Raw genomic sequence first — 229,098 nt, 5'->3', positions numbered from 1 at the left:
AATATTCTCATCAAAGATTTGTTGAGCTGTGACATCTTCAAGTAAAAGTTGCTGGCTCATTGCAAAGCCTCCCAATCGCAAATCAAGTCCCTTACTTTCTCAGGATCGGTCTCATTTTGCAACTGGTCACGTGATTGAGGATTGGTGAGAAGTTGGGCAATTGCCGCTAGGATTTCAAGATGCGCTTGGGTTGCATTTTCAGGGACTAGGAGAAAAATAAGAAGCGAAACAGGTTTGCCGTCTGGGGATCCAAACTCAATTGGGGTTAGGAGCTTAAAGACAGCCGCACAGGGCTCTTGTAGACCCTTAATTCTCCCGTGGGGGATCGCTACCCCAAATCCTAGACCGGTTGACCCTAGGGCCTCTCGGGCGCTTAGGAAACTTAAGAGGGTATCGGATGGAATTTGTAGTTTGGTCGCAAAATACTGACAAGCAATTTCAAATGCTTGCGTCTTACTAGACGCTTGTGCATTCAAATGAATGCTGTCAGTAGTGAATAGGCGACTAAGTACGTTCATGACCCCTGATTATAGGGGTCAATACACTAAACGTTATTGCAGATGTTTATCGTGATGATGGTCCTGAATTCGTTCTTTGTGCTTGATGACTTGTCGATCCAGTTTGTCGATAACGGCATCCATTGCATGATACAAATCCTCATGGTGGGCCTGAGCAAATAATTCTTTACCCTTCAGATGCAGTGTTAATTCAGCCGTTTGTCTGAGCCCCTTTTCTTTCGCTTTATCAACCATAAGAAATGCTGAGGCATCAATCACATGATCAAAATGCTTTCGAATTCGTTCAAGACGATTTTCTAAGTGATCGCGGATGCCTGGAGTAATTTCGAGATGACGGCTGTTGATGCGTAAATTCATTACAAACCTCCATAGTGAAAAGCTACAAAGATGATTTATTCAAAATAATGAAGATAAAAAAGGTTTTAAGTGAAGGTAGGAGTCCTTTAAAAAAAGAGGATTAAAAAATTGACTGCTTACTCGATGATTTTTAATTAGGTTATCAGTGATTTGATTTAAAACCAATCAATTCAATAAAAACCTTATGTGAGAGTACGATTTATTGCTGCGCAGTATTTTTTGTAAAATTTTTTACCAACAAAAGCAATAGCTTACATGCGGAAGTTTTCACCCAAATAAACCCTTCGAACCGCATCATTTTGGATAATCTCATCGGGCTTACCTGCAGCTAGGACGCTACCTTCGCTAATGATGTAAGCGTGGTCGCAAATACCCAGGGTTTCTCGCACATTGTGATCGGTGATTAGGACCCCGATTTGGCGGTCTCTTAGAAAGCGGACAATCCGTTGAATCTCGCCTACGGCAATTGGGTCGACGCCTGCAAATGGCTCATCGAGCAGAATAAATTTAGGGGAAGAAGCGAGCGCTCTTGCAATTTCAACCCGTCGCCTTTCTCCGCCGGATAGGGAGAGAGCCGGATTGTTGCGTAAGTGACTAATTTGTAATTCACCCAGTAGCTCATCTAAACGATCCTGGATTTGTTTTTTACTTAGCGGCTTGCCATTGGTTTCTTGAAGCTCTAGTACTGCTTGTATATTTTCTGCCACGTTTAGTTTACGAAAAACAGAGGCCTCTTGAGGTAAGTAGGATAGGCCCATTCGGGCACGCTGATGGATGGGGAGATGGCTAATTTTTTTCTGATTTAAGCGTATATCACCACCATCGAGAGGAACTAAGCCAACAATCATATAAAACGAAGTTGTTTTACCAGCACCATTTGGGCCCAATAAACCAACTACCTCACCACTCGATACTTCAATACTCACATCGCGAACAACGGTGCGTGAGCCATAGCGTTTTTGAAGCGATACCGCCTGAAGAACTGAAGGAGATACAGAAGCCATCTTATTTGATAACAACTTTCTTTCTGGGTGACAGGATTGCTCTTGATTCCGGGGGGCGATTTAAATCCAATTTTTGCGGTTTGATCTTATAGCTTTCTTTGACATCCTCATATTCAATTTGCCAACCTTGGAGCTGATCGAGCATTTGCATATTAAGGAGACGCTTGACAGTGGCATTTCCAACGAGCAAGAGCTTTTCCTTTTGATCATCATAAAGAATATCTTTAGCGATGCCTTGCATAAATTCATCTTGTAAGGTTTCGCGACGTTGGCGCATTGATGCTGGCAAATTAGACTTACCATTTAGATCAATCATTTGATAGCCCTCTGGTGTCACTAGGATAAAACCACGCTCACCAGTACCAACCATGCTGCCACGAATTAAAAGAACATCGCCAGTTAGAGTGTATTTTTGTTTTACATCATCAAAATCAACTTGATCGGCATTAATAATGAGCGGTTTGTCCCGATCAGTCTGATTTGCTTGGGTAGATAGTGGCAGCGCACTCAGAGCAAGAATAAAAATGAGAACTCTCAATTGCGCCCCTTTTGCTCACTTGGCTCAATTCGTCCACGTACTTGGCCTTTGAGGCTGGCACTGTGATCAACATTATTAAACGTTCCGCCACCACTTGAATTCATGATTGACATTCCCTGTTGAAGCTCTAATGGCTTATCGGTTCGAACAATATCATCATTGATTAAAACCTGAAAGTAGCTAGAGCGCGCAAGTAATTGGGGAGCAGCCTTACGATCTCCAATCGCCTCTTGAGCCGGTCGAAATATTTCACTATTTTCGTATAGATCCAAAATCGTTAAATCACCGTCAACATGGCCGCGATCGGCACGGACCGTAACTGGCGCACCTTGATCTTGAAAAATGCGAATCCGGGGCCGTTCTAAATCAATTGATGCATCATCTTCGTAGTGAGTCAATTTTTTCCCTAGAACGCGGTATTTTGTCTGTCCTTGTTCATTGAGATTGGATAGGGATGCATTTTTGAGAATGTAATCAGGCACGTGCTGAGGAACGCGCGCAAGCGCGAGTGACTCTGGTGGAGTGCTCCGTTTGACTAGCCAGAAAGTCGCCAAGGTTAGGGTGCCCATCAATAAAAAGGGCAGTATGCGAAGTAAACCCCGAACAACCCACAGATAAATGATGTATCGAGAAAGTCGCATAAAGGATTTACTCAGCCTTTAGCTTTGGTTAATAGTGAATCGTATTGATCTTGGGCTTTAAGGATCAAATCGCATGCTTCACGAACAGCACCAAAGCCACCCTTGGCGCGTGTAACGTAGTGCGCAATTTGACGAACAGCCTCATGTGCCTGAGCCGGAGCAATGCGCAATGCTGCAGACTGCATGATCGCGAGATCAGGCCAGTCATCCCCCATGACCGCTAGGTCGATGGCAGGATTGCACGTAACTTTTTTTTGTAAGTCATCAAGCGCTGATTTTTTATCTTGAACGCCAGTAAAAACATGCGTAATTCCGAGTTCATCACATCGTCCAAGGACCATTTTGGAGTGGCGACCAGTAATGACAGCACATTCAACCCCAATACTTTGGAGCAGTTTGATACCCAACCCATCTTGAATATCAAACCCCTTGACCAATTCTCTACCGTCTGGCCCGAAAAAAACCTGACCGTTGGTTAGAACGCCATCGACATCAAGTACCAAGAAGCGAATTTGAGCCGCCCGTTCTAAAGCCTGGGGGTAGTGCGTTAATGGGTTTGTTGTGTGTGTCTGAAGAGTTGGTGCCATCGATCAAATTACCTTGGCTGCAAATAGGTCGTGTAAGTTGAGGGCCCCTAGTAAGTGTTTTTTGGGATCGGCCACGATTAAGTGATTAATCCGATGTTGCTCCATCATTCCAATCGCTTCTTCAGCGATTAAATCGGGCGGGATTGTTCTTGGATTGGGGGTCATGGCATCCACCAAACTGATGGAGCTGATACTCACCTCTTTTTCCATAAGCCGTCGCAAATCGCCATCGGTCAAAATACCCAACACCTGATTGGCGTCATTCACAATCACGACTAAGCCCATTTTTTGGCGACTCATTTCAGTGAGTGCTTCTGCAAAGGTTGCCTTCTCATTAATTTTGGGGGTGCTTGAGAGATCACGCATGACTTCTGAGACATGGGCAATCAGTTTTCGGCCCAACCTTCCACCGGGGTGGGAGCGCAAAAAGTCTTCGGCTTTAAAGCCGCGTGCATCTAATAGGGAAACAGCCAATGCATCACCCATTGCTAAGGCTGCCGTTGTGCTGGTTGTTGGCGCCATATTGAGCGGGCATGCTTCTTTATCAACGCTAATGTCAAGATGCGCATCCGCTAATTTGGCAAGTGAGGAATTGGGATCACCCGTTAATGCAATTAACTTTGCGCCAGTTCTTTTGATGATCGGAACAATCGTTAGCAATTCTTCGGTTTCACCAGAGTTTGAAATCGCTACGAATACATCCTCACGAGTCACCATACCTAAATCACCATGACTTGCTTCAGCAGGGTGCACAAAAAATGCAGGAGAGCCTGTTGATGCAAAGGTAGCGGCTACCTTACGCGCAATGTGACCTGATTTACCAATTCCAGAGACAACTATCCGACCGCGGCATTGTTCTAGAAGATCAACCGAAAGCAGCAAGGCCGATTGTCCCCCTTGAGCCAAGCGGTCGCGCATTTTGCGAATCGCATCCGCTTCTAATTCAAGGGTGGCGCAAGCTAATTCTAGAGCGCGTTGGTTCTTTGCATTCATGGGGATAAGTATATGCCGACTGCCCCATTGCTGGATTTAAAGACCAAGCTTCTCGAGATCCTTTTTCTTGATTGGGCTTGAATTAACCTGCTTTTTTAAGAGAGGCTTTAAGTATTTGCCTGTGAAGCTAACGGGGCGATTTGCAACTTCTTCGGGGGATCCAGTTGCAATGATTTGACCACCACCAGCGCCTCCATTGGGCCCAAGATCAATTAACCAGTCTGCAGTTTTAATCACATCCAGATTGTGCTCAATGATGACTACAGTATTTCCCTGTTTTTTAAGAGTATGAATCACCTCAAGTAATAGTTTGATGTCATGAAAATGCAAACCCGTTGTTGGCTCATCAAGGATATAAAGGGTTCGTCCCGTATCCCGTTTTGATAGCTCTAGCGAGAGTTTGACGCGTTGTGCTTCTCCGCCTGAGAGAGTGGTGGCGCTTTGACCAAGACAGACATACCCTAAACCAACATCAAGTAAGGTTTTAAGTTTACGTTTCACAACCGGGACCGCTTCGAAGAATTCATGAGCTTGTTCTACCGTCATCGATAAGACCTCATGAATGTTTTTGCCTTTGTAGCGAATATCTAAAGTCTCACGGTTGTAGCGTTTGCCATGACACACGTCGCAGGGTACATACACATCCGGTAAGAAATGCATTTCGACCTTGAGGACGCCATCGCCCTCACAGGTTTCGCAGCGGCCACCTTTGACATTAAAAGAGAATCGACCGGCCTCATAACCGCGTTCACGAGCGGCCGGAACTCCCGCAAAGAGTTCTCGAATGGGAGTGAATAGACCAGTATAGGTAGCAGGATTGGAGCGTGGTGTGCGGCCAATCGGCGATTGATCCACATTGATCACTTTGTCGAAGTGTTCGATACCGTCGATATGATCATGCTCTGCTGGTTCAGCACTTGAGCCATAAAGATGTTGTGCAACTGCATGATGCAAGGTGTCATTAATCAAAGTCGATTTACCAGACCCGGATACGCCAGTAACGCAAGTCAATAAGCCCACAGGAATATGTGCATCAACACTTTGAAGATTATTACCACTCGCACCAATAATGCTTAGAAAGCGTCCATCATGTTCTGTGCGTTTTTGGGGAACCGCAATTTTTTCTTGACCAGACAGGTAGGCACCGGTTAGTGAAGCAGAATTTTGCTCGACTTCACGAGGAGTTCCTGTCGCAACAATCTTTCCGCCATGCACGCCCGCACCAGGGCCTATATCAATCACATAGTCTGAGGCCCGAATCATGTCCTCGTCATGCTCTACGACCAAAACGCTATTACCAAGATCGCGAAGGTGTTTTAGGGTTGCAATTAAACGATCGTTATCACGCTGATGCAAGCCAATCGATGGTTCATCAAGTACATACATCACACCGGTTAGTCCAGAGCCAATTTGCGAAGCAAGCCGTATTCGTTGCGCCTCGCCACCAGAAAGCGTATCGGCACTGCGTTCTAAGGATAGATAATCCAAGCCCACATCATTCAAAAAGCGTAAACGAGATGCGATCTCCTTAATGATTTTGTCAGCAATTTCTCGTTTGGCGCCCTTTAATTGAATGCTGTTGAAATAGTCTTGGGCTTCACGCAGGGGCAAGGCGCTGATCTCATAAATGGCGCGGGCTTGCTGACCATCTCCTACTTTGACAAAGCGGGCCTCCTTGCGTAAACGGGTGCCATTGCATTCAGGGCACGCCCGAATATTTTGATAACGAGCTAATTCTTCACGGACTGCTCCTGAGTCGGTTTCTCGATAGCGCCGCTCAAAATTCGCCAAAATTCCTTCAAACGGATGCTCACGTACTACGGAGCGACCTTTTTCATTGAGGTACTCAAATGGGATGCTTACGTCTCCAGACCCATAAAGGATTAAGTCTTGGGCTTTTTTGGGTAATTTTTCAAAGGGCTTTTCAAGATCAAAGCCGCCAAACTTTGATAAGGTTTGTAAAAGCTTGAAGTAAAACTGGTTACGACGGTCCCACCCTTTGATTGCTCCTGCAGCCAAAGATAGATCGGGATGTGCCACTACCCGTTTGGGATCAAAGAACGAGATGTGACCAAGTCCATCGCAACTGGGGCAGGCTCCCATCGGGTTGTTAAAGGAAAACAGGCGGGGCTCAAGTTCTTGCAATGAGTAGGAGCATATGGGGCATGCAAATTTGCTGGAGAAAATAGTTTCTTCCCCCGAGTCCATATTCACTACCATCGCCTTGCCATCAGCAAGTCGCAGGGCGGTTTCAAACGATTCAGCGAGTCGTTGCTGAATATCCTCCTTGACACGAATTCGATCAACCACCACTTCAATGGAGTGTTTATCATTTTTTTTTAGTTGCGGTAGATGATCGGCTTCGACGATCTCGGCTTTAGCTGCGTTACTCGTGCCACCACCCGAACGAATGCGAAAGCGGACAAATCCTTGTGCTTGGAGATTTTCGAATAAGTCAACAAACTCACCTTTGCGCTCACTGACTACTGGGGCTAAGATCATCAGCTTGGCATCAAGCGGCATTGCCATCACGGTATCAACCATTTGCGAAACACTTTGGGCTTCAAGGGCAAGGTCATGGTCCGGGCAGTAGGGGGTGCCCGCACGCGCAAACAGTAGACGCAAATAATCATGAATCTCTGTGACAGTACCAACCGTTGAGCGCGGGTTATGGCTAGTTGCCTTCTGCTCGATGGAGATCGCAGGCGATAAGCCCTCAATCACATCGACATCGGGCTTTTCCATCAACTGTAGAAATTGGCGAGCGTACGCTGAGAGCGATTCAACATAGCGTCGTTGCCCTTCCGCGTAGAGCGTATCAAAGGCCAAAGAGCTTTTGCCAGAACCGGATAAGCCGGTCAACACCACGAGCTTCTCACGCGGGATATCGAGATTGATATTTTTTAGGTTGTGGGTACGAGCCCCACGGATTTTGATTTCGTTATTCATGATTTTTTAGCGTAACTTGTTAATATAGCCTTTTCCCATGAACTCTTCCGAACTGCGCTCAACCCTTGCTCTTGCCGGTATCTTTGGCTTGCGGATGCTGGGCCTATTCTTGCTTTTACCCGTCTTCTCCTTACATGCCAGGGATTTGCCCGGAGGAGAGAATGCCTTATGGGTAGGTCTGGCTCTGGGTATTTTTAATATTGTTCAGGCCTTTTTTCATATTCCCTTGGGGATTCTCTCTGACCGGGTGGGTCGTAAGCCCGTGGTTTTATGGGGATTGAGCTTGTTTATTGCCGGTTCCTTGATTGCAGCCAGTCAAGACGATTTGCTTTGGATTGCGATCGGGCGAGGACTGATGGGAGCAGGCGCAATCTCTGCCGCAGTATCTGCATGGGTGGCGGATTTAACCCGCGAGCAAGTTAGAACTGCAGCAATGGCAATTGTGGGAGGCAGTATTGGCATCTCCTTTGCCCTCTCGTTAGTAATTGCTACCCCGATTTATCGAGCCATTGGACTCGATGGCATGTTTTTATTACTGGCAGTACTTGGACTGATTGGGTTTTTGGTGGCCTGGTTTATGGTGCCAAGTCCTCCGAAGCAAATTCGGAATGAACATCAGCCGTTAAAGCAAATTTTTCTAAGACCTGAATTATTTCGGCTTAATGTGGGAGTGTTTGTTCTAAACGCTACCCAAGTGGCAATGTTCCTTGTTGTTCCTCGTTTACTCGTGGAAGCAGGCTTGCCATTAGACGATCATTGGAAAGTTTATTTTCCAGTTGTCGTTGTTTCATTCTTTCTGATGTTGCCGGGGATTATTTATGGCGAAAAGAAAAAGAAATTACGGCTTGTATTGCTTACAGCCGTTGTCATCTTATTGATTGCACAAATCATCTTTTTGCAAGCCCATTCCATAACAGTCATTGTCAGTGCACTGTTGATTTACTTTGTCGGATTTAATTTACTCGAGGCTCTGCAGCCCTCAATGGTATCGCGTTGGGCCAAAGATGAAAAAGGAGCCGCATTGGGTATCTACAACACAACTCAGTCTGTCGGATTATTTACCGGGGCGGCGCTTGGTGGACTAATGATGCAACTGTTCGGAAACCTCTCGGTATTCATGGGTGGCGCCGTTTTGATTATTGCCTGGCTTATAATTGCTTGGCCAATGCGTGATATTTCATCGTCGCAAACCGCAAAGTAGCTTTAGCCACACTTTTTATTTAATTTTCTTCGGGAGACAAAATGGCTTCAGTCAATAAAGTCATCATCGTTGGTAATGTTGGGCGCGACCCAGAAACTCGGTATATGCCCAGCGGTGACGCTGTCACCAATATTTCAGTTGCCACTTCAGATCGCTATAAAGACAAACAAACGGGCGAGATGAAAGAGAATACCGAATGGCATCGCATCGCCTTTTTCGGTAAGTTGGCAGAAATCGCAGGCCAATACTTAAAAAAAGGTTCACAGGTTTATGTCGAGGGTCGCTTACGGACTCGAAAGTGGACCGATCAAAGTGGACAAGAAAAGTATTCCACCGAAATTATCGCTGACAGCATGCAAATGCTTGGTGCTCGGATGTCTGGCTCTGGAGAGGAATCTTCAGGCCGATCTAAGCCGGCTGAGAGTCCATCAAGCTCGGGAGCCAGTGCGCTTGATGCAATGGATGACGATATTCCGTTCTAGTGTTATTGCCTGGCGTGACGAATATTGTTGGGCCAGGCAGCATTGAAATCGGCACGAAATGGATTGATATCTAAGCCACCCCGTCGAGTGTAACGGGCATAAACAGACAACTTTTCTGGTTGGCAATGATTCTTAATATCACAAAAGATTTTTTCAACGCAGTGTTCGTGAAATTCCCCAAGATTACGAAAGCCAATGAGGTAGCGCAAAAGACCTTCCTCTTTGATGGGTCGACCTTGGTAATGAATTTGTACGCTAGCCCAATCGGGCTGACCTGTGACCGGGCAATTGGATTTGAGTAGATGTGACACTAAGGTTTGCGTGATTGGGGCTGAGCTTTGATCAGCGCTTAGAAGAGTTGGGTCAGCAATTTGTGCTGGATTGACTTCAATATCAAGTCGATCGAGAAGTTGGCCATCTAGTTCTTGCATGAGCGGATACTTTTTTTGGTCTTGTAATTCCGAAGGCTGAAGAAGCTTGATTTGCAAGGGACTGCCAAGTACCGCACTTAAATCATGGCGCAGACATGCGCGGACTGCTTCAAGAGTTTCGAAAGGATGTTGATTCAAGCTATTGAGATAGAGTTTGAACGATTTTGACTCGATCATGAATGGCGACTCTGCTGGAATCGAAAATTCAGCCAGAGCGATCTGCGGTTTGCCTTTGGGATTTAGCCAACTCAGCTCAAATGCATTCCAGAGATCAATTCCCAAAAAAGGTAAACGCGATCCTTCTTCAATACCCAGTTTCTTGCGATTCTGAGCGCGGGGGATGGGAAAGAGTAGACCCGGGTCATACTGATTGGGATAAGCACTTTGCTGACCGAGAACAAATTCCGACATAGAAAAATTTAGGTTTTGGACCGGTTGGTATTACTAACCCCAGAGATTACGTGCCCTGTTGGAGCGACGCTGGAAGCAGCATTGCAATGACCAGTTTGGTCATCAAAGAAAAAGTCGGGCTCAAACTCTTTAAGAAACTCGCGCTTGGATAAGCCCCCAAGAAACATTGCCTCATCCACATCAATCCCCCAGTTCATTAATGTCCGAATAGCGCGCTCATGGGCTGGTGCAGAACGGGCTGTGACTAGGGCTGTTCGAATCCGCATTTCATTTTTAGGCTCAGATTCGGCTTGTAATTGATGAAGGGCAGCAAGCAGTGGCTTAAAGGGCCCTGGTGGCAACGGAATGGCAGCACGCTGGCTTTCATGATCGACAAACGCCTTTAGGCCTTGATCCTGAAAAACCTGTTCTGCTTCATCTGAAAATAAAACCGCATCACCATCAAAGGCGATCCGGATTTCATTGGGATTATTCTCAGCCATTTTGGTTGATTCTGGGTAGACGCGCGCTGCCGGAAAGCCGGCGTCTAGGGTAGCGCGTACGTCTTCCTCGTTGGCTGATAAAAAAAGGTTGGCCTGTAATGATTTTAAGTAGTGATATGGCGGTCTGCCCCGAGTAAAGACTCCGCGTTCAATGCTAAGCCCATGGTGTTTAGCAGAACGAAAAACGCGCAAACCGCTGACTGGGTCATTACGCGACAGGATCACGACTTCGACGCGTGGTTGATCTTGATTAAAGCGCAGTAACTTCTTTACGAGGGGAAAGGCAACGCCCACTTGGGCAGGGATCGCAAGACGCTCTAGCTGTAATTTCATGTAGGCGCTATCGTCACTTTCCTCGAACAGGCGGTTTTCTTCCTCAAAGTCAAAGAGTGCTCTCGATGAAATGGCAACGACTAGTTTTCCAGCGAGGGTATAAGACATCTTATTTTAGAAATAGGCGGTATGCAGGATTCTTGCTTTCATCCCAATGAGGATAGCCCAAAGTTGCCAAAAATTGTTTAAAGGCGGACTGTTCATTCTTAGGGACCTGAATGCCCAATAAGATTTGTCCATAATCCGCGCCATGATTACGGTAATGAAATAAGCTGATATTCCAATTGGGGGCTAGGCTGTCGAGAAAGCGCATGAGCGCCCCCGGGCGTTCTGGAAACTCAAAGCGATAGAGTAACTCGTCTTTCGCTAATGCAGAACTTCCACCAACCATGTGTCGCAGATGAGTCTTTGCTAACTCATCATGGCTTAGATCAATAGTTGCAAATCCTGCTTTACGAAAAGCACTCGCAATCGTTTTGTTATCGCCGGCACGTTGAGTTCCGATGCCAACAAAAAGATGCGCCTGATCCGCATGGGCGATACGATAATTAAATTCAGTGACATTACGTTTACCAAGCATTTTGCAAAAGGCTTTGAATGAGCCTCGCTCTTCGGGAATGGTGACCGCAAAGACGGCCTCACGAAATTCACCCACATCGGCCCGTTCAGCCACAAAACGTAAACGACTAAAGTTCATATTGGCGCCGCATGCAATGGCGACCAAGGTTTTCTTTTTGAGGCGATGCTTCTCCACATATTTTTTTAGACCGGCAACGGCGAGCGCACCGGCAGGCTCCAAAATACTGCGGGTGTCAGTAAAGACATCGTTGATTGCCGCGCAGAGTTCATCGGTATCCACCAAGACGATGTCGTCTATCACCCGTTGGCAGATCTTAAAGGTCTCCTTACCTACCTGCTTTACAGCAGTGCCATCAGAAAACAAGCCAACTTCCTTAAGTTCAATCCGTTTCCCCAGTTTCAAGGACTGTTTCATTGCATCCGAGTCAACCGTTTGCACACCAATCACTTTGATCTTGGGTCTAATCGCTTTAATGTAAGAGCCGATTCCAGAAATTAGTCCACCGCCACCAATTGCTACAAAAATCGCATCAATCGGCTCGGGGTGTTCATCGAGAATTTCTTTGGCGATCGTACCTTGGCCAGCAATAACATCTGGATCATCAAAAGGATGAATAAACGTGTACCCCTTCTTTTTTTGGAGTAGTTGAGCTTCTTGATAAGCATCGCTGTACGAGTCACCCGTTAAGACGAGTTCAACCCACTTGCTACCGTGCGCCTTAACCGCATCAATTTTGACTTGAGGGGTGGTAATCGGCATCACGATCACCGCCTTGCACTTAAGTTTGGCGGCGGCCAGAGCAACACCTTGAGCATGATTACCAGCAGAAGCTGCAATTACCCCCTTTTTTAGGGCCGCTGGGCTCAATCCAGCCATTTTGTTATACGCACCTCGCAACTTAAACGAGAACACAGGCTGGTTATCTTCGCGCTTTAAAAGAATCGTGTTTTGGAAGCGGGCGCTCAGATCCCGGGCTTTTTCTAGTTCGGTTTTTCGCGCAACGTCATAGACCTTGGCGTTCTCAATTCGGTGTAAATAATCATTTTTCATCACGAAAGCGTACCATGCTTGGCATATAAGTCCTTAAATTAATTCAGTATTGTGCCAAATTGATTGGCAACGGAAATGATCAAGCTCATCTAAAATAGAGCTTTAATCGACTGGTCACCATGAACGCACCTATCTCCTTAGATAGTTTGTCTGAGATTGATACGCAATCCCATCGTCTTCGTGAGATTCCGTATAACTACACCTCGTTTTCCGATCGAGAGATCGTTATTCGTCTCTTGGGTGTCAAGGCATGGGAAATTTTGGAGCAGTTACGCAGTGTACGACGCACTGGCCGCTCTGCCAGGATGCTGTTTGAAGTGTTGGGCGATATCTGGGTTGTTGAGCGCAACCCGTACTTGCAAGATGATTTATTGGATAACCCCACACGACGTGAGGCTCTGATTCAGGCTTTGTGGCATCGTTTGGGTGAAGTTGAAAAAAGGATCTCAGGGGATTTTGCTGAGCAGGTTAGCGATTTACTAGCAGCTGCTCGCATTGCAGTGGAATCCTTTGCAAATAATTTTCAAACGGTTTCGCAATTACGAAAACATGCCAAAAAAGTTTTTTCCAAGTTCACGCATGCAGACAATATTGCATTTGATGGCATGTCGCGCGTTGCTCATGTTACCGATGCAACCGATTGGCGAATTGAATATCCATTTGTTGTTTTAAAGCCAGACACGGAAGCAGAGATTCCCAATTTAGTTAGAGCATGTATCGAGTTGGGGTTGACGATTGTTCCGCGAGGTGGGGGTACGGGTTATACCGGCGGCGCCATTCCAATGGTGGCAATGTCGGCCGTGATCAATACGGAAAAGTTAATTGATCTTGGAGATGTCACACAAAGAGCATTACCTGGCTTAAGTAATCCCGTACCACTGATTTTTTCTGGTGCTGGGGTCGTGACGCGTCGTGTAGCGGATGCAGCAGAAAAGCATGGACTGGTTTTTGCTGTTGATCCAACCTCTGCAGATGCCAGTTGTATTGGTGGAAATATCGCAATGAACGCAGGTGGTAAGAAAGCCGTTTTATGGGGAACGGCACTCGATAATTTGGCAACCTGGCGAATGGTTGATCCCGATGGAAATTGGTTGGATGTTGAGCGGCTCGACCATAACCTTGGCAAGATACATGATCAAGCCCTTGCCAGGTTTCGTTTGACTTGGTCTGATGGTAAGGCTGCGCCTCAGGTAAAGGTTTTGCGTTCCGAGGTTTTGGAGATCGAGGGTGCCAAGTTCAGAAAGGCGGGCTTAGGGAAAGACGTTACAGATAAATTTTTATCTGGATTGCCTGGAATTCAAAAAGAAGGTTGCGATGGCCTGATCACGAGCGCGACCTGGATTTTGCATCGTATGCCAAAGCATATGCGTACTGTTTGTTTGGAGTTTTTCGGTCAAGCACGTGACGCTATTCCAAGCATTGTTGAGATTAAGGCTTACTTGGATGATCTCAGTAAGAAGGGCGGACCACTTTTAGCAGGACTAGAACACCTCGATGATCGCTATTTAAAAGCAGTTGGATATTCCACCAAATCCAAACGCAATGGCTTACCCAAGATGGTCCTAATTGGTGATATTGCTGGTGAGAATGAAGAAGCCGTAGCCGCAGCAACGAGTGAAGTGGTGCGCATGGCTAATCGTCGGGTGGGTGAAGGGTTTGTGGCAGTAAGCGGTGAAGCACGTAAGAAATTTTGGTTGGATCGAGCCCGAACTGCAGCGATCGCAAAGCATACCAATGCCTTCAAGATCAACGAGGATGTGGTGATTCCGCTTGAGCGAATGGGCGAATATACCGACGGAATTGATCAAATCAATATCGAGTTATCGCTAAAAAATAAAATTCAATTGCTTGATGCCCTTGAGCATTATTTGAGCCAAGCGACACTTCCGATTCGCGCCAATGATGAGATTGAAGACATCTCCAAAGCGGAAATGGTGGGTGATCGTGTCATTCAGGCCCAGACACTGCTGCGTGAGGTAAGGATGCTCTGGACCGAGTGGTTGCAGAAAATTGATCAGTTTTTCCCACAACTGCAAGATGGAACTCTACGTGCTTCTTGGAAAAAAGAGTTACTAGCGCCCCTTCAAATTATTTTTGGCGGCTCCACTTTTGATCTGGTACTAAAAGAAATTAAATCGATTCATCAGAAAATATTGCGTAAACGCGTGTTTGTGGCTTTGCATATGCATGCCGGAGACGGTAATGTACACACGAATATCCCGGTCAATTCGGACGATTATGAGATGTTGCAAGATGCCCACCGTGCGGTTGATCGGATTATGGTACTGGCACGCTCTTTAGACGGTGTCATTTCGGGAGAGCATGGCATTGGTATTACGAAATTAGAGTATCTGACGGACGAGGAACTAAAGGAATTTCGTTCCTATAAAAATCGAGTAGATCCAAATGGCCACTTTAATAAAGGCAAGTTGATGCCAAATGCCAGTTTGCAAATGGCATATACCCCAAGTTTTGGCCTCATGGGTCACGAATCGATCATCATGCAACAAAGCGATATTGGCGCAATTGCCGATAGCGTGAAAGATTGCTTACGCTGTGGTAAGTGCAAGCCAGTTTGTGCAACGCATGTTCCTCGAGCTAATTTGTTATATAGCCCACGTGACAAAATTCTTGCCACCTCATTGCTAATCGAAGCCTTTTTGTATGAAGAGCAAACCCGACGGGGGGTATCGATTCGGCATTGGGAAATGTTTGATGACGTTGCTGCGCATTGCACGGTTTGCCATAAATGCCATACACCGTGCCCAGTCAAGATCGATTTTGGCGATGTCACCATGAATATGCGCAATTTGTTACGCAAGATGGGACAGCGTCGCTTTAACCCAGGCACTAGTGCGTCCATGTTGTTCCTCAATGCAACCAATCCAGAAACCATTCGGATGAGTCGCAAGGTCATGATTGAGTGGGGCTATGGTTTACAGCGTTTTGCCCATCAATTATTCAAAAAATGGGCCGTTCAGCAAACGCAATCCCCTCCAGCGACGGTTGGAAAGCCTGCTTTGAAAGAGCAGGTCATTTATTTTGTGAACAAGAAGATGCCTGGTAATTTACCCAAAAAGACCGCTCGCGCGCTTTTGGATATCGAGAATGCAGACTACGTACCGATCATTCGGAATCCTCTGGAGACGAGCGTCGATACAGAGGCTGTTTTTTATTTCCCGGGATGTGGTTCAGAACGACTATTTTCACAAGTGGGTTTAGCCACTCAAGCAATGCTTTGGCATGTAGGCGTACAAACGGTACTGCCACCCGGATATTTATGTTGTGGCTATCCGCAAAAGGGAAATGGTGATTTTGATAAAGCCGAGAAAATGATTACAGATAACCGAGTTCTATTTCATCGGGTTGCCAATACATTGAACTATCTCGATATCAAAACGGTCGTGGTTTCCTGTGGCACCTGCTACGACCAACTGGCGGGTTACCAATTTGATCAAATCTTCCCTGGTTGTCGAATTATTGATATTCATGAGTACCTTCTTGAGAAAGGTTTAAGGCTTGAGGGTGTTGGGGGCGTTCGATACATGTATCACGACCCTTGCCATACCCCCATGAAACTTCAAGATCCTTTAAAAACGGTCAATGAGCTCATTAGGCTTGAGGACGGTACAGCCATTCCAAAAAATGAGCGTTGCTGTGGCGAGTCTGGTACGTTGGCAATCACCCGCCCCGATATTTCAACTCAAGTTCGCTATCGTAAGCAAATTGAAATGGAAAAAGGCGCTAACGATTTAAGGAAAGACTTTGCTGGTGACGTTAAAGTATTAACCAGTTGCCCATCGTGTTTACAAGGCCTATCCCGTTTTGATGGTGATAGCGATACTAAGGCGGATTACATCGTCGTTGAAATGGCAAAGCATTTATTGGGCGAAAATTGGCTTGAAAGTTACGTGACTAAAGCCAATCAAGGCGGAATTGAAAGGGTACTGGTGTAATGATTCCAACAAATTTAATTGTGCATGAGAACTCAAAGGTTCTCGAGCTTCAATATGAACATGGCAAAAGCTACCGTTTGCCCTTCGAGTTTTTACGAGTCTATTCACCCTCAGCCGAAGTGCGCGGGCATGGGCCGGGGCAAGAGGTTTTGCAAACGGGCAAGCGAGACGTTGGCATTGTAAATATTGAACCGGTTGGCCATTACGCAATTAAGCCAATCTTCTCGGATGGTCATGATTCAGGTTTGTATTCATGGGACTATTTGTATGGCTTATGTGAAAACCATGAGTCTTTATGGAATGAGTATCTAGAGCGCTGCAAAGTTGCTGGCGTAGATCGTGATGCTTCGATGGCAAATAAATCCCACGGGTGTGGCCACTAGTTATGTCAAAAACCCATTTTGGATACCAAAGTGTTGATGAGTCAATCAAGGCTGAAAAAGTTGCCGAGGTTTTCCATTCGGTAGCCGCGAAATACGACATCATGAATGATTTGATGTCAGCTGGCCTGCACCGCCTTTGGAAAAAATTTACCATCGCTCAGGCCAATGTCAAACCCGGTGATCGGGTCTTAGATATTGCTGGCGGAACGGGTGATCTTGCTTATGCGTTTGCCCAGTCCGCGCAATGGGGAACGCATCCTGAGGCAGAAGTATGGTTGAGCGATATCAATGCATCGATGTTATCGGTGGGCCGAGATCGACTTTTGGATCGCGGCCTTGCAATCCCGTGTATTCAGCTCGACGCTGAAAATATCCCTTTTCCGAGTCACCATTTCGATGTAATTAGTGTTGCATTTGGTCTTCGGAATATGACGCATAAAGAGCGTGCCTTATCGGAGATGGCGCGTGTGATTCGGCCTGGGGGCAAAGTCTTAATTTTGGAGTTTTCGAAGCCAGACCCATTGATAGCCCCACTGTATGACCTCTATTCTTTTAAGGTACTTCCATGGCTTGGGGATAAGGTGGCCAAAGATGCCGCTAGCTACCAATACTTAGCAGAATCGATTCGCATGCACCCCGATGCACAAACCCTTAAAACGATGATGGAGGACGCTGGGTTTGACGAAGTCCATACCCATAGGATGACTGGGGGTATCGTTGCTTTGCATATTGGTATTAAATATTGAATATTCACTGTAAAGTACAACTTACAGATCGTAGACAGGAGACTGATTGAATGAAAAGTATCTTTTTGAAATCCAGTGTATTTGCACTTTCCTTTGCATTCTTATCCGTTGGACACATCGCTGTCGTTGATGCCAAGCGTTTAGGTGGTGGATCCAATGTGGGTCGTTCAGCGAATGCGCCAGTGCAGAAGCCAGCTCAGCCAACAGCCCAACAAAAGCCAGCTCAGCAAGCACAGCAACCTGCAGCAACCACGCCGCCACAAGCTGCTGCTCCCGCAGCTGCTAAACGTTCGGGCTTGGGCGGTATGTTGGGTGGCCTTGCCGCTGGTCTTGGAATTGCTTACTTGCTATCGCATTTTGGTTTAGGTGAGGCTGCTGCATCATTTATGACAGGTCTTTTATTGGCTGTTCTGGTTGGCTTTGCATTGCTATTCGTATTGCGTCGCTTCATGCCAGCTGGTGCTAAAAATACGCCAAGTCCTGTGCCCGCTTCAAATGGGATGCAGAAAACGGCTGTACAAGAACCTGTCTTCGCTCCTAGCCATCCGGTTAATGCCGGATTTGGATCGCCAAGCCCAGTGATTGAGGAAGCGCCGGCTTATCAATTGCCGGAAGGCTTTGATCAAATCGCATTTTTGGCCAATGCAAAACACTATTTCACTCGTTTGCAAAAAGCTTGGGATGCGGGTGATCTTGAGGCTTTGCGTGAATTTACAACCCCCGAAATGTTTGCAAGTCTGCAACGTGACTTACAAGGCCGCGCTGAAGGCGTAAATCATACCGATGTAGTCACCTTAAACGCCGAACTCTTGGGTGTTGAGACCGATGCAAATACCTATCTGTGCAGTGTTGAGTTCTCGGGGCTGATTCGGGAGCAAGCAGAAGGCCCAGCCGAACCATTTAGAGAAGTTTGGAATCTATCCAAGCCTGTAAACTGCCCAGGAGGTTGGGTTTTAGCTGGCATCCAGCAATTGGTTTAAGCTTTAACCTTTTCCCCACCGGAAAACCCGCCTTGTGCGGGTTTTTTACACTATGAACCTTCGTTTTGATTTTCCAAAAACGGCTTTAGTGCGCGCGATTAATCATGTCTTAAAACATGAAGAGTGGGCTTTGCGTGATCTCAAGAGTCATCAAGGTAAAGTAATTGAGCTGATACTGCCAATTGGAAGTATGCAGTGGCAAATTCAAGATGATTGCTTAATGTCTCTTTTGTCGGATGTGCACCCACATCCAGATTTGGTTTTAGAGCTTGATGCCGATGGTTTTTCTGCGCTCAGCACCCCTCAGGGCTCGATCAAAGATCGGGCAATGCGAGCTGTCAAAATTACTGGTGATGCTCAACTAGCCCAACTTATTGCCAAGCTTTCAAACCAATTACGTTGGGAGTATGAGGAGGATTTAGCCAAAATTATTGGTGATGCACCCGCACACTTCATTTGTTCACAAGCTAAGCGCTTTGCACAGGCGACTGAGAAGGCTGTGCTTGATTTACAGGGAAATATGGTCGAGTACTTGAGTGAAGAAAAAAAAGTACTGTTGCATCAACGCGATTTTGTTTCTCATAAAATGCAAATTCAAGCAGTGCGTGATGCAGTAGATCGCCTTGAGAAGCGAATTTCCTTTTTACAAAAAAGTCGGGATTGATTGTGAGTCGTATTATTCGCCTAAGCATTATTTTTTATACAGCTTGGCGCTTTAATTTATTTGGGCTGATTCGTGATAATTTAAAGCCTGGTGTGCGACGGTTCATCCTTGGACTAATTGCATCAACATCCCCAAGTCAGTTGCCGCGTGGCGATCGAATTCGCTTGGCGCTTGAAGCGCTTGGCCCTATTTTCGTTAAATTTGGACAAGTTTTATCGACACGTAGGGACTTATTGCCCGATGATGTTTCGAATGAATTGGCCAAGCTTCAAGATCGCGTTCCACCTTTTTCCAATGAGCAATCGAAAGCAATTATTGAAAAAGCCCTGGGCCATTCCATTGAAGTAATTTTTTCATCCTTTGATGCAACCCCCGTGGCGAGCGCATCGGTCGCACAGGTTCATTTCGGGGTTTTACGTGGGAATGAGACCCATCCTGAATGGGTCGACAAAGAAATTGCGATCAAAGTACTGCGTCCTGGCATTTTGCCTGTAATTGAAAGTGATTTGGCATTAATGCATGACCTCGCACGAATTATTGAGAAAGTCTCTGAGGATGGCCGTCGCCTTAAGCCGCGTGAAGTGGTCGCTGAATTTGATACTTATTTACACGACGAGCTTGATTTGATGCGTGAGGCAGCCAATGCTAGCCAATTACGACGCAATTTTGCAAACTCCGATAAGCTCATGATTCCTGAAATGATTTGGGATCTATGCCACACCAACGTGATCGTGATGGAGCGGATGTATGGTATTTCAATTGGGAAAACCCAAGAGCTTCTCGCCGCTGGTGTTGATTTTAAGAAGTTAGCAATCGATGGCGTTGAGATCTTTTTTACTCAAGTATTTGAGTACGGGTTCTTTCATGCAGATATGCATCCAGGAAATATCTTAGTTAGTTTGGATCCCAATACATTTGGCCGATATATTTCTTTAGACTTTGGGATTGTTGGAAATTTGAGCGAGTTTGACAAAAATTATTTGGCACAAAATTTCTTAGCTTTCTTTAATCGAGACTACCGACGCGTTGCTGAGTTACATATCGAATCGGGTTGGGTTCCAGCCAATACCCGATTAGAAGAATTGGAAGGCGCCGTTCGTACTGTTTGTGAACCCTATTTTGATCGCCCACTTAAAGATATTTCCTTGGGTATCGTGTTGATGAGACTCTTTCAAACATCTCGTCGTTTTAAAGTGGAGATTCAGCCGCAACTTACCTTGTTGCAAAAGACCTTGCTAAATGTAGAGGGTCTCGGTCGTCAATTGGATCCAGACCTAGATCTTTGGAAAACCGCTAAACCCATTCTGGAACGTTGGGTAAGTCAACAGCTTGGTTTACGGGGTTTTATTGAGGGGCTAAAAAAAGAGGCGCCAAATTGGGCAAAAATTTTGCCCACACTGCCACGTCTCATTGCTGAAAATCTGGAACAGGTTCATCGGAAAGAGCAGCGCCCAGAATTTGATTTACTCAAACAATTGCTAGTTGATGAGCGACGCAAACAACGACAATGGCTGGGGATCACACTGTTCCTGAGTGGCTTCCTCATCGGCGCACTCTTAGTTTTGGTCCGAATCCACTCGATTTAGGCCAATTTAGCCTGAATTGGTCTTAACTCGCTAAAATAGCGGGTTAGGCGAAATTCTCATGAAAAAATACTTTATTGCTGGCATTTTGGTTTGGATACCGATGGCGGTCACTGTTTGGGTGATCACATGGGGTCTGGGTGTTATTGATCAAATCTTTGGTTGGGTAATGTCGGCCATTATTACGGTTTCACCCGGTCAGTTTTCAGGCGAGCTTCGGCATTTCCGAGAGATTCCAGGCCTTGGAATTTTGATCGTATTAGCGGTGATTGGATTCACAGGTGTCCTCGCCATCAATTTTGCAGGCCAATGGTGGCTTAAGCTCTGGGACCGGACCGTGACCCGCATCCCAATTGTGCGATCAATTTACTCCAGCGTAAAACAGGTTTCGTCGACTTTATTTTCTGGAAACAACCAAGCGTTTCGTAAAGCATTGCTGATTCGTTATCCGCATCTTGAGTCATGGGTGATTGCATTTCAAACGGGAACAGCAGCTCCTGAAGTAAACACCAAATTAGGTGGTGAATATGTCAATGTATTTTTACCTACGACACCAAACCCTACCTCCGGCTTTTTTATGATTGTGCCGCGCGCCAATGTGATCGAGCTGGATATGAGCGTTCAAGAAGCGCTTAAGCATATTGTGTCGATGGGTTCGGTGGCACCTCGAATCGCTCAACCTAAGACCCCCAATCAACCTCATTAGGAATACATATGTCGATGCGCAGTCATACCTGTGGTCAGGTTACTGATTCTTTAATTGGTCAAGAAATTACCCTCGCTGGCTGGGTCAATCGTCGCCGTGATCATGGCGGTGTCATTTTTATTGATCTTCGTGATCGAGAGGGTTTTGTGCAAGTGGTTTGCGATCCAGACCGCCCCGAAATGTTTAAACAGGCTGAAGAGGTCCGTAACGAATACTGCATTCAAATTAAAGGCTTGGTTCGCGCAAGACCAGCTGGAACCGAGAACCCAGATTTAATCAGCGGTAAGGTTGAGGTTCTGTGCCATGACTTACATGTATTAAATGCATCGGTAACCCCACCATTTCAGCTTGATGATGACAATCTCTCAGAAACAACGCGTTTGACCCATCGGGTTTTAGATTTGCGTCGTCCACAAATGCAAAAGAACCTGCGTCTGCGCTATCAAGTTGCCATGGAAACCAGACGTTACTTAGATGCCGCTGGTTTTATTGATATTGAAACACCAATGCTAACTAAGAGCACTCCAGAGGGTGCGCGCGATTATCTGGTGCCGTCACGCGTACACGACGGTCAATTTTTTGCTTTACCTCAATCACCCCAATTGTTTAAGCAGTTATTGATGGTGGCTGGATTTGATCGCTATTACCAAATTACGAAATGCTTTCGTGATGAAGATTTGCGCGCTGATCGCCAACCTGAATTTACGCAAATTGATTGTGAAACCGCATTTTTAGATGAGCTTGAAATTCGTTCTCTCTTTGAAAATATGATGCGGCATATTTTTAAAACTGTGATGAAGGTAGAACTGCCAAATCCATTCCCAATCATGCCATATTCAGAGGGGATGGCGCGGTATGGCTCCGATAAACCCGATTTGCGGGTTGCGATGGAATTTACCGAGTTAACCGACCTAATGCGGGACGTTGATTTCAAAGTATTTTCTGGCCCGGCTAATCAAGAAGGCGGTCGAGTTGTGGCCTTATGCGTTCCCGGTGGAGCAGAAATCAGTCGAAGCGAGATCGATGATTACACGCAATTTGTATCCATCTATGGCGCTAAGGGTTTGGCATGGATTAAGGTGAATTCAGTTGCAGAGGGGCGCAATGGATTGCAATCACCGATTGTAAAAAATCTACACGATGCTGCGATTGCCGGAATTTTAGAGAGAACGAAAGCAAACGATGGTGACCTGATTTTCTTTGGCGCCGATAAAACTAAAGTTGTTAATGATGCAATTGGAAATCTTCGTCTACGGATTGGCCATTCGGAATGGGGTAAGAAGCACGGTCTCTTTGCAGAAGGCTGGAAGCCATTGTGGGTGGTTGATTTCCCAATGTTTGATTACGATGAAGATGAAGCCCGTTGGGTGGCTTGTCATCATCCATTCACGAGTCCCAAAGATGAGCATCTGAAATTATTAGAAACCGATCCTGGTAAATGTTTGGCAAAAGCCTATGACTTGGTATTGAATGGCAGTGAAATCGGTGGCGGATCGGTTCGTATTCATCAAGAGGCTGTCCAAAGTCAGGTATTCCGTGCCCTGAAGATCGGACCGGAGGAAGCAAAAGCAAAATTTGGTTTCTTATTGGATGCGCTTCAGTATGGTGCTCCTCCCCACGGAGGAATTGCATTTGGATTAGATCGTATTGTCACGATGATGACAGGAGCAGAGTCGATTCGCGATGTGATTGCCTTCCCCAAGACTCAGCGCGCTCAGTGTTTATTGACGCAAGCTCCAAGTCCAGTGGATGAGCGTCAATTGCGTGAACTGCATATTCGTTTACGCAATACCAATCCGGTTAGCTAACTTGAAAATCCCGATTTCAGTTTTAGTCCTTATTCATAACAGAAATCAGGAAGTTCTCTTACTCGAACGAGCAGATCGGCCAGGATTTTGGCAATCGGTCACTGGTAGCCTTGATGAGATTGATGAGCCCCTAGAGAGGGCCGCCATTCGCGAAGTGGCAGAGGAGACTGGTATTGATATTCAAGCTTTACCTTTGGGCGCCTTACAAAATCTTCATCATGCTGTGGAGTATGATATTTACCCTAGCTGGCGCTATCGCTATCCGCCAGGGGTGGAGCGCAATACGGAACATTGGTTTGCGCTAGAAGTTCCCCCAAGTGCTGCGATTCGGGTGGCTCCACGCGAGCATCTGCAGTATGTTTGGCTACCCTATAAAGAGGCTGCCCAGAAATGTTTTTCTCATACAAACCGGGATGCCATTTTGCGGTTTTATGACAATCTATCTGCATTGAAATAATGAGAGGAACTCAGAACCGTCCATCAGGGGGTATGCTGCCAATTAAGCGAGCTGCTAATCGTTTTGACTGGCAAGTCATTAACGATCTTTTGCCATATCTATTTGAGCATCGCTTTCGGGTTCTCTTTGCCATGTTGTGCTTAGTGGCTGCTAAATTCGCTAACTTAGGAGTTCCCATTGTCTTAAAAGACCTGATTGATGCAATGAACATCAAGCCTGGCTCTTTGCAAAGTTATCTGATTGTTCCAGCAGGTTTGATTGTGGGATACGGCGCATTGCGCTTACTTGCTTCGTTGTTCTCCGAATTGCGCGAGTTACTTTTTGCCAAAGTGACCCAAAGTGCAGTTCGTAAGATTGCACTCCAAGTCTTTGAGCATTTGCATGCACTCAGTTTGCAGTTTCATTTGGGTCGTCAAACCGGGGGAGTCAGTCGCGATATTGAGCGTGGCACGCGCGGTATTCAAACCCTTGTCTCTTTTTCACTTTACAGTATTTTGCCAACCATCATTGAATTCGTTTTAGTGTTGGCATACTTCGCCTACAACTACGATATTTGGTTTGCAATCATTACCTTTGTTGCACTAGTGGTCTATATTTTTTATACGATCAAGGTAACCGAATGGCGCACCCATTACCGGCGAACCATGAATGAAATGGACTCAAAAGCCAATCAACGCGCGATTGATTCCTTGATTAACTTTGAGACCGTGAAGTATTTTGGAAATGAGCATTTTGAATCGCGTCGCTATGACGCAAATCTAAGGCATTACCAGTCCGCAGCGATTCTTTCTCAACAATCTTTAGCCATCTTAAATTTAGGTCAGCAGGCCATTATTGCAGTTGGCTTGGTTCTGATTTTATGGCGAGCCACTCAGGGGGTAGTCGATGGATCGATGACCTTAGGCGACTTAGTGCTTGTGAATACGCTGATGATTCAGCTATATATCCCCTTAAATTTTTTGGGGGTGATTTATCGTGAAATGAAGCAGTCGATCACTGATATGGATCATATGTTCACCCTTTTAAATGAAGATCAAGAAATCAAAGACTCTAAAGACGCTAAGCCTTTGCATATTCGGGATTTTGCCAAGGGTCCCGAAATTCGGTTTGATCATGTCTATTTTTCTTATAACGACAAGCGTGAGATTTTGAAAGACCTGAGCTTTACGATCCCGGCTGGAACAATTACGGCAGTGGTTGGTCAAAGTGGTGCTGGTAAAAGTACCTTAGCAAGGCTTCTCTTTCGTTTTTATGATGTCCAATCAGGGGCGATCTTGTTGGATGGTCAAAACATTCAAGAGGTCGAGCAAGCTAGTTTGCGAAAAGTGATTGGAATTGTTCCCCAAGATACTGTTTTGTTTAATGACAGTATTGCGTACAACATTGCCTATGGAAATCCACAGGCAAGTCATGAGGCGATCGTTGAGGCGGCGCGTGCCGCACAAATGAGTCAATTTATTGAGCATCTTCCGCAAGGGTATGAGACCCCCGTGGGTGAACGCGGTCTTAAGCTTTCAGGCGGTGAGAAACAGCGAGTTGCTATTGCACGCACTCTTTTGAAAAAGCCTGCCTTATTAATTTTTGATGAAGCCACTTCGGCACTAGATTCAAAAACAGAACGTGCCTTTCAGGATGAATTATTTAATTTGGCTAAGAATCGAACGACATTGATTATTGCTCATCGACTTTCAACGGTGGTCCATGCCGACCAAATCTTAGTGATGGAGCACGGGCAAATTATTGAACGCGGCACGCATTATGAGCTTTTAGAATCCAATGGTCGCTATGCTTCCATGTGGCAGTTACAAGAAAACGCACCGATTGACCCTGATCAAGCCATTGATAATTAGGCTTAAAATGGGCGAATGCGAACCACACAGCCCTCCTCAAGTCGTCAGCTACATTTAGAGGGCGCGTTTGCGGCGGCACTCGCTGTTGCCGATCCCAAAAAAATCGTCCCAGAGTACCTCGCTAAAATTTTTCCGGCTGGCAATCTACCGCAAGGTCGTTGCCTCGTAGTTGGTGCTGGTAAAGCCAGTGCGGCGATGGCAAGTGCTTTAGAGGCCTATGCCAAAACCCACTGGCCAGAAACTCCAATCGATGGTTTGGTGATTACGCGTTATGGTCATGCATCACCTACTCAGAGAATTACGATTGTCGAGGCGGGTCATCCAGTGCCGGATCAGGCCGGTATGGATGGTGCTGCTGAAGTTTTGCGCCTGGTAAATACCTTGCAATCTGGCGATACTCTAATTGCTCTTGTTTCAGGTGGGGGTTCAAGCTTGTTAACTTTGCCTCAGCGAGGGATCACGATCGACGATATGCGTAAAACCACTGAGGCTTTACTCAACTGTGGTGCGCCGATTGAAGAGATGAATATTGTCCGCAAACATTTATCAGCCATCTTAGGTGGTAATTTAGCGCGTGTCGCACTTTCTCGAGGGGCTCGAGTCGAGGCCTTGCTTATTTCAGATGTGACCGGCGACCATCCAGCGGATATCGCGAGTGGACCATGTGCACCGGATTATTCAAGCTATAGCGATGCTTTACAGATTTTTACTAAATACCATTTGGATGAAAGATATCTTCCAAGTTCGGTATTGAGCCATTTACGAAAAGGGCTAGCGGGGGAGATCCCTGAAACCTTAAAGCAGTCAGAGATTGATCACCATCACTTTTCTCTGCGTAATCATGTGATTGCTACAGCACATCGAAGCCTGCAAGCCGCAGCAAACTATTGCAAAGGGCATGGATACACCCCAATTATTTTGGGGGATACGATTACTGGTGAGGCTAAAGACGTTGGTCTTGTGCATGCGGGCATTGCTCGCGAGTTAGCCCATCATGCCAGTTGGGGAAAGCCACCGGTGGCGCTTATTTCTGGTGGGGAGTGCACAGTTACTCTGCCCTCCGGAACTCAGGGGCGCGGCGGTCGCTGCTCCGAATTCTTACTTTCTTTATATGCTGCAACCTCTGATTTAAAGACCTTATCTGCCATTGCTGCTGATACGGATGGTATTGATGGTAGCGAAAAAAATGCAGGTGCTTGGTTTACCCCCGAGCTGCGTTTACTCGCCATGGAAAAAAATCTACGCGCCAGTCAGTTTCAGCAATCGCATGATTGCTACGGTTTCTTTGCCGAACTGAATGCCTTGGTGCACACTGGCCCAACCTTAACTAATGTGAACGATTTTCGAATGATTTTGATCGACCAAACATGAGCAGAACTATCACCATCACGCGCCCTGACGATTGGCATTTGCATGTTCGAGATGGTGCGGTCCTTAATGATGTTTTGGCGCATACTGCAGCTCAATTTGGGCGTGCGATCATCATGCCTAACCTAAAGCCTCCAGTTACCACCGTTGATTTAGCTAAAGCCTACGAGGCCCGGATTCAGAAGGCATTAAAACAACTGGAAATTAGTCATTTCTCGCCGCTTATGACTTTATATCTCACTGACAATACGTCTGCCGATGAGGTTAAAAAGGCAAGTGAGAACAGCATTATTGGATTTAAGTTGTATCCTGCAGGCGCCACCACAAATAGTGATGGCGGTGTCACGAATATAAAAAAAGCATACTCCGCTCTGGAGGCGATGCAGCGCTTCTCAGTACCCTTATTAATTCATGGTGAAGTCACTGAGCAGGCAATTGATATCTTTGATCGTGAAGCAGTCTTTATTGATCGCATCTTAGACCCCATTCGAAAGGATTTTCCAGAATTACGAATCGTGTTTGAGCACATTACGACTAAGCAAGCTGCGCATTATGTGCGTGATGCGAATACCAATGGCAAAAATACCTTGGCTGCAACGATTACAGCGCATCATTTATTGATGAACCGAAATAGCTTATTTACCGGTGGCATTCGTCCCCATCATTATTGCTTACCGGTTTTAAAGCGCGAGGAGCATCGAATTGCCTTGGTAGAAATGGCAACTAGCGGTAATCCACGTTTTTTCTTGGGAACGGATAGCGCTCCCCATCCAAAAGGCGAAAAGGAGAGCAGTTGTGGTTGCGCAGGGTGTTACACCGCGCACAATGCTTTAGGGCTTTATGCCGAGGCTTTTGATAGGGTTGGGAAGCTCGATCGGCTCGAGGGATTTGCAAGTCATTATGGTGCCGACTATTACAACTTACCTCGACATACAGAGACAATTACTCTGGTCAACCAACCCCAAGCCGTGCCATTTGAGTATCCAATGGGCAAGTCAACCCTAGTGCCTTTGCGTGCAGGGGAAACCATCGGCTGGTCGATTGCTAGTTAACTCTGCAGTGCAAATTTATATCCTCGTTTAGACTGTCATCGCAGAGTTAACCAGGCAATCGCTGCTTTCGTAAGAAAGGAGAGGAAAGTCCGGACTCCATAGGGCAGGGTGTTGGCTAACAGCCATCCACGGTGACGTGCGGAATAGGGCCACAGAGACGAGCGTATTGAGTTACGGTGAAACGCGGCAACCTCCACTCGGAGCAATCCCAAGTAAGCAAATGTTGACATGGCCCGTCGAGTTTGCGGGTAGGGAGCTTGAGCCTGTAGGTAACTGCAGGCCTAGAGGAATGATTGCCCCTTAATGCAAATTAGGGCGACAGAATCCGGCTTATCGGTTAACTCTGCACTACTTCAAAGCTATAGGTAATCTCAGCCGTTTTGCCAAGCATTGCAGTTGCTGAGCAGTATTTATCGTGAGAAAGTGAAATGGCACGCTCAACTTTGCTGGGATCTAAGTTCGAGCCTTTCACCAAAAAATGCAGATTCATTTTGGTGAATACCTTAGGATCGGATTCAGCCCGCTCGGCCTGTAGCAAAACTTCACAAGCGCTCACCGATTGACGGGAGCGCTGTAGGATTAAAACGACATCAAACGCTGTACAGCCTCCGGCACCTGCTAGTAGTAACTCCATTGGACGGGGTGCAAGATTATTCCCTCCAGCCTCAGGGGCGCCGTCCATATTGAGGATATGGCCCGTTCCTGTCTGTGCCATAAATGCCATCCCAGCTTCAGGCAACCAGTTTATTTTGCATTCCATCATATAAAAATCCTCAAAAAATATTATTTCTATTTAAATCAATGTGTTATATTAAAAAATGGCCCTGTAAGTCTTATATAAAAGATAGGGTAAACCCAAATTTTTTCTTGCATTGCACAAGTTTTAATCTTAAAATGATTTCATTGATGTCAATCTTGATTTACAAAAGTTGTTTTTTTACTATCAAGTTTGCATTCTACTGATGTCTCCTCCACCCAAACATTGGTGGATTTCAACCCGGGATTGATTCCCGGGTTTTTTTTGATATACAATTCAATGCTTTACTGAATTACCGATTCGGTCAGCGGTAATTTGTTGTACCAATTGAGGGATTAGATCTGCGAGCCTGCAATCATAAGCGGAGCCAAAGTGCGATTTCTGAATTGGAGTGTGTTGACCAAACAATTTGAAAGTAATCATGAAAACCTTTTCCGCAAAACCGCATGAGGTAAAGCGCGAGTGGTTCGTGATTGACGCTACGGACAAAGTCCTCGGTCGTGTCGCCAGTGAAGTGGCACTCCGTCTACGCGGCAAGCACAAACCCGAATTTACCCCACACGTCGATACCGGCGATTTCATTGTCGTTATTAATTCGTCCAAACTCCGTGTGACTGGAAGTAAGGGACTCAATAAGATTTATTACCGTCATAGTGGCTACCCCGGTGGAATAAGCTCGACCAACTTTGACAAGATGCAAGAGCGCTTTCCAGCGCGTGCTCTTGAGAAGGCCGTAAAAGGGATGTTACCCAAAGGCCCACTTGGCTATGCCATGATCAAGAAGCTCAAAGTCTATGGCGATGCTACGCATCCCCACACGGCTCAACAGCCTAAACCTTTAGAGATTTAAGGAAGCGATATGTACGGAAATTGGAACTACGGAACAGGACGTCGCAAGAGCTCAGTAGCTCGCGTCTTCATTAAATCAGGCAAGGGTGAGATTACCGTGAATGGCAAGCCCATTGACGCTTATTTTGCTCGTGAGACCTCACGCATGATTGCTCGTCAGCCTCTAGCGCTAACTAGCAATCTAACCACGTTTGACATTCAAGTAAACGTTAGCGGCGGTGGTGAGACCGGGCAAGCTGGTGCCGTTCGTCATGGTGTAACGCGTGCGTTAATTGATTATGACGCCGCACTTAAGCCAACTTTGTCAAAAGCCGGATTGGTTACTCGTGATGCCCGTGAGGTTGAGCGTAAGAAAGTTGGCTTACACGGTGCTCGCCGTCGTAAGCAATTTAGTAAGCGTTAAGCGACACCGAAATGTCTGTAAGGGGCCGCTAATGCGGCCCTTTATTTTTATACAATCTATGAATTGATAAGCTGCAATGGAGAAGAGCATGATTAAGGTCGGTATTGTGGGTGGCACGGGGTATACGGGCGTTGAATTGCTGCGCCTTTTATCCCAGCATCCCCAGGTCCAACTGCATTCGATCACTTCTCGTTCCGAAGCGGGGATGGCCGTTGCAGAAATGTTTCCATCCTTACGTAAGCGGGTGGATTTGAAATTTACTACTCCGGAAAATGCCAAGCTTACCGAGTGTGACGCCGTATTTTTTGCGACCCCTCACGGTGTTGCAATGGCGCAGGCCAAAGAATTACTGGCGGCTAATGTGAGGCTATTGGATCTTGCTGCAGACTTTCGTCTTCAAGATACCAAGGTTTTTGAGCAATGGTATGGCATGCCTCATGCATGCCCGGACATCCTTAAAGAGGCGGTTTATGGTTTGCCAGAGATCAATCGGGAGAAAATTAAGAAAGCTCGTGTCGTCGGTTTGGCTGGCTGCTACCCAACCTCCGTGCAGCTAGGGCTTGCTCCCTTGTTGTCGCCAAAGAATGGTTATTCAAAACCGCTAATTGATTCTCAACGAATCATTGCTGACTGTAAATCAGGTACTTCAGGCGCTGGCCGTAAAGCCGAAATTGCTACCTTGCTGTCGGAGGCAAGCGATAACTTCAAAGCGTATGCCGTGAAAGGTCATCGTCATTTGCCGGAGATTACACAGGGACTAAAAGCAATTGCTGGCCATGATCAAGTAGCCTTGACGTTTGTACCCCATTTGACACCCATGATTCGGGGGATCCATTCGACCTTATATGTTCACTTGACGCCAGAGGGTAGCTCGGTCGACTTTCAGGGGCTGTATGAAGGTTTTTATGCCAATGAGCTCTTCGTGGATGTCATGCCGCCGGGAAGCCATCCAGAGACCCGCTCGGTACGGGGTAGTAATGGCATGAAGATCGCAATTCATCGGCCTGGCGGTGGCAATACTCTCGTCATTTTGGTGGTCGAAGATAACTTAGTGAAAGGCGCCTCGGGACAAGGTGTTCAGTGCCTAAACTTAATGTTTGGTTTGCCTGAATCCATGGGCTTAGAACAAATCGCTTTAATGCCTTGATTCACCTTGTGCAAATAGGGGAATTAAAGCCTACAATCAACCGTATAGACGTCTAAAAGGAGTAACCATGACCGCTACCAATACTGCAATAGAACAAGCTCCAGCGATGGCAGAGCCGCCTGTCCCTTTGATTTTTACGGACAGCGCAGCCGCTAAGGTTGCCGATTTAATTGCTGAAGAAGGAAATCCTGAACTAAAACTTCGTGTATTTGTTCAAGGCGGTGGATGTTCCGGATTTCAGTATGGTTTTACTTTTGATGATGCCGTTAATGAGGATGACACCAGTTTTGAAAAAAATGGGGTGACCTTGTTGGTGGATTCAATGAGCTTTCAATATCTTGTGGGCGCAGAGATTGACTATAAAGAAGACATCAACGGTTCACAGTTTGTAATTAAAAACCCCAATGCAACGACTACCTGTGGTTGCGGCTCATCTTTTTCAGCCTAATTCATTTCAGGCAGGATAAAGCGCCCCAAGGATTCGTAAGCCCTTTGCTCCAGTAACGGCCGGCACATTTGCTGGCCGTTTTTGCATGAAGGCCCAGGCTAACCAAGCAAACGCTAAACTTTCAACTAGCTGAGGATCAATTCCGAATTGGGCCGATGATGCAATCTTTAAATTCGGCATTTGATCACGTGCTTGAATTTTAAGAAGCTCAAGCAAAGCAATATTTCGAACGCCCCCTCCACACACAATTAGGGTCTGAGTATTGCTCGCAAAGGATCGTAATGCCTTGAGGATGCTATCAATTGTGAGCTGTAAGAGAGTGGCTTGAACATCTTCAGGGGTAAGCGAGAGTCCAGTCATTAAATCGTCTAGCCAGCGCAAATTAAAGTAATCCCGCCCCGTACTCTTAGGAGGTTGCTTTGTAAAGTAAGGATCTTGGAGCATCCGCGACAAGAGTTCTGAGTCGGGAGTACCCGAACTGGCCCATTGCCCGTCATCATCAAATGCTTTTCCATGATGGCGATAAATCCAGGCATCAAGCAATAAATTACCCGGCCCACAATCAAAACCAAATACCTCACCGGATCTCGGAAGAATCGTCAGATTTGCAATCCCACCAATATTTAGAATGGCACGGTTTTCCAGGGGGTCGTAAAACTGTTCACGATGAAAGGCGGGGACTAAAGGAGCGCCTTGACCACCAGCTGCCATGTCACGAGTTCGAAAATTAGCAATGACATTTATTCCAGTGAGCTCAGCCAATAAAGCCGGATTAAGGCTCTGATGGGTATAGCTTTTGAGATGATCGGATGCTGGTTGATGACGCAGTGTTTGCCCATGGGCGCCAATCGCAGATATCGAACTGGGTTGAATATTTTGAATTCGCAATAGTTCTTGGCATAACTCTGCATACGATTTGGCAAGCGCGTTGGCAACTAAGTGTTCACGGTGCAGCTCGGCATTGGTCGCGAACTGTAATTCTGCTAGTTCAGACTTCAGATTCGTATCAAAGCCGACACTATGGGACTGAATCAGACGTGCTTTACCCGCGGCATCGATCTCGGCTAAGACCGCATCAATACCATCTAGGCTAGTTCCCGACATGAGTCCAATAAATAGGGAACTGGGTATGTTTGCTTGATTAGAATTCAAAGGTGTAGCGAACTTTCTTGAGAATGCGACAATATCACGTTGACGATATTAAACCTTTAATTTAACTGAAAAAATTAGGCATGAGCACAAAATCCTATCCAGTGACCCCACGCGTTCTTGAGGCCATGGAAGTCACTAAGCGTGGCTGCGAGGAGTTGCTGGTCGAGGCAGATTGGCTTCAAAAATTAGCACGTAGCGAGGCAACCCAAAAGCCATTACGAATCAAATTAGGTTTAGATCCAACCGCGCCAGATATTCATTTGGGCCATACCGTTGTTTTGAATAAGCTACGCCAGTTGCAGGATCTGGGTCATACCGTCATTTTCTTGATTGGCGACTTTACCAGCATGATTGGGGATCCCTCGGGGCGCAATAGTACCCGTCCGCCATTAACTCCCGAAGAGATTGCTGTGAATGCAAAAACGTATTACCAGCAAGCGAGCATTATCTTAGATCCTAGCAAAACGGAAGTGCGTTATAACAGCGAGTGGTGCGATGCCTTGGGCGCGCGAGGCATGATTACCTTAGCTGCTAAATATACAGTCGCTCGCATGCTCGAACGCGATGACTTCACAAAACGCTATCGTGGTGGTGTACCAATTTCAGTGCATGAGTTCTTGTATCCATTAATGCAGGGTTATGACTCAGTAGCTTTGCAAAGTGATTTAGAGCTGGGCGGTACTGATCAAAAGTTCAATCTTCTCGTCGGTCGCGAACTACAAAAAGAGTATGGCCAAGAGCCGCAATGCATCTTGACGATGCCTCTCTTGGTCGGCCTCGATGGGGTTGAGAAAATGAGTAAGTCAAAAGGCAATTACATCGGTATCAACGAGCCCGCCAATGAAATGTTTGGAAAGGTGATGAGTATTTCCGATGAGCTCATGTGGAGCTACTTCACATTATTGTCATTTAGGCCCATGGCTGAAATTGATCAAATGAAGCAAGAAGTCGCTGCGGGCCTCAATCCGCGAGATTGCAAAGTGTTATTGGGTCAAGAGATTGTGGAGCGGTTTCATTCGCAGGCCGCTGCAGAGAAGGCGCTGGAAGACTTTAATCATCGTGCCAAAGGTGGAATACCCGACGATATTCCTGAGCTTGAGTTATCCGGGGCTCCGCTAGGTATCGCTGCTCTTTTGAAAGCTGCTAATTTGGTACCATCGACCTCGGAGGCTAATCGCAATATTGAGCAACATGGTGTGCGTATTGACGGAGCAGTAGTAAGCGATAAGGCTTTGAAAGTAGAGCCAGGCACCTACGTAATCCAAGTTGGTAAGCGCCGCTTTGCCAAAGTTACAGTTAAAAAATAACTGAATTTAATCTAGCAAGTCGAGATTTGCAGAGTTACTTGGGGCCTTGAGGCCAAAATGTTCATAACACTGACGAGTGGCAATGCGACCGCGTGAGGTACGTTGCAAATACCCTTGCTGAATCAAAAAGGGTTCCAACACATCTTCGATAGTGTCGCGTTCTTCGCCAATGGCCGCAGCTAAATTATCAATACCGACTGGACCGCCATTAAATTTATGCAAGATTGCTTCAAGGAGTTTGCGGTCCATGACATCAAATCCCATTGGATCAACATCTAGCATGGCTAGGGCAGCGTCAGCCATTGACTTCGTTATTACCCCGCTGCCCTTTACTTCTGCGTAGTCCCGAACCCTGCGAAGCAAACGGTTCGCAATCCGAGGCGTACCGCGGGCTCGGCGCGCGATCTCGCTTGCGCCCTGGGGATCAATTTGGGCGTTGAGTAAAGTAGCCGATCGTTCAATAATCTTTGTGAGTTCTGCCGAAGAATAAAACTCAAGTCTTGCCACAATCCCAAAACGATCGCGCAAGGGATTGGTCAACATACCAGCTCGCGTTGTTGCTCCAATCAAGGTAAAAGGCTTGAGATCTAACTTCACGCTACGGGCTGCAGGACCCTCGCCAATCATGATGTCAAGCGAGTAATCCTCAAGGGCTGGGTAGAGAATTTCTTCAACCACTGGTGAAAGCCGATGAATCTCATCAATAAATAGAACATCGTTTTCTTCAAGGTTGGTAAGAAGTGCGGCAAGATCACCGGGGCGATCCAATACTGGACCACTGGTTTGTCGAAGATTAACCCCCAGTTCTCGGGCAATGATGTGCGCTAAAGTCGTTTTGCCTAAACCGGGCGGACCAAACAATAAAACATGATCTAAGGCTTCTTTGCGCTTGCGCGTTGCGTTGATGAAGATTTCGAGTTGCGAGCGTGCCTTACTTTGACCAACGTATTCATCGAGCTGTTTTGGACGAAGAGCTCTCTCAAAGACAGCTTCGGCCTGTCCAGCCCCAGGGCTGACAATGCGGTCACTATCATCATCGGTATCTAAGTTATCAGTATGAATCGCCACACTTAAGCCTTTGAGAGGGATTTAAGGGCGATCTTAATCCCATCCGAAACACTGGTATCGACAGGGATTTGACGAATCGCAAGATGCGCTTCTTTATCCGAGTAGCCCAAAGAGACTAAGGCTTGAATGACTTCGGAAGTGACATCTGGCTTACCGGAGGCATTCTGAGCAACTCCTAAATCGGGGGCTAATTTACCTTTGAGTTCTAACAAAAGGCGCTCAGCCGTCTTTTTGCCAATGCCGGGAACTCGAACGAGGGCACCTGGATCTTGGGTCGCAATAGCTTGAATTAACTCATTCACACTCATACCCGATAGCACCGCTAGGGCAGTGCGTGCCCCAACCCCACTGATCTTAATCAGAGACCGAAACGCATGACGCTCAGCTTCCGTTGCAAAACCAAATAATTGCTGTTGATCTTCGCGTACATGAAAGTGCGTGAGTAGAGTAATTAACTGACCGATGGCTGGGAGCTGATAGAGGGTGCTCATGGGTACGTCAACTTCATAGCCGACACCATGGCAATCGATCAGCAATTTGGGAGCTGAAATCGTAATAAGTGTGCCATGGATACGTCCAATCATGACTCTATCTTAACGCTTTGCTTTAGTCATTTGAACTTGATGATGGTGAGCGGCACAAATAGCGACCCCGAGCGCATCGGCTGCATCCGGTGATGGACTTTTTTTGAGCTTCAGTAAGCGCTTTACCATTTCTTGCATTTGTGTTTTGTTAGCCCGACCGGTACCAACAATGGCTTGCTTGATGCCACGCGCGCTGTATTCAGAAACCGAAAGACCCGTCGATACGAGAGCGGCAATCACGGCACCGCGTGCTTGACCAAGCATGAGCGTGGAGCGCGGATTAACGTTTAAGAAGATTTCCTCAATCGCAGCGGCATCAGGCTGATAGTGAAGGAGTACCTCTTGGACCCCCTGATACAAGGTACCCAGACGGTGAGGCAAGCCTAAGGCAACCTCACCGCTCTCAATGATTCCTGAACTGATGTAGCGCAATTGTTGACCTTCGAGCTCAATCACTCCAAAGCCAGTGGTTCGTAAGCCAGGATCAATACCTAACCAACGCATGATTAATGCCTAAAGTGCCGAGTGCTCGTAAACACCATCGAAATACCATGCTCATTGGCCGCCTCAATCACTTCAGGATCGCGCATGCTACCCCCAGGTTGAATCACGCTAGTTGCACCGGCAGCGACAACCACGTCGAGTCCATCGCGAAATGGAAAGAAGGCATCGCTCGCAACAGCCGACCCTTTTAAACTTAGGCCAGCATGTTCAGCCTTTATGCTTGCAATTCGAGCGGAGTCAATACGACTCATTTGTCCAGCTCCAATCCCCAAGGTCATGCCATTGGCGCAATACACAATCGCATTAGACTTTACAAATTTGGCGACTCGCCAGGCAAACATCAGATCTGCTAATTCAGCGGGAGTCGGCTGGCGTTTTGTAACCACTTGTAATTCTTGGGGGAGCACATTTTTTGAATCACTCGATTGCACTAAAAGCCCACCACCAACACGTTTAAAGTCAAATTGATTTAACGGATTGGCTCCCTCATTAGGAAGCGGAATTTCAAGCAACCGTACATTTTGCTTGGAAGAAAAAATTGCTTTAGCAGACTCCGTAAATGATGGTGCGATGAGAACTTCAACAAATTGCTTTGCAATTGCTAAGGCACAGGCTTCATCACAAGGTCGATTGAGTGCGATGATTCCTCCAAAAGCAGAAGTTGGATCAGTCTGTAACGCTTTTAAATAAGCCTTTTCTGCGGTATCTGCTAACGCTACACCGCAGGGGTTTGCATGTTTGATAATGACACACGCCGCTTGATCACGGCTAATGGATTTGACGCATTCCCAAGCGGCGTCGGAGTCGGCAATATTGTTAAAGGATAGTTCCTTGCCTTGAAGCTGTTGGTAATGGGCTAGGCTTCCGGTTGGCGCTACAAGGTCTTTGTAAAACGCAGCTGATTGGTGGGGGTTCTCACCGTAGCGCATTTCTTGAACACGCTCAAAAGCGATATGCAGGGTCTGCGGATAGGGGTGGCGCTTGCGATGATCTTGGGTATCGTCTAAAGAACTTAAGTAGTTCGCAATCGCTCCATCGTATTGGGCGGTATGGGCAAAGACTTTTTTCGCAAGCATTAAGTTGGTTGCAAACGAAACCGTATTCTGATTACGACGCATTTCTTCTAAAACAGGCTCGTAATCAGCTGGCGAAATGAGGACGGTGACATCCTGATGATTCTTGGCGGCTGCTCGCAGCATAGCAGGTCCGCCAATATCAATGTTTTCAATTGCTTCATCAAAGCTACAGTGAGCTTGACTAATCGTTTGGGTAAACGGATACAGATTAATTACCAATAAATCAATCGTCTCAATGCCATGCTCGGCAATAGAGTCCATATGTTCTTTAGAATCGCGTCGTGCTAGTAAACCACCATGAACTTTTGGGTGCAAGGTTTTGACTCGCCCATCTAACATTTCAGGAAAGTTGGTAAGACTTGCAACCTCGGTTACTGGTAACCCTTCTTGGGCTAAAAGTTTTGCGGTACCCCCAGTAGAGATCAGTTTTATACCTAGGGTATGGAGTGCTTGGGCAAGCTGAACAATACCGGTTTTATCGGATACGGAGAGAAGGGCTGTACGAATCATAGTTAGATTAAGCGGTGCTCGACTAGTTTTTTACGCAAGGTGTTGCGATTAATTCCTAAATACGAAGCGGCTAGGGATTGGTTTTGTTTGGCATGCGCCATCACCAGCTCTAACATTGGTTTTTCAACCACACTAAGTACCATTTGATAAATGTCATTGGGCGGGGTACCTTTGAGGTCATCAAGATAGCGCTGCAGATTGATTTCAATGCACTCCGTAACGGGATGTTTATTACTTTTCATGGAGGTAATTTAGGCTGCTTCTAAAAATAAAAGATGATCCGAATGGAGCTTCATCTCATCAAAATAATCATTAACAAGTTGTAGTTGCGTTTTGCAATCTTCGGCGCTGTTCATGAGATGCCGAAACGCATGCGAGTTGCGTAAGCCCTTGCAGTACCAGGCAATATGTTTACGGGCGGTTCGTAGACCTGTGTATTCGCCATAAAAGGCGTAATGATCTAGTAAGTGCTCATTGAGGATTGCCTGAATTTCATGAACGCGCGGTGCCGGTAGGATTTCACCACTTGTTAAATAGTGATTAATTTCCCGAAAAATCCAGGGTCTACCTTGCGCTGCTCGTCCAATCATGAGCGCATCTGCCCCAGTGATGCTCAAAACCTGCTTGGCTTTTTCGGGACTGTCGATATCACCATTAGCAACTACTGGAATGCCAATACGGCTCTTCACCGCCGCAATCGTTTCGTATTCAGCATCACCATGGTACAAATCCGCTCTGGTTCGCCCATGAATCGTTAGCATAGAAATTCCAGCCTCCTGCGCAATTTTTGCGATTTCTAGCGCGTTTTTATGCTCACTGTCCCAGCCAGTTCTAATTTTGAGAGTTACTGGGACAGCATCAGGCCCAATTCCAACAGCTTGAACCACAGACTCCACAATTTGCTGTACTAAAGGTTGATCCTTTAGGAGGGCAGAACCCGCGGCGACATTGCATACTTTTTTGGCAGGGCAACCCATATTGATATCGATAATTTGAGCGCCACGATCGACATTTAGGCGAGCGGCTTGCGCCATCATGTTTGGGTCAGCTCCTGCAATTTGTACTGCGATGGGTTTGAACTCGCCAATATGGTTAGCCCGTCTCAAGGTTTTTTCACTATTCCAGAGCATGACATTGGAAGCGATCATTTCGGAGACTGCGTAACCTGCACCTAATTTCTTACATAATTGACGAAAAGGACGATCGGTAACACCGGCCATTGGCGCAACAAAAAGAGCGTTGGCTAGTGAGTAGGGGCCGATTTGCATGCTGAGGGAAATGGATCAGAACTAGAGGCATCACTGTACCACATCCGCTACTCAACTGCTTAATTTTTAGGCAACCTAGCGCCGACCAAACATCATTTGTTTTGCGAGAGCCACTTTTACCGGAGGTAACCAGGCTAGAGCGCCCAGTGCAAGTCCGCGTGAGACCTGAATAGGCAATAAGGGCGAGATGAACACGCGAGCTAAGAAATCGGTAATGCCAATAGTCGCACGTCGATCAACTTGGCGGCTTTTTGCATACTCAAGAAGTTGGGCTTTCACGGCATCAGGCGTAACCGCGTGTGTTTGCTTAAAGAGTTCCGCGAGTTTCTCAGCAAGTAAATAAGCGTCGCGTAAGCCAAGATTCAGGCCTTGGCCCGCTACCGGATGCAAGGTCTGCGCGGCATTGCCAATCCACACCTCATGACCCGTACAAATGTCTTTGCGATAGTTCAATCCCAGATCATAGAGACGCCGATTAGCAATATTAGTAAATCGGCCTAAACGCTGACCAAAACTATGCTCTAGTTCCGCAAGGAACGCATCATCACTCAGAGCCAGTCGGCGTTGACTGGACTCTGGGGAGGCGCACCAGACCAGGTTATGCGTATGAGGGCCTAAATGCGAGGGTAGCAGTGCAAGCGGGCCCTCATTGGTAAAGCGCTCCCACGCTTGATGGGCAATGGGATTTTCAACATCGACGGTTCCCACCAGAGCAGCTTGACGGTAATCGCGGCCAGACTCAACCCAATCTTGTTGCTTAAATAATCCGCCCTCGGCATGTACGATGCAGGCAGCTGGTGGCGTACTGAAGCTTTCATCCGCGTTGTGATGCCATACAAAATTAGGTGAATGGGCCCCCAGAGCTCGCAGCGCGTTTCTAAGGGTTAGATGAATGTCACGATAGCGACTAATATGACCTAGGGCACCCTGCCCCAGTTCTTCGCGCGTCATGAGAGCTCGACCAAATCGACCTGATTGAGAGACGTGAATTCGATGAATCGCTGGACAATTAGAAGGCCATGCGTTAATCGTATCGAGTAGTAATTTACTACCATGCGATAGGGCAATACCACGTTGATCGCCTGATTGAATTTGCTCATCACCCTCTGGGTTGCGATCAATCAACAGAAGGCTAATCTGCGGGTTTTTCTGTAAAAGCCACGCTGCGCAAGCGAGACCCACAGGACCTCCGCCTTGAATCACTACTGCAAAGGATGACTTCATGGGTTCACTCATCAAGACCGGATGATGGACTCAATTTCAAGTGGATCAACCGGGACACCACGGGAGATGAGTTCACAACCATTCGCAGTGACTAGGGCGTCATCCTCAATCCGAATTCCAATATTCCAAAAGGCCTCAGAAATATCCTCCGCAGGACGAATGTAAAGACCAGGTTCAATGGTGAGCACCATATTTTCTTGAAGAGTGCGCCAAGGTCTTTCGGTACCTGGTTGAGTAACAGCATCTAGTTCTCGATACGATCCAACGTCATGGACATCCATTCCTAACCAATGGCTGGTGCGGTGCATGTAAAAGCGCTTATAAGCTCCCGTTTCAATCGCTTGATCGAGCGAGCCTACTTCATCGATTCGGATTAACTTTTCATCGATCAAGCCCTGAGTCAGTACTCGAACCGCTGCTTGGTGTGGATCGATAAATGAATGACCAGGGCGAGTCGCGTCAACCGCTGCTTGTTGGGCTGCGAGCGTGATGTCATAGAGCGCACGTTGAGCACTACTAAATCGTCCATTAACTGGAAAGGTTCTGGTGATATCCGAGGCGTAGCCATGAAGCTCACACCCGGCATCAATTAGACATAAATCACCATCGAAGAGTTCAGCAGATCCTGCGCGGTGATGCAGAACGCAGGCATTCGCACCGGCGGCCACAATGCTGTTGTAAGCGACACTTTCTGCCCCATGGTAACGAAACTCATAGAGCAGCTCAGCTTCCAATTGATATTCACGTTTACCGGGCTTGCAAGAACGCATGGCACGAATATGGGCTTGTGCAGATATCGCCGCCGCATGCCGCATGATCTCAATTTCTTCAGGATCTTTGAATAAACGCATTTCATGGATGACGGATTCAATGTCATGAAACACCTCGGGGGCATTCACACCCGTGCGGGCCCGCTGACGGACCGTATTCATCCAATGGCGTAAAGAAGCATCGTTTTCAGAGGCAGCAGCGAGTTTGACATATACCGAATCTTGATCTGCTAAGAAGTCGGGAAGTTTTTGGTCTAACTCTGAATTTGGGTAGGCAGCATTCATCAGCAAAAGAGCAGGTGCCTCTTGAGGGCCCAAGCGGTATCCATCCCAAATCTCGCGTTCGAGATCTTTGGGCCGACAAAAGAGGTGAGTCTCATAGCTCGACTTTGAAACAAGCATCACTAAGGTAGCCGCAGGCTCCTCAAAACCAGTGAGGTAATAGAAGTCGCTGTCATGCCGATAGGGAAAGTCGCTATCCCGATTGCGAACTTTTTCCGGAGCCGTCCCCAGTATGACAACGCCACCCCCCGTTTTGGCCTGGATCATCGAAGCCAGGCGATCGCGGCGCTTATGGCAGGCGCTAATCAATGAATGTTGCAGGTTGGGACGATTCATTTTTAAGTTCTTAGGATCGATTTAGTTCGACAAGGCGTTCGGGACTACCTACATCCTGCCACGAACCCAAATATTTTTCACCGGAGATTTGATTATTGAGCATTGCCCTGCGTAAGATGGGGGCTAATTTAGCACTTTCCCCCCGAATTAAGCCATCAAACAAGCGGCGATGGTAAATGCCAATCCCTGAAAAAGTAAGTTTTAGACAATGAGCGTTCGGATTCTCTTCTCCGCGCACGATGCTGCCATCGAGATAAAAGTCGCCGGTGGGGTGATGCGGTGGATTGGGTACCAAAATCAGATGAGCTAAAAACTGCTCTTGAGTACGGAGTTGTTCGCCACGTTTAATCAATTCTGAGACTGGAAAATTAGGACAAAAGATATCCCCATTCATTACTAGAAAGAAATCATTCGGATTAAGAATGGGCAGCGCCTGGCAGATTCCCCCGGCTGTCTCCAAGGCGCTTACCTCCGGAGAGTACTGAATGGATAAGCCATAGTCACGACCATTACCAAACGCTGCCTCGATCTGATTACCAAGCCAGGCGTGATTAATTACGACATTTTGAATACCAGCCTGCTGGAGCGATTCCAAATGCCAACCTAGTAATGACTTGCCCTTCACCTTTAATAGTGGTTTCGGTGTATGGTCGCTTAATGGCCGCATGCGTTCCCCACGACCGGCCGCTAATAGAAGACAAGGAAGATGCTGTGCAGTCATCGATAGTGAACAGTTTATGACGATTGCCTTTGTGCTTGATCCAAAATTCGCAATAGTGGCTTAAAGCAGCTGTAACGACTCGCAACCGCACGCGTGTATTTGAGAACTAAGGGAATGTCATTTAAGTAATTTGCTTTGCCGTCTCGGTGGTACAAGCGTGCAAAGATACCTAAGACTTTTAAGTGTCGCTGCAGACCCATCCATTCAAAATCACGATAGAAATCTGCAAAATCAGGAGGAACGTTCAAACCTGCAGCGCGTGCCATTTCCCAATACTCAATTAAAAAATCAAGCACCTCCTCCTCTGTCCATTCAATGTATGCATCGCGTAACAAAGAAACGATGTCATACGTGATTGGGCCATACAAAGCGTCTTGAAAATCTAAAACCCCAGGATTATTTAATGAGCAATGCATAAGATTGCGCGAATGAAAATCACGGTGAACATACACTTGCGTTTGTGAAAGATTATTTCCTTTAATCAACTGAAAGATTGTGTGTAGTTGATTACTTTCTTCATCACTTAGCGTGTATTGAAGATGGCGTTTCAGATACCATGCATCAAATAGATCTAGCTCGCGCTGGAGGGTTGCATCATCATAGGGGGGTAACACTCCCTCACGACTCGCGCTTTGCATTTGAATTAGTGCTTGGCTAGCGTCTCGATAAAGTACTTTTGCATTACTGGGGGATAAGACGCTCAGGTAGGTTTTGTTTCCAAGATCGCTAAGCAGTAGGAACCCTTTTTCTTCGTCTTTCTCAAGAACAAGGGGCACATGAAGTCCAGCTTCTTTTATGAGATTAGCGACCTGAATAAAGGGTAATACTGTCTCCTTATCCGGTGGGGCATCCATCACAATGAGGCTGGGGTATTGTGGGTGGGAGCTGGAAATTCGGAAGTAACGTCGAAAGCTGGCATCTGCAGAAGCGGGAGCCAAACTAGCGGGCTGAAGCCCCCAGCGGCTTTTTAGGCTATCAAGCCATTGATTCATTTGAATTAAGCGATTGTCAGGCATGATCGATTCGTATAATAAGGCTGTCTGGATCCATGAGTCATTATCGCCTTCGCGCCGGCATCAGCGCCTATCTTGCAACCTTAAAGACCCCGTACGTGATCCTGGGCAGGGGTCTATTACTCGGCCTTTTGTTGCTAGCCATGCCATTGAAGGCGCAAAACTTAGGCCCAGTTGTTAATACCATTTCACCATTACTGCCATCACCACAACAAAATCAGACACAGCAGGAATTACAAAAGCAAGCACCCGTTCCGATTGGTGAGCCACCGCGACCACTTCCGGTCGGATCATTACCTCCATCAATCTTAGTTCCTAGTCGTGCCGAAGTAACGGTTCTAAAGTTAGACGACCAATTACGAGTAGGCAAACCAATTCCAGACAGTGAAGCATTGACTTTCTCATTCAGTGATGAAATCGATGGAGTAGTTGATCGTCAAATGAACTTGAAGGGGCGCGCTCAAATTCGGCGTAACGACACTGTTATTAAAGCCGATGAAATTAATTATGACCCCGATACGGATATTGCCAATTTAATTGGTAATGTTGAATTAATTAAGGGAACCACTCAATTCTCAGGACCTCGTGCTCGCTTTAAGGTCGATGCACGCGAAGGCGAGATGGATAAACCGAAGTACGAGCTTCGAGATGTGCGTGGCCGAGGACAAGCTAACCGATTAACCATCGAGACAGCCGACGTCTTTGTATTTGATAAAGCAACCTATACCACTTGCAGCCCAGAAAACTTGGATTGGTATTTCACAGCTAGTCAAATTGAAGTCGATCAAGAACAAAAGCAGATGACGGGTCGCAATGGGGTGATGCGGTTTTTTGATGTACCAATTGCATACGCACCTTACTTTAGTCTACCCACTTCTAATCAACGTCGTTCGGGATTGTTGGCACCCGTGGCTGGCTATAACTCAAATAATGGTTTAGATATTGCGCAGCCGTACTACGTCAATATTGCACCGAATCGTGATTTGACGATTACACCCCGGTTTATGAACCACCGCGGTACATTACTTGGCGGTGATTTTCGTTACATCGATCCAAAGTACTCAGGAACGCTAAGTGGGCAGTTCATGAACTACGACAAAATTTTAGGACGTGATCGTTGGAAGTACGATTGGCAACAGCGTCAAATGTTGGGCCGAGCATGGAATGGTTACGCCAATGTCAGTAAGGTATCGGATAGTCTCTACCCAATCGATTTTTCGTATGGCATTGGTGGGGCTGTTACGAATCAGTTTCGGCAAGAGGTGGGCACAAATTATGGCGGCATCAAAAACTGGAATTTCACAGCACGTGCACTGACCTTTCAGACCTTGCAGCCAGATCCAACCTCACCTGTTACATCCCCATACAATGTCTTGCCTCAAGTCACTGCAAATTATCGCAACCAGCGTAATCTGACTAGCCCCGGTTCATTTGCAGGGGGATTTAATCGAACCCCTGACATTACCTTTGGGGCTGACTTCACTCGCTTTTCATACAACACGAATAATTTATATGCACCCGCATCCGGAATGCCTCAGGGGGGATCATTTAGTCAAGCCGATCGAACCGTGATTCGAGGCAGCATCGCCATGCCACAAATTACCCCCGGATATTATTTAAAGCCAAAACTTAGTTTTCAAGCGAACCAATATTCTGGGATCCTAACAAACAGTCCTTCAACCTCCATCAATCAATCCCTTAATCAGCCAATTCAAGGCTTCGCTTTACCAACCCTTAGCTTGGATTCAGGTTTGGCATTTGAGCGTGATGCAACCGAAATGAAAGGCTTTTTTGGACGCGACATGATTGTGACCATGGAGCCGCGGGCCTTTTATGTGTACACGCCATTTCAAAGTCAGGCACAGACCCCGCTCTTTGATACTGCAGATGCTGGCTTTGGTATTACTCAAATATTTAGTGAGAACACTTTTGTGGGTAATGACCGGGTCGCAGACAATAACAAACTAACGATGGGCTTGACTAGCCGTGTTTTAGAAACGAATACGGGTGCAGAGCGTGCCACAGTGACCCTAGCGCAGCGCCAGGATTTCACTGGTCAACGAGTTGGTCTAAACGGTACGATCCAAAATCCAACCCGATACTCAGACACCTTGGGAGCGAGTACGATTCGACTGTTAGGGAACTTCAACGTCGATTTGTTTGGGCAGTACAACACCCAACTCAATCGCTTTGTGCAAAGCAGTGTGGGCGCTGGATGGCGACCAACCCCGGGACGTAGCCTTAATTTTGCGTATCGTAATGTTTGGAATCCACCAACCGATGGTACAAACTCGGGGGTCACTCAGACCGACCAATACAATGCATTTGGCGAGTGGCCGGTATTCAAAAAATATCGCTTGTTAGGTCGTTGGGGATACGATGCCTTAACAGCAAAGACCTTAAACACATTGGTGGGATTGCAGTATGACGAAGACTGTTGGACCGCACGCTTTGCGTACTCTCAAGCCCGTAACACCTCCCAGATCACCACTACCCAAGTCCTTTTTCAATTAGAATTTAGAGGCTTTGCGAGCGTTGGAAATAACCCAGTTGATGTGATGCGCTTAAACGTACCTGGATACCAGCCAATCGCTAAACCTTTGCCACCTTCGCCCTACGAAAATTATCAATAATGATTTTGTCTTGTGATTCATCCCATAAGTTCAGCATGCCCAGTTATTTAATGGCGTTTGGGTTTTTAGGGCTGTTATTTAGTCAGTCTTTGGGCGCACAAAGCAATCCCTCTGGCAATGAACCGAAGATCATCAATATTGATGGAGTCGTAGCCGTTGTTAATACTGGGGTTGTGACGCGCAAAGAGATTGATGATCGAATTACTTCGATTCAAAAGCAAGCACCAGCTGGCGGAAAAAAACTACCAGAGGGTGACGAGTTACGTAAGCAAGTGCTGGAAAACTTGATCTTAGAGAAAATTCAAATTCAGGAAGCGGAGCAAACTGGTTTAGCTGTAAATGAAAAAGAGCTCAATAAGATTATTGAAGATATTGCAACCCGAAATAAGTTAACTTTCTCTGAGTTTCGCGATACGGTGACGAAGTCGGGGATGAGTTTTCAGCGCTACCGGGAACTGCTTCGTGAAGATGTTCTTAAAGCCCGTTTACGGGAGCGAGAGGTTGACTCACAAATAAAGATCTCGGATGCAGAAATCGATAACTTTATTATTGAGCAGATGCAGCGTCGCGGATCAGAGCCTACTGCAACAGGGTCAGGTCCTGAGGAAATTGCGGTTGCTCAAATCTTTGTTCCTGTCGAAGAGGGTGCAGGTCCGAGCGCTCAGGCTGATGCCAGAAAACGCGCTGAGGCCCTATTAAAAGAGGCGCGTGGCGACGCTGATTTTATGCAATTGGGCGCACAAGCCAATAAAGAAAATTCTCGCATTAAGTTTCAGGATCTTGGCTATCGAACCCAAGATCGTTTACCTCAAATTTTTGTTGAGGCAGTTCGTAATCTTGGCCCTGGGCAAGTGGCGCCATCGGTAGTGCGAAGCCCGGCCGGCTTTCATGTACTGAAGGTAATGGATCGACGCGCTGGTGGTTCAGGCGCACGCGCCGCAACCAGCAATACCAATCCTGCGGATCTCACTCCGCAAAATATGATTGTTACCCAAACACTAGCGCGACATATCTTGATTCGTCAGCGTCAAGGATTGCAGGACGCGGATGTGGAGCGACGCCTTCAAGGTTATCGCGATCAAATTCGGGCTAAGACCGCTGATTTTGAGTCATTGGCAAAGAAGTTCTCGGAAGATGGCTCGGCCCCGAACGGTGGCTTATTGGGTTGGATGGGTCCTGGTGAGTTGGTCCCCCCATTTGAGATTGCCATGAATCGCTTACAAATTGGTGAAGTGAGTGATCCGGTCAAGACTGAATTTGGTTGGCATTTAATTCAAGTGTTGGAGCGACGCGATGCGCAATTAACGGTTGAGAAGCAGCGCGAGTTTGCGCGAGCTGCGATTCGAGAGCGTAAGTTCGAGCAAGCCTATCAAGACTGGTTACGCCAATTGCGCGATACGGCGACTGTCAAGATTTTGAATCTGGATGAGCAAGTTCGTTAAGCTCGCACTTAGTACTGGAGAGCCTGCAGGTATTGGCCCCGAAGTTTCACTAGTGGCTGCCAAAGCCTTTGTCGCAGCGCACTCGGATGTGGAAATTAGCCTATTTGGCGATCAGCAGCTATTTGCACATGAGGCATTGCCGCCCCAAATCCAAATTTCGCATACACCTTTAAAAAATCCACCGCAATTTGGTGTTCTGGATTCAGCCAATGCACAGTACGTACTTTCAGTTATTCGAGCAGCTAGCGAGTCATGTCGAGTTGGCCAGCATCATGCATTAATTACGGCACCGGTCCAAAAAAGTATCTTAGACACACCGCAATCGCCATTTACTGGGCATACCGAGTTCTTAGCTGATTTCGATCAACGGCGCCAAGTTGTCATGATGCTCTGTGGCGAAATCCCCCAGGCCCTCACTGGCAAAGGGCAGGCTATTGCCTTGCGCGTCGCTCTTGCGACCACGCACTTACCCATTACCCAAGTTGCTGATGCCATCCAGTTCGAGTCGTTATTGAGCACCCTTAAAATCATGCAGCACGATTTACAGGTGCGCTTTGGTATTTCAAAGCCACGTATTGCGGTGACCGGCTTAAATCCCCATGCCGGGGAGGATGGTCATCTTGGTCGCGAGGAGCTTGAAGTAATTATTCCTGTGATTGAGGCTGCTAAACGTGAAGGAATTCTGGCTTCTGGACCCTATCCAGCCGATACCTTATTTCATGCTGATCGCTTGCATTCTTTTGATGCAGTCTTAGCGATGTACCATGACCAAGGTCTAGCCCCATTTAAGTTTGCTAGCTTTACAGAGGGGGTGAATGTCACCCTGGGTCTATCTTATATCCGAACATCCGTTGATCATGGCACGGCCTTAGATATCGCCGGACAGGGTAGGGCAGATTGGCGCAGTATGTTTGCCGCTTTAAGACTCGCCAGGGAGTTGGCTCTCACGAAATTGAATCACGATGCATCGAGCTCGTAAGCGCTTTGGTCAGAACTTCCTGATGGATCAGGGAGTGATTACTGCGATTGTGAATGCCTTAAATCCAACGCCCGGCATGCACGTTCTGGAAATTGGTCCAGGATTGGGCGCCTTAACCCGACCTTTACTTGAGCGCCTTGAAAAGCTTGAAGTTCTTGAGATTGATCGCGACATTGTTCATACATGGCAAGAGGCAAAACAGCGAAAGGGACTGGACGGACTCCTTATTCATGAGGGGGATGCCCTTCAATTTGATTTTACGAACTGGGCGAAGCAAGCCAAGTTAACGAAAGAGCGATGTGCCTTGATTGGTAACCTGCCATATAACATCTCATCGCCTTTACTATTTCATCTGATTGCAGCTGCGCTATGGGTCGATGAACAAATCTTTATGTTGCAGGCTGAAGTGGTTGAGCGGATCGCTGCACCAGCGGGTGATTCGGAGTACAGCCGCTTATCGGTCATGTTGCAAGCAAGGTACCACGTGGATTACTTAATGGATGTACCACCGACTGCGTTTGAGCCACAACCCAAAGTAGATTCTGCAGTGATTCGGATGATTCCTAAAGTCGATTTTTCTTTAACATCAGCGCAATGGGATGCGCTCAGTCAGGTTGTGGCCATGGCTTTTTCGCAGCGCCGAAAAATGCTACGCAGTAATTTACAGAGTATTTCTGAACAATTAAATCTGACCGATACGGAACTAAAAGCACGCGCCCAAGATATTTCGGTGGAGCGTTATATTGAGTGGGCCTTGATGCTGTCAGGAAAATGATTATTTGGCTTGATAAGCCACTGGGTCAATTCGCCGCATTTCACCTTCGACCCAGGTTTCTACAGCCTCGTGTAATTGATCCCCAGATTTACCTTGTGAAGGAATCGAGGGACCAATTGAGACTGTAATGAGTCCAGGGTACTTCAAAAAGCTATTTCGTGGCCAGAAGCGCCCGGCATTATGTGCGACCGGTAATACGGTTGCACCCGTGAGTCCAGCTAAGCGGGCCCCACCTTTGCGATAGGGCTTATGGGACCCAACGGGCGTACGGGTACCCTCTGGAAACAAAATCATCCACTTACCAGCCTTTAAGCGTTCTTTACCTTGATTAGCAACCGATATTGCAGAGCCACCTGCATCAGAGCGATTGATATGAATCATGTTCAGTAAACCAATTACCCAACCAAAAAATGGAATCCAAAGTAGTTCGCGTTTAAAAACATAGCAAAGATCTTTAGGAAAGATCTGTAAAAACGCAATGGTTTCCCACGCCGATTGGTGCTTACTGAGAATTACGACAGGCTGATCAATTACTGCTTGAATATTTTCTTTTCCTAGAACTTCAAACCGAAGCCCACAAAAGAATTGCAGGAAAAAAATAATACTTCGACCCCAGAACTGAATGATGCGATAGCGGGTGTGTTCGTTTATAAATGGAAAAATAATTAAGCAAAAAACCGCATAAAACGGCGTGTAAGATATTAGACTAATAAAAAAAAGAAGAGAGCGCAGCCAAATCATGGGTGAGCTAGGATCGATTGTGCAAAACCCATTAAATCCGCATGGATCTGGGTATTAGGAGGTAACTCAGCTTTTTTAACGCCCTGACCTTTTCCTGTTAAGACCAAGTGCGGACTTGCACCAAGAGCTGTCCCAGCCAGTAGGTCACGTAATGAATCACCCACGATTGGAACATGGGTTAATGGCAACGCAGAGTCTACGGGGCTTTTTATATAACGGCTTACAATTTGGTGCATTAATCCGGGTTTAGGCTTACGACAGTCGCATTGATCGGCATCGGTATGAGGACAAAAGAAAATGCTATCAATTCTGCCGCTCAGTGGTTTGAGCAAATCCATCATTTTTTGATGCATCGCATGCAATTCACTTAAGGTGTAATAGCCGCGTGCAATACCCGATTGGTTGGTGGCAATGGTTAGCGTATAGCCTGCCTGAGAAAGTAATGCAATCGCCTCTAGGCTATTCGGTATTGGGATCCACTCCTCGCATGATTTGACATAATCATCACGATCTTGATTAATCACTCCATCGCGATCCAAAATAATGAGCTTATCGACTCTGACTGTCATGCAAGCTTGCCAATATCGGCGACTAAATTCATTTGTTGGTGGAGACGTTGGAGCAGGGCAAGACGATTATTGCGAAGCCCGATGTTCTCATCCATCACCATGACATCCGCAAAGAATTGATCAATTGGTTCACTAAGCGCAACAAGATCTTGCAGTAAATTAAAAAACTGTTGGGCTTGGAGCTGTTGATCAAGGCGCGGCTGCAGTTCTGTAAGAGCGGCATATAAATTCTGTTCTGCTGCAATAGAGAGCAAACTCGGGTTGATATCCGTATTTGGTTTACCTTCCACTTTTTTCAGAATATTGCTAATTCGCTTATTGGCGCTGGCAAGCGAATTTGCTTGGGGCAGCTGATTAAAGGCTCGAATTGCCAACAAGCGTGCAATCAGATCGTTGATTCTATCTGGATGGGTGCTTAGTACCGCATCAATCTCTGCGGAACTAAAGGCAGCTCCCTCAATCACTTGATCTTTTAAGTATGCTTTTAATCGATCCAGAATAAACTGAAAGATAACCTCTTCATCAATCTCAACCTTCAAAGCCAGATTTGAAAATTGCTGCTTCGCAAGCCCAATTAGTTGCATCAGATTGAGCGGTAGATTCTTCTCCAATAGTAGACGGCAAAATCCCAAGGCATGGCGACGCAGTGCATAGGGGTCCTTATCGCCAGTGGGAGCAAGACCGACACCCCAAATCCCAATAATGGTTTCTAACTTATCGGCGATCGCCAATACGGTTCCCACAGAGGTTTGCGGTAGGGAATCCCCAGCAAATCGGGGGAGGTAGTGTTCGTAACACGCGGCAGCAACATCCGGTGCTTCATGATTCGCTAAGGCGTAGTAACGGCCCATGACCCCTTGTAGTTCGGGGAACTCGCCAACCATCTCCGTTAATAGATCAGCTTTAGCGAGTTGTGCGGCACGGTCAACCTCCTGAAGCTTAAGCTGCGATCCAGCTTGATTTAGGCTGCTAGCAATTTCATTGGCCAATGCTCGGACTCGCTCTGAGCGTTGCAGTTGATTTCCTAATTGATTGTGATAAACCACCTTGGCTAAATCAGGAATGCGCGATTCCAAAGTACGTTTCTGATCTTGAAGATAAAAGAAGCGAGCATCCGCCAAACGGGGGCGAATAACGCGCTCATTCCCGGAAATAATTGACTCTGGTTGATCCGTTTGGATGTTTGAGACGATGAGGAAACGATTGCTTAGCTTGCCGTCTTGATTAGTTAAGGCAAAGTATTTCTGATTGGTTTGCATTGTCAAAATTAAGCATTCCTGAGGAACTTCCAAAAACTCAGGATCAAACTCGCAGCTGTAGATTGCCGGATACTCCACCAAGGCGGTGACCTCATCCAAAAGAGCATCTGGCATTAGGACCCGCAAGCCCTTGGCAGCCTTTTGCAACTCAGATTCAATGTAAGCGCGTCGTTTAGTAAATGACGGAATTACTTTTGCAGCCTCCAGTTGGGGTTCGTACTGCTGCGCGTCACGAATAGTCATCATCCCGGAAGATAAAAAACGATGGCCTTCAGTTTGATTGTTTGCATCAATCCCCAAAGCATGGATTGCAAGTGTCTTTGATCCGTGAAGAGCAATAATGCGGTGTACGGGTCTAGCAAATTGAACCTCTTCAATCGCTCCAGACGGTACTGTGATTTGATAATGCATCATTTTTGCGATTGGTAAATGATCAATGGCAGTAATCAAAGCCTGTTGTAAGGCCGATTCAAGGCGTGCACCTGTAGCAATCGTATTTAAGTAGAGCGCCTCATTTTTACCTTCACCGCTACGTTCCAATTGATCGAGCGGGGTATCAGGGTAACCCAAGCTCACTAACTTTTTGGTAAGCGCCTGACTGGGTTTACCTTGTGCATCAAAAGCAATGGAAAGTGGTAAGAGTTTCTCGCGCACCGGATAATCGGGCGCTTGATCTAAAACATCGCTAATCAGCACTGCTAAACGTCTTGGGCTGGCAAATGACTGATAAGTGCTACTGGCGCTTAGTAACTGGGCTTTATTTAAACTTTCATAAATTGATTGCGAAAGGGATTCGCCCAACCGTTTGAGTGATTTTGGTGGGAGTTCTTCGGTAAATAATTCGAGCAGTAAGGGAGGGTGTTTCATATGAAGATCAATGCCTTAATGCGCTTTACTTTGCAACATAGGAAAGCCTAGTTGTTCACGTGACTCGTAATACGCTTGCGCAACTAAGCGCGACAGATTACGAATACGACCAATATAGGCAGCGCGTTCCGTTACGGAGATAGCCCCACGGGCATCGAGAAGATTAAAGGTATGAGCTGCTTTTAAAACCATTTCATACGCAGGTAGTGCAAGCGCTTGCTCCATTAAGCGCTTTGCTTCACTCTCGTAATGATTAAAGTTTGCAAACAGAAAGTCTGTATTGGAGTGTTCGAAGTTATAGCGTGACTGCTCTACTTCATTTTGGTGATACACATCACCATAGCTTACGCCCTCTGTCCAGACCAGATCAAACACATTGGAGCAGTTTTGCAAGTACATCGCTAAGCGTTCTATTCCGTAGGTAATTTCACCCAATACCGGTTTGCAATCCAAGCCACCCACTTGCTGAAAATACGTAAACTGAGTCACTTCCATACCATTGAGCCAAACCTCCCAGCCAAGGCCCCACGCCCCTAAGGTTGGGTTCTCCCAGTCGTCTTCCACGAAACGAATATCGTTTTGCTTTAGATCAAGCCCCAAGGCTTTTAAAGAGCCCAAATACAAATCCAAAATATTGGCAGGCGCTGGTTTTAAAACCACTTGGTATTGATAGTAATGCTGTAAACGATTTGGGTTTTCACCATAACGACCATCTTTGGGACGTCTTGAGGGCTGAACATAGGCTGCTTTCCATGGTTCAGGACCAATCGCTCTTAAAAAAGTGGCTGTATGCGAGGTGCCGGCCCCAACTTCGAGATCGATGGGCTGTAACAGCGCACAACCTTGTTGGTCCCAATAATCTTGAAGTTTGAGAATAATTTGTTGAAACGTTAGCATGCGACACAATGATTTTTTAGATAAGACCTTGATTTTACTCGGCAAACCAAGGACTCGTTAAAAAATCAGTTCGGTTGCGATCTACGCCAATAACCAATCCCCAGAGCAAAAACAACCCAGATCAAAATCGGCCAGTTGCCCCAGATCACATAAGGCGTCTGTCCTTCAAAGGCTTGCACTCGAATATCAAGTTCGCCTTGAACAAATTGCGAAAGGCTTGCTACAACTCGGCCGCGCTGATCAATCAGGGCGGTGATCCCGGTATTGGTAGCACGTAAACTGGGTAGACCGGTTTCGAGAGAGCGTAATTGGGAGAGGCGCAGTTGCTGCATGGGGGCTTGCGATTGGCCAAACCAAGCCAAGTTCGTAACGTTCACTAAAAGATTAACTGGTTCTCGGCTATTACGAATTCGGGTGGCGATTTCGTTGCCAAAAATATCTTCATAGCAAATTGAGATGGCCGCATAAAGCGGACGATCTGGATTGGAGCGGGGGCGAATCAAAAATGGCGCCTGATTAATCGATCCTCTTGCAAAATTACCTAATGGGACTTTAAATGCATCGATAAACCATTGAAAACCGGGGGGGACGAACTCACCAAAAGGGACTAGGTGATGTTTGTCGTAGCGATAAACGGATTTGTGACTCGAAAAACCGCTGACCCGATTGGAATATTGAAAAGACCCGTCATTTTTGGATATTTTTCCAATTAAACCAAGAAGCACATGACTATCGGTTTCATTAGTAAATTCTTGGATCCGCTCAATCGACTGATCAGGTATATCTGGCTCTGGCCATTCAAATGCGGTCTCAGGAGCAATGATTAAATCAGCCGGAGCTTTAATAATTTGATCCCGATAAAAATGGATTTGTTTCAGGATGTCAGCGGGATTAAATTTGAGGCTTTGTTCAAAGTTCCCCTGAATCAATCGCACTGAGATGGGCAAGTCTTTGGGGCTGGTGAACGACCAAATTCCCAAAACCTGGACAATTGCAACCGCTCCCACTACGGCAGCGATATTTCGTAGTCGGGGCTGACTCAATTGTGAGGCGGCCCAGATAAACAAGAAGGTACAAGCTAGGCCACCGAAGTAGGGTGCGATATGTGCAAATGGACCATTCACTTGCGACTCGGCAAAGCCCATCCATGGAAAGCCAGTAAACATCTGACCTCGTAAATATTCAGTGAGTACCCACGCCGCAGGAATCGCCAGGGATCGCCACGCAGAATCATTGACTTGCTTTGCAAGCATATTGGCTAATCCAAAATAGACTGCCATTAGACTGGCTAGGGCAAGAACAGCAAGGCTTGATAACCATACTGCCATTCCACCGACATCGTGCAGGCTAATAAAAATCCACCAAAGAGCAGGCACAAAATAACCCAGACCAAGTAAGAATCCATCGCGAAATACTTGGCCCAATCTTGATTCACTGCTTCGATCTAATAGGTATAGAGCGTAAGCAAATAAAGGAATTTGAAAGTAACCACTAAAGGGAAGCTCACTCGCGACCGCTAAAAGAACCCCTAAAAAAACAAGTAAGGCACTGTAAATAATCGGATTGGCCTGTCGACTACTTTGCAATTACGATTCGGTAGCAGAAGCGTTAGATGGTGCAATGCGACGCATCAAAAGAATATGCACTTGACGGGGGTCGGCACGCTGCACTTCAAATTCAAAACCATCAATACGAACCCGCTCGCCAAATTTTGGAACTCGACCTAAATGCTGAATCACCAGCCCAGCCACGGTTTCTACGTCCTCTGCTGAAAAGTCCGTCTTTAGCTCTTCATTAAGCTGCTCAAGCTCGGTCATGCCTTTGATTCGATAATCACCATTTTTTAAGACGGTGATGTTGTCAGATTCCTCATCGATGTCATGCTCATCCTCGATGTCGCCAACAATTTGCTCAATCACATCTTCAATCGTAATCATTCCAGCCACGCCACTGTACTCGTCAACCACAATGGCCAGATGATTGCGATTATTACGAAAGTCTTTGAGAAGGACGCTTAAGCGTTTTGATTCAGGAATAAAAACAGCCGGCCGTAGCCAGTCACGAATTTGAAAATCTTTTTCTGTGAAATGCCGTAAGAGATCTTTGGCTAACAGAATGCCGATGACTTGATCGCGATGACCCTCATAGACTGGGAAGCGCGAATGACCTGTTTTGACGACATCTGCAATGATTTGTGCCAGAGGTGCATTGATATCAATCCAGTCAATTTGGGCCCGAGGCAACAACACATCGCGAGCGGATAATTCGCCAACCTGAAATACTCCCTCGATCATGGAAAGCGCATCGGCATCCATGAGCCCATCGGCTTGGGCTTCACGAAGCGTTTCAATCAGCTCTTTACGCTGCGCTTTTGGATCAGAAGACTGGTCAGAAAAAAACGCGCTTAGGCGATCAATTAGACTATTTGACATAAATTAATAGACAGCATAAAACATTTTTATGACAGTCAATCACAAGGTTCATTTTTAGTAGGGATTTGGATAACCAAGTGATTGTAAGATTTTGATCTCAAGTGCTTCCATGCGGCTGGCATCCTTTGGCTTTAAATGATCATAGCCTTTCGCATGCAAGCAGCCATGAATCAAAAGATGGGCTAGGTGTGCCACGAGTGACTTTTGTTGCTCTTTAGCTTCTGCGCGCAGAATTGGTAAACACAAAACAATGTCTGCTTCAATCGATTTCCCTTGTGTTGGGTAGGAAAAGGTGAGGACATTGGTGGGCTTATCAAAGCCCCGAAAAAATAAATTAAGGTCATAAGCCTCAGCTTTATTCACAAAACGAATCGTAAGTGTTGCATTATTTTGAAAACAGGCTCCAACCCATTTACGGATTTGCGCCATGCTCACAATAGCTAAAACCTGGTTTTGTAAGGCTTGCGTAGCAAACTGAAGATCAAGGCTAAGGGTTCGGCGCATTAATCAATTTAGACCAAAGAATGAACAATTTCACCGCGTAGGGTGTGCTTTAGAACCTCGGTGACTTTAACCTCGAGCATCTGCCCAATCCATTGATCGACTGCACTTCGATCAGAATCACCCTCAGGAATGATGATATTAACCACGCGATTGTTCTCGGTACGTCCTAGAAGGTGTGCGTTATCCCGCGTTAAGCCCTCAATTAACACCCGCTCCTGATTACCAAGCATGGCCTGACTGACTGTGAGTGCTTGAGAATCAATTTGGGCAATTAAACGTTGCAAACGTTTTAACTTCATTTCATAGGGCGTGTCGTCTTCCAGATTGGCTGCGGGAGTGCCAGGTCTAGGGCTAAAGATGAATGAGTAGCTGTTATCAAACTGAAGTTCAGTCACCATATCGATTAGCTTTTCAAAGTCAGCTTCTGTCTCACCTGGAAAGCCTACAATGAAATCGCTCGAGAGTGAGAGCTTGGGCCGCACAGAGCGCATTTTACGAATAATGCTTTTGAACTCTAAGCTCGTATAGCCCCGCTTCATCGCCGACAAAATTTTATCCGAGGCGTGCTGCACTGGAAGGTGTAGATGACTGACTAACTGGGGGACGCGATCATAAACATCAATGAGGCGCTGAGTAAATTCTTTGGGGTGACTGGTGGTAAATCGAATGCGCTCTAGACCTGGGATCTCAGACATGTACTCAAGGAGCAAGGCAAAATCAGCAATCTCAGATGATTGGCCCATGCGACCACGATAGGCATTGACGTTTTGCCCTAAAAGGGTGATCTCTTTAACGCCCTGCTCGGTCAGACCCACAATTTCGGTGAGGACATCTTCAAAGGGGCGAGATACCTCCTCCCCACGGGTATACGGCACTACACAGTAGCTGCAATATTTGGAACAACCTTCCATGATGGAAACAAAGGCGGAGCCTTTGGTCTGACGTGAGCGGGGCAGGTGATCAAATTTTTCAATTTCTGGAAATGAGATATCCACTTGCGATTGACCGGTAGCGAGTCGCTGGTCAATCAGTTTTGGTAAGCGGTGCAGGGTTTGTGGGCCAAAGACAAAATCCACATGCGGGGCACGATTAATGATCTGCTTGCCTTCTTGGCTGGCGACGCAACCGCCTACGCCAATTAAAAGATCGGGTTTTAGCTGCTTTAACTCCCTTAGACGCCCCAAATCAGAGAACACCTTTTCTTGGGCTTTCTCCCGAATGGAGCAGGTATTGAGCAAGATGACATCGGCATCGTCGATTTCATCGGTTTGATCCATGCCTTGGGTGGAATGAAGGACATCGGCCATTTTTTCCGAGTCATACTCATTCATTTGGCAGCCAAATGTCTTGATATAGAGCTTTTTCATACGCCGATCTCAGGTTTATAACTGGGGGCAAGGCTTCTATTGTAGGCGATTCTCAAGCATCTTAGGCCCTTGAAATCGGTCAAGACGCCCCAACATATAAAAAGTTCAAAAAAAGATCTAAAAAGGACTTATTGATGAGTACAGTAAAAGAAACCCTTGGTTTTCAGGCCGAAGTAAAACAGCTTTTGCAGTTGATGATCCATTCCTTGTATTCGAACAAGGAAATCTTTTTGCGAGAGTTGATTTCAAACGCCTCGGATGCCGCTGATAAGTTACGCTTTGAGGCGATGACCCATTCTGACTGGTATGAGTCAGACCCCGAGTTAAAAATCAAAATCAGCTTCAATAAAGAGGCTAGAACCATCACGATTAGTGATAACGGAATCGGCATGAGCCGTGATGAGGTGATTGCTAATTTGGGAACCATTGCGCGATCGGGCACGAAAGAGTTTTTTACAAAACTCTCGGGTGATCAGCAAAAGGATGCGGCCCTAATTGGTCAGTTTGGCGTTGGTTTCTATTCAGCATTCATCGTAGCTGACAACATCATCGTGGAAACACGACGTGCCGGCTTACCCGCATCCGAGGGTGTGCGTTGGGAATCCCAGGGTGCTGGAGAGTTCACGATTGAAACCATCAATCGTCCTGAGCGTGGCACTTCGATCACTTTACACTTGCGCGAAGGTGAAGATGAGTTACTGTCTTCTTGGAAATTGAAATCCATCATTCGCAAATACTCGGATCATATTTCTTTGCCAATCCAAATGCATAAAGAGGAATGGGACGAAGAAAAAAAAGAGCAGGTCACAAAAGATGAGTTTGAGACCATCAATCAAGCCACTGCCCTGTGGGCCAGACCAAAGTCGGAGATTACTGATGAGCAGTACAAAGAGTTCTATAAACACATCTCCCATGACTTTGAGGACCCATTAACGTATTCGCATAATCGGGTTGAAGGGCGCAGTGAATTCACCCAGCTCTTATTCATTCCAAAGAAAGCCAACTTTGATCTCTGGGATCGCAACAAGCGCAATGGCATCAAGCTTTACGTTAAACGCGTTTTTATCATGGACGATGCCGAGCAGCTCATGCCAATGTACCTTCGTTTTGTCACTGGCGTGATTGACTCTGCTGATTTACCACTCAATGTCTCACGCGAAATCTTACAAGAATCACGTGATGTTAAAAGTATCCGAGAGAGTTCAACCAAGCGGGTTTTAACCATGCTCGAGGAATTGGCTAATAGTGAGGATGTTGCTAAAAAAGAGCAGTACGCTGATTTTTGGAAGGAGTTTGGTCAGGTCCTTAAAGAGGGGATCGGCGAGGATGTGGGCAATCAAGAGCGGATCGCAAAACTTGCACGCTTTGCCAGTACGCACAGCGATTCTTCCGAGCAAACCGTAACTCTTGCCGATTACGTCAGTCGTATGAAAGAGGGGCAAGATAAGATTTATTACGTCACTGGGGAATCCTATATTGCTGCCAAAAACAGCCCCCATTTGGAAATCTTTAAGAAAAAAGGCGTAGAAGTTTTATTGCTATCCGATCGGGTTGATGAATGGCTGTTGTCCTATTTCCATGAGTTTGACGGTAAAGCCTTGGTATCCGTTGCAAAAGGTGGCCTTGATCTCGGTGCCTTGGCCGATGAAGCTGAGAAAAAAGAACAAAAAGAAACCGAAGAGCAATATAAAGATCTCATTGAGCGCATGAAAAAATCACTCGATGGCAAGGTGAAGGATGTGCGTGTCACCTTACGTTTGACGGATTCACCTGCGTGTTTAGTCGCCGATGAGCATGAACTTTCTGCGAACCTATTGCGGATGCTCAAGGCTGCGGGTCAGCAAGCACCGGATAGCAAACCGATCTTAGAAATTAATCCACAACACCCCTTAGTTCTAAAACTAAAATACGAGGATAAGCAATTTGACGATTGGGCAACGATTTTGTTTGATCAGGCATTGCTTGCGGAAGGGGGTCAGTTACAAGATCCCGCTGGATATGTAAAACGGATTAATCAAATGCTACTGGCATAAGGATTGGTTATGAGAGCAGTGGTATCTCGATTTGGTAGCGGTCATTTTCAGCAGGCCCTTGAAGTCGGCTATGATCATTTTGTCTCCGATATTGATGAGGCGAAGGGCGGTAATTCTTCAGGCCCATCGCCCCATGAGTATCTGGGTGCTGCTTTAGCTGCCTGCACAGGCATGACCCTCAAAATGTACGCCCAGAGAAAATCGTGGGATCTGCAAGATGCAATCGTAACCGTGGATATTGAGCGAGTGAACGACATCGAAAAATTTAAACGCTCCATCAAGCTGGTGGGCGTGGTAGACGTGGAACAATCACAACGTCTACTGGAGATTGCCAATAAGTGCCCTGTTCATAAGGCACTTACTGGCACGATTGAAATTAATACTGAATTACTTTGAGCCCGATGAGGAGCTACTGGAGTTGGTAGAGCTTGCTTTACCAGCTTGATAGCCTTTGTTGTATTGGGCTTGCTTGTCTTTCTCATACATGTCATACACATAGCCAGAGGCTGCACCAACTGCTGCGCCACCCACCGCACCCCAAATTGGGTTGCTATGGAAAATCGCAGCACCGACTGCGCCTGCGGTTGCGCCAATTGCGCCACCCGATAAAGTACGCTGCTGAGTAGTGTCCATATTGGAGCAACCACTGATTAGCAATGCTGAACCAAGAATAATGGGAATAAATTTTTTCATGATCACGTTCTCCTAAAGAAATGACTATTTGCCACAGGGGTAGCGGCCAGCAAGATATCGAAGTGCGCTATCTGCTGCAGGGGTATTGGCGAACTGCTGATTTTGCTTAGCCCAATTGACGTAATCAGCGATTACGCTATCGATCGGAGGGGCAGGTTGCTTTAAACAAATGAAAGGTTTTGCATTGGTGGGATGGCGTGTCACTAAATAGGTGTCGTAAATCGCCGTTGAGTAACCAACACAAAATGAGCGGTATTCCGAGCTGGCGGGCAATTGACAGTACTTCACGAGCTCTTGCGTACTTAGGGCTTGATTTTGGGCCATTGTTGGCGAACTCAAAGCAAGGCCAAATCCCAGCAATAAAAACAGTTTTTTCATTATTAGTCCTTTAAAAAAGCAAAATTGCACCACATGGGTGCAAATTGATGAATCAATTGCCCCACTACAAAACATAATACTCAAAACTAATTAATAAAAGTAGGGGTATTACATGGATGCAATGAAATCTGGGGCAGATGTCCTATTCATTTTGCTGGGCGCAATTATGGTGTTGGCGATGCATGCCGGTTTTGCATTTTTAGAGCTTGGTACCGTTCGTAAGAAAAATCAAGTCAATGCCCTAATTAAGATTTTGGTGGATTTTTCAGTATCTACCATCGCCTATTTCTTTATTGGGTACAGCATCGCTTACGGTGTTCATTTTTTCTCCAGCGCTGAACTGCTCGCTCAGAAAAGTGGCTTTGATCTCGTTAAATTTTTCTTCTTACTGACATTTGCTGCTGCAATTCCAGCCATCATTTCCGGTGGAATCGCAGAGCGTGCCAAATTTAATCCTCAATTAATTGCTACTTTTGTGATTGTTGGTTTTGTGTACCCATTTTTTGAAGGCATTACATGGAATCAGCATTATGGAATTCAAGCTTGGATTAAAGAGCTGACCGGTGATGAATTCCATGATTTTGCTGGCTCAATCGTAGTTCATGCGGTTGGTGGTTGGTTGGCTTTGCCAGCGATCTTGTTATTGGGTGCGCGACGTGGGCGATATTCGAAAGAGGGTCAAATTGCAGCACATCCACCCTCAAGCATTCCATTTTTAGCATTAGGCGCTTGGATCCTAACAGTCGGTTGGTTTGGATTTAATGTGATGAGTGCGCAAACCATTGATAAAGTGAGCGGTTTAGTTGCCCTGAACTCTCTAATGGCCATGGTTGGTGGCACTCTTGCAGCATGGTTTGTAGGGCGCAATGATCCAGGATTTTCCTACAATGGACCGTTAGCAGGATTAGTGGCGGTCTGTGCCGGCTCCGATTTAATGCATCCACTGGGTGCGCTCATCGTCGGATTAGTTGCCGGTGCCTTATTTGTTTATATGTTCACTAAAGTACAAAATCGTTGGAAGATCGATGATGTGCTGGGCGTTTGGCCGCTGCACGGCTTATGTGGTTTATGGGGCGGAATCGCAGCAGGAATCTTTGGCAGCACTGCGTTAGGCGGACTTGGTGGAGTCAATGTCCTTGCCCAAACGATCGGGAGTGCATTGGGGGTGACGATTGCACTGCTTGGTGGTTTCCTGGTTTACGGTCTTCTTAAAGTAACGGTTGGAATTCGGATGTCTCAAGAAGATGAATACGACGGCGCTGACCTGAGTATTCATAAAATCTCTGCTACCCCGGATCGTGACTCTAATTGGTAGCCCAGACTCTCTATAATTAGGGCATGGCAATTTATGAGTTAGATGGGATATCTCCAGAATTAGGCGAAGGCGCCTGGGTGGCGGACTCTGCCGAGGTGATTGGGCGTGTTCATCTCGGCAAAAATGCCAATGTCTGGCCACGTGTGGTGATTCGGGGCGATAACGAGCCGATTCGGATTGGGGCTGGCACCAATGTTCAAGATTCTGCAGTTTTGCATTCTGACTATGGGTGGCCGCTCACTTTGGGCGAGAACGTATCGATTGGTCACCAGGCTATGGTGCACGGGTGTACGATTGGTGATGGTAGCCTGATTGGAATTAACGCGATTGTCCTTAACGGTGCCAAGATTGGCAAAAATTGCTTGGTTGGTGCTGGTGCGTTAGTCACAGAAGGAAAAGAATTCCCGGACGGTTCTTTAATTATTGGATCGCCTGCAAAAGCAGTCAAATCATTAAGTCCAGAGCAAATTGCTGAGATGAATCGCATCTCCTCGCATTACGTAGAGAACGCTGCACGTTACCGCAAAACCCTCAAGAAAATTTCCTAGGTTTTCATTGCTTCACGTTCTTAACGTCATTATTCCGATCTTTGCCCTAATCTTGGCAGGATATATTTGTGGCAAAACGGGTAAATTAAGTCCAAACGCATCGACCGAAATCAATCGGTTTGTCGTGTGGCTTGCATTGCCTGCGCAAATGTTTGACTTTACTGCGCACAGTAATTGGCAAGAGCTTTGGCAACCAGGATTCATTATTGCGTTTAGCTCGGGTGCGATCTTAGTCTACTTAGCACTCCTGATTTATTACCGAATTCAGACCAAAGATTGGACCGTTGCTAGCTTTCAAAGCCTGAGTGGCTCGTATGCGAACACTGGGTATATGGGCATTCCGCTACTACTACTCGCTTTTGGTGAGAGCGGCCTTGGACCCGCTGTGATTGCAACCTTGATTGTGGTGTGCGCACTCTTTGCGGTAGCCATTATTTTTATTGAGCTTGGTGTGCACGCCAAAAAGCCGTTTGGTGAAATTATTCAAACGGTTGGAAAATCCTTAGCCACCAATCCTCTATTGGTAGCGCCGTTTTGTGGGGCTCTTTGGGCGACAACTGGTTTAGAGCTCTATGGACCACTGCGCCAGTTTGTCAGTTTTTTAGGAGCCGCAGCTAGTCCTTGTGCATTAGTTTCAATTGGATTATTTTTAGTTCAAAAAACTGCCGCACCCGTAAAGACCACTTGGAGTCTGGTGTTTGTAAAACTGATCTTGCAACCATTCATTGTTTGGGTGGTGGCTGATCCGATCTTAGGATTGCCAACATTTTGGGTCTATGCGGCTGTCTTGGTGAGTGCTTTACCAACAGGCACAGGCCCATTCATGCTAGCTCAATATTACCGAGCTGACGGTTCCCTGATCTCACGTGTCGTATTAATTACTACCCTAGGCTCTTTATTCACGCTATCGATTTTGGTGTGGTGGATGACCCCTAGCTAGGCTCTGGATTTTTTCCTTCTGCATCCACTTGGTACTCCCAAGAGGCATTGATAAACGCGGGGAGCTGCATGCAATTCTGCGTAATGCGGTGCAAGGTCGGATAGCCACTAAAACTAATCTTGGCATCGAAGGCATTAAAGACTTGCGGTACTAAAAAAACGTCAGCAATCGTTGGTTGATCGCCATAGCAAAATTGACCAACGCGAGGATCTTTTGAAAGCCGTTTTTCAAGGCTAGCGAGCCCCTTATCGACCCAATGGTTGTACCAGGTTAAACGCTGTTCATCACTAATTCCGAGTTTTCCAACGAGATACCGTAGAACCCGAAGATTGTTGATCGGATGAATATCCGCAGCGATATCTTGAGCCAAACCACGAACCCACGCTCGATCCTCGATCTTGCTTGGCAATAAGGCTGGTTTAGGATATTTTTCCTCGAGGAATTCAATGATCGCTAATGACTGGTGCAGAGTAATTCCCGCATCAATATAGAGCGGTACTAAACCATTTGGGTTTAGAGCTTGATAGGATTCCTGGAGCTGCTCACCACCGCCCTTGCGAAGGTGAACCGGAATTACCTCATATTCAATCCCTTTGAGATTGAGTGCAATCCGCACCCGAAAGGCAGCGGAGCTACGCCAAAAGCTATATAGAGTTGGTTTCATTAGAACGATGCTACCGCACCATCGCTTCTTGGATCCCAGCCACCTTTGAGGATGCCTGATGGCTCGCGAATAATGCAACCCGCGTGTCCAACCGTTTCATCAAGCTCAGCCAAGATCTCAATGTCATGACCCATGTCGCGAAGCTGTTGAACTAGCGCTGGATCAAAACGGGATTCCAATTTCAGCGTATCACTAGTTTGCCCCCACGTGCGTCCTAATAGCCAACGAGGACGGCTAATCGCATCTTGTGGATCGAGTCCATAAATGGCAGTTCGCGTAAATACTGCGCACTGGGTTTGTGGTTGTCCATCACCACCCATCGTTCCGTAAACCATGGACCGACCATCTTTAAATAATGCAAGAGCAGGATTTAAGGTATGAAATGGTTTGCGGTAAGGCAGAAGGGTATTGAGTGCGTTTGGATCTAATGAAAAGCTACAACCGCGGTTTTGCCAGTTAATGCCTGATTTTGGTAAAACAATTCCGGAGCCGAACTCATGATAAATACTTTGAATGAAGGAGACGCACCGGCCCTCGCCATCGATTACGCCCATCCAAATGGTGTCTGCGGGTCCTCGACCGGCGCCCCAGGGCAGAGCACGTTGACGATCTACTTGATTGGCGAGTGTTTTTAAAAAGCTGGGCGATAAAAATTCTTGGGCATGCTTTTGCATATAGGCAGGATCCGTAATATGTTGATCGCGGATCTTGAACGCCTGTTTGGTAGCCTCCACACAATGATGAACATATTCAGGGCTGTCAACTGCAAATTGCTTGAGTTTGAGTTGATCCAAAATGCCTAGAATCATTAGTGATACTACCCCTTGGGTTGGAGGCGTCATGTTGAATACATCTGCCAAACTGTGCGCTAGGTGTAGGGGGTTAATCAATTTTGCTTGGTGGCGTTGCAGATCATCAAGGCGCAGTGGACTGCCCAACTGTTTAAGCTCTTTTGCGATTAGCTCTGCGAGCTCTCCACGGTAATAATCATTGGTCCCTTTTTTGGCGATTTGACGTAAGGTATTCGCAAGTCGCTTTTGATAAAACACGCTGCCAGTCGCTGGAGACTTACCTTTTACTAAGAAGGTTTCTGAGAATCCAGGTTGGGGACTCAGCTCAACCCGTTTTTTCTCAGTGAGGGCAGATTGACTATGGGTGACTGGAACACCATGCTCAGCATAATGAATCGCATCCTCGAGTAAACGGGACAAGGGTAATCTGCCACCCAAGCTCTTTTTGGAAAGATCAAAGGCTGCTCCCCATCCTGAAATGGTGCCTGCAACCGTATTCGCTGCGACTGGTCCGCGAAATGGAATAGCTCCCGTGATTCCTTGCTCTTGATACCACGAGCGAGTAGCCAAACCAGCGGCACCGCCGCAGGCGTCGATGCCACCCATTGCTTTACCAGGCGCATGAATCACCCAAAAAGAGTCACCACCAATTGAGTTCATATGTGGATAAACAACCGCAATGGTGGCAGCTGCAGAAATCATAGCCTCAAGGGCATTACCTCCTTCGCGCAAGACAGCAAGCGCTGATTGAGAAGCGAGCGAGTGGGGCGCAACGGCCATTCCACGGATACCCCATTTTGGTTGCATAGCAATATCTTCCTTATGAAAAGTTTAAAAACGTTCACCAATATCGATCATATTTGCACTATGTTAGGGAATTTACTTAAATCACCCTTAATTGTTTGTTGTAAATTGATTTGTCAGTAAATTTTCAAACACAATTTCTTTAATTTACTTATAAAGGATGTAACGGTTTGATTTTCTTGACCTAAGTCATATTTATTAAATTGTTTGATCAGTAGTCTTTTCTCACAAAACTCACAAAGGAGAACATGTATGAGTAATTCCAGACGTAAATTCTTAGGCACCAGTTTGGGTGCAGGCGTTGCTGGCGCGGCTCTTGCTGCGCCTGCCATTGTAAAGGCTCAGTCAGCACAAACGTTTAATTGGAAAATGACCAGTGCCTATCCGAAAGGCGCGCCGTTTTATATGGATGGTCCAGGCAGCGCTACTGATTTAGCTAAACGTATTCTGGAAATGTCGGGCGGTCGTTTGAAGATTCAGGTCTTTGGAGCTGGTGAATTGATTCCAGCTTTTGAGGGGTTTGATGCGGTACGCGCAGGTACCGTTGAAATGAATCACGCCAATAGTTATTTCTGGACCGGTAAAACATTTGCTGCTCAGTACTTCACCGCTGTACCTTTTGGTTTGAACTTCCAGGGGATGAACGGCTGGTTCTACGACGGCGGTGGTATTGATTTATGGAATGAGGTTTATAACCCATTCGGTATGGTGGCCATGCCTTGCGGTAATACTGGCGTACAGATGACTGGTTGGTTTAAGAAAAAAATTAATTCAGTTGCCGATCTGAAGGGCTTGAAAATGCGTATTCCTGGCTTGGCAGGCAAGGTTTATGCCAAATTAGGCGTTGACGTTAAGGTTCTTCCAGGTGGAGAGATTTTTCCAGCACTCGAGCGCGGTGTGATCGATGCAGCTGAGTTCGTCGGCCCATTCCAGGACCGTCGCCTTGGTTTACAAAAGGCTGCGAAGTTTTACTACACCACAGGCTGGCACGAACCTGCAACCACATCTGAGTTACTGATTAATAAAGCCGCCTGGATGAAGTTGCCCAAAGATTTGCAAGAGGTTGTGAAGAATGCCTCAGCCGCTTGTAATGTGATTGGTGAGGCCTGGTGTCAGAAAAATAATGCCGATGCGATGGAAGATTTGGTCAAGAATCAAGGCGTTCAAGCTTTGCCTTTACCAGACTCCGTAGTCAAAGCAATGCGTGAAGAGACCACGAAGATATTAAATGAAGAGGCAGCCAAGGATCCGATGACGAAGAAAGTCCACGATTCTTATTTCGCATACAAGAAAAAATACGATGCGTGGGCTGCTTACAGTGAAGCAACTTATCACAGTAAAGTTCGCGGTTAATTTATACGTAAAGGTTTCAAATGCAGAAAGCATCGATTGTTATTGCTGAACGCATTGAAAGCGTAATTGATTTGTTTGGCAAGGTAGCCTCATGGCTTACCTTGTCAATCGTTCTTTTAATCGTTATCAATGTGATTTTGCGCTACAGCATGAGCTTAGGCTCAGTTTGGGCACAAGAACTGGAATGGCATTTATTAGCAGCCATGATTCTCTTTGGAATAAGCTTTTCATTATTACGCGGCGACAATGTCCGCGTTGACTTGTTCTATGCCAACTACACGCCCCAGAAAAAATACATGGTTGATTTGGCCTCGGCGATTTTGACCATCATTATTGCGGTCTTTTTTGTCAAACTCTCCATCAATTATGTTGGTCAATCGTTTTCGATTGGAGAAAAATCTCCTGATCCTGGCGGTATTCCTATGCGATGGCTCGTAAAGTCTTTAATACCCATCGGATTTTCTTTACTGGCTTTGCAAGGGTTAGCAGAGATGTTGCGAGTCATTATGAATCGCCCTGTTTCAGGAGGTCAAAAGCATGTTTGATCCAGAAATCATTGCGTTTTTGATGTTGGGCGGCTTTTTTGCCATGCTCATGATTGGCGTACCTGTTGCCATTTCTTTAGCAACTGTTGGTTTTGTATTTGGCTTTATTGGCTTTGGTGATAACTTATTTAATCTATTGCCCGCCCGAATATTCGGGGTTGCCGCAGGCTATCAGTGGCTGGCTATCCCCTTATTTATCTTTATGGGAATCATGCTCGAGAAATCAGGGCTTGCTGATGATTTGCTCGATGTAATTGGTCATCTAGCCGGGGGCGTAAAGGGCGGCATGGCCGTTGGCATCATTCTCTTTGGCGCCTTGATGGGTGCTACCACCGGAATTGTGGGTGCCACCATCATTACGTTAGGCCTGCTAACTTTGCCGACCTTGTTACGTCGAGGCTATGACAAAGGTATTGCTTGCGGCACGATTATGGCGTCCGGAACCTTGGGTCAAATTATTCCTCCCAGTTTGATCCTCATTTTGCTCTCGGATATTTTGCAGTTATCGGTTGGCACTTTATTTGCAGCTGCAGTCATGCCTGGCTTGTTACTCACATTGGTCTATATCATTTATCTCCTCATTCGGGGATGGATGAAACCCGAACTCATGCCGCCGATTCCGATTGAGGAACGTAGCAAAGTCTCAGGCAAAGAGCTTTGGGTTCGATTCTGGAAAGTGGTTGTGCCGCCCATTATGTTGGTAGTCGCTGTATTGGGGTCAATTGTGGGAGGCGTTGCTGCGCCTACCGAGGCAGCAGCGATGGGATCATTCGGATCAATTTTGGTCACCATATTCTCTGGACGATTTACCTGGGCGCGCTTAAAGGCTGTGATGATCGATACCACCAAGATTAGCGCACTCATGATGTTCATTTTGATTTGTGCCCAAGTCTTTTCTTTGGCCTTTAGGGGTCTCAATGGCGAAGAGCTGATTGCCAAACTATTTAATGTTGTACCAGGTGGACTCAATAGTGATATTTGGTTGATGCTGTTGCTAATTTTTGTCTTGGGATTCTTCTTAGAGTGGATTGAAATTAGCTATATTGCCGTTCCATTATTTATGCCAATTTTGTTATCTCAAGGCGCTGATCCGGTTTGGGTAGCCATGATGATCACGGTGTGTTTGCAATCCTCCTTCTTAACCCCTCCATTTGGTTGGGCTCTCTTTTATCTCAAAGGAGTTGCGCCACCCGAGGTATTAATTAAACATCTTTATAAAGGAGCTATACCGTTCATTGCGATGCAGGGCGTGACACTATACTTAGTGTTCCAGTTCCCTCAAATCTCGCTATGGTTGCCTAAGTTAATTGGATGGTAAAAAAGTAATTAGTATTGAATCACTCTCATACTCGGGCCCTGCGCCCGAGCGGGAGCTTTGTACCGATTGCGGAATTTCACGTTCCTCAGACCCAAAGCGTTGCGGTCGAGCCTGTCAGTTCATCGATCCTCAATACGAATCTCTTGAACAAGCAATTCATGGAAAAGCGCGAGCATTCAGCGGCGATCAACTCTTCTTTGGGGTCTATCGCAAGATGTACCGCGCAAGTATGCGTGAGCCACTAGCCGGAGCGCAGTGGACCGGAATTACCACTTCGATTGCTAATCAACTCCTAAAAAATGATTTAGTTGATGCCATTTTGACCATGGCACCGGATCCGGATGATCGTTGGCGACCAATGCCCGTCCTAATCACAGATCCTCAAGAGCTCGAACAAGCGCGAGGCATGCGAATGGGCTACGCACCACTCCTAGCGCTTCTTGATGTAGCAAGAGAGCGAAACTACCAACGGCTAGGGGTCATTGGAATCCCGTGTCAGGTCTACGCCTTAAGAGCGTTAGAAAAAGAGTTAAGCCTAAAGAAACTCTATGTGATTGGTACACCGTGTTCAGATAACACCAGTACCGAGAACTTTCATGAGTTTTTGCAACTGATTGATGAGAGCCCAGAAGAAATCACGTATTTAGAGTTCAGGGCCGACTACCATGTGGAGTTGCGTTATCGAGATGGACGAAATAAAACAATTCCATTTTTGATGCTGCCACTATCCAAACTTAGACCCGATTTTTTCCCATTGACGTGCAGAACCTGCGTGGATTACACCAATGCTCTTTCGGATATCACGGTTGGATATATGGGTGGTTCTGGGGAGCAATGGTTAATTGTGCGTAATCAACAGGGGGAAGAGTTACTCAATCTGTTGGGCAATCAAATACAACTTACTGAACCAGAGAGTGCTGGTAATCGCGCAAGCCCTGTTAAAGGGTTTATGAAAAACGTTGAGTTAGCTGCTGGTGGTTTACCACTGCGTCAAATGCCCAATTGGTTAAGACCGATCGTCGGGTGGCTCATGCCCAAGATTGGACCTCGAGGGTTGGAGTTCGCAAGAGCTCGCGTTGAGATGAAGGCGATTGAAACGATATTGCACCTACGCAGAGAAATGCCAAAGAAGATGAAAAACATGGTGCCCAATCATGTTTGGCAACTGGTCAAGCCCTATGGCTTAGAAGTAATGTCAAACGAAACAAAGGACGAAACCACAATTAAAACTAAAGAGAAATAACAAACAGAGCAATGATTAAGAGGTTGAGGATGCCAAAAATAATGAAGACAGGTTTGTAAATATATTTGCGCTTAACCGCTTCATCGCGCTCTCGTTGTGTTTTTGGATCCATAACAAACTATTTTTTGGGTTTAGTGGAAAAGGCACCGAACAAAATTAAGATTGCAATCACAATACCAATTAGATCTTTATCCCGAATGTACATATAAAAGCCTAAACCAAGGGCAACAAACCCAAAGATCATCCACCACGTTCTAGAAATCATCGATATACCTTACCAATAAACGATCCAAAAACAAAGCCCCCAGACAAGCTGAGGGCAGAATTTGGTGGCGAATCAGGGATTTGAACCCCGGACCTGCGGATTATGATTCCGTCGCTCTAACCAGCTGAGCTAATTCGCCGAATTGAGGATTATAAAGTAAAAGGCCTTAAGAGCCAGCCAAGCTCAAACTGGGGAATATCTCATTCGTGAGGTTTGGGGATATGTCGTTTTAAACGACACTACAAACCAATGGTGTATATGGCTAAGACTATGGTGCTTGATACTGCCTGGAATGGCTTCAAATTAGCAAATCTCGCAATCCCGCACAGTGGCATATGCTACCCTGATTTAGCTGTCCTTCAGAATACAGGTTACTTTGGATAATTTATTTATATTCTTTGTAATTTGGGATCATGGGCGCCACTCCTCAATTTACAAATCCATATCCACCGATACTCAAGATTGAATATATTGAATTGCAACCAAAATAATTAGGGGAAGTCCTTTAAACATACACCAGCCCCTTTTCAAATTGAGATGCTGTTAGCAAGACTCCTGGAGTCTTGCCAATAAGCGTTTAGTTAAGTGGAACGCCCTGAGTAGGTCGACCCTCCAAGGTCCAAAGATATAAAGATCCATCATAAAGTTTGGTGGACTTATTGCCAACCAATTCCGACATCACAAACCATGGGCCAGACGCTAAATGTCCGCTATTACAGTAACTAATAGCAGGCTCATTTGGTTTGATGCCATTGGCCTTTAGTAAAGCCTCATACGTGTTGGGCTTCAAGAAATATAAAGCTCCATCGCTTGATCGTGTCATCAGCTCGGGGGCAAAGGCTTGTGCTCCAGCAATATGGCCATACGTCTTCACATAATCACGTTTCGTAATCCCTAAAAACTGGGCCGGACTTCTGCCATCTACCAATTGGGTTTTGCCAGTTTTCGAAGCGTTTGCAACATCATCAGAACTAGCAATAAGCTCACTTCGATATGCTTTTGCAGTCCAGTTTCCTGCAGCCGCTTTAGAAGGGGTCACTGTAAATGGTCGGCCTTGAGCTAACCAGCCAGCCATACCCCCATCCAACACAGCAATATTGTCTTCGCCATAAATCTTGAGCTGCCAATACACCCTTAACGCTTCATCAATGTCTGAAACATCTTGACCGGCGGGTACCAAAATGATCGGTTTACCTTGATTGATGCCAGCCTGTTGTAATAACTTCTCAAAATCGGCTTTCTCGGGAACCAAATACTTGAGTTTTCGACCATCAACCATACGCTCTGCGCGTACATTTTTAAAGTTAACTACATTGGCATCTGGAATACGTCCCCCAACTTCTACCACCATCTTTTTTCCAGTCTTCTTGTCAGTTTCAAACTCAGGCTCACGCGTGAATGACTTCACATCACTTCGCACTTCAAGGATTTGAACTTGTGCACTGTGGTTAGCCAGCCAATTTGCATCCACTATTGGGCCTGGAACGGTTAATGCCATTAGCCATTGACTAGTTCCCAATAAGATGGCTGTTAATAAATACTTTATTTTCTTCATGATTACTCCTCCTTATTGAAGATTATTAATTGGACTGGATAAGTCATCCAATAAATGAATCTGGCGTTGCGATAGAACATGAATGGATTGATCATTTAAAACAGATGCCATTGACTTGGTCTGGCTTGCTAGTTGATTGAGTCGCCGATCCCGCTCTTCAATTAATTGCTCAATCTCATCACGGTATAGGGTGATTAACGACTGAATCCAGCTGGCTAACGTATCTATGGAATTTCCTGATTCAATCTTGAAATGAGCAAGTGCATCACGTAAAGATTCAGCTGAGCCCATCGTCTCACCAGTAACCCACTGGTTTGTTGTAAATAAGCGCACCGGCAGTCCTTTTGAGTCTAAGGCAATGGCTATTAAGTGCATAAATTGCTCACTTTGCGTTGGGCTTCGTTTAAAAAGGTGAAAGTGTCCATGCTCCGTGTCCGACATTTCGTCTACCTTGTGGGCATGGTAGTAAGCCTCGTAACCAGTGCCCACATCAACCAAATCATGACTCGGATAATGCTGCCACTCCCTAAATATGCGGTCCTGACCCATTAATACTTGGGGGATCGTTAAGCCCCTCTGAGCAAAATCGGTCAGGATATCTAATGCATTTTTTGCATGCATTTCGACATTCTTCATTGGCCAAGCTTTTTCCAAAGAGACTCGCCTCGGTTGCTGATTCATGGTCACGATCACTGGGGCTTGCGTTTTTTAGGTCCGCAGGGATTCGATGGGCCACATGGATTGCTGCTTTTTTTCTTCGTGGGGCCACATGGATTTTTCTGCTCAGCTGCCGTTTTATTTCCAGCGCCAGCCTCGGCCGACTGAGCCATGGGTGCGCCGGCTAATCCCGATAGCAACACGGCAAGAGCAACGACTGATGATTTTTTTGACATAAGATTTCCTTTCGTTATTTAATTTTTTTGAGCGCAGCCATTCATGGCATCTTGGGAGCTAATCGGACCCGAGGATTTCCTCTCCATCCAACCTCCCATTAAAAAGACACCGATTGCCATCAATATCAAAGCTGCATTCACATAGAGTGGTGAAACATGAATAAGCTCAGGCAAGGTATTAACGCTGTTTAGCTCTCCCAAGCTAGTCAAGAATTCAATCTGCGGAAAGGCCCATGCAAATCCCCAAGTACCAAGAATTAGGCCAATCAGAAATAATGCGGCGTCTAAGCGTCCTGACACAAAACCAACCAATGATGTCCCTGGACAGTAGCCACCAATTGCAAATCCTGCTCCCACCAGAGCTCCGCCGAGAGCCGCTGCCCCTAAAAATGCGGGCGGAATGAACAGTTCATCGCCCTGAACGATTCCAACTCCCTCAAGAAGCATTAAACCTACTGCTGCAAACACGATGGCTGTGAACATCACCTTGAAAACAGACCAATCGGTTAAACGAAACTGCGCAGTTAATTTACATGGGCTACCAAAACCTGCTCGCTCCAATACCCAGCCAAATCCAGCGCCCAATATCAATCCTGAAATGATGGTTCCCATCATGCCTCCTCCTTCATCAACCGACTTGCTATTAAACCGACAGCAAAAAAGGTAATTAAAAATACAAATCCTGCTAAGGAAAGCGTTGCAGCTCCTGAAAGGCCCATACCGCTCGTACAGCCTGCGGCGACTCGGGCCCCAAAGCCTGCCAATATGCCGCCAACTAAGGCAGTGACTGGTCGTTTAGCACCCCCTAAGAATCGCTTGCCATCCAACTGAAGTCGCATCCGCCCTGCGAGCCAGGCTGATACCAATGCACCAATTGCGACCCCAATAACCTGCCAAGTGATCCAGGCACTCAATGGCTTGCCGTCTTCAACCATGCCGCCAAGATACTCATTAGCCTCGGTTGCAATCGGAGCCAAATTCATACCAAACCAGGCAGTTAATCGGGTTGTAAATCCAGTAGCTCCTAGACCATGGCCTGTGATGACGAATGTTGCTAGTAGAACAACCCCGAGGGCAATCCCCGCTACCAGTGGATTCCAGTATGGCAGCGGGACCTGAGCTGGTTTAGCTTGATTCACATTGACTCCTTGCGCTTAGTTAATAAAATATTTAAATACATTATATATAATAATATATTAATAGTCTGCTTGAAGATTTGGATTCGATTTGATATAAATCAAAAAAAGAGGCTCAAAATGCTAATTCAATGTCCAAGCTGTAATCAACGTAACCGTCTAGCCAGTAACAAAGTTGGGAGCAAACCTATTTGCGGTAGCTGCCAGCATGACCTGCTCTCAGCCCCAATCGAGGCGAATGCGGGCGACTTTGGGGATTTAATTCATCAAACTCAGATACCAGTTTTAGTTGATTTCTGGGCACCATGGTGCGGTCCTTGCAAAATGTTTGCGCCCACCTTTGCCCAGCTTGCCAAGAAATACACCAATCAAGTTTTGTTTGTGAAAGTCAATACCGAGGAAGAACAAGGTATTGCCGCTCAGTTTGGGATTCGGTCTATCCCCACCCTCGCTTTTTTTAAAGGTGGTCAAGAAATTAATCGCCTTAGTGGCGCATTAGGACTTGGTGAATTGGATCGTTATATCCAACAACAATTAATAACTGTTGAGAGCTCAAGCTGACAATAAGCAACATTGCCTTTACTGCAAAGAAAATTGTCGTTTTAAACGACATTTTGCTCTACTAGGTTAGAACATGTTCTAAGCGCTATGCCCCTTGATGTATGTTTCAAGGAACGAAGCATTTTGAGTAAGCTGACTCATGGTCTCTTTCACCACATCACCCACAGAAACAATACCGATTACTTGGTTCTGATCCACTACAGGTATGTGACGAATACCCCGCGAGGAGATGATCGCCATACAGTGATCCATGGTATCTGTGGGTTTCACGGTCAATGGCTCTTTGGTCATGATGTCAGCAACTGGAGTGCTGTTGATATCAAGCCCTCGCAAATAGGCGCGAATCGCACAGTCGCCTTGCGAGACAATGCCTACTAAGCGCCCATCGTCCATCACCAAGATGGCGCGCACTCGATTGGATTTCATCAGCTCAAGAGCTTTGAATACAGAATCCGTTGATGAAACAGAAATAATTCGTTTTGGTTTCTGATCCAGACACTCTTGAACGGTTGACATTACTAACCCTTTTATTTTTTAGAAGAACAATTACGCTTTCTTCGCCCAGGCGGAGCACCAACCGGCAGCAGCCACTTGCTTACCAGCAAACAAACTACAACCACCAGCATTGCCACCTTTGGCTTGAAATAGAGCACAGTTACTGCATTTTTGATCATTTGTGTGCTTTGGAAATTTCTTGGCATCTACTTTAGTTGTATCGGCTCTATATCCCAAGGCTTGGGCTTGAGGATCGGTCTCCGCAACCATGGCTTGAGCTTGGACTAAGTTTGAAAGCGATAAAGTGGCTGCACCAGCGGCAGACAATAGGAGAAATTGACGACGGTTAGTTTGCATGGTTTTTCCTTTTCAGTACTGAGGCACTCATCTTAAAACATAAAACTATGCTAGCAAAATGGTTTTTATAAACTACTGAATTCATTAATATTTTTCTTATTCATTGATTTTCTACCGACGAAAAATAAATGCCAAACGCAGTAATGTTCGTTAGAATCAAATAGTGAAAATTCATTCCAAATCCATTGTTGTTCTGTGCTGCTTATTTGTATTTGCCTTTAAGGTCATGGCTGCAAATACTTACATTACGAATGGCATCAAGTTTGCACAGTTTGAACAACAGTTGAGTAAGGTAGCTCTTGAAAAGTGCGTCGATCAAAAAAGTAAATTACTTGGCGAGTTTGTTAAGAGTTTTCACTTGATGGCGCATGTGCTCGGTTATCCCGTGGAGGAGACAGCCTTTCAATTGGATTCCGTTCGTAGCCACGACTTTAATGCCAGACCAAACTATTTCGTGGCGCAACGTTTAGCCCACTTCATCTATAAGCCCCCAAAAACAACAATCTCCTAAACGATTGTTGTTTTAGCAGACGCCATTTTTAGCGCGTCTTGAATTTGGGGAGTTTATGAAAAATCGTATTTGCTATTTTGTCATCTGGTGCTTTACCATGCTGCCGCTTGGGGCTGAGGCTCAAGCCATAAAAAATGGGGCTAAAGAGACTTTGGAGCTGGTTAACAAAGTACAGCAACAAATCCTTCAGTGTACTCACAAGGCTGACTTCATTGATCAGCAAATTGTTGATCGAGAAATTATTTTCTTGCGATTTAATAATGAAAATATGAATCGGTTACTTCAATCGAAGGCTGTTCTCAATGATGGCCAGGTAAAGGTATTGAATACATTTCGATTGGCTATAAATCGTTGCCGAAGTTTGTCAAGCCAATTCCCGTTGCCCAGTATGGTGGAGATATATCAAAAATATTATCAGCAAGTCGATCAAATATATGACGATTTGCTTGAAAAGAAAATAACGATTGGTGAGGCCAATCAGAAAAAAATGAAGTTACTTGAGGAGGCATTCATTAAATGGCATGCAATCGAGGATTCCACGAGGAAAAGTAATGCCACACAATGACTGTTTTCTTTGTAGCAAGTGTGATTACAAGGTAGCCTGTTGTGTTGCCCGCGAGATCACGCCGCGATTTAGTGTGAGTCCAATGATTTGCTCTGCATGTCAAAACCTATCGAACTATATCGATACTAAATTTGATAAGGATGGCTATCCTACAAAGCAGTCATTGGTTTGTAATTATTGCTCTAAAACAGGTTATTTATCGATCTGGAAACGATACTCGTGTCCAAAGTGCAACTCGAAAATGCGGGCGTACGGCAGATCATTTTTTTGGCAAAACGAATCCGAATGCAACGCTCACCACTCAATTGAAAGGAGTTGATATGTCAATCATTAAAAAAACCTTTTTAGTTTTTGTTACTTGTTATTTGGCGGCATGTAGTTCGACAAAGCTTGATGAGAAAACAGATAACGTAGCTCCACTAACCGTTGGTTCCCAGTCGGCAAAATACGACCCCATTAGCGACCCAAAATCACCGTTGTATCAAAAGGGGTCGATTTATTTCGATTTTGATGAATATACGGTAAAGAGCTCATACCAGCCACTCCTTAAGGCCAATGCCGACTACTTGAAATCCAATCAATCCCGAATTGTGATTGAGGGCAATACCGATGACCGAGGCACATCGGAGTACAACCTCGCACTGGGTCAGCGGCGCTCAGAGGCCGTAAAAAGGGCACTTATTGCGCTTGGCGTGAATAGCAATCAAATCGAAGCCGTAAGTTTTGGTGAAGAAAAGCCAAAAAATACGGGTACCGGCGAAAAAGCGTGGCAAGAAAATAGGCGAGCTGATATTGTTTACCGGTAGTCCTTTAGCCCCCTCTTCATTGAGGGGGCTTTTTTATTCTGGAGACAGCCATGACTCGATTAATCATTTTTCTTGTGAGTGTGTTGACAAGCTATTCGTGTATTTCTGCATCAAATTTGAATAATCTCGATCAAAAAAATTTAAGGGAGCAGTTTTTTATTCTCAAAAAAGCTACATCAAGCTGTATCAAACAGCTTAAGTCACATCAAGATGACCTAATTATTCATGAGCAAATTTTTGCCCCCTTAGGAAAGATTAATAAGTATCAATATCTATTTAACTCCGAAGAAACTTAATCAGAGGAACAAGTTGAAATACTTAAAAACTACATTGATGTTCGAAGACAGTGTCGATTTTATTATTATCAAATGCCGCTTAAAGAAATGGTTCAGGCATATGTTAATTTTTATGCAGAAATGGACAAAGTCTATGATGGATTAATTTCGAAAGATTTAACCATTGGTATGGCTAATCAAAAAAGATTTGAATTAAATGAATCATTACAAAAACAATTTAATGTAATTTTTAATGATTTACCGAAGTAATTCTTAAGATATGTATAAACGCTACCTAAATTAGTTTATCTTGTAGATTATTCGGCTGGACGTGAACTGTCGTTTAAAACGACATGAAGTTCTATATATGCGTATATTTGTATATTCGCATATACAAATATAATTAATTGCGTATATGCGTGTTAACAAATATAAGCATTTACGCATATATATTCGTTTATGCGCATATAACGAACTTTATTTCTTGCGATTCAAGTTACCCGATCTCCACTGGTCGAGCTGTCTTTGATTGTGCGCAGTGATTGATTCAATGGAATCTCGTGGTAATTGTTTCAGGCACTCAGCCAATGCTTCTGGGCTCAGTTTTTCAGTAGGTGCGCTTGGCTTAATCTTTTGAGGTGACTTACCGTCCCAAGCAAATGGGTTTGTAAAAAATGGGGGATCGGGTAGACAATCATCACCATAAAAAGGGGTGTCGTCGTTGGCAAACGGAGAAAATGAAATCGTCTTTTCAAAAATGAGTGGCTTACCAGTAGGCGTTGGTGGTGGAGGCGGCATGGAGTAAATGGCTTTGCGAGCCAGAGCTTCAGCTTTATCAGAGGTCTTCCAAAGTGTTTCTACGGAAGTAATGCTGCCATTTGGAGCGATCTCAATTCGAAATCGAACCTGCCCTTGATCTGGGCCCTCAACAGCTATACCCATCATGCTGCGAACTTGTTTGCCCCACGCATGTCTGTAGCCCTTGCTATTTTTAAGAGTGTATTGGGATGCGAAAGCCCATTCTTCTGCTGTTGGCGCTGGAGGTGCATCTTGGGTGGCTACCTGAGGTTGATTCCTTTCAATGGGCGTTGGACGCTCTTGCTTTTGTAACTGAACCAATAAAACATCATCAGTTTTTGGAGGTGTGGGAAATTTGTAGCGAAGCCACAACCCAAAAAGCGTGAGGTGTAAAACAACCGAAAAAAGAAAAGCCACCATGAGGATCAGTGGTGACTTTTTAATCATTTGAATTAATTGGAATACAGTTAGGTGTTAATGAATCCATGCTAGCGATATTAGTGTTTTTATAAATGTCGTTTAAAACGACATAGTTCAAATACTTAGATTTCAAACACAATCGCCGCACATTTTCTGGTGGACTCCGTGAGCCTAACCCGCTAGCCTTTAGCCATAAGGCTTCCGAGCTGTGTGTAGTGAAGTGTGTCGCACAATGTGCGCACACCAACATTTGTGGTTTCGTTACGTCTTTGAAACGATTGAGGATTTTCCAGAAACTTCGAGCTTATGATTCCGTCGCTCTAACCAGCTGAGCTAATTCGCCGAACTGAGGATTATAAGGTAAAAGGCCTTAAGAGCCAGCCAAGCTCAAACTGGGGAATATCTCATCCGTGAGGTTTGGGGATATGTCGTTTAAAACGACAGTCTAGAGTTAGAGTCAAATATCCTTGACTCTAGTCGCTTCAACCCCGGGTTACTAAGAAGTCAAGGATGCAAACCGTTCACATGGTTTGTCATCAATGAATAGGTACTTAATGGCCGATTTGTTTTTTTAGCCATTCAAAATCCATAGTTCCAATTTTCAATATTTGTCTATTTTGTTTATCAATCAAGATCGTCATGGGGGTTTCGCCCCGCCATTTTGAATGGATTTCAAATCGCAAGAATTCGTCAAACGGACCGATAAGGTAGTAATTATTGGCTGAACCTAGATTTGCTTTTATGAGCATCTTGCTAATCTGTTCCGGAGGAACATTGTCAACCTGTACGTAGGCGATGTTTAGCTTCTTGTTTTCTTTAGTAAATTTGCCCCATACAGGCATTTCTTTAACACAGGGTGCGCATGTTACTCCCCAAAAATGAATCACCAGTGGGCGATCGGGATTACTTGCTACTAATTTAGACCATTCTCCTTTCTGATAGGGCCTCAATTCATTGCCCCAAGAGGACGAGCAAAAAGAAATGATGATAAGAAGAGCTATAGATAAATGCCTCATGGTAGGCCTCCAATAGGTATTAATTGATAGCCATCGTCTCGTGTTAGCCATGAGAGAAAGATTTGTTGGTTATTTTTAATCAATAATGGGTGATCAGAATAATTAGAAGTTTTGGAAATGATTCGAGGTAGGGTCCATGTTGCACCGTCATTTATCGATTGCTGCATCCAAATTAAGGTTTGCTTTCCTTCAAATTCTTTCCAAGTAAGCCAGATATTTTTACCATTAGCTAGTAAATATGGCCTCGATACATTTGCGTTTTGCGAGCCTATTTGTGCTGGATCGCTAAATCTTGAATTACCATTCTCAGAGCGGGCATAAAAAAGTCCAGAGCGAATGGAGCCCTGCGTGAACCAGGCTACATGACTGGTATTCAGACTTGATATCGCAATTGCTGGACCATGGTGGGGGCAAGCGTCGGTTTTCCAGCCATCATTAGCAACGCGCTCGATTTTGCCAAATTCACTCTTTTTAAATACTTGACTGGCATGATCACGAACTCCTCCGTCAAAAATGGCTCTATAAATAAGAGTAGGTTCATTGGTTGTATTTAATGCAGCGCCAATTCGACAGCACTCGCACATCGCATCATTTGCAATTTTTTCTGTTGTGAAAGATCCACCAAAATCGGTTGACGTTGCAAAAGCCAATGAGGCACCCAAAGGCTTATTTCCTTTATCTTTGGCTGCTTGAACTAGCCGTTTATCAATCCAACTAATAAATAAAGTCCCATCGGGTTCAATTAATAGGGATGGAAAGCGTTGACTCGATTGATCCTTCACAATCGATTTTGGGGTTGTAAAGGAATTACCACCATCCTTTGAAATTACATAATTTACTTGCGCATTCCAGTTCTTGTCCTTGAAGAATGAATAAGCAATGATTATCTGCCCATCTTTGTTTACAGCAATTTGCGGACGAGCATCACTTCCGGTGTCAAGTGCTTTGCCATGGTTCGCAATTTCAATCGACGTAGACCAAGACTTTCCTAAATCGATTGATTGAGCATAAGAGATACTGCCGTTTGCAGACCAGACTAGATGCAACTTTCCATCTTGAGAAAAAAATGGATTAACAGCATTGGCACAATCTAAGCCACTCGATTCACATGATACTTTTTGTTTAGAGACGCCTCCCATGCTGCCATGGGAGGAATGACTAGTTTGCGTATAGCCTGGCATTGCAAAGCCAATACCAAGGCTAATAAGCAAAAGGCATTGATATCCCATCCAATTGATTAGATGTGTTTTCATGATTTCAGAAGGTAATTTTTGCACCAATATTGAATGATTGTGGCATGCCTTGCGTATAGCTTGTAGCCGATCCTCCGGAGCTAAACGTTATATATTGACGGTTGAATAAGTTCACCACCGACGCAAACATCACCATATTTTTCTCAATCTCATAGTTTGCCCTTAGTCCGACGATGGTGTAACTTGGAACGATTAAGGTATTACTCGTATTCAACCATGATGTACTCACATATCGAATGGTTGTTGTGATACTAGCCTTAGGAACTGGGTAATATGTTAATCCCGCCCCAGCAATATTGCGTGGCACCCCTCCAACTTGCTTGTTGATTGGGTCACTAGTAGTACTCATGGTCAGCTTTGTCTGTGTGTATGCATAGTTAAGGTCAATCGCCCATTTTGGATCAAAATCCCAATGGTATTGGGATTCAATACCTTGGCTCAATAGGTTTTGTTGATTGGTGTAGTAGCTAATCGAGGAGGAGTTGCATACACCGTAACTGGACTGTCCAGTCCACGTGCCAGACCCATTGCATAATTGTTGAGCCAGCGCTTGATCCGTTGCGCTACTCGTACTTAATCGGTAAGTTGCAACGGCATCTTGGATATAGTTATTAAAAAAAGTTAACTGGGCAAATCCTGTTCGCCAACGATAATCAGTACCAAATTCATATCCAGTCATCGTTTCTGGAGTGAGGTTAGGATTGGCAAAAGTCCAGCCAGATGAAGATCCATATGTTCTGAGGGTGTTATTCATACCAGGGGCATGAAATGCTCGATATGCAGCCGAACGTAAATCCCAACTTTGATTGAGCTTATACAAAAGTCCTAAAGTTGGATTAAGCATTGTTTTGCTTTGATTAGGAACATTTTGATACGCCGTGCTTCCAGTGCTGGGATCTCGGTTGTAATAATCGGGGGTTTGACTATTCCAATAATCAAGCCGTGCGGATAGCGTTGTTTCAAGCGGGATCGATTTCCCAATCGATTTTAGTTGGCCAAGCAAGCCATAAAAACTTTGCTGACCTTTAGAGTAGTTAATTAATTGATTGGCACCGGTTGAACCAAAATTATTAGCAAGATTAGAGCCACTTACATTGCGACCATCAACACCAATTATTGCTTGATCAATGAACCCTTTCATATTTTTTGTGTACTGTACAGCTCCGCCAATCGTACTGTACGGATTTTGGTAGTTAGCGCTTATATAGGGTGTGCCACCAGATGTTGTGGATCCATTTTGTTTATTAAAAATAGTGTTTTGATAAAAGAAATTAACATCAACAGTTGAGCTTGCGTCGATTCGTGTTTTTGTTCCCGCAGCAATATCTGTATCTTGCTTGAGATTTTTGGCAAATGCGTAGCCACTCGATAAATCCGCCATGGTGTGATAACCCATTCGAAAATATCCCGTCGTTGATTCGGTTGGTTTGAAATAACTCTGAAGCCGAAAATTGCTGTTATCAGAGCTGGCTGGACCTTGACCATTTTTTATATTATTGGCTGGGGCCGGACTCATATTTGATACATTTTGATAGCCATCAGTACTGAAATAATCCGCTGAAATACGTAATTGCATTTTGTCGGATGCAATAATGTCTTTTGATGCCGCAACATTCCCTGTGCCAAAAGTGCCGTAGCTTACAGATACATCTTGTTGGCTATTTTTAGGATTTTTAGTCTTAATGTTAATTACGCCACCCATACCATAGTTACCCCAAAGACTCGAGACTCCACCACGGATGTATTCAACACTATCGATGGAGGAAAGAGGGACTAAGTTCCATTGGACTGTTCCATAAAATGCATCATTAGCAGGCGCGCCATCAATTAACACTAAGGTTCGTGCATTTCCAAGTCCTCGAGTATTAATACTCTGCCCGGTTGGATCCTTTTGATAATAAGGTTGATCGTTAAGGATTACTCCCGGAACGTTTTTCAAAATCTGATCAATTGTTTGATCTGGGGCTATCTCGATCGCCTCTTTGGTCAAAATGGTTGTATTTAGGGGTACTTCATCGAGGGGCGTGCCTGAGCGGGTCGCATCAACGATAACGTCCTTGAGTTTTTGATCGTAATTGGGCGGTGGTGCAATCTGCGCCCAGACATTGCCAGCAATGAAGCAGGCCACAAGAGCAGCAATGGGTTTTTGTTGTGTCTTTAGGCATTTCATGGCGTGTCTCTTTCTTAGGTGTTATGTATGCATTCACAACGACTGGGTTGTGGATCGCGGTGTTTAAATGGATGTTGGGAGTCAAGCAGGTAGGCGATTGCCCAGCCTAGCCAGACTGTGGCCAGGAGCGTGGCAATGAAGAGCCCCCGCATGAAGCCTCGGCGTGCCACGGGATTCATTTACGAACCTCCTGGCTTTGGGTCACAGCGCTTGTTTTTACTAAATTGCCATGGGGTTCAATAAAAACGGTCTCAATACTGCTATAGACCAAAAAAGCCACAATACCGAGCGCCGCACCAATATTGATGTGCGTAATCCAATACATCACGCGTTGCGTGGTTCTACTCATGGAGTTCTCCAAAATAAATTCGGGCCAAGGCCCAAAGGCCATAGCAGAGCTATGGAACTAGCGAGTTTTAGGAGAACTGCGGAGGGGCTTGCGAGGGGTGCTTCACCCAGGCCGATAGGGGCTTGGGTGCGCAATAGAAGAGGGTGGGGTACAGCGCTAACTGCTCGGGAGCGGCAAACTGCAATTGCTCGCCTAGCGGCGTGCTAATGGGTTGATGGGTGGTGCAATACGGGCAGGACTCAGCGGTATTGGCGGTGGATTCTTCATTGACCTGCTCAATGATCTTGGTCCCCGTGCTCGTACATACCTCAATGGCAAATCCGGAGCCGGTCTGACCGATGGCAACGGCCTGAGCAATCGCCGGCGCAAGGGCACTAAAGGCAATCCCAAAGGCTGCCACGTAGTGAACAATACGGCGTTTGCTGGCTAATAACATCATGCAAACGATTGTAATCTGAATTAACCAACAGAATCAGTTGAACAGTAGCTCTGGCCGAGGATTGATAAATGATCACAACCAGATCGGATGCTTATTGATATATGTAAATCGATTCATATTGATTAATACCAATTTGCACTGGATGATGGGTTTTTAACTATCCATCCCCTTATGTCCATCTCACCAATTCGTCGTATCTTCTTCACTCTCATTTTATGCATTGGATTTTCTGTGAATGCACAACAAACCCCAAAAGTCGAGGTAACTTATGGCACTGGAGTCAATACCTTTACTCTCGCGACGGGTAGCCCAGGAGAGCTAGGTCTTCTTCAGGCATTGGGTGAAGAATTTAGCAAACGTGAAAATGCCAAGATGGTTTGGATCAAAGCCGGCAGTGGTGCTTCTTTGAACTTACTGAAAACCAAGCAAGTGGATATGATCATGGTCCATGCCCCTGCGGCCGTTGCTAGGGCAGTCAGTGAAGGTTGGGCGACCAAACGTACATTGATTGGCTCCAATGAGTTCTATATTGTGGGACCGAAGTCAGACCCCGCTAAGATTGGAGCCGCCAGTAGTGGTGCTGATGCATATGCCCGAATTGCCAAGGCGAAAGCCAACTTTGTCTCGCGTGGTGATAACTCGGGCACCCACGTCAAAGAGATGGATATTTGGAAGCAAGCGGGGGTAATGCCCGAAGGCAGTTGGTACATTGTGACCAAAGACTTTATGACCGCATCGCTAAAGCGCGCCAATGCCGAGAATGCCTACTTCATGAGTGATAGCAGTACTTGGGTCGCTGAAAAGGCGATCGCTCCAAACTTGCAAGTGCTCTATCGTGGCGATAAGTTTTTAGTCAACACCTACGATGCCTTGGTTGCTCCTCCAGGTGCCACCCCCGGACAAGCCACTGCCAGTAAGTTCATTGATTTTGTGGCTTCCGATGCCGGACAGAAAATCATGCGGGACTATGGCAGGGGCCAATATGGCGAAGCTCTTTACAATGATGCGCTTTACGCCAAGCGGTACGTTTATTAAAGGAGAACCCATGAAACTCAACGTCGCCCTCAGCGCTCGCAATCAAATTCCTGGAACCCTCAAAGAGATTAAAAAGGGTCAAACCACGAGCCATCTCAAAATTGATATTGGTGGTGGGCATATGGTCACTGCCTCGATCACTAATGAAGCGGTTGATGAGCTCGCGCTCAAATCGGGTGATACAGTCTGGGCGATCATTAAAGCCTCGGACGTGATGGTAGCGAAGTAAGCGCATATTAGGCTCCGATGAAGCGCTTATGGATTACCGCGTGTGCCGCACTATGGACAGGACTGGCCACAGCGCAATCCTGTCCGGTTGATCCATCTATTGTTTACACCGATCGGGAGGTGTTGGCATTGCGCCTTTTTGCCATTCGACCGGCTCTCTTTGATTTAAATAAACTCAATCAACTCCCGCAAACCCAAATTACGAGTGAGCGGCGCAATCAAGTCAGTGGTGCGACCACCGCAACGGACTCGCAGGGAACCGTATGGAGTGGGGTGCTGTTACGGGACTTCCTTCTTAAAAATGGCTTAGAAACAGTACCCAGTCGTGCGCTTCGCAATACACGCATTGAAGTAGTGGCGACCGACGGTTATCGAGCCAGCTTTAGTTGGGGTGAGGTATTTAATAGTCCTGCGGGATCGCAGATCCTCATCATTACGAAGCAAGATGGCAAAGCCTTAGATCTCCAAGAGGGGCCAGTATCATTTCGTGCTTTGAGTGACATCCGCCCGGGAGCTCGGCATGTGCGCAATGTTTGCGCGATCTCGCTTGTGCATTAAAAAAATTTCATTTAGATAAAAATAATTGTCGTTTTAAAAGACACTTGATAACTCCTGCTGGGCAAACCAGATCCCGAAAAAAAAAGCCACCTTACCGGTGGCGTTTAAACGGAGACATACAACATGCACTTGCTTTAGTCAATCTGCATTTGACTAAACACTTTTAGTATATTTTTATTAGACCGACGCGTATAGAGGGTAAATACTTATTATTAATATTTTCTATTAAAGATCTGAATCCAAAAAAGTCCACAAAGAATGTAATTACTGCGGCTCTTTTGGATTGGAACTCGGTGGTGTAGCCTGTATTTTTTCTTTGGTTTGACTGTGTTTCTTCATCTCAGACAAGACCCGCTGAACCAAAGGAGATGGTTTTTGGGTCGACGGTCCATTTTGCGTCGAAGCAACATTCTTCTTGCGCCTTAGAATCGTTTGCAAGATTGTTTGAATGAACATAAATTAAAAAGTTCTAGATAAAGATCAATTTTTAGTATAGTAGACAATAATAATAAAAACTAATAAAAACGATTGATCATGAACTCTCATGGCGCTCAACTTAATAGCCCCCCACTGGTAGGTTCGGACTATGTATTTATTGCGCTATTGATTATTAATCTCATTACTGTCTGTTATTTAGGACGAGACATTTTCATTCAGGGTGATAAGCTCGAGCAAGCCCGAAAAGATGGTGAGGCAGTCATGGTCTGGGCCAATCAAATTGATGAAAAAATTGCGTCTGGCGAAAGTATCGACCCTAAAGCGTGCACCCCCGCGAGCGAGGCGGATTTAAAAAAACCAAATTTCAATGCTAATACCTGGGGGGATTGTCTTGGCGCATTATTTGGCCCCACTGGCAAATTTTCAGATTTTCGCAATCATTTTATGAAAGATGGTTTGATTTGGACCAAAAAATGCGATCGTGAGCATGTCCAATCCAAAGGAGCGCTAGTATTTTTGCATTTGACTTCAGGTCCAACAGGGGCGCCCGTGCTCTCCGAAATTAAAGAATCGGATGCTCTGGTCAGTGGCACTGAATTTAGAGTCAATATTTGTGACCGCGGTTTTCGATTAATCAAAAGCGGAGACGCGAAGCTATGACCCAAGCCACGGTCCGAAAACTTCTCTATGAGCTTTTTATCAATCGAGAAAACTCAGATGGTTACGCTCGTCTTTTTGAGAGGGCTGTTATCGCAGTCATTATTCTCAATTTGATTGCTTTGTTTTTTGAGACGATCCCAATTATTTATCAAACACGTGAAGTCTATTTCCATCTGTTTGATATTGCTTCAGTTGGATTTTTTACCTTGGAGTATTTACTGCGTCTTTACGTGGCGCCAGAGGATCCGGATTTTAAGGGCAGATTCTCACGACTTCGCTTTATTCGAAGCCCTTTTGCAATTATCGATCTTTTAGCTATTTTGCCTTTTTATTTGGCGGCTTTTTTCAATATCGATCTGCGCGCGCTTCGCGCTTTGCGCTTATTGCGTTTATTCAAATTACTCCGAGCCTTTTATCCTGCTTTACTTGAATTTTTAGCCATTAATCGTCACAAGACGCTGCGGCAAAAAATCTATGCCATTTGCAATGAAACCCCGGATAGCGGCAAGTTGCATGAGATATTTGATTTCTTTATTGTCAGTTGGGTATTGATTTCAGTTGCCTCGGTTATTTTGGAGTCGGTTGATTCGATCAACTATTACCTGCATGTCGAATTCATCATTCTCGATACGATTACGGTTGCCATCTTTTCTACGGAGCTCATCATGCGGCTATACAGCTGCGTTGAGAATCCAACCTATCAGCACTGGCTATCAGGTCGTTTGAAATTTGCTAGACAGCCATCTAGCGTCATCGATATTTTGGCGATCGCTCCCTTTTTCTTAGAAAGCTTACTCGATCATCTTTTTGATCTGCGCTTTTTGCGGGTATTTCGACTGCTACGTCTTATGAAACTCGGGCGTTATTCCGATGCTACAAAATCTTTATTTTTAGTGATTCAGCGCGAGTGGCCAGTCATGAAGGCCGCTATTTTTATCATGCTGATGTTGGTGATGCTCGCTGCTTGCTTAGGCTATCTATTTGAACATGAGGCGCAGCCCGACAAATTTGAGAATATCCCGCAATCCATTTACTGGGCGGTTATTACCTTGGCCAGTGTTGGGTATGGCGATATATCCCCAGTAACCCCGGCTGGCAGGGCGATTACCATTGTTTTGGCACTTCTTGGTATCGGAATCTTTGCCATTCCTGCAGCGATTTTATCCTCGGCCTTCAGTGATCAATTGCGCATTGAGCGTGAGACCATGAAGCAAGAGCTCTACGAAATGCTTGGGGATGGCAAGATATCGCCGGAGGAACGGTCAATAATCGATGCAGAGGCTAAGCGCTTACATCTGTCTAAAGCAGAGGTCGATCGACTATTGGAAAAGGCCAGGGTTGAGCTGGGGCTTACCCCCCATACCGAGCACCATGATTCGCATGGTCCGCATAGTCATCACGATAGCCACCGCCATCATTTGGATCTGAGCTACCTTTCCAAGCATCCAGAGGCTGCTGGCGAGCAATTTAAGATCCTGGTAGCTCAACTCCAGCAATTAGCAATTAGCGTTGATCAGGAGCGTTTGGCGCGCTATCTTTCCGATACAAAGCATGCTACCGATTTTCAGAAAGAAACTTGGGAATACATTGTTCGCCACTCCAAAAAGAACAGTTAATTATTCCGTTTGAAAAAATATCGTAAAGAGTCTATGTCGTAGATGTAGGTTAGGCTTACTCTAGCTGGCTAATTAAAAATAGTCTAATCAAAGCTTTAAAGCTCAGTATTATTTTCATACCCAATCGCAACCATTAACTTACGGACTTCTTAAACCTAACCGACTAACATTGTGCTGTAAGGCTTCCAAGGTGAGTGTGATGAGGTGTGTCTCACAGTATGAAAGTACTTATTTTTGTGGTGCTGTTTGAATGTCTGTTGCAGCAGGGGCTCTGCGAAAAGAGCAGAGCGTTAGCTTAAGACTGATTAATATTATTGGCTAGGCGATTCAAAGCACTTTAAATGCAACTATTGCGATAGCGGTTGGTGGAAGTGCGGCTAATAAAAGTTTTAGGGCTGATATGGCCTTTTGCGGGAAGTAATCCTTTAGGATCGCGAGACCGGCAGGATTGGGAGCGTTTGCAATGACGGTAAGACCACCACCTGCAAGAGCGCCAGCTACCAAAGCATAGCGGAACTCCTCTGTTGTCCCTTCCACCAAAGATCCTAAATAAGTTAAGGCCGCATTATCAGTAATTGCGGTTAGGGCAATAGCTCCGTAAAACACAGCTGTATTGCTCATGTCATTTAGTAACGGTTGGAGCCACCACTGTTGTAAGCCTCCCAATACCACAAGGCCCGCCAAGAAAAATGCCACCATGAGTGCTTCTTTAAGAATCAACGGAGATTGATAGGAACTGTAAGCATGGGTGTAGCCTAAGAAAAAGAGGAAAATCCCCATAAACATCACCGGATGGTGAGCAAAAACAATGACTGCCAAAAGAAAGATTAAATGAGTGAGGACAACCCATAAAGGCATTTGATCCTGGTGATGTGCAGATGAAACTTTTGGTAATTCTTTGTGGATAACTATCGTTACAAGAAGGGCGTTCACCAAGACCGCAATGGTTGCTTTGATTCCAAAGGTCTGAAAGACGTATGCAGTATCCCAATCCCAAGCGGCTGACACCATCAAAATAGGGGGAGCAGCAAAACTAGTCAAAGCTCCGCCAATAGAAATATTCACAAATAAAACCGCTATTGTGAGGTACATTAATTTAGTTGAACTCGTTTTTGAGAAGATAGTATCGCGTAGTAAAAAAGCAGCCAAAGTCATCGCAGCCGGCTCCGTAATAAACGAACCCAAGATGGGAAGGCCGCTAAGGGTAACAAAATAGTTAGCAATTGCCGTTGGCAATTTGAACAATTTTTCAAGAAGTTTTGACAGGGCTAGAACAATGGTTTTAGAGGTATACAAAATAGGCTTACTGGCCGCAATAACCATAATGGCAAAAACAAAAAGTGGCTCCGTATAGTTTCTCGACTCTAAATAGCTAATAGCTGGTCTCGTACTGCCATGAATGAAAGCCATGAAAATAACCAGTACTAAGGCCCAAAAACCAAAAACGGCCTCCACCTCACCCAAAAGATGAAATAACCCAGTGTGATTTTGAGAACGATCAGCAAGTCCCTCAAAATAGAAAGCAAAAAAAGTATGCAGCACTGCAATCCCAAATAAGGTAGTGGCAATAATGTGGATAGTATTTAGATTAGTCATAATTGATTAAGTCCTTTAGAAATAATGGACTAATTTCAATTGCCACTCATGCAGTAGAAAAGTATCCATACAAAATCTAAGGAATTGCAAAGAGGGCTATCTGATAAGGCGCCTCAAGGCGAAAGATTGTGAAAGGATATTGTTAAGTTTTATGAAAATAAGATCGTAAAATTTTGTTGCTCTAACCAGCTGAGCTAACTCGCCGAACTGGGAATTATAAGGTAAAAGGCCTTAAGAGCCAGTCAAGCTCAAACTGGGGAATATCTCATCCGTGCGGTTTGGGGATATGTCGTTTAAAAAGACAGTCTAGAGTAAGAGTCAGGCATCCTCAGCCATGGTCGATTCCGCTCAAGGCTACCAAAAATCACAATCGATCGATTGACAAAGCGTACGTTTTTACGTACCATGTTGGAAAGGAGTTCAATCATGACCACATTAACCGCAAGTGAAGCGCGAGCAGGTTTATATCGCTTAATTGATCAAACCGCAGAAACACATAAGCCAGTGCTTATTTCAGGTAAGCGCAGTAATGCCGTTTTAATTTCTGAAGAAGACTGGAGCGCAATTCAGGAAACACTATACCTATTAGCTATTCCAGGAATGCGTGAGTCTATTAAGGAATCAATGGCTGAGCCTTTGGCTAAGAGTAAAAGGACATTAAAGTGGTAACTTGGAATTTAGTCTATTCCAAGTACGCCCTAAAAGATGCCAAAAAACTCTCAACCGCTGGATTAAGAGATAAAGCCCAGTCATTATTAGATCTATTAGAAGAAGATCCACTTCAAAATCCACCGCCATACGAAAAGTTGGTGGGGGATTTAAAAGGTGCTTGTTCTCGCAGAATTAATATTCAACATCGTTTAGTTTACGAGGTTTTTCGTAAAGAGAAGACTGTGCGCATTTTGAGGATGTGGACACACTACGATTAATTTGTCGATTTAAATGACACGTCAAAATCAGATGGTCATGGATTTCGCATACACAATCAGCGCACATTTTTTCGCAGCCTTCATGAGGCTAACTTGTTAGCAACGCTCTAGTCTTTTAAGGTGCGTGCAGGGAAGTGGTCAGCATAATGTTAATTTTCAAAGACGATCACCAGTGGTTTTCACGTCGTTAAGCACTAAATCTAGGTAGTATTACTATTAGACTAGAAGCGAATAGACAACTAAGTTGTTGAAGTAGAAGATTTAATTTTATTAAACACTTTAATGCATCATGGCAACGTTAGTAAGCATTCGCAAAGCAAAAGAAATAGGAGGCACTGTCCATAAAGCGAGGATTACTTGTGGACTAAGCATTCAGTCGCTTTCATCATTAACCGGATTTTCTGTCAACCAGCTCAATCATCTTGAAAATGGCAACATTTACGCTTTTCATGAAAATATTGACGATTTAATTGAAGTAGCCAAAAAATGCGGTGACAAATTAAATATAAATTTATTTAATCAAAGCAGCTCTGAAGCCATTTTTTCTAATGATGAAAAAATCTTTTCTATCGCAGAAGCAATTCCGGTATTTGTACAGAAGCGCGCTTAATATTTAAATCCATCGCGGCTTATCCTGGCTTTATTGATCAAGTCCACCACGTTTCAATTTGAAATTGAATATCCATAAGAGCGCAATATCTCTTTTGCTTTAGGTGTGCGCATAAACTCATAAAGACGAACTGCATCAGGCGTCGGATTTTTAATGAGCACCATACGTTGTTTAATTGGCTGATAACCATCATTTAGCTCAGCGGAAGAGACCTGCTTAGTAACTGAAGGAGATTTGGCGATGGAGAGTGCTGTAAAGCCAATATCAGCAGAGCCAGTCGTTACAAACATTGCTGCCATCGCAATATTATCGGCATACACAATCTTCGTATTTGCTAGTTCCCATAAATTGATGGCTTTTAGATACTCAACGCTAGCGCGACCATAGGGCGCAAGTTCTGGTTTTGCAAGCGCAATCTTGTTTGCTTTCTTAATTGCATCTGCAATTCTTTCTCTAGAGTCATCAAGAGCGATACCTTTGTTCCTACTCGCAATTAGAGCTAATTTACCAATTGCATAGACAGCACCTTCGTTTACTGTCTTTCCCTTTTTGAATAATTCAAGGGGGTATTGTTCATCGGCTGAGATAAATAAATGGAACGGGGCGCCGTTCATGATCTGCGAAGCAAAGTTTCCGGAGGAGCCATAGATGACCTTTAGATCACTTTTATTCTCTTTCTGAAATTGATTTTGAATCTCAATAAATGCATCTTTCATGTTTGCCGCTACAACGACATACGTCGTTTGCGCATTTGCTATTCCAGTTACTAGGCAGCAAGCGAGAATAAGAAAGAGCTTACGAATGATCATGAAGAAATTTGGCGAGTCTTAAATAGCAAGGTGAGATTAGTTTCAATTGTTAATATCTGTTCAATTAAAGTAGCTCGAGCTTTGAGATCAGCATCGCCGGTTAGTTGATTACGATGGCATTGATACAACTTAAAAAACATGTCCTCGGTTAGCCCAAATTGTTCCCAATCAAACATCATATTGAGTTGCGCCTCGCGCAATGCCTTTTGTGCGCAACCTGAATCAGGATGCTTAGCTTGGCTCAACAGATGGTCTGAGTTTTGGAACAGAGTAAGCTTGAGCTCTTCAAATCGATGCTTGATGGCCTCAAGACGATTTCGTTCAGCATCATTCATATCGGCAAATAGATTACGCGTGAACGCCTCAATCTCACGATACTTTGCCTCTAGGGCATCGATCTTAGTGGACGTTTGTAAATCGTGCTCATCTAAAAACATCGAATCGTTATCCAATTTGCCTTACAAAGCGGCCATCTTCCATTTCAGCTTTGGGCCGAACCCATAAGGTTTGGTTACGCATCGCCTCATAGATATATACATCTTCGAGATTAGCTTCTATCTTACCCAGGCCAATCACGCGATAGAGGCCGCCTGACTTGAGATGAATTAATTGGTCGCCCGCCTGAAATTTTGCTGTTGTGTTCATCAGAAAATTATATGGATAGCCTATAAAATCCACACTTTACATGGAACTTAATAAAGGTTGGCAATGAATTTATTTACCCCCGTCACACTTGGCTTACTCTCTCTTGAAAATCGAATCTTGATGGCACCGCTCACTCGGATGCGAGCGAGTGATGACGGAGTACCGGGACCCTTGGCAGCCGAGTACTATGCTCAGCGTGCCTCAGCAGGACTCATTATTAGCGAAGCGACGCAGATCTCTCCTTTGGGAAAAGGGTATCCAGCAACCCCCGGTATTTATAGTGATGCGCAGGTGGCGGCATGGCGGACGGTTACCGATGCTGTGCATGCTCGGGGTGGCAAGATCGTTTTGCAGTTATGGCATGTTGGACGAATTTCTCACTCCTCACTGCACCCGGATGAGGGATTGCCTGTTGCTCCATCAGCAATTCAACCGGCGGGTAAGGTTTACACCGCATCGTGGTCCTTGGCCGAGTACGAAACCCCAAGAGCATTAACACTCGAAGAGATTGGGCAGTTGAAGGCCGATTATGTGCACGCTGCCGAGCAGGCTAAAGCGGCCGGATTTGATGGCGTTGAACTGCATGCTGCCAATGGCTATTTACTCGACCAATTTTTGCAAGATCGCACCAATCAGCGCACGGATGCGTATGGTGGTTCAATTGCAAATCGTTGTAAGTTGGTATTGGAAATACTCGAGGCAATCATTCCGGTATGGGGTAGTGGTCGGGTGGGAATCCGTTTGTCACCATACGGCACATTTAACGACATTGCCGATTCCGATCCGAAAGGTTTATTTGCTCACCTGATCAATGCACTCAATCCATTTAATCTTTCTTATCTGCATTTGATTGAACCACGCGCAACGACGGCTGGGGGCAATGATCAACTAGTAGCTGACGCGCCGCGTACAGGTCAATTATTTCGTTCTTTGTTCACGGGTAAGGTGGTTTTGGCTGGGGGCTTTGATCAAGCGAGCGCTGAGAAAGCGCTTGCCGATGGCGAGGCTGATGCCATTGCCTTTGGTAGGTTGTTTATTGCCAATCCCGATTTACCAAAACGGTTTGAATTAAACGCTCCATTAAACCCCTATCAACGCGCCACATTCTATGGCGGTAATGAAAAGGGATATACCGACTATCCGGCGCTGTAAGACCATTCATTACAATGGATGGATTGATTCTTATATGCGAACACCCGAATAGTTATGGCCACCTATCAAACAGAGCGCGTGCTCTCTGTCAAACACTGGAACGAAAGTTTATTTAGTTTTACTACCACCCGAAATAGAGGATTACGTTTTCGTAATGGCCATTTCCTAATGATTGGTCTTGAGGTGGATGGTAAGCCTTTAGCTCGTGCCTATAGTGTGGTGAGCCCAAATTATGCTGAGCACCTCGAGTTCTTCAGCATCAAAGTTCCCAATGGCCCATTAACTTCGCGACTGCAGCACATTCAGGTGGGTGACTCAATTCTCGTGAGTGAGAAATCCGTCGGCACATTGGTAATTGATGATCTAAATCCAGGAAAGCATTTGTATTTATTTAGTACTGGAACCGGATTAGCTCCGTTTTTGAGCATTATTCGCGATCCAGAGACCTACGAACGGTTTGAAAAGATTGTTTTAGTTCACGGTGTGCGGGTGGTGAGTGAGCTTGCGTACCAAGAGTACCTTACGAAAGAATTACCCAATGATGAGTTTTTGGGAGAGTTGGTGCGCAATCAACTGATTTATTACCCCACGGTCACACGCGAAGCATATTCCCATACTGGTCGCCTAACTACCGCGATTGAATCTGGAAAACTATTTACCGATATTGGATTGCCACAGCTCAATCCTGCGGTGGATCGTGCCATGATCTGTGGCAGCCCCGCGATGCTCAAAGAAACCAGTGAATTATTGGATCAGCGCGGGTTTAAGGTTTCACCATCCTCCGGAGAGTTGGGCGATTACGTCTTTGAGAGGGCCTTTGTCGAGAAGTAGGCCTAAAAAAGAAGCCCCTTGCGGGGCTTAAATTCAAAGGAAATAAATCAGTGCTTATTTAAGCGTAAGACTGTCAATTTCACTATACAGATTTATCAGTAATTAAAAACCCTAGGTTGAGCCCTGTGATTTTAGTGATAAACCACTAGAATTCAGTGATTATGCGCATTGAAGATACCGATCCAGACCGTCATAACGCCATTGAATACCCTATGGAAGTGGGCGCACCTAAGTTTGCACCCGTTCCAATTCGTGAAGAAAAAGACAAGGCTATCAATGTTGCTAGAGCGCATGCTAATCAAGAATACGAGCGCATCATGGAGCAGGCTGCGGTTTTGATGCGCCAAGCAAAAGCGCTGCAAGCCCGCTTAGATGCAACTGAAATGGTTCATGCGGCTAAGTTTAGTTTTAGTCCAGTTTATGGAAAAAAATATTATCTATACCAAGACCAGAGCCTGGGTTCCTATCGTTTAGTTCAGAACTCTCCGAGCGAGTGGAGTTGTGGTGTACCAGCGGGTTGGTCTTTTTGCCAAGTAGTCCGTAAGTTGGGCGATAGTACCTGGGAAGTGGTTGAAGACTAAATCAATGAGGTGAAACTATGACAAAGTCGGATAACCGTTGTTGTGGATCCGGTGTTTGTATCATCAATGACGCTGGAGAGTGCTGGTGTGGTCAAAAATGGGATGGTGAAAAGATGGTACACATGCCCTTAAATCTTGAAACGCCCCAAGACGAGGAAATGCAAATCAGGCTTGAAAACAAAGATGGTAAGGACTAACTAGTTCCCCTGCCGTTTTTTCTGTAAGTAAGTGATGGTACGAAAATGCGCATAAGCCATCACGATTGCCAAAATGGCTACTGAATATTTGACTGGAATCCGAAGTAGCATTTCTAAGACAAGGGCAAACAAAAATGCCCATGCCATCATGCTTAGATACGAAATGGCAATAAAAAAATCCCGTAATTTTGAGCGATCCAACAGGCGTGAATAAACCATTGCAATTGGGATTAACGCAAGTAATAGATACAAAACCATTCGCATTTGAGCTCTCTCCGTTCATAGAGAGTGTAAACAGTTTTATCTTACGAGGAAGTATTAATCGGCTGGAAAGAACTTGCTTTGTGATTCGTCTCTTGTGGCTTGGGTATCAATGGGCAGTTCGTGAGAGACTTGCAGTGATGTGCAGCGGCACACACCGCAGCCGACTGTTTGGGGTCTAGACGAGCACCAGTTTGTTCACAAAATAATAGAAGTCGCATTTTCACCTCGAATTGGCCTCAGTCTAGCAAGAGGTGACTTTGACAATTTGCGCTAGATCAAAAAGTCAGCCGATTTTAGTAAAGTGAAGTCTTTCTAACCGTTGAGAATTGCCAAATGCCCACATTTAGCTCCCTAACTGGCCCCTTTTCATTCATTGGGCTTTTAATTCTGTCGAATGTATTCATGACCTTTGCTTGGTATGCCCACCTAAAAGACCTAAGTGCTAAACCCTGGTGGATCGCTGTCTTTGTGAGCTGGGGAATCGCATTTTTTGAGTACGTCTTACAAGTTCCTGCCAATCGAATCGGCTATGAGTATTTCTCCCTTGGCCAATTAAAAATTGCCCAAGAGGTCATTACATTGAGTGTATTCATACCATTTGCAATCATTTATATGGGCGAGCCATTTAAGACGGATTACCTCTGGGCGGGGTTGTGTTTATTAGGTGCCGTGTATTTCATGTTTAGGGCATAGAGATCGTTCAGCCCTATTCGAATTCCTAAATCACTTTTATACTTAATCATTCATTATTGGAGGAGCCATGTTCGCTAAAACCATACTCAGTTGTCTGGCTGTTGCTATAACCATTATTGGCTTGTTAATGTACTTTGATTCTCAAGACGCAACTCTTTTTACCATCGGGATCATTAGTTACTTCTTGATTGCCTTATCGTCTAGCATCAAGTGCAAATGCTGGAATTCAGTGGGTTCATAACCAACTTTAGAAAAGAACATGAAATAGCCGCGATCTGTGAGGAGATGATTGATGCGTCAATTCCTAATTCAATGCCTAATTGTTTGTGCCGGTTTTCTATCTGGCCCCAGCCTTGCTCAGCTACCACCCAGTAAAGCGCAAGGAAATATCACATTCATTACGGGCGGTATTGGTAGTGATGAGTCGAGTGCCATCTTTGCAGCCGCTAAAAAGTGGCCATTACTCATAGAGATGTCGGAGATTGATAGTAGTGGGCGCGGTGTTTGGATTGCGGGTGTCGATATTCGTGTGCTCAACGACAAACAACAAATTCTTTTAGAGACCGTATGCGATGGCCCCTTGATGCTTCTTCATGCACCTTCAGGTCAATATACGCTTGAGGCAAGCTATCAAGGCAGGTTACTAAAGCGAGGTATCGTCCTTAAAGAGGGAGACCCGCAAAAGCTAACCTTGTTCTGGCGCCCTTAAGTAGATCCCAAAATCGGTGGCAGCAGTTTGGTGAGATTAGCGCGCTGACTCGTTGCTGAGCCTGCTAGGGCAAAGCCAATCAGTTCAGACCGATCGTTATGAAAGAGTCCTTCAATTCCATCCTCTAACTCGTTGATCGACCACGAGCCAGTGCTTCCGATCGGCGGCGGGGACACAATTAAAGGGAGTGCGGGTGTTTTAATCATCACCGGCATCGCTGGATAGGCGAGTGAAGCTTCTTGCCCAGCCAAAACCGTCGCCAAGGTACGCGCTGCTTGCATGATTGGCATCACATATGGGAGCACATGACCCTCTACCTCTGCGCAATCGCCTAGGCTATAAATATTCTGCAGATTAGTTTTTAGCTGGCGATTGACAACAATTCCTCGATTGGTAGTAATGCTTGCTTCTTTCGCCAATTGAATTCTCGGGGCTAGCCCCAAAGCCGATAACACCAAATCAGCTTGGATTACTTCGCCATTCGTTAAGATGACTTGAAGTTGATCGCCATCATGAGATACCGATTGAATACTGACTCCCAAATGCCACAAGACACCAAGACTTGATAAGCGCTGTTCAAGTGCTTGCGCAATCGGTTTAGGTAATAGACGACTGAGGGCTTGATCAGCAAGATCAATGAGCTCTACGTGATAGCCACCACTTGCTAAATCATTTGCAAACTCACAGCCAATTAAACCTGCACCAAGAATGACCACTTTTTTCTTGCCATCAAGTTGCTTACGAAAACGAGCGTAATCCTGAAGATCATTGACCGTTTGAACTTCATGACTAGCATTTCCATTCATCGGAATGCGAATTTGATCAGCGCCCAGAGCTAAAACCAATTGACTGTATTCAATATCAAAGGATTGCCCATTATTTGACATCACAGAAATTTTTTGATGTGCCGGATCAATCTGCTTAACTGTTGTATGGGTATGAATGACAAGATTGAATTGCTCAGCCATTTTGGTTGCCGGGCTCGTGACGAGTTGCTCGGCAGATTTTTGACCAGCAATCGCAGTGGATAACATCGGCTTGGAATAAAAATCACCGGCTTCCTGAGTCACTAGGGTGATGGGGTGCTCTGCATTGATCTTGCGATACTCACGAATGAGGGTGTAGGCTGCTAGGCCGCTACCAATAATGCAAATGGGTTGCGCTGGATTTGACATAGGGTTTTAATGCTTTCGAAAGCGAGCGGTTAGTTCTTTCAAAAAAATCCATAGAGCAGGTAGACCAGGAATAATGATCATTGCTAATGCGACGATCGAAAAATTACTTTTTACCCATGGATGCTCGCCAATCAAATAGCCTAGCCCCGTTAAGCTACAGACCCAAATGATGCCCCCAATGATGTTATAGAAAACAAATACGGGATAGCGCATTTGGGCTACACCGGCCACAAAGGGAGCAAAGGTTCTGACAAACGGTAGAAAGCGACCGATCACGATCGTGATGGGTCCATATTTTTCATAAAAGGCATGCGCTTCGTCAAACGCTTTTTTATTAAACCATCGTGAGTTTTCCCACGAGAAGACTTTATTACCGACAAATCGCCCAACCGAATAATTGACAGCATCGCCCAAAATGGCGGCACTGGTAAGTAAGATCATGAGAACTGGCAAACTCAAATCACCTGCAGCAGTGAGTGCTCCGGCAACAAATAATAAGGAGTCGCCGGGGAGGAATGGCATGACAACTAAGCCAGTTTCAATAAAAATAATTGCAAAAAGGAGAACATAAATCCAGGTACCCCACTCACTGGCAATCAGCGCAAGGTTTTTATCTAGATTGAGAAATAAATCGATGAGGTAGGAAAAGTCCAAGATCAGCCTTTATGTGTTGCTGCGATTGTAATGATATTGGGGAGAGCTTAAAAAGCTCTAGAATGACGGCATGCAATATATTGTCATCGCTATCCAAGTCGCCCTCGTGCTTTGGCTGATTTTTAATCTTTATCAGTTTGGAGTCGCTTATCGTGATTGGCGAAATGACCCCAATCCTGATTCCACATTTTTAGCCTTTTTGCTCGAACGCCTTGGTGCCCTGGGGAAAACCTTTGTTCAGACTTTTGTATACGCCACGCTGGCAATTGGGGTGGGCTACTTAATTTATGAATTTATTGCGGTGTTGATTGACTAGTATCCAGATAATTTAGGATTCCATTGAGATTAGAGCCTGAGTATTTTGGCTTTTTACCAATTTCTTCAAACGGAAATTGATAGCGATTGACCCAATAGGTATCAAAGCCAAACCAATTAGCACCAATGATGTCCCAGGCATTACACGACACAAATAAGATTTGATCTTTTGGGATTGGGTAATGATTCAGAACCAATTGGTAACTACTGGGGGTAATTTTGAATTGATGGGCCTCCTCAATCGATATCACTCGGTCAAGGAATTGATCCAAGCCACTTGACTGGTTTGCCCAAGATAGCATCTGATGATTCCCGTTTGAGAGAACGCACGTTTTAATACCCGTAGCTTTTATCTTTTCGAGAACCGCAGCAGACTCTGGAAAGGAATCAAGTTGAGCGTATTGCTTCAGAAGAGCAGATTCGTTTTCTGGGCTCAGGTCAAGTTTTAATTGGGCACAAGAAAAATGCAAGGCCGCAATTGTCAGATCCCAAAAGGATTGATAATGTTGACTACCCAACGGATTGGGGTCTGCTAATGAAATGAGGCGCGTGTATTCAAGTTGTTTATCGCGCCATAGCAGTGAGAGTGCTTTGCCTTGACCTGGAAATAGCTTTTCAGCAAGTGTGCCGATGGAATACACATCAAATAAGGTTCCATAGGCATCAAATGCAATTAGCTGATATCGCATCTTAAATAAAGCGGAAGGCGATAATCGCGACCAGGGTTGGCGGTAGCGCTGCAATAAATAGGTAGAGAGCACTAATTGCGCCATCTTCAAAACTGGGGCGCAAAATGGAGTACCCAGCTGGATTAGGAGCATTTGCGATCACGGTTAAGCCTCCGCCCGTAACTGCACCAGCTACCAAGGCATACTTAAACTCATCAGACAGACCATCTACCAATGATCCAAGATAGGTCAGGGCCGCATTATCGGTAATAGCCGTGAGAGCGGTTGCACCGTAGTAGACCGTATCAGCATCTAAATTAGCTAGTAGGGGCTGTAACCACCATTTTTGCTGCCCCCCAAGAACCACGAGGCCTGCCAAGAAAAACGCCACCATCAAACTCTCTCTGAAAATAAGTTTGTTTTGATAGCGAGCGTACGCTGTGGTGTAGCCAATAAAGAAGAGAAAAAGACCCATGAAAATAACCGAGTGATGAACGAAGACAACTACACCCAGTAAAAAGAGAAGATGGATGAGAATGACGCTAAAGGGAATCCGATCAACTCCCTTGCCAGAGGGATTTGTCTCAATTTGTTCTAGCTGACGATAAAACAGGAGGCAAACAATCGTTGAATTGACAGCAACGGCTAGAGAAGATCGCCATCCAAATTCGTGAAGCATAAAAACAATATCCCAATTCCATTTGGCAGCAACCATCAAGATTGGAGGAGCGGCATAGGGAGTTAAGGTGCCGCCAATCGAAATATTGACAAATAAAACCCCTAAAGCGGCATACATTAATTTTGGGGATATCTTTTTGGAAAAGTAGTGATCCCTTAGTAATAAAGCGGCAACCGTCATTGCTGCTGGTTCAGTAATAAAAGAGCCCAAGAGAGGAACTAGGGTCAGGGTGACCCAAAAGAAAGAAACCGATTTCTTGATTGGGATTAGTGCCGCAACGCGCGTTACTAGAAACAAGCAAAATTCCAAGACCGGTTTGCTGGCGGCAATCACCATGATCACAAAGACAAACAAAGGCTCCGTAAAGTTCAAACTCTCTAGGTATTGAATCGTTGCCTGATTGCCGGTATGAATGAAAAAGAAAGTAACGAGAACCATGGCCCAAAAACCAAAGACTGCCTCCACTTCGCCCAACAAATGCCAAACCCCCGCATGATTCGGTTGCTTGTGTGCAAGATGCTCAAAAAATTTTGTTGAGAAGGTGTGAATGACTGCCAAAGCAAAAATTGTTGTACTAACAATATTGATTAGGGTTGGCGCCGTCGACATAGTTGTTTCCTAGTAGTTGACTAAAACAATCAGTAATACCCGCAATACCATCATTGTATTGATATCGAAATCCATAGTCATCATAATGAAATAACTCTTTATCGTTGATTTACATCGAGGAATCGAGATGATGGAATCTGGTGATCGTTTAAAAAAGCCTTCGATTTCGTATAGCCTGGTTCAGAATTTGCGTCAGCAGTTGATGCGCATTTTGCCTTTTTCGCAGATGGCCGAAGAAGACGTTGATTTTTTTGTTCGCTACTCGGTGGAATCGTACTTTGCCCCACAGGAGGTCATTCTTTCGCCTGCCGATGGCGTTCCGAAAGCCCTGTACTTAATACGGCAAGGACGGGTATCCGGTCGGCGTTTGATACCTGGCTTTGAGGAAACGGGATTTGAATTAGATCCTGGCGATATATTGGCAGTCAGTGCATGCTATGCCGGGCTTCCAACAACCGTGAAGTATGTAGCGGTCGATGATTGTTTTTGTTTGGCATTGCCATTGGAACGGATGCACGAACTGGCAAGCCAATCGAAGCCATTTGGTGATTTTCTAAACAATCGCATTCTCAAGCTGCTTGAGGAATCCAGAGCAGCACTCAGAAATACATTTGCATCTAAGGCCTTAACCGAGCAGTCCCTCGAGAGTCCATTGCGCGATCTTCCTTTAAAAAAGCCAATCGCTGTTAGTCCAAATACTTCTTTGCAAGATGCGTTGCAGTTGATCCATGACAAAAAGGTAGGCTCTGTTTTAGTAGTAGATGATGGCGGGAACATTGTTGGCATCTTGACCCGTTACGATGTCTTAAGTCGCGTGACACTTGCTCAAGTTCCCTTAACTACACCGATTGAACAGGTCATGTCGCGATCCGTTAAAACTCTGTCGATTGACGATACTGCGGAGACTGCTGGTCTTACGATGTCGCGTTATCACATTCGCCATTTACCAGTGTTACGGGGCAAGGAACTGGTCGGAATCATTTCTGAACGCGATTTATTCTCTTTGCAACGTTTATCGCTGAACAATATTAGCAGTGCGATTCGGTCGGCTGAGGACGTGGACAGTCTAAAAGAGTGTGCAAACAATATTCGTAAATTTGCTCGTAATCTTTTAGGTCAGGGGGTGCAGGCAAGGCAATTAACCGCCCTTATTAGTCATCTCAATGATGTGCTGACCGCACAACTCATCACTCTCTTTGCTAAACAGCATGATTTGAATTTAGAGAGTTTTGCCTGGATCTCGCTTGGTTCGGAGGGGCGCAGTGAGCAAACGATTGCCACTGATCAAGACAATGCGTTGATTTATATGGATAGTGAGACTTCTAAAAAGAATCACTATTTAGCTTTTGCGAACGATGTCAATCAGGCGCTTGATGCATGCGGGTATCCCTTGTGCAAGGGAAATATTATGGCAAGTAACCCAGAGCTTTGCATCAGTCAACAAGAGTGGCTAGAGCGTTTTGCACGCTGGATTGAGCAGGGTAATCCAGAGGATCTTCTCAATGCCAGCATCTTCTTTGACTTTAGAGCGCTTGCAGGGAATGAGTCTTTGCTGGAGCCATTGCGCGAGTATGTTGTAAAGCGCGCTGAGGCTACACCACGATTTATCAAATTACTCGTTGAAAACTCATTGAAATGGAAAGTGCCATTCAATTGGTTTGGTAGTTTAGAAACCAAAGACCTCGATGGTAAGCAAATCATCGATATCAAACTACAGGGTACCGCAATCGTGGTTGACTGTGCCCGTATTTATTCGCTAGCGAATGGTATTAGTGCTGTGAATACGCGTGAGCGATTAGCGGCGATTGGCCGTGCATTAAACCTGGATGGGGCCGAAAGTCTTGCATGGATTGCTGCGTTTGAGTATTTGCAGACCTTACGGCTTGCTGCGCAAATTGATGGCCATGCGATTGGTGGCAATCCCAATGCGGTCGATGTTGATAAATTGAATGCTGTCGATAAGACAATTTTGCGGGAGTCGCTCTCCGAGGTCCGTAATCTGCAGCAACGACTTGAACTCGATTATGTTCGCTAATCTATTAGCCCGTTTTGGAATTAGCCAATCCAGAATTGAACCCAGTCGTTGGGTTGTGTTGGATGTAGAGACAACGGGTTTGGATCCTAGTCGTGATCGCTTGCTTGCGATCGCAGCTATTGCGATTGAGGTTGGACCGGGATTCACAAAACCCACGATTGTGATTGGGGATAGTTTTGAAGCGGTCTTAAAACAAGATTTAGCGTCCGATAAAGACAATATTTTGGTTCACCATATTGGCGTCGGTGCACAAACTGCCGGAAGACCACCGGTTGAAGTGTTGGAGGAGTTTCGACAATGGGTGGGAAGCTCTCCCTTACTCGCATTTCATGCTCCTTTTGATCAGGGCATGATTACCCGCGCTTACAAACGATTTGGCCTATCACCGCTAGCAAATGATTGGATTGATATTGAACCGTTGGCTGCAGTATCAGGCATACATCCTAAAGCACGAGCCTTAGATGACTGGTTGCAGCTCTTTGGTATTGAATGCAGCGTTCGCCATCAGGCTGCAGCGGACACGCTTGCCACATGTGAATTGCTTTTATGTCTTTGGAATTCAATTCGGAAAGAGGCAAAGAGCCTTGCTGAGCTTAAAAACCTATCTAAAGCGGGAGCCTGGATCCCCAGAGCGTAAATTAAACTTTACAAATTAAGGGTAAGCCCTTAATACTTAGCCAAGTATTTTTAAATTACTAGGGAAATCACTGATTTGGGCATTTTTGTGACCCAACCATAATCCCCATTGGCATTTTTTCAATTCCCAAAAGGCTTCTGTGCTTTTATTCCTTAATATCGCTCAATTACTTTTGTATATCGGCGGACTTGCTTTAATGGGCCAGGGATTGCTATTTGTTCTGTCCGGGCAAAAGCGCGATACGAATTTGTTTTATCAATTGTTTCAAATTGTTAACAAGCCCTGGACAAGTGTAGCCCGTTTTATTTCTCCAAAACAAATTGCCGATCATCAAATTCCATTTGTTGCCTTTTGTATTGTTGCGGTCTTGTACATAGCAGTCACCCTTGCCAAGATTGAGCATTGTGTGAGCATCGGAATCGAGTTATGTCAGTAAAGCTAGACCTTCGTTGGCACCTCTTTAAACTTTATGCTTCGGCATTCATTGTTTTGGGTCTTCGGCACAAGGCAATTGCGACCTTCGAAGAGATGTTGCATCAATATCCAAACGATCCGTATGTTCTTTCCAGTCTTGCTTATTTGAAGACCCAAGAGGGTGATAAACAAGGCGCTATCGAGATGTATAAAAAAGTGGTGCAGCGTTCTGATGCTCCAGCTTACTCTTGGTATAACCTCGGTTTTTTGCAAGAAGAGACGGGACAGGTCGAAGATGCCGAATTTAGTTTTCGTAAGGCACTCAAGCTGGATGAAAAGTTAGACTTGGCCTGGTATGGATTAGGGCTAACCCTAATTCAACAGCGTCGTTTTGATGATGCAGTGAAGGCATTAAGAAAAAATACCCAACTTCAACCTATGAGTCCCTATGGTTGGTACCAATTAGCAAGGGTTTACGTGGATCGCCAAGAGCCCGAAGAAGCAGTAAAAATCATCAAGCATTTAAAGGAATTTGAGCCAAAATTTGCCAAACAGTTGGAACGGGAGACCGGTTTAACGGTTTAGCTCATGATGTTGTCGTACGAAGTTCGCAGTAGTTGTTTTTATTAACTTAAGGAGAAACTGTTATGCAATTAACAGAATCGCACAAACAATATTGGTCGAAGAACCTGCGAATAACAGCCATTCTGTTATTCATTTGGTTTTTTGTAACCTTTGTTGTTGGCTTTTACGCGCGAGATCTAAATTTTAATTTCTTTGGCTGGCCATTTAGTTTTTGGGTCGGCGCCCAAGGAGCATTAGTGATTTATGTTCTCATCATCGCTTATTACGCACATTACATGAATAATCTTGACAAAGAATATGACTGTGCTGAAGTGGAGGAGGATTAATCATGGCCGGAATGACACCTGACGCAGGCGGTGGTACTTTTGGCGGAGCTGGCCAAAGTAACGCAGCCTTTAAAAAACAACTCAATAAAGTTTACGGTTGGTATACCGGTGGCTTCGTATTGTTTGTAATAGTTCTCGCGATCCTCGAGCAAATGGGTATGGGCCGTGCCATGATTGGTTACGTATTTTTAGGCGCTACTGTATTGCTCTATGCTGGTATCGGAGTAATGAGTCGTACCAATGATGCTGCCGAATACTATGTGGCAGGACGACGTGTTCCTGCTGTGTATAACGGCATGGCAACAGGCGCCGACTGGATGTCTGCGGCCTCCTTTATCGGAATGGCAGGTACTTTGTACCTTACCGGTTATGGCGGTCTTGCGTTCATCATGGGTGGGACGGGTGGATATTGCTTAGTGGCATTATTTCTTGCTCCGTATCTTCGTAAATTCGGTCAGTTCACGATCCCAGACTTTTTGGGCGCGCGCTATGACGGTAATTTGCCACGTTTACTCGGTATCTTGGCTGCGATTTTGTGCTCGTTCACATACGTCGTTGCACAGATTTACGGTGTTGGTTTGATTACGACTCGTCTAGCCGGCGTACCCTTTGAGATCGGTATCTTCTTAGGACTTGCTGGTATCTTGGTTTGCTCCTTCTTGGGCGGTATGCGTGCGGTAACTTGGACACAGGTTGCGCAATACATCATTTTGATTATTGCTTACATGATTCCTGTGGTTTGGTTATCCGTGAAGCAGACAAACTTCCCTATCCCTCAGTTGGTTTATGGTCAACAGTTGGAAAAGGTAACAGCTAAAGAAGCAGAGCTGATTAAGGATCCAAAAGAGCTTGAAGTTCGTGCGATATTCAAAGCACGTGCGGACGCCCTTTCTGAGAAATTAAAAGATGTTCCTGCTGCACTAGCTGCTGATAAAGCGGCTGCAGAGAAGAAAGTGGCTGATTTGAAGGCTGCGAATGCTCCTGCAGATGAAATTGCTGCTGCTGAAAAAGCCTTGGCTGCCGTTCCAAAAGATGCGGAAGCTGCAAAGAAAGCTTGGACAGCTCAAAGAACTGGTGCAGATAATCGCTCCAAGCCGTTAGCCAATATGCCACGTCATGCTCAGCAGTTTGCAGGTGATCCGAATGGTGATGAAAAGGCACGAGCAGCATTTGATACATCGCGCCGTAACTTCTTAGCATTGATCTTCTGCTTGATGGTTGGTACAGCTGCCTTGCCACATATTCTGATGCGTTATTACACGACCCCGTCGGTAAAACAAGCGCGTGAATCTGTGACCTGGTCATTGTTCTTTATCTTCCTGTTGTACTTCACTGCTCCTGCTTTGGCAGTTTTGGTGAAATACGAGGTCTTTACGGTCTTGGTAGGAACGCCGTTTGATAAGCTACCCGCTTGGATTTCTGCGTGGGCAAAAGTCGATCCAGCGCTTCTGTCGGTAGTGGATATCAATAAGGACGGTATCTTCCAATTGGCTGAGATGACCATTGGCGGTGACATCATTGTGTTGGCAACCCCAGAAATTGGAGGCCTGCCCTACGTGATTTCCGGTATGGTGGCAGCGGGTGGTTTGGCTGCTGCGCTGTCAACTGCTGATGGCTTGCTATTGACCATCGCTAACGCTTTGTCGCATGACTTGTACTACAAGATGATCGATCCTAATGCGCCAGCGGCACGTCGCGTATTAATTTCGAAAATCCTGTTGCTTGTTGTGGCACTTGCAGCGGCATATGTGGCCGCTCAAAAACCTGCTGACATTTTGTTCTTAGTGGGTGCCGCGTTCTCCTTTGCTGCTGCTGCATTCTTCCCTGCCTTGGTACTTGGGATTTTTTGGAAGCGTGCTACAAAAGCAGGCGCTTGCGTTGGTATGATTCTGGGGCTTGGTATTACCATGTACTACATGATCATGACCCAGCCATGGCTGCGCGGTGTGTTTAATGTCACATCTCCGGTAGAGCTCTGGTATGGAATTGCACCAATTTCTGCCGGTGTGTTCGGAGTGCCTCTTGGATTTGCAGCAATTATCTTGGTGAGTTTGGTAACCCCAGCCCCACGCAAAGATATTCAAGAGTTGGTTGATCACGTACGTTACCCAACGCTTCGTGGTGATACGCTCAATACTGAAGCAACCTAATCTAGCGTTTAGGACTAAAAACCCGCTCTTCGGAGCGGGTTTTTTTATTCCTCCTTGTGAAAAATTGGGTTTGTGCAAGGGTCACAAAACTCCTCTATGCTAAGTGGCATGAATTGGACCTCTATTCGAATCGCTTGTTTATTGCTTGCTCTTTTGGGGCCTAGTTGGGTAACTGCGAATGCCTCAGGCGGCAAATCACCGGTTTATCGCTACATTGAGAGCGCTAGCCTGCAAGGTCAGGGAAGACTCACATTTTGGGGTTTTGACGTCTACGACGCTCGCTATTACGTAGCTGATCCAAAAGGTCAAAACGGATTTGCTCTCGAAATTCATTACATTCGATCGTTTAAGGGCGCTGATCTCGCTAAGCGCACGATCGATGAAATGACTCGCTTAGGCGTTTCTGAAAAGCAGCGAATGATTTGGTTGCAAAGTCTTGAGAAAATTTTTCCAGATATTGCTTCGGGGGACACCTTGATTGGTATTCACTTGCCCGATCGGGGTACTTTGTTTTTACACAACGGCAAACCCGTTGGTGATGTTCCTGGCGACGCATTTGCGAAAGCCTTTTTTGGCATCTGGCTTGATGAACGAACCAGTGCGCCAAGGTTACGCTCGGCGCTGATTGCCAGTCGTTGTCCACCCGCTCTGATTGCAGCAAACTGCCCTAATCCTTAATTTTTATTTGGTGCCCACTATGTTTACTAGACTCAAGCGTCTAACAACCATTTTTTTGCTTTCTCTCCTATCGTTAGGGGTAATGTCGTGCTCCAGTCCAAGCGTGCAAATGTATAGCAAGGAGCAGCCAAAGCTCGATTTAGCGACTTACTTTAACGGTGAAATTGATGCGTATGGCATCTTTACCGATCGAAGTGGCGAAGTCGTTAAGCGCTTTAAGGTTCTGATTAAAGCGAAATGGGAAATGAAAGATGGAAAGCGCGTCGGAACGTTAGACGAAGATTTTGTTTACTCCGATGGCACCAAGCAAAAGCGGATTTGGACGCTCACCGAGGTGGCCCCCGGCCGTTACAGTGGCACGGCCAGTGACGTGATTGGTGAAGCGGTGGGTGAATTAGCGGGTAATGCGCTCAACTGGCGCTACACCTTGGCTTTGCCAGTGGATGGGAAAATTTACCATGTGCAATTTAATGATTGGATGTATCTCATGGACGATAAGGTCATGCTCAATAAAGCTGAAATGAGTAAGTTCGGAATTTATTTGGGTGAAGTCACTTTAGCTTTCTATAAACGCTAGATTGATTATTGTGAATCTAGTCATTTCACGAGGTACTTGGCGCAAGATCTGGAATTTCGTTTTATTTCAGATTGGTTGGTTTGCTTGCATCTTAGGTGCTGCTCATCATCAAATTGGGTTGGCTCTCGCCATCTCGCTTATTTGCATCGGAATTTATCTCTGGTTGCATCAGAATGCCCGCGGCGAACATGAACTACTTCTGAAGGTATTTATTTATGGCCTGATTGCGGACACGATTTTGGTTCAGCTGGGGTGGATTCGGTTTGAGTCGGACTTTCCATTTGCTGCCATTTCACCGGTCTGGATGTGGGCACTATGGCTGGTCTTTGCGACCACTCTGAAAGAGTCGATGGCTTGGTTGCAGGGTAAAAATGGTTTAGCTGCCGTTTTGGGGGCTATTGCGGGACCGCTGTGTTACGAAGCGGGGGTGCGCCTTGGTGCCGCCTCCTGGCCAAGCTCAGACGATCAAATTTTTGCATTGATTTACTTGGCGGTGGTTTGGGCCATTGCAATGCCAGTATTTCTATTTTTTGCGAAAGAAAAAAATTAATCGATATAAATCAATTAATTATATGTAAATAAGCACTTACTTATTTAAATATCAAGCAAATCCCACAAATAAATCAAACTACCCCACTTGCAAACAATACTGTTTTTATATACAGTAAGCATACAGTATGAAATAAAGTAATTATTCGAGCAAAACCGAACCAAAATTAAGAAAAGGATGGCCATGGACGACAAGAAAAAATCAGCCTCATCAGAGTTTGCAGGGATGAGCGGTGAGAAGCAAAAAGCACTAACGGCCGCCTTGGCCCAAATTGAGAAGCAGTTTGGTAAGGGCTCGATTATGCGTCTTGGCGACGCAGAGATTAACCAAGATATTCAAGTGGTATCGAGTGGCTCCCTAGGCCTCGATATCGCCTTAGGCGTGGGCGGTCTCGCACGTGGCCGCGTGATCGAAATCTACGGTCCAGAGTCCTCCGGTAAAACCACATTAACCCTCCATGCTGTTGCTGAGATGCAAAAGCTTGGTGGCACCTGCGCATTTATTGATGCCGAACATGCGCTGGATGTGCAGTACGCCGCTAAGTTGGGCGTGGACGTCAATAATCTACTAATCTCTCAACCCGATACCGGTGAGCAGGCATTGGAAATTGCCGATGCGCTGGTGCGTTCAGGTTCAATTGATTTAATCGTGATCGACTCGGTCGCAGCCTTGGTTCCAAAGGCCGAGATTGAAGGTGATATGGGGGACTCATTACCAGGACTGCAGGCACGCCTGATGAGCCAAGCCTTACGTAAGTTAACTGGCACCATCAAGCGCACGAATTCGATGGTGATATTCATTAACCAAATTCGGATGAAGATTGGTGTGATGTTTGGCTCGCCAGAAACCACGACTGGCGGTAATGCACTTAAGTTCTATGCCTCGATGCGTCTTGATATTCGAAGGATTGGCAGCATCAAGAAGGGTGATGATGTGATCGGTAACGAGACCCGTGTGAAGGTCGTGAAGAACAAAGTGTCGCCACCGTTCCGCGAAGCAATCTTTGACATCATGTATGGCTCGGGCATCTCCCGTGAAGGCGAAATTATCGATATGGGCGTTGAGGCCGAGATCGTTGAAAAGTCAGGCGCTTGGTATAGCTATAACGGTGATCGCATCGGCCAAGGTAAAGATAATGTGCGCGAATTCTTAAAGGAGAATCCTGAGATCGCAAAGGAGATCGAGGCCAAGATTCGACAAAAGCTTGGTGTTAAGAGTGGCGGTACCCTCATTAGCGAAACCTTAGACGATGAGGAGATTGAATCAGCGAGCGCTTAATGCCAGATTTCGATCGCGTTCCTAAACAAAGCCCGAGTCTTAAAGCTCGGGCTTTGCGTCTTTTATCCCGACGTGAATACAGTCGTCATGAACTCGCTCAAAAGTTACAGCGCATAGGTAGTCAAACGGATAACAATCCGCCGGTCGATTTTGAGGAGCAAATTACTGCGATTTTGGATGACTTTGAGGCGAAAGGTTGGTTATCCGATGAACGGTATGCTCAGGCCCTTGTGCGACGGCGAAGTCAGCGCTACGGTTTGCGCCGCGTGGCCGATGAGTTACAGAGAGCGGGAATTGATCAAAATATGATTTCCAGTCTAAGTCATGAGTTAAGCTCTTCTGAATTTGAGCGCGCCCAGGCCTTGTGGGCACGTAAATTTGGTGAAATTTCCTCCGACCAAAAGGAGCGTGCCAAACAGTACCGATTCTTGGTTTCAAAAGGATTTAATCCAGAGCTCGTCAATCGACTTATTAGCGGCCGGACCCCCTCAAAATAGCCAATTTGGTGCAGTGAAAATGTTAGACTTATGGGTCTTTTGAGGGCGTATTAAGCCTTTTTTGCCTTGATTTGGGTCAATGACCCAGGGGCCTCATCAAGGAAAATAGCTTTTCACGCTGGCGTTGAAATTTAATCATTCCAGGAGTTGCTATGAAAATTCATGAGTACCAAGGCAAGGAGATTCTGCGCCAATTTAATGTACCGGTACCCAATGGTATTCCAGCGTTTAGTGTTGATGAGGCCATCGAAGCAGCAAAGAAGTTAGGTGGACCAGTTTGGGTTGTAAAGGCGCAAATTCATGCGGGCGGTCGCGGTAAAGGCGGTGGCGTGAAAGTAGCCAAAAGCATGGATGAGGTAAAACAATACGCCAGCGCAATTCTGGGCATGCAATTAAAGACCCATCAGACAGGGCCTGAAGGACAAAAAGTCCGTCGTTTACTCGTTGAGGACGGCGCTGATATTAAAAAAGAGTACTACCTCGGAATTTTGACCGATCGCGCCACTCAGAAAGTGGTGGTCATGGCCTCCAGTGAGGGCGGAATGGATATCGAAGAGGTCGCTGCAAAGACTCCTGAGAAAATCATCAAAGTGTTTGTTGATCCCTTAACTGGTTTAAGCGATGCGCAGTGCGATCAACTGAGTAAAGGTATTGGGGTTCCGGAAGGTTCGCAAGCCCAAGCGCGTGAGGTATTGAAGAATCTTTACAAAACCTACTGGGATACGGACGCATCTCTAGTCGAAATTAATCCACTCATTCTTGAGGGCAATGGCAAGATTAAGGCTCTCGATGCGAAATTTAACTTTGATTCAAATGCGCTTTATCGCCATCCTGAAATCGTGGCCTATCGTGATGTCGACGAAGAAGATGCTGCTGAGATTGAGGCATCTAAATTTGATCTCGCTTACATTTCCTTGGATGGCAATATTGGTTGCCTAGTAAATGGTGCGGGTCTGGCAATGGCCACGATGGATACCATCAAATTATTTGGTGGCCAGCCAGCCAACTTTTTGGATGTGGGCGGTGGCGCAACGGCAGAGAAAGTGACCGAAGCCTTCAAGATCATGCTCAAGAACAAGAGCGTGAAAGCCATTTTGGTCAATATTTTTGGCGGCATCATGCGTTGCGATGTGATTGCCGATGGCGTAGTGACAGCGTGTAAGGCAGTCAATTTATCAGTTCCTTTGGTGGTTCGGATGAAGGGTACCAATGAAGAGTTAGGCAAAAAGATTTTGGCCGACTCTGGGTTACCCATCATCAGCGCCGATTCAATGGCCGAAGCGGCAACGAAAGTTGTGGCAGCTGTTCAAGGCAAGTAAGCGACCAACTAATTTGAGGAATTCACAATGTCAATCTTGATTAATAAAAATACACGCGTCATCACCCAAGGGATTACCGGTAAGACCGGTCAGTTTCATACCGAGAAATGCCAGGAATACGCTAACGGTAAAAATTGTTTTGTGGCTGGTGTGAATCCCAAAAAAGCTGGCGAGTCAATTTTCGGGATTCCGATTTTCGGAACAGTTAAAGATGCAGCCAAGGAAACAGGTGCGACCGTTTCGGTTGTCTATGTACCACCGCCAGGGGCTGCTGCTGCAATTTGGGAAGCCGTTGAAGCAGATCTCGATTTAGTCATTTGCATCACCGAGGGAATTCCGGTTCGCGACATGCTTGAGGTTCGTAACAAGATGTTGCAAAAAGAAGCCAAGGGAGGCAAGAAAACTTTATTGTTGGGACCTAACTGCCCTGGTCTCATCACACCCGACGAAATTAAGATTGGCATCATGCCCGGTCATATTCACCGTAAGGGCCGTATTGGGGTTGTCAGTCGTTCTGGCACCTTAACGTATGAAGCCGTTGGTCAGTTATCGTCAATTGGCCTTGGGCAATCAACCGCAGTGGGTATCGGCGGCGATCCTATTAATGGCTTAAAGCACATCGACATCATGAAGATGTTTAACGAAGACCCCGAGACAGATGCGGTCATTATGATCGGCGAAATTGGTGGCCCCGATGAGGTTGAGGCAGCACGTTGGTGCAAGACCAATATGAAAAAGCCGGTTGTTGGATTTATTGCTGGCGTCACTGCCCCTCCAGGAAAAAGGATGGGTCATGCGGGCGCATTGATTTCCGGTGGTGCCGATACCGCGGATGCCAAATTAGCGGTGATGGAAGAGTGTGGCTTTAAGGTCACCAAAAACCCCTCTGAGATGGCGGCTTTACTAAAAGCAATGATTTAGTTTGTGAATTCAGTTGTAATGGCAGGCGATGTAGGAACAAAGTGTTTGGGTAAGTAGTTATAACGATTAGAGGAAGACATGGAATTTTTCACAATGATTGACTGGTCGGTCGTGATTCAAATCATCATCATCGACCTTTTACTCGGGGGAGATAACGCTGTTGTGATTGCGTTGGCTTGCCGTAATTTACATCCAAACCAGCGTAAGAAAGGCATTATTTGGGGAACTGCTGGCGCCATTATCCTGCGCGTTATTTTGGTTGCATTTGCGGTCGTCATGTTGCAAATCCCGTTCTTAAAACTTGTGGGGGGCGCATTACTTTTGTGGATTGGCTATAAGTTAATGGTGCAAGAGGATGAAAGTGAACATAACTTAGATGCACCAGACAAATTATTTGCTGCGATTAAGACAATCATCATTGCCGACATTGTGATGAGTCTAGATAACGTTCTAGCAATTGCCGGTGCTGCGGGCCAAGTTGATAACTCAGCTCATCAAATTGGTTATGTGATTTTTGGTTTGATCGTATCTGTGCCAATTATTGTTGCAGGAAGCAAGATCGTATTATTTTTGATTGATCGCTTCCCACTGATTGTGACGGCTGGTGCGGGTCTCCTGGGCTGGATTGCTGGCGGAATGATGGTTACGGATCCTGCTCTCATTAAGCAGTTTGGCGAGGGATTGGAGTCCTACGCTACCATTGCTGGCATTGCTGGTGCGGTGGGTGTCATGGCCTTCGGTGAATTGATGAAGCGCCGTGCCAAGAATTCAAAAGCTGCATAGTACTGATATTAAAATCAAGGATTACTGACAACTAATAAGCCCCTCTGCGATGGATTTCTGTCCGAAGATAGAGGTCCATTAAGGAGGGGATTTTTTATGCACACAAATCATCAAGTCACTGACGATCAGCGCGGATTCACATTAATTGAGGTCATGGTCGTCGTGGCTATCATAGGCATCTTAGTTGCCGTCGCTGTTCCACAGTATCAGGATTACATTGCTCGTGGACGAGTGGTGGAAGGCTTAAATCTTGCCTCGAGTGCTAAATTGGCGGTGACTGAGGCATATGCCAGCAAAGGGCCAAGCCCAATGGATCGGGTTACCCAAGAGTCATTTTCATTTACCCCAACGCGAAGTGTGAAAGACATTGAGATCTTGGCAAGTGGGGCGATTGCAATTGATTACCAAACCTCGGTGGCGCCTGATGGTAAAAATAGCTTGATTTTGATTCCAACCAATGAACCAGATGTAGCCTCACCCAGAGCAATTGATCTCTCACAGAGTAATTTGGTGACTTGGTCAGGTGGTTGGTCGTGCCGATCGGAGCAAACAAACTTACCCGCCAAGCTCTTGCCAGCGGAGTGCCGCGTAGGTAAGTAGGTATCGGTTATGGCGAGTGTTTAGCTCGCCTTCCAATCACCCGATTTACCACCGCTCTTTTCAAGTAACTTAATGTCGCTCATGACCATGCCTCGGTCGACGGCTTTGCACATGTCGTAGATAGTGAGTAGGGCAATTTGGGTGGCGGTGAGTGCCTCCATTTCAACGCCGGTGGGCCCAGTGGTCTCGGCTCTGGCTTGACAATAAATCGTGTGACTTGACTGATCAGACTGAAACTCAATACTGACGTGGGTGAGTGCTATGGGGTGACAAAGCGGGATGAGATCAGCAGTTTTCTTGGCCGCCTGTATTCCAGCGATTCGGGCGATGCCAAGAACATCCCCCTTTTTATGACCACCCGACTCAATGAGTTCATAGGTGTTAGGATTCATTTGAATCCGGCCAGTCGCAATCGCTACCCGGTGGGTAGAAGCTTTATCGCCAACATCGACCATATGCGCTTGGCCGCTGGAATCAAAATGCGTCAGTTTGTTCATACAAGAGGTTTTACCATATAGGCATGGGTAAGCAAGCAAAACGAATCATTGCATTGATCTTAAGCGGGATCTTGAGTATCTCCTCCTTGGCCCAACAGCCAGGGGTGTCGGTGACTCAAGATAGCGCCGCCAAGGAGAACCTTGGGCGCGTGATTCAGTCACCGGAAGCGCGCTCAGCCAATTTACCCTCCCGAAATACTTTGCAATCGCAGCCCACCTTGGTGTTGCCAGATATGGGTGATCCTGGCGGTGATGCCCTCAGTCCGCTTGATGAGCGCAAGATCGGCGAGCAGATCATGCGTGAAATTCGTAGAGATCGGGATTTTTCAAATGATTGGCCCATCTACGATTACCTCAATTCGATGGAGCGGCGTCTCATGCAAGCCGCAAAACGCTTGCAACTGGGCGGAGCGAATGCTCAAGGCAGCGCGGCATATGACTATGAGGTGTTTGCGGTGAAGGATCCATCAATTAACGCATTTGCATTACCCGGTGGATTTATTGGTTTTCATACGGGACTTTTGATTACTGCAGAAACCGATTCAGAGGTCGCCTCGGTGATGGGCCATGAGATTGGCCATGTGTTGCAACGCCACTTAGCGCGCTCTTTAGAGCGCCAAGGTACCAATTCCATCATTGCATTGGCGGGCATTGTGCTTGGTGCACTAGCAGCGGCCAGTAATCCTGGTGCTGCTGCCGGCCTGATCACGGGTGGTCAGGCCTTAGCGATTCAGAATCAACTCTCGTATTCGCGGGATGCGGAGCGCGAGGCTGATCGGATTGGTTTTCAGATCTTACAAGCGAGCGGTTACGATGTGAATGGCGCACCCGCATTTTTTCAGCGCTTACAAAAAGCTTACGGAATTATGGATAGTGGTGTGCCGGGGTATTTACGCACTCATCCCTTAACCACCGACCGAATTGCCGATATGCAAGATCGGGCAAGGACGGTCTCACAAAATCGAGTCCCCAGTGCGCTCGAGTTTTATTTAGTTAAAGCCCGAGCTCGCATCGAACAAAGTGGGAGCACTAGCGGTTTATTTGATCTGCGTAATTTATTTGAGAGTTTGAGTAAACAAGCCTCCCCTGAAAAGCAAATGGAGGGTTTCTATGGCTTGGCCTTAGTTGCCCAAAAGCAGGGTCGTTTTGATCAGGCTGAGGGTTTTTTACAAAAGGCTCGGGCCATCGCACAAAATGTCTTGGCACCAGGATCACCTGTACAGCGTCAGAGTTTATCGTTTGATTACACCGCATCCGAACTAGCGCTGGCCAGAGGTAAGCCTGAGGAAGCTTTGCAATATGCCCAAAATGCGGCCAAGGCAGATTCGTTTTCATTCTCCGCAGTTGTAGCAACGGTCAACGCGGAATTGCGTTTGGGTCGAACCAATGATGCAATTAATTTACTACGAGCCAAGACCAAGGCGCAGCCTAATGAGACGATCTGGTGGGATTTGCTAGCACGCGCTTACGATCAAGACAAAAAAATTGGTTTACGGCATTACGCACTTGCTGAGAAATTCGCTACTGAAGGAGCTTGGCCATCAGCGATTGAGCAACTTAAGATCGCGCGCTCGGTAGCGGGCAATGATTTTTATTTGGGATCAGTTATTGATGCTCGACTGCGGGTGTTTCAGAATCAATATCGCGAAGAGCAAAAAGAGCAAAAAAAGAGCTAGTGCAACTCGTGCTGGTCGCTCGGAAATTCAAAGTCATCATCGTGGGAGCGACTTGCGTGTAAATGGGCAATGCGCCAGCCTTTACCGTCTTGCATGAGGACTAGGGTGATATTGATCATAAAGTCGGCTTCAATCTGGTTATTCTTAAAATAAACTGCTTCAGTAGAATCAAACACCGCAGCACTCACAGTAATGTGTTCAATGCAAGCAATCGGTTCTAAATAAAGGGGCCGTGCGAGCATCCGCTCGAGCCCCATCCGGATCTCCGCATGACCGCTTAAGCGGTTCCCTTCTGGTAATACGCAAGTAATTGAGTCGTCATCAAGCCACAATGCTAGCGCGCCTTCGACATCTCCTTGACGCAAGGTCTCACGCCAAGCATCAATGACCTCATCGGGGTTCTGAAAGAGTCGTGCAAAGCGCGGCATAAGCGATCTAATGGGTTATTAATGGTGTAAGCATACTGTAGACGCGTTCTGCTTCAATCTGATTGAGGCAATTGAGATGCCCTAGCGGGCAGGTACGCTGATAGCAGGGGCTGCAGTCCAGTCCCAACCAAATGACCTGGGCTTTTTGGGATAAAGGCGGCGTATGCTTGGGATTACTTGAGCCAAAAATAGCAATTTGGGGAACCGCTAAAGCTGCAGCAATATGCATAAGACCGGAGTCGTTGCTAATGAGGGATGTGCATTGCGCGATCAGCGCCATCGATTGGTCTAAGCGAATCGTGCCACACCAGTTATGAAGCCGCTTAGAAAGATTGGAACCTTGCACAATTTCTTGGCCAAGTGCGTGATCGGTAAGGCTGCCCAAAATAATAATTTTCGTGTCTGGATGGCCTTCTAAAATTTGGGTTGCTAACTTCGCAAAGTGACCGGTTGGCCAACGTTTTGCAGGACCGTATTCAGCACCTGGTGCAAATACATAATAAGACCCGCCCCCGATTTGATCGATCTTGTTTGCCGCCCATTTCACAAGTACGGGATCAATCGTTAAGCGAGGCTGAGGAAGATTTTTTAGATCCGCTGTCGGGTTGAGACCTTCCACTAATTTTGCATAGTGCTCGATCATTGGTGTGCGTGCGTGACGTGATGGATTGGGTAAAGAGAGATTGATTAACCCAAACCGAAACTCGCCTTGGTAACCAATCCGTTTTGGGATTTTGGCAAGCCATGGGATGAGTGCCGACTTAAAACTATTAGGAAGTACAAATGCCATTTCATAATCTTGCCGCTTTAGCTCCTGGGCAATTGATCGCCGCAATCCCCACTGCAAGGCTCCGTGTTGAAAATCATGCTCAATGATTGAGGTCATTTCAGGGCATGCACGGTAGATAGGGCCTACCCAAGGAGTGCATAAGACATCAATACTGGAATTGGGAAACCGATTGTGAATGAGGGTAATAAGCGGCAAGGACATAACCGCATCCCCAATCCAATGCGGGGCGATAACGAGGATGCGTGGCATAGCGAAGCCCCGTTTTGGGACGATCTTAGTGACCGTGAGGTTCGGTACCAGGAATCACGTGATATTCAGTGCCGCAATACGGGCATTTAACTTGACCGGTAGCCAGAATATCCAGAAAAACGCGTGGGTGATAGTTCCAGGCTGGGGTATCTTTGGTTGGGCAATGCAGTGGTAAGTCATTGCCATGAACCATGACCGCATTCATTTCGTTTAAATCACGCATACCAATTTAAAGTTAGACAGTGGTTAACCAAGCACGGTAACGGTCGTTTCGACCATACACCGTATCGAAAAATACATCCTGAATTTGTTTGGTAATCGGACCGCGTTTACCATCACCAATCGCTCGGTCATCGAGTTCACGAATTGGGGTCACTTCAGCTGCGGTACCAGTAAAGAATGCTTCATCAGCCGAGTACACCTCATCTCGGGTGATGCGTTTTTCTCGAACCTCAAATCCTAAATCTTTGGCAATGCGGATGATGGAGTCACGAGTAATACCATCAAGGCAGGAAGCCAAATCAGGGGTGAACACAATGCCATTGCGCACCATGAACATGTTCTCACCCGAACCTTCGGAGACATAGCCTTCGGTATCCAATAAGAGGGCTTCATCATAGCCATTAGCAGCGACTTCTTGATGCGCCAGGATTGAATTAATGTAGTAACCCGAGGCTTTCGCACGAACGAGTGAGGAGTTCACAAAGTGACGCGTAAAGGATGAGGTTTTAACGCGAATCCCTTTGTTAATGCCATCTTCACCAAGGTAGGCACCCCATTGCCAGGCGGCAATTGCCGTATGTACTTTATTGCCAGTTGGCGAAATTCCCAACTTTTCCGAGCCAATAAAAATAATGGGGCGGATATAGCACGAGGCCAATTTGTTATCGCGTACAACTTGAAGAATGGCTTGTGCAATTTGCTCTTCGCTGTAATCGATTTTCATCTGGAAAATCTTAAGGCCATTAAAAAGGCGTTTCACATGTTCAGCTAAGCGAAACACCGCAGTGCCGTTTTCGGTTTTGTAGGCGCGAATGCCCTCAAAGATGCCCATGCCGTAGTGAAGGCTATGCGTTAGCACATGAATATTGGCATCCCGCCAGGGAACCAGTTTGCCATCGAACCAAATAACTCCATCACGGTCAGACATCGACATTATTAGCACCTTTATGTTGTAGTGGGCTTGCAGATTGTTTATGCAATTTAGCCCCAAAGCCTTATTGTAGAGCAGAGGAATCGCTCGGGCTGCCGTCCAATTGGGCGGGCTTTCTATAATCTGTCGATCTATGGATTTCGCTCGCCTGACTGCTAAATTACCTTACTTTGGTTGGAGCCAACAACAGCAATCGGCCTGGCGTGGTGGACTGAAAACGATGTCGCGCTCAGCCCTTGCTATCTTTAGTTGGGCGGTGGTGACTGGACTGGCAATGGGCAAATCATCTTTGTCTACTGAGCAAGCTCTGGCGATGAGCTTATTTGTCTTTGCCGGCTCAGCTCAGCTTGCCGCCCTTCCGCTCATTGGGGCTGGATTTTCGGTCTTAACGATCTTAATTACTGCATTGATTGTGAACTTGCGCTTTGTGATTTTTAGTATTGGCGTACAAGCGCACTTTTCTCATTTACCTGCCTGGCGAAGAGCCATCTTGGGATATTTCACAGCGGATTTTGGGTATTTGATGTACACCAGTCGCTTTGGCGAGGTGCAAACGGAGGCCGAGCGTAAGAACGATTCGTATTACCGTACTTACTTTATGTATGGGCTTGCCACGGGTAACTGGGGTATCTGGCAAGCCGGTTCAATTTTAGGGATTATGGGCGCAAGTCAAATCCCAGATGAATGGGGGCTGGAATTTGCAGGGACCCTAGCTCTAATTGCGGTGATTGTCCCAATGCTAGATCACCGGGCAGCCCGCTGGGCAGCCGTCGTCGCAGCGATGGTTGCCATTCTGACTTATAGCTTGCCTCTTAAGCTTAATTTGACGGCCGCCATTCTGGCCGCGATCGTGGTTGGGATCTTGGCCGACCGCTCATCCAAGGTGATGCGATGAGATCAGACTCCTTGGGCGCTTTTGAGATTGCTTTACTCATTGGGGGGATGGCCTTCATAACCCTATTAACCCGTTCTTTTTTTGTGTTCTTGGGCGCACGCGTTCGAGTGCCTGAGTTGATTCTTCGGGCAATTCGATATGCACCGCTAGCAGCCATTGTGGGTATTGTGGCACCCGAACTGCTTTTACCCCCAGGAGCGGCCGAAATCACTCAAATAGACTGGAAATCCCCTAACCTTTGGGGTGGGTTCGCGGGCTTTATTGCGTATTTCTGGACGCGTCAGATGTTGCCAACCCTGATTTTGGGTATGACCGTGTTTAGTTTGGTGCGCTACTGGCTCTAAAATAGAACTTTCACTCTAAATACTCTAATTTCTCCAAATTTAATAACCTATGTCTTCCACCTTGCTTCACGTAAAGCGCCTGAGTGATCTCGCAGCATCTGGTCAACTCAAAGGCAAGCGAGTATTTATCCGTGCGGATTTGAATGTCCCTCAAGACGAGGCAGGCAACATTACAGAAGATACGCGGATTCGGGCGTCGATCCCGGCGATTCAGATGTGTTTGGATGGCGGGGCAGCGGTGATGGTGACCTCTCATTTGGGTCGGCCTAGCGAAGGAGCGTTTAAGGCAGAAGATAGTTTGGCGCCCATTGCCCATCGTATTGCTGAAATCCTAAATCGCAAAGTTCCATTAATTAGTAATTGGGTTGACGGTGGTTTTGAGCTGACCCCGGGCGATCTGGTTCTTTTAGAAAACTGTCGGGTCAATGTCGGCGAGAAAAAAAATGCCGATGAATTAGCTAAAAAAATGGCTGCCTTATGCGATGTGTACGTTAATGATGCCTTTGGCACGGCGCATCGTGCAGAGGCAACGACGCATGGTATTGCCCGGTTTGCCAACGTCGCGTGTGCTGGTCCCCTCATGGCTGCTGAGCTCGATGCCTTGAGTCGGGCTTTAGCGGAACCCCGAAGGCCTCTCGTTGCCATTGTGGCGGGTTCCAAGGTATCAACTAAATTAACCATTCTGAAATCACTCGCTGAGAAAGTTGATGAGTTGATTGTTGGCGGTGGGATCGCCAACACCTTTTTATTGGCCAAAGGGTTCAATATTGGCAAATCGCTAGCCGAACCAGATTTGATTAATGAGGCTAAAGAAATTATTGCGCTAATGGAAAAGCGCGGGGCTCGTGTTCCGATTCCTGAGGATGTGGTGGTTGCAAATGAGTTATCTCCTCTAGCCAGAGCTAATCGGGTACCCGTCGATGAAGTGGCCCCAGACGACATGATTTTAGATGTTGGCCCAAAAACAGCCGCCAAACTATCGATGATGCTTGCTCATGCCGGTACGATTGTTTGGAATGGTCCTTTAGGCGTATTTGAGATTGATCAATTTGGGGGTGGCACCAAAATGATTGCAGCAGCCATTGCTCACTCACCCGCATTCTCGATTGCTGGTGGTGGAGACACCTTAGCCGCCATTGCGAAGTACGGCATCGAGAATCAAGTGGACTACATTTCAACCGGAGGCGGGGCGTTCTTAGAGTTTCTTGAAGGTAAAACCCTACCTGCATTTGCTGTGCTCGCAGAGCGCGCGAAGGAGTAATCATGCAACGAGCAACTAAAATTATTGCCACGCTAGGGCCAGCGTCCGAGAAGCCCGAGGTCTTGCGCGACATGATTCGTGCGGGGCTTAATGTGGTTCGTCTCAATTTTTCGCACGGAACCGTCGCTGACCATCGGGCGCGTTATGACCTGGTTCGTCAAATATCTAAAGAGCTTGATCGTGAAGTTGGCATCATGGCCGATTTACAGGGTCCGAAGATTCGGGTGGGTAAGTTTGCCAATGGAAAAGTCATTCTTCAAGAGGGCGCTCGCTTCATCTTGGACGTCAATTGTGAGCTTGGCAATGAAGAGCGGGTGGGGTTGGACTATAAAAATTTACCCAATGATGTTCAAGCGGGTGATCGACTTTTACTCAATGACGGTTTGATTGTCTTGGTAGTCGACCAAGTCAAGGGCGGAGAGATTTACACGCGCGTAGAGAGTGGCGGCCCCCTATCGAATAACAAGGGTATTAATCGTGCCGGTGGTGGCTTAACGGCACCCGCCCTCACCGAAAAAGATATTGCTGATTTGGATGCCGCAATTTCAATGGGAGTTGACTTCTTAGCCATTAGCTTTCCAAAGGATGGCGCAGATATGGCCTATGCCCGCCAGCTCGCAGATGCAGCAAGTGCGAAGCACGGCAAAGGCAAAGCGCGTCTCATTGCTAAAGTTGAGCGTGCTGAGGCGATCGTTACCGAAGCCCTGCAGAGCATCATTGATGAGAGCGACGGCATTATGGTTGCTCGCGGTGATCTAGCAATTGAAGTTGGTAATCCAGCAGTACCTGCATTGCAAAAGCGCATGATTCGGATGGCTTTGGATGCGAACAAATTTACCATCACCGCTACACAAATGATGGAGTCGATGATTAGTGCTCCAGTACCAACCCGTGCCGAGGTGAGTGACGTTGCCAATGCAGTATTGGACGGTACTGACGCCGTGATGCTTTCAGCAGAATCAGCCACCGGTCAGTTCCCAGTGAAAACCATTGAGCAGATGGCCGCCATTTGTATCGAAGCAGAAAAATCCGAAGTGGTTCACTTGGATACGGACTTCTTGGACCAGCGCTTTGAACGGATTGATCAAGCGATTGCCCTTGGTGCACTCTTTACGGCGCACCATCTCAATGCCGCCGCGATTGCAGCTCTAACCGACTCTGGTTCAACGCCAATTTGGATGAGTCGACATAACATTCGAGTACCCATATTTGCCCTGACCAGTCGCGTGGAAACCCAGCGCGCCTTAAGTACGTATCGCAACGTTAGACCTTTTAGTATTGGTAAAGGTGCCGATCGAGAATCCGCTCTAATTCAAGTGGAGGAGCGTTTAAAGAAGTTGGGGGTCGTCAAATCGGGAGACACGATTGTTTTAACGATTGGTGAGCCGATGGATCAGCCTGGCGGTACTAACACTTTGAAAATTATTAAAGTTCGTTAATCATGCATGCTTTGCACACCACGTCGATTCGCTCGCTGCCATTAGTGTCACGTGGCAAAGTGCGTGATGTCTATGCGATCGATCAGGACCGTTTATTGATGATTACAAGCGATCGTATCTCTGCATTCGATGTGGTGATGCAAGAGGCTATCCCTGAGAAGGGTGTGGTGCTCAATCAAATGAGTAATTTTTGGTTTTCTCATTTGGCCCATGTCATCCCAAATCACTTAACTGGTATTGATCCTAGTACCGTAGTTGATCCAACCGAGATTGACCAAGTGCGCGGTCGAGCCGTCGTTGCAAAGCGCTTAACACCTATTTTGGTTGAGGCAGTTGTAAGGGGGTACTTGGCTGGCAGTGGTTGGAAAGACTATCAAGAAACTGGTTCAGTTTGTGGAATCGCATTGCCAAGTGGTATGCAAAATGCGCAGGTACTTCCAGAGCCTATTTTTACTCCAGCGGCCAAAGCAGAGATGGGCCACCATGATGAAAATATTTCCTATGCAGAGGTTGAGCGTCGCATTGGGGGTGAGTTAGCGAAAAAGATTAAAAATACTAGTATTCGTTTGTACACCGAGGCAGCAGACTATGCGCGACGTCGTGGAATTATTATTGCGGATACCAAATTTGAGTTTGGTTTAGATGCATCGGGACAATTGGTTTTGATGGATGAGATCCTAACGGCCGACTCTTCACGGTTTTGGCCTGCTGATACCTATCAACTCGGTTCAAATCCCCCTTCGTTTGATAAGCAATTTTTGCGCGATTGGCTCGAGTCGGTGAGGATCGAAGGACGGCCTTGGAATAAGTCTGCGCCCGCCCCTCATTTACCGGATGCGATTATTCAGAAAACCGCAGAAAAATACCGTGAGGCATGGCAACGCCTAACCCAGTAATGGGGGCCTAGAGCCTCATAAAGACTGCGATAATACAAATTTGAGATTCTTGGAGTGTTCATGACGAGTCCGGTCATCGTAGGCGTAGTGATGGGATCCAATTCCGATTGGGATACGATGCAACACGCGGTTCATGTGTTAGAGCATTTTGGGGTTCCCCACGAAAAACAAGTGCTGTCTGCTCATCGCATGCCTGATGAAATGTTTGCCTATGCTGAATCTGCCCAGGCGCGAGGTTTGAGAGCCATCATCGCAGGAGCAGGAGGAGCTGCTCATTTGCCTGGAATGTTGGCATCCAAAACAATTGTTCCGGTATGGGGGGTGCCCGTTCCCAGTAAGTATTTGCGCGGGGAAGACTCCTTATATTCGATTGCACAGATGCCCAAAGGAATTCCAGTAGCAACGTTTGCGATTGGCGAAGCCGGTGCAGCAAACGCAGCCTTACATATCGTTGCTATGCTGGCCCATTCGGACTCTGTGCTCGCAAAAAAATTGCATGAGTTTCGGATAGAGCAAACCCAAGTCGCCAGTGCAATGAAGTTGCCATAAGCGACTTATCTCAATTAGCACTCACCATGAGTTCATCGCAAAGTATGAATTTGAATCATCAACAGGCAATTCTTCCGCCAGCATGGCTTGGTATTTTGGGCGGCGGCCAATTAGGACGAATGTTTGTGCATGAGGCGCAATCCTTGGGCTACAAGGTCTGTGTTTTGGATCCTGATCCTTTAAGTCCAGGGGGTGCGGTTGCTGAAAAGCACCTCTGCGCTAATTACGATGATGTAATCGCATTAAAAGAGATGGCAGCGCTTTGTGCAACCATCAGTACCGAGTTTGAGAACGTTCCAGCGAAGACCTTAGATTATTTTGAAGGGCAGGGAATTTTCGTAGCGCCTCGCGGCGCCTGTGTTTCGATTGCACAAGACCGAATCGTCGAAAAGCAGTTTTTGAAACAATGCCAAGAGCTTTCTGGTATCGGTCCTGCACCTCATGCAGTGATTCGCTCAGAGAGTGATTTTGCGCTTCTGCCCGATGATCTATTTCCAGGGATCTTAAAGACTGCGCGCTTGGGTTATGACGGCAAAGGTCAGGTTACGGTTCATCAACGAAATGAGCTCGGTAAGGCTTGGCGCGATTTGGGCTGCGTAGATTGTGTGCTCGAAAAACGGATGCCGTTAGCCTTTGAAGTATCGGCGTTAGTGGTACGGGGTCATGATGGGCAATCCGTTGCATATCCGATTTCGGAGAATGTTCATCGAAACGGGATTTTGCACACCAGCACGGTTCCATCCCCATCCCTTCAAGCTAGCTTACTACCAAAAATCATTGGTGCTAGTCAGTTGATTGCCAAAGAAATGGGCTATGTCGGCGTTTTGTGTGTCGAATACTTTGTTTTGGATGATCATACGGTAATCGTCAATGAGATTGCGCCAAGGCCCCATAATTCAGGGCACTACACCATGGACGCTTGTGTAACTAGTCAATTTGAGCAACAGGTCCGAGCCATGGCGCGACTCCCTCTAGGAGACGTCCGTCTGCTAACGAATGTTTCTATGCTTAATATTTTGGGTGATGCGTGGTTTACCTCTGGAGTAATGCAAGAGCCCCCCTGGAATCAAGTGCTGGATCATCCCAGTGCGAAGTTGCATTTATATGGCAAGGCAAGTCCAAAGCTTGGACGCAAGATGGGTCATATCAATTGCTTGGGCCATACCATTGAGGAGGCGAAGCAGGCCTGTGCCGAGGTTGCCAATCATTTGGCGATTGCTCCTTAAGCTTGGTAATGGATGAGCTACATTCGCTTTTATTAGACCGCGCGCTCAACACGATTCGTGCTGGTCAGCTTGTCGCCATTCCTACCGAAACGGTATATGGCTTAGGTGCTGATGCAAGTAATCGCGATGCGGTCCAAAAAATCTATCAACTAAAGGGAAGACCTGCTAATCACCCTCTAATTATTCATGTGCAAGCGCCACTAGCGGGTAGCAAAGATACCGAAAAAGACTGGTTGACCGTTTTAGATCCTTGGACTCGGCATATCTCAGAGACTGCTCTTACTTTGATTACGCATTTTTGGCCAGGGCCCCTAACCTTGGTATTTGAGAAAAGTAAACTAGTTTTGGATTGTGTCACCGGAGGACAATCTACCGTTGCGATCCGCTCACCCGCTCATCCACTGACCCAGGAGCTATTGCGTCGTTTTGGGGGCGGAATTGCTGCACCATCTGCCAATCGTTACGGACGTATCTCACCAACCTCCGCCGCGGACGTTGAGACTGAGTTTCCAAATAATCCAAATTTATTGATTTTGGATGGCGGCCCTTGTGAACACGGGATTGAGTCAACGATCTTGGATGTCTCTGGGGAGGGGTTACCTAAATTACTTCGACCAGGATCGATTAGTCCATCCATGATTAAGGCAAGTACTGGAATCGATGTAGTCAGTAGTTCAGGCATAGCGAACCAACCCCGGGTATCCGGTACTCATCTGGCTCACTATGCGCCCCACACCGCTCTGTATCTGTATTCAGAATCTGACATTGCATCTCAACTCAGTGGATTTATGAATCAAGAACCCAAGTTACGATTGGCTGTAATCGTTTGGGAGCATGAGCATTCGCATCATCAAGAGGAACTTAAAGCATATTTACAAAACATAACCTTCATAGCGATTGCGATGGATCCCGGACTACTTGCAAAGCAACTTTATCGTCTTTTAAGGGATCTTGATCAAGGCCAATACCAAGGCATTTTTATCCCAAGCCCCCCAAAGACTGAGGCATGGGATGCAGTACGTGATCGGCTTCAGCGCGCATCTTTTGGATCTGGACCATCTTCTAATAACCATGTGAGCAGTTGATCGTGTACCTCTTGCCCTCGATTGGCTTTGGGGTCATTGATGAATGAGGTCACTGCATAGATCCGACCTGATTTACTAAAGACATAACCCGAGATGGTGCGCACATGATTTAGGGAGCCTGTTTTAATTCGGGCCTCTGGCTTTTTCTTGAGGTGTAAAAATTTTCGTAATTGCGTAATTAAACGGTGACGCATCGTTCCCTCCGATCCTGCAGCCGGCAAGGTATTGGCAAAGGCCTCTGCAATCGGTAAGTTTTGAGCTGAAATTAAGAGGCTATTGAGATGACGTGCCGAGATTGCTTCATTACGAGATAAGCCCGAACCATTTTCAATCACTAGTTCCGGAAAATCCAATCCTCGTTGATTAAGCCAGGCCTGCACCACGCCTTTTGCCGATTCGATATCAGCGGGCTTGCCAACTTTTTCAAGTGCTAATGTCAAAAAAACCTGCCTTGCCATGACATTATTTGATAATTTATTAATGTCTTCGGTAGCATCTAACAAACTCAGGCCCTCAAAACTTAATAGAGGACGCGCATACACAGGAACTGACCCAGCTTGACCGCTAGGTGGGCGAACCCAAAGACCCCCAGCATCTTCCCATGCAGCTGTAAACCCTAGAGTCAGAAACGTATCAGGATCAAACTTAACCGCATTGAATGTAATTTCTCGACATTTTTGAGAGAGTTCTCCCGAAAAAATAGCTTTCCATTGAATTGCTGATTTGTTCTTCAGTTGCGAGCTTGCAATCTCAGTTGGATTCGGAATAATTTCTAACCGAAGATTGCGTCTTGTTCCATCGCAGGGGGTAGGGCGCATCGAAATATCATTTTGAATCGTAAAACGAGCTAACTTTGGGGTGTAGCTGATTTGAGATCCCTGGCCAGTCTTGTTGGGATTGATCTCAAACGATAGTGTCCGAAATGCATACAACAACGGATCAGGGGCGACGTTATAAGCGCGCAAGGTTTCGCCATCAATGGTTACCTCCTCCATCACTTGTTTGGCATATGCACTTCGATCAAAGATTAAATTACCGTCAATGCGTTGTATATCAAGATCGCGTAATTGCTTTGTTAAGCGATCGAGTTCCTCTGGAATCCATTTGGGATCGCCGTGACCTACAAAATAAATATTTCCTTTTAAGGTACCGTTTTTGATCGCACCATCGGTGAAGAGTTCAGTCTTCCATCGATATTTTGGTCCCAAAATATCTAGGGCAACGAGCGTAGTGAGTAATTTGATGGTTGAGGCCGGATTCATTGCCACCTCATCGCGCCAATTCAGGATCTGGCGCGATCCGGGTTTAGGATTGGCTGCCGAAGGGATTTCACTGACGGCAATACTGATTGAGTCTTTTGGGATGCCGCTACGTTTAATCGCCTGCTCAACACCAATTGGCATTGAAGATTGGGCTACAGCGCGATGACCAAGAAAAGGGGTAAAACAAAAAAGTGCTAGTACTAACCCTAGATATTGAGTTAGAAAACTGCGATTTGGCCGATCAAATTTCATTATTTTTCTAATTTGTCAAAAAGTATTTACAGATTTTCCTTATATCTTTGCTAGGATAAACGTGGAGATCTGGTTTGGCCAAATAATGGCGATTCGCTCCTCGACAAATAACACTTCAATAAAGGAAGTAAATCATGACAAAAGCAGACTTAGTGGATGTGATTGCGGATGGAGCGGATTTAAGTAAAACCAAGGCTGAGGAGGTTCTTAATTTAGCCCTCGATGCAATCAAGGCAAGTGTTGCCAAGGGCAATACGATACAGCTGGTCGGGTTTGGAAGCTTTTCCTTGGGTTCGCGCGCTGCACGAATGGGGCGTAACCCAAAAACCGGCGAGGCCATCAAGATTGCAGCATCCAAGACTGTCAAATTTTCGGCTGGCAAATCATTTAAGGATGCAGTTAATAAACGTTAGTTCCGATAAAAGTCGCCTAGATTAAGAAAAGCTATTTACGCTTAACTAGGCGCGTTGATTTGTTTTCTTAGGCGATCATTGCTGGTATCAAGAATTCGTTGGAATGATTTCTGCAGGCTTATTAGCTCAGCATCTGATTTTTCTAAGAGAACGCATTGATCATATAGCCATTGATCTTCACTGAGTAATGCGCCACCTTTGATTTTATGAATCAAGCTCATCAGCGAGTCAAGACTAAGCGTTTCTTTAAGAGCATCCAAGGTTTCAAGTTGAACCTTTAAAACCTCCTCCACAATTAAGTGACTCATGCAAAGTGAGCTAACGGATGGTTTGATAAAGGTGGTCGATGAATGGTGATGTAAGTGCTTTAACAACTCAGACTCAAGGTATTCTAAGCGGATCGGTTTAATCAGAACACCATTCATGCCCGATCCGATCAGTTCAGACTGTGAGGTCTTAGCATAAATGTCTGCTGTAATGCCGATAATGACAATATCACGGTGACCTGAGGCACGAATTTTGCACGCTAACTCGGTACCATGCATTCCAGGCATCGAGTGATCGGTCAGAATAACGTCATACAAATCATCGTGAAGTCGCATAAGCGCCTCATCTCCATTGGCGCACTGGTCAACATGAATACCAAGGGTTTGCAATTGCAAAAATAGGATATGTCGACTCGCTGGATGATCCTCAACAATCAGGGCGCGAATGTTCTTAAATAAGGGATGAGTTGATGCATTGGGAGAGCGTTGGCTATTTTCAATGGAGTGACACGTTCTAGAAAATGCCACAACAAAATGAACACTTGTACCTAGATTGGGCGCACTCTCAATGATCAATTTACTCTGCATTAATCCAATCAGGTGATTGGTAATGCTCAATCCAAGGCCAGTACTTGACCCTGATTCATTATTCGCAGATAAGTGGGAGCGAATTTGCTCAAAGGGCATTTGTACGCGCTCAATATCTTCTTTTGCCATTCCAATGCCTTGGTCAATGATTCGAAACTCTAATAATTGACCAGCATGGTCGTTCGCTAGAATTCGAATCTCAAAAAACACAAAGCCTTGCTCTGTAAATTTAATCGCGTTACTTAAGAGATTGTGAAGAATTTGACGAATACGTAAAGGGTCAAGAAGTAAGACATCGGCAATACTTGAATCAATAAAACTAGCTAAATGCAGACCTTTATTCTTGGCGTACACAAAAAAGGTCTGATTAATTTCGAAAAGAATTTGTTTTAAATCCACCGGCTCATGCTCAACCGTAAATTTCCCTGCTTCAATTTTGGCGATGTCGAGGACTTGATTGAGCATGCCCAGTAAAGAGGCAGCCGATGTATGGGCGCTTTGTAATAATTCCCGTTGATGCTGATTCAATGCGCTATTTTTTAGCAACAGCTCCTGTGCGCCGATTACAGCATGCATTGGCGTACGAATTTCATGACTAACGGTTGCTAGGAACGCAGATTTTGCATCGCTTGCGTCCTGTGCTTCTTGAGCAATATCCATGAGATCAGCCTCTGTGCGCAATTGCTTCTTACGTTGCCAAGCAAAGAAACCAAGCAAGATTGCAATAAGTCCAGAGGAACCAGCAATCCCAAACCAAAGCCAATTTATTACATGCTGCGATCGATCTGATGCTAAGGATGGGATGGCTAAAAGTTCACCCATGAAGAAAGGATCTGCTGCATGTAATGACTTTTGCACAATTGAGTGAAGAATGCGGTCTTGATCTGAAATAAACCATCGATACGCAAAAGGCTGATGACCTAGAGGTCGGATTTGTATCTCTTGAAAATTCAGTTGTTTGCTAAGATGAACGGCTAAGCGCAAAGGCATAACCGCAAAATGTGCATCACCAGCCATCAATTGTTGAGCAATTAATTTTGGTGAATTGATGAGGTGCCCTCCATTAATTGACTCCGAGAAGCCATAACCTCGATCAAAAAAGACGGTTTTTTCCATCTTCGGGCTCAATGGCAGTGTGTTCTTTGAGTGCGCTGCCAGCACCACATCGTGACCCCAAAAGATCGGTTCTGTAAGTCGGCCGGGAACTGCCGATTCCAGTTGCTGATTGGGGTCAATCACAAAACTCACTTCACCATTACGAATTTGATGAATACCAACTTCTTCAGAATTCCGCCACTTTGGTGAAAATTCGAGACCTGAACAATCCTTTAATTTTGAGAACAGTTTGGGATAAATGCCACTATCCCAGTACGGGCGATATTTTTCATGAATGCTAAATTGAACCATTGGATGGGCTTTGATCCACATTTGCTCTGTTTGGGTAAATTGAGGCAAGCCCCCTTGAGCATGACCGCAATGCATGAAGAACGCGATGCCTAGTCCGAATACCCACTTTGATAAAGAAGACATCGCGCTTCGCCCCAATCTCAGCCTTCAATGATGTGGTTATTGCGGCAAAATAGCACCAGATCGGCAATGTTTGAGATCCCTAACTTATCAAATAAGCGATGCTTATAGGTTGCAACCGTTTTACTGCTGATATTGAGGTGATCCGATATTTCTGCATTCGATTTCCCTTTGCCGAGGTATTTCATAACTTGTAATTCTCGGTCAGAAATCGATGCCATCTTTTCGCTATCGGATAAGGCTGCATGGCCATTACGTCCAGTCGAGAAGAAGGTATAGCCTTGAGAAACTGCAACACAAGCCGCCAAGATAATATTTGCGCTAGCCGTTTTGTTCACAAAACCATGAGCACCCAAAGAACGAACTCGACCCCCATACACTTGCTCGTCAAGGCTTGATAGGATGAGGATGCGAATATTTGGGTATGAGATCCCAATTTTTCGAATGACATCAAAGCCATCGGTTTTGGGCATATCCAAATCGAGAATCACAATATCGGGTTGGACATTCTTTAATACACTTAGGCACTCTTCGCCGCTTTGGGCTTGGGCCACCACTTCAAATGGTACTTGGTTTAACAGCATTGATTTCAACGCCATTAACATGGCGGGATGATCATCAATCAACATCACTTTATTACGCATTACAGGTCTCCTTGTGGTTAAAGTTATTTTGATGTTTGAATGGAAAAAAGTGCCTTACCAATACGACTATCTTGGATATGAATAATTTGATGTCGATTAACCGGTGAGAGCATGAGGCTGCCGTAGCAATAATCGATACCCAGTTGATAGGCAAGTTCGTTATCGCGAACAAAGGTGACATTACTGAAATAGGTTTTGCAGGACCACTTCTTCAATAAGTGAATTTGGTCGATGAGTTGGGTTCCGCTTAAGGAGCTTGTTTCACGAAGTTGCGAAACATCCAAATGCACGGCCTCAAATTGAAATTGACTAATCAGTTTGATGGTATTGGGGTTTCCATCAAATTGAAGAGCATGAAATAGCACCCCCAAACGCCTTAGTTTCGTGACCGCAGCGGTTAACTCGTTATCGATGTCTTGATGATGCAAAAAGCCAATATTGATTAAACCAATCGGGAGTCTTGAATTTAGAATCAGATCGCATAGTCCATCAACACACGCTGCAATTTTTAGATCCGTCACTTTGATTGGCAGAATGAGGGGGATGATCCGATTACTGCATTGCCAGTAATGAATTGCATCAATCCCCTCCATGCAGTAACGCAGAACCTCGGATGAGGAAGCGCTTAATAAGGGCCGAAATAAAACACCCTTGAGGCTACTTCCAGAGCGATTAAAGATTGGCTCAAAATCAATTCCTCGATATGCCAATGGATCGACGACGTTTCTTGGGGTAGCCTGAGCAAATTGATCTTCATGCTTTGGGCTTTCCCAATAGGGCTGTTCAATGTCGCGTAGTTGGCGGAAGGGCTTGTTCTTCCATGCCATTACCAAGTTATAAAGCCGTGATTTAGGGCTCATGATCTCTCCAATCGAATATCAACGAGTCTATGCATGCCAAAGGTTTTAAGTAAGGGCATAAAGATGATTTATGTGTAGGAAATCTCCTACAGCTGCCTAACTGTGGCATTCATCATTCGAAACCCGTGTCGTTGGGGTTGAGAAAAGCGGGCTCTTGAAAATAGCTAATGAAGACCTATATAATCAGCACTCACTACACGAGAGTGCTAACAGTGATTATAAATTACTTCATTTCAATGAAAATAATTATATAAATCATATATTTAGCATGATGTGCAGAGATAATGAGGCAGCAAATTTTATTAGTTAATACTTACTAACATAGGAGAGGGAATGAATTTACGTCCTTTACACGATCGCGTGATTATTAAGCGCTTAGATCAAGAAACAAAAACCGCCTCTGGAATCGTCATTCCAGATAACGCAGCAGAAAAGCCTGATCAGGGCGAGGTATTAGCCGTTGGCCCAGGAAAGCGGGATGACAGTGGCAAATTAAATGCCCCCGATGTCAAAGTTGGTGATCGCGTGCTATTTGGAAAGTATGCAGGTCAGACCGTAAAAGTGGATGGCGACGAGCTTCTTGTCATGCGTGAAGAAGACATCATGGCCGTTGTTCAGAAGTAATTAGGCATTTAGAAAGGAATTTAATTATGGCAGCAAAAGATGTAGTGTTTGGCGATAACGCCCGCGTCAAGATGGTTGAGGGTGTCAACATCCTCGCAAATGCAGTCAAAGTAACCCTTGGACCCAAGGGTCGTAATGTGGTGATCGAGCGCTCATTTGGTGGCCCAACCATCACCAAGGATGGCGTCACAGTCGCCAAAGAGATAGAGCTCAAAGATAAACTTCAGAACATGGGTGCCCAGATGGTCAAGGAAGTTGCTTCCAAGACCGCCGATATCGCAGGTGACGGCACAACAACGGCAACGGTATTGGCTCAATCGATTGTTCGTGAAGGGATGAAGTATGTGGTTGCTGGCCACAATCCAATGGATCTCAAGCGCGGTATTGATAAAGCGGTAACGGCTGCGATTGAAGAGCTCAAAAAAATTAGCAAACCTTGCACCACCACCAAAGAAATTGCACAAGTTGGTTCGATTTCAGCGAACAGCGATGAGAGCATTGGTAAGCGTATCGCTGAAGCCATGGAAAAGGTTGGCAAAGAGGGTGTGATTACCGTTGAAGATGGCAAGTCACTTGAAGACGAGTTAGAAGTAGTAGAGGGTATGCAGTTTGACCGTGGCTACTTGTCCCCGTACTTCATTAATCAGCCTGAGAAGCAAACCGCTGTTTTGGAAAGCCCTTACATCCTCTTGTTTGATAAGAAGATCAGCAATATTCGTGATCTCTTGCCAGTTCTTGAGCAAGTCGCTAAATCGGGTCGTCCATTGATGATTGTTGCTGAAGATGTTGAAGGTGAAGCCTTGGCAACCTTGGTCGTGAACAACATTCGTGGCATCTTAAAGACCTGTGCTGTGAAGGCTCCTGGTTTTGGCGATCGTCGCAAAGCAATGTTAGAAGATATTGCGATTTTGACGGGCGGCCAAGTCATTGCTGAAGAAGTTGGGCTAACCCTCGAAAAAACTACTCTTGAGCACCTTGGACAAGCTAAACGTGTTGAGATTGGTAAAGAGAACACCACCATTATTGATGGTGCCGGTGATGGAAAATCGATCGAAGCGCGCGTTAAGAACATTCGGGTGCAGATTGACGAGGCAACTAGTGACTATGACCGTGAGAAATTACAAGAGCGTGTTGCTAAGTTAGCAGGTGGTGTTGCTGTAATCCGTGTTGGTGCCGCAACCGAAGTCGAAATGAAAGAGAAGAAGGCGCGTGTGGATGATGCTTTGCATGCAACTCGTGCAGCCGTTGAAGAGGGCATTGTTCCTGGCGGCGGCGTTGCTCTGATTCGTGCGAAGCAAGGTATCGCCGGACTCAAGGGCGACAATCCTGATCAAAATGCTGGTATTAGCATTGTGTTGCGTGCCATGGAAGAGCCACTGCGTATCATCGTTTCCAATGCAGGTGATGAGGCAAGTGTAGTTGTTAACTCCGTCGCAGCTGGCAAAGGTAATCATGGTTACAACGCTGCCACGGGCGAGTATGGTGACTTAGTTGCTCAAGGTGTGATTGATCCAACCAAGGTTACTAAAACCGCATTGGTCAATGCTGCATCCGTTGCTGCACTATTGCTAACCACTGACTGCGCAATTGCAGAGTCTCCAAAAGAGGAATCTGCAGGTGGCGGTATGCCAGGCGGTATGGGTGGCATGGGTGGTATGGGCGGTATGGACGGAATGATGTAACAAGACTTCAGTCCAAAACAGAGGGCAGCCTAGGCTGCCCTTTTTATTTCCGAAAATTTTGGATACCATGGGCTGACATTACGAAAAATGAATGACTATTTTTAATGAATAAAATCACAGCTATCGGAGTCATACTGTTTCTGTTTGGATGTGCACCACAGGTAAAGCAGCAAGAACCGATCGTTCTTAAAAAGGGTGAGCCAATCCCCTTGGGTGATCAATTTTGGACGCTTGATTTCACCTATTTTTATAAAGGTAAAGAGGTTAAAACTGTTATCAGTCAATATGACCATCGCCGCGATTGTTTTGAGGCGATGTTTAAGATGCAAAAGGAGGCCAGCAAAATGCCTCATGGTAGCGGGGCAGGTTTATGTAAAAAGTTATTTGTAGACGGACAAGAGCGAACCGATAAGGATCGCTTAGGCTTTCGATAAAAAAAGGCAGCCGAGGGCTGCCTTTGATTACTCACAAGAATTGATCAATCCACTGCTTTGACCATATCCTCAACCACCTTCTTGGCATCACCAAAGACCATCATGGTTTTGTCCATGTAGAAGAGCTCGTTGTCGAGGCCAGCAAAAACAAAGACTTAGAGCGGTATAAAAAAGAACAAGAAGAGCTAAATCTGTCTATTAAAAAAATACACCCAAAATTCAAATACTAAGTGGGCCCAAAATGGGCCAGGAAAACAAATTAACATAGCTTTGTTTTTAAGGCAATGAATAGATGGAGCATGCGGATTTGGATCTAGGTAGTGGGGGCACCCCCTCGCTTTTTTTAGAGTTGCGCATTCATACGCCCATCCCCCCAATTTCTAAAATGGGTCCCAACTAGATACCGCCATCATCTTATTTTGCTCAAAAGACTAAATATTTTTCAAGAAATATTGATTTATGGTTGCATCTTAGGAATAGGTGGTAACGTATCTATAAAATATTTACTATGAATTCTCAAACCCAAATTATCCTTCAGCAAGCCATCCAAGCCTTTCAGGTTGGAAATCTTGAAAGTGCCGATTTAATGCTAAAAAGAGTTTTGCAGATTGACTCAAAAAATCTTCCTGCTCTCCATATTCTCGGTTTAATTAAAGCTTCCCAATGTCATTACAAGGAAGCTGTTGATTATTTAGGTAGGGCCCTTCGAATTCATCCTAATGATGCTTCAATACATTACAACCTAGCGAAAGTACTCTCCGAATCTGGGAATGATAAAGATGCTCTTATTAATCATAAGATGACTGTTGCGTTAGCCCCCAGCAATCCAGAAGCTTGGCTAAACTATGGAAAAAGCGTATCTAACTTAGGTTACCATGATGAAGCTTTAAATTGTTTTAATAAGGCACTTAGTTTGAAGCCAAATTTCGCGGAGGCACTGCTAAATAAAGGCGCAATCTTCAAAGAGCTTAAAAAATGCGAAGAAGCCTTGGCTTTTGCTGAACAAGCTTTGTCTATAAACCCTAATTTAGTTCCAGCCTGGGCTATTAAAGGCGTGACTTTGCATGAACTAAAGCGTTATGACGAGGCGATTGCACACTACGATAAGGCGTTAAGCCTTAAACCTGATTATCACGAAGCTTGGGCTAATAAAGGCGTGACTTTGCATGAACTAAAGCGTTATGACGAGGCGATTGCACACTACGATAAGGCGTTAAGCCTTAAACCTGATTATCACGAAGCTTGGGTCAATAAAGGTGCCACACTCAATGAACTAAAGCGTTATGACGAGGCGATTGCACACTACGATAAGGCGTTAAGCCTTAAACCTGATTATCACGAAGCTTGGGCTAATAAAGGCGTGACTTTGCATGAACTAAAGCGTTATGACGAGGCGATTGCACACTACGATAAGGCGTTAAGCCTTAAATCTACTTATGCTGAGAGTTGGGCTATTAAAGGCGTGACTTTGCATGAACTAAAGCGTTATGACGAGGCGATTGCACACTACGATAAGGCGTTAAGCCTTAAACCTGATTATCACGAAGCTTGGGCTAACAAAGGTGCCACACTCAATGAACTAAAGCGTTATGATGAGGCGATTGCACACTATGAAAAAGCACAAAAGCTGAATCCAGATGTTGATTGGATACTTGGAGATTTGCTTCATATAAAAATGAAGGTCTGCGATTGGTCAAGCCTGGATTCTTATATGGAAAATATCGCTAAAAAAATTAAGGTAAATCAGAAAGTTATTCATCCCTTCAATCTTCTTGGCTTGATTGATGATGCTTTTTTGCATAAAAAATGTTCTGAGATTTATGCTCAACATAAATATCCAGCAAATCCTATTTTGGGGCCCATTCCAAAGTTAACTAAAAGAGATAAAATTCGAATTGCATATTTCTCCCCTGACTTTCGAAATCATCCAGTTTCATTTCTAACCTCCGAGCTTTTTGAAATTCACGATAGAAAAAGATTTGAAGTATACGCATTCTCATTACAAAAAGCTTCAACTGGTGATGAAATGAATTTACGTTTACGAAAAGTTTTTGATAGATTTATAGATACTGAGAATATGTTAGAGCGAGATATTGCTAAATTAGCCAGGGAGTTAGAGATAGATATAGCCATTGATTTAGCTGGTTCTACGCAATACTCTAAAACTAAAATTTTTTCACACCGAGCTGCCCCTATTCAGGTCAATTGGTTGGGCTATCCTGGGACAATTGGTACTGATTTTATCGACTACATTGTGGCTGATAAAACTATAATTCCAGATTCGCATCAACATTTTTACTCTGAAAAAGTAGTACATCTCCCTGATACGTATATCGTCGACGACTCTACGAGAGTTGCCTCATCTCGCATATTTACAAGAGAGGAGTGTAAGTTACCCCGAAATGCTTTTGTTTTCTGTTGTTTTAATAATGACTATAAATTTAATTATCAGGTTTTAGATAGTTGGTCAAGGATATTAAAACAAGTAAGAAATAGTGTTTTATGGGTTTCAGAAAATAATGAATACTTTAGGACTAACTTAGTAACCGAATTTGAAAGCCGTGGACTTGAATCGAGCAGAATAATTTTTGCCAAAAGAGAAGAACTGATGGCAGATCATTTAGCAAGATATAAACTTGCAGATTTATTTTTAGATACTAGCCCCTATAATGCACATACTACTGCTGTTGATTCCTTGAAATCAGGAGTTCCTGTTCTCACTTTATTGGGAGAATCTTTTGCTAGTCGAGTGGCTTCAAGCTTGTTAAATACGATTGGTCTACCAGAGCTTATTAAAGATACTCAAGAAACATATGAAGCCATGGCAATTGATTTGGCAAAGTCCCCACAAAAATTGGCTTCGATTAAAGAAAAGTTAGTCCGTAATCGATTAAGCAGTTCTCTATTTGATACTAAGCTCTTTGCTAAAAACCTCGAAACTGCTTATATAAAAATGTATGAAAGATATCAGGCTGATTTACAACCGGACTATATTGTTATTTAGCTAAATCAATCTAACATAACTATTCTATGATTTTTTTAAATAAATTTTTATTTAGTACGATTTATTCGAAAAACATTATTTAATATTGAATGACTCAGTATTTAAATGTGAATAATTAAATGCTATCTAAAATTATTTTTGCTGGGGCGGTGCAGAACGCTGAAAACTATTTGCCTGCAGTATTTAGGAATATAGAGAATCTTACAAAGATTTTTTCTGAAGCTGCTTACATTTTTATTGAAAATGATTCAACAGATAATACAAAAAAGATACTGAAAGACTGGGGCAGCACCAAATCAAATTTTCACTTGATTAGCTTAGATGGTTTAAAAGCAATTCCCATCAGAACTATCAGACTTGAAATGATTCGCAATGCTTATATTGAAACAATTAGGCACTATGCTTGGCTGCGAGATTTTGATTATTTAGTCGTCTTAGATATGGATGATATTGGTATGCATTTAATTGATGTTCAAGACGTATCGAATGCGATTGAGTTCTTAAATGCTTCGCCGACTAGGGCGGCGGTCTTTGCAAACCAAAGAGGAACTTATTACGATATGTGGGCTCTTCGTCTACCGTCACAATGCCCGATTGATATATGGGAGGAGGTTTTAGATTATGTTATTGAGCATAAATGTTCCGATGAGATTGCTTTCGATCAAACATTTGCAAAACGTGTCTTTTCTATTGATGAGTCCTTGGGGCCAATTAAAGTTGATTCGGCATTTGGAGGTTTCGGCATTTACAAAATGGATTATGTGCTAAATAACCCCAATCCTTATCTTGGCTCGAAAACAAAAATAGTACCATTAGATGATGGGACCCCATGCTACGCTAGATGGCAAGTGTGCGAGCATGTACATTTTCATTCTGGGATTAAAAGTCAGGGTGGGGAGATGTTTATTTATCCCAAACTAATCAATGGAGTTAATTCTGGAATGAGTTTTCCTCCATCTGCATTTAGGGGGATGCTTTTTTAACGTATTTGTAAAGACTTAGTTAACATTAAATTATCATTAATAGCGTACTTATAGCCATTAGTTAAAATTTTGTTAAACAGATTTTGTATCGATTGATTCAATTTTGATACAAAATCTACTTTCAAAGTGTTAGTGTTTTTTATGAATAAACTCTCCAAAAGCTCAATCTTGATAAAAATAATATACCCTTGAATGAAGGTTGCAGCCATACAGTGTGCTTTGGCCAAGTATGAAATAGTTTTCTCTGAATAGAAGAAAATATGTTGTCCATGTTCAGGTGCTAAGTAACTCCAGCTAACATCTGGCTCATTAAAAATTCCTGTTTGCACAACCACAATTTTTGGATTGCAGGAAAAAATATTATCAAAGCTAGATTTAGGGTTGGGAAAATGCTCTGCAACTTCGCAAAGATTAATTATTGCGGCCCCCTCTAAATTTTCTTTTTGAAATCCCATCAGTAGTCTAGGTGTTGAGTAAGTGTCGTACCCGTAGGCATTAATTCCAATATCCCTAAGTATTCTAGCGGTTAGACCAGAGCCGCATCCATAATCTATAAGCGTTTCAATAGATAAATTCAACTGAGAAGTGAGTGCATCAAGAAATGCTGCATTATGCAGGCAACGGATAAATTGACCGGTATCTAATTGCTCATTAATGGGTTGATATGCTTCTTCAAGCCAATAAGGATTTTCAGTTTGAAGGGCTGCGCATGTTTGGCAATGAAAGTACTCAACATCATACTTACTTAGAATTCTTTTTTGGAACGAAAATTTAGCTATGTTCCCACATAGTCTGCAATAAATTTCAGCAGTCATACTTTTAAGTGCCTTAGTGTTTTTTATTACATAAGTATGCCACCTTATAAGAGTGGGCCTGAAAACCTAATTCAGGGCTATCAGCTCACTGATCAACAACCAAGCTCTGGTGAGCTAGTTGCTCTTCAGGTCTGCAAATTTACAATCTTTGGACATAAATCAGTTATTTCCAGTAGTGGTGATTTAATTAATAGGTATATTGAGACCTTCATAGAGGGTATGGGATAGTCTAGGATTTTTTAGCTGTTCTTGCGATAGCTTCCAATAGTTGTGCTGGGTCCTCTAAATCAAGGCGCTCGTCCCGATACTCGGCAACCCTCATTGGGGTTAGGGCAGTCATACATAAGTTTGCTATGGGGTGTCTTGCCAACGCTTTGAGTCGATAGGTATCCTCCCGCATACTTCGAGTTTTAAGAGTAACCTCCTCAATATATCTTGCAATTACATCCTTAAAGAGTGACTTTTCGGCTAAGACCTGATTGGTATATGAACCTTTATCGATTTCAGTTTCGACTTGTCTAGCCCAACGCTGAGCATGTTCTTTATTTTTGAAAGACTTACTGACGGGCTGCTGCCCTTTGCGACGAACACGGGCTTGCCACCGCCCGTTCCGATTTCTAAATGTTGCCATTTCTCCCCCGTTAGTGGGACAGATTTGGGCCTTTCATATTCTTTTTTGCTTTCAAGCCTTACTGGGTAAGGCTATCTAGACTTAATCCACCGCTTTGACCATATCCTCCACCACCTTCTTGGCATCACCAAAGACCATCATGGTTTTGTCCATGTAGAAGAGCTCATTGTCGAGACCAGCGTAGCCGGCTGCCATGGAGCGCTTATTCACGATGATGGTTTTAGCTTTGAACGCTTCCAAAATTGGCATACCAAAGATTGGGCTACCGGGAGTGCGTGCCGCTGGATTTACCACGTCATTGGCACCCAGAACCAAGACCACGTCTGCCTGTCCAAAGTCACTGTTAATGTCTTCCATCTCAAATACTTGGTCGTACGGAACTTCCGCCTCTGCTAGGAGAACGTTCATATGTCCTGGCATACGACCAGCAACAGGGTGGATGGCGTACTTAACCGTTACACCATGATGAATTAACTTCTCGGTAAGCTCTTTGAGGGCATGCTGAGCACGTGCTACCGCTAGGCCATATCCTGGAACAATAATCACCGTATCGGCATTAGTCATTAAGAAGGCAGCATCCTCTGCAGAACCTGTTTTGTAATTCTTAGGACCGCCATCGTCACCGCCGGCAGCAGCTTCCGCACCGAAGCCGCCGAGTAGAACAGCGGTAATCGAGCGATTCATGGCCTTACACATGATGTACGACAGAATCGCACCGGAGGATCCAACGCAAGCACCCGCAATAATCAGCACTGGATTGTTGAGGGTAAAACCAATACCAGCGGCTGCCCAACCGGAGTAGCTGTTGAGCATTGAGACTACCACTGGCATATCAGCGCCACCAATTGGAATAATTAAGGTCACACCAAGTACCAACGCAATCGCGCACATGACCAAGAATGCAGCGTGACTATCGGTGAGGAAGTACGCAATGCCCGCAGCGACCATCAAGATCGCCATGATCAGGTTGAGTAAATGCTGCCCTGAAAAGCTCACTGGTTTACCGCTGACCTTACCAGAGAGTTTTCCAAACGCAATGATAGAGGCTGTAAAGGTAATTGCTCCAATGAAAGCGCCAATAAATAACTCAATTTTTTGGGCGCCGCTATGGGCCTGAGCAGGATTGAAGACCGCAGCAATCGCAATTAATACTGCCGACAAACCGACGAAAGAGTGCATTAAGGCGACAAGCTCGGGCATCTTGGTCATTTGCACGCGCTGCGCGGCAATTGAACCGATGATGGCGCCAGCGATAATTGCTCCCCCAATTAACCAATAGACTGGCTTAAATGACGGGACTAGAAAGGTGGTAATGACGGCGAGTGCCATCCCAACCATACCGTAGACATTGCCTTGGCGCGAGGTGGTTGGGGACGAGAGTCCTTTAAGTGCCAAAATAAATAGCACGGATGAGACGAGATAAGAAATGGCTGTGAAGTTTGACATGATGTGCTCTCTTATTAGTGACCAGCCGATTCATTCTTCGGAGCTTTTTTCTTGAACATCTCAAGCATTCGCCGCGTTACCATAAAACCACCAAAGATATTGATAGACGCTAGAAAAATAGCTAGCGCTCCAATCAAGCTCGTTAAGGTAATTTCATCGCCATTGATGACTTCAGTTTGCAGCATGGCACCCACAATAATGATTCCTGAAATTGCATTGGTGACCGACATAAGTGGGGTATGTAAGGCAGGCGTAACATTCCACACCACGTGGTAGCCCACAAAAATGGCTAATACAAAAACCGTGATGTTTTGGACGGTTAATAGGTTTTGAATAGCGGCAGCATCCATTTTGGTTCCTTCAATAATTAATTGGTGCGAATGGCTTGGCCATCTCGGCACATCAAGCAGGCGGCAACAATGTCGTCATCGGCTGCAGCAGGAATGGCGAGTTGTCCTTCCTTATTAATGATGAGCTTCATGAAATCAAGCAAATTTCTGGCATAGAGGGCTGAGGCATCGGCAGCAACCATACTCGGTAAATTGGTGTAACCAACGATCTTTACCCCGTTGTGATTGATTACCTGATCCGCTCGGGTAAGAGGGCAGTTCCCCGAGCCGTTCTCACCTCGACCAGCGGCAATATCAATCACGACCGAGCCAGCTTTCATCTTTCCGACGGTATCGGCATGCAAGAGAACGGGAGGTTTGCGGCCAGGAATTAAGGCGGTAGTGATCACAATGTCAGCCTGTGCTGCGCGCTCCGCCACTAGGGCTGCTTGACGCTTCATCCAGGCTTCTGGCATGGGGCGTGCATAACCACCAACGCCTTGGGCAATCTCGCGTTCCTCATCGGTTTCATAGGGCACATCGACAAACTTAGCGCCAAGAGATTCAATTTGCTCTTTGGCAGCAGGGCGCACGTCAGAGGCCTCAATGACCGAGCCGAGACGTTTAGCAGTCGCAATGGCCTGTAAACCAGCAACCCCAGCGCCCAGGATCAGAATACGGGCCGCTTTGACGGTTCCTGCAGCCGTCATCAGCATTGGCATAAAGCGTTGATATTCATTAGCGGCCAACATAACCGCCTTATAGCCAGCAATATTGGCTTGGGAGGATAGGACATCCATACTTTGGGCGCGGGTGGTCCGCGGTGCGGCCTCAAGGGCAAATGCCGTGATTCCCTGGGCTGCCATGGCAGAAATTCCTGCATTATCAAAGGGATCGAGCATGCCAATCAGGACAGATCCTGATTTGATCTGCTTGAGTTCATCGGTTTGAGGGGCGCGAACCTTGAGAACAATCTCACAGGAAAATGCATCCGTTGCAGAGCCAATACTGGCACCAACGGCCTCATAGGCGGCATCCGGCAAGCTGGCGCCAACTCCCGCACCGGATTGAATAATGACCTGGTGACCTTGGCTAATTAGCTTTTTAACGGTCTCAGCGGTCGCGGCAACCCGGGTCTCTCCGGGCCTTGTTTCCAGCGGCACTCCAATGCGCATGGCGTATCTCCAAATGCAAGAATTTTTAAAAAAGGAACCATTTTAATAAATTAGCCATGCCTTGTGAGCTAGCCAGCTCAGTCTCCTGTATATCCCTTTGGCCAGAGGCTGGCCGAGACTTTTACAATATGTGAGCTTGAAACAATTTCTGTATTTTCGCACTTTTTAATGGTTTCCCCTAATAATTCGATTTTTCATCCATGATGGCCGCTCAATCCCTAGAAAAAACAAGCCCTAGCAAGCCAAAGGTGGTGGTGGGGATGTCTGGGGGCGTTGATTCCTCGGTGGCTGCTTGGTTACTGAAAGAACAGGGCTACGAAGTGGTTGGCCTCTTCATGAAAAACTGGGAAGACGATGATGAAGATGAGTATTGTTCGGCACGGCAAGATTGGATTGATGTTGTATCCGTTGCTGATCTGTTGGGGATCGATGTTGAAGCAGTGAACTTTGCAAAAGAATATCGCGAACGTGTTTTTGCTGATTTCTTGAGAGAGTACGCGGCAGGCCGAACCCCCAATCCTGATGTGTTGTGTAATGCAGAGATTAAGTTCAAGGCATTTTTAGATCATGCAATCAATTTGGGGGCTGATCTTATTGCCACCGGGCACTATGCCAGAGTTGAACGCCATGCCAATCGCGTTCAATTGCTTAAAGCTACTGATCTTAGTAAAGATCAGAGCTATTTCTTACACCGCTTAACGCAAGCCCAATTATCCAAAGTCTTATTTCCACTTGGCGGAATTACGAAAAAAGAGGTTCGAGAAATCGCTGCGGATTTGGGTTTGCCAAATGCCCGCAAAAAAGACTCAACAGGGATTTGTTTTATTGGGGAACGTCCCTTTCGAGAATTTTTAAATCGCTACTTACCGAGAGCCCCAGGCCCGATCTTGAGTGTCGATGGTAAGCACTTAGGTGAGCATATGGGCTTGGCATTTTTTACTTTAGGGCAACGCAAGGGAATTGGCTTGGGCGGAAGTCAAGACGGAACGGGTGACGCTTGGTATGTGGCCCGTAAAGACATCTCCAATAACACCCTCTATGTGGCACAAGGTCACGATCATCCTTGGTTATTGAGCGAACGGTTGGCGGCAATCGATGCCTCGTGGATTGCTGGCCATGAACCACCCCTTGGTCAATACAGTGCAAAAACCCGTTATCGACAAGAGGATGCACTGTGCGCGATTACAGCGGAACAGGATAATTCTTTTGAGTTGCAATTTAAGGCAGCACAATGGGCAGTCACACCAGGTCAGTCAGCCGTTTTGTACCAAGGGGACGTTTGCTTGGGTGGCGGAATTATTGTTCGCTAAGGATTACTGCGCTGGCGGGGTAGTCTGTTTAAACGAAGTACGTTCCGATAATTGTGCAAAATGCGTTGCAAGATTTGGATATTTAGTTTTCCAATCAAGTTCGGGAAACCGCAATTCAAACCAGCCAAGAGCACATCCGAGGGCGATATCTGCAAGGCTAAATTGATTGCCATGGCACCATTTTGAGCTGCCTAAACTCGTTGACATGGTCGCCATACCTTGATGCACTTTGTGCATTTGTCGGTCAAGCCATTTTTCGCTTTGTTCGCCCTCACCCCGAAATGTTTTTTCAAGGCGCACCAAAATGCCAGCATCGATTATTCCGTCAGCCAATGCCTCCCAAGTTTTCACTGCAGCACGCTCTCGTCCAGTGGCAGGGATCAGTTTGCCGACTGGGCTTAAGGTATCGATGTATTCGGCAATTACTCGTGAATCAAACATAGCCCCACCATCGTCCATGAGTAAGCATGGAACCTTGCTAAGTGGGTTGAATTCCGCAATGGAGGTACCCGAATCCCAAACGTTTTCAAGTACGAGCTCGGCATCAATCTTTTTTTCTGCCATAACAATACGGACTTTGCGAACAAAGGGACTGGTTAATGATCCAATAATTTTCATAAGAGCCCAGTATAGCAATCTATGAGACTCGTCATAAACCCATTAAAATCAGGTTTTGAACACTTTGTCACGAGAACCCCTTGTCCACGCTAACTTCATTAACTGCACTATCGCCACTGGATGGCCGATATGCAAAAAAACTGGATGCGCTTCGTCCTTGGTTATCCGAGGCAGCCTTTATGCAACAACGGGTTGTTGTCGAGATTCAGTGGCTTTTAGCCCTTAGTGAGGCCAAGTTAGCCAATATTCCTAAAATTGACTCTGCCGATGAGGCTTTCCTCCTTCAGCTTGCAAGTGATTTTTCAGAGGAAGATGCGCAGCGCATTAAAGATATTGAGGCGATCACCAACCATGATGTCAAAGCGGTGGAGTACTGGTTGAAAGAAAAGGTCGCTAAACGTCCAAAATTATTAAAAGCGAGTGAGTTCATCCACTTTGCCTGCACTTCAGAAGACATTAACAATACCTCGCACGGTCTCATGCTCAGGGGCGCACGTGATCACGTATTAATTCCGCAACTGCGATTGATTTTGAAAGCATTAAATGAGCTGGCGGTTCGGCATGCCACCACTCCAATGCTCTCTCGAACCCATGGTCAGCCAGCATCACCCACGACCTTGGGTAAGGAAATTGCCAATATGGCGAAACGTTTAGAGCGGGCGATTCAAACCATTGGCCACGTCGCACTGCTTGGCAAGATGAATGGTGCGGTTGGTAACTACAACGCCCATTTAGCGGCTTATCCTGAGTTTGACTGGGAAGAATTTGCCAAAGGAGTCGTTGAAAAGCGTCTTGATTTGGAATTTAATCCCTATACGATTCAGATTGAGCCCCACGACGGTATGGCTGAGTTATTCGATGCCATTGCTCGAGCCAATACAATTTTGTTGGATATCGATCGGGATTTCTGGGCTTATATTGCGCTTGGCTACTTTAAGCAAAAAACTAAAGCGGGTGAGATTGGTTCGTCTACCATGCCCCATAAAGTCAATCCGATTGATTTTGAGAACTCTGAGGGTAATCTTGGAATTGCAAATGCACTCCTGCGCCACTTAGCTGAAAAGCTTCCTATTTCACGATGGCAGCGCGACCTTACTGACTCAACCGTCTTGCGTAATTTAGGCCCAGCATTTGGTCACAGTGTGTTGGCATATGACAGTGCCCTGCGCGGACTGTCTAAATTGGAAGTGAATGAGGCCGCAATTGCATCTGATCTTGATAATTGCTGGGAAGTTTTGGCTGAGCCTATTCAGACCGTGATGCGTCGTTACGGAATTGAGAACCCCTATGAGCAGTTGAAAGATTTAACTCGGGGTAAGGCGATTACTCGTGAGGTATTGCATCGTTTCATTAAAACCCTTGCGATTCCTGAGCCAGAGAAGAAACGCTTATTAAAAATGACCCCCGCTTCATATACGGGCAAGGCAGCTGAGTTAGCATCGCGATTGAAGTCAAGTAAGCGTTGAGTCGATCCAAACATCCGATTGCGCATTATCCCTTTGGCCTCTATTTTTTGTATGAGGCAATTTGGCATTTATTAATACCGTTTGTCATTTTGCGCCTCCTGTGGCGTAGTCGCCACCATCGGGGTTATCGTCAACATATCGCTGAACGTTTTGGATTCTATGGAGCAAAAAAATTACAAACTCAGCCGATATGGATTCATGCTGTTTCGGTGGGGGAAACACATGCAACCCAAGCCTTAATTGAGAGACTGCTCCATGAAGGTCACCCCGTTCTTTTAACGCACATGACTCCGACAGGGCGTGAAGCGGGTAGCGCACTTTATTGGAAAGCAATTCAGCAGGGTCGACTCCAGCAGGTTTATTTACCCTACGATATTTGTTGGGCGATCGAGCGCTTCCTGAAGCGTTTTCGACCCCAACTTGGATTGCTGATGGAAACCGAGGCATGGCCAGGTTTTGTGTTCCGGGCTCACCAGCTCGGGATACCCCTTTTTCTAATCAATGCTCGCCTATCTGAACGTAGCTTTAAACGCGTGCAGAGTTTTGGGCAGGCAGGGCAGATACTCTTCCAATCGTTTACAGGAATTTTGGCTCAGTCAGGGCATGACGCAAAGCGCTATCAAGCTCTTGGCGTTAAGAATGTTCAGATCGTTGGTAATATGAAGTTTGATATCGCCAGTCAACCAGAAACACTCGCTCTCGGAATGCATTGGAAAAATGCGATTCAAGTCCAAGGCCGGTTAGCAGTTTGCGCTGCAAGTACGCGAGCCGGTGAAGAGATGATTATCTTAGAAGCTTGGAAGCATATCCTGACAACCAACAACTGGACGAGCCCACCGTTACTGATGATGGTGCCGCGCCATCCAGATCGCTTCTCTGAGGTTGCTGATCTCATTTATCAATCGGGGTTGGCTTTTGAACGCCGCTCAGGCATGAGTGATCCGCGTTCCAGTGAAGAGGTAGACCCATCCTTGCATTGGGCAAAAATCGATGTTCTGCTTGGTGACTCAATGGGGGAGATGGCGGCTTACTACGCTGCTAGTGATTTTGTGGTGATGGGCGGTAGTCTTTTACCAACCGGCGGACAAAATCTCATTGAGGCATGTGCAAATGGTTGCCCAGTGATTTTGGGGCCGCATACTTATAATTTCCAGAAAGCCAGTGAGGATGCCATTGCTTGCGGCGCAGCGATTTTGGTGACCGGCGATTTGAATTCAGAGTTAATAAACGCCTTGGCTAAAGCGATCGAGGAACTACTGGTCAATAATGCAGAGCGTAAAAAACGCACAGATTATGCCCTTAATTTTGCTGCAGAACACCAAGGCGCAACCCAACGAATCTTAGATCAGCTTAAACCTGCGCTCCAAAATTAGGATCATCAGGCCGATTATTTTCATTGGGTTTGCGATCTGCTTTGATGAGGTCCTCGCGCTTAATGCCAAGCCACATTGCAATTGCAGCGGCGACGAATACCGATGAATAAATTCCAAACAAAATACCAATCGTGAGCGCAAGAGCGAAATAGAAGAGGGATGGCCCACCAAAAATAAGCATCGCAACTACCATCATCTCGGTGCTGCCGTGGGTGATTACGGTTCGGCTGATCGTGCTCGTAATTGCGCTATCAATAATTTCACGGGTATTCATCTTGCGCTGTTTACGAAAGTTCTCGCGGATTCGGTCAAAGATCACCACCGACTCGTTCACCGAGTAGCCAAGAACCGCTAATACAGCGGCCAGTACGGAGAGCGAAAACTCCCATTGGAAGAAAGCAAAAAATCCCAAAATGATTACTACGTCATGAAGGTTGGCCAAAATACCAGCGACAGCAAATTTCCATTCAAAACGGAATGCAAGGTAGATCATGATGCCGATCACAACAAAGATAAGAGCTTTAACTCCGTCAACAGCAAGCTCTTTACCAACTTGTGGCCCGACATATTCAACACGCTGCAGTTTTGCCCCAGAATTGTTCGCTTCTAGTACTTGCATCACGGCACTGCTTTGCTGCGCTGAAGGAATGACCTGACCCGTTTGGTCTCGCTGAAGAGGCAAACGAATCATGATGTCGCGTGAGCTTCCAAAGTTCTGAATTTGGGTATCGGTGTATCCAATTTTGGCAATCTGATCACGGATAGAGTCAAGTGGGGCAGTTTGGGGATAAGTAATCTCCATGACGGTCCCGCCAGTAAACTCAATTGAAAGATGCAAGCCCTTTTGCCAAATAAAAAAGACCGCAGCGAGAAATGTAATAAATGAAAATGCATTGAGTAACAATGCATGACGCATGAAGGGGATATCTTTGCGGATTCTGAAAAATTCCATGACCTATTTCCCCTCGGGTCGCCAAACTTGGCCAATTGAAATCGATGGCAATTTCTTCTTTCGCCCATACCAAAGATTGACGATGCCACGCGCAAAGAAGACTGCTGAAAACATTGAAGTCAGAATACCGAGGCAATGGACAACTGCAAAGCCTTTGACTGGACCAGATCCAAAGGCAAGTAATGCAATACCAGCAATCAGCGTAGTGATATTGGAATCCAAAATCGTGGCCCACGCTTTATCAAAACCAATGGCAATGGCCGTCTGCGGAGCTGCGCCATTCCGAAGTTCTTCACGGATCCGCTCATTGATGAGAACGTTCGAGTCAATCGCCATACCAATTGCCAATGCCATTGCTGCAATTCCCGGTAGAGAGAGGGTAGCTTGCAACATCGAGAGCAGGGAGATAAGTAAAACAATATTGACCCCTAGGGCGATGACTGAAAATAATCCAAACAGTAAGTAATACGCAATCATGAATATCGCAATGGCGGCAAACCCATAAATGAGCGATTTGAATCCTTTCTCAATGTTTTCAAGTCCTAGGCTAGGGCCAATAGTGCGTTCTTCAATAATTTCCATAGGTGCGGCTAAGGACCCAGCGCGGAGTAGGAGAGCAAGATCGTTTGCGCTTTCAGTGGTTGGTTGCCCAGTAATTTGAAATTTGGAGCCAAACTCACCTTGAATCGTTGCAATGGTTAGTACTTCGCCCTTACCCTTTTCAAACAAAATCATACCCATGGGTTTACCGATGTTCTCACGCGTTACTTCTTGCATGACTCGACCGCCAGCCGCATCCAGTGAGATATTGACGGAGGGACGCTGGTTTTGATCAAAACCTGCACTGGCGTCGGTAATCCGATCGCCTGTGAAGATCACGGATTTTTTAAAGACCCCCAGGCGGTTTTCGCCAAAACGAAACACATCCGTTCCCGGTGGTGGAGTCTCATTTAAGCCAATGGTTGAGGCGACTGGGTCAGCGAGGCGGGATTCTAAGGTTGCGGTACGCCCAATGATGTCTTTGGCGCGGGCAGTATCTTGAACGCCTGGCAGTTGAACAACAATCCGCTCGGACCCTTGTTGCTGGATGACCGGTTCCTTGACCGCTAATTCATTAACTCGTTTATTGAGGGTGATGATGTTTTGCTTGACGGCATTTTCTTGAACTTCTTTAAGTGCACTGGCTTTAAACCGTCCAACCAGTTTGGCACCATCGGCCACTTTTTCAATGAGCCACTCGAGTTCGGCTTGAGGGCCTGCGAGTGTCGAGCGAGCAGTATCCGCTTCTGAAGTCGATCCAAAGCGAATCGTAATCGCGTCACCCGCACGCTCAATGCCTTGGTGGCGAATCCCTTTATCACGCAGCTGCCCCCGAATATCGGTTGCCAAGGAAGTTAATTTCTTTTGGACTGCGCCTTGCATATCAACTTGCAACAAGAAGTAGACGCCGCCACGTAGATCTAAGCCCAAAGGCATGGGAAGGGCATTGATTGAGCTTAACCAGTTTGGAGTATTAGAGAGAAGATTGAGCGCAACAATATAGTTTGGCTCTTTGGGGTCGGCATTGAGCTTTTGATTAACTAAATCGCGCGCCTTGAGCTGCGTATCGGTATTTTCGAAGCGAATCTTGATGCTGCCAACATTCCCAGTTCGCTCATAAAAAATCCCAGTATTTTTAATACCCGATTCGTTAAGCAGTGTTTCGATCCGCGATTGAGTAGTTAAATCGACCTTAATCGTAGGTTTAGCCGCGGAGATTTGAACGGCAGGCGCCTCGCCAAAGATGTTTGGTAAGGCATACAAAAAGCCAATGGCAAGGGCTACCCCAATGACAAGGTATTTCCAAAGGGGGTAGCGATTCATAGAGCTGGCTTACTGGGCACCAATCATGGTGCCCTGATTCATTAAACGGATTTAATCGTACCTTTTGGAAGAACGCTGGTTACCGCATTCTTTTGCATTTGAACTTCGGTGCCTGGTACTAATTCAAGCGTTACGTACTGATCTTTAACTGCAGTCACTTTACCCAAAATGCCGCCAGCGGTAATGACCTCATCACCAGCTGCAAGGGCCTCGAGCATGGCTTTGGTCTCTTTTTGGCGTTTCATTTGTGGACGAATCATGATGAAATAAAGCACCACGAACATCAGAATTAAAGGAATAAAACTCATTAATCCACCAGCATCGCCGCCGGCAGCTGGCGCACTTTGCGCAAATGCATTGCTAATCAACATCTTGGAGCCTCCAATTAATTACGACACGTAAGCCGCAATTCTAAACCGTCTGGCTATTCATTGGGATTTTGAGGGAAGTGTTTTCCTAAAAAGCCTTAGTCTTGGTGGGGCTCAATCCCGCGTTGACGCTGATGGTGGAATAAGGCTTTAAATTGGGAGAAAACCCCCTCTTTAAGGGCAGATCGAATGCCTTCCATGAGCTCTAAGTAGTAATGAAGATTATGGATCGTATTTAACTGCGCCCCTAGGATTTCATTGGCTTTTTGGAGGTGATGCAAATAGGAGCGGGTAAAGTGGCGGCAGGTATAGCAGGTGCATTGCATGTCAATTGGTCGATCATCGTCGCGATAGCCAGCATTACGAAGTTTGAGATCCCCAAAGCGGGTAAATAGCCATCCATTTCGGGCGTTGCGCGTTGGCATCACGCAATCAAACATATCAATTCCCATACTGACCCCAAGCACCAAATCTTCAGGGGTTCCAACTCCCATCAGGTAATGCGGTAAATGCTTAGGTAGGCGCGGTCCCGTATGACTTAAGATGCGTTCAAATTCAGGCTTGGGTTCGCCAACGGAAAGGCCGCCAATTGCAATTCCATCAAAACCCTGATTTGCTATACCCGCAAGCGACTCATCCCGAAGTTTTTCATACATACCGCCCTGCACGATTCCAAATAGGGCATTACCAGTTTCGAGTTCTCGAAAGCGCTTGATCGAACGTTCACCCCACCTCAAGGAGAGTTGTAAGGATTCGTTTACGGATTTTTGGGGAGTCGGCTGTCCATTGGTTTCATAGGGTGTGCATTCATCAAATTGCATGGCAATATCGCTATTGAGCGTTGCCTGAATCTCCATGGATACCTCTGGGGACATGAATAATTTATCGCCATTAATCGGTGAGGAGAAAGTTACGCCATCTTCCGTAATTTTTCGTAAAGCACCCAAGCTAAATACCTGGAAGCCCCCTGAGTCGGTCAAAATTGGTTTATCCCAGCCCATAAATCGATGCAGGCCACCATGTTTACGAATTACATCTAGGCCGGGTCGTAACCACAAGTGAAAAGTATTGCCCAAGATAATTTGGGCTTGCATTTCCTTGAGATCTCTCGGGGTTACTGCTTTTACTGTGCCATAGGTTCCCACTGGCATAAAAATAGGGGTTTGAACCTCACCATGGGGTAGGCGGATTTTTCCAAGGCGGGCATGGCTATTGGAGTCCTCCTGGATGCTGGTGAATTCAAGTGGGCTCATGCACGTATTGTCTCAGGTTCGGCGCAAAAACATGGCATCGCCATAGCTAAAGAATCGGTAGCGTTCGCGAATCGCATGTGCATAGGCGTTGCGAATGGCGTCCACTCCAGCAAATGCACTAACGAGCATTAGCAGCGTCGACTTTGGTAAATGAAAATTAGTGATTAATGCATCGACAACTTTGAACTCAAAGCCGGGCGTGATAAATAAATTTGTTTCACCTTCGAGAAGGCCGCTGATGGCATAACTTTCAAGCGTTCGGATGCTGGTAGTACCAACAGCGATTACCTTGCCTTGATTTTGTTTGGTACGTTCAATGGCCTCTAGCGTATCTTTGGAGATCGAGTACCACTCATGGTGCATTTGATGCAGCGCCAAGTCTTCGTGCCGAACCGGAGTAAAGGTCCCGGCGCCGACATGCAAGGTGATTGCTGCCATTTGCACGCCATGATCGCATAGGCGCTTTAGTAAGGCTTCGTCAAAATGCAATCCTGCGGTCGGTGCTGCAACGGCTCCAGGCTTTTGCGCCATGACGGTTTGGTATCGGTTTGCATCCTCTTCATCGGGGGTGTGGCTGATGTAAGGGGGTAATGGTAGCTCACCATAACGCTCTAAGACAGCCATTGCATGATCCGGAAAAATGACTTCGTAAAAATCGCTATTGCCACCTAAATTAACTCGACCATTGACCACGAGTTCTGGAGGCGTCTCGGGCGCGACCAAATCCGAATCCGCGAGAAGCCGGATTTTCCCTCCGGGTTTTGGAACCTTAGAGGCGCGAATTTGGGCAATCGCTTGATTAGGCCCTGTAATTCGCTCGATTAATACTTCAACGTGACCGCCTGTTTCTTTTTGCCCAAACAGACGGGCTGGAATGACGCGGGTGTCATTAAAAATGAGGAGGTCGTTTGAGTCAATTAATTGGACAATATCGGTAAATGAACGATCAATGCACTCAGGTCCTCCATCCGCACTTTTGCCCAGTTCCAAAAGACGGCTGGCAGAGCGTTGTGCAAGTGGGTGCTGAGCAATTAGCTCAGGCGGGAGGTCGTAGTTGAAGTCGGATAATTGCATGGCATTACTATCGGTGTTGGGATTCTAACCATGAGAACCAAGTCCAACATAAAAACACCTAAAACACCGAGCCGTGAGGGGTCTACAGACCCTCTCGAAAAAATGGGGCTGACTACACCTGTTGCATTGGCTTTCCATCTGCCCATTCGTTACGAGGATGAAACCAAGCTGTGGTCGATTGACGAGGCCTGTGCATTAGGGTTCCAAGGACCTATTCAAACGCAAGGGCGAGTGATTCGTAGTCAGGTAGTTTATCGACCCCGTCGACAACTGTTGGTTGCGATCGAGGACGATACCGGAGTCTTAAATCTTCGTTGGTTAAATTTTTACCCGAGTCAACAAAAGCAAATGGCAGTTGGGGTGCATGTACGCGTTCGTGGGGATATTCGGGATGGCTATTTCGGTCCAGAAATGGTTCACCCTACGGTACGCGTGGTATCACCGGATGCACCGCTCCCTAAAAGCCTAACCCCAGTGTATTCGGTGGTTGCTGGAGTGAGTCAAGCCAAAATTCGTAAGGCAGTGCTCAATGCTTTGAAGGATTCTCGTCTAGAAGAGTACTTAGCAGAGACAATTCCAAAGAGCGCTTTAAGTCCTGCCGCACAAAGCGTGATGCAGTGGAGTCTACGTGATTCCATTCATTATTTACATCAGCCACCCGTTGATGCCGATACTGAATCGATTGTTGAGCGGACTCATCCTGCTTGGCGTCGGGTGCAATTAGAAGAACTCCTAGCGCAGCAAATTTCTTTAAAGCAAGCCCATGCCAGTCGCAGAGCGCGCCCCGCACCGCCAAAACAATCGCATTCGCTAAAAGAATTCAAAAATCTCCCCTCGCAACTGATGCGCGCTCTGGTATTTGAGCTGACCGATGCACAGCAAAGAGTATGGTCGGAAATTACTCATGATTTAAAAGAGCCATTTCCCATGAATCGTCTTTTGCAGGGCGATGTTGGGAGCGGTAAAACCATCATCGCAGCCTTAGCCAGCGCGCAAATAGTAGAGCGCTCATTTCAAGCGGCGATCATGGCACCAACGGAAATTTTGGCAGAACAGCATTATTGGAAATTTAAAGAGTGGTTTGAGCCACTTGGTGTGCGTGTGGTGTGGCTATCGGGTGGTATGAAAGGCAAAGAAAAAAAACACGCACAGGAATTGATTGCATCGGGTGTGGCTCAAATCATTGTGGGAACCCATGCACTAATCCAAGACGCCGTTCAATTCGCCGCCCTAGGATTAGCAGTAATTGATGAGCAGCATCGCTTTGGAGTGCGTCAACGCATGGAGATTACCCAACGTATTGGCTCAGAAACTTACTATAGCCATCAACTCATGATGTCTGCAACCCCGATTCCACGAACCCTAGCAATGACCTATTACGCCGATCTTGATGTCTCGGTTATCGACGAGTTACCGCCCGGACGACAAGCGATTACTACCAAATTGGTTAAAGATGCAAGACGCCAGGAGGTGATTGAGGGTTTGAAACAGTGGCTGCAAAAGGGTCTTCAGGCCTATTGGGTGTGCCCCTTGATTGAAGAGTCCGAAGCATTGCAATTGCAAACAGCCGTTGCGAGTCACGCGGAGTTATCCGAGTATTTATCGGAATACACACTGGCTTTAATTCATGGGCGCCTGAAGGCTGATGAGAAGGCGACTACTATGGCCGCCTTTAAAGCAGGCCAGATTGATGTGTTGGTTGCGACCACGGTGATTGAGGTGGGAGTGGATGTTCCAAACGCCGCACTCATGGTAATCGAGCATGCCGAACGCTTTGGTTATGCACAGATCCATCAATTACGAGGTCGTGTTGGGAGGGGTTCTAATCAATCGGCATGCATCTTGATGTATTCCGAGCCTCTATCTCTAGCCGCCAAAGAGCGCTTACAGACTCTCCGAGAAGTTTCTGACGGATTTGTGATTGCTGAGCGCGATCTTGCTTTGCGTGGCCCCGGCGAGCTTTTAGGAGCTAGGCAGTCAGGTGAGGCTATGTTACGGTTTGTTGATTTGCAACGCGATGCCTGGTTAATTCAGATTGCGCAAGAGCTCGCCGAGCATTGGTTACGTAACCACCCAGAGCTTGTCGAGGCCCATTTGGGTCGTTGGCTGGGCTCACGCACGGATTTTCTAAAGGCTTGATAATAGAGCCATGACCTTAACCGAACTTCGCTATATCGTTGCAGTTGCTCGTGAGCGCCATTTTGGACGGGCTGCTGAAGCCTGTCATGTATCTCAGCCTACCTTATCAGTCGCGATTAAAAAGCTAGAGGAAGAGTTGCAAACTCAAATATTTGAGCGTACCAGTTCAGATGTGGCCCTCACAACGCTTGGCGCAGTGATTATTCAGCAAGCGCAGCGGGTATTAGAGGAAGCCAATGCCCTTAAGCATCTTGCTAAACATGGACAAGATCCCTTATCCGGACCATTACGACTTGGTGCGATTTATACCGTTGCCCCTTATTTACTTCCTAGTCTTGTACGAGTAGCCCGCGATACTTTGCCAAAAGCCCCCTTATTTTTGGAAGAGAACTTCACAGTGCGCCTCATCGAGATGTTGCGCCAGGGAGAGCTCGACTGCGCCATTTTGGCAGACCCATTTCCCAGTGCTGGCCTCGATTTTGTTGATCTTTATGAAGAGCCTTTTTTGGTAGCGATCCCTAAAGGTCATGAATGGTCGGACCGAAAAACGATTGGCCAAAAAGAACTGAAGGAACAAAATACTTTGCTATTAGGTGCCGGTCATTGCTTTCGGGATCATGTGCTTGGCGTTTGCCCTGAACTGAACCGTTTCGGCAATGGTCTAACCCTTGGAGAGCATCGTAGTTTTGAAGGATCCTCTTTAGAGACCATCCGACAAATGGTTGCCGGTGGCATCGGAATTACGGTCTTGCCGCGCACATCAGTAAGCAATCCAAATGATCGCGACGGATTGATCCTCTATATCCCATTTGAATCACCGGAGCCAACTCGTCGCGTTAGTTTGGTGTGGCGAAAAGGCTATCCACGGGTTGAGGCCATGAAGGCGATTGCTCGGACTATTCGAGCGTGCGACTTACCTGGAGCGAGGTTGCTCTGATTTCTGAGCGTTTGCAGTCTTACATCTACTTGGTGCGCTTAGATAAGCCCATCGGTATTCTTTTGCTCTTATGGCCAACGCTATGGGGTCTATGGATTGCAAGCGATGGTTTTCCAAACCCCATTATTTTATTAATCTTTTGCCTTGGAACAGTATTCATGCGAAGTGCTGGCTGCGCCATCAATGATTATGCTGATCGTCATTTTGATAAACATGTAGAACGGACACAGCACCGCCCACTAACGAGTGGCAAAATTTCAAAGCAGGAGGCGATTGCAATCGCCTTAATTCTGGCGCTGCTGTCATATGGATTAATTCAGCCTTTAAACGCATTGACCAAGCAACTCTCGGTAGTTGCAGTTCTTTTGGCAGCCATTTATCCCTTTACGAAGCGCTTTTTCTCGATTCCACAAGCAATCCTTGGTTTAGCATTTGGTTTTGGTATTCCCATGGCATTTGCAGCAGTACAAAATCAAATACCACTAGAGGCCTGGGTTTTATTCATCGGTAATGTATTTTGGGCGATTGCCTATGATACCGCCTATGCCATGGTCGATCGCGATGATGATCTGCGTTTGGGTTTAAAAACCTCCGCGATTACTTTTGGGCGTTTGGATGTAACGGCAATCTCGATTTGCTACGGACTTTTATTGGCATCTCAAATTTGGGTAGCCGAGATGATTCAGTTTAGCCCTTGGTTCTATCTGGGCTGGTTTATTGCATTAGGTTGTGCAGTATATGAATTACGACTCGTTGCCACCCGTCAACGTGAGGCATGCTTTAAAGCATTCTTACATAACAATTGGTTGGGTGCAGCGCTCTTTTTGGGGATTGTGTTGGGCCTAGCGCTACGCCCGTAGACTAGGATTGACCAAATTCTTTCGCCATAGCTGCTCCACGTTTTTGTGCAGCAAGAAGGGCCTCTTGCAAAATAGTTGCCCACTGCTGCTGATCAAGCACCTCAAGTGCAGCAGCAGTGGTTCCGCCTTTGGAAGTCACTTTTTGCCGAAGGCTCATGGGGGATTCTGAAGATTGGAGCGCAAGGGCAGTTGCTCCCGTTAGAGTTTGATAAGCCAACTCACGAGCAATTTCTGGCGCAAGCCCCATTTTTTCTCCGCCTGCTTGAAGGGCTTCCAAGAAAGCAAATACATACGCTGGGCCGCTACCTGATAAAGCGGTCACGGCATCCATCAAAGATTCATTAGGCACCCAGATCACTTTACCAACGGCAGAGCAAATGGTTTGGGCGCAGTGCCGTTGTTGCTCATTGACGCTAGCAGGAGCAAATAAACCAGTGATTCCTTGATTAATTAGGGCAGGGGTATTGGGCATGGCGCGTATGCATGCTGAATATGCAAGCCAGCGTGACATATCGGTAATTTGGATACCAGCTGCTATGCTCAGAATCACAGGACCATGCGCGACGTGTTGTAAGTGCTTAGCGAGTTCAGTGGCTACAGCCTTAAAGTCTTGAGGCTTGATGGCTAAGACGATGATGTGCGCTGATTTGATGATTTGCTGAGCGTCGCCTATCCCAGCATAGGTTGAAATCGAAAAATCGTGCTCAAGCCGTTTGGCAGTTTGACTTTGCGGTTCAATGACACCGATAGACTTTGGGTCGGCACCTTGCTGCAACAGGCCGCCAATGATGGCCCTTGCCATATTGCCACCACCAATAAATATGGTATTCATCGGCTGGGTATTTGTCATGACTCTATCTTAGCGCTTAGTTTGCGCTCTCCAAATATTGCACTACCAACGCGCACCATCGTTGCACCCTCAGCAATTGCTGCCTCAAGATCATCCGACATTCCCATGGACAGGGTATCAAAGTCTTCAAAACCAGGCACTTTTTGGGTTTGTATCCGGATATCCTCAAATAAGTGCCGTAGGGCCGCAAAGGCCTCGCGTTGTTCCGTCTCATTCGTGCTAGGAGCTGGGATAGCCATTAGTCCACGTAACACTAAACCCGGAAGGGAGGCTACGACCTTGCAAAGTTGTAAGGTCTCATTTGGCATCACACCCGATTTACTTTCTTCTTGACTGATATTGACTTGAACGCATGCTTGAAGAGGGCCCAGACGACTATGGGCTTGCCGTTGATCCGAGAGGCGTTGCGCAATTTTCTCGCGATCAATGGTATGGATCCAATCAAAGTGTTCGGCAATCTCAGACGTTTTATTGCTTTGTACCGGACCAATGAAATGCCACTCAAGCCATGGGCGCAATTGATCAAGTCGCTTAATCTTCTCAACCGCCTCCTGGACATAATTTTCACCAAAGGCTTTTTGACCAGCGTGCATGGCTTCCTCAATCGCAGTAGTCGGGAAGGTTTTGCTAACTGCAATTAACTCAAGCGATTCCGGGTCGCGACCAAAGTGTTCGGCCGCTGCATCGATACGATGCCGAACAGCCATTAAGCGATCAGTAATTCGGCTCATGGATTTTTTGACAATAGTTGATCAATGATTTCAATCCAATGGCGCACGGGAAGATGATCTTGATGCAAATGACTAATGCAACCAATGTTGCTAGAGACAATCGTCGTCGCACCTGATTGAGTGCAAGCCGCCTCAAGATTTTGTAGTTTTTGCGATCGTAATTGCTCAGAAAGATCAGCTTGCAAAATTGAGTAGGTACCAGCTGAGCCACAGCATAGGTGACTATCCGCACACAAATTTACTGAAATTCCTAAGCCTTCGAGAAGGCCTTCAACTTTTCCACGGATTTGTTGACCATGTTGCAACGTACACGGTGGGTGGTAAACCACACCAGGCTTTGGATGCGTGCCAATTTGGTTTATTAATGCGTCTTTAAACTCAGGAAGGAGCTCCGAAACATCTTTGCATAATTGCGAGACACGCTTTGCTTTCTTTGCATAGACTGGATCATCTGCTAACAAATGACCGTAGTCTTTGACCATGACCCCGCAGCCCGATGCATTCATCACAATCGCTTCGGCTGAATCCTTACCATTCTCGATCAATGGCCACCAAGCATCGATATTGCGCTTTGCATCCTCTAAGCCACCAGCTTGGTCATTGAGGTGATACCGGAGTGCACCACAACAGCCCGCTTTGGTAGCACTGATTAATTGAATGCCCAGTGCATCGAATACACGGACTGTGGCATGGTTGATGTTTGGCAACATGCCGGGTTGCACACACCCATCAAGCAACACCATTTTGCGGGAATGTTCTTTAGTCGGTCTTTGACCGGCAGGTAAGCCCTGTGGTACTTTGCGAGCGATGGAGGCTGGCATTAAAGGCCGCATGATGCGACCTATCTGCATCGCCGAATCAAATAAAGGTTTGTTCGTTAACCCCTCCTTTAACAGCCAGCGTATCAATTTTTGTCCAATGGGGCGTGGTGCCGTCTTCTCTTCAGCCCATTTACGGCCGATATCCACTAACTTGCCATATTCCACACCGCTCGGACATGTACTTTCGCAATTTCGACACGTTAAACAACGATCTAAATGGGTTCTGGTCTTTTCAGTAGGAGCCTGACCCTCAGCCATTTGCTTGATTAGATAAATGCGACCACGAGGCCCATCTAGCTCATCGCCTAATAATTGATAGGTTGGGCAGGTTGCTGTACAAAAACCGCAGTGCACGCATTTGCCCAAAATACGTTTTGCTTCAATACCGAGAGGGGTATTGATGAACTCAGGGGCTAATTTTGTTTCCATACTTAAGGTAAGCGTCCAGTGGTAAATACTCCAAAGGGATCAAAGGAGTGCCGCAACCGTTTTTGAACCATTTCTAATCCTGCAGTGAGAGGGTTTGACTCTAAACGCGTAAATCGTTCAATTGCTACTGTGCTCATTAATCGAAAGCATGTCACATGACCGCCATGCTCCAACACTAGATTTTGCAATGCCTTTACTGTCGATTCATTGGCAGGACCTTGTATCCAGCGCTCTTGTCCGTGCCATTCCATAATGATTTTTGGTGAGCAGTCCTTGGGCAACTCCAGTGCTGGGCAGTTGGCTGGCAAGGAGAGTCGCCAAAGGGCATGGTGATTTGGCATTTGATTAAACCAAGAAAGCTGCTGCTCCCGAAGATTGCGCCAAAATAGATCAGCCTCTGAGTCATCGAGTGCGGTAGCGCCTATTCGATCTTGCATCATTTGACTGGCCGATATGACCGCCGCCTTCGCCCCTGCTAACCGAATTGTTAGCTCACCTTCACCACGTGCATCGCCAATCCAAGCGCTGGCATTGAGCGGTAATGGTTGCCCAGCCCATTCATTTAGGATCTTTAATGCATTGGTAGCACTCATCATGCAACGAAGACTCGCAGTTGCAGCAGGCTTTGGAAGCACTTTTACGGAGGCCTCTAAAAGTAGGGCAAGCGTTCCAAGTGAGCCAGGTAGAAGACGTGATACATCGTAACCGGCGACATTTTTCATGACCTTGCCACCAAAAGAGAGATCTTCGCCGCGACCATCCATGAGTCGGGTTCCCAAAACAAAGTCTCGTAAATTACCAACACTGATGCGAGCGGGGCCTGCGAGACCCGCAGCAATGACGCCTCCGAAGGTCGCATGATCACCAAAGTGAGGGGGCTCAAATGGCAGGATCTGATTATTTTTAGCTAACGTTGACTCGATCTCGGCAATGGGTGTGCCAGCGCATGCCGTGATTACTAGCTCTTCAGGTTGGTAGTCCAGAATTCCTTGATATGGCGCTGTACTCATTATTGAAGCTTGGCTTGGGTTGCCGTACCAGGATTTTGTATTGCCGCCTTGTATGGATAGGGTTTGATTCTGTTTACCAGCCTCAATGATTTGCTCACGAAACCGTGAGAGTACCGTTTCATTCATGCTTAGAAGCGCTCCAGCTCGGGATGTGGCAATACGCCACCGCTTACGCGCATCCGTCCGTACTCCGCACAACGATTGAGGGTTGGTATCGCTTTATCAGGATTTAAAAGACGATCTGGATCAAATGCTGCTTTAACACCCCAGAAACGCTCACGCTCTTGCTCCCCAAATTGCACACACATGGAATTAATCTTCTCAATGCCTACCCCATGCTCCCCAGTGATGGTGCCTCCAAGTTCAACACAGGCCTCCAGAATTTCTGTACCAAATTCTTCAGCACGGTGCCACTCATCCGGGTCAGCGCCATTAAATAAAATCAGAGGATGCATATTGCCATCGCCTGCATGAAAGACATTGAGACAAGCAAGACCATACTTAGCCTCCATGCCCTTAATGCGCTTTAGAAGCGTTGCAATATGACGCCTTGGAATGGTTCCATCCATGCAGTAATAGTCTGCTGCAATTCGTCCTGCGGCTGGGAAGGCATTTTTGCGACCACTCCAAAAACGTAAACGCTCGGCTTCGCTCTCGGATACTTGAATACGACTTGCACCTTGCTTTTCTAGCACGGCATTCATGCGTGCGATTTCTTCTTGGACCTCTTCGGGCGTGCCATCCGATTCGCAAAGTAGGATTGCTTCTGCGTTGAGATCGTAACCAGCGTGCACAAATTCTTCAACGGCACGCGTAGTTGGTTTATCCATCATCTCTAAGCCAGCCGGAATAATTCCAGCAGCAATAATAGCGGCTACAGCGTTGCCACCTTTTTCAATATCATCAAAGCTCGCCATAATAACTCGCGCTAATTTTGGCTTGGGAACAAGTTTCACGGTGATCTCAGTGACGATGCCAAGCATTCCCTCGCTACCAATCAATACGGCGAGTAAATCCAATCCTGGTGAATCAGGTGCCATGCTGCCAAATTCCACAACATCACCACTCATGAGGACGGCGCGAACGCGCAATACATTGTGCAGGGTCAAGCCATACTTCAGGCAGTGCACGCCACCTGAGTTCTCATTGACATTTCCGCCAATTGAGCATGCAATTTGTGACGATGGATCAGGTGCATAGTACAAGCCATGCTTTGCCACTGCCTCCGAGATAGCAAGGTTTCGGACTCCGGGTTGGACAACTGCCGTGCGCGTAAAAGGGTCAATATGCAAAATCTTTTTAAACTTTGCTAACGATAAGACCAAGCCTTGCTCGATTGGCATTGCGCCACCCGAGAGACCGGTACCTGAGCCACGCGGTACAACAGGTATTCCCAGATCTTTGCAGGCCTTCAAAATGTTGACCACTTGCCCTTCGTTCTCAGGAAGCGCAACGGCGAGGGGCATTTTGCGATAAGCAGCTAAGCCATCGCACTCATAGGGAATCGTGTCTTCCGGCTGCCAAAGTAAAGCATCGTCCGTTAGAAATGGCCGCAATGCATTGACCAAAATAACCTGTTTAGCCTGTAAAGATTGGATTTCCGCAGAGGAAGAGGGTGCATTCATTCGCCTATTTTAGCCATTTACCTATAATCTGTTCATGGGAAATCGACTATCAAAAATTGCAACCCGAACCGGTGATGCCGGCATGACTGGCCTTGGGGATGGCAGCCGCGTCGAAAAGGATCATTTGCGCATCTGCGCCATGGGCGATGTGGATGAGCTGAACTCACAAATAGGGGTTTTGATGACCGAAGAGCTCCCTCCATCCATTGCTTCTGATCTTCAGGCATTGCTGTTGCGAGTCCAACATGATTTATTTGATTTGGGTGGGGAGCTATGCATTCCAAATTACACCCTATTAAAAATTGAGCAAGTTGAGCAACTGGATACATGGTTAGCGCATTACAACGCTAACCTTCCGCCGTTAAAAGAATTTATCTTGCCAGGAGGGACCCGTGCAGCAGCTCAGGCACATGTCTGTCGAACGATCTGTCGACGCGCTGAGCGCTCGATTGTTAAATTGGGTTGGGTCGATCCAATAGCCGACTCCCCCCGTCAATACGTTAATCGTTTATCTGATCTTCTATTTGTGATTGCTCGGGTTTTAAATCAGGCTGCTGGTGGTCAAGACGTGCTTTGGAAGAATCAAAATAAACCACAAGACAGTTAAATAAAAAACGCGGCCTTGAGCCGCGCTTATTATTAAATACGGTGACTAGGAACGTCGCCGCTGACGAACTGCCTGTGCAAGACGCTCGAGTACTTTCACAGAATCATCCCAATTGATGCATGCATCAGTAATACTCTTACCATATTCCAATTGCTTAGGATCATCCTTGCCGGGTGTGAACTTTTGAGCACCAGCATTTAGATGACTTTCAATCATGACACCGAAAATCTTGCGGGACCCGTGCTCAATTTGTTCAGCCACGTTATTTGCAACATCAATTTGGCGTTGATGCTGTTTGCTTGAATTGGCATGCGATAGATCAACCATCAAAGAGGCAGGTAACTTCGCTACTTCTAGTTCTGCGCACGCTGCTTCAACATACTTTGCTTCGTAATTAGGTTCCTTGCCGCCGCGCAGAATCACGTGGCAGTCTTTATTACCCTTGGTTTCAACGATTGCAACCTGCCCATTTTTATGAACCGATAAAAAATGATGTGGCCGATGAGCCGCTTGGATTGCATCCGTTGCGATTTTGATATTGCCATCGGTACCATTTTTAAATCCGATTGGCGCTGACAATCCAGAACTGAGTTCACGGTGAACTTGACTCTCTGTGGTTCTTGCGCCGATTGCACCCCACGAAATCAGATCGGCAATGTATTGGGGTGAGATTACATCGAGAAATTCACTGCCAGCTGGCATGCCTAGGCGATTAATTTCCATGAGAACCTGGCGCGCAATTCGTAGACCCTCTTCGATCTTAAAACTTTCATCAAGATAAGGGTCATTGATCAGTCCCTTCCAGCCAACCGTAGTGCGGGGTTTCTCAAAATAGACGCGCATGACGATTTCAAGATCATCGGCTAGGCGAGTACGCTCCTTCATAAGGCGTTGACAGTACTCCAGTGCTGCGGAAGGATCATGGATCGAGCAGGGGCCAATGATGACTAAAAGACGATCATCTTTGCCATGAATTAGGTTCCGAATTTTGTCCCGAGTACGCCCAATCAGTTTTTCAGTTGGCGTCCCAGCAATTGGAAAAAAACGAATCAAGTGCTCAGGGGGCGGCAAAACGGTGATATTGCCAACACGTTGATCATCGGTCGCAGAGGTTTTATCGAGACTCGCGTACCAGTTTTCTTGGGGGTTATGGGGTTTTGTACTCATACCCTCCATTCTAAAGCCTGATAGAAGTGAGTGCGAGCCAATGCAAGCAAACGCAAATTAGGCCGTGCCCCCAACGGTCATTTCATCAATGCGCAAGGTTGGCTGGCCTACGCCAACAGGGACGCTTTGCCCTTCTTTCCCGCACACGCCCACCCCACTATCCAGACGAAGGTCATTACCGATCATGCTCACTTGTTTGAGGGATTCGGGGCCGTTACCAATAATCGTTGCCCCTTTGACGGGATATTGAATCTTGCCTTTTTCTACCCAATACGCCACGGAAGCAGAAAATACAAATTTGCCACTTGTGATGTCGACTTGCCCACCACCGAAGTTAACTGCATAAAGACCTCGATCGATGCTTGCCACAATTTCTTGTGGATCATAGTGACCCGATAGCATGTAGGTATTGGTCATGCGGGGCAGGGGAAGAGAGGCAAAGCTCTCACGTCGCCCATTGCCCGTCAGTGGCATTTTCATTAAGCGTGCATTGAGGCTATCTTGAATGTAGCCTTTTAAAACACCATCTTCAATCAGAGTAGTGCACTGCGTGGGTGTGCCCTCATCATCCATATTGAGTGAGCCGCGTCGTCCACTGAGTGTCCCATCATCAACCACAGTGACACCCTTGGCAGCCACACGTTGACCAATGCGTCCAGAAAATGCCGAAGACCCCTTGCGATTAAAGTCTCCCTCAAGACCGTGGCCAATGGCTTCATGAAGGAGCACACCAGGCCAACCCGGTCCCATTACAACGGTCATCGGTCCAGCAGGCGCTGGTCGGGAATCAAGATTAAGAAGTGCTTGATCGACTGCTTCGTCAACCCAAAGATCGATTCGGTGGCGATCAAAGAAACCGTAGTCAGACCGTGCCCCACCGCCTGCAGAGCCTGACTCTCGGCGACCATTTTGCTCAGCAATGACATGGATTGATACTCGCACAAGAGGTCGAATATCGGCGGCCAATAAACCATTGGAGCGAGCCACCATGACCACATCAAATTCACCAGCAAGACTGGCCATGACTTGGATGATGCGTGGGTCACGCGCTTTGGCGCGCCGTTCAATTCCCTCGAGCAGTGCAATCTTTTCTGGAGGCGTTAAAGAGTCCAAGGGGTTGAGGGCACTGTATAGCGATGGGATACCATGCGCAGATGCCAAAAGAGGAGTGCGGACTTTGACTTTGCCACCTTTTGGGCCAATGACGCGTGTGGCATGCGCAGCCTTTAGTAGAGCCTCGGAGCTAATCACATCTGAGTAGGCAAATGCCGTTTTGTCCCCTGAGATTGCACGAATACCAACACCTTGATCAATATTAAAACTACCAGATTTAACAATTCCTTCTTCTAAACTCCACTGCTCACTCCGAGTGTGTTGAAAATACAAATCGGCATCATCTAAGCGATGCGCATGCATGACCCCAAAAAGTTGATCAAGGTCAGAGGTGCTCAAGTCGTTGGGCTTAAGCAAAAAAGAATAGGCAATATCGAGGGCCTCTTGAGGATTTGCTGATGTTGCAATATGTGGGATGGCGAGTGAGTTTATGGCGTTCATCGGATAAGCTTACGATGTTTTAGGGCGGGTAGCTTAGAGCGCACTTCCTCGAGTACGGCCGAGTCTAGTTCGCCAAGCACAAATCCTTCTCCGGTTGGAAGTTCAGAAACAATGTTGCCCCAGGGATCGACCAACATGGATTGACCCCAAGTCCGACGTTGATTTTGGTGAAGACCACCTTGAGCAGATGCTAAAAAGTAGCATTGGTTTTCAATTGCCCGAGCCCGTAGCAAAATCTCCCAATGGTCTTTACCCGTCGTATGGGTAAATGCAGCTGGAATGATCTGACAGTTAACCTCGGCCTGCTGACGATATAGCTCTGGAAATCGGAGATCGTAGCAAATACTTAGACCAAATACCCACTCATTACCCTCATGCAAAATGCGAACTGTTGTAGGTTGACTACCCGCTTCAATCGTTTCAGATTCTTGATAGCGTTCATGCGAAGTCTGAAAACCAAATAAATGAATCTTGTCATAACGTGCGATGCATTGACCTTCTGGATTAAATACCAAGCTTGCATTAAGAACTTTTAGAGGGTCGCTTGCCGCCAGCGGTATGGTTCCAGCAATTAAGAAGACCTGATGCTTCTGAGCAAAGTTTTGCAACGCATCTTGAATGGGGCCATCACCAAATGACTCCCGCACTTTTACTTTATCGGTATCCGCAAGACCCATTAAGCAAAAATATTCAGGAAGAGCAACGACCGCCGCACCTTGGTCAGACGCATTTTTGATCAGTCGTTCAGCCGCACGGAGATTGTCTGCCAAATTAGCAGATGAAATCATCTGAATTGCAGCGACTGTTAATTTTTTTGCCATACCAGCTAATACTAAAGCTTTAGCGACTAATTGGCAGGTGCTGGAGTGCTTGGGACAGGTTTTGTTGGGGTTGGGGGCATCTTTTGCTCGCGCAGCAGATTCCGCGAGCGAATGGTCTCGAGCACTTTGGGATCTAATGGCTGGCCATTTTGATCCAGTGGGATCACGTCTGGCTTATCCCAGCTTCCCTGTACCAGATAATCCGTCTGCAGTGTTCGATTTAACTGATTACTGATTAAATATTGACCAATCAAAGCGCTAGCTCCAATAATTGGGTTGACAGCAAAGAGTGCTAAGGCACCAGCGGTTGCATCAATTGTGGGGAAGATGGTAATTCGTAAATCTTGGGTCTGTTTAGGAATATTCACAAGACCGCTCGTGGCAACGCGTGCTTGATTGAGTTGCATCGTAAAGTTTTGCGTTCTGGCAACACCATTGCGTAGAACAAAATCACCAGACAGCGCATTAAAGCTTGTTCCTGAAGTAACTACATTACCTAAGCTACCTTGCAGGTCGAAGGTTGCAAATTTTAATAAGCTTTGCAAACTAAAGACGCCAATAATTTTGGCAAAACCAGAGTCCACTTGTAGTAAACGACCATTTTCTAAATTGATCTTTACATTACCAGCGAGGGTATCAAAGGAAGGATCATAAGGGGGGCCGCTCCAATCTAATTTGGCACTAATTGTTCCTTTGCCACCCTCAACTGCCTTGGGGTTACCCCAGTAGGTAACTACTGCCCCTAAATCCTTGATCTGTGATGTTGTATCAATGATGACGCGCTCATTATTGCCTTGGGCATCGCTCGTCCATTCGCCAGTAACACTTGATGACGAACTTGGATTGTTGATTTTTAAGCTTTCAATCGTAATTCGGTTTGTGCTGTTACGGGTCTTGATTGCAACCATGCCCGGCTTATACAAATTGAAACTAAAGTCATCAATACTCAGATCAAGTTCAGGAATTGCATTGAGTGAAACCTCCTTGTTATTGGAGGCTTTAAGGTTCGTTGGGTTGGGTCGTTTTTGGGGAATATGCAAACGAACCAACTTACCCTTTAAAAGATCGGCATTTTTTCTCTCTTGATACTGAACATCGCCCTCAAGGTTGGGAGACTTCAAATTGACCTGCCATGCATTGCTACCTAATTTAGCGCTCACACTCAGATTGGGCCATGAGCGATTCATGGCAATCGTTTGATTGATGCGTGCAGTAACGATGCGAAGGCCATCGGCACTATTCTCAGAGTTAGCTATGGGAGGAGTTTTATTAGTGCGATTACTTGCTCCGCTCGGAAACAAAAGACGGTGCCAAGCATCAATATTGAGATCATTGGCTTGCACATTGAGGCCAAGGCCTCGATCAGGAATGATGGCCGTAGCCCCAACTCCAATTCCATGCGCCACAATGCCGTCGGCCCCCTGTTTTCCCTGTAAGGTAATTATTTTTCCAATTTGTGCTGACCATTGCGCAGTCCCCTTCGATGTTCCCTCGCTAGTAGTGGATTGATATCGAAAAACCCCATTTAGTTTGTTACCCCTTTTGATGCTAAGAGGTTCGGGGAGGGTGGTACTTAAACCGCTGAGATCTAGGTTGAGATTGAGATCCGTTGATTTACTGGTAATGGCAAGCCTGCCTTTAAATCCAGCCTTGCCATCTAATGCCTTTAGGAGTTGTTGAGATTGACGGCCTACTTGATTGGCATAGTGACGTTCAAGACGATCTAGATCAATTGTTCCATTGAGGTCATACAGTTCTTGTTTGGTTTGGGATTGCGCTGTGTTGTAGCGCATGTTGACTGTTCCACCAAAAAATTCAGCGCTTACCTGTTCAAAGCGGGGCAAGTCTTCAGTGATGCGAACAGTCCCTCGTACCTGATTAAAAGGAGCAAGATCAGACCACACGACGACGTTATTGTCTAAGTTCAGTAGAGCATTTAATTTGAGATCGTCGGTATTTTGTAAGGGTAAAAGAAGTTCTAAATCGAGTTTTGCGGGCCCGGATAACTTCAGGTTTTTTGCTAGTTCTGGACGAGATAGAAGGACTGGTGTTGTTCTAAGATAGTCCATCATTTCATTAGTCGGGCCCGAAATGTTTCCTTTGAGATTGAGGACGGCCTTTGCGCTCGAAACGTTCGGAATTTCTGCGTTGACACTCTGAATTTGTAGACTTTGATAGCGAGCATCTTTGATGGTCACCATCAGTTTGGCTTGTTGCATGGAAACCAAACCGCTCACTTCAGTCAATTCAGGCCAACTGCCTTTTGTGGAAGGAAAGAGAGGGGCTGGTCGAAAAACTGTTTTTGAGATTGGCAAATTTAATGAGAATTCACCGGTTCCTGAGGCATCATAAGGCGCTAAATTAGGGTCCCCTTTAATTCTGAGGCTGCCATTGTTAATGTCGCCAGTAACAAAGGCTTTTTCAATATAGGTGCGGGCATCCCTAGACATTTCAGCAGGAAGATAGCGGTAGATGGTTCCCGCCTTTCCTCTCGGAAATTGAATGCTTAGATCCAAAGTATCAGGCGTTTTTTCTTTACCGATCAGATAATTGCCATTGGCGATTACTGCGATATCAGGATTACTAACAGAGAGCTGATCAAATCCGATTTGCCATTGCTTATTTTTTAATGACCAGGTAAGTCCTCCGCTTGCGCTATCGAACTGTAGGCGCGGTTCAGCTAAAAAATCAGTAATCACTAATCCCAAGTTTTGTGAATTGAGCTTAAGACTGCCTTGGTTTTGATTGGTGATAATTTTCCCGCTTAAATTACTAATGCTGGGGATGATGTCACGGTAACCCTTAACGCTGATCTGATTTAAAGCGCCCGTGATATTAAATTTAGGGCCTTGGCCACTTAAGAGACCGCCGATTAAGGGAATATTGGATTTTGACTCGGCCCACGTAATATCGACATCGAGAAGTTCACCGCGTGGCTCAGCCTGCTCTAACATCTGACGAATGCGATTGGGAATGGGCAAATTCATCGCAAACAGGCTAAGGTTTTCGAGGCTTATTTTTGCAGATGAGAACGAAAACTTTTCAAGCTCATCATCGCGCTTAGGAGCCTGCCAACCAAATGTCATGGGCGCTAGGGACTCCATTGCGCTTCCTCGCTTTTGATTCTTATTTAACCAGGCAAACCGCTGAACACCCAACGAAATAAACTTCCCAGATGTAAATTGCTTCGCTTCCATTTCGAGGCGACCAAATTCAAGTGCTTGATTACTCTTTGATTGTTGAAAAACAGGTTGCTCGATTGCAAGCTTGAACTGTCCGCCATCTGGGATACCTTTATTTAGAGCAATGGATCCCGAGGAGTCCAAAACACCGCTTAGTTGTTTAAATGGAATCTCAAAATCACGACTAAATTGCCCAAGATCGAGTTGCTGGACTTCCCATTGAAAATCGCCAAGCCAATCACGCCAATAACCTGCTTGTCCACCAAAGCGATGGGAAAATTTTCCGAAGAGGCTTAATTTGCCTTGATGCCATGGGCTGTAGAGTGCTGCATCCAGTTCGTGTTGTCGAATTCCATTTTGCAGCTGCATCGATTCGATCCGCAGATCAGCGGCATCGGCTTTGGACTTTGAAAAATCTTTCCACAGAATGTTGATATCGGTAAGCTTTAAATCACCTTGCTTGAATAACCAATTTTCAAGATGGAACTCATCACCACCATCCCCAGCAAGAATGCCGGCTACGTATAAACGTTTTTGTGAGTCACGTGTGACTTGAATCACAGCATTACTGGCGTGTAATTTAGTGAAATAGGGCTTAAGGTGATAAAACGATGACCAACTAAGTTCTCCGCGGATCTCTGCAATTTTTAAATAGGGTTTATCGGAAATGGCAGACGGATTGCGATTAGCATCGACCACAAATTCTAGGTCGCGGATATCAAAGACTGGACGTATCCCTTCCCAGTACACATTGAGCTCATTCATTTTGACCTCAATCCCAATGCGCTTGGACAATAACTTTTCAACCGCCGGTTTTGAGGTTTCTAGTTGTGGCCAAACAATAAATCGGATGACCAGGTGTCCAAGAACAATTAGAGCGCCTATAACGAGAATTAAGATTGCGAGGCGACGCGACCAACGTACCCACGAAGCGGCATCGGGCCGCATGGTAAGGAGGTCTTTAAAACGCAGCGGATACTTTTTTTCGGTCATTGGGATCCATTATCCGATACCCTTCATTGATTGGGCTAGTAGCGATTAAGATAAGGTATGGTTTCCAATGAAGATGCCCTTTCTTTTCTGGAGAAAAACTCCGTCTATGCAAATCGCTGGCTAAGTGCCCATCCCGATTGGCGAGATTGGCTGGGGGAGCGCATCCATACGCCGGTCGATACGAATCAGATTGATCAGCTGCTCTTGCCAATAAGTCAGGATTTAGATAATGGAGCGCTCGATGAGGCAGCGCTCATGAGTCAGCTCCGGTTGAGTCGTCAACAGTTAATGCTTTGGATTGGTTGCCGAGACCTCAATGGAATCGCCTCTTTATCGGAGGTGACTCAATCCCTAAGTTATTTTGCCGAGCAAGCAGTTAGCCTTACGGTGCGCTATGTTCGAGCTGATTTACAAGCGCGCTTTGGTTTGCCCTGGGCCCGGACGGAAGATTATGAGCTTCCATTTTTAATTGTTGGCATGGGTAAATTAGGTGGTCGAGAACTCAATCTATCCTCTGATATCGATTTGATCTTTTTGTATGAAGAGGAGGGTGAGACCCAACATGGAGCAAACTCAATTTCAAACCACGAGTGGTTTACAAAGCTGGGTCGCCGCCTAATTAAAATCATCTCAGAGCATGATGCTTATGGATTTGTATTTCGAGTAGATATGCGCTTGCGTCCCAATGGCGATTCTGGCCCACTGGTTTGTAGTCTAGAAATGCTCGAAGAGTATCTGTTCGTCCAAGGGCGTGAATGGGAGCGTTACGCTTGGATTAAGGGCCGTATGATTTATCCCTCGATCTCACACCCTGATTATGTTCGATGCGAGAAGGGGCTTGAGCAAATTATTCGACCGTTTATTTATCGGCGCCATTTGGATTACGGTGTGATTGCAGCCATTCGAGAGTTGCATGCACAAATTCAACGAGAAGCGGATAAGCGAAGCAATCAACGCAGTGGACGATCACGCGATATTAAATTGGGCCGCGGTGGAATTCGTGAGATCGAATTTTTAGCTCAGATGTTCCAGTTAATGCGAGGCGGAACTGATCCGCGCTTACGAATTCGCCCAACGCTAGAGGTCTTAGATCGGCTTCAAGAAGGCGGGCTGATGAACGCAGAAGAAATTCAGACCCTTAAATCTGCTTATGTGTTCTTAAGGCGCTTAGAACATCGGATACAGATTTGGGAAGATCAGCAGACACATTATTTACCTGAAAATGATGATGCGAGAATGCAATTAGCGCAAGCCATGGCAGGCCCCAATCAAGAGGGCAATCTTGAGGAGTTCATGGGTGCGCTGACCAATCACCAAAATCAGGTGGCACGCTGTTTTGAAAAAGCCTTTGCTTTAGACGAAAGTACCCGTTTACAAATTGATGCCAGTGATGTGAGCTGGCAACCCAATGCCGCTTTATTTCCAAAAGCCAATGAGCGCTGGGACGCATGGCAAGAGAGCTCACGGGCAAAATCGCTACCAGAAAAAAGTCGGTTGACAATACGGAGCCTCTTAAAAAAGGCTGCAAATGATATTGAGGCAGATCATCCAGCTGATATGGATCAAACCCTCTTGCGATTTTTTGATCTCTTGGAAGCGATTTGTCGCCGCAGCGCCTATCTATCGATTTTGGCCGAGAATTCTAATGCCTTGCAACAGGTATTGATGCTTCTCAATGCCTCGCAGTGGGCTGCCCAATATTTAGCAAGGCATCCACATTTATTGGACGACTTGCTATCAGCTAATGCTCAATCTGAACTCATTCACGATCCCGAGAGTTATTGGAGCAAAGTAAAGGCAAATCTTGATCTTCGTTTAGATGATGCCCTTGCCGATCAGGCGAGCCCAGATCATGCGATGGATATCCTACGGGTAACGCATCACACAGAAACTTTTTTAATTCTCTTGGCCGATTTAGGCATTGGTGCTCCCGAGGGTTTAAGCACCGAGCGGGTCAGTGATCGCTTATCCGCACTTGCGGATTTGATTTTGCAGGCAACCTATGAGCGTGTATGGCCATCGGTCGCCAATAAATTTGGTTTGGATCCTCAACATCAACCCCCGTTTGCAGTAATTGCCTATGGCAAGTTGGGCGGTAAAGAATTGGGCTATGCCTCGGATCTCGATTTAGTGTTTTTATATGACGCGTCACCAACAGACTATGCCGCTCAAGAGATTTATTCCGTGCTTGGTAAACGCATGATTAATTGGTTAACCACCTTGACTGCCGCTGGAACTTTATTTGAGATTGATACTCGGCTGCGCCCTAATGGAGCCGCAGGATTTTTGGTGACCAGCCTTGATTCCTTTCGACGTTATCAATTGCGTGAGGGTGATAACGCTGCCTGGGTGTGGGAACATCAAGCCATTTCTCGAGCACGCTTTGCTGCTGGCGACCCAAGGGTGGGGGCCCAATTTGAAGAGATTCGTAAGGAAGTTCTTGCCCATGAGCGAAATCAATCCGATCTCAAGCATGAAATTATTGAAATGCGCCACAAGGTCCACGCTGGTCATCCGAATGCATCCAATGATTTTGATCTAAAGCACGATCCTGGAGGGATGGTCGATATTGAATTCATTGTTCAGTATTTGGTTTTGGCATATGCACGGCAGTATCTTGATTTATTAGGCAATCTAGGTAATATTGCGCTTTTAGGAATTGCCGCAAAGCATCAGTTGATTTCTGAGATGGATGCGATTGAAATTGGTAATGCCTACCGAATGTTTCGGGCCCAACAACATCGATTGCGTCTCGATGGAGCAGAAAAAATCCGAGTATCTATTCACGAGCACCCTGATTTTGCTCAAGCGAAAGCGTCTGTGACCAAACTTTGGGAGACGGTATTTGGTGCGCCCTCGCAACCGATTTAATTGACTTTAGGTTTGTCCTAGTAATTCTCTCGCGTGTCGACGCGTGGTATCAGTAATCGTTGTGCCACCAAGCATCCGAGCGATTTCTTCAATTCGCTCTTGGCGACCTAAACTTTTCACATCCGAATGCGTTTTACCATCCAACGGTTGTTTGCTAACCTTGAAATGATGATCGCCTTGAGCCGCAACTTGGGCTAGATGGGTAACGCAAAGGATTTGATGGGACCCTCCCAGTTGCTTCAAAAGCTCGCCAACGGTTTGAGCCACCGCGCCTCCAATACCGGAATCCACTTCATCAAAGATGAGGGTTGGGGTGAAACTCGCTTTACTGGTAATCACGCTAATAGCTAAGCTAATACGGGCTAATTCCCCACCAGAGGCAACTTTAGCCAAAGGCTTTGGAGTACTGCCACTGTGGGCAGCAATCAGAAACTCAATTTGATCGATTCCATAGCGGCTCGCTTCAGTTGGGCTAACTAGCACTTGCAGCTGACCGCCCGACATTGCTAGGCGCTGCATTGCGTCGCTGACAGCTTGACCGAGCTCCATCGCTGCCTGCTGACGACGCGTTGATAAATCCTTGGCAAGTTTTAGAAAATCGGACTCTTGAATCTTGAGTTTCTGACGAAGGGATTCGATATCTTGTGCTGCCGTGAATGCTGCTAATTTTTCTTGAGAGCTGATCCAGAGATCTGGTAACTGATCGGGGTTGACTTTGTATTTTCTGGCCGCGGTATGAAGAACCTGCATTCGGGCTTCGAGCTCTGCAAGGCGATCTGGATCCAAATCCATTTTTTGTCGATATCGATTTAATCCATGAATTGCCTCGTCAATCTGGATTTGAGCGTTACTAAGGCTTTCATTGATCTCACTTAAATTTGCGTCATGTTTGACTAAATCATCAATCGTATGCTGTACCCGATTGAGTTGTGACTCAATCGAATTCTCAGCATCACTCAAGTGATCAATCGCAAGCTCAATCCCTTGAATAATTTTGGCGGCATTTGCGAGTCGAGCATGCGACGTTTGGATTTCCCCCCACTCGTGTGCTTGCGGTGCAATTTCATTGAGTTCATCGAGCTGCCACTGAAGACGTTCTTGTTCGCGTTGTAAATCAGCCCCTGCAGCTTCTGCTTGCTGTAATTGCTTTGAAGTAGCATTCATCAGCTGATACGCTTGCGCCACTTTTGCAGCTTGGTCATGCAGATTGGCATGTCGATCGAGCAATTCTCGTTGCGCGCCAGTCTTGAGAAGCAGTTGGTGTGCGTGTTGCCCGTGAATGTCGACGAGACGATCACCCAGCTCGCGTAATTGATTTAAAGACGCAGCACCACCATTAATGTAGGCCTTACTACGACCAGAATGATCCATACTGCGTTTGATCACAATGCGATGGTCATCCTCGAGTGGAAAATCCGCTTCATGTAACCATGCAGCAATTTCCTCTTGTAAATGCTCCTCAACCTGAAAAATTGCTGAAATCTCTGCGCGTTGGCAGCCTTCGCGAATTTGACTAGTATCGGCACGCTCCCCCAAGGCTAAGGCTAGAGCATCAAGCAAAATTGATTTACCGGCACCGGTCTCACCAGTTAAAACACTAAAGCCCGAACCAAAATCAAGCTCGAGGTGATCCACAATCACAAAATCGCGCAATGCTAATGATTGAAGCATGTTGATTGACTCAGATTAAAACGTGGAAGGATACTCGTTCCAGTGCAACTTTTCTCTGAGGGTCTGGTAGTCACTGTGCCCCAGTGGGTGTAAGAGGCAGATGGATTTATCGGAACGCTTCACCTCAACCCGATCGCCGATTTGTAACTTTGTTAATGATTGCATATCAAAGTTCACAATGACCTCTCGCCCGCCGGCAACTTCGATCGTAATCTGGGACTCTTGTGCCAAGACGATGGGTCGATTGGAGAGGGCGTGGGGGGCGATTGGTACAAGCACAATCCCCGGAACTCTTGGGTGCAAGATAGGACCGCCTGCCGAAAGAGCGTATGCGGTTGAGCCAGTTGGGGTAGATACGATTAGGCCATCAGAGCGCTGGTTGTACATGAATGAGCCGTTGACATGAACTTTCAATTCCACCATTCCCGATAGTCCTGAGCGATTAACGACCACATCGTTTAAGGCCAAGCCCCGATGAATCTCCTGATTGTTACGCCACACGCTTGCCTCAAGCAGTGAACGATCATCGATCTCATAGTGACCATCAATCATGGGTGGCAGAACCGTTTTGGCGTCTTCAAAGGGGATATCAGTCATGTAACCCAAACGCCCCATATTGATACCCAGGAGCGGCACCCCCGATCCGGCAATTTGTCGACCGATACCGAGCATGGTGCCATCACCCCCCAAAATAACGGCTAAATCCGTGGATTTCTGGAAATCCTGCAGTTTAAGTACCTGCAAATTGTGACTGGATAAATGGCTGGCAGTCGAAGCTTCAATACTGAGCTCACATCCATGATTTGTGAGGATTTGGGCTAATTCTTGAAGATGATGCCCAATGCCCTCCGCTTGGTGCTTACCCACAAGGGTTACACGCCTAAATTTCTTCTGCAAGGGTTTGCTTGATGGGCTTAACATATGACGATTAAACCATAGGCATAAAATTACTCCAATCATGGATGATCGCTCAAAAGTTCTGCTAAAAACCTTAATCGAAAGATATATCGAGGAAGGCCAGCCAGTGGGATCGCGGACCCTTTCACGCTTTTCAGGGTTGGATCTTTCGGCAGCGACGATTCGGAATGTCATGGCCGATCTTGAGGACCTCGGATTAGTGACTAGCCCTCATACCTCAGCTGGACGAATTCCAACCCCACGGGGTTACCGCCTCTTTGTCGATACGATGTTGACGATTCGGCCTCTCGAAGAGCTAGCTTCCAAGCAAGTTGAGCAATCGCTCTATCCAGACTCCCCTCAAAAGGTGATTAGTTCTGCGGCACAGCTCTTATCCAATTTGACGCATTTTGCGGGTGTGGTCATGACCCCCAAGCGCTCGCAGATCTTCAAGCATATTGAGTTTTTGCGCCTTGGAGAGGGCAAAATTTTGTTAATTTTGGTAACCCCCGAGGGGGATGTGCAAAATCGTATCTTGCCGACCAATCAAGATTACAGCCCAGCACAACTTACTGAGGCGAGTAATTTCATTAATACTCATTTTTCAGGAAAGAGTTTTCCCGAGGTTCGCAATCGCTTGCGGGCAGAGCTTGATCATTTGCGCGGCGACATTGCTGGATTAATGGCGCTCGCCCTCGACAATGGTGTGAGTGACACGGGCTTAAATCACCCGGATATGGTGATTTCTGGAGAGCGCCACTTACTCGATGTGGGTGAGTTGAGTTCCAATTTAAGTAAATTACGGAAAATGTTCGATATGTTGGAGCAAAAATCCTTGCTGATGCAATTGCTCGATGTATCAAGCCATGCTGATGGCATACAGATCTTTATTGGCGGCGAAAGCGAGTTGTTGCCCTATGAGGATCTAGCGGTCATTAGTGCTCCTTACAGTGTGGATGGGCAAGTCGTCGGAACACTGGGTGTGATTGGGCCCACTCGAATGGCGTATGATCGCGTGATTCCAATTGTGGATATTACTTCGAAGCTATTAAGTGGTGCTTTGAGCACACCTTGATCATTTGGATCACTGTTGAAAACGAACCCTCATTTAAGACCCTCTCGTACTGGCGTTTTACTAATTAATCTTGGTACGCCAGAGGCGCCTACGCGCGCGGCGGTGAAAACTTACCTCAAGCAATTTTTGTCGGATCCACGGGTCGTTGAAATTCCACGCGTGGTGTGGTGGTTCATTTTGCACGGCATCATCTTGCCAATTCGTAGTGGCGCATCCGCTAAAAAATACGCCTCGATTTGGTTAAAAGAAGGTTCTCCCCTCTTGGTTCATTCACAAGCGCAGGCTCAAGGTTTGCGGGATCGATTTCAGAGCAAGGACGCGAATGTCATCGTGGATCTAGCGATGCGCTATGGCAAGCCATCCATTCCTGAGGCGCTTAAACGTTTTCAAGATGCCAATGTGGAGCGTCTATTAGTATTACCTTTGTATCCTCAGTACTCAGCCACTACGAGCGCTTCAAGCTTTGATGCAGTGTTCGCAGTTCTGCAAACTTGGCGCAATCAACCGGAACTGCGAATCGTGAAGCACTACCATGATCATGCCTCTTACATTGAGTCTTTACGACAGCAGATTGAAGCGTATTGGTCTCAACATGGTCGACCTGATTTTTCGAAGGGCGCGAAGCTCGTTATGTCGTTTCATGGCTTGCCTAAACGTAATTTAATGCAAGGCGACCCTTACCATTGCGAATGCTTGAAGTCAGGTCGATTATTGGGCGAGGCGCTTGGGTTGGAGCCAGACTATTACCGAGTGACGTTTCAGTCCCGTTTTGGTCGCGCAGAGTGGTTAAAGCCCTACACCGCATTGACGATTGAGGAGCTTGGAAAAGCGGGTTGCCCTCAAATCGATATTGTTTGCCCGGGCTTTCCTGCAGACTGTCTAGAGACTTTGGAGGAAATTGCCATGGAGGGTCAGGAAATTTTTCATGAGCATGGTGGTGCAGAGTATCGGTATATCCCATGCTTAAATGACGATACTAATTTCATATCCGCATTGCATGCGATTGCCTTAGAGCATATGCATGGTTGGTCTAAAGAGCTTGAGTCCCCTGCAGTTCTAGACTTGCGTGATCAGCGTGCTCGGGCTGCGGAGGCCGCGATTACCACTGGGTAAATCCAGCCCCTTGAAATGGGCGGTCATGAACCCCATATAAAATGCAGTAAATAAGATGGAACGACTATGAGTGATCAAAAATCTGAGCAACACGCTCCTGATACTGCATCAACCGAAGTGAATGAACAGCCTCTCCAGAGTATGGAGGAGGAATTAGTGGATCTCAAGACCAAGCTTGCTGAGATGCAAGATAACTTCTTGCGCGCTAAGGCGGAAGCTGAGAACATTCGCCGCCGCGCTGCTGAAGATATTGCAAAAGCTCACAAATTTGCTATTGAAAATTTTGCCGAGCACTTAATCCCTGTAAGCGATAGCTTATATGCTGCTCTAGCCACTGAGGCTGGCGATGCAAAAGCGTTCAAGGAAGGTCTTGAAATTACGCTTAAACAATTAGTCGCCGCTTTTGAAAAAGGCCGTTTGGTCGAGATTAATCCCGCGCCTGGCGCTAAGTTTGATCCGCACCAGCATCAGGCAATCTCCATGGTGCCCTCTGATCAAGAGGCCAATACGGTCGTTTCGGTCTTGCAAAGAGGCTTTTTGATTGCTGATCGAGTACTAAGACCCGCTTTGGTGACTGTTAGCCAAGCAAAATAAGCTAGGGCTAATCATTTCAAGGACTTAGAGCCCTTGAAATTGCCCAAGTTGTCCCCATCTATTCATTATTCGAAACAACCCCTCACCATTATTTGGAGCCATTATGGGAAAGATTATTGGAATTGACTTAGGAACCACAAACTCCTGCGTCGCTGTGATTGAGAACAACGCCCCGAAGGTCATTGAAAACGCAGAGGGCGCTAGAACGACCCCTTCCATCATTGCGTATATGGAAGACGGGGAAGTATTGGTTGGCGCACCTGCTAAGCGGCAATCCGTTACTAATCCTAAAAATACGATCTATGCCGTTAAGCGCTTAATTGGTCGTAAGTTTACTGATGCGGAGGTTCAAAAAGATATTAGTTTGATGCCCTATAGCATTATTGCCGCAGATAACGGTGATGCCTGGGTATCGGTACGCGATAAAAAAATCGCCCCTCAGCAGGTATCGGCTGAAGTCTTGCGCAAAATGAAAAAGACTGCCGAAGATTATCTGGGTGAAGAGGTCACCGAGGCTGTAATCACGGTACCCGCTTACTTTAATGACAGTCAGCGTCAAGCCACGAAAGACGCTGGCCGAATTGCTGGTCTGGAAGTAAAGCGGATTATCAATGAGCCAACTGCCGCCGCACTAGCATTCGGACTGGATAAGCAAGATAAGACCGATCGCAAGATTGCTGTCTATGACCTAGGTGGTGGTACTTTCGACGTTTCGATCATTGAAATCGCGAACGTGGATGGAGAAAAACAGTTTGAAGTGTTATCTACGAATGGCGATACCTTCTTAGGCGGCGAAGACTTTGACCAACGCATCATTGACTGGATCATTGCCGAGTTCAAGAAAGAGCAAGGCGTTGATTTGAGTAAAGATGTCTTAGCTTTACAACGGTTAAAAGATGCTGCTGAGAAAGCTAAGATCGAGTTATCTTCTTCCCAACAAACAGAAATCAACTTGCCTTATGTAACAGCGGATGCAAGTGGTCCCAAGCATTTGAACTTGAAACTAACCCGCTCTAAATTAGAGTCATTGGTTGAAGAGTTGATTACCCGTACCATGGGCCCATGCCAGGTTGCGATGAAAGATGCCGGTGTATCAGCGTCCGATATTGATGATGTCATCTTGGTAGGCGGTCAGACTCGCATGCCAAAAGTACAAGAGCAGGTCAAGGCTATTTTTGGTAAGGAACCACGTAAAGATGTTAATCCCGACGAGGCAGTTGCTGTTGGTGCTGCGATTCAGGGATCTGTATTAGCCGGTGATCGTAAGGATGTCTTATTGCTTGATGTGACCCCCTTATCTCTGGGTATTGAGACCTTGGGCGGCGTGATGACCAAGATGATTCCTAAAAATACAACGATTCCGACGAAACACGCTCAAGTATTTTCAACAGCTGAAGATAATCAGCCAGCGGTCACCATTAAGTGCTTCCAGGGCGAACGGGAAATGGCCAGTGCCAATAAATTGCTAGGTGAGTTTAATTTGGAAGGTATCCCACCATCACCCCGTGGTCTGCCACAAATTGAGGTGACCTTTGATATCGATGCCAATGGCATTTTGCATGTGACTGCCAAAGACAAGGCATCTGGCAAAGAGAACAAGATTACGATCAAGGCAAACTCAGGTCTTTCTGAAGATGAAATTCAGCGGATGGTAAAAGATGCTGAAGCCAATGCTGAGGAAGATCGTAAATTGCTTGAACTGGTCACCGTCCGAAATGCAGCGGATGCCTTAGCGCACTCTACCAAGAAGGCGCTCGATGAGCATGGCGCGAGTCTTGATGCGTCCGAGAAGAGTGCAATTGAATCGGCATTGAAAGAGCTCGAGGAGGCCATTAAAGGAAGTGATAAGGCCGCGATTGAGGCAAAGACTGAGGCATTAGCAAAGGCCAGTCAGAAGCTTGGTGAGAAGGCGTATGCTGCGGAGCAAGCAAAGGCTAATCCTGGTAATGCAAATCCAAGCGCTGAAAAAAAGGCCAATAACGATGCTGAAGTGGTTGATGCTGACTTTAAGGAAGTAAATGATAAGAAGTAATACGTAAAAAAGAATGATGCAAATTGGTGAGTCGGCCTTGTGCCGACTTCGCCTTTTGGGCAAAGAAAAAGGAATGGGTTGTGGCTACTGGTAAACGCGATTTTTATGAAGTACTCGGTGTTGGTAAAAATGCCAGCGATGAAGACCTTAAAAAGGCTTATCGCAAATTGGCCATGAAATACCATCCGGACCGCAACCTGGATAATCCATCAGCAGAAGCAAAGTTCAAGGAGGCTAAAGAAGCCTACGAGACTCTGGCGGACCCACAAAAGCGCAACGCCTACGATCAGTTCGGCCATGCCGGAGTGGACCCTAGCATGGGCGGGTTTGGAGGCGCTGCTGGTGGCTTTGCAGACGCCTTTGGTGACATTTTTGGTGACATCTTTGGTCAGGGAAGAAGTGCTGGACCCCAGGTTTATAAAGGTGCCGACCTGCGCTACAACATGGAAATTACCCTCGAGCAGGCTGCTGAGGGTTACACCACCCAAATTCGAGTGCCCAGCTGGAGTAATTGCAAAACCTGTAGTGGTTCTGGTGCGGAGCCCGGGTCAAAGATTGAGGAATGCCCAACTTGCGATGGCCGCGGCCAAGTTCGGATTGCTCAGGGGTTTTTCTCAATGCAACAAACGTGTCCGAAGTGTCGTGGCACTGGTCAATACATACCGAAGCCTTGCAAGACCTGCCAAGGAAGTGGCAAGCTGAAAGAGCAAAAGACCCTTGAAATTAAGATCCCAGCCGGTATTGATGATGGTATGCGCGTGCGCTCAGTCGGCAATGGCGAGCCCGGTATTAACGGCGGACCTTCGGGCGATCTCTATGTCGAAGTACATGTCAAAGAGCATCCAGTATTTGAGCGCGATGGAAGCGATTTGCATGTTCAAATGCCGATTTCATTTGCGACCGCCACTTTGGGAGGTGATATTGAAGTTCCAACACTCGGGGGTCGGGTTGAGTTAACGATTCCTGAGGGAACTCAAACCGGCAAAACCTTTCGGTTGCGTAGCAAAGGAATCAAGCAATTACGCTCTGCACTAATGGGCGATTTGTACGTTCATGTTTTACTTGAGACCCCAGTAAAGTTATCGGAAGAGCAAAAATCATTACTTTCTCAATTTGATGAGTCGCTTCGAAGTGGTGGTAAAAAACACAGCCCCCAACAAGAGGGTTGGTTTGATCGTGTGAAAAGTTTTTTTAATTAAGAGGCAAAGCAGTGTTCGGGTCCAGGAAACTTTCCGGACTTGACTTCGCGAACATAAGTTTTAATGGCTGCCTCAATGGAGCTGTTGCCGGCCATAAAGTCCTTAACAAATTTTGGGGGTTTACCGGGGCTAATTCCAAGTAAATCCTGCAGAACCAAAACTTGTCCAGAACAATTGGGCCCCGCCCCAATCCCAATCGTCGGAATGTGGAGTGATTGGGTAATTTTTTCTCCAAGGGCTGACGGTATTGCTTCCAATACCAGCATTTGCGCCCCAGCGGCTTGGCAGTCATGCGCTTGATCAAGCATCTGAGTAGCGGCATCTTTTGATTTACCTTGGACTTTGTAGCCGCCCAACAAGTGAACGGATTGAGGCAAAAGTCCCAAGTGAGCACAAACTGGGACGCTACGTTCTACCAAAAACCGAATAATATCGATCTGCCAACTACCGCCTTCAAGCTTTACCATGTCGGCCCCAGCGCGCATGAGCTCAGCAGCCGATTCCAATGCTTGTACTGGATCTCCATAACTCGCAAAGGGTAGGTCGGCCACTAAAAATGCATGGTGATTGGCGCGGGCAACGCATTCCGTGTGATAAGCCATTTCTTCTACGGTGACTGGAGTGGTACTACTATGACCTTGAATCACATTACCCAGTGAGTCACCAATCAAAATGACCTCAACTCCACAGCGATTGAGAAGTGCACTCATGGTTGAGTCGTATGCAGTTAATACTGCAATCTTCTCGCCATCCGCATGCATGGCCAATAACTTCGTGATCGTAATTGGCTTATCGCCTTGTAAATAACTCATAAAGCCAATTTTAAGCCTAATGCAGTTGTTGCTCGCAATCGCAGTGTTTGCAAGTGATTCGGGTAATACGCTGATGCGCGATATTCGGTAAAAGATTCTTTAAGGGGCCGTAATTGGGTAAGAAGAAATCAGGGCAGATTTCAAGTAATGGAAGGATCACAAATGATCGTTCAGCAATGCGCGGATGGGGAATGGTGAGTTCAGAATGATTTTGCTCGATGCCTTCATAGAACAAAATATCGAGATCAAGGGTTCGGGGCGCATTTGCATAAGGACGTTCGCGACCAAACTGATGCTCAATCGATTGGCAGACATACAAAAGTCCATAGGGATTGAGTTCGGTATCAATTTCCACAACCGCATTGATATAGTCACCACCAACCGCGTTTACGGGCGCGCTTTGATAAAAGCAACTCTTATTGACGATCTGAATTTCAATGTGTTGTGCAAGGCAGACGATCGCATCAGTGATGCTCTGTCGAGCATCGCCAATGTTGCCACCAAATCCAATAAAGGCCTGCGCCATGTGTTTCCCGCAATCAATATGGACTTACTTTACTGAAAATCAGTTAATTTTGCTTGGCGCCATTTAGCCCGGAATCGGGTTGAATTTCAGGGCCTGGTTTGGTCTTTTTTGGCCTGCGGCGCCTTTTTCTATTTGGGTTACTTGGGGTTTGGCCAGAGTCTATATCCTCTAGCTTGGCAGTTGCCAGCAGTGCTTCACGTTGGGGTAAATCCGCATGATAAAAGTCAGTCCACCATTGCCCAAGACTGGGTTTGCAGTATCCGGTTTGGCTGCGTAAAAGCATAAAGTCATAGCCTGCTCGAAAGCGAGGGACTTCCACAAGTCGATCGGGATAGCGCCCCACGCGTTTTTCAAAACGGGGTTGCATCGTCCAAATATCTCGCATATCACCTTCATGGCGACGTTGAATGGAAATTCCAGTATGCGAAGGAGCAACTACCGCATCGATTGCAGCGTGGAGTGCTGCTAAAGCTGGCATCCCCGTTTTTCGGAGGCTTTGCCATTGCTTTTCCAGATCAGGCCAAAGTAGGGCGGCAAATAGAAAACCTGGGGAAACCGACTTACCCACCTGAATCCGTTCATCGGTATTGCGCAGCGCCTCTTCTATAAATTGAGCCGCTTGCGGATCTTCAAGGGCACGAGCCATAAATGGTAAAAGGCCGTGATGCAGGTTTGCATGACGCAAGGCTTGAATTCCGGCCCAGGCATGACCAGACATCAGTAACTTCAAGATCTCATCAAATAAGCGCGCGCTTGGAACATCATGGATTAATTGGCCAAGTTCATGAATGGGCGCAAGGGTCTTGGGCTCAATCTGGAAGCCTGTCTTTGCAGCAAAGCGAATGGCTCGTAACATCCGAACCGGGTCTTCGCGGTATCGCTTGGTTGGGTTGCCAATCATGCGAATCGTTTTAGAGCGGATGTCGCCCATACCACCGTGATAATCGAGTACCGTTTCGGAGCTAGGATCGTAATACATTGCATTGATCGTAAAGTCACGACGGGCAGCGTCTTCTGCGTGCGTGCCCCAAACGTTGTCACGCAGAATGCGACCGCTCTCGGCAATATGCTCGCCAACGCTTTCTAAAACAGCTCGAAAGGTGGAGACCTCGATAATTTCAGGGCGGTCCTTACCAAAATAAGTGACGTGCACAATTTGAAAGCGGCGCCCAATCAGACGTGAGCGCCTGAACAATTTTTGGACTTGCTCGGGAGTGGCATTAGTCGCCACATCAAAATCTTTAGGGGCGATCCCTAAAACAAGATCACGAACCGCCCCGCCCACAATATAGGCCTTATAGCCAGCTTGCTGTAGGGTGTGAGTAACCTTGACTGCATTTTTTGAAAGCAGGGCAGGATTAATTTGGTGGGATTTTTTAGAAACCTTATGAGCTACTAGGGTAGCGCCAGATTGATCCGACTTTGGGCGAGGGCCTCGACGCAATAATCGATCGAGGAATTTAGTGATCATGAGAAAGCGTCAGAATCAATTTAATGAAATAGTTCCAAAATTGGCCAGTTGCGTCGTTCTGCTTCAGCGCGTAGTCGCACATCTGGATTGGTAGCAACTGGGTTTGTGACCTTTTCCAATAGAGGTAAATCATTCATCGAATCCGAGTAAAAATAACTGCACTCCATCGACTCTAGGCTAAAGCCTAGTTGATGCAGCCAATCATTAACCCGAGTAATTTTTCCTTCTTTAAAGCTCGGAATTCCTGCAATGCTACCCGTGAAGTTCGCACCCGGCTGATTATTCTCAGTTGCAGGCTCAGTAGCAACGAGATGTTCAATCCCAAAAGCATTCACAATGGGGCGCGTCACAAAACTATTGGTTGCGGTTACGACACAACACAAATCACCGGCATTAAGATGACGTTGTACAAGATTCACAGCTTGTGGATGGAGGCGCCCATCAATTTTCTCTTGCATAAATGCCTGATGCCAGCGATCCAATTGCGTACGTGGATGGTCTGCTAAAGGCTTTAAAGCGAAACGTAAAAATGCATCTATATCAAGCTTACCAATTTTGTAATCAGCGTAAAACTGATCATTGGCTTTGGCATATTGCTCCCCATCGACTACTCCTAGGCGCACTAAAAATTGCCCCCATTCATAATCGCTGTCAAACGGTAATAGGGTGTGATCTAAATCAAATAGGGCTAAGCGAGTCATGGCGTGTGTCCGGAAATTTGCAATAGCTCACGAACCAAAGGTAAGGTAATCGCACGTTTGGTCTCCAAGGAGTAGGCGTCGAGCGCATCTAGGAGCGCCATCAAACTTGGCATATCGCGATAGAAATGATGGATTAACCAAGGCAAAACCTCGTTCGATAAGACCAACCCTCGCTCTTTCGCAGCGCGCGATAAAGCCTCCATCTTCTCAGAATCAGACAGTGGGTGAACTTCAAAAATCAACCCCCAGCCGATACGTGTTCGTAGATCCTCTCGCAAAGCTAATTGCTTAGGTGGCGCGTGCCCGGACAAGTAAACAAACGAGTGTGGACTAGCGTGCACTATATTTAATAAGCGAAAAAGACTGGCTTGTTGGTGTTCATCAAGGCGATCCACATCATCAACGGTCAAAACCAATGATTGAGAGCCCTCGGTAGCGGCGAGTTTGGATTCAGCATCAACCCAGCCGCTTGGTTGACTTGGAAATAGCCTAATCGTCCCAATTTGGTGTTGCTCGGCTCGATTTGAAATGGCGCTTAAGAGATGCGAGCAACCAGAACCATCGCTTCCCCACCAGTAAAACCAGCGACCCTCAATGGAGTGGGAGGGGGTGTTTGGAGGAGAACTCCAGACCGCAATGGAATGATGAAGCGCATCAATTAGCGCTTCATTACCATTGGGTAAAAAATTATGGAATGAGGGCTTGGGGACTTGATTAATATCAAGGGCAAATTGGCGGGGTAGCGCTGATGAGGCCATTACTTTTGATACCAATCACTGTGAGCGTACTGTGTCCAAGCAAACCGAATCAATACCAATACAACTGCACTTGCTGGTAAGGCAAGCAATACGCCAAAAAATCCAAATAATTTAGCGAAGATTAATAAAGCAAATAAGACAGCTACAGGGTGGAGTCCAATTCGCTCACCCACTAACCGGGGTGTTAGAAAAAATCCCTCGAGCACTTGACCGATTCCAAAAACAATCAACACAATCACGAGTTCTGACCCAAATCCAAATTGCAAAATGACCGATAGGACCGCCAAGACCAAGCCAAGTGCAATCCCAATATAGGGAATCACGATGACTAGAGCGGTAAATACCCCAAGGCCAAGCGCTCCATGCATGCCAGTCAAACTCAATCCAGCGCTATAGAAAACCGCCATGATCAAAATTACCAGCATTTGCCCTCGTAGGTATTGCGATAGCAACAGGTCAGTTTCATGTGCGAGTCTTTCTGCGGTGGCATGATACCGAACTGGAATTAACCGCTTGAGCAATTCAAAGAAGTGCTTCCAATCAATCAGTAGATAAAAAAGGACAAAAAGAATAAAGACAATATTGACTAGGCCGCCCAATACGGAGCTGCCGGAAGCTAAGATGGTCTCAAAACTTGAGGCCAATATTTGGTTTGCATTTGCGGAGAAATGAGCGGTCAATTTTTGAGTAATCGCCTCCCGTAAAGCAAGCCAATCGATTTCAATATTGAGGCTCAGTAATTTGGGCCCTAGCCAGGTTTGGAGACTTTGAAACCAAATCGGGAGCTGGGCCTTAATGAGGGGGATTTCATAGCGCAGCAGATTAATCAGCAAAAGCAGAATGATGAGAAAAACGCCAAGCCCGAAAAGTATGCCGATGCCACTGGCAAAGGTTTTGCCCATTCCTAGAATTTGGAGGCGCAGCACTACCGGCCTCAGAATGTAAGCCAAAATAAATGCGAATAGAAAAGGGGTAAAAATTTCAGCCATAGGCCTTCATACTCTAGAATTCAGAGATTCTAACGATGTAAATGACTGATCCGCAGGATTTACCCCTTTTTGAAGACCCATCTATGAATAATCCATCAAAAAGCCCAGGCTTGTCTTACCGCGACGCGGGTGTTGATATTGATGCTGGCGATGCCCTGGTTGACCGCATTAAACCATTGGCAAAAAAGACCATGCGCGATGGTGTTTTGGCTGGAATTGGAGGGTTCGGGGCGTTATTTGAAGTCCCCAAGCGTTATCAAGAGCCTATTTTAGTATCGGGCACGGACGGCGTTGGCACCAAGCTAAAGCTCGCCTTTGAGTGGGATGCCCATGAGACAATTGGCCAAGATTTGGTGGCGATGAGCGTTAATGACATTTTGGTCCAAGGCGCTGAATCCCTTTTTTTTCTCGATTACTTCGCATGCGGGAAACTATCGGTTGAAACGGCCACTACCGTGATTGCAGGAATTGCTAAGGGTTGTGAGTTGGCGGGCTGTGCCTTAATCGGGGGTGAAACTGCTGAGATGCCAGGAATGTACCCACCGGGTGAATACGATTTGGCAGGTTTTGCGGTTGGCGTGGTTGAGAAATCCAAAATTATTGATGGCTCCAGTATTCGTCCTGGTGATGCGATCATTGGAATTGCGTCAAGTGGTGCGCATTCAAATGGCTATTCCTTAATTCGCAAGATCATTGAGCGAGCTGGCGCAAAACCCAGTGAGAACATCGAGGGCAAAACCTTGCAAGAGTGGGTTATGGCACCCACCCAAATCTACGTGAAGCAACTTTTAAATGTCATGGCGCGCCATCCCTTAAAAGGGCTTGCACATATTACCGGCGGCGGCTTGGTTGATAACATCCCACGCGTATTACCGGAGAACACCCAAGCGGTACTACGACGCGATTCATGGACCATGCCACCGCTCTTTCGCTGGTTGCAAATGAAAGGCGGAGTTGCTGATGCGGAAATGGTACGCGTTTTCAATTGCGGCATTGGGATGGTGGTTGTGGTTGATCAGCAAGAGGCAAAAGCCGTAGTCGCTAGCATCGAACAACAGGGTTTAAATGCTTGGTTGTTAGGTGATATTACCCAGCGTCCACACGGAGCGCCGCAAACCATTCTTATTTAAAGGATGCGTTAAGAATACCCATCGCCATTGTTTTTGCGGCTTGAAGTTCTGCTGGGCTAAACGGGTCAAATGCATGCCGCTGCATGGCTCGTAGCCAAGTCACCTGACGTTTACTAAGCTGTCGTGTGGCAGCGTACGCTTTTTGTTTCATCGTCAGGTAGTCCACCTTACCCTCCAAGTATTCCCACACCTGCCGATAGCCCACTGAGCGAATGGCCGGTAGATTGGTATGCAAATCGCCGCGCTCAAATAAAGTTCGCACCTCGTCCATGAAATTATTTTCAAGCATTTGATCAAAACGGTTTTCAAGGCGCGCATGAAGAGATATACGGTTACTCGGTTCCAACGAAATTACTTCAACGGTGTGCTCCGAGAGTTCAGAATCACGACCAGTGGCGCTTGGGGATTCTTCAAACAACTGGGATAGAGGTTGACCAGTTAGAGCATAGACTTCAAGTGCCCTTTGGATTCGTTGACTGTCGTTAGGCTGAAGTCGATATGCAGTGATTGGATCAATCTGAGCTAACTTTGTATGCATCCCGGGCCAACCCAACAAGAGAGCTTCGGCATCGATGCGCTTGCGTGTTTCTAGATCTGCGGGTGGGAGTTTTGAAAATCCATAAACCCACGCGCGCCAATACAGCATGGTTCCACCCACAATCAGCGGAATATTTCCCCGCGCCTGGATCTTTTCAATTAATTGTTTTGCATCGTTAGCAAAATGTGCTGCAGAGTAGCTTTCGCTTGGATCGCGTATATCAATGAGGTGATGAATCACCTCAGCTTGTTCTGCAGTGGTGGGCTTTGCAGTGCCAATATCCATTCCGCGATACACCAGGGCGGAGTCCATACTGATGATTTCAACATTCTGGCCTTGCAGGCGGCATTGTCTGGCTAAATCAAGTGCTAAATGACTTTTACCAACCCCGGTAGGGCCGACAATAGATAAAACCTTAGCCTGCATCCGCTGTACTGAAATTAATGTTGACGTACTTGATGTTCAAGCGTAGCAATATGCTCCCGAATCTCATCAGCATCCGAGGCATCGGGAACTTCTGTGAGGTATTGCTGCATATCGTCAATGGCAGGGCGTAAATATTCCAATTGCGCATAGATTAAGCCGCGATCCCGAATTTCCTCCATGGCATCAGGTAAGAGGATTACGAGCCGTTGTTGAACGCCCAACAAGCGCTCCCAACGCTCATGTTCGGTATAAATGAGTTTGAGGTTACGCAAAAAACGGGAGATGATCTCGCGGCAGCTAGAGACCCGTAAAAATACATTGAGTGGGAGTTGCAGTTCGCCAACATAGCCCCGCGCCTCTAAATACGGATCGAGCATCTCTTGAAGTTCGTGCTTCGACAGGGAGGCACCAGTGAGCGGATCCATAATGATCTCGCCTTGCGGCAACGAAACCCGCAGCATGAAGTGATTGGGAAACGATACCCCACGGATTTTTAATCCAATTTGATTGCCAAGCTCCATCATTAAGATTGCAAGTGAAATCGGAATACCTCGACGACTTTGCAAAACATGATGCAAATAGGAGTTCTCGGGCGCATAAAAGTCATTAGGATTGGGACCAAATCCGAGCTCGGTGTAAAAGAAATGCTTGAGCTGTTGGAGTCGCTGCACCGCAGAAGCATCTGCAGAAATTCGTTTTTTAAGACGATCGCCTAGTTGATCAATCTCATCGAGGATGTGTTGAACATCGAGATCTGGAAATGCATGCTGCGCAACTGCAATGCATGCCTCCGTCAGCGGAAAATGCTCATCCTCAGCAACCAAGGTGGCAAAGTAGTCAAGTTGTTGAGTTGGCATATTTCTTATTTTGCATGACGCAGAAAATTTTGCCAGCGTAAACCAATTAGCCATAGGCTAGCAAAGTAAACCACGGCTGCAGCGGTTAACCACAGACCCAGAAGACCAATGCGGATCAAGGGGCTCGCTTGCAAAGCGAGCCAATCGTGTGCCTGTGCACCATAAAAAAGCACAATACTGAGTGGCAATAAACCAACAAGCAGTTGGCCAAAATATTTAAACCAGCCGACTGCGCTTGGAAGAGCGCCACGTCGACGAAGACCAAGCCACAATAAGGCTGCGTTTAAACACGCACCAAGGCCAACCGATAGGGCGAGGCCAGCATGGGCAAATAGGGGTACAAGCCCAATATTGGCGAGCTGCGTGAACAGTAGAACCAATAAAGCGATTTTGACGGGCGTACGAATATCCTGACGCGAGTAAAAGCCTGGGGCCAAGATCTTAACCATAATGAGGCCGATGAGGCCCACTCCATACGCAGCCAGTGCTTGCCGGGTCATTTCCACATCCATGGCGTTAAATTGCCCATAGTGATACAAGACAGCGGAGATCGGGGTACCAAACGCGAACAGTGCAATTGCACAGGGAGCTGCTAACAAGAAGGTTAAGCGTAATCCCCAAATTAATAGTTCTCCAGCTTGCGTGGTATCTTGGGCAGCATTTGCTTTGCTAAGGCTTGGGAGCAGCACGGTTCCGAGTGCAACCCCGAGTAGAGCAGTTGGAAACTCCATCAGGCGATCTGCATAGGAGAGCCAGGAGACACTTCCCGTTTGTAAATGCGAGGCAATATTGGTATTAATAATTAATGAGATTTGCGCAACGGAAACTGCGAATACCGCGGGCACCATCAGTTTGAGAACGCGGCGCGCATCTGGGTTTTGCCAGGCAGATTTAATCTTTCCAGGTAGCAAGCCAATTCGAGGCAGCAATCCGAGGCGCATCAAGGCTGGAATTTGAATTGCCAGTTGCAAGATGCCTCCAATCATGACCCCAATACTTAAGGCATAAATCGGCTGGTCTAGAGTTGGCGCAATGAAAAGAGCCCCGCCAATTAAGGAAAGATTAAGGAGTACGGGGGTGAAGGCGGGAACCGCAAAACGTCCAAAGGTATTGAGGATGCCAGCGGATAAGGAAACCATCGAAATCAGACCAATGTATGGAAACATCACACGCGTCATAAACACGGTGGTCTCAAACGCGGCGCCATCCTTTAGGCCTGCGGCAATAATAAAAACTAGGATCGGTGCAGCGAGGACCCCAATAATGACCGTGAGACTGAGCGCCCAAAACAGGATAGTCGCAATGGCATCGACTAACGCTCTAGTTTGATCCTTTTCCCCGCGATTTGAGATTTCCCCCAAGATTGGCACAAATGCCTGGGAGAAGGCCCCTTCTGCAAAGAGCCGACGCAAGAGGTTGGGGAGTCTGAAGGCCACATTAAAGGCATCGGTCCACTCCGAGGCGCCAAAACTTCTAGCAATTAAGGTTTCCCGAACCAATCCCGTAATGCGGGAAACCATGGTCAGGGAGCTTACCTTGGCTGCGGCAGAAAGGAGATTCATGGCCTAATTTTCCCTTATTTGGGGGAGGGGTGGGCATTTTGGGGTCTTTAAGGTAGAATGTCAGGTTTTCGAGATCAGTTATTTGGTCTCTTGCAACGTGAATGTACCCAAGCCCACTTTCTTTAAGGGCCTGATTTCATTCTGATTATTTGTTTAGATAGGTTAATTGAATGGCTAATACCGCACAAGCTCGTAAGCGCGCTCGTCAATCTGTGAAGCTAAATGCTCACAATGCTAGTTTGCGTTCCAAACTTCGCACCTCGATCAAGGCAGTTCGTAAGGCAATTGAAGCCGGCGATAAAGATGCTGCTAAGAAAGTATTTGTTGCTGCGCAATCAACAATCGACAAGATTACCGATAAAAAGATTGCTCATAAAAATACCGCTGCGCGCCAGAAGTCACGACTATCTGCTGCGATTAAAGCAATGGCCTAATTTTTTAGGCCTGTTGCGGGCCTAAGGAAGTACCGATTTTCTGACCCGCTCGCATGTTGAGCGGGTTTTTGTTTAGTGGAGCGTTCTTTTGCAAAACAAGCCGCATAACACTTCGATCGCATCAACAAGCACTCAGTTCGCAGAGTTGGGTAATGGCCAATCCCTGGCTAAGCCACAATCTCCTGATCAGCTCAGGCATTACTTGCAATTTTCTGACTTTAGTCGCGATGAGTATGAGTATTTATTTGGACGCGCCGCTTGGTTAAAGGAGCGTTTTAAGCGATACGAGACTTGGCATCCATTGCATGATCGTACTTTGGCAATGATCTTCGAAAAGCACTCAACTCGTACTCGCCTCTCCTTTGAAGCAGGCGTTCATCAGTTGGGTGGGCATGCGGTTTACATGAATACTCGCGATACCCAGTTGGGTCGGGGTGAGCCGATCGAGGATGCTGCACAAGTCATTTCGAGGATGACTGACATCATTATGATTCGGACCTTTGAGCAAGAGACGATTGAGCGGTTTGCTGCCAATTCGCGCGTTCCTGTCATCAATGGCTTAACGAATCAATACCACCCTTGCCAAGTATTGGCGGATATTTTTACGTTCGTTGAGGCACGAGGGCCCATTCAAGGGAAAACCGTCGCCTGGGTTGGTGACGCAAATAATATGGCATACACTTGGATTCAGGCAGCTGAAAAACTGGATTTCGAGGTTCGCTTCTCTGCCCCGGATGGGTATCAGCTTGATCGCTCTCGCTTGCAACCCTCTGCCTTTAATCATCTTGTGGTGTGTGCTGATCCAAAGGATGCGTGTAAGGGTGCTGATTTAGTGAGCACTGATGTTTGGACCAGCATGGGATTTGAGGCTGAGAATGCAACCCGAATGGCAGCATTCAAGCACTGGATGGTCAACGAGCAATTGATGGCCTTAGCCCATCCTGGTGCACTCTTCATGCACTGCTTGCCTGCGCACCGTGGCGAAGAGGTTAGTGCCGGCGTGATTGATGGTCCGCAGAGTGTGGTTTGGGAAGAGGCCGAAAACCGCTTGCATGTTCAAAAAGCTCTGATGGAATTCTTGCTCTGTGGGCGCTTATAAAATTAGATTCCGCTATTGCAGTGATTGCTTAACCTATTGAGATCGTAAACACTATGTCTGAGATTAAAAAAGCAGTACTGGCCTATTCTGGTGGCCTCGATACCAGCGTGATTCTGAAGTGGCTTCAAGATACCTATGGCTGTGAGATCGTCACCTTTACAGCCGACTTGGGTCAAGGCGAGGAGCTTGAGCCCGCGCGAGCCAAAGCGCTGCAGTTTGGAATTAAGCCTGAGCACATCTTTATTGATGATCTGCGTGAGGAGTTTGTGCGTGACTTTGTGTTTCCAATGTTTCGGGCAAACACAATTTACGAGGGTGAATATTTGCTAGGCACATCGATCGCTCGCCCTTTAATCGCAAAACGTCAGATTGAGATTGCACGTCAGGTGGGGGCAGATGCGGTATCTCATGGCGCTACCGGCAAAGGCAACGACCAGGTACGTTTTGAGCTTGGTTACTACGCCCTTGAGCCTGGAATTAAAGTGATTGCTCCATGGCGTGAGTGGGATTTACTGTCTCGAGAAAAATTACTGGCCTACGCTGAAAAACACGGTATCCCTGTGGAAATGAAGCACAAGCAAGGGGGCGCGCCTTATTCGATGGATGCCAATCTGTTGCACATTAGCTTTGAGGGTAGGCATCTTGAGAATCCAAACGCAGAAGCTGAGGAAGCGATGTGGCGCTGGACCGTTTCCCCTGAGAAAGCCCCTGATCAAGCGCAGGTGATTGAAATCGAATTTAAGCAAGGTGATCCAGTGGCGATCAATGGGAAGTCTCTAAAACCACACGAGTTGCTGGCCGAGTTAAATCGTTTGGGTGGTGCGCACGGCATTGGCAGACTGGATCTGGTCGAGAATCGCTTTGTTGGAATGAAGAGTCGGGGTTGTTACGAAACCCCTGGCGGAACCATTTTGCTTAAAGCGCATCGTGCAATTGAAAGCATTACCTTAGATCGTGAAGTCGCTCATCTTAAAGATGACTTGATGCCCCGCTATGCAGCTTTGATTTACAACGGCTATTGGTGGTCGCCCGAGCGCTTGGCCTTACAGACCTTAATTGACCATACTCAAAAAGCGGTGAGCGGGATTGTGCGTCTCAAGTTGTACAAAGGTTCAGTTTCTGTGTTGGCTCGCGATTCAGCCAATACTTTATTTGATCAAAATATTGCAACCTTTGATGATGATGGTGGAGCATATAACCAAGCTGATGCTGGTGGCTTTATTAAACTCAATGCATTGCGGATGCGAATTGCTGAAATTGCAAAACGTAAACGCGCAAAATAATCACTAAATTACGGAAGAATTGATATGCAGTTTGATGGCGTTTCTGTTAGCAAAAAAGCAAATGTATATTTTGATGGCAAGTGTGTATCCCACAACATTACATTACCGGATGGGGTCCGTAAATCAGTCGGGGTGATTTTGCCCAGCACCTTACGTTTTGATCTCAGCACCAAAGAGGTGATGGAAGTCGTTGAGGGCACAGCGCATGTCAGCATCAACGGTCAGGCAGAACGCACCTTTGCTGCAGGGCAATCATGGACTGTTGAGGCTGGTGGATATTTTGTGATTCGAGCGGAGCAACCGGTGCATTACGTTTGCCACTTTGGCTAGTTACTAGCGTTTTGGTAAACCTGTAATCACCGTGCCGGGCCCAAGGGCTCGTTGTGCAAACCATTTCTGATTCATTTCCAGAGCAAATCGGACCGGTCCTCGAGGACAGTGATTATTTTGGGTTTCTGGCTCCATATCAGAGAGATTCACAATCTTGCCATCATCATCGATAAAAGCGATGGTCAGCGGTAATTTTGTGTTGCGCATCCAAAAGCAATGAATGGCTTTTTCTGGAAAGACGAAGAGCATTCCAGTATTTGTCGGCATAAACGTTCGGTACATCAAGCCAGTTTGTCGGGCTGCAGGCGTATCGGCGATTTCGGCCTCGATCCGGTACATTCCAGCCTTGAGTTCAATGATCGGCAGGGAGGGGCCTTGAGCGGCGGCATTTTCTGTGAGGATCAATGAAAAAGAAGCCGCCAGAATAGTCAAGTATTTGTGGATCATTGGGCTTGGGGAATTAAAATAGTGCATTTTCAGGAATAGGCGGTTTTGCCTCATGCGAAAATACCATATTCGTTAAACGGAGAAAAGCATCATGTACAAACATATCAAAGTCCCAGCTGGTGAAAAAATTACGGTCAACCCTGATTTTTCAATCAATGTTCCCAATAACCCCATTATTCCGTTTATCGAGGGGGACGGGACTGGGATGGATATCACCCCGGTGATGATTAAGGTAGTTGATGCTGCAGTTGAGAAGGCTTATGGCGGTAAGCGCAAGATCGCCTGGATGGAGGTCTATGCGGGTGAGAAATCAACCAAGGTTTATGGTCCAGATGTTTGGATGCCCGATGAGACCCTTGATGCGGTTAAAGAGTATGTTGTATCCATTAAAGGCCCATTGACCACCCCGGTTGGTGGCGGTATTAGATCCTTGAACGTTGCCTTACGTCAATCACTCGATTTATACGTTTGCTTGCGTCCAGTGCGGTATTTCAAGGGAGTCCCCTCTCCCGTCCGTGAGCCCGAGAAGACGGATATGGTGATCTTTCGTGAGAACTCCGAAGATATTTATGCAGGTATTGAGTGGGAAGCCGGCACAGATGGTGCCAAAAAGATGGTGGATTTCTTGATTAAAGAAATGGGCGTGAAGAAGATTCGTTTCCCTGAATCCTCAAGTATTGGTATTAAGCCTGTATCACGTGAGGGCACTCAGCGTTTGGTTCGTAAGGCATTTCAATACGCCATCGATAATGACAAACCTTCGGTAACCTTGGTTCACAAGGGCAATATCATGAAATTTACCGAAGGCGGTTTCCGTGACTGGGGCTATGAGCTCGCAATGAAAGAATTTGGAGCGCAACTGGTTGATGGTGGCCCATGGTGTAAGTTTAAGAACCCCAAAACCGGCAAGGACATCATCGTGAAAGATGTCATCGCCGATGCATTTTTGCAGCAGATTTTGTTGCGCCCCAATGAGTACAGTGTGATTGCGACCTTAAATCTCAATGGAGACTATATTTCGGATGCACTCGCTGCTCAGGTTGGCGGAATTGGAATTGCCCCGGGTGCCAACATGTCCGATAGTATTGCCATGTTTGAAGCAACCCATGGTACGGCTCCAAAATACGCCGGCAAGGATTATGTCAACCCCGGCTCCGAGATCTTGTCTGCCGAGATGATGTTGCGTCATTTAGGCTGGATCGAAGCGGCTGATCTGATTATTTCTTCGATGGAAAAAGCGATTCTTTCAAAGAAGGTGACCTATGACTTTGCGCGCCTACTCCCTGGCTCCACCCAGGTATCGTGCTCGGGTTTTGGTCAGGTCATGATTGATCATATGTAATTACGAAGCGCTCCAAAAGAAAAACCCCAGGTTTGACCCTGGGGTTTTTACTTGGGATCAGCTAGTGATCAGGCAGCTTGAATATTCGTTGCCTGTTTACCTTTTGGGCCTTGAGTAATATCAAACGTTACTTTTTGACCTTCTTTGAGGGTTTTAAAGCCGCTCATCGTGATTGCACTGAAGTGTGCAAACAACTCTTCTTCTCCATCATCCGGTTTAATAAAACCGAAACCTTTTGCATCATTAAACCACTTAACAACTCCGGTCGCCATGCGAACTCCATTACAAAAATCTAAAGACAACCGTGAAGAGGGGAAATACCTTTTGATCAGTCTTACTCCGCAACACGCCTAATGCAGGTAAATCTCAAACGAGAAAAACACCACAGGATTGATTGTTTGCCCTTTTTGAGGGGGTGTCAAGGAAATATGACTCGATATCACTAGGAAAAACCCTTTTTTTTCGTAAAAACACCCCAATATGACAAATATGCCTTGATTTTGAACGGTTTTCGTCAGATGAAAACCTGATTTGCGAGGATTTATTGCAGAGTTTTGCGGTGTGGTTAGAATGTTTCTCATGAGTCGTAATTCCAAAACACCCCCCGGAGGAAACCCAGTCACCCCATTTAAGGAAGACACGGTTTTATTGGAACGGCAGGCCGAAAAGGTCAAGGTGCCGGCCATGTATAAAGTGATGTTGTTAAACGACGACTACACGCCGATGGAATTTGTGGTGATGGTGATTCAGGAATACTTTAATAAAGATCAAGAAACAGCAACACGCATCATGTTGCAAGTGCATCTCGCAGGAAAAGGTGTGTGCGGCATCTATACCCGCGATGTGGCCTCGACCAAGGTCCATCAAGTCATAGAACGTTCCCGTGAAGCGGGTCACCCATTGCAGTGCACTATGGAGGAAGCATGATTGCTCAAGAACTGGAAGTAAGTTTGCATATGGCTTTTGTGGACGCTCGCGCGGCGCGCCACGAGTTCATTACGGTTGAGCACTTGCTATCCGCTTTATTGGATAACGCCACCTCGGTCGAGGTTCTGAAGGCCTGTGCGGTCAATATCGCTGAGTTGCGCTCCCAGCTGAAAAATTTTATTAATGACAATACGCCGGTGGTTCCCGGAACCGAAGAGGTCGATACTCAACCAACGCTTGGATTCCAGAGGGTGATCCAGCGCGCCATCATGCATGTGCAGTCCACTTCAAATGGTAAAAAAGAGGTGACTGGCGCCAATGTGTTGGTGGCTATCTTTGGTGAAAAAGATTCGCATGCGGTGTATTTCTTGCAGCAGCAAGGGGTAACCCGCTTAGACGTGGTGAACTTCATTAGTCACGGCGTTCGCAAAGACAATACCGAACCTGCAAAAGCAGCTGAAGCGAGTCCTGATACGGAGGAGGCTGCAAGCAGCGGTAAGGAAAGTCCGCTTGATCAATTTACCCAAAACCTGAATGCTATGGCGCGTCAGGGCAAGATCGACCCATTAATTGGTCGTGAAGGCGAAGTGGAGCGGGTCATTCAAGTGTTATGCCGCAGGCGTAAAAATAATCCCCTCTTGGTTGGTGAGGCTGGCGTCGGCAAGACCGCAATTGCTGAGGGCCTGGCCTGGAGAATCACGAAAGGAGAGGTTCCTGAGATTTTGGCGAATGCAACGGTTTACTCGCTTGATATGGGCGCTTTGCTGGCAGGAACAAAATACCGTGGTGATTTTGAGCAACGACTCAAAAGCGTGCTGAAGTCGCTAAAAGACAATCCACACGGCATCCTTTTTATTGATGAGATTCATACCTTAATTGGTGCCGGAGCTGCTTCCGGGGGCACCTTGGATGCGAGTAATCTTTTAAAGCCAGCACTATCGAGTGGAACGCTTAAATGCATTGGTGCAACCACCTTCACTGAGTATCGTGGCATTTTTGAAAAGGATGCAGCCCTATCGCGGCGTTTCCAAAAAGTCGACGTAGTAGAGCCGACCGTCGATCAAACCGTGCAAATTCTGCGTGGTTTGAAGTCACGCTTTGAAGAGCACCATGGCGTCAAATACGCCGCTGCCGCTCTTGTGGCCGCCGCTGAATTGTCATCTCGCTACATTAATGATCGCCATTTGCCCGATAAGGCGATTGATGTGATTGATGAGGCTGGTGCTGCTCAGCGCATCCTCCCCAAATCAAAGCAGAAGAAAACCATTAATCGCCAAGAGATCGAAGAAATTGTGGCGAAGATTGCGCGCATCCCACCACAATCGGTATCGGTCGATGACCGCAGTAAATTACAAACCTTGGATCGCGATATTAAGAGCGTCGTCTTTGGACAAGATCCTGCGATTGAAGCTCTTGCGAGCGCCATCAAAATGACGCGGGCTGGCTTGGGCAAGGTTGATCGACCCATTGGTTCCTTCCTGTTTTCGGGACCCACTGGAGTCGGTAAGACTGAGGTTGCCAAGCAGTTAGCCTTCATTATGGGCATTGAGCTGCTCCGCTTTGATATGTCAGAGTACATGGAGCGTCATGCGGTAAGCCGTTTGATCGGAGCGCCTCCTGGCTATGTTGGCTTTGATCAAGGTGGGCTTTTGACTGAAGCCGTTTCAAAGAAACCGCATTGCGTTTTATTGCTTGACGAAATTGAGAAGGCGCATCCGGATATTTTCAATATCCTTTTGCAAGTGATGGATCACGGCACCTTAACGGACAACAACGGACGCAAGACGGATTTTCGTAATGTCATCATCATCATGACCACCAATGCGGGTGCGGAAGCAATGCAAAAGTCGACCATGGGCTTTACCAACGCGCGTGAGCAGGGTGATGAAATGGCGGATATCAAGAAGTTCTTCACCCCTGAGTTCAGAAATCGCCTAGATGCGATCGTATCCTTTAAGGCTTTGGATGAGTCCATCATTATGCGGGTGGTGGATAAGTTCCTTATGCAGCTCGAAGAACAATTGCACGAGAAAAAAGTGGACGCAGTCTTTAGCCCCGCCTTACGTTCCTACTTGGCCAAGCATGGTTTTGATCCCTTGATGGGAGCACGACCCATGCAGCGAATTATTCAAGATACAGTGCGCAAAGCCTTGGCTGATGAATTGCTCTTTGGACGTCTAGCCCACGGCGGATCCGTCGTGGTCGATATTGATGACGATGGTAAGGTAAAGCTTGATATTCAATCCTCGAACCAGCCACCGAGTAAATCAAGCAAGGCGAGTATTGAGCCAGTCGAAGAAATCTAAAGAAATCGCTGGGCGCGGATTTATCCGCGTCCAGTGCTTCCAAAGCCACCCGTACCCCGAGTACTACTCTCGAATTCAGAAACTACTTTGAGTTCGACTTGGAGAACCGGTACGATCACGAGCTGCGCTAACCGTTCCATCGGTTCTAACCGAAACGCGGCAGAACCCCGGTTCCAAGCGCTCACCATCAATTGACCTTGGTAATCCGAATCAATTAATCCGACTAAGTTACCCAACACAATCCCATGTTTATGACCAAGTCCTGAGCGCGGCAGGATCATTGCAGCGTAACGGGGATCTTCAATGTAAATGGCAAGACCCGTTGGAATCAATTCGGTTTGACCTGGTGCGAGCTCGATGGTTTTATCAATGCAAGCACGCAAATCCAATCCAGCACTCCCCGGGGTGCCATAGCTTGGCATCTGAGAGCGCATCCGCTCATCGAGAATTTTGACTTGAAGAACTTGCACGATTGATATTCCTATTAAGGTAAGCGAGAGCTAACGATGGTAATGAGTTTTCTGGCGAGCTCAAGTTTGCTAGCACGCCCAAGGTTTTGACTACCCTGATCATCCACTACGAGGATTTCATTTGTATCGAGACCAAAGGTGGCGGGGCCAATATTTCCCACAATCATGGGGATGCCCTTGCGCATACGCTTCTCTTTCGAGTGTTTACCCAACCGATCGGTTTCAGCAGCAAAGCCAACACAGTAAGGCCTTGATGTACGCTTGGCTAATTTAGCCATATCGAGCAAGATATCGGGGTTCGAACGAAACTCTAAATTCAGCCCAGACTGCCCTTGGCGTTTAATCTTCTGTGGAGCGCGATTGGCAATCGTCCAATCGGCAACGGCAGCGACCGCAAAAAATACATCGCAATTTGCAGAGGCAAGCGTGACGCGATGCATCTCTTCGCCCGTGATCACATTCGTTCGTTTAATTCTTCCAGTGCTCTGCAAAGGAGTGGGCAAATCACAAGGGCCGGCGATCAGGTGAACTTCAGCACCCGCTTCAACAGCCGCTTGGGCAATCGCAAATCCCATTTTTCCAGAACTTCGATTCGTAATACCGCGGACTGGGTCGATGGCTTCAAATGTCGGACCGGCCGTAATCAATACCCGTTTTCCACTTAAAACTTGTGGCTGAAAAAACGCAACCAGCTGCTCACACAACTCAGAGGGCTCCAGCATCCGACCCATACCCACTTCACCGCAGGCCTGGTCACCACTTCCGGGGCCAAGGACAATAACGCCATCGTCCTCAAGACGCTTGAGACTTCTCTGGGTTGCGAGATGTCCCCACATTTGCAGGTTCATGGCTGGGGCAATCAAAAGAGGGCAATCGCGCGCTAGGCACATCGTCGTTAGAAGATCATCAGCCAAACCCAGCGACAGTTTTGCCATGAGATCGGCACTCGCTGGAGCAATCAAAATTGCATCGGCTCCTCGCGAGAGTTCAATATGCGCCATATTGTTGGTAATGCGTGCATCCCATTGACTGCTATAGACTGGCTTACCGCTGAGTGCTTGCATCGTGACTGGTGTAATGAATTGCATAGCAGATTCAGACATCACAACCTGAACCTCGGCACCTTCTTGAATCAGGGCGCGGACTAATTCGGCTGATTTATACGCAGCAATGCCGCCAGAGATTCCTAAGACAATTTTTTTATTTGCTAACAAGGTCATGCGCGGGTTCCAAATCGATTTGACTCTAGGGGCGGTCTTTAATGGCCCGTCGTATTTCATTGATAACAATTAATGTAGCACCAATTGAGATCGCACTATCGGCGATGTTGAAGGCTGGCCAGTGCCATCCGTCATAGTGCACATCAATAAAGTCAACTACAGCGCCATATAGCAAGCGATCTAGAACATTCCCAATTGCACCCCCGAGAATCAGAGAAAGGGCAAGACAAAAAGGACGGTCATGCATATTTTTTTGCAAGAGCCAAATGATAACAATGGCGGCAACAATTCCAATCACAGTGAAAAACCACCGTTGCCAACCACCTGCTTGAGATAAGAAAGAGAAGGCAGCACCCGGGTTATAAATTAAGAACCAGTTCAGAAAATCAGTGACCTTAATTGGCTGAGCCATCGGTAGACTCATTTGAGCCCACCACTTAGTCATTTGATCAGCAATTAATACCCCAAGGGCTAGCAGTACATACCATTTGCTTGAGCTTGCTTGGGATGAAGTCTGGTTCATATTTATGCATACTGACGAAGTTCACCGGCACCATCCAGATTGCTATTGCAGCGACCGCATAAGTCAGGATGGTTTGGATCGGATCCAACATCTGCCGTGTGATGCCAGCAACGTGCGCATTTTTGATAGGTACTTGGCTTGACTGTGATCTGAATATTGCCATCGGAGGATTTTGCGATCTCCGCTTTGGAGGTAATCGTCACAAAGCGTAAATCGGGAAGAATCGATTGCAGCATCTCAAAATCAGCAGCGCTTACTTGAATTAGTAGCTCAGCCTGTAAAGAAGAGCCAATGATTCCGGCTTCACGCTGAAGCTCAATCGCTTTTGTAATGTCAGAGCGGATTTCGCGAATCCGTTGCCATTTAGCAAGTAAGGCTTGCGCGTCCATTATTTCAGGGAAGGATCCAAATTCCTCGGTGAAGATGGATACGCTAGCGGTTGACTTGGCAAAATGTGGATAGCACTGCCAGGCCTCTTCAGCGGTGAAACTCAGGAAGGGCGATAGCCACTTGAGTAAGTGTTGGCTAATATGAAATAAGGCATTTTGAGCGGAGCGCCGACCCACTGAATTGGCGGGCATGGTGTAGAGACGATCTTTCAGGATATCTAAATAAAAGCCCCCTAAATCTTCCGAGCAAAATGCCAATATTTTCGAGACCGCTGGATGAAATTCATAATCACGGTAGTGTGCTTCAATCGTGTTTTGTAAGTCAGCAGCCAGCGCAACACTATAGCGATCAATCTCTAGCCAATCGGAGGTCGGTAGATGATTTGTTTGTGGATCAAAATCCGCAAGGTTTGCCAAGAGAAAGCGCAAAGTGTTGCGGATACGTCGATAGCTTTCAACAACTCGTTTCAAAATCTCGTCGGAGATCGACATCTCGCCCGAGTAATCAGTAGAGGCAACCCACAGGCGAATAATTTCAGCACCGAGCTTGTCAGCTACTTCTTGAGGAGCAATCACATTACCAACCGATTTACTCATCTTGCGACCTTGACCATCCACGGTAAACCCATGGGTTAACAGGGCGCGATACGGGGGTTTGCCATCGAGCATGGCGCCCGTTAAGAGTGATGAATGAAACCAACCGCGGTGTTGATCGGATCCCTCTAAATAAAGATCAGCCCAACGACCTTCTGCGCCCTCCGATTCTTGGCGATATAAAGCATTGCGGTGTGAACCTCGCATAACGTGCCAATGAGTTGTACCTGAGTCAAACCAGACATCAAGCGTGTCACGATTTTTTTCATAGTCGCTCGCTTCATCACCAATCAAACTTTCAATCGATAAATTCTGCCAAGCTTCAATCCCATTTTTTTCAACCAATTGAGCGACTTGCTCAAGCAATTCTGGTGTGCGCGGGTGGGGCTCACCCGTTTCTTTGTGAATCAAAAAGGCCATGGGCACACCCCATTGGCGTTGACGTGAAAGTGTCCAATCGGGACGGTTGGCGATCATGCTGTGTAAGCGTTGCTTACCCCAAGCTGGATAGAAATGCGTACTCTCCACGCCTGCCAAGGCGGTTTCACGAAGCGAGGCTTTCTCGCTGGCGGGCTTCTTATCCATGCTGGCAAACCATTGCGAGGTTGCACGGTAGACAATTGGTGTCTTGTGTCGCCAGCAATGCATGTAGGAGTGCGTATAGGATTTATTCTTCAAAAGGCTGCCAGCCTCATCAAGCGCTTTGACAATATTTGGGTTCGCTTTCCAAATATGCTGTCCAGCAAAGAGGGGCAGAGATGAAGCATAGACACCATCGCCCATCACCGGATTAATAATGTCTTGATCGGCTAAGCCATGAGTTTTGCAAGACTTAAAGTCATCCTCACCATACGCTGGAGCGCAATGCACTAAGCCAGTTCCGGTATCAAGTGTGACGTAATCGGCGCAATAAATTGGCGCTAAGCGTTTGTATCTAGAGTCTAAATTCGCCAACGGATGCCAAAAGGAAATACCCTCAAGCGCCTTCCCTTTACAACTTGCTAAAACCTTTCCCTCTAAACCATATTGCTCTAAGCAATCCTTCACACGATCTTTGGCTAGTAATAGCAAGCGTTGGTCAGTTTCAACTAGTGCGTACTCGAGATCGGGATGAACGTTTAAGGCCTGATTCGCTGGTAAGGTCCATGGGGTGGTGGTCCAAATCACAGCCATCCCTGGTTTGATGGGTAGTTGTTTGAGGCCGAATGTATTGGCAAGTTTCGCATTCTGATTGGAATCAAAGGCAAAACCAACATCAACAGCAGGATCCGTTTTGTCTTGATACTCTACTTCCGCTTCGGCTAGGGCGGAGCCGCAATCAAAGCACCAGTTCACCGGTTTCAATCCACGAAAGACATACCCCTTTTTCCAGATCTCACCAAGCGCTCGAATCTCGTCCGCTTCATTCTGAAAATCCATAGTCAGGTAAGGTTGATCCCATTCCCCAAGGACGCCCAAGCGCTGAAAATCTTTCTTTTGTTTGGCAACTTGAGCCTGTGCATATTCGCGGGCTTTGGCTTGCACCTCAGCGGTGGGTAAGTTTTTGCCAAATTGTTTTTCAATCTGAATCTCAATAGGCATGCCATGGCAATCCCAGCCTGGCACATAGACGGCGTTAAAGCCCATTAACCAGCGGGACTTGACGATCATATCTTTGAGAATTTTATTGACTGCATGCCCAATATGAATATCGCCATTCGCATAGGGAGGGCCGTCGTGCAAGATAAAACTTGGTTGGCCTGCATGAGCTTTGCGTATTGCTTCATAGACCTTATTGCGTTGCCACTCTTCCACCCATTTTGGTTCCCGTTTTGGCAAATCGCCGCGCATCGGAAAGCTGGTCTCGAGTAAATTGACCGGGTAGTTTGAGGATTTATCAGACATACAGATTTTTCTTTAGAAAGTATTGACGAGCCTTTTGGGCATCATCTTGAATAGCAGCTTGTAGGGTGATTAGATCAGGGTATTTTCGTTCTTCATGCAGTCGAGCTAGTAATTCTACGCAAACCACTTGCCCATAGACGGATTGGTTGAAATCAAAGACATGAGTCTCTAAAAGAACTTGGCCGCTACTCTCGACGGAGGGCCGCACCCCCAGACTCGAGACAGCAGGTAAGGGTTGGTTACCCAAGCCATGTACCTGACTAACAAAAATTCCGCTGGTTACGGGCTTGCCTTTTGGGTAACGTGTGCAAACGGCTAAATTTAAGGTGGGGAATCCAAGTGTGCGCCCTAATTGTTTGCCATACAAGACGTGACCCGAAATTGAAAAGGGGCGACCGAGCAGTTGCTCTGCGCGCTTCATATCGCCATGCTCAAGGGCTTGTCGAAGAAGCGAAGACGAGATACGTTCTTCAGTTTCGAGAACGCTAGGGATGCGACTGACCTCAAAACCAAACTGTTTGCCAGCGGCAACCAAGCTCTCAAAATTACCTGCGCGTTTGGCGCCATAGCAAAAGTCATCGCCAATCAGTAACCATTTGGTATTTAGTTTTCGAATTAATATCTCTTGCACAAACTCAGTGGGACTGAGTTGGGAGAAGGCTTGATTAAATTCTTCAATCGCAATCGTATCGACTTCGTATTGCTTTAAGGCCATTAATTTGTCACGAATGTTTTGAATTCGGGGTGGTGCATCGTGTGGCGAAAAAAACTCTCGCGGGTGAGGTTCAAAGGTTAGGACGCAAGAATTCAAATGACGAGTGTGTGCACCCTCAACCAACTTGTGGAGTAAGGCTTGGTGGCCGCGATGCACGCCATCGAAGTTTCCAATGGTTAGGGCGCATGGGGCCTGGGTTGCGGTGGGCTTAAGTCTTCGAAATACCTTCACAGTTCGCTTTCAGGCTAGCCTTGAATTATATTGTTGGTCATGCATTCAATCGTTTCTTTAATTTCAGGACGTGGCTCTAATTTCGAGGCAATTTATAAGGCCGCTCAAACTAAATCCTGGGATGTGCGATTTACGGGCTTAATTGCGAATCAGCCCGAGGCCAAGGGACTCGTATTTGCAAAGTCAGTTGGTATTCCTACCGCAGTGATTGATCACCGGGCTTACCCAAGTCGGGAGGCATTTGATCGGGCGCTCATGCAACAAATTGATGCCTTTAGCGCCGATCTCGTTGTTCTGGCTGGTTTCATGAGAATTCTAACCCCAGGCCTGATTGAACATTATGAGGGACGCATGATGAATATTCACCCCTCATTGTTGCCACGCTTTCCTGGCTTGCATACCCATGAAAGAGCCTTGGAAGCTGGGGATCGGGTCCATGGTGCCACCGTTCACTTTGTTAGTGCCGGCGTGGATGAGGGCCCCATTATTTGTCAAAGTGAAGTTCCCGTTCTACCCACTGATACACCAAGCGAATTAGCGGCACGTGTTTTAAAGACGGAGCATCAAATCTATCCATTAGCAGTTGAATGGTTTATTCAGGGACGTTTGCAAATCACCGGTAATCGTGTGAGGGTTGATCCGCCTGAGTTACAGTACATTCCTTTTCCATAAGAACGGCAGCTTCATGACGCGATCCTCCCCAACTGCTTCAAAGCGGATTACTAGAGAAAAGCAGTATGCGAAAAGTAAGGATGCGAAAGCGCCTGTGCTGATTAATCCACAGGGACAAAAGAATTACTCTCATGCAAAGGCACTGCCTCAGCATGTTTTCCATCTTGAACAATTACTGCCTGAGTTATTGCAGTTTGATCAACCAGCCGATCGTGTTGTCAGTCGTTACTTTCGGGCCCATCCGAAATTGGGTAATCGGGATCGCGCCTTAATTGCCGAAGCGGCCTTTTCAGTATTACGTCGTAAACAGGAGTTTTCTCAATTTGCGGCCAGTGGCTCTGGCTCGTTAGCTCGACGCTTGGCCTTGCTGGGCCTTGTTTCAGCCTTATCCGAAGGGGGGCTTGGTTCCGCAAATCGACTAGAAAGTGCACTTGCAGATTTAGCCTTTGTTGTGCAAAAAGAAGAGTACGAATGGCTGAGTCGTTTTGGTCAAGTCGATCGCGATGCATTAGGGCGATTGGTCAAACATAACTTACCGGAATGGCTTTGGGATACCTTGGTACGATCTCTTGGCGAGGAAGAGGGTAGTCGCCTGGCAGAGTCTCTCATGAAACCGGCACCATTGGATTTGCGCGTGAATACATTAAAGACCTCACGCGATCAATTACTAATGCAAATGAATCAAAGTGCAAGTCGCTTTGAGGCGCATCCTACGCCTTACTCTCAAGAGGGAATTCGTATTTTTGGAAAGCCTGCTTTACAAAGTTCGAGCTGGATGAAGGACGGCTTGTTTGAGGTTCAGGATGAGGGTAGCCAAATCCTATGCCACCTATTAGATCCAAAGCGCGGTGAGATGGTGGTTGATTTTTGTGCCGGGGCCGGTGGCAAGACCTTGGCCTTGGGCGCCATGATGCGTAATACCGGACGTCTGTACGCATTTGACACCTCTGAGAGGCGCTTGGCGAACTTAAAACCGCGCCTAGCCCGCAGTGGTTTATCCAATGTGCACCCCATGTGGATCGATAGTGAGAAAGACCCCAGAATTAAGCGCCTTGCCGGAAAAATTGACCGCGTTCTAGTTGATGCCCCCTGCAGTGGTTTGGGGACCTTGCGACGCAATCCTGACCTAAAGTGGCGCCAGACACCCGCTGAGATCGCTAAATTAGCCCCTACCCAACTAGCCATTTTGGAATCAGCGGCGCGCTTACTGAAGCCAGGTGGTCGCCTGGTTTATGCCACCTGCAGTCTTTTAGATCAAGAAAATCAAGAACTTGTAAACCTTTTTCTAGAAAAACACCCCGATATTGTCCTTTTATCCGCCAAGGAGGCCCTAGGCCATCATTTTTTACATGATGGAATTCCGATCGGCACCTGCAACGATAAGCCTTGGTGGCAACTTTTTCCCTCAAAGCATGGAACCGACGGATTTTTTGGGGCAATTATGCAGCGAAAGCCTTAAAATACGGAGATAGATGCATGATCGCAGTTAAAGAGGGAGATTTGTTTGGAGATAAGCACCATTTCTAGTTTGCACGATGGATTGATTCAGTGGTTGGCCCACGGTTATTTGGACTGGGCTTGGTGGCAGATCGTGATCTTTACCTTGGTCATGACCCACATTACGATTGCTAGTGTTACGATTTTTTTACACCGTTGTCAGGCGCATCGAGCGCTCGATCTCCATGCCATTCCCTCCCATTTTTTCCGGTTTTGGCTGTGGTTGACCACTGGGATGGTAACCAAGGAGTGGGCCTCCGTTCACCGCAAGCATCATGCAAAGTGTGAGTCTGTTGAAGATCCGCATAGCCCACAAGTTTTAGGAATTGATACTGTTCTCTTGCGCGGTGCGGAGCTTTATAAGGTGGAAGCCGCAAAGAAAGAAACCTTAGAAAAATTTGGTCACGGAACACCAGATGACTGGATTGAACATAAGCTCTATTCACGTTTTACCTGGCAAGGCGTTGGCCTGATGCTCATCATCGATCTCTTCTTATTTGGTGCTATTGGCGCAACCGTGTGGGCTGTGCAAATGTTGTGGATTCCGATTACTGCCGCGGGTGTGATCAATGGAATTGGTCACTACTGGGGATATCGAAACTACGATTGTGAAGATGCCTCAACCAATATTACGCCTTGGGGTATTTTGATTGGTGGAGAAGAGCTTCATAACAACCACCATACCTATGCAACGAGCGCCAAGTTATCGAACAAATGGTACGAGTTTGATATTGGCTGGGCTTATATTTGCGCTTTGCGCTCACTGGGTTTGGCCAAGGTGAAGAAGGTTCCACCCAAGCCCATCCTCTCCGAAGTGCGTCCCGCCGATGATAAAACCTTAGAGGCAATTATTGCTAATCGTTATGAGATCATGGCGCGCTACAGTAAAACGCTCAAGCGCTGCATTGCCAATGAGTTTCAGCATATGCAAGAATTTGCATCCCATCTTAAAGATGCTCGTGACTGGCTCTATAAAGATGAGTCCAAATTAACGGCACTTGAGAAAGAAAAACTTGAGGGGCTCATGAAAACGAACTCTCAATTACGCAAGATGATTGAGATGCGTCGTGAATTGCATGCAATCTGGGGGCGCTCTAACGCTACTCGTGAGCAATTACTCGGCCAGCTGCGCTCATGGTGCAATCGGGCCGAAGAGACTGGCCCACACTCCCTTAAAGAGTTTTCACTGCGTCTTCGACGGTATTCGAATCCGGCCTAATAAAAAACCCGCTAATAAGCGGGTTTTCAGTTAGATACAAAGACGTTTACTTAATCTTAGTTTCTTTATAAGCCACATGCTTGCGAGCTTTTGGATCAAATTTCATGATTTCCATTTTCTCGGGCTTGGTTCGTTTATTTTTAGTGGTCGTGTAGAAGTGACCAGTACCAGCGGTCGACTCTAACTTGATTTTCTCGCGTGCGCCTTTAGCCATTACTCAGTCCTTAAACTTGTCCGCGGGCACGAAGATCTGCCAAAACAGAGTCAATACCATTCTTATCAATTAAACGAAGTCCAGCATTGGTTAAGCGTAAGCTAACCCAACGATTTTCGGACTCGACCCAGAATCGGCGATTTTGCAAATTAGGCAAAAAACGACGCTTTGTTTTGTTGTTTGCATGGGAAACATTGTTGCCGACCATCGGCTTTTTCCCAGTGACTTGGCAAACTTTTGCCATGACACACTCCTTCATTACGAAAAACAACGATTGTAGCAGGCATCTGCCCTTTGGCGCTAGGGTTTGGGCAAAATAGGGTGGGAAATATCTAAAAAAGTTAGTAATTACTCTCATTGGATGTTATTTCCAGCAGGCCTGCGTCGGCAAATGAGAAAAAACCATGTTTTGCCACTATGCAGTGGTCGAGGAGGGCAATATTGACCCATTGCAGCGCTTGGATCAGTTCTTGGGTTATGGCTTCATCATTTGGGCTGGGAAGCGGGTTGCCACCGGGGTGGTTATGAGCAACCACTAAGGCGCTGGCATTTCGATTAAGGCATTCTTTAATAATTTCTCGGGGGTAAATTGCGGTGTGATCGATTGATCCCCGAAAGAGCTCCTGGCACTCAATTAGACGGTTGCTGTTATCCAAGTAGAGGCAAAGAAAGACCTCGTGTTCCAGTCTGGCAATCCTGGTTTGCAAAAACTCCCTGACTTGGGTTGAGGATGAGAAGATGGCTTGCTGAGAGAGGCTTTCATGAAGACAACGTTTGACCAGTTCATAGGCCGCCTTAATTTGGGCCCATTTGGAGGGTCCCATTCCATAGCACTGGTAAATTTCGGCCACCGGCGCATTCATAAGACCTTGCATCCCCCCAAATTGACTCAGGAGATCTTGGGCTAATGAAACAGCACTTTTCCCTTTCACACCGGAGCGCAGAAAGATTGCAAGGAGTTCGGCGTCCGATAGGGAGGCAGCGCCCTGGCGAGTCAGTTTCTCCCGGGGCTGTTGTGCTTTTGGCCACTGAGAGATCGGGTGATATTGGGCCTCTCTCGCTACAATGGCAGCATGAGTGAGCCCACTGTTTCCTCCGATTCGTTTTTGACCATCAACTATCGACTGACCCTCCCGGGCGGGGAGGATTACATCAATACCTTTGATGATCGGCCGGCGACGATGCAATTGGGATCGGGTCAATTTGCCCCCTGTTTTGAAAAGGTTTTATTAGGGGCGAAGGTTGGCGAAAAGCGCTCGGCCGTTTTAAGTCCAAAAGACGCGTTTGGGGAACACAAACCAGAACTCATCCAGTGGGTTGGTATGGATGTTTTATTGGCCAATACCGATGAGGTCCCCGAGTTTGCTCCGGGCGATATGATTGAATTTAATGCACCTAGCGGTGCACAATATGCAGGTGTGTTGCAATCGATCAATGAAGAGGGCGCCTGGTTTGATTTCAACCACCCTTTAGCGGGAAAGCAGTTAAGTTTTGAAGCGGAAATTATTGCCATTTTGTAATGAAGATCCATGCAAAGTAATCCATTACCGTCGGAAACCGATGAAATCCTGTTGGCGCAGCCCAGGGGATTTTGTGCGGGTGTCGATCGAGCCATCAATATCGTGAATGAGGCTCTTACTCGCTTTGGTGCACCGATTTATGTTCGACACGAAATTGTTCATAACAAATATGTTGTTGATGAGCTCCGCGCCAAGGGCGCTATTTTCGTCGATGATATTGAGGATATTCCACGTGGGGCGATTGTGATCTATAGTGCTCACGGAGTTTCGCAGCAGGTTCGCCAAGATGCTGCAGAGCGAGGCTTGCAAGTGTATGACGCTACTTGTCCTTTGGTGACAAAAGTGCACGTTGAAGTGGTGAAGCTCTGTAAGGATGGATTTACGGTATTCATGATTGGTCATGCTGGCCACCCAGAAGTTGAGGGGACAATGGGGCAGGTTGATAGCGGTATTGTTTTGATTGAAAACCTAACGGATGTAGAAAAGCTTAATTTTTCTGCTGATGAGCGTTTGGCGTTTGTGACCCAAACCACCCTTTCGGTCGATGAAACCAAAGAAATTGTGAATGCGCTCACTAAAAAATTCCCCAAAATTATTCAACCGAAGAAGCAAGACATTTGCTATGCCACTCAAAATCGACAAGATGCCGTGAAATTTATGGCACCTCAAGTTCAATTGGTGATTGTCGTCGGAAGTCAGGCGAGCTCGAACTCTAATCGTCTGCGTGAATTGGCTGAAAAATTAGGCGTACCAGCCTACATGGTGGATGCCCCGGAACAGCTGCGACCCGAATGGTTTGACGGCAAGAAACGAGTTGGCTTAACAGCAGGCGCATCGGCGCCAGAGACTCTTGCTCAAGCAATTGTGGCTCGCATTCAAGAGTTTGGTCCACGGCAGATTCGATCTTTAGACGGTGTTGTGGAAGATGTAACCTTTTCTTTACCAAAAAATCTAACGCATCCTGTTTGATTCTTATTACTATTTAACTTGGAGGATTTGCCAATGAAACCATATCAAAGAATGTTTTCATATAGCGTACTGTCAGTCGCCACATTGGGATTGTTGGTAGCTTGTGGAGGTAAGGCCAACGATGGCGAAGTGAAGATCGGACATGTAGCGCCACTCACTGGGTCGATTGCGCACATGGGTAAGCAAAATGAGAATGGCGCTGTTTTGGCGGTCGAGGAAATTAACAAGGCAGGATTAACCATCAACGGCAAGAAGGTGGTGCTCAAGTTAGTTCCAGAGGATGATGCAGCAGACCCGAAGACTGCCACTCAAGTTGCGCAAAAGTTAGTGGATGCAAAAGTTGTGGCAGTCGTCGGCCACTTAAATTCGGGGACGACGATCCCGGCTTCGAAGATTTACCATGATGCTGGCATCACCCAAGTTTCTCCATCGGCAACCAATCCCGAATACACCAAGCAGGGCTTCAAAACCGCTTTTCGCTTAGTGGCCACCGATGCGCAACAGGGCCCAGCGTTAGCCGATTATGTGGCTAAGAATTTAAAAGCCAAAGTGGTCGCGATTATTGATGACTCGACCCAGTACGGCAAAGGCCTCGCAGATGAGTTTGAGAAAACCGTAAAAGCAGCTGGCATTAAGGTATTGCCACGCGAAGCAACCAATGACAAGGCAACCGACTTTAAAGCCATTCTCACCAAGGTAAAAGCTGGTAAGCCCGATGTAATTATGTACGGTGGAATGGATGCAACGGGTGGCCCCTTGGCCAAGCAAGCAAAGGAGTTGGGCATTAAAGCCAAGATTGTGGGTGGCGATGGAATTTGTACCGACAAATTGGCTGAGCTAGCTGGCGACGCCATTAACAACGTGGTTTGCTCGGAAGCGGCTATGTCTCTCGTAAAAATGGAAGCAGGTCCAGAGTTCCAGAAAAAATACAAAGATCGCTTCAATATCGATGTGGATATCTATGCCCCATTCTCCTATGATGCCGTTTATGTGATTGTGGATGCGATGAAGCGTGCAAATTCAGTTGAGCCCGCAAAGATCTTGGCCGTTATGCCACAAACGCAAATGAAGGGTTTGATTGGTAATATTGCTTTTGATGGCAAGGGTGACCTCAAAGAGAGTGTGATCACGTTGTACGATTACAAAGATAAAACGAAGTCTGTCCTAGAAATTATTAAGATTCAGTAATCTAAAAAGCACCCAGCGCGGTGCTTTTTTATTGACAAATTGTCGATGGATATTCTGCTGCAGCAGATTTTGAACGGCCTAGTGCTGGGCAGCATTTATGCTCTCATTGCATTAGGCTACACCATGGTCTACGGTATTTTAGGAATCATTAATTTTGCCCATGGCGAAGTTCTCATGATCGGAGCCATGGTGTCGCTCACCTTGATTACACTCATTACTCAATTACCACTCGGTTTGCCACCATGGGTGCTATTGGTTCTAGTTTTATTGATGACCATGGGGGTGTGTGCATCGGTGAGCTATTTAATCGAGCGTTTTGCTTATCGTCCTTTGCGTCATGCACCCCGCTTGGCACCATTAATTTCTGCAATTGGTGTTTCTGTTTTATTACAGACCTTGGCAATGATCATTTGGTCGCGCAATCCCATGACCTATCCACAGCTATTACCTTCAACACCGATCGATCTCTTTGGTTCTGGAGCAACGATCACGGGGAAAGAAATCGTGATTATTGCTACATCCTTTTCGGTAATGGCTTTATTACTTCTGATTGTGCAAAAAACCAAACTCGGGCGGGCAATGCGCGCAACTGCCGAGCAGCCAAATGTAGCTGCGTTAATGGGCGTTAATCCCAATCGGGTGATTTCCATCACGTTTATGTTGGGTGGTGCGCTTGCTGCCCTAGCCGGCATCATGATGGCCACTAACTACGGTAATGTCCATTTCTCGATGGGATTTATTCCAGGATTAAAAGCGTTCACTGCGGCAGTATTAGGAGGGATTGGCAATATTCAAGGGGCGATGTTGGGCGGACTGTTGCTTGGTTTGATTGAGGCGATTGGGGCTGGATACATCAGCGATTGGACCGGTGGTCTATTGGGATCCAACTATCAAGATATCTTTGCTTTTATGGTCCTAATCTTGGTCTTGGTGTTTAGACCACGGGGTTTATTGGGCGAGCGGGTCTCTGATCGTGCTTAAGCAACTTTTTCATCAAGCGTCCCAACGCGACCGACAACGATTTTGGATCGTAAGCGCGATCGTATTATTGGCTCTTCCATGGATCGTCGGTTCGATCGGTGGCAACTATTGGGTACGGGTTTTAGACTTCGCGTTGCTTTATATCGTTCTTGCATTAGGCCTTAATGTGGTGATCGGTTTTGCTGGGTTACTGGATTTGGGTTACATCGCTTTTTATGCCGTAGGTGCATATAGTTATGCCTTACTCGCCTCACCCCATCTCACCACCCAATTTCCTGCGATTGCCGCTATTTTTCCTACGGGCCTTCATTTCCCACTGTGGGGCGCGCTCATCATCTCCTTTGTCTTGGCTGCGATATTCGGAGTGCTGCTCGGATTTCCGACTCTTAAGTTACGGGGCGATTATTTAGCAATTGTGACCCTAGGGTTTGGGGAGATTATTCGGATTTTTTTAAATAATTTAGATCGCCCCCTTAACCTCACGAATGGGCCTAAAGGGATTGGCAGCATTCATCCAATCGAGCTCTTTGGTATCAATCTCTCAAAGCCAATTAGTATCTGGGGTCTTCAGATCCCTTCTCTGTACTTACTCTTCTATTTTTTCTTAATCCTCGCCGTTCTGGTTGCGATTGTCTGTTCGCGTTTAGAGCATTCCCGAATTGGCCGTGCATGGGTAGCAATCCGTGAGGATGAGGTGGCCGCTGAGGCGATGGGGATTGAGACCCGTAATATGAAGTTGCTTGCATTTGCAATTGGCGCAAGTTTTGCTGGTGCCGCAGGAGTATTGTTTGCTGCCTTTCAGGGCTTTGTATCGCCAGAGTCGTTTACCTTATGGGAATCCATTGTGGTTCTAGCGATGGTTGTTATGGGTGGGATGGGTCATATCCCTGGCGTGATTCTTGGGGCGATCTTGCTAGCGGTTTTTCCTGAGCTATTACGCAGTATTGCAGCCCCCATTCAGCAGTTTGTCTTTGGATCGGTCCTTGTTGATACTGAAATTATTCGTCAACTACTCTATGGCTTGGCACTAATCCTCATCATGCTGTACCGACCTAATGGCATTTGGCAAAAACCGGATGCTCTGAAAGCAGCACACGGATGAGCGATCTCTTAAAAATTTCCGGAGTATCAAAACGCTTTGGAGGCATCCAAGCGCTTGATGATGTCGGTCTTCGCGTCCGTACCGGGACGATTGCAGGACTCATTGGTCCTAACGGTGCTGGTAAGACCACTTTCTTTAATGTCATTACTGGCTTATACCCAGCTGATCGGGGTCGGTTTGAACTACAGGGCCGTCCGTATTCCCCTGATTCGGTCTCTCAGGTCACCCAAGCTGGTATTGCCAGAACCTTCCAAAACATTCGTTTATTTAAAGAGATGACCGCATTGGAGAATGTTATGGTGGGCTGCGATTGCCGCTCGTCGATTGGTGTATTGGGCGCCATTTTAGGTACGCAATCGAATCGACGCGAAGAACGTGAGATCCGCGAAAAATCGCTTGCTTTTCTTGAGTATGTTGGCTTACAAGACTACACACAGCATAAGGCTAAAAATTTATCCTATGGGTACCAACGACGCCTTGAAATTGCTCGCGCATTGGCCACCGAACCCATTTTGTTAGCTCTTGATGAACCTGCTGCCGGTATGAATGCAAGTGAAAAGTTGGAATTAAAAGAGCTAATTTTAAAAATTCGTGAGGATGGCAAAACCGTATTACTCATTGAGCACGATGTGCATCTTGTGATGAGTATTTGCGATTACTTAACCGTGCTTGATTATGGCAAAGTCATTGCTGATGGGTTGCCCAATGAGGTTCGTAGGCATCCTGAAGTGATTCGGGCTTATTTGGGCGGAGCAGTCGCATGAGTGCTGCACATCTTTTAGAGGTCAGGAATCTGAAATTGTCGTATGGCGGTATTGCTGCCGTGAAGGGGATTGATTTTTATATCAACTCTGGAGAGTTAGTGACCTTGATCGGTGCGAATGGTGCTGGCAAAACAACGACACTGAAAGTCATTGCTGGTCTTTTGAAACCCAGTTCTGGATCCATCCATTTTTTAGGAAGCGCAATTGGAGGTCAGCCAGCGTATGAGTTAGCTGAGCTTGGGGTTGGATTGGTGCCAGAAGGCCGGGGTGTATTTGCCAGGATGACCATTTTAGAAAATCTACAAATGGGAGCATACATCCGCCAAGGTTCTCACTCTGCGAAGAGTATTGATCATGACCTTGAAGTGGTGCTTGAAACTTTTCCACGTCTGCGTGAGCGCTTATCCCAACTGGCTGGCACTCTATCTGGTGGAGAGCAACAAATGGTGGCAATCGCTCGGGCCATGATGGCTAGGCCAAAACTTCTGTTGTTGGATGAGCCCTCCATGGGCTTGGCACCACTCATGGTCGAGACTATTTTTGGAGTGATTCAAAATCTTAATCAACACGGCATGACGATTTTGCTTGTCGAGCAAAATGCCCGTTTGGCCTTATCCATGGCAGATCGTGCGTATGTCTTGGAAAGTGGGGTAATCACCCTATCGGGCACGGCGAACGAATTATTAAACGACGATCGAGTACGCGAAGCGTATTTGGGCGTTGATGTGAAAACGAGTGCGACTTAACTTAGCTTTTTAAGTAAAACTCTTAGGGTAGTGCACATCGTCAGGATTTCCTCTTCGGTGACATTGAGTGCAGGCATAAAGCGCAATAGATCGGGTTTTGGTGAATTGATCAACAAACCTTGAGGTTCGTGCTCTCTTGCTAGCTCAACCAAAGACGCACCAATATCCCGTCCAAGCATCAGTGCCCGAAGTAGACCTTTGCCACGCTCACCTTGTAAACCAAATTCAGAGCACAGTTTAAGCAACTCACTTTGTAAGAGTCTTCCTTTTTCAATCACCGAGTCCAAAAACCCAGGAGCCATGAGTTGCTCAATGACACTAATTCCTACGGCGGTCATTAAAGCATTGCCATTGTAGGTGCCCCCTTGATCGCCGGGTACAAAACACGCTACCGCATCCGTGCATAAAAGAGCTGCAAGAGGAACGCCACCACCAATGCCTTTACCAAGCGTCATGATGTCAGGCTTAATTCCAAAATGTTGGTAGGCAAATAATTTACCGGTTCTACCAAAACCAGCCTGCACTTCATCAACGATGAGCAACAGATTACGTTCTTTAGTTAGTTGGCGTAGCGCTTTCATGAAGGCATCATCGGCAGGAATGACGCCACCTTCACCTTGGACTGGTTCTAACATGACGGCAACCGTTTTATCGGTGATGCAGCGCTTCACCGATTCAATATCGTTTAGATCAGCCTTAGGAAAACCTGGTACCTGGGGGGCAAATAGGGTATCCCAGCCAGGCTTACCCGATGCGCTCATGGTTGCTAAAGTCCGTCCATGAAAACTATGATCAAAAGTGATAATTTCATAGGCACCGCCTTTGTGGATCTGGCCCCATTTTCTGGCGAGCTTGATGGCACCTTCATTAGCCTCTGCTCCACTGTTGGCAAAAAATACCTTATTAAAGCAACTATGGCTGGTCAGTAAATCAGATAGCCGAATCATGGGTTCGTTATAGAACGCAGGACTGGGGTTAATCAATTTTTGGGATTGCACATGAAGCGCTGTAATAATTCCAGGATTGCAGTGTCCTAGGCAATTTACTGCCCATCCTTGGAGAAAATCCAAGTAGCGCTTACCATTTTGATCAACCAACCACGAGCCTTTGCCTTCCATCATGATGATGTCAGGCCGCTTGGTGATATACATCACCGAATGGGCGTCAACAGGACGAGGATCTGAAAGTTGATTCATACCCCAATCATACAAAAGATCGGTGTAAAAAGGGAATTCAGTCCAAAGATCATGGAATTAGGCGTGTGCCAGATCAGCTTCGCTAGTGAATGAGTCCGCATAAAACTCATCCTCGGGCAGTCCACATTGTTTTATAAAGTCAGTTTGGGCCGACGCAATCACAATGGGGGCACCACACGCGTAGACCTGAAATGCACTCAGATCCGGAAAATCTTCCATCACAGCACGATGTACAAAGCCCGTCCGGCCAGCCCAATGATCTTCTGGTAACGCTTCAGAAACAACGGGGATGTAATGAAAACGAGGAATCGTACTCGCAAACTCCTGGCAAAGAGCATCCATGTAGAGATCTTTGTGGCGTCGCCCACCCCAGTAGAAATAGACCTCACGATCAATTTTCTTTTCACGCATATGTAGCAGAATGGATTTGATCGGCGCAAAGCCCGTCCCGGATGCTAAGAAAATAATCGGTTTCTGAGTGTCCTCACGTAAGAAAAAACTTCCTTGAGGGCCTTCAAAACGCAAGATATCCTTTTCTTTCACTGATTTGCCATCTGCGGCTTGACCAAACAAGGGGTCGGTAAAGAGGCCCCCTGGTAGATGGCGAATGTGTAACTCAATCGGACCTTCTTGATGTGGGGCGCTGGCAATCGAATACGCACGACGCTTGTTGTCTTTGAGTAAAAACTCCAAATACTGACCAGCTAAAAACTGAAAACGCTCACTGGCCGGTAGTTGCAGTTCAAGAATCGCAACATCGTCACTTGGGTAAGTCATGGTCTGAATCCGGCATGGCACCTTGCGAACAGGAATATCCCCTCCACCATGAATTTCGCGAACATCAATGAGTAGATTGGATTGAGGGTGGGCACAGCATAAAAGGCTTGCCCCTGCGGTTTCATCAAGGGTGCTTAGGGCACTTTGACTGTGATCGCCATGCTCAACTCGACCTTCGAGAACCTTGCCTTTACATGATCCGCATGCACCATTTTTGCAGCCATAGGGTAGTTGAACGCCCTGGCGGATGGCCGCTTCCAGCACAGTCTCATCCTCTTCCACCACGAATGTTCTGCCACTCTTTTTTAGTTCTACTTGGTACTGCAATTCCACTTCTCCCAATAAATCATTACGATGTTAATACTATGATTTCCAAAACCAGCCTATTTCGTCGTCCCCGCATCCTCATTATTGGATGTGGTGATATCGGTATTCGGGTTGCGCAGCAACTACAAGGAAATACGCTCGCTCAATCGCAAGGTCGACCCAAGATCTTCGCATTAAGCAAAAGTCCTGAGCGTTTTAACGAACTTCGAAAGTGTGGGATCACACCTATCGAAGGTAATCTTGACCATCCAGAGACTCTATGGCGAATTGCCCATCTGGCAACAACGGTTGTTCATCTGGCTCCACCACCGTTAGATGGAGAGCTCGATCAACGTACCCGTAACCTAGTGCAAATTTTATCCCAGCAAGGGCGATCTGTCAGACGCCTGGTCTACATTAGTACAACCGGGGTCTACGGAAATCGTAATGGTGATTTTGTGGATGAGACCAGTCAATTACAACCGACTAGTGCACGGGCAAAGCGACGCGTTGATGCAGAACAGACACTCCGCTATTGGGCGGCCTCGCAAGGTGTTGTGTTGACCATTTTGCGTGTACCTGGAATCTACGGACCCAATCGCTTACCGATTGAGCGCCTACAAAATAATACCCCCGCATTACAAGAATCATTTGATGCTTACTCGAATCATATCCATGCCGATGATCTTGCGCGTCTCACTTGTGCCGCATTATTTATCGGTAAACCACAGCGTGTAATTAATGCATGCGATGGTAGTGAGCAAAAAATGGGTGATTATTTTGATGAGGTCGCAAGTGCACTGCATTTACCCAAGCCACCGCGATTACTGCCTGATGAGGTACGAGCTCAAGTCGGTCCGATGATGTGGTCATTTATGACCGAGTCACGACGAGTTCGTAATCAACGGCTTGGCGAGCTCAAGCGCCCCCTTAAATACCCTCGCGTCAAAGACTATCTAAAAACTTTGTAATTATTTCCAGTTGTCTTTCAAGCCAACGCTGCGATTGAAGACCAGTTTTCCTGGGACGCTGTCTTTACGGTCAACCACAAAGTAGCCATGCCGCTCAAATTGAAAGCGTTCTTCAGGTTGAGCGTTCTGAATGCTGGGTTCCACATAAGCCCGAATTACCTTTTTGGAATTTGGATTCATGAAGCTCAGAAAGTTCTTATCACCGCTATCGGGTTGCGGATCGGTAAATAAATGCTCGTAAAGATGTACCTCAACGGGAACGGCCTCCGCAGCATTGATCCAATGGATATTTCCCTTCACCTTGTAGTTATTGGAGTCTGGTGTACCGCTCTTACTATCAGGGAAATAGCGAGCTCGAACTTCTATGACATTTCCTTGGTCATCCAAGTTCACACCTGTGCACTCGATGACAAAGCCATGACGTAAGCGTACACGCCCACCAGCAACTCCATCCTTGGGTGGGAAAAGACGGAAAAATCCTTTTTCAGGGCTCATCTGAAAATCGTCTGCCTCGATCCAAAGCTCACGTCCAAAATAAAACTCACGCTTACCCCATTCGGGATGATGCGGATGCTTAGGAGCAGAGCAGGGCTCTTTTGCGCCCTCGTCGTAGTTTTCAATCACAAGTTTTAGTGGAGCCAAGACTGCGCTGGCGCGAGGAGCGCGCGCATCTAAATCATCTCTTAGAGCCTGTTCGAGAACGCTCATATCAATCCAGCTATCCGCCTTAGATACGCCAATCCGTTCACAAAATAAGCGAATACTCTCTGGCGTGTAACCGCGACGTCGGATACCGACAATGGTTGGCATCCGGGGGTCATCCCAACCGTCGACGCGTTGCTCCTCAACGAGCTGCAGGAGTTTGCGCTTACTAGTAATTGTGTACGTGAGATTGAGTCTGGCAAATTCATACTGATGAGGTAGCGGGCCTTTGAATACACCGCACTCTTTCAGACTGTTGAGAATCCAATCATAGAGAGGGCGATTGTTTTCAAACTCCAGCGTACAAATTGAGTGCGAGACATTCTCAAGCGCATCTGAAATACAGTGAGTAAAGTCGTACAAAGGGTAAATGCACCACTGATCGCCGGTGCGATGATGATGAGCGTGACGAATACGATAAATGACCGGGTCACGCATCACGATATTGGGGTGAGTCATATCAATCTTCAGACGCACCACATGACTGCCATCGGGGAACTCACCGGCACGCATTTTCTCTAAAAGCGCGATGTTCTCGTCCGCTGAGCGATCTCGGTAAGGACTGTTGACCCCCGGTGTAGAAAAGTTACCGCGATTTTGATGAATTTCCTCTGCGCTTTGACTGTCAACATAGGCTTTGCCATGGCGCATCAAAATTTGAGCAAACTCATAAAGGCGCTCGAAGTAATCACTGGCGTAATACAAGTGCTCATGGCCCTGGTGGTGCCAATCAAATCCTAACCAGCGCACTGCATCTAAGATGCTATCGACATATTCCACATCCTCTTTGGTGGGATTGGTATCGTCAAGTCGCATATGGCAGCGACCACCCGAAGGCAGGGAATCATAGTCCCTCGCTAAGCCGTAGTTGAGGCAAATACTTTTGGCATGACCGATATGCAAGTAGCCATTAGGCTCTGGTGGAAAGCGGGTAACCAGTGCTGGTAAAGGCTTACCATTTGGATCGACACGATTGGTATAGGTTCCCTTGGCCAAATCATGATCAATGATTTGACGTAAGAAGTTGGATGGCTCGACTGGGTTTACAGATTGAGTAGACATCCTACTATTGTAGAGAAGACGGATTGACTGGTTCTGGGGGCAAAAAATATGGCCCGCAAACGCGGGCCAGATAGATAAAACAAAGTAAATTTAGGAAAGTTTTATAACTCTTCAGTGAAGACTTCTTCACGACTCTTTTTAATCGCCGGAAGAGTCACAATAATTAGTAAAAGAGCGGCTGCAATTAGAAGGCTCAAAGACAGTGGTCGAGTGACAAAGGTTGTAAAGTCGCCGCGAGAAAGTAGGAGTGCACGACGGAAATTTTCTTCCATCATAGGACCCAATACAAATCCCAAGAGCAATGGTGCTGGTTCACAACCAAACTTAAAGAACATATAACCAATGACACCAAAGCTTGCAGTAATAAAAATATCAAAGATCGAGTTATTGACCGTATAGACCCCGATACAGCAGAAGACCAGAATTGCTGGATAGAGCATGCGATAGGGAATCTTTAAAAGCTTGACCCAAATGCCAATCAGTGGGAGGTTCAGCAAAATTAACATGATGTTGCCAATCCACATGGACGCAATCAGACCCCAAAACAAGGTTGGATTACTGGTCATCACTTGAGGACCTGGTTGAATGTTATGGATCGTCATGGCGCCAACCATGAGTGCCATCACGGCATTCGGTGGAATGCCAAGCGTTAATAGGGGGATGAATGAAGTTTGTGCTGCAGCATTATTTGCGGCTTCAGGTCCAGCAACACCTTCAATCGCTCCTTTGCCAAATTCATCACTATGCTTTGAGGCTTTTTTCTCAACGGTATATGCCCCAAACGCAGCCAAAGCAGCTCCACCGCCAGGCAGAATACCCAGTAATGAGCCAATGGTCGTACCTCGCAAAATCGATGGAACCATCCGCTTGATATCGGACCAAGCAGGAATCAGACTCGTTACTTTATTCAGAAAGGATTCTCCTGCCCCCTTTTTCTCCAAATTGAGCATGATTTCAGCAAAGCCAAAAACACCCATTGCAACCGATACAAAACCAATGCCATCAGTTAACTGCGGAATATCAAAAGAGTAGCGGGCAACACCAGAGTTCACATCGGTACCGATGAGGCCAAGCAGTAGTCCTAATAGAATCATGCCAACGGCTTTGATTAGGGAGCCTGATGCAAGAACAACAGCACCAATAAGTCCTAACACCATTAAGGAGAAATATTCGGCGGGACCAAATTTAAATGCCACTTCAGCGAGAGGTGCTGCAAAGCCAGCCAAAATCAAAGTTGCCACGCAACCTGCAAAGAATGAACCCATACCCGCAGTAAACAGCGCTACACCACCACGACCGCGCTTAGCCATTTGATAGCCATCAATTGCAGTGACCACCGAGGATGTTTCCCCAGGGATATTGAGCAAGATCGCCGTAGTTGATCCTCCGTATTGCGAGCCGTAATAAATCCCTGCCAACATAATCAGTGCTGCAATTGGAGGGAGGGCATAGGTTGCAGGTAGGAGCATGGCAATCGTTGCAATCGGGCCAAGACCAGGTAGAACACCAATTAGGGTGCCAAGTAAGCATCCAATAAAGCAATATAAGAGGTTCTGCATCGTAAATGCAGTCTCGAAGCCCAATGAAAGATTATTTAATAATTCCATTTGTTATTCCGTTCAGTGGGTTATTCGAGAAAGGTTGGGAGTAAAGGAAATTGAAGATTCAATCCCTGTACAAATGCGAGGTAAGTGAAGGTCACTAAGAAAATCGCATTTAGAACAGTACTTTTCCAAGTAAATTCATGACTTGCGCTAGCAGAGACAAGCACCAAAATAAAAACGGATAACATAAAACCGAGCGTGGGCAATAACAAGCCATAAAGAACGACCGATCCTGCAATCCAAATCACAATTTTCCAATTCCAAGTACCGATATCTTCTTTCGTATTTTTGGATGACATTGACTTCAAGAGAATGAAAAAACCAAGAGCGGTTAATAGCGCCCCAAGCCAAAATGGAAAATAACCTGGACCCATCTTTGCGGCAGTGCCCATTTTGTAGTTCAAGGCATTAAGCGCAAAAAATAGACCAAAGACCATATACATGATCCCGGCGCCAAAATCCTTTTTATTACGAATATTCAAAATGCGTCTCCTTTATAGCGATCGCTCCCTTTTCGTAAAGGGCTATTCTTAGTCGATTTGTGATTGTAAGGGAATGAGCATGGGCATCTTTAAGGGTTTGCCCTAATTCTGTGCCAATGCGATAATTCTAAAGATGAAAGTCTCCGAAATCCGCCAAGCCTTCCTTGATTATTTTGCCTCCAAAGGTCACCAAATTGTGACCTCAAGCCCCGTGGTTCCAGGAGATGATCCTACCCTGCTTTTTACCAATGCCGGGATGAATCAATTTAAAGATGTCTTTTTGGGGTTCGATAAGCGACCCTATCAGCGCGCAACCACTGCCCAAAAATGCATCCGTGCCGGTGGCAAACATAATGACCTTGATAACGTTGGCTACACCGCTCGTCACCATACCTTCTTTGAGATGCTTGGAAATTTCTCATTCGGAGATTACTTCAAAGAAGATGCAATTCAATTCGCCTGGGAGCTGCTGACCCAGGTTTTTAAGTTACCCAAAGATAAATTATGGGTCACTGTGTATGCCGAAGATGATGAAGCCTACGATATTTGGGTAAAAAAAATTGGCGTACCGAAAGAGCGAATTGTGCGTATCGGCGATAACAAGGGCGCGCGTTATGCATCGGATAACTTTTGGATGATGGGTGACACCGGACCATGCGGACCATGCACTGAAATCTTTTATGACCATGGCCCAGAAATTGCGGGTGGGCCTCCGAGCAGCCCGGATGAGGATGGCGATCGTTTCATTGAGATTTGGAACAACGTCTTCATGCAATTTAATCGCGATGAGGCCGGTGAAATGCACCCCTTACCAAAGCCTAGTGTCGATACGGGTATGGGCTTGGAGCGCATTGCTGCCGTTTTGCAACACGTTCATTCCAATTATGAAATCGATTTATTTGTTCATCTTCTGCAAGCAGCAAAAGACGCGGTTGATCGTGCTGGGGCCAACGGTTGTGATTTAGACAGCCCATCGCTGAAAGTGATTGCGGATCACATTCGCGCTTGCAGTTTTATTGTGGTCGATGGAGTCATTCCTGGAAACGCAGGGCGTGGGTATGTGTTGCGGCGCATTGCGCGGCGCGCCATCCGTCATGGGTATAAGTTGGGTGCACGGCAGGCTTTCTTTCACCAGTTAGTGCCCGCTTTGGTCGCTGAAATGGGTGACGCCTATCCCGAGCTGCGTCAAGCACAAGAGCGAGTCATGGATGTCCTCAAGCAAGAGGAAGAACGTTTTTTCCAGACCATTGCCAATGGTATGGAGATCTTAGAATCTGCGCTTCAAAACAACCAAACGGTCTTGGATGGAGAAACCGCGTTTCGTTTGCACGATACATTTGGATTTCCCCTTGATCTTACCGCCGATGTCTGTCGTGAGCGCGGTGTAAGTGTGGATTCAGCTGGCTTTGAGGCGGCTATGCAGCGTCAGCGTGATCAGGCGCGAGCTGCCGGTAAATTTAAGATGGCACAAGGTTTGGATTATCGGGGCGAGCCTACAAAGTTCCTGGGATACGAACAGGTATTGATTGAGGATGCGCGGGTAACTGCCCTGTATCGCGATGGTAGTCCAGTCGATTCGATTCGGGCTGGTGAAAGTGCAGTGGTCGTTCTTGATCGCACCCCGTTTTATGCGGAGTCCGGTGGTCAAGTGGGCGATCGTGGCGAGTTGCGAACTGAGCAATCACAATTCATCGTAGCAGATACCTTTAAGATTCAGGCCGATGTCTTTGGTCACCAAGGCGAATTGCAAGAGGGCGAGCTAAAGATCGGAGATGTGGTTGTGGCACGCGTGGATACACACTTGCGTGCGAAGACAATGCGCAATCACAGCGCAACTCACTTACTCCATAAAGCCTTGCGCGAAGTTCTTGGTGATCATGTCCAACAGAAGGGCTCCTTAGTCGATGCGGATAAAACCCGATTTGACTTCACTCACACCGCTCCCTTAACAAAAGCAGAGATCGCTCGTATTGAGCAGATGGTCAATCACGAGATTTTGACCAATACGGCAACCGCTGCCAATGTGATGGCCTTAGAGGACGCACAAAAGACCGGAGCAATGATGCTCTTTGGTGAAAAATATGGGGAGCGTGTGCGTGTTCTTGAAATTGGTTCATCCAAAGAGTTATGCGGTGGAACCCACGTAAAGAGAACAGGCGACATTGGCAGTTTCAAGATTACCTCTGAAGGCGGAGTGGCCGCCGGAATTCGTCGGGTTGAAGCAGTGACTGGAACGAATGTGATGGATTTTGTTCATGGCCTTGAATCAAAGATGCAAGAAGCCGCACATTTGTTAAAGACAGCCCCTCATGATCTGCCCCAACGTGTCAGTCAGTTACAAGATCAACTGAAGCATCTAGAACGTGAGCTAGAACGAGTAAACGCCAAATTAGCAGCCAGTCAGGGCGATGATTTGGTTAGTCAAGCAAAAGATCTGCAAGGTATCAAGGTCTTGGCCGCTCAATTGGATTCGGCCGATGCTAAGCTATTGCGTGACACGATGGATGCACTCAAGGTTAAATTAAAGTCAGCTGCCATTGTTTTGGCAGGGGTTCAAGACGGCAAGGTGAGCCTGATTGCTGGGGTGACGAGTGATGCAACCAATCGGATCAATGCCGGAGAACTCGTGAATTTTGTGGCTCAGCAAGTGGGTGGCAAAGGTGGTGGTAAGCCTGAAATGGCTATGGCAGGCGGTAGCGATCCAAGTGGTTTAGGTAAAGCGCTTGCCGCCGTTGATGCTTGGGTTGCAGAGCGGGTTTAGTGATTCATCGCTAAAATAGCAATAAATAGGAGAATGAAA

At 46.4% G+C, this 229,098-nt stretch carries 232 protein-coding genes, 1 tRNA gene, 1 other RNA gene and 1 pseudogene (1 of these 235 running past the window's edge); 116 read left to right on the top strand and 119 right to left on the bottom strand.

From position 1 onward, the window contains the following. From hprK to uvrA, 9 genes are all read right to left on the bottom strand, one after another. Window positions 1-60, bottom strand: partial view of an HPr(Ser) kinase/phosphatase gene (gene hprK / locus ICV32_RS09280; RefSeq protein ID WP_215370363.1) — the 5' end (the start) only. 927 nt of this gene lie to the left of the window's left edge; only the first 60 of its 987 coding nucleotides appear in the window; it begins with the start codon at window positions 58-60; the stop codon falls past the left edge of the window. Next, the gene (locus ICV32_RS09275; protein WP_215370360.1) at window positions 57-518 is read right to left on the bottom strand and encodes a PTS sugar transporter subunit IIA; all 462 of its coding nucleotides are present in this window, start codon (window positions 516-518) and stop codon (window positions 57-59) included. Before ICV32_RS09275 ends, hprK begins: the two co-directional genes overlap by 4 nt. Before the next feature lie 33 nt (window positions 519-551). Beyond that, complete coding sequence (hpf, locus tag ICV32_RS09270) at window positions 552-875, bottom strand: ribosome hibernation-promoting factor, HPF/YfiA family (RefSeq protein WP_215370357.1); 324 nt, start codon at window positions 873-875, stop codon at window positions 552-554. A gap of 251 nt (window positions 876-1,126) precedes the next feature. Next, the gene (gene lptB, locus ICV32_RS09265; RefSeq protein WP_215370355.1) at window positions 1,127-1,879 is read right to left on the bottom strand and encodes an LPS export ABC transporter ATP-binding protein; all 753 of its coding nucleotides are present in this window, start codon (window positions 1,877-1,879) and stop codon (window positions 1,127-1,129) included. Between the two features lies 1 nt (window position 1,880). Then, complete coding sequence (locus ICV32_RS09260) at window positions 1,881-2,417, bottom strand: LptA/OstA family protein (protein ID WP_215370352.1); 537 nt, start codon at window positions 2,415-2,417, stop codon at window positions 1,881-1,883. Then, the gene (gene lptC / locus ICV32_RS09255; RefSeq protein WP_215370349.1) at window positions 2,414-3,058 is read right to left on the bottom strand and encodes an LPS export ABC transporter periplasmic protein LptC; all 645 of its coding nucleotides are present in this window, start codon (window positions 3,056-3,058) and stop codon (window positions 2,414-2,416) included. The genes ICV32_RS09260 and lptC overlap by 4 nt, the downstream gene beginning before the upstream one ends. Before the next feature lie 11 nt (window positions 3,059-3,069). Further along, window positions 3,070-3,645, bottom strand: a complete 576-nt coding sequence (locus tag ICV32_RS09250) for an HAD family hydrolase (RefSeq protein ID WP_215370347.1) — start codon at window positions 3,643-3,645, stop codon at window positions 3,070-3,072. Between the two features lie 3 nt (window positions 3,646-3,648). Further along, window positions 3,649-4,638 carry an SIS domain-containing protein gene (locus tag ICV32_RS09245; RefSeq protein WP_215370345.1) on the bottom strand — a complete coding sequence of 330 codons (990 nt, stop codon included), beginning with the start codon at window positions 4,636-4,638 and terminating at the stop codon, window positions 3,649-3,651. 36 nt (window positions 4,639-4,674) lie between these two features. After that, window positions 4,675-7,587: an excinuclease ABC subunit UvrA gene (gene uvrA, locus ICV32_RS09240; RefSeq protein WP_215370343.1), complete on the bottom strand. Its 2,913-nt coding sequence runs from the start codon at window positions 7,585-7,587 to the stop codon at window positions 4,675-4,677. A 37-nt stretch (window positions 7,588-7,624) separates the two neighbouring features. Between uvrA and ICV32_RS09235 the strand changes: the two genes are divergently transcribed. Beyond that, a complete protein-coding gene (locus ICV32_RS09235; RefSeq protein ID WP_215370341.1) occupies window positions 7,625-8,788 on the top strand; it encodes an MFS transporter in 1,164 nt (387 codons plus the stop codon). Between the two features lie 41 nt (window positions 8,789-8,829). Continuing rightward, window positions 8,830-9,270 (top strand): single-stranded DNA-binding protein, encoded by a 441-nt coding sequence (gene ssb, locus ICV32_RS09230; protein ID WP_215370339.1) that lies wholly within the window; start codon window positions 8,830-8,832, stop codon window positions 9,268-9,270. 2 nt (window positions 9,271-9,272) lie between these two features. On the opposite strand, the gene queF is transcribed toward ssb, so the two are convergent. The 3 genes from queF to ilvA are packed head-to-tail and all read right to left on the bottom strand — an operon-like array spanning window position 9,273 to window position 12,557. Continuing rightward, on the bottom strand, window positions 9,273-10,112 hold the full coding sequence (gene queF / locus ICV32_RS09225; RefSeq protein WP_215370337.1) for an NADPH-dependent 7-cyano-7-deazaguanine reductase QueF: 840 nt from the start codon (window positions 10,110-10,112) through the stop codon (window positions 9,273-9,275). An 8-nt stretch (window positions 10,113-10,120) separates the two neighbouring features. Continuing rightward, entirely contained in the window at window positions 10,121-11,035 is a 915-nt protein-coding gene (locus ICV32_RS09220; protein ID WP_215370335.1) for a 5'-nucleotidase, read from the bottom strand. A 1-nt stretch (window position 11,036) separates the two neighbouring features. Next, window positions 11,037-12,557: a threonine ammonia-lyase, biosynthetic gene (ilvA, locus tag ICV32_RS09215; RefSeq protein ID WP_215370333.1), complete on the bottom strand. Its 1,521-nt coding sequence runs from the start codon at window positions 12,555-12,557 to the stop codon at window positions 11,037-11,039. A 119-nt stretch (window positions 12,558-12,676) separates the two neighbouring features. On the opposite strand from ilvA, the gene ICV32_RS09210 reads away from it, so the two are divergent. The 13 genes from ICV32_RS09210 to rnpB all read left to right on the top strand — a co-directional run bounded on the left by ICV32_RS09210 (window position 12,677) and on the right by rnpB (window position 28,459). Then, complete coding sequence (locus ICV32_RS09210; RefSeq protein WP_215370331.1) at window positions 12,677-16,513, top strand: FAD/FMN-binding oxidoreductase; 3,837 nt, start codon at window positions 12,677-12,679, stop codon at window positions 16,511-16,513. After that, window positions 16,513-16,896 (top strand): gamma-butyrobetaine hydroxylase-like domain-containing protein, encoded by a 384-nt coding sequence (locus ICV32_RS09205; protein WP_215370329.1) that lies wholly within the window; start codon window positions 16,513-16,515, stop codon window positions 16,894-16,896. The genes ICV32_RS09210 and ICV32_RS09205 overlap by 1 nt, the downstream gene beginning before the upstream one ends. A 2-nt stretch (window positions 16,897-16,898) precedes the next feature. Further along, on the top strand, window positions 16,899-17,642 hold the full coding sequence (gene ubiE / locus ICV32_RS09200) for a bifunctional demethylmenaquinone methyltransferase/2-methoxy-6-polyprenyl-1,4-benzoquinol methylase UbiE (RefSeq protein ID WP_215370327.1): 744 nt from the start codon (window positions 16,899-16,901) through the stop codon (window positions 17,640-17,642). A 50-nt stretch (window positions 17,643-17,692) separates the two neighbouring features. Beyond that, window positions 17,693-18,622 carry a Tim44 domain-containing protein gene (locus tag ICV32_RS09195; protein WP_215370325.1) on the top strand — a complete coding sequence of 310 codons (930 nt, stop codon included), beginning with the start codon at window positions 17,693-17,695 and terminating at the stop codon, window positions 18,620-18,622. 52 nt (window positions 18,623-18,674) lie between these two features. Further along, complete coding sequence (locus ICV32_RS09190; RefSeq protein ID WP_215370323.1) at window positions 18,675-19,286, top strand: SCP2 domain-containing protein; 612 nt, start codon at window positions 18,675-18,677, stop codon at window positions 19,284-19,286. A gap of 2 nt (window positions 19,287-19,288) precedes the next feature. Next, complete coding sequence (gene ubiB / locus ICV32_RS09185) at window positions 19,289-20,872, top strand: ubiquinone biosynthesis regulatory protein kinase UbiB (protein ID WP_215370321.1); 1,584 nt, start codon at window positions 19,289-19,291, stop codon at window positions 20,870-20,872. Between the two features lie 58 nt (window positions 20,873-20,930). After that, window positions 20,931-21,575 carry a DUF502 domain-containing protein gene (locus ICV32_RS09180; protein WP_215370319.1) on the top strand — a complete coding sequence of 215 codons (645 nt, stop codon included), beginning with the start codon at window positions 20,931-20,933 and terminating at the stop codon, window positions 21,573-21,575. Between the two features lie 8 nt (window positions 21,576-21,583). After that, complete coding sequence (gene aspS, locus ICV32_RS09175) at window positions 21,584-23,383, top strand: aspartate--tRNA ligase (RefSeq protein WP_215370317.1); 1,800 nt, start codon at window positions 21,584-21,586, stop codon at window positions 23,381-23,383. 1 nt (window position 23,384) lies between these two features. Then, window positions 23,385-23,840, top strand: a complete 456-nt coding sequence (gene nudB, locus ICV32_RS09170) for a dihydroneopterin triphosphate diphosphatase (protein ID WP_251371849.1) — start codon at window positions 23,385-23,387, stop codon at window positions 23,838-23,840. A 32-nt stretch (window positions 23,841-23,872) separates the two neighbouring features. Next, window positions 23,873-25,690 (top strand): ABC transporter ATP-binding protein/permease, encoded by a 1,818-nt coding sequence (locus ICV32_RS09165; RefSeq protein WP_251371848.1) that lies wholly within the window; start codon window positions 23,873-23,875, stop codon window positions 25,688-25,690. A gap of 15 nt (window positions 25,691-25,705) precedes the next feature. Continuing rightward, a complete protein-coding gene (locus ICV32_RS09160; protein WP_215370311.1) occupies window positions 25,706-27,061 on the top strand; it encodes a glycerate kinase in 1,356 nt (451 codons plus the stop codon). Then, window positions 27,058-28,110: a dihydroorotase gene (pyrC, locus tag ICV32_RS09155; protein WP_215370309.1), complete on the top strand. Its 1,053-nt coding sequence runs from the start codon at window positions 27,058-27,060 to the stop codon at window positions 28,108-28,110. Before ICV32_RS09160 ends, pyrC begins: the two co-directional genes overlap by 4 nt. Window positions 28,111-28,152: 42 nt before the next feature. Next, an RNA gene (gene rnpB / locus ICV32_RS09150) (RNase P RNA component class A) lies at window positions 28,153-28,459 on the top strand. On the opposite strand, the gene ICV32_RS09145 is transcribed toward rnpB, so the two are convergent. Then, window positions 28,448-28,870, bottom strand: coding sequence for an OsmC family protein (locus tag ICV32_RS09145; RefSeq protein WP_215372698.1), 423 nt, complete (start codon window positions 28,868-28,870; stop codon window positions 28,448-28,450). The two genes, rnpB and ICV32_RS09145, sit on opposite strands and share 12 nt — an antisense overlap. 418 nt (window positions 28,871-29,288) lie before the next feature. Here ICV32_RS09145 and rplM point away from each other — a divergent pair, with 418 nt between their 5' ends. From rplM to erpA, 4 genes are all read left to right on the top strand, one after another. Continuing rightward, complete coding sequence (gene rplM / locus ICV32_RS09140) at window positions 29,289-29,717, top strand: 50S ribosomal protein L13 (RefSeq protein WP_215370306.1); 429 nt, start codon at window positions 29,289-29,291, stop codon at window positions 29,715-29,717. Between the two features lie 9 nt (window positions 29,718-29,726). Then, the gene (rpsI, locus tag ICV32_RS09135; RefSeq protein WP_108509102.1) at window positions 29,727-30,119 is read left to right on the top strand and encodes a 30S ribosomal protein S9; all 393 of its coding nucleotides are present in this window, start codon (window positions 29,727-29,729) and stop codon (window positions 30,117-30,119) included. Window positions 30,120-30,207: 88 nt separating this feature from the next. Next, window positions 30,208-31,266, top strand: coding sequence for an N-acetyl-gamma-glutamyl-phosphate reductase (gene argC, locus ICV32_RS09130; protein WP_215370303.1), 1,059 nt, complete (start codon window positions 30,208-30,210; stop codon window positions 31,264-31,266). Between the two features lie 67 nt (window positions 31,267-31,333). Further along, window positions 31,334-31,714, top strand: a complete 381-nt coding sequence (erpA, locus tag ICV32_RS09125) for an iron-sulfur cluster insertion protein ErpA (protein WP_215370300.1) — start codon at window positions 31,334-31,336, stop codon at window positions 31,712-31,714. A 6-nt stretch (window positions 31,715-31,720) separates the two neighbouring features. Here erpA and ICV32_RS09120 read toward each other — a convergent pair whose 3' ends face one another. After that, window positions 31,721-32,866 carry an anhydro-N-acetylmuramic acid kinase gene (locus tag ICV32_RS09120; protein ID WP_371817056.1) on the bottom strand — a complete coding sequence of 382 codons (1,146 nt, stop codon included), beginning with the start codon at window positions 32,864-32,866 and terminating at the stop codon, window positions 31,721-31,723. An 80-nt stretch (window positions 32,867-32,946) separates the two neighbouring features. On the opposite strand from ICV32_RS09120, the gene tyrS reads away from it, so the two are divergent. Then, window positions 32,947-34,173 carry a tyrosine--tRNA ligase gene (gene tyrS / locus ICV32_RS09115; RefSeq protein WP_215370298.1) on the top strand — a complete coding sequence of 409 codons (1,227 nt, stop codon included), beginning with the start codon at window positions 32,947-32,949 and terminating at the stop codon, window positions 34,171-34,173. A gap of 6 nt (window positions 34,174-34,179) precedes the next feature. Here tyrS and ruvB read toward each other — a convergent pair whose 3' ends face one another. The 10 genes from ruvB to ICV32_RS09065 all read right to left on the bottom strand — a co-directional run bounded on the left by ruvB (window position 34,180) and on the right by ICV32_RS09065 (window position 43,532). Continuing rightward, a complete protein-coding gene (ruvB, locus tag ICV32_RS09110; RefSeq protein WP_215370295.1) occupies window positions 34,180-35,241 on the bottom strand; it encodes a Holliday junction branch migration DNA helicase RuvB in 1,062 nt (353 codons plus the stop codon). Between the two features lie 2 nt (window positions 35,242-35,243). Then, window positions 35,244-35,825 (bottom strand): Holliday junction branch migration protein RuvA, encoded by a 582-nt coding sequence (ruvA, locus tag ICV32_RS09105; RefSeq protein WP_215370292.1) that lies wholly within the window; start codon window positions 35,823-35,825, stop codon window positions 35,244-35,246. A gap of 9 nt (window positions 35,826-35,834) precedes the next feature. Continuing rightward, window positions 35,835-36,329: a crossover junction endodeoxyribonuclease RuvC gene (gene ruvC, locus ICV32_RS09100; protein ID WP_215370289.1), complete on the bottom strand. Its 495-nt coding sequence runs from the start codon at window positions 36,327-36,329 to the stop codon at window positions 35,835-35,837. Between the two features lie 2 nt (window positions 36,330-36,331). Further along, a complete protein-coding gene (gene purH / locus ICV32_RS09095; protein ID WP_215370286.1) occupies window positions 36,332-37,915 on the bottom strand; it encodes a bifunctional phosphoribosylaminoimidazolecarboxamide formyltransferase/IMP cyclohydrolase in 1,584 nt (527 codons plus the stop codon). 2 nt (window positions 37,916-37,917) lie between these two features. After that, entirely contained in the window at window positions 37,918-38,157 is a 240-nt protein-coding gene (locus ICV32_RS09090; RefSeq protein ID WP_215370283.1) for a helix-turn-helix domain-containing protein, read from the bottom strand. Between the two features lie 9 nt (window positions 38,158-38,166). Then, entirely contained in the window at window positions 38,167-39,183 is a 1,017-nt protein-coding gene (gene dusB, locus ICV32_RS09085) for a tRNA dihydrouridine synthase DusB (protein ID WP_215370280.1), read from the bottom strand. A 75-nt stretch (window positions 39,184-39,258) separates the two neighbouring features. After that, entirely contained in the window at window positions 39,259-40,407 is a 1,149-nt protein-coding gene (locus ICV32_RS09080) for an FAD-dependent monooxygenase (protein WP_215370277.1), read from the bottom strand. A gap of 11 nt (window positions 40,408-40,418) precedes the next feature. After that, entirely contained in the window at window positions 40,419-41,795 is a 1,377-nt protein-coding gene (locus ICV32_RS09075; RefSeq protein ID WP_215370274.1) for an aminopeptidase P N-terminal domain-containing protein, read from the bottom strand. A 10-nt stretch (window positions 41,796-41,805) separates the two neighbouring features. Further along, window positions 41,806-42,516 carry an N-acetylmuramate alpha-1-phosphate uridylyltransferase MurU gene (gene murU, locus ICV32_RS09070; RefSeq protein WP_215370271.1) on the bottom strand — a complete coding sequence of 237 codons (711 nt, stop codon included), beginning with the start codon at window positions 42,514-42,516 and terminating at the stop codon, window positions 41,806-41,808. A gap of 14 nt (window positions 42,517-42,530) precedes the next feature. Further along, complete coding sequence (locus tag ICV32_RS09065; protein ID WP_215370268.1) at window positions 42,531-43,532, bottom strand: aminoglycoside phosphotransferase family protein; 1,002 nt, start codon at window positions 43,530-43,532, stop codon at window positions 42,531-42,533. Window positions 43,533-43,564: 32 nt separating this feature from the next. On the opposite strand from ICV32_RS09065, the gene ICV32_RS09060 reads away from it, so the two are divergent. From ICV32_RS09060 to rsmA, 4 genes are read left to right on the top strand one after another with little or no spacing between them, the layout of a single operon-like run. Further along, complete coding sequence (locus ICV32_RS09060) at window positions 43,565-46,162, top strand: LPS-assembly protein LptD (protein WP_215370265.1); 2,598 nt, start codon at window positions 43,565-43,567, stop codon at window positions 46,160-46,162. 35 nt (window positions 46,163-46,197) lie between these two features. Further along, entirely contained in the window at window positions 46,198-47,604 is a 1,407-nt protein-coding gene (locus tag ICV32_RS09055) for a peptidylprolyl isomerase (RefSeq protein WP_215370262.1), read from the top strand. After that, window positions 47,588-48,583 (top strand): 4-hydroxythreonine-4-phosphate dehydrogenase PdxA, encoded by a 996-nt coding sequence (pdxA, locus tag ICV32_RS09050; RefSeq protein ID WP_215370259.1) that lies wholly within the window; start codon window positions 47,588-47,590, stop codon window positions 48,581-48,583. The genes ICV32_RS09055 and pdxA overlap by 17 nt, the downstream gene beginning before the upstream one ends. After that, complete coding sequence (rsmA, locus tag ICV32_RS09045; protein WP_215370256.1) at window positions 48,567-49,358, top strand: 16S rRNA (adenine(1518)-N(6)/adenine(1519)-N(6))-dimethyltransferase RsmA; 792 nt, start codon at window positions 48,567-48,569, stop codon at window positions 49,356-49,358. Before pdxA ends, rsmA begins: the two co-directional genes overlap by 17 nt. On the opposite strand, the gene ICV32_RS09040 is transcribed toward rsmA, so the two are convergent. The 8 genes from ICV32_RS09040 to miaB form a co-directional block, all read right to left on the bottom strand. Beyond that, complete coding sequence (locus ICV32_RS09040; protein WP_215370254.1) at window positions 49,359-50,099, bottom strand: 1-acyl-sn-glycerol-3-phosphate acyltransferase; 741 nt, start codon at window positions 50,097-50,099, stop codon at window positions 49,359-49,361. Next, on the bottom strand, window positions 50,096-50,668 hold the full coding sequence (gene gmhB / locus ICV32_RS09035; protein ID WP_215370251.1) for a D-glycero-beta-D-manno-heptose 1,7-bisphosphate 7-phosphatase: 573 nt from the start codon (window positions 50,666-50,668) through the stop codon (window positions 50,096-50,098). Before gmhB ends, ICV32_RS09040 begins: the two co-directional genes overlap by 4 nt. Further along, entirely contained in the window at window positions 50,665-52,794 is a 2,130-nt protein-coding gene (glyS, locus tag ICV32_RS09030) for a glycine--tRNA ligase subunit beta (protein WP_215370248.1), read from the bottom strand. The genes gmhB and glyS overlap by 4 nt, the downstream gene beginning before the upstream one ends. Before the next feature lie 15 nt (window positions 52,795-52,809). Continuing rightward, window positions 52,810-53,691 carry a glycine--tRNA ligase subunit alpha gene (glyQ, locus tag ICV32_RS09025; protein WP_215370245.1) on the bottom strand — a complete coding sequence of 294 codons (882 nt, stop codon included), beginning with the start codon at window positions 53,689-53,691 and terminating at the stop codon, window positions 52,810-52,812. A 65-nt stretch (window positions 53,692-53,756) separates the two neighbouring features. Next, window positions 53,757-55,277, bottom strand: a complete 1,521-nt coding sequence (gene lnt, locus ICV32_RS09020) for an apolipoprotein N-acyltransferase (RefSeq protein ID WP_215370243.1) — start codon at window positions 55,275-55,277, stop codon at window positions 53,757-53,759. Then, window positions 55,278-56,123: an HlyC/CorC family transporter gene (locus ICV32_RS09015; RefSeq protein WP_215370240.1), complete on the bottom strand. Its 846-nt coding sequence runs from the start codon at window positions 56,121-56,123 to the stop codon at window positions 55,278-55,280. It lies immediately after the preceding gene. A 54-nt stretch (window positions 56,124-56,177) separates the two neighbouring features. Next, window positions 56,178-56,627 carry an rRNA maturation RNase YbeY gene (ybeY, locus tag ICV32_RS09010; RefSeq protein ID WP_215370237.1) on the bottom strand — a complete coding sequence of 150 codons (450 nt, stop codon included), beginning with the start codon at window positions 56,625-56,627 and terminating at the stop codon, window positions 56,178-56,180. An 8-nt stretch (window positions 56,628-56,635) separates the two neighbouring features. After that, the gene (gene miaB / locus ICV32_RS09005; protein WP_215370235.1) at window positions 56,636-57,994 is read right to left on the bottom strand and encodes a tRNA (N6-isopentenyl adenosine(37)-C2)-methylthiotransferase MiaB; all 1,359 of its coding nucleotides are present in this window, start codon (window positions 57,992-57,994) and stop codon (window positions 56,636-56,638) included. Window positions 57,995-58,128: 134 nt separating this feature from the next. On the opposite strand from miaB, the gene htpG reads away from it, so the two are divergent. Further along, window positions 58,129-60,027: a molecular chaperone HtpG gene (htpG, locus tag ICV32_RS09000; protein ID WP_215370232.1), complete on the top strand. Its 1,899-nt coding sequence runs from the start codon at window positions 58,129-58,131 to the stop codon at window positions 60,025-60,027. Window positions 60,028-60,036: 9 nt separating this feature from the next. Beyond that, window positions 60,037-60,423, top strand: a complete 387-nt coding sequence (locus ICV32_RS08995) for an OsmC family protein (protein ID WP_215370230.1) — start codon at window positions 60,037-60,039, stop codon at window positions 60,421-60,423. On the opposite strand, the gene ICV32_RS08990 is transcribed toward ICV32_RS08995, so the two are convergent. Then, complete coding sequence (locus tag ICV32_RS08990) at window positions 60,415-60,720, bottom strand: glycine zipper domain-containing protein (protein WP_251371846.1); 306 nt, start codon at window positions 60,718-60,720, stop codon at window positions 60,415-60,417. The genes ICV32_RS08995 and ICV32_RS08990 overlap by 9 nt on opposite strands. Before the next feature lie 24 nt (window positions 60,721-60,744). Next, on the bottom strand, window positions 60,745-61,098 hold the full coding sequence (locus ICV32_RS08985) for a Rap1a/Tai family immunity protein (protein ID WP_215370227.1): 354 nt from the start codon (window positions 61,096-61,098) through the stop codon (window positions 60,745-60,747). 112 nt (window positions 61,099-61,210) lie between these two features. On the opposite strand from ICV32_RS08985, the gene ICV32_RS08980 reads away from it, so the two are divergent. From ICV32_RS08980 to ICV32_RS08970, 3 genes are read left to right on the top strand one after another with little or no spacing between them, the layout of a single operon-like run. Then, window positions 61,211-62,413, top strand: coding sequence for an ammonium transporter (locus ICV32_RS08980; protein ID WP_215370224.1), 1,203 nt, complete (start codon window positions 61,211-61,213; stop codon window positions 62,411-62,413). 23 nt (window positions 62,414-62,436) lie between these two features. Further along, a complete protein-coding gene (locus ICV32_RS08975; protein WP_215370222.1) occupies window positions 62,437-62,961 on the top strand; it encodes a gamma carbonic anhydrase family protein in 525 nt (174 codons plus the stop codon). A 7-nt stretch (window positions 62,962-62,968) separates the two neighbouring features. Next, window positions 62,969-63,901 (top strand): AEC family transporter, encoded by a 933-nt coding sequence (locus tag ICV32_RS08970; protein WP_215370219.1) that lies wholly within the window; start codon window positions 62,969-62,971, stop codon window positions 63,899-63,901. Here the strand turns inward: ICV32_RS08970 and maiA are convergent. Both maiA and ICV32_RS08960 read right to left on the bottom strand, forming a co-directional pair. Then, entirely contained in the window at window positions 63,894-64,565 is a 672-nt protein-coding gene (gene maiA, locus ICV32_RS08965; RefSeq protein ID WP_215370217.1) for a maleylacetoacetate isomerase, read from the bottom strand. The two genes, ICV32_RS08970 and maiA, sit on opposite strands and share 8 nt — an antisense overlap. After that, window positions 64,565-66,163 (bottom strand): gamma-glutamyltransferase family protein, encoded by a 1,599-nt coding sequence (locus tag ICV32_RS08960; RefSeq protein WP_215370214.1) that lies wholly within the window; start codon window positions 66,161-66,163, stop codon window positions 64,565-64,567. Before ICV32_RS08960 ends, maiA begins: the two co-directional genes overlap by 1 nt. A gap of 249 nt (window positions 66,164-66,412) precedes the next feature. Between ICV32_RS08960 and ICV32_RS08955 the strand changes: the two genes are divergently transcribed. From ICV32_RS08955 to ICV32_RS08940, 4 genes are read left to right on the top strand one after another with little or no spacing between them, the layout of a single operon-like run. Next, the gene (locus ICV32_RS08955; RefSeq protein ID WP_215370211.1) at window positions 66,413-67,513 is read left to right on the top strand and encodes a TRAP transporter substrate-binding protein; all 1,101 of its coding nucleotides are present in this window, start codon (window positions 66,413-66,415) and stop codon (window positions 67,511-67,513) included. A gap of 20 nt (window positions 67,514-67,533) precedes the next feature. Next, entirely contained in the window at window positions 67,534-68,058 is a 525-nt protein-coding gene (locus tag ICV32_RS08950; RefSeq protein WP_215370209.1) for a TRAP transporter small permease subunit, read from the top strand. After that, window positions 68,051-69,376: a TRAP transporter large permease subunit gene (locus tag ICV32_RS08945; protein WP_215370206.1), complete on the top strand. Its 1,326-nt coding sequence runs from the start codon at window positions 68,051-68,053 to the stop codon at window positions 69,374-69,376. The genes ICV32_RS08950 and ICV32_RS08945 overlap by 8 nt, the downstream gene beginning before the upstream one ends. Then, entirely contained in the window at window positions 69,366-70,619 is a 1,254-nt protein-coding gene (locus tag ICV32_RS08940; protein ID WP_251371845.1) for a Coenzyme F420 hydrogenase/dehydrogenase, beta subunit C-terminal domain, read from the top strand. Before ICV32_RS08945 ends, ICV32_RS08940 begins: the two co-directional genes overlap by 11 nt. Window positions 70,620-70,737: 118 nt before the next feature. Here ICV32_RS08940 and ICV32_RS08935 read toward each other — a convergent pair whose 3' ends face one another. From ICV32_RS08935 to ICV32_RS08905, 7 genes are all read right to left on the bottom strand, one after another. Further along, on the bottom strand, window positions 70,738-70,884 hold the full coding sequence (locus ICV32_RS08935) for a hypothetical protein (RefSeq protein WP_215370203.1): 147 nt from the start codon (window positions 70,882-70,884) through the stop codon (window positions 70,738-70,740). 62 nt (window positions 70,885-70,946) lie between these two features. After that, a tRNA-Met gene (locus ICV32_RS08930) sits at window positions 70,947-71,023 on the bottom strand. Window positions 71,024-71,461: 438 nt separating this feature from the next. Then, window positions 71,462-72,439 carry a sulfurtransferase gene (locus ICV32_RS08925; protein WP_215370200.1) on the bottom strand — a complete coding sequence of 326 codons (978 nt, stop codon included), beginning with the start codon at window positions 72,437-72,439 and terminating at the stop codon, window positions 71,462-71,464. A gap of 12 nt (window positions 72,440-72,451) precedes the next feature. After that, window positions 72,452-73,120 carry a hypothetical protein gene (locus ICV32_RS08920; protein WP_215370197.1) on the bottom strand — a complete coding sequence of 223 codons (669 nt, stop codon included), beginning with the start codon at window positions 73,118-73,120 and terminating at the stop codon, window positions 72,452-72,454. 8 nt (window positions 73,121-73,128) lie between these two features. Continuing rightward, window positions 73,129-73,332 carry a hypothetical protein gene (locus tag ICV32_RS08915; protein ID WP_215370194.1) on the bottom strand — a complete coding sequence of 68 codons (204 nt, stop codon included), beginning with the start codon at window positions 73,330-73,332 and terminating at the stop codon, window positions 73,129-73,131. 18 nt (window positions 73,333-73,350) lie between these two features. Next, on the bottom strand, window positions 73,351-73,947 hold the full coding sequence (locus ICV32_RS08910; RefSeq protein WP_215370191.1) for a YeeE/YedE thiosulfate transporter family protein: 597 nt from the start codon (window positions 73,945-73,947) through the stop codon (window positions 73,351-73,353). Continuing rightward, complete coding sequence (locus ICV32_RS08905; RefSeq protein ID WP_215370188.1) at window positions 73,944-74,471, bottom strand: YeeE/YedE thiosulfate transporter family protein; 528 nt, start codon at window positions 74,469-74,471, stop codon at window positions 73,944-73,946. Before ICV32_RS08905 ends, ICV32_RS08910 begins: the two co-directional genes overlap by 4 nt. Window positions 74,472-74,588: 117 nt before the next feature. Here ICV32_RS08905 and trxC point away from each other — a divergent pair, with 117 nt between their 5' ends. Beyond that, entirely contained in the window at window positions 74,589-75,029 is a 441-nt protein-coding gene (gene trxC / locus ICV32_RS08900; RefSeq protein WP_215370185.1) for a thioredoxin TrxC, read from the top strand. 78 nt (window positions 75,030-75,107) lie between these two features. Here trxC and ICV32_RS08895 read toward each other — a convergent pair whose 3' ends face one another. Then, window positions 75,108-75,545, bottom strand: a complete 438-nt coding sequence (locus ICV32_RS08895; protein WP_215370182.1) for a CBS domain-containing protein — start codon at window positions 75,543-75,545, stop codon at window positions 75,108-75,110. 30 nt (window positions 75,546-75,575) lie between these two features. Beyond that, complete coding sequence (locus ICV32_RS08890; protein WP_215370179.1) at window positions 75,576-75,881, bottom strand: high-potential iron-sulfur protein; 306 nt, start codon at window positions 75,879-75,881, stop codon at window positions 75,576-75,578. Between the two features lie 163 nt (window positions 75,882-76,044). On the opposite strand from ICV32_RS08890, the gene ICV32_RS08885 reads away from it, so the two are divergent. From ICV32_RS08885 to ICV32_RS08870, 4 genes are all read left to right on the top strand, one after another. Then, entirely contained in the window at window positions 76,045-76,392 is a 348-nt protein-coding gene (locus tag ICV32_RS08885; RefSeq protein ID WP_215370177.1) for a hypothetical protein, read from the top strand. 55 nt (window positions 76,393-76,447) lie between these two features. Then, window positions 76,448-76,957 carry a hypothetical protein gene (locus ICV32_RS08880; RefSeq protein ID WP_215370175.1) on the top strand — a complete coding sequence of 170 codons (510 nt, stop codon included), beginning with the start codon at window positions 76,448-76,450 and terminating at the stop codon, window positions 76,955-76,957. Window positions 76,958-77,277: 320 nt separating this feature from the next. Further along, a complete protein-coding gene (gene pal / locus ICV32_RS08875; RefSeq protein ID WP_215370172.1) occupies window positions 77,278-77,763 on the top strand; it encodes a peptidoglycan-associated lipoprotein Pal in 486 nt (161 codons plus the stop codon). Between the two features lie 368 nt (window positions 77,764-78,131). Then, window positions 78,132-78,308, top strand: coding sequence for a hypothetical protein (locus ICV32_RS08870; protein ID WP_215370170.1), 177 nt, complete (start codon window positions 78,132-78,134; stop codon window positions 78,306-78,308). A gap of 207 nt (window positions 78,309-78,515) precedes the next feature. On the opposite strand, the gene ICV32_RS08865 is transcribed toward ICV32_RS08870, so the two are convergent. The 7 genes from ICV32_RS08865 to ICV32_RS08835 form a co-directional block, all read right to left on the bottom strand. Next, a complete protein-coding gene (locus tag ICV32_RS08865) occupies window positions 78,516-79,283 on the bottom strand; it encodes an energy transducer TonB (RefSeq protein WP_215370167.1) in 768 nt (255 codons plus the stop codon). A 524-nt stretch (window positions 79,284-79,807) separates the two neighbouring features. Next, window positions 79,808-80,272, bottom strand: coding sequence for a TlpA disulfide reductase family protein (locus tag ICV32_RS08860; RefSeq protein ID WP_215370164.1), 465 nt, complete (start codon window positions 80,270-80,272; stop codon window positions 79,808-79,810). After that, window positions 80,269-81,525, bottom strand: a complete 1,257-nt coding sequence (locus ICV32_RS08855; protein WP_215370161.1) for a glycoside hydrolase — start codon at window positions 81,523-81,525, stop codon at window positions 80,269-80,271. The genes ICV32_RS08860 and ICV32_RS08855 overlap by 4 nt, the downstream gene beginning before the upstream one ends. Before the next feature lie 4 nt (window positions 81,526-81,529). Beyond that, window positions 81,530-83,695 carry a TonB-dependent receptor gene (locus ICV32_RS08850; RefSeq protein WP_251371844.1) on the bottom strand — a complete coding sequence of 722 codons (2,166 nt, stop codon included), beginning with the start codon at window positions 83,693-83,695 and terminating at the stop codon, window positions 81,530-81,532. Window positions 83,696-83,709: 14 nt separating this feature from the next. Then, a complete protein-coding gene (locus ICV32_RS08845; RefSeq protein ID WP_215370156.1) occupies window positions 83,710-83,874 on the bottom strand; it encodes a hypothetical protein in 165 nt (54 codons plus the stop codon). Continuing rightward, window positions 83,871-84,044 carry a hypothetical protein gene (locus ICV32_RS08840; protein ID WP_215370154.1) on the bottom strand — a complete coding sequence of 58 codons (174 nt, stop codon included), beginning with the start codon at window positions 84,042-84,044 and terminating at the stop codon, window positions 83,871-83,873. Before ICV32_RS08840 ends, ICV32_RS08845 begins: the two co-directional genes overlap by 4 nt. 67 nt (window positions 84,045-84,111) lie before the next feature. After that, window positions 84,112-84,483, bottom strand: a complete 372-nt coding sequence (locus ICV32_RS08835) for a DUF2946 family protein (protein WP_215370152.1) — start codon at window positions 84,481-84,483, stop codon at window positions 84,112-84,114. 171 nt (window positions 84,484-84,654) lie between these two features. Here ICV32_RS08835 and ICV32_RS08830 point away from each other — a divergent pair, with 171 nt between their 5' ends. The 3 genes from ICV32_RS08830 to ICV32_RS08820 are packed head-to-tail and all read left to right on the top strand — an operon-like array spanning window position 84,655 to window position 86,304. Beyond that, window positions 84,655-85,518: a substrate-binding domain-containing protein gene (locus ICV32_RS08830; RefSeq protein ID WP_215370149.1), complete on the top strand. Its 864-nt coding sequence runs from the start codon at window positions 84,655-84,657 to the stop codon at window positions 85,516-85,518. 10 nt (window positions 85,519-85,528) lie between these two features. Continuing rightward, window positions 85,529-85,747: a molybdopterin-binding protein gene (locus tag ICV32_RS08825; RefSeq protein WP_215370147.1), complete on the top strand. Its 219-nt coding sequence runs from the start codon at window positions 85,529-85,531 to the stop codon at window positions 85,745-85,747. A gap of 17 nt (window positions 85,748-85,764) precedes the next feature. Then, window positions 85,765-86,304, top strand: coding sequence for a molybdopterin-dependent oxidoreductase (locus ICV32_RS08820; RefSeq protein ID WP_215370144.1), 540 nt, complete (start codon window positions 85,765-85,767; stop codon window positions 86,302-86,304). A 264-nt stretch (window positions 86,305-86,568) separates the two neighbouring features. Here the strand turns inward: ICV32_RS08820 and ICV32_RS08815 are convergent, their stop codons facing one another. Then, entirely contained in the window at window positions 86,569-86,760 is a 192-nt protein-coding gene (locus tag ICV32_RS08815) for a hypothetical protein (RefSeq protein ID WP_215370141.1), read from the bottom strand. A 78-nt stretch (window positions 86,761-86,838) separates the two neighbouring features. On the opposite strand from ICV32_RS08815, the gene ICV32_RS08810 reads away from it, so the two are divergent. Together ICV32_RS08810 and ICV32_RS08805 are read left to right on the top strand one after the other, a co-directional pair. Continuing rightward, entirely contained in the window at window positions 86,839-87,402 is a 564-nt protein-coding gene (locus tag ICV32_RS08810; RefSeq protein ID WP_215370138.1) for a hypothetical protein, read from the top strand. Beyond that, window positions 87,399-89,018 carry an ion transporter gene (locus ICV32_RS08805; RefSeq protein ID WP_215370135.1) on the top strand — a complete coding sequence of 540 codons (1,620 nt, stop codon included), beginning with the start codon at window positions 87,399-87,401 and terminating at the stop codon, window positions 89,016-89,018. The genes ICV32_RS08810 and ICV32_RS08805 overlap by 4 nt, the downstream gene beginning before the upstream one ends. A gap of 327 nt (window positions 89,019-89,345) precedes the next feature. Here ICV32_RS08805 and ICV32_RS08800 read toward each other — a convergent pair whose 3' ends face one another. Further along, window positions 89,346-90,614 carry a putative Na+/H+ antiporter gene (locus tag ICV32_RS08800; RefSeq protein WP_215370132.1) on the bottom strand — a complete coding sequence of 423 codons (1,269 nt, stop codon included), beginning with the start codon at window positions 90,612-90,614 and terminating at the stop codon, window positions 89,346-89,348. Between the two features lie 426 nt (window positions 90,615-91,040). Here ICV32_RS08800 and ICV32_RS08795 point away from each other — a divergent pair, with 426 nt between their 5' ends. From ICV32_RS08795 to ICV32_RS08785, 3 genes are all read left to right on the top strand, one after another. Next, complete coding sequence (locus ICV32_RS08795; protein ID WP_215370129.1) at window positions 91,041-91,283, top strand: type II toxin-antitoxin system Phd/YefM family antitoxin; 243 nt, start codon at window positions 91,041-91,043, stop codon at window positions 91,281-91,283. Then, entirely contained in the window at window positions 91,277-91,543 is a 267-nt protein-coding gene (locus ICV32_RS08790; protein WP_215370126.1) for a Txe/YoeB family addiction module toxin, read from the top strand. The genes ICV32_RS08795 and ICV32_RS08790 overlap by 7 nt, the downstream gene beginning before the upstream one ends. Window positions 91,544-91,832: 289 nt before the next feature. After that, window positions 91,833-92,153 (top strand): RodZ family helix-turn-helix domain-containing protein, encoded by a 321-nt coding sequence (locus ICV32_RS08785; RefSeq protein ID WP_215370123.1) that lies wholly within the window; start codon window positions 91,833-91,835, stop codon window positions 92,151-92,153. Between the two features lie 53 nt (window positions 92,154-92,206). Here ICV32_RS08785 and modA read toward each other — a convergent pair whose 3' ends face one another. From modA to ICV32_RS08770, 3 genes are read right to left on the bottom strand one after another with little or no spacing between them, the layout of a single operon-like run. Beyond that, window positions 92,207-92,962: a molybdate ABC transporter substrate-binding protein gene (modA, locus tag ICV32_RS08780; RefSeq protein ID WP_215370120.1), complete on the bottom strand. Its 756-nt coding sequence runs from the start codon at window positions 92,960-92,962 to the stop codon at window positions 92,207-92,209. After that, on the bottom strand, window positions 92,959-93,399 hold the full coding sequence (locus ICV32_RS08775) for a hypothetical protein (RefSeq protein WP_215370118.1): 441 nt from the start codon (window positions 93,397-93,399) through the stop codon (window positions 92,959-92,961). The genes modA and ICV32_RS08775 overlap by 4 nt, the downstream gene beginning before the upstream one ends. A gap of 7 nt (window positions 93,400-93,406) precedes the next feature. Then, the gene (locus tag ICV32_RS08770; protein ID WP_215370115.1) at window positions 93,407-93,607 is read right to left on the bottom strand and encodes a DUF1653 domain-containing protein; all 201 of its coding nucleotides are present in this window, start codon (window positions 93,605-93,607) and stop codon (window positions 93,407-93,409) included. 63 nt (window positions 93,608-93,670) lie between these two features. Here ICV32_RS08770 and ICV32_RS08765 point away from each other — a divergent pair, with 63 nt between their 5' ends. The 4 genes from ICV32_RS08765 (at window position 93,671) to ICV32_RS08750 (ending at window position 96,368) form a co-directional block, all read left to right on the top strand. Next, window positions 93,671-94,759 carry an alkene reductase gene (locus ICV32_RS08765; RefSeq protein WP_215370112.1) on the top strand — a complete coding sequence of 363 codons (1,089 nt, stop codon included), beginning with the start codon at window positions 93,671-93,673 and terminating at the stop codon, window positions 94,757-94,759. Between the two features lie 54 nt (window positions 94,760-94,813). After that, window positions 94,814-95,590 (top strand): ferredoxin--NADP reductase, encoded by a 777-nt coding sequence (locus tag ICV32_RS08760; protein ID WP_215370109.1) that lies wholly within the window; start codon window positions 94,814-94,816, stop codon window positions 95,588-95,590. Between the two features lie 161 nt (window positions 95,591-95,751). Further along, window positions 95,752-96,171, top strand: coding sequence for a DUF2452 domain-containing protein (locus ICV32_RS08755; protein ID WP_215370106.1), 420 nt, complete (start codon window positions 95,752-95,754; stop codon window positions 96,169-96,171). A gap of 17 nt (window positions 96,172-96,188) precedes the next feature. After that, on the top strand, window positions 96,189-96,368 hold the full coding sequence (locus tag ICV32_RS08750; RefSeq protein ID WP_215370103.1) for a hypothetical protein: 180 nt from the start codon (window positions 96,189-96,191) through the stop codon (window positions 96,366-96,368). On the opposite strand, the gene ICV32_RS08745 is transcribed toward ICV32_RS08750, so the two are convergent. Together ICV32_RS08745 and ICV32_RS08740 are read right to left on the bottom strand one after the other, a co-directional pair. Then, complete coding sequence (locus tag ICV32_RS08745) at window positions 96,369-96,632, bottom strand: hypothetical protein (RefSeq protein WP_215370100.1); 264 nt, start codon at window positions 96,630-96,632, stop codon at window positions 96,369-96,371. Window positions 96,633-96,673: 41 nt separating this feature from the next. Then, a complete protein-coding gene (locus ICV32_RS08740) occupies window positions 96,674-96,850 on the bottom strand; it encodes a hypothetical protein (RefSeq protein ID WP_215370097.1) in 177 nt (58 codons plus the stop codon). Between the two features lie 115 nt (window positions 96,851-96,965). Here ICV32_RS08740 and ICV32_RS08735 point away from each other — a divergent pair, with 115 nt between their 5' ends. Both ICV32_RS08735 and ICV32_RS08730 read left to right on the top strand, forming a co-directional pair. Then, window positions 96,966-97,325 (top strand): DMT family protein, encoded by a 360-nt coding sequence (locus tag ICV32_RS08735; protein WP_215370095.1) that lies wholly within the window; start codon window positions 96,966-96,968, stop codon window positions 97,323-97,325. Window positions 97,326-97,617: 292 nt separating this feature from the next. Continuing rightward, the gene (locus ICV32_RS08730; RefSeq protein ID WP_215370092.1) at window positions 97,618-98,034 is read left to right on the top strand and encodes a carboxypeptidase regulatory-like domain-containing protein; all 417 of its coding nucleotides are present in this window, start codon (window positions 97,618-97,620) and stop codon (window positions 98,032-98,034) included. Here the strand turns inward: ICV32_RS08730 and ICV32_RS08725 are convergent. Together ICV32_RS08725 and ICV32_RS08720 are read right to left on the bottom strand one after the other, a co-directional pair. After that, window positions 98,031-99,209 (bottom strand): FAD-dependent oxidoreductase, encoded by a 1,179-nt coding sequence (locus tag ICV32_RS08725; RefSeq protein ID WP_215370089.1) that lies wholly within the window; start codon window positions 99,207-99,209, stop codon window positions 98,031-98,033. The genes ICV32_RS08730 and ICV32_RS08725 overlap by 4 nt on opposite strands. 6 nt (window positions 99,210-99,215) lie before the next feature. Further along, the gene (locus ICV32_RS08720) at window positions 99,216-99,863 is read right to left on the bottom strand and encodes a VTT domain-containing protein (RefSeq protein ID WP_371817055.1); all 648 of its coding nucleotides are present in this window, start codon (window positions 99,861-99,863) and stop codon (window positions 99,216-99,218) included. 70 nt (window positions 99,864-99,933) lie between these two features. On the opposite strand from ICV32_RS08720, the gene ICV32_RS08715 reads away from it, so the two are divergent. After that, on the top strand, window positions 99,934-100,179 hold the full coding sequence (locus ICV32_RS08715; protein WP_215370086.1) for a hypothetical protein: 246 nt from the start codon (window positions 99,934-99,936) through the stop codon (window positions 100,177-100,179). Here the strand turns inward: ICV32_RS08715 and ICV32_RS08710 are convergent. Continuing rightward, complete coding sequence (locus ICV32_RS08710; RefSeq protein ID WP_215370082.1) at window positions 100,157-100,867, bottom strand: haloacid dehalogenase type II; 711 nt, start codon at window positions 100,865-100,867, stop codon at window positions 100,157-100,159. The genes ICV32_RS08715 and ICV32_RS08710 overlap by 23 nt on opposite strands. A gap of 1 nt (window position 100,868) precedes the next feature. Next, window positions 100,869-102,134: a putative Na+/H+ antiporter gene (locus ICV32_RS08705; protein WP_215370079.1), complete on the bottom strand. Its 1,266-nt coding sequence runs from the start codon at window positions 102,132-102,134 to the stop codon at window positions 100,869-100,871. Between the two features lie 127 nt (window positions 102,135-102,261). Between ICV32_RS08705 and ICV32_RS08700 the strand changes: the two genes are divergently transcribed. The 15 genes from ICV32_RS08700 (at window position 102,262) to ICV32_RS08630 (ending at window position 115,484) form a co-directional block, all read left to right on the top strand. Beyond that, window positions 102,262-104,169: a DUF294 nucleotidyltransferase-like domain-containing protein gene (locus ICV32_RS08700; protein WP_215370077.1), complete on the top strand. Its 1,908-nt coding sequence runs from the start codon at window positions 102,262-102,264 to the stop codon at window positions 104,167-104,169. Then, window positions 104,159-104,806, top strand: a complete 648-nt coding sequence (locus tag ICV32_RS08695; protein ID WP_215370074.1) for a 3'-5' exonuclease — start codon at window positions 104,159-104,161, stop codon at window positions 104,804-104,806. The genes ICV32_RS08700 and ICV32_RS08695 overlap by 11 nt, the downstream gene beginning before the upstream one ends. A gap of 139 nt (window positions 104,807-104,945) precedes the next feature. Beyond that, window positions 104,946-105,242 carry a hypothetical protein gene (locus ICV32_RS08690; RefSeq protein WP_215370071.1) on the top strand — a complete coding sequence of 99 codons (297 nt, stop codon included), beginning with the start codon at window positions 104,946-104,948 and terminating at the stop codon, window positions 105,240-105,242. Next, entirely contained in the window at window positions 105,233-105,805 is a 573-nt protein-coding gene (locus tag ICV32_RS08685) for a tetratricopeptide repeat protein (protein ID WP_215370069.1), read from the top strand. Before ICV32_RS08690 ends, ICV32_RS08685 begins: the two co-directional genes overlap by 10 nt. A 62-nt stretch (window positions 105,806-105,867) precedes the next feature. Continuing rightward, window positions 105,868-106,131, top strand: coding sequence for a DUF4212 domain-containing protein (locus ICV32_RS08680; protein WP_215370066.1), 264 nt, complete (start codon window positions 105,868-105,870; stop codon window positions 106,129-106,131). Window positions 106,132-106,133: 2 nt separating this feature from the next. Next, window positions 106,134-108,281, top strand: a complete 2,148-nt coding sequence (locus tag ICV32_RS08675) for a sodium:solute symporter family protein (RefSeq protein ID WP_215370064.1) — start codon at window positions 106,134-106,136, stop codon at window positions 108,279-108,281. A 108-nt stretch (window positions 108,282-108,389) separates the two neighbouring features. After that, window positions 108,390-108,959 carry a chalcone isomerase family protein gene (locus tag ICV32_RS08670; RefSeq protein WP_215370061.1) on the top strand — a complete coding sequence of 190 codons (570 nt, stop codon included), beginning with the start codon at window positions 108,390-108,392 and terminating at the stop codon, window positions 108,957-108,959. Window positions 108,960-109,041: 82 nt separating this feature from the next. Then, window positions 109,042-109,536 carry a DUF3833 domain-containing protein gene (locus ICV32_RS08665; RefSeq protein ID WP_251371843.1) on the top strand — a complete coding sequence of 165 codons (495 nt, stop codon included), beginning with the start codon at window positions 109,042-109,044 and terminating at the stop codon, window positions 109,534-109,536. Between the two features lie 10 nt (window positions 109,537-109,546). Beyond that, window positions 109,547-110,086 (top strand): DUF2878 domain-containing protein, encoded by a 540-nt coding sequence (locus ICV32_RS08660; RefSeq protein WP_215370057.1) that lies wholly within the window; start codon window positions 109,547-109,549, stop codon window positions 110,084-110,086. A gap of 183 nt (window positions 110,087-110,269) precedes the next feature. Beyond that, window positions 110,270-111,364, top strand: a complete 1,095-nt coding sequence (recA, locus tag ICV32_RS08655) for a recombinase RecA (protein WP_234409737.1) — start codon at window positions 110,270-110,272, stop codon at window positions 111,362-111,364. After that, on the top strand, window positions 111,364-111,861 hold the full coding sequence (recX, locus tag ICV32_RS08650; RefSeq protein WP_215370056.1) for a recombination regulator RecX: 498 nt from the start codon (window positions 111,364-111,366) through the stop codon (window positions 111,859-111,861). The genes recA and recX overlap by 1 nt, the downstream gene beginning before the upstream one ends. 152 nt (window positions 111,862-112,013) lie before the next feature. Continuing rightward, window positions 112,014-113,180: an ADP-forming succinate--CoA ligase subunit beta gene (gene sucC / locus ICV32_RS08645; RefSeq protein WP_215370055.1), complete on the top strand. Its 1,167-nt coding sequence runs from the start codon at window positions 112,014-112,016 to the stop codon at window positions 113,178-113,180. Between the two features lie 27 nt (window positions 113,181-113,207). After that, window positions 113,208-114,101: a succinate--CoA ligase subunit alpha gene (gene sucD, locus ICV32_RS08640; RefSeq protein WP_215370053.1), complete on the top strand. Its 894-nt coding sequence runs from the start codon at window positions 113,208-113,210 to the stop codon at window positions 114,099-114,101. A 78-nt stretch (window positions 114,102-114,179) separates the two neighbouring features. After that, window positions 114,180-114,884 (top strand): TerC family protein, encoded by a 705-nt coding sequence (locus ICV32_RS08635; protein ID WP_215370052.1) that lies wholly within the window; start codon window positions 114,180-114,182, stop codon window positions 114,882-114,884. Between the two features lie 96 nt (window positions 114,885-114,980). Further along, a complete protein-coding gene (locus tag ICV32_RS08630; protein ID WP_215370050.1) occupies window positions 114,981-115,484 on the top strand; it encodes a pilin in 504 nt (167 codons plus the stop codon). A gap of 20 nt (window positions 115,485-115,504) precedes the next feature. On the opposite strand, the gene moaC is transcribed toward ICV32_RS08630, so the two are convergent. After that, window positions 115,505-115,981 carry a cyclic pyranopterin monophosphate synthase MoaC gene (moaC, locus tag ICV32_RS08625; protein ID WP_215370048.1) on the bottom strand — a complete coding sequence of 159 codons (477 nt, stop codon included), beginning with the start codon at window positions 115,979-115,981 and terminating at the stop codon, window positions 115,505-115,507. 23 nt (window positions 115,982-116,004) lie between these two features. Between moaC and ICV32_RS08620 the strand changes: the two genes are divergently transcribed. Next, window positions 116,005-117,657, top strand: a complete 1,653-nt coding sequence (locus tag ICV32_RS08620) for a M48 family metalloprotease (RefSeq protein WP_215370046.1) — start codon at window positions 116,005-116,007, stop codon at window positions 117,655-117,657. Here the strand turns inward: ICV32_RS08620 and ICV32_RS08615 are convergent. Genes ICV32_RS08615 through ICV32_RS08600 form a run of 4 tightly spaced genes read right to left on the bottom strand, consistent with a single transcriptional unit; the run spans window position 117,654 to window position 120,280 of the window. Further along, window positions 117,654-118,085: a nuclear transport factor 2 family protein gene (locus ICV32_RS08615; RefSeq protein ID WP_215370045.1), complete on the bottom strand. Its 432-nt coding sequence runs from the start codon at window positions 118,083-118,085 to the stop codon at window positions 117,654-117,656. The genes ICV32_RS08620 and ICV32_RS08615 overlap by 4 nt on opposite strands. A 7-nt stretch (window positions 118,086-118,092) precedes the next feature. Next, complete coding sequence (gene waaF, locus ICV32_RS08610; RefSeq protein ID WP_215370043.1) at window positions 118,093-119,124, bottom strand: lipopolysaccharide heptosyltransferase II; 1,032 nt, start codon at window positions 119,122-119,124, stop codon at window positions 118,093-118,095. 25 nt (window positions 119,125-119,149) lie between these two features. Further along, window positions 119,150-119,347, bottom strand: a complete 198-nt coding sequence (locus tag ICV32_RS08605; RefSeq protein ID WP_251371842.1) for a zinc-finger domain-containing protein — start codon at window positions 119,345-119,347, stop codon at window positions 119,150-119,152. 12 nt (window positions 119,348-119,359) lie between these two features. After that, window positions 119,360-120,280, bottom strand: coding sequence for a branched-chain amino acid transaminase (locus ICV32_RS08600; protein WP_215370041.1), 921 nt, complete (start codon window positions 120,278-120,280; stop codon window positions 119,360-119,362). Between the two features lie 130 nt (window positions 120,281-120,410). Between ICV32_RS08600 and ICV32_RS08595 the strand changes: the two genes are divergently transcribed. From ICV32_RS08595 to ICV32_RS08560, 8 genes are all read left to right on the top strand, one after another. Beyond that, window positions 120,411-121,172, top strand: coding sequence for an AzlC family ABC transporter permease (locus tag ICV32_RS08595; RefSeq protein ID WP_215370039.1), 762 nt, complete (start codon window positions 120,411-120,413; stop codon window positions 121,170-121,172). Beyond that, on the top strand, window positions 121,169-121,516 hold the full coding sequence (locus tag ICV32_RS08590) for an AzlD domain-containing protein (RefSeq protein ID WP_215370037.1): 348 nt from the start codon (window positions 121,169-121,171) through the stop codon (window positions 121,514-121,516). The genes ICV32_RS08595 and ICV32_RS08590 overlap by 4 nt, the downstream gene beginning before the upstream one ends. A 61-nt stretch (window positions 121,517-121,577) precedes the next feature. After that, a complete protein-coding gene (locus ICV32_RS08585; RefSeq protein WP_286282509.1) occupies window positions 121,578-122,777 on the top strand; it encodes a phosphoglycerate kinase in 1,200 nt (399 codons plus the stop codon). A 2-nt stretch (window positions 122,778-122,779) separates the two neighbouring features. Then, window positions 122,780-124,216: a pyruvate kinase gene (gene pyk / locus ICV32_RS08580; RefSeq protein WP_215370033.1), complete on the top strand. Its 1,437-nt coding sequence runs from the start codon at window positions 122,780-122,782 to the stop codon at window positions 124,214-124,216. A 2-nt stretch (window positions 124,217-124,218) separates the two neighbouring features. Next, window positions 124,219-125,112, top strand: a complete 894-nt coding sequence (locus tag ICV32_RS08575) for a phosphoribosylaminoimidazolesuccinocarboxamide synthase (RefSeq protein WP_371817054.1) — start codon at window positions 124,219-124,221, stop codon at window positions 125,110-125,112. A gap of 60 nt (window positions 125,113-125,172) precedes the next feature. After that, window positions 125,173-125,661, top strand: a complete 489-nt coding sequence (gene purE, locus ICV32_RS08570; RefSeq protein ID WP_215370032.1) for a 5-(carboxyamino)imidazole ribonucleotide mutase — start codon at window positions 125,173-125,175, stop codon at window positions 125,659-125,661. A 26-nt stretch (window positions 125,662-125,687) separates the two neighbouring features. Next, window positions 125,688-126,887: a 5-(carboxyamino)imidazole ribonucleotide synthase gene (locus ICV32_RS08565; protein ID WP_215370030.1), complete on the top strand. Its 1,200-nt coding sequence runs from the start codon at window positions 125,688-125,690 to the stop codon at window positions 126,885-126,887. Window positions 126,888-126,895: 8 nt separating this feature from the next. Continuing rightward, entirely contained in the window at window positions 126,896-127,972 is a 1,077-nt protein-coding gene (locus ICV32_RS08560) for an L-threonylcarbamoyladenylate synthase (protein ID WP_215370028.1), read from the top strand. Here the strand turns inward: ICV32_RS08560 and ICV32_RS08555 are convergent. Continuing rightward, the gene (locus tag ICV32_RS08555; protein WP_215370026.1) at window positions 127,918-129,486 is read right to left on the bottom strand and encodes a D-alanyl-D-alanine carboxypeptidase/D-alanyl-D-alanine-endopeptidase; all 1,569 of its coding nucleotides are present in this window, start codon (window positions 129,484-129,486) and stop codon (window positions 127,918-127,920) included. The genes ICV32_RS08560 and ICV32_RS08555 overlap by 55 nt on opposite strands. A gap of 134 nt (window positions 129,487-129,620) precedes the next feature. On the opposite strand from ICV32_RS08555, the gene ICV32_RS08550 reads away from it, so the two are divergent. Beyond that, window positions 129,621-129,899 (top strand): HU family DNA-binding protein, encoded by a 279-nt coding sequence (locus ICV32_RS08550; RefSeq protein ID WP_215370024.1) that lies wholly within the window; start codon window positions 129,621-129,623, stop codon window positions 129,897-129,899. Window positions 129,900-129,940: 41 nt separating this feature from the next. Here the strand turns inward: ICV32_RS08550 and ICV32_RS08545 are convergent, their stop codons facing one another. From ICV32_RS08545 to ICV32_RS08535, 3 genes are read right to left on the bottom strand one after another with little or no spacing between them, the layout of a single operon-like run. Further along, window positions 129,941-132,283 (bottom strand): ATP-binding protein, encoded by a 2,343-nt coding sequence (locus tag ICV32_RS08545; RefSeq protein WP_215370022.1) that lies wholly within the window; start codon window positions 132,281-132,283, stop codon window positions 129,941-129,943. 17 nt (window positions 132,284-132,300) lie between these two features. Further along, window positions 132,301-132,924 carry a response regulator transcription factor gene (locus tag ICV32_RS08540; protein WP_108509008.1) on the bottom strand — a complete coding sequence of 208 codons (624 nt, stop codon included), beginning with the start codon at window positions 132,922-132,924 and terminating at the stop codon, window positions 132,301-132,303. Between the two features lie 23 nt (window positions 132,925-132,947). Further along, window positions 132,948-133,784 carry a diguanylate phosphodiesterase gene (locus ICV32_RS08535; RefSeq protein WP_215370020.1) on the bottom strand — a complete coding sequence of 279 codons (837 nt, stop codon included), beginning with the start codon at window positions 133,782-133,784 and terminating at the stop codon, window positions 132,948-132,950. A gap of 333 nt (window positions 133,785-134,117) precedes the next feature. Between ICV32_RS08535 and groES the strand changes: the two genes are divergently transcribed. From groES to ICV32_RS08520, 3 genes are all read left to right on the top strand, one after another. Continuing rightward, window positions 134,118-134,408, top strand: coding sequence for a co-chaperone GroES (groES, locus tag ICV32_RS08530; RefSeq protein WP_108509006.1), 291 nt, complete (start codon window positions 134,118-134,120; stop codon window positions 134,406-134,408). Between the two features lie 26 nt (window positions 134,409-134,434). Further along, window positions 134,435-136,090 (top strand): chaperonin GroEL, encoded by a 1,656-nt coding sequence (gene groL / locus ICV32_RS08525; RefSeq protein ID WP_215370018.1) that lies wholly within the window; start codon window positions 134,435-134,437, stop codon window positions 136,088-136,090. A 104-nt stretch (window positions 136,091-136,194) separates the two neighbouring features. Further along, window positions 136,195-136,524: a hypothetical protein gene (locus tag ICV32_RS08520; protein ID WP_215370016.1), complete on the top strand. Its 330-nt coding sequence runs from the start codon at window positions 136,195-136,197 to the stop codon at window positions 136,522-136,524. 44 nt (window positions 136,525-136,568) lie between these two features. On the opposite strand, the pseudogene ICV32_RS08515 reads toward ICV32_RS08520, so the two are convergent. After that, window positions 136,569-136,670: pseudogene (locus ICV32_RS08515) on the bottom strand (NAD(P)(+) transhydrogenase (Re/Si-specific) subunit beta); the annotation flags it as partial. Between the two features lie 362 nt (window positions 136,671-137,032). On the opposite strand from ICV32_RS08515, the gene ICV32_RS08510 reads away from it, so the two are divergent. Together ICV32_RS08510 and ICV32_RS08505 are read left to right on the top strand one after the other, a co-directional pair. Continuing rightward, window positions 137,033-139,528 carry a tetratricopeptide repeat protein gene (locus ICV32_RS08510; protein WP_215370014.1) on the top strand — a complete coding sequence of 832 codons (2,496 nt, stop codon included), beginning with the start codon at window positions 137,033-137,035 and terminating at the stop codon, window positions 139,526-139,528. Window positions 139,529-139,647: 119 nt separating this feature from the next. Further along, window positions 139,648-140,511: a hypothetical protein gene (locus tag ICV32_RS08505; RefSeq protein WP_215370013.1), complete on the top strand. Its 864-nt coding sequence runs from the start codon at window positions 139,648-139,650 to the stop codon at window positions 140,509-140,511. Here ICV32_RS08505 and ICV32_RS08500 read toward each other — a convergent pair. The 5 genes from ICV32_RS08500 to ICV32_RS08480 all read right to left on the bottom strand — a co-directional run bounded on the left by ICV32_RS08500 (window position 140,508) and on the right by ICV32_RS08480 (window position 144,907). After that, the gene (locus tag ICV32_RS08500; RefSeq protein WP_215370011.1) at window positions 140,508-141,326 is read right to left on the bottom strand and encodes a methyltransferase domain-containing protein; all 819 of its coding nucleotides are present in this window, start codon (window positions 141,324-141,326) and stop codon (window positions 140,508-140,510) included. The genes ICV32_RS08505 and ICV32_RS08500 overlap by 4 nt on opposite strands. Before the next feature lie 229 nt (window positions 141,327-141,555). Continuing rightward, the gene (locus ICV32_RS08495; protein WP_215370009.1) at window positions 141,556-141,957 is read right to left on the bottom strand and encodes a hypothetical protein; all 402 of its coding nucleotides are present in this window, start codon (window positions 141,955-141,957) and stop codon (window positions 141,556-141,558) included. A gap of 81 nt (window positions 141,958-142,038) precedes the next feature. Next, window positions 142,039-143,403 carry an NAD(P)(+) transhydrogenase (Re/Si-specific) subunit beta gene (locus ICV32_RS08490; protein WP_215370007.1) on the bottom strand — a complete coding sequence of 455 codons (1,365 nt, stop codon included), beginning with the start codon at window positions 143,401-143,403 and terminating at the stop codon, window positions 142,039-142,041. Between the two features lie 14 nt (window positions 143,404-143,417). After that, the gene (locus ICV32_RS08485) at window positions 143,418-143,753 is read right to left on the bottom strand and encodes a proton-translocating transhydrogenase family protein (RefSeq protein WP_215370005.1); all 336 of its coding nucleotides are present in this window, start codon (window positions 143,751-143,753) and stop codon (window positions 143,418-143,420) included. A gap of 17 nt (window positions 143,754-143,770) precedes the next feature. Next, a complete protein-coding gene (locus ICV32_RS08480) occupies window positions 143,771-144,907 on the bottom strand; it encodes a Re/Si-specific NAD(P)(+) transhydrogenase subunit alpha (RefSeq protein WP_215370003.1) in 1,137 nt (378 codons plus the stop codon). Between the two features lie 203 nt (window positions 144,908-145,110). Between ICV32_RS08480 and mnmA the strand changes: the two genes are divergently transcribed. Further along, complete coding sequence (gene mnmA / locus ICV32_RS08475) at window positions 145,111-146,217, top strand: tRNA 2-thiouridine(34) synthase MnmA (RefSeq protein ID WP_215372685.1); 1,107 nt, start codon at window positions 145,111-145,113, stop codon at window positions 146,215-146,217. Window positions 146,218-146,220: 3 nt separating this feature from the next. On the opposite strand, the gene ICV32_RS08470 is transcribed toward mnmA, so the two are convergent. Continuing rightward, a complete protein-coding gene (locus ICV32_RS08470) occupies window positions 146,221-146,835 on the bottom strand; it encodes a glutathione S-transferase family protein (RefSeq protein ID WP_215370001.1) in 615 nt (204 codons plus the stop codon). Between the two features lie 80 nt (window positions 146,836-146,915). On the opposite strand from ICV32_RS08470, the gene purB reads away from it, so the two are divergent. Together purB and waaA are read left to right on the top strand one after the other, a co-directional pair. Then, complete coding sequence (purB, locus tag ICV32_RS08465) at window positions 146,916-148,301, top strand: adenylosuccinate lyase (protein WP_215370000.1); 1,386 nt, start codon at window positions 146,916-146,918, stop codon at window positions 148,299-148,301. After that, complete coding sequence (waaA, locus tag ICV32_RS08460) at window positions 148,298-149,674, top strand: lipid IV(A) 3-deoxy-D-manno-octulosonic acid transferase (protein WP_251371841.1); 1,377 nt, start codon at window positions 148,298-148,300, stop codon at window positions 149,672-149,674. Before purB ends, waaA begins: the two co-directional genes overlap by 4 nt. On the opposite strand, the gene secF is transcribed toward waaA, so the two are convergent. The 5 genes from secF to queA all read right to left on the bottom strand — a co-directional run bounded on the left by secF (window position 149,652) and on the right by queA (window position 155,184). Then, on the bottom strand, window positions 149,652-150,626 hold the full coding sequence (gene secF / locus ICV32_RS08455) for a protein translocase subunit SecF (protein WP_215369998.1): 975 nt from the start codon (window positions 150,624-150,626) through the stop codon (window positions 149,652-149,654). The genes waaA and secF overlap by 23 nt on opposite strands. 3 nt (window positions 150,627-150,629) lie before the next feature. After that, window positions 150,630-152,489, bottom strand: coding sequence for a protein translocase subunit SecD (gene secD, locus ICV32_RS08450; RefSeq protein ID WP_215369997.1), 1,860 nt, complete (start codon window positions 152,487-152,489; stop codon window positions 150,630-150,632). A gap of 41 nt (window positions 152,490-152,530) precedes the next feature. Next, window positions 152,531-152,860: a preprotein translocase subunit YajC gene (gene yajC / locus ICV32_RS08445; RefSeq protein ID WP_108508995.1), complete on the bottom strand. Its 330-nt coding sequence runs from the start codon at window positions 152,858-152,860 to the stop codon at window positions 152,531-152,533. Between the two features lie 95 nt (window positions 152,861-152,955). Continuing rightward, window positions 152,956-154,110: a tRNA guanosine(34) transglycosylase Tgt gene (gene tgt / locus ICV32_RS08440; RefSeq protein WP_215369995.1), complete on the bottom strand. Its 1,155-nt coding sequence runs from the start codon at window positions 154,108-154,110 to the stop codon at window positions 152,956-152,958. Window positions 154,111-154,122: 12 nt separating this feature from the next. After that, window positions 154,123-155,184, bottom strand: coding sequence for a tRNA preQ1(34) S-adenosylmethionine ribosyltransferase-isomerase QueA (queA, locus tag ICV32_RS08435; RefSeq protein WP_215369993.1), 1,062 nt, complete (start codon window positions 155,182-155,184; stop codon window positions 154,123-154,125). 30 nt (window positions 155,185-155,214) lie between these two features. On the opposite strand from queA, the gene recG reads away from it, so the two are divergent. The 3 genes from recG to ubiA are packed head-to-tail and all read left to right on the top strand — an operon-like array spanning window position 155,215 to window position 159,120. Further along, window positions 155,215-157,323: an ATP-dependent DNA helicase RecG gene (gene recG / locus ICV32_RS08430; protein ID WP_215369991.1), complete on the top strand. Its 2,109-nt coding sequence runs from the start codon at window positions 155,215-155,217 to the stop codon at window positions 157,321-157,323. A gap of 10 nt (window positions 157,324-157,333) precedes the next feature. Further along, entirely contained in the window at window positions 157,334-158,260 is a 927-nt protein-coding gene (locus tag ICV32_RS08425; protein WP_215369990.1) for a LysR substrate-binding domain-containing protein, read from the top strand. Continuing rightward, the gene (gene ubiA, locus ICV32_RS08420; RefSeq protein ID WP_215372682.1) at window positions 158,260-159,120 is read left to right on the top strand and encodes a 4-hydroxybenzoate octaprenyltransferase; all 861 of its coding nucleotides are present in this window, start codon (window positions 158,260-158,262) and stop codon (window positions 159,118-159,120) included. The genes ICV32_RS08425 and ubiA overlap by 1 nt, the downstream gene beginning before the upstream one ends. Before the next feature lies 1 nt (window position 159,121). On the opposite strand, the gene proC is transcribed toward ubiA, so the two are convergent. Genes proC through ICV32_RS08395 form a run of 5 tightly spaced genes read right to left on the bottom strand, consistent with a single transcriptional unit; the run spans window position 159,122 to window position 164,586 of the window. Beyond that, the gene (gene proC, locus ICV32_RS08415) at window positions 159,122-159,970 is read right to left on the bottom strand and encodes a pyrroline-5-carboxylate reductase (RefSeq protein ID WP_251371840.1); all 849 of its coding nucleotides are present in this window, start codon (window positions 159,968-159,970) and stop codon (window positions 159,122-159,124) included. Then, window positions 159,967-160,701, bottom strand: a complete 735-nt coding sequence (locus ICV32_RS08410; RefSeq protein ID WP_215369988.1) for a YggS family pyridoxal phosphate-dependent enzyme — start codon at window positions 160,699-160,701, stop codon at window positions 159,967-159,969. The genes proC and ICV32_RS08410 overlap by 4 nt, the downstream gene beginning before the upstream one ends. Then, window positions 160,698-161,951, bottom strand: a complete 1,254-nt coding sequence (gene glcF / locus ICV32_RS08405; protein WP_215369986.1) for a glycolate oxidase subunit GlcF — start codon at window positions 161,949-161,951, stop codon at window positions 160,698-160,700. The genes ICV32_RS08410 and glcF overlap by 4 nt, the downstream gene beginning before the upstream one ends. Before the next feature lie 2 nt (window positions 161,952-161,953). Continuing rightward, the gene (gene glcE / locus ICV32_RS08400; protein WP_215369984.1) at window positions 161,954-163,087 is read right to left on the bottom strand and encodes a glycolate oxidase subunit GlcE; all 1,134 of its coding nucleotides are present in this window, start codon (window positions 163,085-163,087) and stop codon (window positions 161,954-161,956) included. 2 nt (window positions 163,088-163,089) lie between these two features. Continuing rightward, on the bottom strand, window positions 163,090-164,586 hold the full coding sequence (locus ICV32_RS08395; protein ID WP_215369982.1) for an FAD-linked oxidase C-terminal domain-containing protein: 1,497 nt from the start codon (window positions 164,584-164,586) through the stop codon (window positions 163,090-163,092). Between the two features lie 34 nt (window positions 164,587-164,620). On the opposite strand from ICV32_RS08395, the gene ICV32_RS08390 reads away from it, so the two are divergent. Further along, window positions 164,621-165,193, top strand: coding sequence for a cob(I)yrinic acid a,c-diamide adenosyltransferase (locus tag ICV32_RS08390; RefSeq protein ID WP_215369980.1), 573 nt, complete (start codon window positions 164,621-164,623; stop codon window positions 165,191-165,193). Between the two features lie 45 nt (window positions 165,194-165,238). Here the strand turns inward: ICV32_RS08390 and ICV32_RS08385 are convergent, their stop codons facing one another. The 4 genes from ICV32_RS08385 to ICV32_RS08370 are packed head-to-tail and all read right to left on the bottom strand — an operon-like array spanning window position 165,239 to window position 172,910. Continuing rightward, complete coding sequence (locus ICV32_RS08385) at window positions 165,239-166,360, bottom strand: 3-deoxy-7-phosphoheptulonate synthase (protein ID WP_215369978.1); 1,122 nt, start codon at window positions 166,358-166,360, stop codon at window positions 165,239-165,241. 57 nt (window positions 166,361-166,417) lie between these two features. Then, a complete protein-coding gene (tldD, locus tag ICV32_RS08380; RefSeq protein WP_215369976.1) occupies window positions 166,418-167,914 on the bottom strand; it encodes a metalloprotease TldD in 1,497 nt (498 codons plus the stop codon). Then, window positions 167,911-168,735, bottom strand: a complete 825-nt coding sequence (locus ICV32_RS08375) for a carbon-nitrogen hydrolase family protein (protein ID WP_215369974.1) — start codon at window positions 168,733-168,735, stop codon at window positions 167,911-167,913. Before ICV32_RS08375 ends, tldD begins: the two co-directional genes overlap by 4 nt. Before the next feature lie 26 nt (window positions 168,736-168,761). After that, window positions 168,762-172,910, bottom strand: coding sequence for a YhdP family protein (locus ICV32_RS08370; protein WP_215369972.1), 4,149 nt, complete (start codon window positions 172,908-172,910; stop codon window positions 168,762-168,764). Between the two features lie 57 nt (window positions 172,911-172,967). On the opposite strand from ICV32_RS08370, the gene glnE reads away from it, so the two are divergent. Then, window positions 172,968-175,781, top strand: a complete 2,814-nt coding sequence (glnE, locus tag ICV32_RS08365) for a bifunctional [glutamate--ammonia ligase]-adenylyl-L-tyrosine phosphorylase/[glutamate--ammonia-ligase] adenylyltransferase (protein ID WP_215369970.1) — start codon at window positions 172,968-172,970, stop codon at window positions 175,779-175,781. 6 nt (window positions 175,782-175,787) lie between these two features. On the opposite strand, the gene recN is transcribed toward glnE, so the two are convergent. Further along, entirely contained in the window at window positions 175,788-177,452 is a 1,665-nt protein-coding gene (gene recN, locus ICV32_RS08360) for a DNA repair protein RecN (RefSeq protein ID WP_215369968.1), read from the bottom strand. Window positions 177,453-177,467: 15 nt separating this feature from the next. Beyond that, on the bottom strand, window positions 177,468-178,373 hold the full coding sequence (locus ICV32_RS08355) for an NAD kinase (RefSeq protein WP_215369966.1): 906 nt from the start codon (window positions 178,371-178,373) through the stop codon (window positions 177,468-177,470). A 34-nt stretch (window positions 178,374-178,407) separates the two neighbouring features. Here ICV32_RS08355 and hrcA point away from each other — a divergent pair, with 34 nt between their 5' ends. The 5 genes from hrcA to dnaJ all read left to right on the top strand — a co-directional run bounded on the left by hrcA (window position 178,408) and on the right by dnaJ (window position 184,362). Then, complete coding sequence (gene hrcA, locus ICV32_RS08350) at window positions 178,408-179,424, top strand: heat-inducible transcriptional repressor HrcA (RefSeq protein ID WP_215372678.1); 1,017 nt, start codon at window positions 178,408-178,410, stop codon at window positions 179,422-179,424. A 15-nt stretch (window positions 179,425-179,439) separates the two neighbouring features. Then, complete coding sequence (gene hemH / locus ICV32_RS08345; protein WP_215369965.1) at window positions 179,440-180,537, top strand: ferrochelatase; 1,098 nt, start codon at window positions 179,440-179,442, stop codon at window positions 180,535-180,537. Between the two features lie 66 nt (window positions 180,538-180,603). Further along, window positions 180,604-181,131: a nucleotide exchange factor GrpE gene (gene grpE / locus ICV32_RS08340; protein ID WP_215369963.1), complete on the top strand. Its 528-nt coding sequence runs from the start codon at window positions 180,604-180,606 to the stop codon at window positions 181,129-181,131. 103 nt (window positions 181,132-181,234) lie between these two features. Next, entirely contained in the window at window positions 181,235-183,163 is a 1,929-nt protein-coding gene (gene dnaK, locus ICV32_RS08335) for a molecular chaperone DnaK (protein WP_215369961.1), read from the top strand. Window positions 183,164-183,243: 80 nt separating this feature from the next. Then, complete coding sequence (gene dnaJ / locus ICV32_RS08330) at window positions 183,244-184,362, top strand: molecular chaperone DnaJ (protein WP_215372677.1); 1,119 nt, start codon at window positions 183,244-183,246, stop codon at window positions 184,360-184,362. Here the strand turns inward: dnaJ and panB are convergent. From panB to ICV32_RS08300, 6 genes are read right to left on the bottom strand one after another with little or no spacing between them, the layout of a single operon-like run. Beyond that, the gene (gene panB, locus ICV32_RS08325) at window positions 184,359-185,174 is read right to left on the bottom strand and encodes a 3-methyl-2-oxobutanoate hydroxymethyltransferase (protein ID WP_215369959.1); all 816 of its coding nucleotides are present in this window, start codon (window positions 185,172-185,174) and stop codon (window positions 184,359-184,361) included. The two genes, dnaJ and panB, sit on opposite strands and share 4 nt — an antisense overlap. A 16-nt stretch (window positions 185,175-185,190) precedes the next feature. Then, on the bottom strand, window positions 185,191-185,700 hold the full coding sequence (folK, locus tag ICV32_RS08320; protein ID WP_215369957.1) for a 2-amino-4-hydroxy-6-hydroxymethyldihydropteridine diphosphokinase: 510 nt from the start codon (window positions 185,698-185,700) through the stop codon (window positions 185,191-185,193). Between the two features lie 43 nt (window positions 185,701-185,743). Further along, window positions 185,744-187,171: a polynucleotide adenylyltransferase PcnB gene (gene pcnB, locus ICV32_RS08315; protein WP_215369955.1), complete on the bottom strand. Its 1,428-nt coding sequence runs from the start codon at window positions 187,169-187,171 to the stop codon at window positions 185,744-185,746. Window positions 187,172-187,191: 20 nt separating this feature from the next. Further along, window positions 187,192-187,872: an HAD family phosphatase gene (locus tag ICV32_RS08310; RefSeq protein ID WP_215369954.1), complete on the bottom strand. Its 681-nt coding sequence runs from the start codon at window positions 187,870-187,872 to the stop codon at window positions 187,192-187,194. Next, window positions 187,869-188,630, bottom strand: a complete 762-nt coding sequence (gene hda / locus ICV32_RS08305; protein WP_215369952.1) for a DnaA regulatory inactivator Hda — start codon at window positions 188,628-188,630, stop codon at window positions 187,869-187,871. Before hda ends, ICV32_RS08310 begins: the two co-directional genes overlap by 4 nt. Next, a complete protein-coding gene (locus tag ICV32_RS08300; RefSeq protein ID WP_215369950.1) occupies window positions 188,630-189,619 on the bottom strand; it encodes an AI-2E family transporter in 990 nt (329 codons plus the stop codon). Before ICV32_RS08300 ends, hda begins: the two co-directional genes overlap by 1 nt. 83 nt (window positions 189,620-189,702) lie before the next feature. Here ICV32_RS08300 and purM point away from each other — a divergent pair, with 83 nt between their 5' ends. Beyond that, a complete protein-coding gene (gene purM / locus ICV32_RS08295; RefSeq protein WP_215369948.1) occupies window positions 189,703-190,749 on the top strand; it encodes a phosphoribosylformylglycinamidine cyclo-ligase in 1,047 nt (348 codons plus the stop codon). Here the strand turns inward: purM and miaA are convergent. The 3 genes from miaA to murJ are packed head-to-tail and all read right to left on the bottom strand — an operon-like array spanning window position 190,742 to window position 194,132. Then, entirely contained in the window at window positions 190,742-191,713 is a 972-nt protein-coding gene (gene miaA / locus ICV32_RS08290; protein ID WP_215369946.1) for a tRNA (adenosine(37)-N6)-dimethylallyltransferase MiaA, read from the bottom strand. The two genes, purM and miaA, sit on opposite strands and share 8 nt — an antisense overlap. 14 nt (window positions 191,714-191,727) lie before the next feature. After that, window positions 191,728-192,570, bottom strand: coding sequence for a SirB1 family protein (locus tag ICV32_RS08285; protein WP_215369944.1), 843 nt, complete (start codon window positions 192,568-192,570; stop codon window positions 191,728-191,730). Window positions 192,571-192,575: 5 nt separating this feature from the next. Beyond that, a complete protein-coding gene (gene murJ / locus ICV32_RS08280; RefSeq protein WP_215369942.1) occupies window positions 192,576-194,132 on the bottom strand; it encodes a murein biosynthesis integral membrane protein MurJ in 1,557 nt (518 codons plus the stop codon). A 170-nt stretch (window positions 194,133-194,302) separates the two neighbouring features. Between murJ and rpsT the strand changes: the two genes are divergently transcribed. The 4 genes from rpsT to ICV32_RS08260 all read left to right on the top strand — a co-directional run bounded on the left by rpsT (window position 194,303) and on the right by ICV32_RS08260 (window position 197,278). Continuing rightward, the gene (rpsT, locus tag ICV32_RS08275) at window positions 194,303-194,566 is read left to right on the top strand and encodes a 30S ribosomal protein S20 (protein ID WP_108508965.1); all 264 of its coding nucleotides are present in this window, start codon (window positions 194,303-194,305) and stop codon (window positions 194,564-194,566) included. Window positions 194,567-194,729: 163 nt separating this feature from the next. After that, entirely contained in the window at window positions 194,730-195,665 is a 936-nt protein-coding gene (argF, locus tag ICV32_RS08270; protein WP_215372675.1) for an ornithine carbamoyltransferase, read from the top strand. Window positions 195,666-195,718: 53 nt separating this feature from the next. Then, window positions 195,719-196,948, top strand: coding sequence for an argininosuccinate synthase (locus ICV32_RS08265; RefSeq protein WP_215369941.1), 1,230 nt, complete (start codon window positions 195,719-195,721; stop codon window positions 196,946-196,948). 24 nt (window positions 196,949-196,972) lie between these two features. Next, a complete protein-coding gene (locus ICV32_RS08260) occupies window positions 196,973-197,278 on the top strand; it encodes a pyrimidine/purine nucleoside phosphorylase (RefSeq protein ID WP_215369939.1) in 306 nt (101 codons plus the stop codon). 3 nt (window positions 197,279-197,281) lie between these two features. On the opposite strand, the gene ICV32_RS08255 is transcribed toward ICV32_RS08260, so the two are convergent. Next, a complete protein-coding gene (locus tag ICV32_RS08255) occupies window positions 197,282-197,725 on the bottom strand; it encodes a DUF192 domain-containing protein (protein WP_215369937.1) in 444 nt (147 codons plus the stop codon). A 91-nt stretch (window positions 197,726-197,816) separates the two neighbouring features. On the opposite strand from ICV32_RS08255, the gene icd reads away from it, so the two are divergent. Beyond that, on the top strand, window positions 197,817-199,067 hold the full coding sequence (icd, locus tag ICV32_RS08250; RefSeq protein WP_215369936.1) for an NADP-dependent isocitrate dehydrogenase: 1,251 nt from the start codon (window positions 197,817-197,819) through the stop codon (window positions 199,065-199,067). Window positions 199,068-199,135: 68 nt separating this feature from the next. Here the strand turns inward: icd and ICV32_RS08245 are convergent, their stop codons facing one another. Next, complete coding sequence (locus ICV32_RS08245; protein ID WP_108508961.1) at window positions 199,136-199,339, bottom strand: cold-shock protein; 204 nt, start codon at window positions 199,337-199,339, stop codon at window positions 199,136-199,138. A gap of 307 nt (window positions 199,340-199,646) precedes the next feature. Here ICV32_RS08245 and clpS point away from each other — a divergent pair, with 307 nt between their 5' ends. Beyond that, on the top strand, window positions 199,647-199,994 hold the full coding sequence (clpS, locus tag ICV32_RS08240) for an ATP-dependent Clp protease adapter ClpS (protein ID WP_371817053.1): 348 nt from the start codon (window positions 199,647-199,649) through the stop codon (window positions 199,992-199,994). Then, window positions 199,991-202,300 carry an ATP-dependent Clp protease ATP-binding subunit ClpA gene (clpA, locus tag ICV32_RS08235; protein WP_215369934.1) on the top strand — a complete coding sequence of 770 codons (2,310 nt, stop codon included), beginning with the start codon at window positions 199,991-199,993 and terminating at the stop codon, window positions 202,298-202,300. The genes clpS and clpA overlap by 4 nt, the downstream gene beginning before the upstream one ends. 20 nt (window positions 202,301-202,320) lie before the next feature. Here the strand turns inward: clpA and dut are convergent, their stop codons facing one another. The 5 genes from dut to ICV32_RS08210 are packed head-to-tail and all read right to left on the bottom strand — an operon-like array spanning window position 202,321 to window position 208,326. Beyond that, on the bottom strand, window positions 202,321-202,770 hold the full coding sequence (dut, locus tag ICV32_RS08230) for a dUTP diphosphatase (RefSeq protein ID WP_215369932.1): 450 nt from the start codon (window positions 202,768-202,770) through the stop codon (window positions 202,321-202,323). A 14-nt stretch (window positions 202,771-202,784) separates the two neighbouring features. Next, window positions 202,785-203,990 carry a bifunctional phosphopantothenoylcysteine decarboxylase/phosphopantothenate--cysteine ligase CoaBC gene (coaBC, locus tag ICV32_RS08225; RefSeq protein ID WP_215369930.1) on the bottom strand — a complete coding sequence of 402 codons (1,206 nt, stop codon included), beginning with the start codon at window positions 203,988-203,990 and terminating at the stop codon, window positions 202,785-202,787. A gap of 25 nt (window positions 203,991-204,015) precedes the next feature. Next, on the bottom strand, window positions 204,016-204,513 hold the full coding sequence (gene lspA, locus ICV32_RS08220) for a signal peptidase II (protein ID WP_215369928.1): 498 nt from the start codon (window positions 204,511-204,513) through the stop codon (window positions 204,016-204,018). 2 nt (window positions 204,514-204,515) lie between these two features. Further along, entirely contained in the window at window positions 204,516-207,380 is a 2,865-nt protein-coding gene (gene ileS / locus ICV32_RS08215; RefSeq protein ID WP_215369926.1) for an isoleucine--tRNA ligase, read from the bottom strand. Then, the gene (locus tag ICV32_RS08210) at window positions 207,373-208,326 is read right to left on the bottom strand and encodes a bifunctional riboflavin kinase/FAD synthetase (RefSeq protein WP_215369924.1); all 954 of its coding nucleotides are present in this window, start codon (window positions 208,324-208,326) and stop codon (window positions 207,373-207,375) included. Before ICV32_RS08210 ends, ileS begins: the two co-directional genes overlap by 8 nt. 39 nt (window positions 208,327-208,365) lie before the next feature. Here ICV32_RS08210 and purN point away from each other — a divergent pair, with 39 nt between their 5' ends. From purN to ICV32_RS08195, 3 genes are all read left to right on the top strand, one after another. After that, window positions 208,366-208,998: a phosphoribosylglycinamide formyltransferase gene (purN, locus tag ICV32_RS08205; RefSeq protein WP_215369922.1), complete on the top strand. Its 633-nt coding sequence runs from the start codon at window positions 208,366-208,368 to the stop codon at window positions 208,996-208,998. Window positions 208,999-209,011: 13 nt separating this feature from the next. Continuing rightward, complete coding sequence (locus ICV32_RS08200) at window positions 209,012-210,457, top strand: RsmB/NOP family class I SAM-dependent RNA methyltransferase (RefSeq protein ID WP_215369920.1); 1,446 nt, start codon at window positions 209,012-209,014, stop codon at window positions 210,455-210,457. A gap of 69 nt (window positions 210,458-210,526) precedes the next feature. Beyond that, the gene (locus tag ICV32_RS08195; protein WP_371817078.1) at window positions 210,527-211,714 is read left to right on the top strand and encodes a fatty acid desaturase; all 1,188 of its coding nucleotides are present in this window, start codon (window positions 210,527-210,529) and stop codon (window positions 211,712-211,714) included. 46 nt (window positions 211,715-211,760) lie between these two features. On the opposite strand, the gene rpmG is transcribed toward ICV32_RS08195, so the two are convergent. The 3 genes from rpmG to radC form a co-directional block, all read right to left on the bottom strand. Beyond that, complete coding sequence (rpmG, locus tag ICV32_RS08190) at window positions 211,761-211,928, bottom strand: 50S ribosomal protein L33 (protein ID WP_108508949.1); 168 nt, start codon at window positions 211,926-211,928, stop codon at window positions 211,761-211,763. A gap of 10 nt (window positions 211,929-211,938) precedes the next feature. Beyond that, window positions 211,939-212,172 (bottom strand): 50S ribosomal protein L28, encoded by a 234-nt coding sequence (gene rpmB / locus ICV32_RS08185; RefSeq protein WP_108508948.1) that lies wholly within the window; start codon window positions 212,170-212,172, stop codon window positions 211,939-211,941. Window positions 212,173-212,269: 97 nt separating this feature from the next. Beyond that, the gene (gene radC / locus ICV32_RS08180; protein WP_251371839.1) at window positions 212,270-213,115 is read right to left on the bottom strand and encodes a DNA repair protein RadC; all 846 of its coding nucleotides are present in this window, start codon (window positions 213,113-213,115) and stop codon (window positions 212,270-212,272) included. On the opposite strand from radC, the gene ICV32_RS08175 reads away from it, so the two are divergent. Genes ICV32_RS08175 through ICV32_RS08145 form a run of 7 tightly spaced genes read left to right on the top strand, consistent with a single transcriptional unit; the run spans window position 213,002 to window position 219,198 of the window. Further along, on the top strand, window positions 213,002-213,448 hold the full coding sequence (locus ICV32_RS08175) for a peptidylprolyl isomerase (protein ID WP_215369918.1): 447 nt from the start codon (window positions 213,002-213,004) through the stop codon (window positions 213,446-213,448). The two genes, radC and ICV32_RS08175, sit on opposite strands and share 114 nt — an antisense overlap. A 9-nt stretch (window positions 213,449-213,457) precedes the next feature. Further along, window positions 213,458-214,417: a 4-hydroxy-3-methylbut-2-enyl diphosphate reductase gene (ispH, locus tag ICV32_RS08170; RefSeq protein ID WP_215369916.1), complete on the top strand. Its 960-nt coding sequence runs from the start codon at window positions 213,458-213,460 to the stop codon at window positions 214,415-214,417. A 33-nt stretch (window positions 214,418-214,450) separates the two neighbouring features. Continuing rightward, window positions 214,451-215,605 carry a branched-chain amino acid ABC transporter substrate-binding protein gene (locus ICV32_RS08165; RefSeq protein ID WP_215369914.1) on the top strand — a complete coding sequence of 385 codons (1,155 nt, stop codon included), beginning with the start codon at window positions 214,451-214,453 and terminating at the stop codon, window positions 215,603-215,605. Between the two features lie 45 nt (window positions 215,606-215,650). Beyond that, a complete protein-coding gene (locus ICV32_RS08160; protein WP_215369912.1) occupies window positions 215,651-216,586 on the top strand; it encodes a branched-chain amino acid ABC transporter permease in 936 nt (311 codons plus the stop codon). Next, complete coding sequence (locus tag ICV32_RS08155) at window positions 216,579-217,688, top strand: ABC transporter ATP-binding protein (RefSeq protein ID WP_215369910.1); 1,110 nt, start codon at window positions 216,579-216,581, stop codon at window positions 217,686-217,688. Before ICV32_RS08160 ends, ICV32_RS08155 begins: the two co-directional genes overlap by 8 nt. Then, window positions 217,685-218,452 carry an ABC transporter ATP-binding protein gene (locus ICV32_RS08150; protein ID WP_215369908.1) on the top strand — a complete coding sequence of 256 codons (768 nt, stop codon included), beginning with the start codon at window positions 217,685-217,687 and terminating at the stop codon, window positions 218,450-218,452. The genes ICV32_RS08155 and ICV32_RS08150 overlap by 4 nt, the downstream gene beginning before the upstream one ends. After that, window positions 218,449-219,198 carry an ABC transporter ATP-binding protein gene (locus tag ICV32_RS08145; protein ID WP_215369907.1) on the top strand — a complete coding sequence of 250 codons (750 nt, stop codon included), beginning with the start codon at window positions 218,449-218,451 and terminating at the stop codon, window positions 219,196-219,198. Before ICV32_RS08150 ends, ICV32_RS08145 begins: the two co-directional genes overlap by 4 nt. On the opposite strand, the gene ICV32_RS08140 is transcribed toward ICV32_RS08145, so the two are convergent. Further along, window positions 219,195-220,394, bottom strand: a complete 1,200-nt coding sequence (locus ICV32_RS08140; protein ID WP_215369905.1) for an acetylornithine transaminase — start codon at window positions 220,392-220,394, stop codon at window positions 219,195-219,197. The genes ICV32_RS08145 and ICV32_RS08140 overlap by 4 nt on opposite strands. A 57-nt stretch (window positions 220,395-220,451) precedes the next feature. After that, window positions 220,452-221,498, bottom strand: coding sequence for a CDP-6-deoxy-delta-3,4-glucoseen reductase (locus ICV32_RS08135; RefSeq protein WP_215369903.1), 1,047 nt, complete (start codon window positions 221,496-221,498; stop codon window positions 220,452-220,454). A gap of 38 nt (window positions 221,499-221,536) precedes the next feature. On the opposite strand from ICV32_RS08135, the gene ICV32_RS08130 reads away from it, so the two are divergent. After that, window positions 221,537-222,448 (top strand): SDR family oxidoreductase, encoded by a 912-nt coding sequence (locus tag ICV32_RS08130; RefSeq protein ID WP_215369901.1) that lies wholly within the window; start codon window positions 221,537-221,539, stop codon window positions 222,446-222,448. Here ICV32_RS08130 and ICV32_RS08125 read toward each other — a convergent pair whose 3' ends face one another. From ICV32_RS08125 to ICV32_RS08115, 3 genes are all read right to left on the bottom strand, one after another. Beyond that, window positions 222,449-224,212 carry a glutamine--tRNA ligase/YqeY domain fusion protein gene (locus ICV32_RS08125; RefSeq protein WP_215369900.1) on the bottom strand — a complete coding sequence of 588 codons (1,764 nt, stop codon included), beginning with the start codon at window positions 224,210-224,212 and terminating at the stop codon, window positions 222,449-222,451. A gap of 101 nt (window positions 224,213-224,313) precedes the next feature. After that, complete coding sequence (locus ICV32_RS08120) at window positions 224,314-225,819, bottom strand: tripartite tricarboxylate transporter permease (RefSeq protein WP_215369898.1); 1,506 nt, start codon at window positions 225,817-225,819, stop codon at window positions 224,314-224,316. Window positions 225,820-225,839: 20 nt separating this feature from the next. Next, complete coding sequence (locus tag ICV32_RS08115) at window positions 225,840-226,298, bottom strand: tripartite tricarboxylate transporter TctB family protein (RefSeq protein WP_215369896.1); 459 nt, start codon at window positions 226,296-226,298, stop codon at window positions 225,840-225,842. A 133-nt stretch (window positions 226,299-226,431) separates the two neighbouring features. On the opposite strand from ICV32_RS08115, the gene alaS reads away from it, so the two are divergent. After that, complete coding sequence (gene alaS / locus ICV32_RS08110) at window positions 226,432-229,059, top strand: alanine--tRNA ligase (RefSeq protein WP_215369895.1); 2,628 nt, start codon at window positions 226,432-226,434, stop codon at window positions 229,057-229,059. Window positions 229,060-229,098 lie beyond the last annotated feature (39 nt).

It is taken from the genome of Polynucleobacter sp. MWH-UH24A (assembly GCF_018687475.1).
In the GTDB taxonomy this organism is placed as follows: domain Bacteria; phylum Pseudomonadota; class Gammaproteobacteria; order Burkholderiales; family Burkholderiaceae; genus Polynucleobacter.
The sequence above is the reverse complement of the archived record's forward strand: the minus strand, read 5'-3'. Positions and strand labels throughout refer to the sequence as shown.

Excerpts from the sequence above, each read along its gene's own strand:
- ICV32_RS09275 (WP_215370360.1), bottom strand. The coding sequence starts at position 518 with ATGAACGTACTTAGTCGCCTATTCACTACTGACAGCATTCATTTGAAT.
- hpf (WP_215370357.1), bottom strand. The coding sequence starts at position 875 with ATGAATTTACGCATCAACAGCCGTCATCTCGAAATTACTCCAGGCATC.
- lptB (WP_215370355.1), bottom strand. The coding sequence starts at position 1,879 with ATGGCTTCTGTATCTCCTTCAGTTCTTCAGGCGGTATCGCTTCAAAAA.
- lptC (WP_215370349.1), bottom strand. The coding sequence starts at position 3,058 with ATGCGACTTTCTCGATACATCATTTATCTGTGGGTTGTTCGGGGTTTA.
- ICV32_RS09250 (WP_215370347.1), bottom strand. The coding sequence starts at position 3,645 with ATGGCACCAACTCTTCAGACACACACAACAAACCCATTAACGCACTAC.
- ICV32_RS09245 (WP_215370345.1), bottom strand. The coding sequence starts at position 4,638 with ATGAATGCAAAGAACCAACGCGCTCTAGAATTAGCTTGCGCCACCCTT.
- uvrA (WP_215370343.1), bottom strand. The coding sequence starts at position 7,587 with ATGAATAACGAAATCAAAATCCGTGGGGCTCGTACCCACAACCTAAAA.
- ICV32_RS09235 (WP_215370341.1), top strand. The coding sequence starts at position 7,625 with ATGAACTCTTCCGAACTGCGCTCAACCCTTGCTCTTGCCGGTATCTTT.
- ssb (WP_215370339.1), top strand. The coding sequence starts at position 8,830 with ATGGCTTCAGTCAATAAAGTCATCATCGTTGGTAATGTTGGGCGCGAC.
- queF (WP_215370337.1), bottom strand. The coding sequence starts at position 10,112 with ATGTCGGAATTTGTTCTCGGTCAGCAAAGTGCTTATCCCAATCAGTAT.
- ICV32_RS09220 (WP_215370335.1), bottom strand. The coding sequence starts at position 11,035 with ATGTCTTATACCCTCGCTGGAAAACTAGTCGTTGCCATTTCATCGAGA.
- ilvA (WP_215370333.1), bottom strand. The coding sequence starts at position 12,557 with ATGAAAAATGATTATTTACACCGAATTGAGAACGCCAAGGTCTATGAC.
- ICV32_RS09210 (WP_215370331.1), top strand. The coding sequence starts at position 12,677 with ATGAACGCACCTATCTCCTTAGATAGTTTGTCTGAGATTGATACGCAA.
- ICV32_RS09205 (WP_215370329.1), top strand. The coding sequence starts at position 16,513 with ATGATTCCAACAAATTTAATTGTGCATGAGAACTCAAAGGTTCTCGAG.
- ubiE (WP_215370327.1), top strand. The coding sequence starts at position 16,899 with ATGTCAAAAACCCATTTTGGATACCAAAGTGTTGATGAGTCAATCAAG.
- ICV32_RS09195 (WP_215370325.1), top strand. The coding sequence starts at position 17,693 with ATGAAAAGTATCTTTTTGAAATCCAGTGTATTTGCACTTTCCTTTGCA.
- ICV32_RS09190 (WP_215370323.1), top strand. The coding sequence starts at position 18,675 with ATGAACCTTCGTTTTGATTTTCCAAAAACGGCTTTAGTGCGCGCGATT.
- ICV32_RS09180 (WP_215370319.1), top strand. The coding sequence starts at position 20,931 with ATGAAAAAATACTTTATTGCTGGCATTTTGGTTTGGATACCGATGGCG.
- aspS (WP_215370317.1), top strand. The coding sequence starts at position 21,584 with ATGTCGATGCGCAGTCATACCTGTGGTCAGGTTACTGATTCTTTAATT.
- ICV32_RS09165 (WP_251371848.1), top strand. The coding sequence starts at position 23,873 with ATGCTGCCAATTAAGCGAGCTGCTAATCGTTTTGACTGGCAAGTCATT.
- ICV32_RS09160 (WP_215370311.1), top strand. The coding sequence starts at position 25,706 with ATGCGAACCACACAGCCCTCCTCAAGTCGTCAGCTACATTTAGAGGGC.
- pyrC (WP_215370309.1), top strand. The coding sequence starts at position 27,058 with ATGAGCAGAACTATCACCATCACGCGCCCTGACGATTGGCATTTGCAT.
- ICV32_RS09145 (WP_215372698.1), bottom strand. The coding sequence starts at position 28,870 with ATGGAATGCAAAATAAACTGGTTGCCTGAAGCTGGGATGGCATTTATG.
- rplM (WP_215370306.1), top strand. The coding sequence starts at position 29,289 with ATGAAAACCTTTTCCGCAAAACCGCATGAGGTAAAGCGCGAGTGGTTC.
- rpsI (WP_108509102.1), top strand. The coding sequence starts at position 29,727 with ATGTACGGAAATTGGAACTACGGAACAGGACGTCGCAAGAGCTCAGTA.
- argC (WP_215370303.1), top strand. The coding sequence starts at position 30,208 with ATGATTAAGGTCGGTATTGTGGGTGGCACGGGGTATACGGGCGTTGAA.
- erpA (WP_215370300.1), top strand. The coding sequence starts at position 31,334 with ATGACCGCTACCAATACTGCAATAGAACAAGCTCCAGCGATGGCAGAG.
- tyrS (WP_215370298.1), top strand. The coding sequence starts at position 32,947 with ATGAGCACAAAATCCTATCCAGTGACCCCACGCGTTCTTGAGGCCATG.
- ruvA (WP_215370292.1), bottom strand. The coding sequence starts at position 35,825 with ATGATTGGACGTATCCATGGCACACTTATTACGATTTCAGCTCCCAAA.
- ruvC (WP_215370289.1), bottom strand. The coding sequence starts at position 36,329 with ATGCGTTGGTTAGGTATTGATCCTGGCTTACGAACCACTGGCTTTGGA.
- purH (WP_215370286.1), bottom strand. The coding sequence starts at position 37,915 with ATGATTCGTACAGCCCTTCTCTCCGTATCCGATAAAACCGGTATTGTT.
- ICV32_RS09090 (WP_215370283.1), bottom strand. The coding sequence starts at position 38,157 with ATGAAAAGTAATAAACATCCCGTTACGGAGTGCATTGAAATCAATCTG.
- dusB (WP_215370280.1), bottom strand. The coding sequence starts at position 39,183 with ATGCAAATCGGCCCCTACTCACTAGCCAACGCTCTTTTTGTTGCGCCA.
- ICV32_RS09080 (WP_215370277.1), bottom strand. The coding sequence starts at position 40,407 with ATGAAGTCATCCTTTGCAGTAGTGATTCAAGGCGGAGGTCCTGTGGGT.
- ICV32_RS09075 (WP_215370274.1), bottom strand. The coding sequence starts at position 41,795 with ATGAATCGTCCCAACCTGCAACATTCATTGATTAGCGCCTGCCATAAG.
- murU (WP_215370271.1), bottom strand. The coding sequence starts at position 42,516 with ATGACTGCACAGCATCTTCCTTGTCTTCTATTAGCGGCCGGTCGTGGG.
- ICV32_RS09065 (WP_215370268.1), bottom strand. The coding sequence starts at position 43,532 with ATGCCTGACAATCGCTTAATTCAAATGAATCAATGGCTTGATAGCCTA.
- ICV32_RS09060 (WP_215370265.1), top strand. The coding sequence starts at position 43,565 with ATGAGTCATTATCGCCTTCGCGCCGGCATCAGCGCCTATCTTGCAACC.
- ICV32_RS09055 (WP_215370262.1), top strand. The coding sequence starts at position 46,198 with ATGCCCAGTTATTTAATGGCGTTTGGGTTTTTAGGGCTGTTATTTAGT.
- pdxA (WP_215370259.1), top strand. The coding sequence starts at position 47,588 with ATGAGCAAGTTCGTTAAGCTCGCACTTAGTACTGGAGAGCCTGCAGGT.
- rsmA (WP_215370256.1), top strand. The coding sequence starts at position 48,567 with ATGCATCGAGCTCGTAAGCGCTTTGGTCAGAACTTCCTGATGGATCAG.
- ICV32_RS09040 (WP_215370254.1), bottom strand. The coding sequence starts at position 50,099 with ATGATTTGGCTGCGCTCTCTTCTTTTTTTTATTAGTCTAATATCTTAC.
- gmhB (WP_215370251.1), bottom strand. The coding sequence starts at position 50,668 with ATGACAGTCAGAGTCGATAAGCTCATTATTTTGGATCGCGATGGAGTG.
- glyS (WP_215370248.1), bottom strand. The coding sequence starts at position 52,794 with ATGAAACACCCTCCCTTACTGCTCGAATTATTTACCGAAGAACTCCCA.
- glyQ (WP_215370245.1), bottom strand. The coding sequence starts at position 53,691 with ATGCTAACGTTTCAACAAATTATTCTCAAACTTCAAGATTATTGGGAC.
- ICV32_RS09015 (WP_215370240.1), bottom strand. The coding sequence starts at position 56,123 with ATGTCAAATAGTCTAATTGATCGCCTAAGCGCGTTTTTTTCTGACCAG.
- ybeY (WP_215370237.1), bottom strand. The coding sequence starts at position 56,627 with ATGCGCCGAACCCTTAGCCTTGATCTTCAGTTTGCTACGCAAGCCTTA.
- miaB (WP_215370235.1), bottom strand. The coding sequence starts at position 57,994 with ATGAAAAAGCTCTATATCAAGACATTTGGCTGCCAAATGAATGAGTAT.
- htpG (WP_215370232.1), top strand. The coding sequence starts at position 58,129 with ATGAGTACAGTAAAAGAAACCCTTGGTTTTCAGGCCGAAGTAAAACAG.
- ICV32_RS08995 (WP_215370230.1), top strand. The coding sequence starts at position 60,037 with ATGAGAGCAGTGGTATCTCGATTTGGTAGCGGTCATTTTCAGCAGGCC.
- ICV32_RS08990 (WP_251371846.1), bottom strand. The coding sequence starts at position 60,720 with ATGAAAAAATTTATTCCCATTATTCTTGGTTCAGCATTGCTAATCAGT.
- ICV32_RS08985 (WP_215370227.1), bottom strand. The coding sequence starts at position 61,098 with ATGAAAAAACTGTTTTTATTGCTGGGATTTGGCCTTGCTTTGAGTTCG.
- ICV32_RS08980 (WP_215370224.1), top strand. The coding sequence starts at position 61,211 with ATGGATGCAATGAAATCTGGGGCAGATGTCCTATTCATTTTGCTGGGC.
- ICV32_RS08975 (WP_215370222.1), top strand. The coding sequence starts at position 62,437 with ATGGCAATTTATGAGTTAGATGGGATATCTCCAGAATTAGGCGAAGGC.
- maiA (WP_215370217.1), bottom strand. The coding sequence starts at position 64,565 with ATGAAACCAACTCTATATAGCTTTTGGCGTAGCTCCGCTGCCTTTCGG.
- ICV32_RS08960 (WP_215370214.1), bottom strand. The coding sequence starts at position 66,163 with ATGCAACCAAAATGGGGTATCCGTGGAATGGCCGTTGCGCCCCACTCG.
- ICV32_RS08955 (WP_215370211.1), top strand. The coding sequence starts at position 66,413 with ATGAGTAATTCCAGACGTAAATTCTTAGGCACCAGTTTGGGTGCAGGC.
- ICV32_RS08950 (WP_215370209.1), top strand. The coding sequence starts at position 67,534 with ATGCAGAAAGCATCGATTGTTATTGCTGAACGCATTGAAAGCGTAATT.
- ICV32_RS08945 (WP_215370206.1), top strand. The coding sequence starts at position 68,051 with ATGTTTGATCCAGAAATCATTGCGTTTTTGATGTTGGGCGGCTTTTTT.
- ICV32_RS08935 (WP_215370203.1), bottom strand. The coding sequence starts at position 70,884 with ATGATTTCTAGAACGTGGTGGATGATCTTTGGGTTTGTTGCCCTTGGT.
- ICV32_RS08925 (WP_215370200.1), bottom strand. The coding sequence starts at position 72,439 with ATGAAGAAAATAAAGTATTTATTAACAGCCATCTTATTGGGAACTAGT.
- ICV32_RS08920 (WP_215370197.1), bottom strand. The coding sequence starts at position 73,120 with ATGAATCAGCAACCGAGGCGAGTCTCTTTGGAAAAAGCTTGGCCAATG.
- ICV32_RS08915 (WP_215370194.1), bottom strand. The coding sequence starts at position 73,332 with ATGTCAAAAAAATCATCAGTCGTTGCTCTTGCCGTGTTGCTATCGGGA.
- ICV32_RS08910 (WP_215370191.1), bottom strand. The coding sequence starts at position 73,947 with ATGATGGGAACCATCATTTCAGGATTGATATTGGGCGCTGGATTTGGC.
- trxC (WP_215370185.1), top strand. The coding sequence starts at position 74,589 with ATGCTAATTCAATGTCCAAGCTGTAATCAACGTAACCGTCTAGCCAGT.
- ICV32_RS08895 (WP_215370182.1), bottom strand. The coding sequence starts at position 75,545 with ATGTCAACCGTTCAAGAGTGTCTGGATCAGAAACCAAAACGAATTATT.
- ICV32_RS08890 (WP_215370179.1), bottom strand. The coding sequence starts at position 75,881 with ATGCAAACTAACCGTCGTCAATTTCTCCTATTGTCTGCCGCTGGTGCA.
- ICV32_RS08880 (WP_215370175.1), top strand. The coding sequence starts at position 76,448 with ATGAAAAATCGTATTTGCTATTTTGTCATCTGGTGCTTTACCATGCTG.
- pal (WP_215370172.1), top strand. The coding sequence starts at position 77,278 with ATGTCAATCATTAAAAAAACCTTTTTAGTTTTTGTTACTTGTTATTTG.
- ICV32_RS08870 (WP_215370170.1), top strand. The coding sequence starts at position 78,132 with ATGCCGCTTAAAGAAATGGTTCAGGCATATGTTAATTTTTATGCAGAA.
- ICV32_RS08865 (WP_215370167.1), bottom strand. The coding sequence starts at position 79,283 with ATGATTAAAAAGTCACCACTGATCCTCATGGTGGCTTTTCTTTTTTCG.
- ICV32_RS08860 (WP_215370164.1), bottom strand. The coding sequence starts at position 80,272 with ATGAGGCATTTATCTATAGCTCTTCTTATCATCATTTCTTTTTGCTCG.
- ICV32_RS08855 (WP_215370161.1), bottom strand. The coding sequence starts at position 81,525 with ATGAAAACACATCTAATCAATTGGATGGGATATCAATGCCTTTTGCTT.
- ICV32_RS08850 (WP_251371844.1), bottom strand. The coding sequence starts at position 83,695 with ATGAAATGCCTAAAGACACAACAAAAACCCATTGCTGCTCTTGTGGCC.
- ICV32_RS08845 (WP_215370156.1), bottom strand. The coding sequence starts at position 83,874 with ATGAATCCCGTGGCACGCCGAGGCTTCATGCGGGGGCTCTTCATTGCC.
- ICV32_RS08840 (WP_215370154.1), bottom strand. The coding sequence starts at position 84,044 with ATGAGTAGAACCACGCAACGCGTGATGTATTGGATTACGCACATCAAT.
- ICV32_RS08835 (WP_215370152.1), bottom strand. The coding sequence starts at position 84,483 with ATGATGTTATTAGCCAGCAAACGCCGTATTGTTCACTACGTGGCAGCC.
- ICV32_RS08830 (WP_215370149.1), top strand. The coding sequence starts at position 84,655 with ATGTCCATCTCACCAATTCGTCGTATCTTCTTCACTCTCATTTTATGC.
- ICV32_RS08825 (WP_215370147.1), top strand. The coding sequence starts at position 85,529 with ATGAAACTCAACGTCGCCCTCAGCGCTCGCAATCAAATTCCTGGAACC.
- ICV32_RS08820 (WP_215370144.1), top strand. The coding sequence starts at position 85,765 with ATGAAGCGCTTATGGATTACCGCGTGTGCCGCACTATGGACAGGACTG.
- ICV32_RS08815 (WP_215370141.1), bottom strand. The coding sequence starts at position 86,760 with ATGTTCATTCAAACAATCTTGCAAACGATTCTAAGGCGCAAGAAGAAT.
- ICV32_RS08810 (WP_215370138.1), top strand. The coding sequence starts at position 86,839 with ATGAACTCTCATGGCGCTCAACTTAATAGCCCCCCACTGGTAGGTTCG.
- ICV32_RS08805 (WP_215370135.1), top strand. The coding sequence starts at position 87,399 with ATGACCCAAGCCACGGTCCGAAAACTTCTCTATGAGCTTTTTATCAAT.
- ICV32_RS08800 (WP_215370132.1), bottom strand. The coding sequence starts at position 90,614 with ATGACTAATCTAAATACTATCCACATTATTGCCACTACCTTATTTGGG.
- ICV32_RS08795 (WP_215370129.1), top strand. The coding sequence starts at position 91,041 with ATGACCACATTAACCGCAAGTGAAGCGCGAGCAGGTTTATATCGCTTA.
- ICV32_RS08785 (WP_215370123.1), top strand. The coding sequence starts at position 91,833 with ATGGCAACGTTAGTAAGCATTCGCAAAGCAAAAGAAATAGGAGGCACT.
- modA (WP_215370120.1), bottom strand. The coding sequence starts at position 92,962 with ATGATCATTCGTAAGCTCTTTCTTATTCTCGCTTGCTGCCTAGTAACT.
- ICV32_RS08775 (WP_215370118.1), bottom strand. The coding sequence starts at position 93,399 with ATGTTTTTAGATGAGCACGATTTACAAACGTCCACTAAGATCGATGCC.
- ICV32_RS08770 (WP_215370115.1), bottom strand. The coding sequence starts at position 93,607 with ATGAACACAACAGCAAAATTTCAGGCGGGCGACCAATTAATTCATCTC.
- ICV32_RS08765 (WP_215370112.1), top strand. The coding sequence starts at position 93,671 with ATGAATTTATTTACCCCCGTCACACTTGGCTTACTCTCTCTTGAAAAT.
- ICV32_RS08760 (WP_215370109.1), top strand. The coding sequence starts at position 94,814 with ATGGCCACCTATCAAACAGAGCGCGTGCTCTCTGTCAAACACTGGAAC.
- ICV32_RS08755 (WP_215370106.1), top strand. The coding sequence starts at position 95,752 with ATGCGCATTGAAGATACCGATCCAGACCGTCATAACGCCATTGAATAC.
- ICV32_RS08750 (WP_215370103.1), top strand. The coding sequence starts at position 96,189 with ATGACAAAGTCGGATAACCGTTGTTGTGGATCCGGTGTTTGTATCATC.
- ICV32_RS08745 (WP_215370100.1), bottom strand. The coding sequence starts at position 96,632 with ATGCGAATGGTTTTGTATCTATTACTTGCGTTAATCCCAATTGCAATG.
- ICV32_RS08740 (WP_215370097.1), bottom strand. The coding sequence starts at position 96,850 with ATGCGACTTCTATTATTTTGTGAACAAACTGGTGCTCGTCTAGACCCC.
- ICV32_RS08735 (WP_215370095.1), top strand. The coding sequence starts at position 96,966 with ATGCCCACATTTAGCTCCCTAACTGGCCCCTTTTCATTCATTGGGCTT.
- ICV32_RS08730 (WP_215370092.1), top strand. The coding sequence starts at position 97,618 with ATGCGTCAATTCCTAATTCAATGCCTAATTGTTTGTGCCGGTTTTCTA.
- ICV32_RS08725 (WP_215370089.1), bottom strand. The coding sequence starts at position 99,209 with ATGTCAAATCCAGCGCAACCCATTTGCATTATTGGTAGCGGCCTAGCA.
- ICV32_RS08715 (WP_215370086.1), top strand. The coding sequence starts at position 99,934 with ATGCAATATATTGTCATCGCTATCCAAGTCGCCCTCGTGCTTTGGCTG.
- ICV32_RS08710 (WP_215370082.1), bottom strand. The coding sequence starts at position 100,867 with ATGCGATATCAGCTAATTGCATTTGATGCCTATGGAACCTTATTTGAT.
- ICV32_RS08705 (WP_215370079.1), bottom strand. The coding sequence starts at position 102,134 with ATGTCGACGGCGCCAACCCTAATCAATATTGTTAGTACAACAATTTTT.
- ICV32_RS08700 (WP_215370077.1), top strand. The coding sequence starts at position 102,262 with ATGATGGAATCTGGTGATCGTTTAAAAAAGCCTTCGATTTCGTATAGC.
- ICV32_RS08695 (WP_215370074.1), top strand. The coding sequence starts at position 104,159 with ATGTTCGCTAATCTATTAGCCCGTTTTGGAATTAGCCAATCCAGAATT.
- ICV32_RS08685 (WP_215370069.1), top strand. The coding sequence starts at position 105,233 with ATGTCAGTAAAGCTAGACCTTCGTTGGCACCTCTTTAAACTTTATGCT.
- ICV32_RS08680 (WP_215370066.1), top strand. The coding sequence starts at position 105,868 with ATGCAATTAACAGAATCGCACAAACAATATTGGTCGAAGAACCTGCGA.
- ICV32_RS08675 (WP_215370064.1), top strand. The coding sequence starts at position 106,134 with ATGGCCGGAATGACACCTGACGCAGGCGGTGGTACTTTTGGCGGAGCT.
- ICV32_RS08670 (WP_215370061.1), top strand. The coding sequence starts at position 108,390 with ATGAATTGGACCTCTATTCGAATCGCTTGTTTATTGCTTGCTCTTTTG.
- ICV32_RS08665 (WP_251371843.1), top strand. The coding sequence starts at position 109,042 with ATGTCGTGCTCCAGTCCAAGCGTGCAAATGTATAGCAAGGAGCAGCCA.
- recA (WP_234409737.1), top strand. The coding sequence starts at position 110,270 with ATGGACGACAAGAAAAAATCAGCCTCATCAGAGTTTGCAGGGATGAGC.
- recX (WP_215370056.1), top strand. The coding sequence starts at position 111,364 with ATGCCAGATTTCGATCGCGTTCCTAAACAAAGCCCGAGTCTTAAAGCT.
- sucC (WP_215370055.1), top strand. The coding sequence starts at position 112,014 with ATGAAAATTCATGAGTACCAAGGCAAGGAGATTCTGCGCCAATTTAAT.
- sucD (WP_215370053.1), top strand. The coding sequence starts at position 113,208 with ATGTCAATCTTGATTAATAAAAATACACGCGTCATCACCCAAGGGATT.
- ICV32_RS08635 (WP_215370052.1), top strand. The coding sequence starts at position 114,180 with ATGGAATTTTTCACAATGATTGACTGGTCGGTCGTGATTCAAATCATC.
- ICV32_RS08630 (WP_215370050.1), top strand. The coding sequence starts at position 114,981 with ATGCACACAAATCATCAAGTCACTGACGATCAGCGCGGATTCACATTA.
- moaC (WP_215370048.1), bottom strand. The coding sequence starts at position 115,981 with ATGAACAAACTGACGCATTTTGATTCCAGCGGCCAAGCGCATATGGTC.
- ICV32_RS08620 (WP_215370046.1), top strand. The coding sequence starts at position 116,005 with ATGGGTAAGCAAGCAAAACGAATCATTGCATTGATCTTAAGCGGGATC.
- ICV32_RS08615 (WP_215370045.1), bottom strand. The coding sequence starts at position 118,085 with ATGCCGCGCTTTGCACGACTCTTTCAGAACCCCGATGAGGTCATTGAT.
- waaF (WP_215370043.1), bottom strand. The coding sequence starts at position 119,124 with ATGCCACGCATCCTCGTTATCGCCCCGCATTGGATTGGGGATGCGGTT.
- ICV32_RS08605 (WP_251371842.1), bottom strand. The coding sequence starts at position 119,347 with ATGCGTGATTTAAACGAAATGAATGCGGTCATGGTTCATGGCAATGAC.
- ICV32_RS08600 (WP_215370041.1), bottom strand. The coding sequence starts at position 120,280 with ATGTCGATGTCTGACCGTGATGGAGTTATTTGGTTCGATGGCAAACTG.
- ICV32_RS08595 (WP_215370039.1), top strand. The coding sequence starts at position 120,411 with ATGGATTTCGCTCGCCTGACTGCTAAATTACCTTACTTTGGTTGGAGC.
- ICV32_RS08590 (WP_215370037.1), top strand. The coding sequence starts at position 121,169 with ATGAGATCAGACTCCTTGGGCGCTTTTGAGATTGCTTTACTCATTGGG.
- pyk (WP_215370033.1), top strand. The coding sequence starts at position 122,780 with ATGCAACGAGCAACTAAAATTATTGCCACGCTAGGGCCAGCGTCCGAG.
- ICV32_RS08575 (WP_371817054.1), top strand. The coding sequence starts at position 124,219 with ATGCATGCTTTGCACACCACGTCGATTCGCTCGCTGCCATTAGTGTCA.
- purE (WP_215370032.1), top strand. The coding sequence starts at position 125,173 with ATGACGAGTCCGGTCATCGTAGGCGTAGTGATGGGATCCAATTCCGAT.
- ICV32_RS08565 (WP_215370030.1), top strand. The coding sequence starts at position 125,688 with ATGAGTTCATCGCAAAGTATGAATTTGAATCATCAACAGGCAATTCTT.
- ICV32_RS08560 (WP_215370028.1), top strand. The coding sequence starts at position 126,896 with ATGGATGAGCTACATTCGCTTTTATTAGACCGCGCGCTCAACACGATT.
- ICV32_RS08555 (WP_215370026.1), bottom strand. The coding sequence starts at position 129,486 with ATGAAATTTGATCGGCCAAATCGCAGTTTTCTAACTCAATATCTAGGG.
- ICV32_RS08550 (WP_215370024.1), top strand. The coding sequence starts at position 129,621 with ATGACAAAAGCAGACTTAGTGGATGTGATTGCGGATGGAGCGGATTTA.
- ICV32_RS08545 (WP_215370022.1), bottom strand. The coding sequence starts at position 132,283 with ATGTCTTCTTTATCAAAGTGGGTATTCGGACTAGGCATCGCGTTCTTC.
- ICV32_RS08540 (WP_108509008.1), bottom strand. The coding sequence starts at position 132,924 with ATGCGTAATAAAGTGATGTTGATTGATGATCATCCCGCCATGTTAATG.
- ICV32_RS08535 (WP_215370020.1), bottom strand. The coding sequence starts at position 133,784 with ATGAGCCCTAAATCACGGCTTTATAACTTGGTAATGGCATGGAAGAAC.
- groES (WP_108509006.1), top strand. The coding sequence starts at position 134,118 with ATGAATTTACGTCCTTTACACGATCGCGTGATTATTAAGCGCTTAGAT.
- groL (WP_215370018.1), top strand. The coding sequence starts at position 134,435 with ATGGCAGCAAAAGATGTAGTGTTTGGCGATAACGCCCGCGTCAAGATG.
- ICV32_RS08520 (WP_215370016.1), top strand. The coding sequence starts at position 136,195 with ATGAATAAAATCACAGCTATCGGAGTCATACTGTTTCTGTTTGGATGT.
- ICV32_RS08510 (WP_215370014.1), top strand. The coding sequence starts at position 137,033 with ATGAATTCTCAAACCCAAATTATCCTTCAGCAAGCCATCCAAGCCTTT.
- ICV32_RS08505 (WP_215370013.1), top strand. The coding sequence starts at position 139,648 with ATGCTATCTAAAATTATTTTTGCTGGGGCGGTGCAGAACGCTGAAAAC.
- ICV32_RS08500 (WP_215370011.1), bottom strand. The coding sequence starts at position 141,326 with ATGACTGCTGAAATTTATTGCAGACTATGTGGGAACATAGCTAAATTT.
- ICV32_RS08495 (WP_215370009.1), bottom strand. The coding sequence starts at position 141,957 with ATGGCAACATTTAGAAATCGGAACGGGCGGTGGCAAGCCCGTGTTCGT.
- ICV32_RS08490 (WP_215370007.1), bottom strand. The coding sequence starts at position 143,403 with ATGTCAAACTTCACAGCCATTTCTTATCTCGTCTCATCCGTGCTATTT.
- ICV32_RS08485 (WP_215370005.1), bottom strand. The coding sequence starts at position 143,753 with ATGGATGCTGCCGCTATTCAAAACCTATTAACCGTCCAAAACATCACG.
- ICV32_RS08480 (WP_215370003.1), bottom strand. The coding sequence starts at position 144,907 with ATGCGCATTGGAGTGCCGCTGGAAACAAGGCCCGGAGAGACCCGGGTT.
- mnmA (WP_215372685.1), top strand. The coding sequence starts at position 145,111 with ATGGCCGCTCAATCCCTAGAAAAAACAAGCCCTAGCAAGCCAAAGGTG.
- ICV32_RS08470 (WP_215370001.1), bottom strand. The coding sequence starts at position 146,835 with ATGAAAATTATTGGATCATTAACCAGTCCCTTTGTTCGCAAAGTCCGT.
- secF (WP_215369998.1), bottom strand. The coding sequence starts at position 150,626 with ATGGAATTTTTCAGAATCCGCAAAGATATCCCCTTCATGCGTCATGCA.
- secD (WP_215369997.1), bottom strand. The coding sequence starts at position 152,489 with ATGAATCGCTACCCCCTTTGGAAATACCTTGTCATTGGGGTAGCCCTT.
- yajC (WP_108508995.1), bottom strand. The coding sequence starts at position 152,860 with ATGTTGATTAGCAATGCATTTGCGCAAAGTGCGCCAGCTGCCGGCGGC.
- tgt (WP_215369995.1), bottom strand. The coding sequence starts at position 154,110 with ATGAGCCCACTTGAATTCACCAGCATCCAGGAGGACTCCAATAGCCAT.
- queA (WP_215369993.1), bottom strand. The coding sequence starts at position 155,184 with ATGCAATTATCCGACTTCAACTACGACCTCCCGCCTGAGCTAATTGCT.
- recG (WP_215369991.1), top strand. The coding sequence starts at position 155,215 with ATGAGAACCAAGTCCAACATAAAAACACCTAAAACACCGAGCCGTGAG.
- ICV32_RS08425 (WP_215369990.1), top strand. The coding sequence starts at position 157,334 with ATGACCTTAACCGAACTTCGCTATATCGTTGCAGTTGCTCGTGAGCGC.
- proC (WP_251371840.1), bottom strand. The coding sequence starts at position 159,970 with ATGACAAATACCCAGCCGATGAATACCATATTTATTGGTGGTGGCAAT.
- ICV32_RS08410 (WP_215369988.1), bottom strand. The coding sequence starts at position 160,701 with ATGAGCCGAATTACTGATCGCTTAATGGCTGTTCGGCATCGTATCGAT.
- glcF (WP_215369986.1), bottom strand. The coding sequence starts at position 161,951 with ATGGAAACAAAATTAGCCCCTGAGTTCATCAATACCCCTCTCGGTATT.
- glcE (WP_215369984.1), bottom strand. The coding sequence starts at position 163,087 with ATGAATGAAACGGTACTCTCACGGTTTCGTGAGCAAATCATTGAGGCT.
- ICV32_RS08395 (WP_215369982.1), bottom strand. The coding sequence starts at position 164,586 with ATGAATGCACCCTCTTCCTCTGCGGAAATCCAATCTTTACAGGCTAAA.
- ICV32_RS08390 (WP_215369980.1), top strand. The coding sequence starts at position 164,621 with ATGGGAAATCGACTATCAAAAATTGCAACCCGAACCGGTGATGCCGGC.
- ICV32_RS08385 (WP_215369978.1), bottom strand. The coding sequence starts at position 166,360 with ATGAGTACAAAACCCCATAACCCCCAAGAAAACTGGTACGCGAGTCTC.
- tldD (WP_215369976.1), bottom strand. The coding sequence starts at position 167,914 with ATGAACGCCATAAACTCACTCGCCATCCCACATATTGCAACATCAGCA.
- ICV32_RS08375 (WP_215369974.1), bottom strand. The coding sequence starts at position 168,735 with ATGGCAAAAAAATTAACAGTCGCTGCAATTCAGATGATTTCATCTGCT.
- ICV32_RS08370 (WP_215369972.1), bottom strand. The coding sequence starts at position 172,910 with ATGACCGAAAAAAAGTATCCGCTGCGTTTTAAAGACCTCCTTACCATG.
- glnE (WP_215369970.1), top strand. The coding sequence starts at position 172,968 with ATGGTTTCCAATGAAGATGCCCTTTCTTTTCTGGAGAAAAACTCCGTC.
- recN (WP_215369968.1), bottom strand. The coding sequence starts at position 177,452 with ATGCTTCAATCATTAGCATTGCGCGATTTTGTGATTGTGGATCACCTC.
- ICV32_RS08355 (WP_215369966.1), bottom strand. The coding sequence starts at position 178,373 with ATGTTAAGCCCATCAAGCAAACCCTTGCAGAAGAAATTTAGGCGTGTA.
- grpE (WP_215369963.1), top strand. The coding sequence starts at position 180,604 with ATGAGTGATCAAAAATCTGAGCAACACGCTCCTGATACTGCATCAACC.
- dnaK (WP_215369961.1), top strand. The coding sequence starts at position 181,235 with ATGGGAAAGATTATTGGAATTGACTTAGGAACCACAAACTCCTGCGTC.
- panB (WP_215369959.1), bottom strand. The coding sequence starts at position 185,174 with ATGAGTTATTTACAAGGCGATAAGCCAATTACGATCACGAAGTTATTG.
- folK (WP_215369957.1), bottom strand. The coding sequence starts at position 185,700 with ATGGCGCAGGCCTTTATTGGATTTGGTGGCAACATTGGCGATGCTCGA.
- pcnB (WP_215369955.1), bottom strand. The coding sequence starts at position 187,171 with ATGATCACTAAATTCCTCGATCGATTATTGCGTCGAGGCCCTCGCCCA.
- ICV32_RS08310 (WP_215369954.1), bottom strand. The coding sequence starts at position 187,872 with ATGACTCGCTTAGCCCTATTTGATTTAGATCACACCCTATTACCGTTT.
- hda (WP_215369952.1), bottom strand. The coding sequence starts at position 188,630 with ATGGCCTCATCAGCGCTACCCCGCCAATTTGCCCTTGATATTAATCAA.
- ICV32_RS08300 (WP_215369950.1), bottom strand. The coding sequence starts at position 189,619 with ATGGCTGAAATTTTTACCCCTTTTCTATTCGCATTTATTTTGGCTTAC.
- purM (WP_215369948.1), top strand. The coding sequence starts at position 189,703 with ATGAATAATCCATCAAAAAGCCCAGGCTTGTCTTACCGCGACGCGGGT.
- miaA (WP_215369946.1), bottom strand. The coding sequence starts at position 191,713 with ATGCAGGCTAAGGTTTTATCTATTGTCGGCCCTACCGGGGTTGGTAAA.
- ICV32_RS08285 (WP_215369944.1), bottom strand. The coding sequence starts at position 192,570 with ATGCCAACTCAACAACTTGACTACTTTGCCACCTTGGTTGCTGAGGAT.
- murJ (WP_215369942.1), bottom strand. The coding sequence starts at position 194,132 with ATGAATCTCCTTTCTGCCGCAGCCAAGGTAAGCTCCCTGACCATGGTT.
- rpsT (WP_108508965.1), top strand. The coding sequence starts at position 194,303 with ATGGCTAATACCGCACAAGCTCGTAAGCGCGCTCGTCAATCTGTGAAG.
- ICV32_RS08265 (WP_215369941.1), top strand. The coding sequence starts at position 195,719 with ATGTCTGAGATTAAAAAAGCAGTACTGGCCTATTCTGGTGGCCTCGAT.
- ICV32_RS08260 (WP_215369939.1), top strand. The coding sequence starts at position 196,973 with ATGCAGTTTGATGGCGTTTCTGTTAGCAAAAAAGCAAATGTATATTTT.
- ICV32_RS08255 (WP_215369937.1), bottom strand. The coding sequence starts at position 197,725 with ATGATCCACAAATACTTGACTATTCTGGCGGCTTCTTTTTCATTGATC.
- icd (WP_215369936.1), top strand. The coding sequence starts at position 197,817 with ATGTACAAACATATCAAAGTCCCAGCTGGTGAAAAAATTACGGTCAAC.
- ICV32_RS08245 (WP_108508961.1), bottom strand. The coding sequence starts at position 199,339 with ATGGCGACCGGAGTTGTTAAGTGGTTTAATGATGCAAAAGGTTTCGGT.
- clpS (WP_371817053.1), top strand. The coding sequence starts at position 199,647 with ATGAGTCGTAATTCCAAAACACCCCCCGGAGGAAACCCAGTCACCCCA.
- clpA (WP_215369934.1), top strand. The coding sequence starts at position 199,991 with ATGATTGCTCAAGAACTGGAAGTAAGTTTGCATATGGCTTTTGTGGAC.
- coaBC (WP_215369930.1), bottom strand. The coding sequence starts at position 203,990 with ATGACCTTGTTAGCAAATAAAAAAATTGTCTTAGGAATCTCTGGCGGC.
- lspA (WP_215369928.1), bottom strand. The coding sequence starts at position 204,513 with ATGAACCAGACTTCATCCCAAGCAAGCTCAAGCAAATGGTATGTACTG.
- ileS (WP_215369926.1), bottom strand. The coding sequence starts at position 207,380 with ATGTCTGATAAATCCTCAAACTACCCGGTCAATTTACTCGAGACCAGC.
- purN (WP_215369922.1), top strand. The coding sequence starts at position 208,366 with ATGCATTCAATCGTTTCTTTAATTTCAGGACGTGGCTCTAATTTCGAG.
- ICV32_RS08200 (WP_215369920.1), top strand. The coding sequence starts at position 209,012 with ATGACGCGATCCTCCCCAACTGCTTCAAAGCGGATTACTAGAGAAAAG.
- rpmG (WP_108508949.1), bottom strand. The coding sequence starts at position 211,928 with ATGGCTAAAGGCGCACGCGAGAAAATCAAGTTAGAGTCGACCGCTGGT.
- rpmB (WP_108508948.1), bottom strand. The coding sequence starts at position 212,172 with ATGGCAAAAGTTTGCCAAGTCACTGGGAAAAAGCCGATGGTCGGCAAC.
- ICV32_RS08175 (WP_215369918.1), top strand. The coding sequence starts at position 213,002 with ATGAGTGAGCCCACTGTTTCCTCCGATTCGTTTTTGACCATCAACTAT.
- ispH (WP_215369916.1), top strand. The coding sequence starts at position 213,458 with ATGCAAAGTAATCCATTACCGTCGGAAACCGATGAAATCCTGTTGGCG.
- ICV32_RS08165 (WP_215369914.1), top strand. The coding sequence starts at position 214,451 with ATGAAACCATATCAAAGAATGTTTTCATATAGCGTACTGTCAGTCGCC.
- ICV32_RS08160 (WP_215369912.1), top strand. The coding sequence starts at position 215,651 with ATGGATATTCTGCTGCAGCAGATTTTGAACGGCCTAGTGCTGGGCAGC.
- ICV32_RS08150 (WP_215369908.1), top strand. The coding sequence starts at position 217,685 with ATGAGCGATCTCTTAAAAATTTCCGGAGTATCAAAACGCTTTGGAGGC.
- ICV32_RS08145 (WP_215369907.1), top strand. The coding sequence starts at position 218,449 with ATGAGTGCTGCACATCTTTTAGAGGTCAGGAATCTGAAATTGTCGTAT.
- ICV32_RS08140 (WP_215369905.1), bottom strand. The coding sequence starts at position 220,394 with ATGAATCAACTTTCAGATCCTCGTCCTGTTGACGCCCATTCGGTGATG.
- ICV32_RS08130 (WP_215369901.1), top strand. The coding sequence starts at position 221,537 with ATGATTTCCAAAACCAGCCTATTTCGTCGTCCCCGCATCCTCATTATT.
- ICV32_RS08125 (WP_215369900.1), bottom strand. The coding sequence starts at position 224,212 with ATGTCTACTCAATCTGTAAACCCAGTCGAGCCATCCAACTTCTTACGT.
- ICV32_RS08120 (WP_215369898.1), bottom strand. The coding sequence starts at position 225,819 with ATGGAATTATTAAATAATCTTTCATTGGGCTTCGAGACTGCATTTACG.
- alaS (WP_215369895.1), top strand. The coding sequence starts at position 226,432 with ATGAAAGTCTCCGAAATCCGCCAAGCCTTCCTTGATTATTTTGCCTCC.